Below are 229,275 nucleotides of genomic sequence, written 5' to 3'. Positions count from 1 at the left end.
GTGGGCGATGGAAGTGATCGCCGCCAGCCGCCAGAAAGACCTGAAACTGGTCATCTGCGGATTCGGTGCCGCCGCCCGCCGCACCGCCATGGCCGAACTGCCGCCGCATTTGCAGGGCCGCGTGCTCTTCGCCGAATTCTTGTCCGACGCCGAACTGCGCGCCCTGTACCGTGGCGCCCAGGCGGTGCTGTACCCGACCCTGTACGAAGGCTTCGGCTTTCCCGCGCTGGAAGCGCAGGCGGCCGGCGTGCCGGTCATCTTCAGCGCCCTCGGTAGCCTGAAAGAGCTGATTGGCCCACTGGCGATGGTGGTGCCGCCGCACGATCTTGATGCCTGGGTTTCAGCCTTGGAGCGCGCCGGCAGCCTGGGCGAGCAGCGCGCGCCCATGGTCGCCGCCGCAGCCGCGTGGGTGCGCAAGTTCGCCTGGTCCGAGAGTTTCGCCAGTCACCTGGCCGTGTATCGCAAAGTGCGTGGCTGAACGATGAAGAAAGTGCTGGTCATCGCCTATTTGTATCCACCGATTTTCAATTCGGGGACGCGCCGCAGCCTGGAGTTCGTCAATCACTTGCCGGACCATGGCTGGACCCCGACCGTACTGACGCTCGACAGCCCCGATCCCAAGGATTGCGACGCTTCGCTGCTGGACGAAGTGCGCACTGGCACCCGCATCGAACGCGCACCCTTGTGGACCCGCCACATGGCGCCCAGGATCGCGGCAAGATTCGCCAGCGTGATCGACCCGCAACGCCTGGCCGGCGCCATCGAGTGGCGCGTGCGCCGTCTCTGGAACGTGCCGGACGAATGCGCCAGCTGGATTCCCATGGCGGTCGAGCATGCCGTGCGCCTGCATGCGGCGCAACCCTTCGACGCCATCTACGCCACCGGCTGGCCGTGGTCGTCTTTCCTGGTCGCCGGAAAAGTCAGCCGGCGCACCGGCGTGCCCTTCGTGGTCGATTACCGTGACTTGTGGAAGCCGGCCGAGGTGGAGTGGGACAAGACCACCTGGCTGCAGCGCCGCCTGAACCCGGGCCTGGAGCGGCGCGTGCTGCGCGCGGCGTCCGGCGTGATCGCCACCACCGAATCGTTTCTCGGCCTGTTGCCGCAGGAGCTGCTGCCGAAGAACCGCTTCTTTATTACCAACGGCTTCGATGAAGACGACTTCCCGGCCGCCGCGCCGGCGCCAAAGGACGATCACGTTCGCATCGTCTACACCGGCGTATGGCGCCCCGGTTACGGCCCGGACGACCTGTACGCGGCGGTGCGGCTGCTCAAAGAGCGGGGCGCGCCAACACTGGCACGCCTGCACATCGTGACGGCCGGTTACGCGCCCGGTCCCGCGCGCGAATACGGCATCGAGGACATCGTCGAGGAACGCGGGCGCGTGCAGCACGCCGAAGCGACCGCGCTCATGACCGGCGCCAGCGTCCTGTACCTGCCGGTCTCGAAAGGCGTCTACGAGCACGCCAGCATGCCCGGCAAGCTGTTCGAATATCTGGGCAGCGGGCGGCCGATCCTGGCGTCGGCGCAGCCGGTCAGCGAAGTGGCCAAGACGCTCACCCAGGTGGGCGGCGCGCGCCGTGCCGATCCGGGCGACGTGGCGGGGCTGGCCGATATCCTGGCCAGCCTGTGCGAAGGCAGCCCGGCGTCGATCTTCTCGCCGCGCATTCCGAGCGAACTGGCCATGTACACGCGCGCCAGCCTGACCGGCAAACTGGCGCTCGCCCTCGACGCGATCGTGCAACAGCCACGGAACGCCGCATGAGTACCGTGCGCCGCGCGATGGCGTTTTCGTTCCTGGAGAGTTATCTCGGCATCGCCCTGAACCTGGTGTCCTTCGTGCTGCTGGCGCGCCTGCTCACGCCCAAGCAGGTGGGCCTGTTTTCGGTGGCGCTGGCGATCATCAGCGTCACCCAGGTGATCCGCGATTTCGGGCTGGTCAATTTCCTGATCCAGAAAAAGGACCTGACCGGCGACTACATCGCCAGCGCCTGGGGCATGGCCCTGATCCTCGGTTCCAGCCTGTTCCTGCTGATTCAACTGGGCGCGCCGCTGATCGGCGCCTTCTATCATGAAGACAGCCTGACCACCATCGCCCGCATCGTGGCGCTCAACTTCCTGATCCTGCCCTTCAATTCGGTGTGCCTGGCGCTGCTGCGCCGCGAACTCAATTTCAAGGCGGTCATGCGGATTAACCTGTCGGCCGCCGTGCTCTCGACCATCGCCACCTTGCTGATGGCATGGCAGGGCGCGGGCGCATATGCGCTGGCCTGCGGCGCCGTCTTGAACAACGCGATCATCGCGGCCGGCATCTGGCATGTGGGCGCGGCGGCGCGCCTGCTGCGGCCCGCGCTCACCAAGTGGCGCGAGATCATGAAGTTCGGCGGGCCGCTGACGGTGGCCAACGTGATCACCTCGATCACGATGGACATCAACGATCTGGCGGTCGGCAAGATCATGGGCTTTTCGGCCGTGGCCATCGCCAGCCGCGCGCAGGGCTTGATGAACCTGTTCCACCGCGACTTCATGGGGGCGGTGCGCAATGTGGCCTATCCGGCGTTCTCGAAAGCGGTGCGCAATGGTGACGCGCTCGAAGAAAAATACGTCGCCAGCGTCACCAACGTGAGCGCCATCGCCTGGACCTTTTATGGCTTCGCGGCGCTGTTCCCGCTCGAAGTGCTGCGTTTGATGTTCGGGCCGCAGTGGGACCAGTCGGCGCCGCTGGTGCCGTTTTTCTGCCTGGCCGGTGCCGCCAGCGCCATGATCAACCTGACCCCGACCGTGCTGCTGGCGGCCGGTCACTCGAAACTGGTGGCCACGGCCGAACTGGTGATCCAGCCGGTCAAGGCCATCGCCCTGTGCCTGGTGGTTTTCTATTACCGCAACCTGCAGTATTTCGCGGTCGGCTTCATGGTCATGGCCGTGGTCAGCGTGCCATACTGGTATGCGCTCAAGCAGCGCTGCCTGCCGACCGACTTTGGCGCGCTGCTGCGCAACGTGGGCATGAACCTGGCGCTCGCCGTCCTCAGTCTCGCACCGGCGCTGGCGCTGGTCACCTGGCTGCGTCCCGCCGGCCAGGCGCTCGGACACGCGGCCTTCTTTACCTGCGCCGGCGCCACCTGCCTGGCCTGGCCGCTGCTGCTGTGGGCTTTCCGCCATCCCCTGTACCGCGAGTTCCTGGCCCTCGTCCAGGCGCGCCGCGCGGCGGCCGGCGCATGACCGCGCACGCTGCTCACCCGGCCTACGTGCCGGCGCTGGACGGCTGGCGCGGCATGGCCATCGGCCTGCTGCTGGTCGGGCACTTCATGCCGCTGCCGGGGATTAACCTGGGACGGGTCGGCGTGAGCCTGTTTTTCGTGCTGTCCGGAATGCTGATGGCGCGGCTATTGTTTATCGACAAGGTGGCAATCGGCCATTTTTACCGGCGCCGTATTTCGCGCATTATGCCGGCCCACTTGGCGTTCATGCTTCTCACCTCGCTCGCATGGCTGGCGCTCGGTTTGCCGATTGCGTTGTCAGAGATATTACCACCGTTGTTTTTCTTTAATAATTACGTACTAAGCAGCGCGGTCCAATTCGGCCATATCTGGTCCTTGTCGGTCGAGGAACACAGTTATATCGCGCTGTCGCTGGTGGCGATTGCGGTGCGGGCCGGGCGCCGCACCCCGTTGGCGATCCTCCTGCTGCTGGCGGCGGCGTGCGCGGCGATGATTATCTTGTATCAGCGTGTTTATCCGCCCGGACCGGAACTGTATGCGCACATGCTGCATACCGAAACGGCGGCCTACGGCATTGTCATATCGGCTTTCTTTTGCGTGCTGTTTCACCGGCGCGGGGTGCCGCGCACGAATAGCGTGGTGGTTCCGCTGCTGCTCGGCGGCGGCGTGGTGCTGCACTGGTGGTCGGTGCCGCCCGCGCTCGCCCAGGTCGTCGGGGTGGCCGCGTTCGCGCTGGCGGTCAACCTGCTGCCGCATGCCGTCGCGCCGCTGCAGGCACTATTTTCGCTGCGCCCCCTGCGCCAGCTGGGTTTGTGGTCGTTTTCGCTGTACCTCTGGCAGCAACCGTTTTATGCGGCCTGCCTGAAAAAGGCGCTGCCACTGCCGCTCGCGCTGGCCGGCGCGGCAGCGCTCGGCATGGCCTCCTACTATCTGGTCGAGGGCCCCGCGCGCCGCTTCCTGAACGCGCGCTGGGCGCCCGCCGGCAGCGCGTGATATTAATATTTTATAAATACCGACCGCGCCTGTTAATATGCGGCCAGCCCGCCTGATAATGTCAGATCGCTTATCGAGTTTATCCGCAGGTAATATTGAGCAGAGCTTCATTCTTATTCCATCCCGGCAATAATGCGTCTATTGCCATTTAATCATCCTACGAAAATTTATATTGATATTTGGCGTTTTGTTTGTGAACGGTCATTTCGTGTTCAACAAATATGCAGGTAGAATGTCGTTTCCATGCCGCAACAAACGATATCATCGCCGCGCTATTGGGGTTGTTTAAAAAACGAGCGACGCCGCGTTAATAGCTATTTTTTCATTGTTATTACGAAGAAACCATTATGACCGATCTGCAACGCCGTATTTTCCTCCGACGCTCAACGATGCTCGTTGCTTCCGGCGCGCTTAGCGCTTGCGGTGGCGGCGGTGGCGGCGGCAATGGGGCCGCCGCCGCGCCCACCTCGACCGCCGCCAGCGGCGTGCAAACGCCATCGACCAGCCCGTTCGACCCATCCACGCCGGCCACGCCGGAACCGGGCACGCCCATCGCCAACGCCCGCTTCAGTGTCATCAGCACCACCGGCCAGACTTCCGTGCCGTTTTGCCTGGGCTTTGCCTTCCGCCGCGGCGACTTGCCGGCCAGCCGTTCGATCGGCTCGGACAAGGGCGCCTTGCAGATCAATGTCAAGAACCTGTGGCCGGACGGTTCGGTCAAGTTCGCGCTGTTGTCGGGCCAGGCCAGCCTGCCCACGGCGGCCGGCACCACGATCAACTTAGGCGTGGTCGCCTCCAGCGCGGGCGATGCCGTGATCGACACGGCGCGCCTGCGCACCAGCGGCGCCGTCGCCGAAGTAGGCTGCGGCGCGTTCGGCACCGCCAGCTGGCAGGGCGCCGACTGGGACAGCCCGTTCAAGGTCTGGGTCAGCGGTCCGCTGATGTCGTCCTGGATCTACCGCAAGCCGGTCGGCAGCGACCCGCACCTGGTGGCCTGGCTCGAAGTGCGCATGTGGGCCAGCGGCGCGCTCGAAGTGCTGCCGTGGATCGAGAACGGTTACCTGCGCGTGGCCGCGCCCTCGAACAAGGCCGCCACGTACACCTTCTCCCTCAATGGCAGCGCGCGCATGTCGGCCGCCATCGACCTGAAACACCACCAGCGCACCCCGCTGATCAGCGGCAGCGCCCTGTCGTACTGGAGCGGCGCCGACCCTGGCGTGGTGCCGCGCCAGGATGCGGCCTACCTGCAGGCGAGCGAACTGGTGCCCTCGTACCAGGCGCGCCTGAGCGCCGAATCGGCCGCCGTCAAGGCCCTGGTAGCGAGCTACACGCCGCTTCAGGCGGGCAATTTCATCTACGACGGCGACAGCATGGCGTCGTCCGGCTACCAGGACCCGATCGGCCTGCTGCCGCAGCACGACGTGCTGTTCCTCGTGGCGGACGTGCCGGCCGCGTATGCCGCCGTGGTGCGCAATGGCTTTTCGGCCGGGCGCTATGGCCTGCACTACCGCGACGAGAGCACCAACCGTCCGCTGCGCTTTTCCAGCTACCCGACCCTGAATATCCGCAGCGGCCATGGCTTCAAGGATACCGGCGGCTCCACCAACGGCCAGTACACCCCGGTGGCCACGGGCGGCAATCCGCCCACCTGGGACGTGGCGCACAGCCCCTCGGTCGGCTTTGCGGCCTACCTGGCCACGGGCCGTTTCTACTTCATGGAGCAGGTGCAGTTCGCCGCCACCGCCAACTACCTTGGCAATGGCGACAACGCCGCGCTGCGCACCGGCAGCAAGGGCCTGGTGCAGACCGCCGTCGCCGCCTGGCAGACCCGCAGCTGCGCGTGGGACTGGCGCGCGCGCGTGCAAGCCCTGTGCGTCACCCCCGACGACGATAGCGCCCTGCGCGCCGAATTCATCGCCTCGGTCGAAGCCAATATCGAGCACTTCCACGGGCGCTACGTGGCCCAGCCAAACAACCCGTTCGGCTGGATCAAGCCGGGCGAAGGCTACGACGGCACCATCCGCGTGGCCTCGCCATGGCAGCAGGATTTCGTGACCGCGGCCTTCGGCTATTCGGTCTCGCTGGGCTTGCCCATTTCGGGCGCGGCCAGCACCAAGCTGGGCGCCTTCTTTGCCTGGAAGGCGCGCAGCGCCATCGGCCGGCTCGGCACCAAGGATGGCTTCTGGTACATCAACGCGGTGCCGTACACGATGGTCATTTCGCCCGTCGCCAAGCCCGATTACGATACCGGCGCCGGTCCCTGGTACAGCTCCGAGGCCGAGGTGTACAGCGCAACCTATGCCAAGCCGCCAGTCTGGCTGGGCAAGGTCGAAGGCACCCTGGCCGGCGAATACATGCCGGGCGAGCGTGCCTTGTGGGGCAACCTGGTGCCGGCGATTGCCTACGCGGTGCGCCACGGCGTGCCGGGCGCGCGCGAAGCCTACGAGCGCATGACGCGCGCCACCAACTGGGGCACCTTGCGCGCCGCGTTCGACACCAAGCCGGTATGGGGCGTGAAACCGGCGCACTACACGCCGGTCCAGCCGCTGCCGGTGCCAAGCACGCCGCAGACGGGCGATCCGATCTGGTTCTCCGGCAAGGGGCTGGGCGAGTGGATCGAAATCGCCGGCACCGCGGGCGCGGGCGGGGCGGCGGCGCATGCCTATAGCGGCATCGCCTTCAACGAACGCACCAACGAGATTCTGATTGCCGGCGCCGGCGGCCACCTCGATTCGGCCGACAACCGGGTGGTGTCGCTGCGCCTGACCGACAATGCACCAAGCTGGCAGCTGCGCCATGGCCAGTCCTCGGCCACCGCGATCGACGTGGCTTACTACGCCGACGGCAAACCGACCTCGCGCCACCTGTACAGCACCGTGCATTTCGTGCCGCAGCTGAACCGGCTGATGATGTTCGGGGTGCGCGGCGCCTACGGCAATGCGCACTTCTTCAACAAGGTCGACGGTTTCGACCTCGAGACCAGTAGCTGGGACCCCGCCGGCACCTGGGCCGACGCGCCGGCCGGCCACCTCGGCGCGGTATCGATCCGCGCCACCGGCGACACGTGGAGCACGGGACTGGCGCGCTTTTCGGCCGCCACCCGCACCTGGAGCCAGCCGATCACGCAGCGCACCAGCGACACCATCCGCTGGCCGATCGCGCACGACTCGCTGCGCAACCAGCTGTTCTCGCTGAACTGGGCCGACGGCATGGGTTACGGGGCGCTCGGCGTGTTCGCGTCGCGCGTGCCGGTCGATGGCTCGGTGCAGATCTCGGTGACCTTCAATCCGAGTGCGGCGCTGGAGAGCTTCAAGGCCGACAAGCCGACCTATGCCGGCATGGATTACGACCCGGCCAACGACCGCTTCCTGTTCTACTGCGGCCAGGGCGCTGGTGCGGGACGCATCTACGTGATCAAGCCGAATGGGGGCAACACCTGGGATATGAGCATGTTCGAGCTGGCCAGTCCCGTCATGCCACCCGCGACCACGGGCGCCGGGGTGCATAACCGCTTCCGCTACGTACCGGCGCTGCGCGGTTTCATGCTGATGCCGAACGGGAAGACGCACAACATTTTCTTCATCCGCACCTCGGCATAAGTATCGTCAGATCAGCCGGTCGGCCACGCCCCGCGCGGCGCGGCCGGCCGCTTCGCGCGCCAGTCCCGTGAGGCCGCGCAGCGATTTGGGGTTGTACGCCACCAGGCCCCAGCGCTCGCGCCGGTGGCTCATCCACGTTTTTTTGTACGCGTCGTCGCCGATCAGGTAATCGACTTCGTTTACCTTGTCCTTGTCGATCGCGTGCTCCAGCAGCATGGCCGTGATCAGGGTCCCCGGCGAATAGCCCTTGAAGCGCTCGTCGTAGGCCAGCTTGTAGATTTCGGCGCGTCCGTGCGAGACGATCCACAGTTGCGCGGCCACCGGCTCGCCATCGATCCACGCCAGCCCCAGACGCAGGAAGCCCTTGGCCGCATAGGCCTGCATCAACCCTGGCGTGAACGCCGGGAAGGGTTCGGGCTTTTTCCAGCTGGCCGCATACACCTTCTCGTAGGCGGCAATCGCCACCGGCAGTTCCTTGGTGTTGGTGACGATTTCCAGGGTGCCGCCATCGCCGGCGAACTTCTTGCGCATGCGGCGGATGGTGTTTTGCAGCGGTCCGCTGCGCGCCGCCAGATAGCTGGCCCAGTCGCAGCTCACCGGCTGGTACCAGTTCCCGAAAGTGAAATACTCGAATGCGATCCAGCCCTTGATGCGCATCGCTCCCAGCAAGGTCTGGTAGGAATGCGAGGCCGGGTCCATCGGCGTCAATGTCAGCGACGCCAGCCCGGGAAACTCGGCCTGGATGGCCGACAGTACCGCCACCATCTCGCGCGATTTCAGGCCCGGTTCGAGCACCGGCTCGTACAGGCTCGTATAAAAATTCGACAGCGAAGCCAGTTGCCAGGTGCCACCGGCTTTTTCGGCGCGCAGCGGCAGCACCGCCATCAGTTGCTGGCCCTGGCGCAGCACGTAGAAGCGCAGGCCGGGATTGTCCGGATACACCGTCTCGACCAGGTTGCGGTACCACGCCAGGCCGCAGGCCACGTTGTGCTTTTCGGCCTTGGTCATGAAGGTCTGCACGTCGGCCGGAAGGGCGTCGGGATGGTCGAACACCTCCACCGCCAGGCCGTCGGACGCTTGCGGGTTGCTGCGCCAGGCGCGCAGCGACACCGCCAGCGCTTCGGCCACGTTCCAGCGGTACAGGGTGCGGTGCTGGATCCAGCGCTGGGCGGTGGCCCATTCGAGCTGGTTCTGGTCGGCGTCGGTATAGAACTCGATGGCGCCGCCCGGGCCGGCCGCGAAGGCTTGGTCGATCACGTCGCGCAGCAGCAGGCGCCCTGGCGAGTAGTCGGCGAAGCGCTCGTCGTAGCTGGTCTTGAGGATCACGTACACGCCGTTGCGGCGCAGGATCAGGCGCGAGGCGGCCAGCGTGTCGCCGAACCACAGCTCGGACACAAAAGCCTGGCCGTCGGCGGCGGAGCGCTGCATCAGGTCGCGGTAGAACTGGTGCTGGGCCGGGGTGGAACCGACCGCGGTGCCGTTGCGGCCTTTCCAGCCGGCGCCCTCCAGCGCGGCGTAGCGGTCGACGGCGGCGACGATCTCGCCGGCCTCGCCGATGTGCACGCGGCGCTGGTCGATGCCGTTATCCAGCAGGCGCTTCTCGCGCTTCTTGATATTGCTTTGCAGTTGTTTGGAGCGCGACGACCAGTAGCCGGCGAAGCTGCCCGCCAGCTCGATCTTCATCGTCAGCGCGTGATTGAGCAAATGCCGGCGCGGCGTGGCGCCGGCCAGCACGGCGCCCACGGCCGGGTCGTTGCACAGCAGGTCGAGCTGGATCGCCATGCCGGGCAGGCTGCTCAATATCGAGGGCAGCAGCGCGCTATCGGCTACCAGGGTGGCTGCGATCTGCGCCTGCGGCGGCAGGAAGCTGGCCCACACCAGCGGGTTGCGCGGCTTGATCACGCACATCGCCTCGATCACGCCGTCGCGCCGGTACGCGCACAGGTGCTCGCTGCCGTCGCCGAAGTGCTGCAGCAGGCCGTCGATAAAGAGGGTGGTGAGGAGTGGATGGTCACCGAACAGGCGCCGGTTCAACTGGTCCCAGGCCGCGCCGTGCGCGCCGAGGGAGCGCTGCAGCGGCACGCTGGTCCAGCCGCTCATGCCAGCGCTTTCGCCACCAGCGCCGTCATCCACGCCATTTGCTGCGCGCTCAAGCCCTGGTGGCAGGGCAGGTGCAGCAGGTGCAGGCGGTAGTTGCGCGCCACCGTGCAGCTCGACACCGCCATGTCGTCCCAGCGGAAGATCGGCATGCCGGCCTGCTTCAATTGATAGAACACCGGGTCCGGTTCGGCGATCGTGATCGGGAACATGTACGGTGCGCAGTCGTCCGGCAGCTCGTGCATGAGGGCCTGCCCGCCGTGCGCGCCGGCCACCGCTTCAAGCCACTGGCGGTAATGCTGGCGGCGCTGTTCGATCAGGGGCGCGAGCAGCGTGCGCCGCATGACCCAGCGCGACAGGGCCAGGCTGTTCTTGTTTTCCATGGCGCGCTCGTATAGGGCCGACGGACGGTCGTGGCGTTCGCTGATGTCCTGGCCGCGCAGCGCGGGGTCGCGCGGCACAGCCTCGGTGGCGTCGACGCGCGCGGCGCGGTTGCGCGACCACGCCGATGCGAAGGCTTTCGCTTCGCGCAGCAGGCCGGGGCGGGCCGGTGGCGTGATCGGGAACAGGGCCGGGTTGGCCCACAATACGCCGCCGTCTTCGCAGCCGAAAAACTTGTACGGGCTGGCCATCAGTACATGGTCGGCATTCGCTTGCGCGCCCTGGGCGCGTTTCGCGGCAACCTGCCACGCATGCGAGCAGTCTTCGATGAACATGAGGCCGTGGTGGCGGCACACGGCCATCACGGCTGCCAGCAGCGCGGGCGGCTGCTCGAAGCCGAAGTAGTGCGGCAGCACCAGCGCCTTGATGCCGTGGTCGCGCGGCGCCAGCAGGGCGCGGATGCTGTCCACGCGCGGCGTCAGGTCGCTGTCGACTTCATAGAACAGCACCGTGCCGCCCAGCGCCAGCGCCGGGTCGATCATGGTGCGGCAATGGTAGGACGGTACCAGGAGCGCCGTACCCGGGCCGATGCCGGCCGCCTGGCAGGCCGCGTGCATGGCGTAGCGGCCGCGCGCGAAGTGGCGCACGGCGGTGCCGTCGATCAGGGCCGGAGCGACCGTGCCGCTGCCGCCAAGACTCAGGTCGGCCCAGCGCAGGCTGGGGAACAGGGGCGCGCGCGGACGGGGGAATTCACATGCTAGGGCGTCGAAACGCTGGTATTCGGGCATCGGTTTCAGCTTTGCGGTGCGGAGCGCTGCTTGAACCACTGCTCCATCATCATCAGGACCCACACCATGGTGCCGTGGTAGCCGGCGTGCTCGTTCAGGTGCTGGCCGACCAGCGCGTCGATGAATTCCGGACGCACGATCTGGCGTTGTTTGAGGTCGGACAGGCTGTCGAGCGCGAGCTGCTGCAGCGGCTTGTGCTTTTGCAGCCACACGCCGAACGGCAGGCCGAAGCCATGCTTTTGCTTGGTGATGATTTCGTCGGGCAGGAAGCCGCGTAGCGCTTCCTTGAAGAAGTAGCGCAGCTGGGTGCCATTGAGTTTCTGTTTGGCCGTCAGGCGCGCCGAGAACCCGACCATCTGGTCGGACAGGAAGGGGAAGGCCGCTTCCATCGCCGCCAGCTCGCACGCCTTGATCACTTTCGGCAGGTCGTTGTCGGCCAGGGTGACTTTCAGGTCGAGCGCCAGCATGCGGTTGATCAGGCTCGATGCGTCGTTCTGGGCGTAGGTGTGCGACAGGCTGGCCAGCGGCGCGCCCACATCCGCACTGGCCAGGAATGCGCCGGTGAACACTTGCGAGGGGCCGAAGCGGCCCAGCAGGTTGTAGGTTTCCAGGCGCGCCGGCATAGGCAGCGAGGCTTGCTCGATGTAGCTGCGCGCCTTGCGAATCAGCTTGAGGCGCTCGCCCGCCGGGAAATTGAAGACGGCCGGTTCCAGCAGCGCCTTGCGCAGCAGGCCGGGCACCTTGTCGTACAGGGCGAACACGTGCTGCTTGGAGTAGCGCTCGTTGCCGCCGAAAAGTTCGTCGCCGCCATCGCCGCCGAGCATGCGGGTGACGCCGTCGGCGCGCGCCAGGCGCGCGCAGTAGAACGCCGGCACCGCCGAGGCGTTGCCGAAGGGCTGGTCGAACACCGCGCCGATGCGCGGAATGGCGGCCACCACGTCGTCCGGGGTGACGTAGTATTCGTGATGGCTGGTGCCGAAGTGTTTCGACGCCAGGCGCGCGTACGACATTTCGTCGTAGCCTTCGGCCTCGAAGCCGATCGAATAGGTGTTGACCGGCTTGTCGTCAAGCTCGCGCATGATGCCGGCGATGGTGGAGCTGTCGGTGCCGCCGCTGAGGAACGCGCCATACGGCTGCTTGCCGGCGGCGTCACGCACGCTGCTGCGCAGCAGATCGCGGAACTGCTGCTTGAGGTCTTCGAACGCGTGCTGCGGCTGTTCGTCGAACACCATGCGCCAGTAGGCGCGCTTTTCCACGCGGCCCTGCTTGAAGCGCAGGCATTCGCCCGGCAGCAGGCGTTGCTGGCCGCGGTACACGGTGCCCGGTGCCGGGACCATGTGGAAGTAGACGTAGTTGTACAAGCCTTGCGGATCGATCGCTCCGGGCGTGAGTGGATGGCGGATCAGCGCGTCCGACGAGGTGGCGAACACCAGCGCTTCGCCCGCCGTCTGGTAGCTCAGCTGGTGGGTGCCCATGCGGTCGATCGCCAGCAGGGCGTCGCCATTGGCGTTGTCGAGGATGGCGAGCGCAAAGGCGCCGCTCAGTTTGGCGCAGACGGCATCAGGGTCGCGCCGCCACAGGCGGGCCACGCGCTCGCCCAGTCCATCTTGCTGGCCCTGCGCGTCGGCACCGTCATTGAGTTCCGGTTCGCCCCACACGGCCACCAGCAGGCCATCGCCTTGGTAAACATGGGCGCTGGCGGCGCGCGCGGCCACCGCCAGCGCGCTGCGCGAGGCTTGCAGGGTGCTGATATCGGTCTTGTCGAAGGCGGCCAGCGGCACTGCCATGGCCTCGATCAGGACCTGGTTGTCAGCGGCACTGGCGCCGTGGCCGATCCATCCACACAGCCCGCTCACTGCGGCTTCCCGGAAAATTCAGTCATTGCATTCCTCGCGCTTGTGTTGATTTTTATTTGTTCGTTGGGTTTTATTCGTTGGTTGCGGATTATGGCATCAGACCAGCACTTCCAGCGCCACGGGATGGCTCAGGAAGGCAACCGGGCTGGCGGACAGGCCATATGCGCCGGATTGGAACACGACCACCAGGTCGCCGACGTCCGCCTTGGCCAGCGACATCTGGTCGGCCAGCAGGTCGAGCGGGGTGCACAGAGGCCCGACCACGGACACGGTTTCGCGCTCGTCGGCGTTCATGCGGTTGCCGATGGCGACCGGGTAGTTCTTGCGGATCACCTGGCCGAAGTTGCCCGATGCAGCCAGGTGGTGGTGCAGGCCGCCGTCGGTGACCAGGTAGACCTGCCCGCGCGACTCCTTGCGCTCGATCACGCGGCTGACGTAAATGCCCGCCTCGGCCACCAGGTAGCGTCCCAGTTCGATCACGATCTCGGTGTCGGGCAGGTCGCGCCGCACGTCGGGCAGGATGCGCTTGAGGTTCTCGCCCACGGCGGCCAGGTCGAGCCGTTCTTCGCCGGGAAAGTAGGGAATGCCGAAGCCGCCGCCGATGTTGAGCGTGCGCAGGGGGCCGGGCCAGTGCGCGGCCAGGCGGATCGCCAGCGCGAAGGTTTTCTCGTGCGCTTCCTGGATCGATGCGGCCTTCAGGTTTTGCGAGCCGCTGTAGATGTGGAAGCCCTGGAAGTCGAGTTCCAGTTCGCGGATGCGCTCCAGCATGGCCGGCACGCGCTCGGCGTCCACGCCGAACTGCTTTGGTCCGCCACCCATCTTCATGCCCGACGATTTGAGTTCGAAGTCGGGATTGACCCGTACCGCCACGCGCGGCTTGACCGACAGGCGGCGGCCGATGACAGCGATGCGCTCCATCTCCGCTTCCGACTCCATGTTCAGCACCACGCCGGCGGCAATCGCGCAGCTCAGGTCCGTGTCGCTTTTTCCCGGCCCGGCGAAGCTGACCAGATGCGGCGCCATGGGCGTGTCGAGCGCCACACGCTGTTCGCCGCCGGAGGCGATGTCGATGCCGTCGACCAGGGTGGCCATGTGCTGGACCACGGCCGGCATCGGATTGGCCTTCATGGCGTAGTGCAGATGGATCTCGGGCGGCAGGTGGCGGCGCAGCAGTTCGACCCTCTCGGTCAGCTTGGCGCGGTCGTAGGCGTAGAAGGGCGTGCGCCCGACCCGTTCGGCCAGGCGCGTGAGCGGCATGCCGCCGATCTGCAGGCAATCGCCCTCGACCTCGAATTGCGCCAGCGGCGCGTGTTGCGGACGGGGGGCGCTCACGAATTGGTTTCCTTTGCGGCTTCCATAAACAGCTGTTCCATTTGTACGCTCAAGAGTTTGCGGTCGATTTTGCCGTTCGGGTTACGCGGCAGGCTCTCGGGCGAGATGATCACGCGCGCCGGCAGCATGTAGGCTGGCAGGTGCGGCTTGCAGGCCGCCAGCAGGGCTTCGGCGGTCAATGCGCTGCCTTCCTTCGGGTGCGCGATGACGACGATGGCCTGGCCCAGCGTGGGGTGGGCCAGGCCGATGGCGGCCGCTTCGGCCACGCCGTCGCGCGCGTAGATCACTTCCTCGACTTCGGAGGGGCTGACCCGGTAGCCGGACGTCTTGATCATTTCATCGTTGCGGCTGATGAAATACAGGAAGCCGTCTTCATCCTTGCGCACGGTGTCGCCCGACCACACCGCCATTTCGGTCAGGGTCAGGCCGTGATGGCTTGACACCACCGGCTTGAAGCGCTCGGCGGTCTTGGCGCGGTCGTTCCAGTAGCCCAGCGCGACGAGCGCGCCGCGGTGCACCAGTTCACCGGCTTCGCCGGGATCGCATTCGGTACCGTCTGGGCGCAACACCATCACTTCGGCGTTCGGGATCGCCTTGCCCATCGAATCGGGGCGGCGCTCCAGCTCCGACGGCGGCAGGTAGGTCGAGCGGAAGGCTTCGGTCAGGCCGTACATCAAAAACGGCTGGGCATTCGGCAGCGCGCGGCGCAGCGCGTCCAGCGTGGGGCGCTGCATGGCGCCGCCGGAATTGGTGAGGTAGCGCAGGGTGCAGCCGGCCGGCCAGGGCAGGGGCGCGATCTGGATCCACAGCGGCGGCACCGCAGCCAGGCCGGTGATGCGCTCCGCTTCCACGGCTTTCAAAATATCGCGTGCCAGCAGGTGGTTGATCAGCACGGCCGTGGCGCCCACGGAAAACGCGGTGGTCAACTGGCTCAGGCCATAGTCGAAGCTCAATGGCAGCACGGCCAGGATGCGGTCGGCCGGCGTATTTTCCAGGTAGCTGGCCACGCTGTTGGCGCCGGCCACCATGTTGCGGTGCGATAGCACCACGCCTTTTGGCTTGCCGGTGCTGCCCGAGGTGTACAGGATGGCGGCCATGTCGGTATCGATATTGCGCGCCGGAGTGGCGGGCACGGCGGCAGCCAGGGCGGCGTCCCAGGCCAGTACCGTGATGCGTTCGAGCGCGGGCGCGTTGTCGATGTTGCCGGTGACGATGACGGTGTGCAGGTCCGGGCAGGCGCCGAGGGCGGCGGCCAGCAATTTCAGGCGGTCGGCCGAGGTGACCAGGATGCGCACATTGCAGTCCGCCAGGATGTAGGCGACCTGTTCGGGCTTGAGCAGGGGATTGACGGGAACGAACACGCCGCCGGCGGCAGCGGCGCCGAACATGGCGGCCACGTTCTCGATGTTTTTTTCGAGATATACCGCGAGCCGCTCGCCACGGCCCAGGCCAAGACCGAGCACGGTTGTCGAGACTTGCCGTATAGAATCTGCAAGTGTTGCGTAATCCAGACGGCGGCTGCCATAAACCAGCGCCTCCGCTTGTGGGGTGCGGCCGGCTGAGCGGAAGATGAAGTCGTGGATCAAGTCACTCATTGAAACCTTGCGTACGGCTGGAAGCCAAAACGTTGCTGTTCGGGACGAAAAGGGGGCGACTTGCGCCAAGTAAAGACGCTAGCCAAATTGTGCGGAGAACAATTTTTCTCTGCAAGCGATATTTGGAGGAAGTTCAAGTACAATCTTACCACTTGAACACTAACAATATCAATTACATATTACTTAAGCGAATTCCATTACGGCCGCTTAGCCTGATACCTTAGCCTAATTCTTCACCAGATCGTCCATGAGAGACCTAGTCATTACGCTGGTTGTTTTCGGCTCGCTACCGTTTATCCTGAAGCGCCCGTATATCGGCGTGCTGATGTGGGTGTGGATCAGCGTGATGAATCCGCACAGGCTCAGTTGGGGCTTCGCCTACTCCTTTCCGTTCGCCGCGATTATCGCCGGCGTCACCCTGATTGGCCTGCTGGTCACCAAGGACCCCAAAAAGCTGCCCATGACGCCGATTGTGGTCACGCTCATGGCCTTCAGCGCGTGGATGGGCCTGACCACCATTTTTTCGATGTGGCCGAACGAATCGGTGGTGATGCTCAACCGCGTGGCGAAGATCATGCTGATGACCTTCGCCACCATCATGCTCATCAAGACAAAAGAGCAGGTCAAGCTGCTGATCTGGACCCTGGTCGGCTCGCTCGGCTATTACGGGGTCAAGGGCGGCATCTTTACCGTGGCCACGGGCGGCGGCAGCATCGTGTGGGGGCCGCAGGGCAGCTATATCGAGGGCAATAACGAAGTCGCGCTGGCGTTCATCACCATCATTCCGGTGATGGCCTTCCTGTATATGCAGGCGCAAAAGAAATGGGTGCGCTGGGGCATGGCCGCGTCGATCCTGCTGTGCGCATTCGCCGCGCTCGGTTCGTATTCGCGCGGGGCGCTGGTGGGGATCGCGGCGATGCTGTTCTTCCTGTGGCTGAAAAGCCCCAAGAAGCTGTTGCTGGGCGGCCTGATGGTGCTGATCGTGCCGATTGCGATCACCTTCATGCCCGATAAGTGGTCGTCGCGCATGGAGACCATCAATACCTACAAGGAAGACAGTTCGGCCATGGGGCGCATCAATGCCTGGTACATGGCCTACCACCTGGCGCTGGACCGCCCGCTCGGCGGCGGCTTTGAAATCTACAACCGTACCGCCTTCGAGCTGTACGCGCCGGTGCCGGACGATGTGCACGCCGCCCACAGCATCTATTTCCAGGCGCTGGGCGAGCATGGCTTTGTCGGACTGGGGCTGTATTTATTGCTGGCTTTCCTCACCTGGCGCAAGGCGGCCTGGATAGTGCGCATGACGGCGAAAAGGGAGGACTTTACATGGGCCGGGGATCTTGCCCGCATGATCCAGGTGAGCCTGATTGGCTTCGGCGTGGGCGGCGCCTTCCTCAGTCTGCTGTATTACGACGTGCCGTATTACCTGATGGCGGCCGTGGTGAGCACCGGTTACATCGTCGAGAAAGCGCTCGAGGCCGAGGCGGCTGCGGCCAAGGCGGCCGCGCGCGATGCGGCCCGCCTTGCCCGGATCGAGGCCGAGACCCAGGCCCAGGCCCAGGCCCCGCGTCCGGCCGCGTCATGACCCTATTCACTAAGAAAGTCCGTTCCATGCCGTTACAGCGCACCGACCGCTTCGATTCCGGCCCCGCCGGTCCGGCCTGGGCCGGCATGGCCAGCCACGCCATGCGCCATCTGGGGTTCCTGGGCAGCGCGCGCCAGCGGCTGTCGATCCTGATCTTTCACCGGGTCCTGCCGCAGCAGGATGCGATTTTTCCGGACGAAGTCGACGCGCGCCGCTTCGATGCGCAGCTGACCCAGCTGAAACAGTGCTTCAATATCATCTCGCTGGCCGATGGCGTGCGCGGCTTGAGGGCTGGCAAGCTGCCGCCGCGCGCCGCGTGCATCACGTTTGACGATGGCTATGCCGACAATGCGGAGATCGCCTTGCCGATACTGCAGCGGCATGGCGTGCACGCGACGTTTTTCATCGCCAGCGGCTTCCTGAACGGCGGGCGCATGTGGAACGACACGGTGATCGAGCTGATCCGCCGGGCGCCGGAGCGGATCGATCTGCGGCCGGCCGGGCAGGGCGAGTTCGTGCTCGATACCGTGGCCAGCCGGCAGGCGGCAATTTCGACCCTGCTGGGTGCGCTCAAGTACTTGCCGCTCGACGAGCGCCTGCGCCAGGTGGCGGCGCTGTGCGCGCTGGTGCCGGTCGCGCTGCCCGACAACCTGATGATGAGCTCCGAGCAGGTGCGCCAGCTGCACCGGGCCGGCATGGAGATCGGCGCGCATACGGTGAACCATCCGATCGTTGCGCGCATGGATGCGGCCGGGGCGCGTAAGGAAATTGCCGATGGCAAGGCTGCGCTGGAAGCGATCATTGGTGCGCCCGTGCGGCTGTTTGCCTATCCGAACGGCAAACCGGGACAGGATTACCTGGCCGAGCATGTGGCCATCGTGAAGGAACTGGGGTTCGACGCGGCAGTGTCGACCTCGTGGGGCGCGGCGCGGCCGGGGGGCGACCTGTTCCAGCTGCCCCGCTTCACGCCGTGGGACCGCAGCCAGTTCCGTTTCATGCTGCGCATGATGCAAAATTTGCGGCGCAATGGCGACACGGTTTAGCGGCCGCGCACGCGCAGTGGCGGTCTGGACTGATCAGGCGAGGCCCGTGTACCATGTCGCGATCTCCCCGACTGTATCAGCATTCAATTATTTAGGATTTCCATGTATCTCGAAGACATCAAAACCATCCTCACCGACGTGCTCAGCCTGGGCGATGCCGGCAAGGAATTGAACGAACAATCGGCCCTGCTGGGCAGCATCCCCGAGCTCGACTCGATGGCGGTGGTGAACCTGATGGCCGCGCTCGAAGAACACTTCGGCATCACCATCGACGACGATGAAATCAGCGCCAGCACCTTTGAGACGCTGGGCAGCCTGAACGCGTTCGTGAAGCAAAAACTGGCCTGATGACGGCCCATCCCAAGCCGCCGGGCGCCGAGCCCTTCTTTCTCCAGACGGACTTGGGACAACGTTTCTGCCTGTTCCACCCGCCCGCCGGGCCGCGCTGCCACGGCGCGGTCCTGTACGTGCATCCTTTCGGCGACGAAATGAACAAGGCGCGCCGCATGGCCGCCCTGCAGGCGCGCGCGCTGGCGGCGCAGGGCTACGGCGTGCTGCAGCTCGACCTGTACGGCAGCGGCGACAGCAGCGGCGAATTTGCCGATGCCCGCTGGGAAATCTGGAAAGAGGACCTGGCCGCCGGCTGCGGCTGGCTCTCGGCCCGCCTGTCGGCGCCGCTGACCGTGTGGGGCCTGCGGCTGGGCGCCTTGCTGGCGCTGGACTATGCGCACACGGCGCGTCATCCGCTGGCGCAGCTGGTGCTGTGGCAACCGGTGCAAAACGGCGCCACCTTCCTGACCCAGTTCCTGCGCTTGCTCACCGCCAACGCCATGCTGGCCGAGGGCGGCGACGCCAAAAAAACCGATAAAAGCACCGGCACGGCCGCCTTGCGCGCCACGCTGCTCGGTGGCGAGATGCTCGAAGTGGCGGGCTATGAAATCGCCCCGGCGCTGGCCGCCGCCATCGACAGCAAGGACGCGGCCAAGCTTGCACCGCTGGGCTGCCCGGTGCACTGGATGGAAACCTCGGCCGCGGCCGAGCGTCCGCTCACGCCGGCCGTGGCGCGCCTGGCCGATGCCTGGCGCGAAGCCGGCGTGGACCTGCACTTGCAGCAAGTGAGCTGCACGCCATTCTGGTCGACCCAGGAAATCGCCGAGTCGCCCGAGCTGCTGGCGGCCACGTCGGCCCTGTTTCAAGGAGCGCCGCATGGACTATCGTGAAGATGTGCTCAGCTTCGACTGCGGCGGCGATGCGCTGTTCGGCATCGTCAGCGTGCCGGCGCAGCCGGCCAGGCGCGCGCTGCTGATCGTGGTGGGCGGCCCGCAGTACCGGGTCGGCAGCCACCGCCAGTTCACCACGCTCGCGCGCGGGCTGGCGGCGCAGGGGATCGCGTCGCTACGCTTCGACTATCGCGGCATGGGTGACAGCCACGGCGCCATCCGCGACTTCGACGTGGTCGGCGACGACCTGCGCGCCGCTGTCGACAACTTGTTCAAGGCCCTGCCCGGCGTTGAAGAAGTGGTCATCTGGGGCTTGTGCGACGGCGCCTCGGCGGCGATTTTCTACGCCGCCGACGATCCGCGCGTGACCGGGCTGGTGCTGCTCAACCCGTGGGTGCGCACCAGCGGCGGCCATGCCAAGGCCACCATCAAGCACTATTACCGCGCCCGATTGTTTGACCCGGAACTGTGGAAAAAGATCCTGCGCGGCCAATTCAATGTGGCTGCCGCCGCCGCTTCGTTCCTGCGCATCGCCGGCGCCGCGTTCGGCAGGGGCAAGGGTGGCGCATCCGGCGCCGCCGCTGCCGCGCCGGCATCGCTGCCGGACCGCATGCAGGCCGGGCTGGCGCGTTTTCGCGGTAAAGTGCTGTTGATTATCAGCGGCGCCGACCTGACCGCCCAGGAATTTCTCGACACCGCCGCCGGGTCGGACAAGTGGCAAGGCTTGCTGGCCGCGCCGCAGGTGTCGCGCCAGACCTTGCCCGAGGCCGACCACACGTTTTCGCGCCGCGTGTGGAAAGACCAGGTGCTGGGCTGGACCGGCGACTGGCTGCGCTCGTGGTAAGCGCGCGGCCGCCTTCATGCCAGATCAAAGGATATCGATGAAACTATTGCCCTACCTGTTAGCCGGCACCGTGCTGCTGACCTCGACCGGCGCCCAGGCGCTCAATTACTGCGGCGAACTGAAGAATCACTACGGCCCGCTCGATTACCGCAAGCGCGGCCAGGTCAACCTCGAAATCGTCGAGGGCGCCCACTTCACGCCCGAAGTCGAGGCCGGCATCAAGGGCAATACCAGCTATCTCGGCGGCGACCTCGACTACACCCTGCGCGCCATTCCCAACCATGCGCGCGCCTTGGCCACCCTGGCCATGGTCAGCCTGCGCGACAAGCAGGTGAAGGTGCCCGCAACCAAGTGGCCGGTGGAATGCTATTTCAACCGCGCGATCCGCTTCGCGCCGGATGATGCCGCCGTGCGCGCCACCTACGGCAGTTATCTGCTATCGCTCGGCAAGACCAACGAAGCCGTCAATATGTTCACCAGCGCGGTCGAATTGCAGCCGGAAGACCCGACCATCAATTACAACACCGGGCTGGCCTATCTCAGGAAAAAAGAGTACGACAAGGCCCGCCTGCACGCCAAAAAGGCGTATGAACTCGGCTTTCCTTTGCCGGGACTCAAGAACAAGCTGGTCGAGGCCGGCAAATGGGACGAGCCCGCGCAATGACGGGCCCGCTGCCGCAGCGCCGCCCCCGTCGCGGCCAAGGCTGAGGCGCACCCGATGCGCCGCCTGGTCCTGGTCTTTGTCGTCCTGATCGTCTACGGCAGCCTGTATCCGTTCGCCGGCTGGAGCGAGCCGCGCGCGCCCCTGTTCGGCTTTTTGTTTGGCGGCCACGTGCGCGTGGAAAAGGCCGACCTGGTCCAGAACGTGCTGGCCTACATGCCGTTCGGCCTGTTCATGGTGGCCTGGCTGATGCGCAGCACGCGCTTCGGCGTGGCGCTGGTGACGGCGGGCGTGGCCGGCGGCATGCTGAGTTTGGCGATGGAATCGATCCAGCAATTCCTGCCGAGCCGGGACGCTTCGCGCATCGACCTGGTATTGAATATTGCTGGCAGCATGGCCGGCGGCGTGCTCGCTTCCCTGCTGCACGGCGACACCCTGGCCGGGCCGCGCCTGGCGGCCTGGCGCGCGCACTGGCTGCGGCGCGGCACCTTGCCCAACCTGGGCCTTGCGGCGCTGGCGCTGTGGGCCTTGTCGCAAACCAGCCCGCTGGTGCCGACCTTCGACATGGGACAGCTGCGCAACGGGCTGGCGCTGCTGTACCGCTCGCTGCACCAGCCGCAGGCGATGGAGATGGCGCAGATGCTGACCTACGCCTGCTATCTTGCCGGCCTGGGCATGCTGGCGCGCACCCTCACGCGCGAAGGCAAGCCAGCCTTGCTGCTGTTCGGCTCGCTCGTTGCCTGCGTGCTCCTGCTCAAGATCATCATCGAAGGGCGCCAGTTGTCGCTCGAAGCGGTCGCCGGCGCCTGTGCCGCGTGGATGTTCCTGCTCCTGGCCAGCCGCATGCGGCGCGCGGCGTGGATGGGCGTGGTGCTGATCGGCGCCGGTTTCGTCATCAGCGAACTGGCGCCGGGGCCGGATGGGATGGTGTATGGTTTTAACTGGATTCCGCTGGTGGGGCAGATGCGCTCGCTGTCGGGGCTGCAAAACATCCTCGACATTTTCTGGCCGTTTTTTGCGATTGCCTATCTGGCGCGATTGACGACGCCGATCGGGCACCGCCAGCCGGTCATGGTCATCGGCACGGTGTTCATTGGCGCGGTGGTATTCTGGCTGGAGTGGTCGCAGCAAGACTTGCCGGGGCGCTTCGGCGATATCACGCAGGTGCTGCTCGCTTGTGCCGGATGGGTGATCCCGTGGACGTTTGCGGGGCCGGATTTTATGCAGGAGGTGGCTGGCAAAAAGGATATCGGGCTCCGCACAAATAGATGAGTCATTACAGCGCACACCGGCGCAAAAATAATGTCAATCAAGCCATTAATCTCCCTGTAATGTGGCGGTGATTGGGCAAAACAGCTGACGAGAATATTTCGCTTATGGTTTTCAAGGAGTAATAGCATGCAGAATAACGAAGAAACGCATCAGCAGTTTATTAGCGATGAGCTTCAGATCCCCGTGCGGGAAGCGGCCCTGGCGTCGTTGAAACTGGCAGCCCTGAGCGGTAACGCCGAGGCCCAGGTCGACTATGCGAAAACCTTGCATCAGTCATTCGACGATGCAACTGCGGCCTTTCCGTGGATGGAACGCGCCGCTTAGCAGAAAAATGTGGATGGCATGTACGGGCTGGCGCTGTTTCTTCACAACGGCTGGGGTTGTGCTCCAGACCAGGAACGGTCCCTTGCCCTGATGCGGGCTGCCGCCGAGGCCGGCAACGTATGGGCGCAATTTGACGTGGGCTTGTACTACATGAAGGGCTACGGTTGCCAGCCCGACATGGCGCAGGCGTTGGAATGGATAACGAAAGCGGCGCAGGCCGGCCTGGCGTCGGCCCAGTATGAACTGGGCGTGCTGTATCTGAATGGCGAAGGCGTGGCGCAGGATTTCAAGGAATCGGTGGCGTGGTTTCTGAAGGCTGCCGAGCAGGGTAATGCTGATGCCATCTTCTATCTCGGCGCGGCCTTTTATGATGGCTTGGGCGTGGAAAAAGACCCGGTCAGAGGTCTCGATATCATGCAAGATGCGGTGAAATTGGGCTCGTCCGTTGCACAACGCTATATTCACAAGTTCGAAGAGCGCAGCTCCACGCCTTCCTGATTTGCGCCAGTGTCGAAGGGCCGGTCTCCATGTATCAGCTTATCGCGCCCTTGGCATAGTCCGGACATGACATTTTCAACGGTATTTTTCTGTTTGCTGGCGGCGAGGGTCGTCTCCGACATGCTGAGCCTGTTTAGCGAACATCCCATTTTCGATATCATCTCGGGAACCATCGTTCTGCCCGGTGCCGCCACCTTGCTGGTCGCGGACGCGGGCGACGCGTTCGGCTACGTCGCCCTGGTAATGGCCATGTACTATCTGGCCGTTGGCGCAATGGCATTGTCGAGGCGGAAGCGCCCCGACGCCAGGCCCGCCAGCGCGCGGATGAGCGCCCTTACGCGCCCGCCGCCGCCGATTTGATCGCGTGCCGGCTCATCAGATCGTACAAGGTCGGCCGGCTAATCCCGAGCAACTCCGCCGCGCGCACGATGTTGCCATCGACCCGCGCCAGCGCCTTGACGATGGCCGCATACTCGGCTTCGTCGCGCACCTGGCGCAGGTTGATCGGCTGCTCCGGCTCGGCCGAGGCCGACAATCCCAAATCGTCCGCGGTAATCTGCGGCCCATCGGCCATGATGATGGCGCGCTTGATGCAGTTTTCCATCTCGCGCACATTGCCCGGCCATGGATAGCTTTCGATCACGCCGATGGCTTCCTGGCTGAAATGCAAGGTCGGGCGCGATTCCTGCGCGCAGAACTTGTTCTTGAAATGGTGGGCCAGCAGCGCCGCGTCGCCGATCCGGTCGCGCAGCGGCGGAATGGTGACCACGATTTCCGACAGGCGGTAATACAAATCCTCGCGGAAACGCCCGCTGGCCGACAAGGCCTTGAGGTTCTGGTGCGTCGCGCACACGATGCGCACATCGACCGCGATTTCTTCATGCCCGCCGACGCGCTCGATCACGCGCTCCTGCAAAAAGCGCAGCAACTTCGCTTGCAGCGACATCGGAAGATCGCCCACTTCATCGAGGAAGAAGGTACCGCCGTGCGCCAGCTCGACCTTGCCCTTGGTCTGCTTGACCGCGCCCGTGAAGGCGCCTTTTTCGTAGCCGAACAGTTCGCTTTCCAGTAGGTTCTCCGGAATCGCCGCGCAGTTAATTGCCATGAAGCGCTGGTTGGCGCGCGGACTCAACTGATGCAGCGCACGCGCCAGCACTTCCTTGCCGGTACCGCTTTCGCCCAGCACCATCACCGACGCCGAGGTCGGCGCCACTTTTTCGATATTGCGGCACACGCGCTGCATGCCGGCGTCGCGGCTGATCACGCCGCTGAGCGGCGAATCGGCCTGCGACTGGCGCATGCAGCGGTTTTCCTGCTGCAGCGCATGCAGATAGAAAGCGCGCTGCACCACCAGGCCCAGCATTTCGGGGTCGAACGGCTTCTGATGGAAGTCGTACGCACCCAGCCCAATTGCTTCGACCGCGTGCGCATGGTTTTGGTTCCCGGTCAGGACGATGACCTTGGTATCGGGCGCCAGCGCCAGGATCTGGCGCAAGGTGGCCAGGCCTTCGGTGGCGCCGTCCGGATCGGGCGGCAAGCCCAGGTCCATGGTCACCACCGCCGGCTCGTGGCGGCGCACCTGGGCCAGCGCGGCGTCGCGGTCGCCCGCCACCACCACCTCGTAGGCATCGAAGCACCAGCGCAGCTGCTTTTGCAGGCCCGGGTCGTCTTCGATGATCAGCATCTTCATTTTGTTTTGGGTCACAGCGATCCTCTGGCCGTCACGCGGCTCTGTCGACAGTTTGGATGTCCTGCTGGCACAGGGGCAGGGTGATTCTGAATGTGGTGCCGCGCGGTGGCGTGCTGCTCACCGCCAGGCTGCCGCCGAGTTCATGGATGTATTCGCGGCTCTCGAAGGCGCCAATACCCATGCCGGCCGACTTGGTCGATTCGAACGGCTTGTACAGGCGCTCGCGGATGAATTCTTCGCTCATGCCTTCGCCGGTGTCGCGGATCTCGATGATAACCGAATCGTCCGCACGGCTGAGCGTGATTGCCACCTGGCCTTCCTTGGGCGTGGCTTCGATCGCGTTCTGGATCAGGTGGCCCACCACCCGTTCCAGCCGCTCCCAGTCGGCCACCACGTGCAGGCGCGGCTCGCTGATCGTGAGCAGGGGGCGCGGCTCGAAGGCGGCCTTGTTGGCGACCGCCTGGGCCAGCAGTTTTTCGATCGGGAGCGGGGCCGGGCGCTCCTGCGAGGCGCTGCGGCTGAGCTTTTGCAGCATCAGGCGCATCTTTTGCACCGACAAGGTCACGGTTTCGAGCATGTCGCGCTGGAACTCGGGATTGTCCTTGTGCTTTTCGGCATTCGGGATCAGCAAGCCCAGCTGCGACACCAGGTTCTTCAGGTCGTGCACCACGAAGGTCGACATGCGGTTGAAGGACTCGAACTGGCGCGCCAGCATCAGGGCGCTGGCCGCTTCATGCTGGGCCAGATAGCTGGCGGCCTGGCTGCCGGCAATCTTGAGCAAGTCGATCACTTCCCAGTTCAGGGTGATGGCGCTGCGCGGCTGCAACAGCAGCATGAAGCCGAACAGGCGGCCCTGCAGCATCAGCGGCACCACCAGCCGGCCGCGCGGGAATTTACCCAGCCACTCGGGCAGCACCAGTCCCTCGTACTTGTCGGGGTCCTTGGTAAATTCCTGCAAGTCGACCACCCACTGGCGCGATTCCAGGAAGCGGCAAAAGGCCGAGTCGTCCGGCTCCGCCGGCGCGCTGCCGGGCAAGTGCCAGCTGGCCACCGGTTCGCACCGGCCCGCTTCGCGCCGGATCCACAGCATGCCGCCGGAGCTTTCCACCAGCTCGCCCACCGCTTGCAGGGTGCGTTCGCCCAGGTTGGGGCCGGCTTCGGACAGGGTGCGCGTAAAACGCAGCCATTCTTCGCGGTAGTCGTAGTTATAGCTGTAAAAATGCTTGCTGATGAACACTTTCAGCCAGGAGCGGAAGGTGCCCGAGAACAAAATGCCGGCCAGCAGCACCAGCGCGCCGAACAGGAAGGCCATTTGCATCAGCGAGCCCCACTGGCCGCCGAAGTAGCGCAGATAATAACCAGCCGCGCCCATCGCCAGCAGGTAGGCGGCCGAGCCGAACAGGGCGGCCGAATGGAACAGCAGGCGGCGCGACACGGCGATATGGGTCGACCACGAGGCGCTGCGCGCCACCGACACCGCGATCAGGGGCGCGGTCAGGGCATTGACCACGCCGCGCGCGGACCAGATCTCGGGATTGACCTGGCGCATCAGCAGGGCGTTACTGTACAGATAGAAATCGTAGACGAAGATGCCGCCGATGCCGAGGCAGGCGAACTTGATGGCCCAGCGCTCTTGCACCGGCTTGTTGCGGTACAACTGTTCGACCAGCAGCATGCCGAGCACGGCCATGCCGATGCGCGCCATCACGCCCAGGATGCCGCTCTGCTGGCCCAGTATGGCGGGATAGAATTCGGACAAGACCTTGTCGGCCAGCACCAGCAGGTACAGCACGGCGACCGCTGGCAGGGCCGGGGTGCGGCGCAGCTGGCGCCAGCTGGTGCCCTCGAAATGGCCCAGCAGCGACAGCAGCACCACGGTCCAGGCACCGTTGCGCGCCACTTCCAGCAGTTCGCCAGCCCAGGCCTGGGGCAGGGTACCCCAGGCCTGGGCCGCCAGCGCGCCGCTCCACAGCACCGTCAGGGCGCAGGCGCTGGCCAGAACCGAGGCGTGCTGGCGGCTGCGCCAGCGCGTGCCCAGCACGGCGCCGAGCATCGCAAACGCGAGCGCGGCAATGGAATAGCTAAAGGTAGCGATGTTGGTCAGCATTCCGGTCCCGTCGTCTTTCCGGTGTGGATCGAATTGCCGGGCGAGGCCGGCGCAGCCGCCCGCCCCAAGGTGCAGGCCGCAGTCAACGCCCGTGACTGCCCATGACGACCTTGAGCGTATCGATCAGGATCAGCAGGTCAAGGAACAGGCTGTTGTTTTTCACATAATACAGATCATACTGGAGCTTTTGCACCGCGTCATCGACAGATGCGCCATAACCGTAGCGCACCTGGGCCCAGCCGGTGATGCCGGGCTTGATGCTGTGGCGTACGTGGTAGTAGGGAACCTGCTCGGTCAGTTGCTCCACGAAGTAGGGCCGCTCGGGGCGCGGGCCGACGAAGCTCATCTCGCCCTTGAATACATTGAGGATCTGCGGCAACTCGTCGATACGGCATTTGCGGATGAAGTTACCCACGCGCGTGACGCGTGGATCGTTCTGGGCGGCCCACTGCGGCTTGCCGCCCTTTTCGGCATCGTTGTACATGCTGCGGAACTTGAGCACCTTGAAGGTTTCGCCATTCGTGCCGACCCGTTCCTGCTGATAAAAGATCGGTGCGCGGTCTTCGATGAAAATGGCCAGCGCGGTCAGGAACATCACCGGCAGCGAGACCACCAGCAAGGTGGCGCTGACCACCAGGTCGAAAGTGCGCTTGACGAAAATGCGGATGAAGCTCTGGTCGAAGCCGCCGCCGAATACCAGCCAGCTCGGCTGCAGCGAATCGACCCGGATCTGGCTCGTTTCGCGCTCGAAGAAGGTGGCGGCATCGATCACTTTCACGCCGTACAGTTTGCACTCAAGCAGTTCCTTGATCGGAAAGGCGCCGCCGCGGCGGTTTTCCACCGACACCACGATTTCCTCGACATCATGACGGCGCGCCAGGGTCAGCAGCGATTCGTCGCCGCGCACTTCCAGCAAAGCAGAAGCCGGCACGCGCGAATCTTCCGACGGCATGGCGATGAAGCCGGCGATTTCATAGCGGTGGTAGACCTGGGCGCGGTTGGCCAGTTCGCGGCATTCGTTGGCCAGGGCGCCGCCGCCGACGAACAGGATGCGCGACTCGAACTTGCGCGCTTCCGATGTCTTGAAAAAAATCGTGCGCGCCACAAAGATCCCGCCCGCCCCGATCATGAACACCAGCAGCATGATGCCGCGCCCGAAATACAGGTTCGGCGCCACATAGAACAGCAGTGTCAAAATGCAAAAGCCCATCGCGAAGGACGGCAACAGCTTCTGGAAGAAGGGATTGCGCAAGCCTTCGGTCAGGTTGAGCTGGTACATGCCGAGCGCGCTCATGCTGAACACGATGGCGATGGCGTAGGCGATCGCCGAGATCAGGAAATTGTCCAGGTGCGGCGGCAGCGAGGTCTTGCCGTCTTCGTAGACGCGCAGCGCCGCGCCCGCGTACGCCGAGCCAATCAGGATCAGCACCTCGACAAACAGCAGCACGAACACAACCCGTGAGACATAGTGATTAGAAATCCGAAGCATTTTTCCACCCCTGGACAGGAAAAGTGGCGTTGCGTTGCGGGCCCAGATGGCGCCCGGCCGCAGCGCTTTTAGTTGTTATAAGTCAAATTCCGGATGTACCATGCCATGGCTTGCTGCATGCCCTCGCCGATCCGGTGGGTGGGGGCAAAACCGAGTAACTTGATCGCCTTGGAAATATCGGCTTGCGAGTGACGCACATCGCCGGCGCGGAAAGGCGCGTACTGCGGCTGATGGTCTCGCACGTGCGGAAACTGTTCTGCCAGCAATTCGCACATCATCGCGTGCAGCTGGTTCAGGCTGGTGCGCTCGTTGAGCGCGACGTTGTAGACCTGGTTGCTCGCTTCCGGATCGTCGGCCAGGGCGGCCAGCAGATTGGCCTGCACCACATTGTCGATGTAGCAGAAGTCGCGGCTGGTTTCGCCGTCGCCATTGATGAACAGCGGCTTGTTCTTGATCAGCGCGGCAATCCATTGCGGGATCACGGCGGCGTAGGCGCCATCCGGGTCCTGGCGCGGGCCGAACACATTAAAGTAGCGCAGGCCGATGGTCTGGGTGCCGTAGCAGCGCCCGAATACCTCGGCGTACAGTTCGTTGACATACTTGGTGATGGCGTAGGGCGACAGCGGGTTGCCGATCTCGTCCTCGACCTTGGGCAGGGCCGGATGGTCGCCATAGGTCGAGCTGGAGGCGGCGTACACGAAACGCTTGACTTTGGCATCGCGCGCGGCCACCAGCATGTTGAGGAAACCGGTGACGTTGGTATCGTTGGTGGTGATCGGGTCTTCCATCGAGCGCGACACCGAGCCCAGCGCCGCTTCGTGCAGCACATAGTCGGCGCCGGCCACGGCCCTGGCGCAATCGGCGGGCACGCGGATGTCGCCGTGGATGAAGGTGAAGTTGGCCCAGGCGGCGCTGCCGACCAGTTCGCGCACCTGGTCCAGGTTGTGCTGATGGCCCGTGGCAAAGTTGTCGAGGCCGGTGACCTTCTGGTCCAGGCGCAGCAGCGCTTCGACCAGGTTCGAACCGATGAAACCGGCCGCGCCCGTAACCAGCCAGTGGCTGCGGTGCGCGCGCAAGTGCTGTTGAACCTCGATGAATTTACCCACGGCAGACTCCAGTTTCTTATTCATGCTGCATACAAGGAAGCACCAGCGGGCGCTTCCCAAGCGCCCCTACAGGCGCCAGACGGAAAAACCGGCGGCGCGCAAGGCGTCCTGGTCGAACAGCGATTTGACATCCATGAAGCAGCCATTCTTGTTCAGTTTGGCCTGCAGGTCGGACAGCGGACGCGCCAGCAACTCCTTGTGCGAGACCGCCGCGATGATGGCGTCGGCTTGCGGCAGGCGATCCCAGCTTTCCAGTTCCACGCCATACTCGTGCATGGCTTCGGCGGCATCGGCCACCGGATCGTGCACGTGCACCTGTACGCCGTAGGTTGTCAGTTCGGTGATGATATCGGCGACCTTGGAATTGCGCAGGTCCGGGCAGTTTTCCTTGAACGTCAGGCCGATCACGTTGACCTTCGCACCCTTGACGTTAAAACCGGCCGCGATCATCGACTTGATGGTTTTTTCGGCCACGAACTTGGCCATGCCATCGTTGATGCGGCGCCCCGCCAGGATCACCTGCGGGTGGTAGCCGAGCATGTCGGCCTTGTGCGTCAGGTAATACGGATCGACGCCGATGCAATGCCCGCCCACCAGGCCCGGGCGGAACGGCAGGAAATTCCACTTGGTCCCGGCCGCTTTTAGCACTTCCAGCGTATCGATGCCAATTTTATCGAAAATGATGGCAAGTTCGTTCATCAGCGCGATATTCAAGTCGCGCTGGGTGTTTTCGATGACCTTGGCCGCTTCCGCCACCTTGACCGACGAGGCCCGGTACACGCCAGCCGTGATGATCGATTCGTACAGCTTGGCCACTTCGTCCAGGGTGGCCTCGTCGTCGCCCGACACCACCTTGAGGATGGTGGTCAGGGTATGTTCCTTGTCGCCCGGATTGATGCGCTCCGGCGAGAAGCCGACGTGGAAGTCTTCCATCCACTTCAGGCCAGAATGCTGTTCCAGGATGGGAATACAGACTTCCTCGGTCGCGCCCGGGTACACGGTGGACTCGAAAATGACGATCGCGCCTTTCTTCATATGCAGGCCGACGGTCTTGCTGGCGCCGGCCAGCGGCGTGAAATCGGGATTGTGGGCACTATCGACCGGGGTCGGCACGGCCACCACGATGTAATCGGCGCCGGCGATGGCGGCAGGGTCGGCGCTGACGGTCAGGTGCTGCGCGGCGCGCAACTGGTCACTGTTCAGTTCGCCGGTAGGGTCGATGAAACGCCGATAGCTATCGATTTTGCTGGTCGACAGGTCGAAACCGATCGTCGTGCGTTTCTTGCCGAATTCGACAGCCAATGGCAGGCCGACATAACCCAGGCCAACGACGGCCACTACTTTTGCTGCTGCTTCCATCTGGATTCCCTGTTATAACGTATTTGTTATTATAGCAACTGAATTACAGCGGCAAAATTTCCTGTTTGAAAAGAACGACCGAGCGCTCACCGGATCGTTTTCCCGGGCGTCGCCTCACGCCACATGGCACGAATGAGGGGCCGGCAAGATTGCACGCGGCACAGGTCGCCGATCAATAAAGAATGATCGGCAGCATACCATTAGGAATATACACTCTTTCCTTGCGAAATAGCAAAGTTAGTTACAATTTAACTAACTTTAAAAGAAATTTGTGTTGTTATTTTTATCTGTCCATGACAGCGGGTGGCGTTTCGCGGGAGCGGCGCATCCGGGTGCGCCGGGTGGACGCGATCAAGGGTCGCGCCGCGCTCCGGAAAAGGCCACATAAGACGGGCCTGAATCTCTATTGTAATGAGCTGCCACCGGGCTAAAAAAGTATTATTAGTAACTGTTGCGTTTTCGCCCCGACGTTTTTTTAGCATGGACCAGCGCCTATCTGGCGTTAGTTTGTGCGCTCGCAAAGTGCGTCGCCGAGAACTTGAACATGACCTCCATGCGGGAACATCTGGCGCCCGCCGCGGCCTAATTCCATAGTCACTGGGCGTCGCCACCGGCGGCGCCCGCCATCCGCCAGGAGGCCTCATGGAAACCAGTAGCGACACCGGCCGGCGCCAGGCGCGTCCCGGCTTTTGGCAATATCCCGGCGCCGCGCCCGGCGTGGTCGACGAGGCTGGCGCCGCTGGCGACATGCCGGCGCATCTGACCGGCCCGCCGCATGGCGCGCGCGACATCCGGCTCGGCATGGCGCTCGGATGGTTCAGCATCGGCCTGGGGCTGGCCGGCCTGATGGCGCCGCGTTTCATGGCGCGCGCGGCCGGCATGCCGGACTGGCCGCAGGTGCTGCGCGTGATGGGCATGCGCGAACTGGTCAGCGGCGTGGGCTTGCTGAACCGGCCCGACGACCAGCTGTGGCGCTGGTCGCGCATGGTGGGCGACGCCATGGACCTGGGCATCGTCGGCGTCGCCGCGATCCACCCTGATGCCAACCGGCGCCGGCTGGCATCGACGGCGCTGGCGCTGGCCTCGGTCGGCGCGCTCGACCTGCGGGCCGGCAATCCGCCGCGCCGCACGCCCTCCCATGGGACGCTGGCCGGGCCGCAGGGCGGGCAGCGGGTCCAGCACGCGGTCAGCATCAACCGTCCGCCCGGCGAATGCTACCGCTTCTGGCGCGATCTTGCGCGCCTGCCTGGCTTCATGCAGCACCTCGCATCGGTCACGATCATCGATGAGCGGTTTTCGCACTGGTGCGCCAGGGGGCCGGCCGGGCGCAAGGTCGAGTGGGATGCCGAGATCACCGAAGACCAGCCGGACCGGTTACTGCGCTGGCGTTCGGTGCCCGGGGCCGACGTCGACAATGCCGGCAGCGTGCGCTTCATCCCCGCCAACGGCGGCCGCGCCACGGTGCTGCAGGTGCAGATGAGCTATCACCCGCCGGCAGGGCGCGCCAGCGCCGCGGTGGCCAGGCTGTTCGGCGAGGACCCCATGATCCAGGTGCGTGACGACTTGCGCCGCTTCAAGCAACTGATCGAAACCGGCGAAATCCCGACCACCCGCGGCCAGCCGAGCGGCGCGCGCAGCCTGGAGTCCACCCTGTTCCGCAAAGGAGCCGGCCAATGAAAGCGAGGTGCTGGCATGGCGTGCGCGATGTGCGCGTCGAACGGGTGCCCGATCCGGGCATCCTCAATCCGGGTGACGCGATCGTCAGAATCACGTCCACCGCCATCTGCGGCTCCGACCTGCACCTGTACAACGGCGTGGTACCGGGCATGATGCACGGCGACATCCTCGGCCACGAATTCATGGGCGAGATTGTCGAGATCGGCGCCAGTGTCAAACGCCTCAAGGTGGGCCAGCGCGTGGTGGTGCCGTTTCCCATCGCCTGCGGCCAGTGCTTTTTCTGCGAGCAAAAACTGTTTTCGGTGTGCGAGAACTCCAACCCGAACGCTTACCTGGCCGAAAAAATGTGGGGCCACGCCACGGCCGGCATCTTCGGCTACTCGCACCTGACCGGCGGCTACGCCGGCGGGCAAGCCGAGTACGCGCGCGTGCCCTTTGCCGACGTGGGGCCGCTGGTCGTGCCCGGCGAACTGCCCGACGACAAGGCGCTGTTCCTGTCCGACGTCCTTCCCACCGGCTACATGGCGGCCGAAGCCTGCGACATCGTGCCTGGCGCGGTGGTGGCGGTGTGGGGCTGCGGTCCGGTCGGGCAATTCGCGATCCAGAGCGCGTACCTGCTCGGCGCGGAACGCGTGATCGCGATCGACCATTACGCCGACCGGCTCGATATGGCGCGCACCGTGTCGCATGCCGAGACGCTCAATGTCGACGAGGTCGATATCGTCGACGCCCTGCGCGCGATGACGGGCGGGCGCGGCCCGGATGCCTGCATCGATGCCGTCGGCATGGAAGCGCACGGCGCCGGTGTCGCTTATGCGTACGACCGCGTCAAGCAGGCGATGCGGCTCGAATCGGACCGGCCCACGGCCCTGCGCGAGGCACTGCTCAGTTGCCGCAATGGCGGGGTGGTGTCGGTGCCGGGCGTGTAGGGCGGCTTCAGCGACAAGTTTCCGTTCGGGGCGGTGATGAACCGCTCCCTGACCATTCGCACCGGGCAGTGCCATGTGCAGCGCTATATGCAAGCCCTGCTTGAACGCGTGCTCAACGGCGAAATCGATCCGGCCTGCATCATCACGCATCACCTCGACCTGGATGAAGCGCCGCAGGCTTACGACATGTTCAAGCACAAGCAGGATCACTGCATCAAGGTCGTCATGCATCCTCAGCATTGACGGGCAAGCGCAAGCGGGTGGCGGTGTCATGTTTATGCACGGACAGTATCAATTTTCGCTACCACCGGTGGGGTTTACTTTTTCGCAACCTGGGTACCTATACTGCGAACCAGCCGAACTTGCAGTGCGTCAGCCAGACTGGATGACGCTGCAGAGCACGGGCTTCGCGATGCGTTTTTACTCAGGAGATTGGTATCATGATCAAGGCAAAAAAAATTCTGGCGTTGGTAGCGGTATCGACCATGCTGTCGGCTTGCTATGTCGTTCCGATCGATCAATATCCACCTCGCGGAAACGGCAACTACAATAACAACGGCGGCGGCGTCGCCATCGTGCCGGTGCCGGCCATCCGTCCGGTGTACACGGCGCGCCTGTATCCGGCCAACGACGAGGCATCGCGCCTGGGCCGCATTTCGGGCACGATCAGTAATCCTGAACGCGGGCATGGCGAATTCTCGTTCGCTGTCGGCGGCGAAGCTTTCTCTGGTGAAGCGACACGCGATCCGGGCGCGACCAAAGGCGTGGCCAATGCGTCCGGTAACCGCGGCGGTTATACGCGCTGCGAATACGTGATGACGCGTGCCGAAATGGGTTCCGGCACGTGCGTGTTTTCCAGCGGCGCGCGTTTTGACATGCACATCACGCAGTAAGCGGCAGCGGGGGCTGCAACCGCGGCAAGCAGCACGGCGGTTGCGGCACCAGTTAGTGCGGAGGTTACAGCAGCAATCGGTACGGCGCTTACAGTAGTAACCAGCACGGTGCTTACAGCAGCCATCAGCAAAGCGGTGAAGCAATAATCAGCAAAGTGATTAACGCGGCGATCACCACGACGTGACTGCGCTTGGCGCTATTCCAGTAGGACCGTCCGTTGCTGCCTGCCGGCCATATCGGCAAGCAGCATGAGGGTGCGCGCAATGCGATGTGCCCGGTGCAGATCCTGCTACTGGCGACGGTTAGCGAATTCGATTCGTACCCGATACAATAGTTTTCGGCACCCGGCATGGCCGGCCTGCTGGAGCTGCCGCGTGACGCGGTAATCGCGTCCGGCTATCTCTTTGCCTGCGCCCAGGTCGAACAACGCTGCCATCAAACGATGGCCGACGTGATGTTAACGCATTGGTCAACCCTCCGGCCGAGCGGTCCGGCAGGCTGTTTAGTGCCCCCGGCTAAACAACGACAACAATCCCGATCCGCATTGACGGCGCTACGAACGCCAGCGAGAATATTTTCATAAATACAAAAGTTGCGCGTCCTGGGCAGGGGCGCGAACGACCTCACCTGACATGAGGTGGTCTGGCGAATGCCGTGCGCATGAGCCTGTCCGTCTGCCGAGCTTATTCATCCGTATGCCAGGCCCGCGCGCAGTCGCGGTCCCCGGAAAACCAATAAGGAGACGCGATGAACACAGGTGATACGACAAACAAACGACGCAAATTTTTGCTGGCAACAGGCGCCCTGATCCCCATGGGCCTGATCGGATGCGGCGGCGGTTCCGCGCCGTCTTCCGCACCAGCGTCTGCCGCAGCGGCGCCGCCATCGGCCTCGCCACCGGCTTCATCCGGGTCGCAGACCGCGTCAAGGGCACTGTCGAAGTCCTCACCGGCGTCGACCATGACACTGGGACCGGCCATCGTCGTGGACCAGTTCGGCTACCTGCCGGCACACGACAAGATCGCGGTGGTGCGCAATCCCCAGACCGGCTTCGACGCGGCTGACCGTTTTACCCCCGGCACGGTGTACGAGGTGGTCAACGCCGTGACCAATGTGGTCGTTTTCAGCGGCGCGCCGGTCGCCTGGAAGGGCGGCGCGACCGATGCCACGTCGGGCGACCAGGCCTGGCACGTCGATTTCAGCACGGTGACCGCTCCCGGCCAGTATTTTATTCGCGATTCCCAGGGAAACGTGACGTCGCCGGCCTTCAGGATCGCGGCCGACGTCTACAAACCGGTGCTGCGCGCCGCAGTGCGCTACTTCTATTACCAGCGCGCCGGCATCGCCAAGACGGCGGCGCTGGCCGGCGCCGGCTGGGCCGATGCCGCCTCGCACATGGGGCCCTTGCAGGACAAGCATGCGCGCCTGTTCAGCTCTCCTGGCGATGCCTCGACCGAGCGCGATGTCTCGGGCGGCTGGTACGACGCGGGCGACTTCAACAAGTACACGCGCTGGCACGCCGGCTACCTGATCGACCTGCTGCACGCATTTGCCGACAATCCCGGCATCTGGGGCAAGGATTACAACATTCCCGAATCGGGAAATCAGCACCCCGATCTGCTTGACGAAATCAAGTGGGGCATGAATTGGCTGATCAAGATGCAGGAAACCAGCGGCGCGATGCTGTCGATCGCCGGCCTGGCCCACGCCAGCCCGCCCTCGGCGGCCACCGGCCCGACACTGTACGGGCCGCCCAATACGTCGGCCACGCTGGCTGCGGCCGGCGCCTTTGCGCTGGGCGCCAAAGTGTTCGGTGCGCGTGCCGGCCTGTCCAGTTACGGCGCTGGCTTGAAGACGCGGGCCGAGCGCGCGTGGAACTGGGCTGTCGCCAATCCCAACGTTTTGTTCAAGAACAATGACGCCGCCTACAACTCCCAGGGACTGGGTGCCGGCCAGCAAGAAACCGACGATTACGGGCGGTTTGGTCACAAGCTGGCCGCCGCAGTTTATCTTTATCAACTGACCGGCAAAGCCGTCTATAACAACTTTGTCAACGCACAGTACTTGAACGCGCATTTGTTTGTGTGGTACAACTATGCCTCGCCGTTTGAAGGTGCGCTCCAGCAAGCGCTGCTGCATTACGCCAGCCTGTCCACGGCAACGCCGGCCACGGCCGCCGCCATCCGCACGGCCTTCGCCACCGGCATGGAAGGCACCGACCACTGGACCGCGATGAGCGGCAAGACCGACCCTTACGTGGCCCATCTGCAGGTGTACACCTGGGGCAGCAACGCCATCAAGTCGCACGAAGGCAATATGTTCGCCGCGCTGGCACATGACGGTCTGGGGACGCGCCCGGCCGCGGCCAATATGAACGCCGCGTCGCACTATATTCACTACTTGCACGGGGTTAATCCGCTCGGCAAGGTCTATCTGTCGAACATGGGCACGCTCGGTGCCGAAAATTCGGTCGACCAGTTTTATCACACCTGGTTCGCGCACGGTTCCGCCAAATGGGATAGCGTCAAGGAGTCGACCTTTGGCCCGCCGCCGGGTTTTCTGGTGGGTGGCCCGAATCCGGGCTACAACTGGGAAAACGGTTGCCCCGGCCTGCATCCGGGCTGCGGTACGGCGGTTCCCGCGCCGCCCTTCGGCCAGCCGCCGCAGAAGTCCTATCTCGACTTCAACGATTCCTGGCCGCTCAATTCGTGGTCGGTGACCGAAAACTCGAACGGCTACCAGAGTGCCTATATCCGCCTGCTGTCGCGCTTCGTATCGTAGCCATCGCATCACGCAGCAAGCATCAGCGGGACGGCCGCGCAGATACTGCGCACGCAGGGTGTTGTGCATTACACTTGGCGTGAGCAGTATCTGTCCAACCTATTGTGTGAGTGTAGCCGTCACGATGAAAATGTATATTCTGGTGCGCGATGATGTGCCGCTCGGTTTTGCGATGGTGGCCGTGGCCCATGCATCGCTGGCTGGCTATCTGACATTCAAGGACACGCCCGAGGTTCAGGCGTGGCTGGCGGGGCCGTTCTTCAAGGCGGTCTGCATCGTCAATGCCAGGGAATTCGAGAATGCGAAGCAGGTGGAAGATCACGTCGTGCTGACCGAGTCCGCGCTCGACAACCGCGAAGTGGCGATCGTCTTTCGTCCGCGCGATGAATGGCCGAAGATGTTCAAATTCCTCAAGCTGTACCGCGCCGCACCCGTCATTGGCACCGAAGAGCGCCCTTAACGGCGGGCGCCGGCTCAGGCGGACGTGGCGGCCAGCATCGCCATGAAACGATCGGCCGGCCACAGTTTGCGGTCCGATACCTGGCCGTCGCCCAGTTCGATGAGGCGACGTTCTCCCTGGCTTGATGCGACCACATCGACCGAGAAAAACGGGCTGTCGATGCGTCGGGCGAGCTCGTGCACGAGCTCAGGTGCGCTGCCATCGCGGCCATGCGCCTGGCCATGCAGCACGAAATAGCGCTCCTCGCTGTCAGCTTGCAGCTGCTCAAACTTGCGGATGCAAACGCCGCCTTCCACCGCACCCCGGTATTTTTCGATCAAGCCGACCACTTCCGCAATTTCCTGTGGTGTTGCCGCAACCGAGCCGCGCTGGGTGGTCAGCGATTTGACGTAGTCCTTGACGAAATAGGCGGGCCAGTTCCTGCCGTCCACCGCAGCGGCGAAGTCCGCATCGCGCGCGACGATCACCGTTTCCGGGGTGAATTCTTCGCACAGTGCGTACCATTCGGGAAGGTAATGACAATGGCGGTACTGGGCCGGACTGGTTGCCATCGCACAGCCATGCTCCGCGATGGCGTGATGCAGCCTCGCGTAGCCATCCGGCGTCAGCATCCAGCCACGGTACAGCACCTTGACTCCGGCCGAGAGGGCCGGCTGTGCCTTGAATTGCCCCGTTTCGACGTCTTCGAAGGAGAACAGCGAGCACGCGAAACCAGCCGCGCGTGCGGCGTCGAATTCCTCGCCATACGCTTCGTCGGCCATGCGCTTGTTGAACGGGTCGCAGGGGAACAGCAGGTGCATCGATGGGGCAGGGTGGACGCCGCTCATTTGGTCAGCAGTACCTTGTAATAGTCGGCAACGTTATTGCCGGCCCCCTTGCTGATGCGCTGCGACGCTTGTGTCCATGGCCAGAAGTTGGTTCCCGCCGTGGTTCGCATCCCCGGCAGCGTCTGTCCGTCCAGCGGGGCCATGCCCCACACGCCACCATGTTTGAGGCGAACCACTTCGCCCAGGTAACTGCCGTACATCCGCGCCACCGCCATCACCTGTTCATCCGACGGACGTGGCGATTTGGCCGCGTACGAGGTGTGTGCGCGCGCCAGCACGGCTTCGAGCTGCACCATGCTGGCATCACTGCCGTCGAGCTTGATGCCGAACTGGTCGCGCGCCGTCGCCACGGCTTGCGCTGCATAGGCGCTGGCCGCGCGCTGGACCGCCGCGTCGGGCACGAAGGCGGGTGTCGCTTTGTCGGCCGCCAGCGCAGTGGCGCCGAACAGCGCGGCGGAGATAAACAGAAGGGCTTCGATCGGGCGCATACAGACTCTCTAAGGGGTACCGGCCAATTTTACCATCGGCCGCATGGGCCGAATTACCACCCGTCGCCCGCGCGCAGGCGGGGGGCCGAGTTCGCCCCGTAGCCCACGACTGAGCGTAGGACTTGGGGGGAACGCATGCGTTCCCCCCTGCGCGGGGGCGACGGTATTGACGGATATGCGCGTACCTTAGCTCGTCAATGCTGAGCTCAGACGACGCCCGATCAAGCCCCGTCCGGCTTGCGCAGCCGGCTCAGCAATTCCTCGACGCTGTCGCTCACCGGCAAGCCATGCTGGCGCAGCAATTGCAGGTGCAGCACCAGGTTTTCCAGCACCAGCTTGGCCGACACCGCCAGCAGGGTCATCAGTCGGTCTTCGGTGCTGAAGTTGTCCATCGCCGCCGCCATCTCGCACAGATGGGCCGCCACCAGTTCGCGCAGCTCGGCCTCGCCGAAGGGCAGGTCGGCGAAATCGATGGGGTCTTCGTGCTCGACTTCCAGCATCAGCGCGGCAAGTTCTTGAGGTTTGATCGGCATGCCCGGCTCCAGAAAGTTGACTCGCTTCCATTCTAGGCCCGCACGCGACAGGCGCGCCGATCCGCGATAAAATTAAACGGCTTTGATTCCCCATCGTCGTCACACCTGTGATTGGATGCCATGGCGCGTCTCATTTTCACCCAGCAGCTTGCCCGCTTCACCGCTGTGCCGCAGGTCGACACCACTGCGGCCACCCTGCGCGGCGGACTCGACACAGCCTTCGCTGCCAATCCTTTGCTGCGCGGCTATGTGCTCGACGATCAAGGCCATCTGCGCGAGAACGTCGTCGTCTTCATCGATGGCCGCCGCAGCGAAGAACGCGCCCGCCTCGACGACCCTCTCACACCCAACAGTACCGTTTACATCCTGCAAGCACTTTCCGGAGGCTGAACATGCATGCGCGTGCCTATCTTTCCACCCGCAAGGGCCTGTTTGAATTGCAGCGCGGCAGCGCGGGATGGGAAATCGGTCCCAGCCACTTCCTTGGCGAGCCGGTCTCGATCACGCTGGCCGATCCGCGCGACGGCGCGCTGTACGCAGCCCTCAACCTGGGCCACTTCGGCGTCAAGCTGCACCGCAAGGATGCCGGCAGCGAGGCCTGGACCGAAATCGCCGCGCCCGCCTATCCGCCCAAGCCGGAAGAGAGCACGGATAAAATCGAGTGGAAAAACAAGCTGATCTGGTCGCTGGAAGCGGGCGGGGCCGACCAGCCGGGCGTGCTGTGGGCCGGCACCTTGCCGGGCGGCCTGTTCCGCTCAAGCGACTGCGGCGCCTCGTGGGAGCTGGTGCGTTCCCTGTGGGATGTGCCCCAGCGCGCCGAATGGTTCGGCGGCGGCTATGACGTGCCCGGCATTCACAGCATTTGCGTCGATCCGCGTAACAGCAATCACGTGCTGGTCGGCGTGTCCTGCGGCGGCGTCTGGCGCACGGAAGATGGCGGTGCCAGCTGGACCATCAGCGCCACCGGCATGCGCGCCGACTACATGCCGCCCGAGCTGAACGAAAATGAAGCGGTGCAAGATCCGCACCGCATCGTGCGCTCGGCTGGCGACCCGGATGTGCTGTGGTGCCAGCACCATAACGGTATCTGGCGTTCCGGCGACAACGGTCACCACTGGACCGAAATCACCAGCGTACCGCTGTCGAACTTCGGCTTTGCCGTGGCCGCCCATCCGCGCGATGGCGGCAGCGCCTGGTTTGCGCCGGCCGAGGCCGACCAGCGCCGCATCCCGGTCGGCGCCGCGCTGGCGGTCACCCGCACCGACGATGGCGGCCACAGTTTCAAGGTCCTGAATGGGGGCTTGCCGCAGCAGCATTGCTACGACCTGGTCTACCGCCACGGGCTGGCAGTGGCCGACGATGCCACCACCTTGCTGATGGCCTCGACCAGCGGCGGCGTGTGGATGTCCGAGAATGCCGGCGACAGCTGGCGCACCCTGTCGACCACCATGCCGCCCGTCTACGCGGCGTGTTTTGCCTGAGCGAAGTAGCCCAGGAACATGCTGACGGCGGCGTCGACCACGGCGGGGTGCAGTTCCGGCGCCAGTGGCGGCGCGCCCATGGTCACCTGCGGCCAGAATGCCATCGCCTTGACCTGCCCTTGCAGCAGGGTAGCGGCGAAGACCGGGTCGCACTCCTTGAGCTTGCCGTCGGCCAGGGCCGCGCGGATCCAGCGCGTCACCCCTTCCTCGCGCTCGCCCAGGCGCTTCACGATCGCGCCCACCCGCTCCGGCGCATGCATGGCCTCGGCAATGGCTACCCGCGCCAGGTCGAGAAAGTCGCGGTCGGCCATGGCCCGCAATTTAATGGTCATCAGGTCGGTCAATTGCGCGCGCAGGCTGGCGTCGCCGCGATAAGGCAAGTCCAGATCGGCGGCACTGCGCTCGAACAGCTGCACCAGCGTTTCGGCGAATAACTCTTCCTTGCTGGGGAAGTGGTTGTAAACCGTGCGTTTCGACACGCCGGCGTCGGCGGCGATCTTGTCCATGCTGCTTGCTTCGAAGCCGCAACTGCGGAATTGGGCGGCGGCGGCGGCCAGGATGGCCAGGCGTTTTCGGTCGGTCAGGCGTTGGGGTGCGTTCATTTGAATATTTTACACCTACCAGTTTACTTTTCCAAAAAATGAAACTACACTGTGTAGTGTACATTTTTGATCGGACTCGCTGTGCACCGACTTTTCTTCATCCTCATCTTCATAGGGACACTCCTTGCCATGGTTTCTTGCACCTTCGCCGACAGCGCCGCGCCGCGTCACCAGTCGCCCCAGTTCAGCGCGGGCAAATTCCGCAACCCGGTTCCCATGTTCAAGCAAAGCGCCGCCGAGATGGCTGGCCTCATGTGGACCTTTTTAACCGGAAAGAACAAGAATACCGTGCCGAGCGGCGTCATCCCGGTGCAAGCGCTCACCCGCGCGCAATTGCTGGCCGCGCCCGACAATACCCTGTTCCGCCTCGGCCATTCGACCCTGCTGCTCAAGCTCGACAATGCCTTTTACCTGACCGATCCGGTGTTTTCCAAGCGCGCCTCGCCGGTGCAGTGGGCCGGCCCGGCGCGCTTTCACCAGCCGCCGATCAGCATCGAGGAGCTGCCGCCGCTCAAGGCCGTTATCCTCTCGCATGACCATTACGACCACCTCGACCATGCCTCGATCCTGGCGCTGGCGGCCAAGACCGAACAGTTTCTCACCCCGCTCGGCGTGGGCGAGCGCCTGGTGGCCTGGGGCATTGACGCCGCCAAGGTGAGCCAGCTCGACTGGTGGCAGGAACGCAAGGTGGGCAATGTGCGCCTGGTCGCTACCCCGGCCCAGCACTTTTCAGGGCGCGGCGTAACCGATGGCAACTCGACCCTGTGGGCATCGTGGGTGTTCGAGCACAAGGACTTGCGCGTCTTCTTTAGTGGGGACACCGGTTATTTCGACGGTTTCAAGGCGATCGGCGAGAAATTCGGCCCCTTCGACGTGGCCATGCTGGAAACGGGCGCGTACGACAAGCAATGGCCGGACGTGCATATGCAACCGGAAGAGACCCTGCAAGCGTTCCTCGACCTCAAGGGAAAATGGCTGATGCCGGTGCATAACGGCACCTTCGACCTGGGTCTGCACGCTTGGCACGAACCCTTCGACCGCATCGCCGCGCTCGCCACCGCGCGCGGCGTGCTTCTCACCACCCCGGAAATGGGCCAGGCGCTCGACCTGAGGGACCCTGCACCCGGCAAGGCGTGGTGGAAACGGGTCGATCCCACCCCCGGCTGAGCATGATTTGCAACAGGGCGTCGCGTTATTGCTACAAGCCACTATCACGCACCAACACAGGGTTTCGCTATAAATCGGGTCATTTGAAACGGTTTTCTTGGTTCATATGCACCAACATAGGTCTTTCATCACTGTTATCCAGTTTGTGAATGCAATATGTTGGTGCATGGCAATAAGTTATGCGCATCTGGCATATCCGGCATGGAGATAATAAATGGAGAAAATATGCTGCGGCGCAGTATATTTTGAACTGTCAGCTGGCTACGCAGCAGACGATTCGAGCGCCAGAAGCGCCGAATTTATCCCTTATCCCTCTGGAGGGTGTATGTTTGCCACTACCCGTTTTGCCACCGTACTATCCGCGACCTTACTGTGCCTGAGCGCGACCCAGGCCATGGCTGAAGACCGCCCGGCCCGCCTCGAAGTAGCCGGCTGCGAAAAACCTGAATTCCCGGTCCGCTGGCAGGATGACGGCGAAAGCGGCACCGTGACCATTGCTTACCTGGTCGATACGGATGGCAAAGTGGTGCAGTCGAAAGTGCTTGAGTCGAGCGGCGCGGTGCGCGTCGATCGTGCATCGGTCCGCGCTGGCGCCCGCTGCAAGTTTGAACCGGGTGCGAAAGACGGCCAGGCTGCGCTGGCATGGGCCAAGGTCAAGTATTCCTGGGTCGTCGAGTAAATGGGCCGTGGCCCCGGCGTGGACAGGCAATCTGTCCACGCCTGCCATCGGTTTTAGAACCGGTACAGTAACGACGCCTCCACCGCGCGCCCGAAAATCGGCCGTGCATTGATCGGACCGCTGCTCTGCGCCCCGGTCAGGCGAGAATTTCCCTCTGTCAGCCCCAGTTCATTGCTCAGGTTCGTGCCCGCGAGCCGGAATTCCCAATGCGCGCCCATTGATGCCAGGATGCCGGCGTCCACCGTTTTATACGACGGCAAATAAGACAGATTGGCCTGGTCGGCCCAGCGGCTGCCCACATGCGCGTAGGTCCCGTATAGCTTGAGCGAATTGTCGCCCATCGGAATCCGGTAGCTTGGCGACAGGCGGAACTGCATCTTCGGCTGGCGCTGCACCAGCTTGCCGGAAATCGCCGGATTGTCGCGGTATTTGGATTCCTGATAATTGCCCATCAAGCTCACCTGCAGGTTTTTCACCGGCCGCACGGCCAGTTCGAACTCCACGCCATGCCCGCGCGAACCGCTCACCGAGTTGAGCACCGCATCGGTCGTGATCTGCTGGAACGAAATGCCGGTGAAGTCCGTGTAAAACCCGTTGATGTATGCGCTGTACATGGCGCCCACGGTCTTGAAACCGACTTCGTACTGCGTCACTTTCGGGGTCGGCACGCCCTTGCGGTCGTTCAGCGCCGCCTGGGTGCCGGCGTTGCGCATATCGTCGAAATAGATGAAGGTGTGGCCGGTATTGGCGCGCGCAAATACGCTCATATCCTTGGACAACTTGTAGATGCCGCCCACCGTGAAGGAGTTGACGCTGTCGTCGCGGCTGAGCTGGGTGTTGGTGCCGGTCGCAACCGAGGTGCCGTTGTTGTACACCGTTAGCGGATTGGCGTCCGTGTCCATCGAGGTCAGGTTCGAGATCGTCGCTTTCAGGCTCTGCTTTTCGCGGCGCGCACCCACGTCCACCTTGATCTGCTCGTTCACTTTCCACTCATTGGCGACGAACAGGGCGGTATTGTTGCCCTTGTACGCGGCCAGCGGCGCATAAAACACATTGCCGTCCACCCCGTTGCGCGACACGATGGTGCCGTTACTCAGTTGTACATTGATCAGGCTAGCGTTGGGCGTGGCCGTCATCAGGTGGCTGTTGCCCAGATACCACTCGTCATTCGACTTGTAGCGCGCCACATAGGCGCCCACCGTGGTCGTATTGTTCTTGAGCAGCTCCTTGCTGATACGGAATTCGTTGGTGAAGGAGCTCAGTTTCTTCTCGACCGACCACAATCCGGCCTGCACCACTTGCTGATTGGGATCGACCGCGCCGCCTTTTACATAGCTGATGCTGCCCGAACCGGCCGCCGCGCCCGGATTGTGGGTCGCGTTGGCGTTGGCCAGGTAGGCCGCCGCCGTCAGCGGGTTATTCCCGGTGAACATCGAGATCGTGTTCAGGTCGCCGCTGAAGTAATTCGCCTTGTTCGACACGTCCCAGCCGCCCAGTTTTTGCTCGTACTCGGCACCGAACACGGTCGCGTCCATGCCGCGCCCGTCCGCCAGGTCGCGCGTGAGCGTCTTGCCGGGCGCCGCGTCGATGGTGAAGTGGCGCATTTCATTGCTCATCAAAGTGCCGGTGAGCGGATCGAAGCCGGGAAACTCCGTGATCGTGCGCCCGTTGTCGCTCGAAATCAGCGGCACGCCCGTGTAAAACGCATTCTTTTCCTTGGTGGTACGCACGTAGGCGGTCACTTCGCCTTCGTCGAGCCTGCGCGTGAGCGAGGCGGTCAGCTGCTTGCCATCGTCGGCCTTGAACTGGGGATCGCGCACGCCCTGGGTCTGGCGCGCGAAGCCGCCGATGGTCCCGTACCAGCCATCGGCAATCTTGCCGCCGACAAAGCCGTCGAGCCGGCGCAGCTTGCCGGTGCCGGTGGTGACGCGCAGGGTCGCTTCCGGCGTATCGTCGCCCTTCTTGAGAATGAAGTTCATCGTCGCGCCCGGCTGGCCGACCGAGTAAATCGTGCTCGGCCCGCCGCGCAGCACTTCGACCCGCGCCACCGTGTCGTCCAGGCGGAACGCGGACGATCCCTCGAAGAACGACAGCACCGGCACCGGATACAGCGGATTGCCGTTCATCTGCACCGACACGAAGGGCGAATCGCTACCGGACGGAAAGCCGCGCACTTCGATATTCGCGCCCGACTGGCCGCCGGTCGACTCCGCATACACGCCCGGCACGAGTTTGAGCACGTCGGCCGTGCTGCTGGGCGAGGCCGATTTGAGCTGTTCCTCGGTTGCCGTGGTGATCGAAAAACTGGTGTCGATCTTGCGCGTGCCGCGCGCCGAGGCGGTGCCGGTCACCACCACCTGCTGGATTTCGGTCGCCACCGCATCTGGTGCCGGCGCGGCAGGGGGCGCGGCCTGGCCGGCTGCCTGGGCCTGGTTCATCAGGGTCAGCACGGCCAGCGTGACTGAGGAAAGCAGGAAGTGCTTGTGACTGTTCATCGTTATGCTCGCTTTTTTATCGTGTGTTCTTGTTGAAATCCGTCTCCTGGACTGGCTGCGCATTCGCTTTCCGAGTGCCTGCCGCATGCGTGTCCACTTTCCTTTCCCCACCTTGCCGCACATCGGGCTCGTCTGCAATTTATTAGGATGGCAAGGAAAGACGAATCATTGAAACAAGAAATGATATCGATGTCAATCAAAATGTTATCGATGTCATTTTGTCTGTGGCATGCCGTAAACCTGTCATAATGCGGCGGTGTCGTTGTTTTCCTACCAAAATTGAGCGTTTCCATGGCCGCAAACAAGGCTGCAAGCAAGACTGCCGCGCCGGCAGCAAGCACGATCGCACCTCGCAAGAATGATGCCGCGCTGACGATGGAAGACCTCGCCAGCCTGGCGGGCGTTTCCACGATCACGGTATCGCGCGCGTTGCGCGACAGCCCGCTGGTGACGGAAAAGACGCGCGAAAAAATCCGCCGCATCGCCGACGAACAGGGCTACCGCCTGAACATCAGCGCGCGCAACCTGCGCATGCGGCGCAGCTATTCGGTCGCGGTGGTGGTCGAAATGACGCCCGTGAAGGGCCGTCCCATGTCGGACCCGTATCCGCTTGAACTGTTGGGCGGCATCACCCAGGAACTGACCACGGCCGGCTACAGCGTGGTGCTCACCTCCAAGCAGTTGATGGACACCGCCCCGGTGCAGGGCGCCGACGGTTTGATTTTGCTCGGCCAGGGCTCGCACGGCGAAGCGGTGCGCTTCCTGCAAAAAGCCGGCCTGCCGCTGGTGGTGTGGGGTGCGCCGGAAAGCGGCGCCATCGTGGTCGGCAGCGACAACCGCCGCGGCGGCGCCAGCGTGGCCGAACGCTTCCTCGCGCAAGGCCGGCGCAAGCTGGTGTTCCTCGGTGACGTCGACCACGCCGAAGTCCAGGAGCGCTGCGCCGGCTTCATCGACGCGCTGGGCGGGCAGGGCACGGTCCACATCATCCGCCCCAAGGCCTTCACCTTCGAGTCGGGCTTCGACAGCATGACCGCGCTGCTCAAGAAAAAAGGCCACGCGTTCGACGGCGTGTTTGCCGCCAGCGATTTGCTGGCCATGGGCGCGATCCGCGCGCTCACCGAACACCAGCTGCGCGTGCCGGACGACGTCTCGGTCATCGGCTACGACGATACGCCAGGCGCGGCCAGCTTCGTGCCGCCGCTGACCAGCGTGCACCAGTACCTGCGCGACGGCGGCGTGCTGCTCGCCAAAAAAATGCTGGCGCTGATGAACGGCGAGCAGGTCGAATCCGAAATGCTGCCGACTACCCTGATCGCGCGCCAGACCTGATTTTTCCAACAAAATCTAAATAAATTGACTTTCCAAACCGATTTGAAATAGACTCGGCTCGAATCCAAACCGGTTTGAAGTGAAAATTTCAAAAGACAGACAAAGGACAAACCCGTGCCGCACGCAAGTATCCCCCACGCTCTCCCGACCGATCCATGGTGCCTTCGCGAGACCGTCTTCGACCCCGCCACGCATTTTTTGAACGAGACCCTGTTCGCCCTCGGTAACGGCTACATCGGCCTGCGCGGCACGCCGGAAGAAGGCTACAGCGGCCCGGCCGGCACCTCGCTTGACGGTACTTACCTCAATGGCTTCTACGAGTCCGAACCGATCGTCTATCCGGAAGCCGCCTTCGCGCTGGCCAAGACCAACCAGTTCATGCTCAACGTGCCGAACGCGAAAGGCATCGAAGTCTGGCTCGGCGACGAACGCTTCGACCCGCTGCAAGGCACGCTCGATCGCTACGAGCGCGTGCTCGACTTTCGCACCGGCGTGTTGCGGCGCAGCCTGGAATGGACCTCCCCGAGCGGCAAGCGCCTTGGCCTCGTCACGCGGCGCGTGGTCTCGCTGGCCGACAAGCACCTGTTCGCGCTCGATGTCGAACTGACCGCGCTCAATTTCTCCGGCCAGGTACGCGTGGTCTCCGGCATTGACGGCGCTGTGCGCAACCAGGAAGCCGGCGACGATCCGCGCATCGGCTCCGCCGTGTCGGGGCCCGCGCTACGCCTGCTGGCGGTGGAGCAGGGCGCCACGGCGTCCAGCCTCACCCAGCGCACCCACAACAGCGGCTTCACCCTGGTGAGCGCCATCGACACCGCGGCTGCGGTGGCGGGCAGCGCGAGCCGCCAGGAGCTGGCGGCCAGCCACAGTTTTGTGTTCAACCTGGACGTGATGCTGCCGCAAAGCCTGACCAAGTACGGTGTCTATTTTTCGTCGCGCGACTATCCCGAGGCGGAACTGGCGGGCCTCGCCAGCGCCGCGCTGACCAAGGCCAAAGCCGACGGCTTCGATGCCCTGTGCGCGCGCCAGGGGGCGTACCTGGCCGACTTCTGGGACCGTGCCGACGTGGAGATCGCCGGCGACGACGCGCTCCAGCAAGGCATTCGCTTCAACCAGTTTCACCTGCTGCAATCGGTCGGCCGCGACGGCAAGACCAACATCGCGGCCAAGGGCGTGACCGGCGAAGGCTACGAAGGCCACTACTTCTGGGACACGGAGATCTACATCTTCCCGTTTTTCTTGTACAGCAAACCGGAAATCGCCAAACAACTGCTGGCTTACCGCTACGCCGGTCTTGACCAAGCCCGCGCCCGTGCGCGCCAGATGTCGCACGCCAAAGGCGCGCTCTACCCGTGGCGCACCATCGCTGGCGAAGAGTGCTCCGCCTATTTCCCGGCCGGGACCGCGCAGTACCACATCAACGCCGATATCGCCTACTCCATCAAGCTGTACCTGGACGCCACCGGCGACCTCGATTACATGGCGTCGGCCGGCGCCGAAATCGTGCTGGAGACCGCGCGCATCTGGATCGGGATCGGCAACTACGACCGCGCCGGGCGCTTCTGCATCAACGAAGTCACCGGTCCCGACGAATACACGGCGCTGGTCAACAACAACTACTACACCAATGCCATGGCGCAGATGCACTTGCGCTTCGCGGCGGAGATTGTCGACACCCTGCGCGGCGCGCGCCCGCACGACTTCGAGCGCATCGCGCAAGCCATCGGCCTTGACGACGCCGAACCAGCCGCCTGGCGCCGCGCCGCCGGCCGCATGGCGCTGCCCTACGACGCCGCCCTCGGCATCCACGAGCAGGACGACAGCTTCCTTGGCAAAAAGCCGTGGGACTTCGCCGCCACGCCAAAAGAAAACTATCCGCTGCTACTGAACTACCACCCACTGGTGATCTACCGCCACCAGGTGTGCAAGCAGGCCGACGTGGTGCTGGCGCTGCTGCTGCTGTCCGACCAGTTCACGCAAGACGACAAGAAGCGCGACTTTGACTATTACGAAGCCGTGACCACGCATGATTCGTCACTGTCGTCCTGCATCTTCAGCATCATCGCCTCGGAAGTGGGCTACCACGACAAGGCTTACGATTACTTCATGGAGACCGCGCGCCTGGATCTGGACGACACGCACGGGAACACCCACTACGGCGTGCACACGGCGGCCATGGCGGGCACCTGGATGGGCGTGGCCTACGGCTTTGCCGGCATGCGCGTGACCGACGGCGCGCTGCGCTTTGCGCCCACCCTGCCGGCGCGCTGGCAGCACTACCAGTTCCAGATCCACATCCACGGCGCGCTGCTGCAAGTACGCATCGACGCCACCCACGCGCGCTACACCCTGCTGCAAGGCGAGGCGCTCGGACTGACCCACTGCGGCGAGCGCGTTGCGCTCACCCGCGCCGCGCCATCGGTATCGGTCGCGCGTGCACTTCAGGAGGAAAAGGCATGAGCAGGTTCAAGGCAGTGATTTTCGATCTCGATGGCGTCATCACCGACACCGCGCATTATCATTACCTGGCGTGGAAACGGCTGGCCGAATCGGAAGGCGTGCATTTCGACGAAACGTTCAACGAACAGCTGAAAGGCATCGACCGCATGGGGTCCCTGAACCTGATCCTGGCCGGTGCGTCGCGCAGCTACAGCGACGAACAAAAGCTGGCGCTGGCCGACGCCAAGAACCGCCACTACCAGGAGCTGATCGCCACCATGTCAGCGGCCGATCTGCTGCCCGGCGCGGTCGATGCGCTGGCGGCGGTGCGCGCGGCGGGCCTGCGCATCGGCCTCGCATCGGTCAGTAAAAATGCGTTCACGGTGCTCGAACGCCTCGGCATCCGCGAGCGCTTCGATTACGTGGTGGATGCCGCGCTGATCGCCAACAGCAAGCCGCACCCGGAGATTTTTTTGACGGCTGCGCGCGAACTGGGCGTGGCGCCAACGGACTGCCTTGGCGTGGAAGACGCGGTGGCCGGCGTGGCATCGATCAAGAGCGCCGGCATGTGGGCACTGGGCATCGGCAGCCCGGACGTGCTCACGCAGGCCGACCGCGTCATCCCGGCACTGGACCGCTTCAAGCTGGAGGATTACCAGTAAGCGTCCAGCAGGTCCGTCGTGGAACACAGAATAAAAAAATACAATGGAGACAGCGTGAAAAACCAACGCATCATGTTAGCCCTTTTTCTGATTTACTTCGTCTTTGCGATCCTGCTTAACAGCGTCGGCACGGTCATCCTCCAGGTCATCGGCAACTACGGCGTGAGCAAATCGAGCGCCAGCATCCTGGAAGCGTTCAAGGACTTGCCGATCGCGGTCGTGTCGTTCCTGGTGGCGTCCTTCCTGCCCCGCATCGGCTACAAGAACGCCATGCTCGCAGCCCTGGCGCTGGTCACCGCCGCCAGCATCGCCATGCCGCTGGTACCCGCCTTCTGGACCGCCAAGCTGCTGTTCCTGTGCGTGGGCGTGGCGTTCGCGCTGGTCAAGGTGTCGGTGTATTCGACCCTGGGCCTGATCGCGCGCGACCGCCGCCACCACGCCGGCATCATGAATACCCTGGAAGGCGTGTTCATGGTCGGCGTGTTGAGCGCGTACTGGATCTTCGGCTACTTCATCGATTCGTCCGACCCTGCTTCGCGCAGCTGGCTGCAGGTGTACTGGGTGCTGGCCGCGCTGTGTGCTGTCACGTTCGTGCTGGTGCTGTCCACCACGTTCGAGGAAGGCAGCGCGCAGCTGCCCGCGGGGCGCAGCCGCTGGGACGACTTTACCGCCATGCTCAAGCTGTTTTTCAAGCCGCTGGTATGCGTGTTCGTCATGACCGCCTTCCTGTACGTGCTGATCGAACAAAGCGTGGGCACCTGGCTGCCGACCTTCAACAATGAAATCCTCAAGCTGCCGGCAGCCATGAGCGTGCAGGTGACCAGCATCTTCGCCGCCTGCCTCGCCATCGGGCGCCTGTCCGCCGGTGTTGTGATGCGCAAGATGAACTGGTACCCGGTGATGAACATCTGCGTGATCGGCATGGCCGCCATGGTGCTGCTGGCGCTCCCGCTCACGCACGACGTGGTGGCCGACCCCAACATCACCTGGTCCAGCGCGCCGCTGGCGACCTTCCTGTTCCCGCTGATTGGCCTGTTCATGGCGCCGATTTACCCGGGCATCAATTCGGTCATGCTCAGTTCCCTGCCGCCGCACCAGCACTCGTCGATGACCGGGCTGCTGGTGATTTTTTCGGCGCTGGGCGGCACCACCGGCTCTTTCATCACCGGCTACGTGTTCGGCAATTTCAGCGGCCACTTCGCGTTCTACCTGACGCTGGTGCCAATCACGCTGGTGCTGATCACCTTGTACTTCTTTAAACGGCAGGTCGATCGTGCCGCGTGACCCTGTTGCTATAATCGCAGTCTTTACGACATCGCCCAACGAAGTTCGACCATGAATCTCAAGAGCCTGGCCCGTACGCTCGGGATTTCAAAGACCACCGTCAGCCGTGCCCTGAACGGCTACCCCGAAGTCAATGTGCACACGCGCGAGCGCGTGCTGGCCGCCGCCAAGGAAGCCGGCTACGAAGCCAATCCGATGGCGCGCAGCCTGGCGGTGGGGCGCACCAATGTCTTCGGCATCATCTATCCGCTGCTGCCGAGCGACCTGGGTGACCCGATGTTTTTGGGCGTGGTGGGCGGCATGTCGGCCGCGCTTGAAAAGAGCAAGATGAACCTGATCATCGCGCCGGTGTCGCCGCAAAACGAACTGCCGTCGTACGAGCAGATGGTGCGCGGGCGCCGCGTCGATGGCCTGGTGGTCAGCCGCACGCTGGTCCACGACGAGCGCATTGCCTATCTGGTGAAGAAGGGTTTTCCGTTCGTGGCGCACGGCCGCACGGAACTCAAGCAGCCATACGCCTGGTTCGACTACGACAACGAGGCCGGCATCGGGCTGGCGTGCGCGCACCTGATTGAACATGGCCACAGCCGCATCGCGCTGGTGAGCGCGCCGCTCGAACTCAATTTCGCGTGCCAGCGCAAGAACAGCTTCATCGCCTGCATGCAGGCGGCGGGACTGGCCGTCGATCCGCGTCACCTGGTCGACAATACGCTCGACCGCCGCACCGGTTATCAGGCCATGCAGGAGCTGCTGGCCCGCTCGCCGCGCCCGACCGCCGTCATCGTCGACAATCACCTCTCCGGCGTGGGCGCGGTGCGCGCGCTGCTTGATGCCGGCATCGAGATCGGCAAGGACATGTCCGTCATCGTCTGGGGCAGCATCGAGGACAGTCTGGTGGGATCGAACGTCACCACCATCGACCAGCCGGGCCCCAACGAGGCCGGCGCCAAGATGACCGAAATGCTGTCGGCGCTGGTGGCGGGCATGCCGCCGGCGCAGTTGCAGGTCTTGTGGCAGCCGGTGCTGCTGCCCGGTGCCACTGTCGGGCGCTGCATCGGCTGATAGCGGTGCGGCAGCCGCATTGACGTTCATGCAAAATTGTCTTACTCTCTACGCGGGCGGATCCTTCAAGCCGGCGTGTTCTTGCCTCGTGCAGGGACAAGCCTCTACGGGGCTACCCCGTGGGATATTCATTGCTGTGCAATTCACCGCATGAGTGCCGGTGCGCTGACGCGCACCACAACTCAAGCTTCACCAGACTGGTTGAAGGCTCTCCGCCCCCCTTAAAGCTGACAACCCATGATTCCCAAAGACGCCGTCGCCCTGGCGCTCGCCGACACCATGCTGGCGCGCGACGCAACCCTCGCCGGCTTGATCGCCAGCGCGACGTGGGCGTTGGGCCATCCGTGGCCATGGATACCGGCGCTGTGCGAGCAAATCCACGCGCGCACCGCCGAACACTTTTACTATTTCAGCCGCGATGAACTGGCGCAGATCATTTTTGAGCTGGAGGAGTTTCACGAGGCGTGGGAGGGCGAGGGACCGGCGCCGCACATCAAGCATTACTGCCTCGACCTGCCGCTGGTCCCGCCGCCCCCCGACTGGCTGGCCGTGCTCGCGCTGCCGCCGCTGCCCTCCGTGGGCGACCTGGCGCACTGGCTGCGGCTGCGCCCCGACGAACTTGGGTGGTTCGCCGACCAGTGGCGCCGCGAACCCATGCCGGACGCGCAACTGGAGCACTACCACTACCGCTGGGTGCCCAAGCGCAGCGGCGGCGTGCGTCTGATCGAAATCCCCAAGCCGCGCCTGCGCGCCATGCAGGCCACCATCTTGCGCGAACTGCTCGACCGCGTGCCTGCGCATCCCGCCGCACATGGCTTCCGGCGCGGGCATTCCTGCGTCACCCATGCGGCCCTGCACAGCGGACAGCGGGTGGTGATCCGCATGGACCTCAAGGATTTTTTCTCCAGCATTCCGGCCTCGCGCATTCATGCGCTGTTTGCGAAGCTGGGGTATTCCCAGACCGTGGCGCGCGTGCTGGCGCGCCTGTGCGTCAACCGCGTGCCGGCCGGCGTGCTGCGCACACCCGCCGGCGACGACGCACTCACCTGGACCCGGCGCCAGGCACTGCGCGCGCCGCACCTGCCGCAAGGTTCGCCCTGTTCGCCGGCACTGGCCAACGCCTGCGCCTGGCGGCTCGATGTGCGCCTCGACGCCCTGGCGCAATCGCTCGGCGCGCGCTACAGCCGCTACGCGGACGATCTGGTATTCTCCGGCGCGCGCGAACTGGAACGCGCCATGGAGAGTTTCCACGCGCAAGTGGGCGCCATCGCCATCGAAGAAGGCTTTGCCATCAACACGCGCAAGACGCGCCTGATGCGCGCCGGGACCCGTCAACAGGTCACCGGCATCGTCGTCAACCGCCATCCCAACATCGCGCGTACCGAATTCGATCTGCTCAAGGCCACGCTAACCAACTGCGCCCGCCACGGGCCGCAGGCGCAGAACCGCGACCATCGCCCTGACTTTCGCGCTTACCTCGCGGGCAAGGTCGCTTATGTGACAATGGTCAATCCCCAGCGCGGACAGCGTCTGCAGCGCCTGTTCGAGGCCATCGCCTGGCCGCCCGGATAACAACAGCGGCAAGCAAAATAGTTTCCTATAGTCACTTGGCCTGACTAAAATTGCATTCTCAACCGTTCCCGGAGTGCGTAGTGACACCGATGTCCCCCAACCCGTATGCTGCGCCGAAGGCTTCCTTCAATGACGGCGTGGCGACCAACCGATGCTGGCGCGATGGCGGCATCCTGGTCGCGTCCAGACGCGAGCACCTGCCGCCGCGCTGCGTCAAGTGCAACAAGTCGGCGATCATGGACAAGCCGCGTTCCTTTTCCTGGCATCATCCAGGCTGGTATCTGCTGATTCCGATACTGGTGTACATCACGGCCAGCATGTTTGTCCGAAAAAGGGCGACCCTCGTGATTGGCCTGTGCGACGAACACCGCCGCCGCCGCCGCAATGTGTCGCTGGCCGCGTATGGCCTTTTCGCGCTCGGCATCGTCGCGCTGTTCAACGCGACCGGGAGCGTCAATCCTTTGCTGGGATGGCTTGCTTGCCTGCTCATGCTGGGCGGCCTCTTGCTTGCCATCGGCGGTCAGCGTACCTTGCGTGTGGTCAGCATCACCCAGCACGAAATCCGCTTGAAAGGCTGCGGCCCCGCCTTTCTCGACTCGCTTCCCGAACGCTGAGTTCACATTGCCTCCTCAACGATTCTCCGAGAACGTCGTGACACCGATCCTTTCCAACCCCTACGAAGCGCCAAAAGCATCTTTCGAGCCCATCTTCAGCGCACAAAACCCGCTTGAAGAAGGACCATGCTGGCGTGAGGGAAACATCCTGATCGCTTCCGTGCCCGCCCATTTGCCGCCGCGCTGTGTCAAGTGCAACAAGCCGGCCACGATGGACAGTCCGCGCGCCTTTATGTGGCACCATCCCGGCTGGTATGCCTTGATTCCACTAGTTGTATATATGGTGGTGTGCCTTTTCGTTAGGAAAAGGGCGGTCGTTGTGTTGGGCCTGTGCGATGAGCATCGCCGCCGGCGCCGCAATAGTTCCGTTGGCGCGCATGTCCTCGGCGCGCTCGGCATGATCGCTTTGTTTGGCGCTTTTGGACTGAGCAAGCTCTGGCTGGCATTCCCCGCAGGTGTGTTGCTGTTGATTAGCACCGTGCTTGCTGTTACCGGCCCACGCCTGCTGCAACCGGTGCGCATTACGGAGCATGAAATCCGCTTGAAAGGATGCGGTTCAGCCTTTCTGGATTCGCTACCGGAGTACTGACGCAGCAAGAGGACTATCGATTTTTATAGGCAGCAAGTTCAAGCTTCGCTGGTATATTTCTCGAGTAATATCGCAAGTTGAAGCGTTGCATGAAAGCTGCTGTGAAAGAGACTTCCCCAACCCCTTACGCTTTGCCGCAAGTGGAGGCTCCAATGAGCCCGGCAACGGGCTGTTGGCGCGATGGCAATCTGCTTGTCGTCCCTGCCGGTGCATCTTTGCCTGCGCGCTGCGTCAAGTGCAATGCGTCAGCGCAGATGGGCAAGCCACAAAGGTTTTCCTGCCACGATCCTACATGGGACCCATTGATATCGATCAACTTCATTGTGCATATCGTAATGGCCGCTGCGTTGCAAGAGTCCACCAAGGTGGCCATTGGCCTGTGTGACCGTCATCGGCGCCGGCGCCTTTGCATTAATCATATCTCGCTTGCCATTCTTGGGCTCGGCATCGCAACGCTGGTTGCCGCGGTTATCGAGGAAAGCCTGCTGATCGGTTCGATGGCTGGTCTTTTTTGGCTGGTCGCCGCCATTGTCGGCAGCTTCGCCAGGCATGTACTAACTGCGGTGCACGTCAGCAGATCCGAAGCACGGCTGAAAGGGGCTGGCGCCGCCTTCCTCGATTCGCTGCCAACGCGCTGAAACATGAAAGAGAACAATTGGAAGCCATCATTTTTGTCGGACTGCAAGCCAGCGGCAAGTCGACCTTTTACAAAAACAACTATTTCAACACGCATCTGCGTATCAGCAACGACCTGCTGAAAACCAAATACCGCGAGAAAAAGCTGGTTGAAATTTGCCTCGAAACCGGCATGCCCTTCGTGGTCGACAACACCAATCCCACCCGGGACGTGCGTGCGAAGTACATCGATGTTCTCAAGGGCAGCAAGTTCAGGATCATCTGCGTCTACTTCCGGATTGACCTGGAGCGCTCGCTCGCCTGGAACCGTGGCCGCAGCGGCGCCGCCCTGATTCCGGACGTCGGCATTTTCGACACGCACAAGAGAATCGAACTTCCCACCATGGGGGAGGGCTTCGACGAGATACACTACGTCGATATCATTGACGACCAATTCATTGTAAAGGCGTGGCATGAAATTTGACGAACTTGACGCGATGATGCGCGTCTACGAGACCGCCAACGACCGCTGCGTGGAGCAGGGCGTGTACATGGTGGCGCGCATCGATGGCCGCAGCTTTACCAAGCTGACCAAGGAGAAGGTCAGCTTCAATGCGCCGTTCGACGTGCGATTCCGCGAACTGATGGCCGACACCACGCGGCACTTGATGAACTGCGGTTTCAAGGTGACATACGGTTACAGCGAAAGCGATGAAATTTCGCTGTTGTTCGACCTGGACATCAATGCTTACGGGCGAAAGGTGCGCAAGTACAACTCGATCCTGGCCGGTGAGGCATCGGCCAAATTCAGCCTGATGCTGGGCGAGCTGGCGGCCTTCGATTGCCGGATTTGCGAGCTGCCGGACCGCAAGACCGTTGTCGATTATTTCCGTTGGCGTAATGAAGACGCGCACAGGAATGGCTTGAACGCGCACTGCTACTGGATGCTGAGGAAAGAGGGCGTGGCGAAGGGCGCTGCGGCGGCGCAGATCGAGGGCCGCACCCTTGAGGACAAAGTGGCGCTGCTGGCCAGCCGTGGCATCGATTTCTACACGCTGCCAAAGTGGCAGTTGCGCGGGACCGCGTTTTACTGGGTGGACGACGAGAAGCGCGGATACAACCCGAAAGAACAGCGTGAGGTGGTGTCGAGCAAGCGCGCGATCAAAACGGATATTTATTTGCCAGAAGGCGAAGCATACGCTCAATTGGTCCGAGGTATGCTTCCCTGATGACTTGGGCCGTTCCTGCCGATGGCAGAAACGACCCAGGCTTACATATTCCTTCTGTACTGCCCACCCACCTCGAACAGCGCCGTCGTAATCTGCCCCAGCGAGCAAACCCGCACCGCTTCCATCAGCTTCTCGAACACGTTCGCATTGTCGATGGCTGCCTGCTGCAATGCCGCCAGCACCTGTGGCGCCTGCTCGGCGTTGCGGCGATGGAAGTCGTCCAGGCGCGTCAACTGCGACTGCTTTTCCTCGTCCGTCGACCGCGCCAGTTCGATCTTTTGCGGCGTGTCGTTCGCCTTCGGATTACGGAAGGTGTTCACGCCGATGATCGGTAGCGTGCCGTCATGCTTCTGGTGCTCGTACAGCATCGACTCTTCCTGGATCTTGCCGCGCTGGTAGCCGGTTTCCATGGCACCCAACACGCCGCCACGTTCGGCGATGCGTTCGAACTCCTGCAGCACCGCTTCCTCGACCAGGTCAGTCAGTTCCTCGATGATGAACGAACCCTGGTTCGGATTCTCGTTCTTGGCCAGGCCCCATTCGCGGTTGATGATCAGCTGGATCGCCAGCGCGCGCCGTACCGATTCGTCGGTCGGCGTGGTGATCGCCTCGTCGTACGCGTTGGTGTGCAGGCTGTTGCAGTTGTCGTAGATCGCGATCAGCGCCTGCAAGGTGGTGCGGATATCGTTGAAGTCGATTTCCTGCGCGTGCAGCGAGCGGCCCGAGGTCTGGATGTGGTACTTGAGTTTCTGGCTGCGGTCATTGGCGCCGTACTTGTCGCGCATCGCCACCGCCCACAGGCGGCGCGCCACGCGGCCGAGCACCGTGTATTCCGGGTCCATGCCGTTACTGAAGAAGAACGACAGGTTCGGCGCAAAATCGTCGATGTGCATGCCGCGTGCCAGGTACGCTTCCACGAACGTGAAGCCGTTCGAGAGCGTAAACGCCAGCTGCGAAATCGGGTTCGCGCCCGCTTCGGCGATGTGGTAGCCCGAGATCGACACCGAGTAGAAATTGCGCACCTGGTGATGCACGAAATACTCCTGGATGTCGCCCATGACTTTCAGCGAAAACTCGGTCGAGAAGATGCAGGTGTTCTGGCCCTGGTCTTCCTTGAGAATGTCGGCCTGCACCGTGCCGCGCACGTTCTGCAGCACCCAGGCGCGGATTTTTGCGGCTTCGTCATCGGTCGGCTGGCGCTTGTTCTCGACCACGAACTTGTCGATCTGCTGGTCGATGGCGGTGTTCATGAACATCGCCAGGATGGTCGGTGCCGGGCCGTTGATCGTCATCGATACCGAGGTGCTCGGGCTGCACAGGTTAAAGCCGTCGTACAGCACCTTCATGTCGTCCAGCGTGGCGATGGACACGCCCGAGTTGCCGACCTTGCCGTAAATGTCTGGACGCAGCGCCGGATCGGCGCCGTACAGGGTCACCGAGTCGAACGCAGTCGACAGGCGCTTGGCGTCCATGCCTTCCGATACCAGCTTGAAGCGGCGGTTGGTGCGGAACGAATCGCCTTCGCCAGCGAACATGCGGGTCGGGTCTTCGCCCTCGCGCTTGAACGCGAACACGCCGGCCGTGAACGGGAACGAACCCGGCACGTTTTCCAGCATCAGGAAGCGCAGCACTTCGCCGTGGTCTTCATAGCGCGGCAGCGCCACCTTGCGGATCTTGGTGCCGGACAGGGTATGTTGAATGAGACGCGTGCGGATTTCCTTGTCGCGGATCTTGACCACGTAGTCGTCGCCCGCGTACGCGGCTTGCATCTCGGGCCACATCGCCAGCAGCTTCTTGGCGGTGGCGTCGAGGGCGTTGTCGCGCTCCGTAATCAGCTCGTCGAAATCGGCGCTCTTCGATGCCAGCGCCAGCATCCGTTTGGCTTCCGTCAGTTGCTGGCGCTCGCGTGCCAGTTTGACCTGCTTCGATGCGTTCTTGTGGTAGCCGCGCACGGTGTCGGAGATTTCGGCGAGGTAGCGCGCGCGTGCCGGCGGCACGATCACGTGCTTGCCGCTCGAATGGCGGATGTCGGTCTGTGGCAGCTTGCCCGGCGTGATATGCAGGCCGAATTCGCCCAGTTTCGGCAGCAGGCCGTGGTATAGCGCGGTCACGCCATCGTCATTGAAGCGCGACGCCTGGGTGCCGTACACCGGCATTTCTTCCGGACGCTTGCTCCACATTTCGCGGTTGCGCTGGTACTGCTTGGCGACGTCGCGCAGGGCGTCGAGCGAGCCTTTGCGGTCGAATTTGTTAATCGCGATGAAGTCGGCAAAGTCCAGCATGTCGATTTTTTCGAGCTGCGACGCGGCGCCGAATTCCGGCGTCATCACGTACATCGACACGTCCACGTGCGGCACGATGGCGGCGTCGCCCTGGCCGATGCCGGACGTTTCGACGATCACCAGGTCAAAACCGGCCACCTTGCAGGCGGCGATCACGTCGGGCAGGGCCTGCGAGATTTCGGAACCGGCTTCGCGCGTGGCCAGGGAGCGCATGAACACACGTGCCTGGCCGTTCCAAGGATTGATCGCGTTCATGCGAATGCGGTCGCCCAGCAGCGCGCCGCCCGATTTGCGGCGCGACGGGTCGATCGAGATGATCGCGATGTTCAGCGCATCGTTCTGGTCGAGGCGGATGCGGCGGATCAGTTCATCGGTCAGCGACGATTTGCCGGCGCCGCCGGTGCCGGTGATGCCCAGTGTCGGCACGTGCAGGCCTTCGGCCGCGTCGACGATAGCCTTGCGCAGTTCGGGCGTGGCCTTCTCGTTTTCGAGTGCGGTGATCAGCTGCGCCAACGGGCGGTGGCGCGACGCCACGTCGCCCTGCTGCAGGGGCGCCAGCGTGGTCGGGGAATAGGTGGACAGGTCGATGTCGCAGGTCTGGATCATCGACTGGATCATGCCGACTAAACCCATGCGCTGGCCGTCTTCCGGGCTGAAGATGCGGGTCACGCCATAGGCATGCAGGTCCGCGATTTCGTCGGGGACGATCACGCCGCCGCCGCCGCCGAACACCTTGATGTGGGCGCCGCCGCGTTCCTTGAGCAGGTCGATCATGTACTTGAAGTATTCGACGTGGCCACCCTGGTAGCTGGAGATGGCAATGCCTTGCACATCTTCGGCCAGCGCCGCGGTGACGACTTCGTCGACCGAGCGGTTGTGGCCCAGGTGGACTACTTCGACGCCGTTCGATTGCAGGATGCGGCGCATGATGTTGATCGATGCGTCGTGGCCGTCGAACAGCGAGGCGGCGGTGACGAAGCGGACTTTGTTGGCCAGTTTCGGCTGTTCGGGGAGATTCAGTTTGGCGGCGGGAGTCAGGTCGTTCATGATGATCCTTGCGATATCGTTCTTGTAAGGTATATGACGTTTACGTAAACGTCAAGCGACTCCCGTCGTCCCCGCGAAGGCGGGAACGACGGAGCTGGCGCGAGCGAAGGGAGCTAGCGCCCTCGCGGGGCTTCGTTTCTGCCAATGGTAGAAACGACAGGAGATTTCTTAGGCCGCGTGCTTGTGCGCCCCATCCCCCAGCAGCCGCGCCTTCTCCACGCGGAACTGCGCCACTGCCTTTTCCTTCACATGTCCATACCCGCGAATCTGCTCCGGCAGGTTGGCCAGTTCCACCGCAGTCGCATGATTGTCCGCATTGAGCCCGGCGACCAAACCTTCGATCATCTGGCGATACTCCACAATCAGCGCGCGCTCCATCTTGCGTTCTTCGGTGCGCCCGAAAATATCGAACGCCCCACCGCGCAGGCCCTTGAACTTGGCCAGCAGCGCAAACGCCTTCCAAATCCACGATCCAAACTCCGCCTTCACCAGATGTCCCTTGGCGTCCTTCTTGGCGAACATCGGCGGCGCCAGGTTGAACTTGACCGAGAAATCGCCCTCGAACTGCGACTTGAGCTGCTCGACAAACCGGCCATCGGTGTACAGGCGCGCCACTTCATATTCGTCCTTGTACGCCATCAGCTTGAAGTAGTACTTGGCCACGGCCGTCGACAGCCGGTTGCCCAGTGACTGCGCCGTTTCCGCCGCCCGCACCTTGGCCACCAGCTGCTCGTAGATCGCCGCGTAAGCGCCATCCTGGTACTCGGTCAGGAACTCGACGCGCTTCTTGATGACATTTTCCAGGCTTTGCGGCATCTGCACCACGATGGCCTGGGTTGGCGTAGCCACTTTTTCCACGCGCTTCAGGTCCACGGCGGCGCGGCGGCCCCACAGGAAGCTCTTCTTGTTCGGCTCCACGCCCACGCCATTCAACTCGATGGCGCGCAGCAGCGACGCCTCGGTCAGCGGAATGCGGCCCTTCTGCCACGCATAACCCATCATGAACAGGTTGGCGGCGATCGAGTCGCCCATCAGCGCGGTGGCTAATTTTGTCGCGTCGATAAAGTCAGCCGCGTCAATGGCCGGCGCACCGACCGATTCCATGATCAGCGCGCGCACTTCCGCCGCTGGATACTCCCAGTCGGCATTCTGCGCGAAGGTGCCTGGTGGCTGCTCGTGCAGGTTGATCACGGCCATGGTGCGGCCCGGACGCATCTTGGAAATCGCGTCCTGCGCGCCGGCGGTCAGCATGTCGCAGCCGAGGATCAGGTCCGCCTCGCCGGTGGCGATGCGCTGCGCGCGCAGATGGTCGGGCGAACGCGCCACCTTCACGTGCGAGGTGACCGAACCGTTTTTCTGCGACATGCCGGTCATGTCCAGCACCGATGCGCCCTTGCCTTCGAGGTGGGCGGCCATGCCCATCAGCGCGCCGACGGTAATCACGCCGGTGCCGCCGATGCCGTTGATCAGGATGTTGTACGGCTGGTCGATACTCGGTAAAACCGGTTCCGGCAGCGGCCCGAAGCCATCGTCCACGTTATTCTTGGTGACGCCGGTCTTGGTCTTCTTGAGCGTGCCGCCTTCGACGGTGACGAAACTCGGGCAAAAGCCTTTCACGCACGAGTAGTCCTTGTTGCAGGACGACTGGTCGATGGTGCGCTTGCGGCCGAATTCGGTTTCCTTCGGCAGGATCGAGACGCAGTTCGACTGCACGCCGCAGTCGCCGCAGCCTTCGCACACGGCATCGTTGATGACCATGCGCTTGTTCGGGTCGGGGAACTCGCCCTTTTTGCGGCGGCGGCGTTTTTCGGCCGCGCAGGTCTGGTCGTAGATCAGCACCGATACGCCTTCGACCTCGCGCAGTTCGCGCTGCACCGCATCCATCTCCTTGCGGTCGTGCAGGCTGACGATGGACGGCAGCGAGGAGCGGTCGCTGTAGCGCGACAAATCTTCGGTGACCAGCGCAATGCGCTTGATGCCTTCGGCCGCCATCTGCTGCGCGATCATCGGCACCGAGGTCTGGCCGTCGACCGGCTGGCCGCCCGTCATTGCCACCGCATCGTTGTAGAGAATCTTGTAGGTCATGTTGACCTTGGCCGCCACCGCCGCGCGGATCGCCAGGTAACCGGAGTGGAAGTAGGTGCCGTCGCCCAGGTTCTGGAACACGTGCGGTACTTCGGAAAACGCCTGCTGGCCGATCCACGGCGCGCCTTCGCCGCCCATGTGGGTGGTCAGCTTGTTCATGCCCGGATAGATCGCGGTGGCCATCACGTGGCAGCCGATGCCGGCCAGCGCAAAGCTGCCGTCCGGGACCTTGGTCGAGGTGTTGTGCGGGCATCCTGAGCAGTAGAACGCGGGGCGGAACGGCGTGTTGATGGCCTTGCGCAGCACCGCATCCTTGGCGTCCAAGAAGGTCAGGCGCGCCTTGATCAGGTCACAGGTGCGGGCATCGGTAATCAGGCGCGAGATGCGCGAGGCGATCACGCGCGCCACTTGCGAGACCGAGAAATCGGCCTTGGAAGTGAGCAGCCATTCGCCGCGCGGGGCGACCCATTCGCCTTTTTCGTCGAACTTGCCGATCACTTTCGGGCGCACATCGTCGCGCCAGTTGTAGAGCTGCTCCTTGAGCTGGTATTCGACGATCTGGCGCTTTTCTTCGACCACCAGGATTTCGTCGAGCCCCTGCGCGAATTCGCGCACGCTGTCCGGCTCCAGCGGCCATGGCATGGCGACCTTGAACAGGCGCAGGCCGACGTCGGCCGCCATTTTCTCGTCGATGCCCAGTTCTTCCAGCGCTTCGAGCACGTCGAGGTACGATTTGCCGGACGCGATGATGCCCAGTTTGGCGTTGGCGCTGTCGATGGTGGTGTGATTGAGCTTGTTCTCGCGCGCATAGGCCAGCGCGGCGTAGATTTTATAGTCCTGCATCAGCGCTTCCTGCTTGCGCGCCTGCAGGCCGAGCGGATCGGACGAGAGGCGCGTATTCAGGCCGCCTTCGGGCATCACGAAGTCTTGCGGAAGCTTGACTTGCACGCGGAACGGGTTGGCGTCGACCGAGGCGCTCGATTCGACCGTGTCGGCCAGCGCCTTGAAGGCCACCGTGCAGCCGGAAAAACGCGACATGGCCCAGCCGTGCACGCCCAGGTCCAGGTATTCCTGCACATTGCATGGGTACAGCACCGGCACCATGCAAGCCGAGAAGATGTGGTCCGACTGGTGCGGCAGGGTCGAGGAATAGGCGCCATGGTCGTCGCCGGCCACCAGCAGCACGCCGCCGTGCTTGGACGTGCCGGCGTGGTTCATGTGCTTGAAGACGTCACCGCAGCGGTCCACGCCCGGGCCTTTGCCGTACCACATGGCGAACACGCCGTCGTACTTGGCCGGGCCGATCAGGTCGACCGTCTGCGAGCCCCACACGGCGGTCGCGGCCAGGTCTTCGTTCACGCCCGGCACGAATTTCACGTGGTGCGCTTCGAGGTGGGCCTTGGCTTTCCACAGGTTTTCATCGAGGCCGCCCAGCGGCGAGCCGCGGTAGCCGGAGATGAAGCCGGCCGTGTTCAGGCCGGCGGCCTGGTCGCGTTCGCGCTGCATCATCGGGAGGCGCACCAGCGCCTGGATACCGGACAGGAAAATATTGCCCGTGGTCGCCGTGTATTTGTCGTCGAGGGTGACCGTGGTCAGGCGTGAAGCGACGTCCTGCGGGGCAGGCGCCGTTGCCGGGGTATCTGGCATGGTGAGTCTCCAAAATGGTATTCGGGATGTTGCCCCGCCAGGACGGCGCCGGGTAGGCGCCTTGGTGACGGAGTAGGGTGCCGCTTTAATGCGGCTTGTTTTACAGCGTGATTTTACAAGACTATCCGGTATGGATCGCCGTTGGCGTGGAGTGTATGACCTTCACGCGCGCAGGGGAAATACGGTTTCGGGATGGGGGTATAAGAAAAAGTGATGGCTCGGTGTAGCTGCTACTTATTTGAGCAGGCGCGCGCCCGGCCAGGCGCCGCCGGCGCACAGTTCTTCGGTCACCTGGTGCACCAGGCGCTTGACCGCGGCGGCCGCGTTGGTCAGGGGGATATTGCGCGAGGCGCACAGGGTCACCGTGCGCGCCAGCGCCGGGCTGTGGATAGCCCGGGCCAGCATGGCGCCGCGTTCGATGTCGGCCAGCAGCGGGGCCACCGGCAGGATGGTGGCGCCCATGTCGGCCAGGATCGCCGACTTGAGGATGGCGATCGAGTTGATTTCGATCACGTTCGACAGGTGCAGGCCGGCCGCGCGCGCCACGTTCTCGATGCGCGGACGCACTCCTTGCTGCTGGGCCGGCAAGATCAGGGTGGTGGCCAGCGCGTCGGCCAGCGCCACCTGCTCGCCCGGCGGGCTGAAAGCCGATCCGGAGCGGCAGATGAAACTCAGCTCTTCCTCCACCAGCGCGCTGCTGGCGAAGGCCCCCAGCTGGCCATCGTCGAACAGCACCGCCAGGTTGATCCGGCCCGACTTCAGCTGTTCGTTCAGATTGCCGGATAACTCTTCAGTGAGCTGGAGGGTGATTTCCGGATAGGTGTTGCGCGCCGCCATCAGCAAGGGTAGGGCCAGGGCGCCCGAGATGCTGTGCGGCAGCCCCAGCGTGACACTGCCGGAAGGCCTGGTGGTTGACTGGGTCACGGCCGAACGGGCATCTCCCACCTGCTTGAGAATGGCCAGCGCATGCTCGTAAAACACCTTGCCGGCGTCGGTGGTGAGTACGCCCTGGGCCGAGCGGTGCAGCAGTTGCGCGCCGAGATCGTCTTCGAGCTGGCGCAATTGCTGGGTCAGGGCCGGCTGGGCCACGTGCAGCACCAGCGCCGCGCGCGATAGCGAGCCGTGATCGACAATGGCGACGTAGTAGCGCAGCTGGCGTAATTCCATGATGGTCCGGGGTGGTGAGTGGGCTGGTGGGTTTCGGCAAGTATAGATGCATTAGGGAAATATTGACGTTATACTGTCGTGGTCGCCGCAATTGCGCGAGATTACACCACAGGCGGACAGAAAAATGCTCAAGAAAGTCGATGCTTCCCACCTCAAGCCCGGCATGTACATCCATGACCTGAGCTGCGACTGGATGACGCATCCGTTCGTGCGCAACCGTTTCATGCTGGCCAGCGACGAGGAAATCCGCAAGATGATCGATGCCGGCATCCACGACGTGGTGATCGATTGCAGCAAGGGGCTCGACGTCGACCATGCACCCACGCTCGACGAAACCCGCCAGCGCACCGAAGAGGCGCTGGTGGCCATCGCCGCGCCGCCGGTGATCGTCACGCGCACCAGCCTGGCCGAGGAACTCAAGCGCGCCGCCGTGATCCGCCACCAGGCGACCGGCCTGGTGCGCACCGTGATGCAGGATGCGCGGCTGGGCAAGGCCATCGAACTCGACAACGTGTCGCCGGTGGTGCAGAACATCACCGAATCGATCCTGCGCAATCCCGCCGCGCTGATGGGCCTGCTGCGCATCAAAACCAAGGATGACTACACCTTTTTGCATTCGGTCAGCGTGTGCACCCTGCTGGTGGCGTTTTGCCGCTCGCGCGGGATGGATGCCCACACCACCCACCAGGCTGGCCTGGGCGGGCTGCTGCACGATACCGGCAAGGCGCTGGTGCCGGACCATATCCTCAACAAGCCGGGGCGGCTGACGGACGAGGAGTTTGCCATCGTCAGGAAGCACCCGCGCGACGGCTACGATATCCTGGTCAAGTCGCCCGATGTCGGCCCGATTGCGCTCGATATCACCCTGCATCACCACGAGCGGCGCGATGCCAGCGGCTATCCGGACCAGCAGGGCGAGGGCGCCATCAGCGAGCTGGCGCAGATGGCGGCCATCGTCGATGTGTACGACGCCATCACGGCCGACCGCTGCTATCACAAGGGCATCTCGGCGGCCGAAGCGCTGCGCAAGATTTATGAGTGGAGCAAGTTCCACTTTCATCCCACGTATGCGCAGGAATTCATGCGCTGCGTGGGGATTTATCCGGTGGGAACCATGGTGATGCTGGAATCGGGGCGGCTGGCGGTGGTGATCGCACCGCACGAAACCAATCTGCTCGCGCCCAAGGTGAATGTGTTTTTCAACACCAAACACAATGGGTATATCAAGCCGGAGACGGTGGATTTGTCGCGCCCGCTGGGTTTCGGCGGCGGCGACAAGATTGTCCGCCCCGAGTCGCCGCACAAGTGGAATGTCGACCCGATGCGCTTCATCAGCGTCGGGTAAACATCCGCAGCGCGGCTTGTCGCTAGAAGAACTCGGCCGTATCGTTCGAGGCCACCGCTTGCAGCAGCCCGCCCGACACCAGCTGGTCGTAGTGGCACGCCTGGTTGCGTCCGTGGCTCTTGGCGTAGTACAGCGCCTGGTCGGCACGCCCGAGAATGATCACCGGCGACTCGTACGGGCTGATGCTGACGAAGCCGACACTCACCGTGACCTGCCCCACCTGGGGGAAATCATGCGATTCGACATTCGTGCGGAAGCGGTCGATGATTTTTTGTGCATTGTCGAGCGTGGTCGAACGCAGCAGCACCACGAACTCTTCGCCGCCGAAACGGAAGACCCGGTCTTGCGAGCGGAACGACGATTGCAGCAGGTTGGCGATCAGGATCAGCACTTCATCGCCGTACAGATGGCCGAATTTGTCGTTGACCAGCTTGAAATGGTCGACGTCGACCACCGCCAGCCATTGCTTTTCCGCTTCCGAATGCTGGCGCCGCTCTTGCACGCCCGGTTCCAGCGACTCTTGCTCGGCGGTGACGTGCAGCATCTTGGCCAGCTGGTCGTCGAAGGTCTTGCGGTTGAGCAGGCCTGTGAGCGAATCGCGTTCGCTGTAGTCGAGCAGGTTCTGGAAGTTGCGGTACACGCTGACAATGCCGCCGATGACGTGGATGGTATCGCTCGTGTACGGGGTCGGATGCAGGATTTCGAGGCAGGTGTCGGCCTTTTCGCCGATCCAGATCGGCAGCCACAAGGTGCGCTTGCCATCGGCCGACAGGCTCTCGGCGCTCGTTTCATTGTTGGCGATGCAGGCGGCCAGGGCCGGGAAACTGGCGATCGGCTCGCCCAGGGCATTCGCATCGGCAGGCTCTTCCATTTTAGCGAGGCCACCAGCGCAGATGCTGGCGCGCACGCGCACATACTGTTCCCCGCGCACATGCATGATGGTCAGCACGCGCGTCTGCGACGCCCGTGCCAGTTCCTGAACCGCCGAGATCACCGAGATGTCGAGCATCGTGTGGTCGCGGTGGCCAGTCATGTCCACCATGTGTTTAAGAAGGGAATCCATGTCGTTCTCGGAAATGTAAATCAAACAACTACCACGTAGCGGAAGAATCGATGTCCATCGACATTGGCACAGCCTAGTGTACCTGATCGCCGGGCGCGTTCCGCTTGACATATCGTGCCCGGCCCGCGGTGTTGCCTGATCGGCAATTGTCGTGCATTAACGCTCGCGCTCACCCGATTCTACCGTTGTGCGGCGTCTTGCGGCTCACCGCACAGCAACTTTTTCGCCATCTTGTCGTATATCGACAGTTTCCATGATAGCAAAATTAGTGCCTTGAAGGAAAGTTGCGTGAAGTCAAATCGTCGATTCCTCACCTGCCTATAGTGGACCCAATGGCGGAAAAATTGAGGTACAGCAGTAAGGTACTTCAAGGCAAGGCAGCAGCAAGGCCGAACCCATGCCAGAAGTTGGCAGTTCTTAACCAACCGGAGGTCACCATGAGCACCATCACCACCGCAGTGCAAGCCTTTATCAACGACGAAGACGGCGCCACCGCCATCGAGTACGGCCTGATCGCCGCCCTGATTGCAGTTGCGATCGTCTCGTCGTTGAAATCGGTACAGGACGAGCTGAAGTCCTTGTTCGCTCGGGTTGTCACTGGCCTGCAAACGTAAGGCGTCCCGGGCCCCACCTGAGCCGTCGTTCGCTGCACCACGCCTCCCGCGACAGGGCCCTGTTCCGGGGGGCATTTTTACGTGAGTAGCCCATGCCTGCCTTGACTCTCCTCCACCTTGTGCTGATTGCTTTGCTGCTCGCCGCCGCCGCCAGCGACCTGGCTTCGCGCCGCATTCCCAACCGCCTGCTGGCCGCCGGCCTGGCCTGTGCCGCCATCCTGCATCTGTGTTCCGGGACGCCGCTCGCGCTGCTCAGCACGGGCCTGGCCGGTTTCGCCGCCGGCCTGCTGCTGTTCCTGCCTCTGTACTGCCTGCGCGGCATGGCCGCCGGCGACGTCAAGCTGATGGCCACCGTGGGTGCCTTCACCGGTCCCGTCCTGGCCCTGCAGATTGCGCTGGCAGCCTTTTGCGCCGGCGGCGTCATGGCGCTGCTGCTCATTCTCGCCAGCGGGCGCCTGCGCGATACCTGCGCCAATCTGATATCGCTGCTGCGCCCCCTGTTTCTGCGTATTGGCGGCCTGCCGGTCGCGGCCGAACCGATGCCGACCCCCAGTGTGGGAAATATGCCATACGCCGTCGCCATCGCCGCCGGCACTTTTTTTACTCTGGCACAGCCCTGGCTGTAAGTTTCCGTGCGGTCAGAGCTTGCTGTTTATCAAGCCGGCCAAGGACGGCGTGGCTAAAATAAATTGTGCCTTTTGGAAACGCCACCAGCACTTTGAGGAACCGACATGAGTTACACCGCCCCGCCCGGAGCGCTTCCGCCCAGCAGCCTGCGGGTGCGTACTCCTCCTTCCGACTACGGCATCAACAGCGCGCCGCCGCAGCCGCGCTGCGTGCGCGACACCGGCCTCGACATGGGACTCGTGATCGAACTGGTGGCCAAGGCGATGTATTCGATCGGCAAGATCCACCTGCCTGTCCTTACCGGCAAGCTCAAGCTGTCGATCAATGTCTTGCGCGAAGTGCTGGACACCATGCAGGCCGACCACCTGGCCGAAGTGGCGGGGCGTGGTGACTCCGATCTCGACGTCCACTACCAGCTCACCGACGGCGGGCGCCTGCGCGCGGCCGAGTTCCTGGCGCGCTGCCGCTATGTGGGGCCGGCGCCGGTCACCCTGCAGGCTTACCGCGACCTGGCCGAGCGCCAGTCCAGCCGGCACGGCAAGGGCGCGCAGATCGGCATGGCCGAGATGGCCGCCGCTTTTGCCGACGACGTGCTCGATCCCAATGTACGCGATTTGCTCGGCGCGGCGCTGCAGTCGCGCCGCCCGTTGCTGCTGCACGGCCCGTCCGGCAGCGGCAAGACCACCCTGGCGCGCAAGCTGGGCCAGCTCCAGAGCGGGCTGGTGGCCATTCCGCATGCGATCCTGGCCGAGGGCCATATCATCCAGTTCCACGACCCGGCCCTGCACGTGCCGGCCTCGCCCCTGAACCTGCGCCAGAGCGAAGAGCGGCGCAAGCCGGACGCGCGCTGGACCCTGTGCCAGCGCCCGGTGGTGCAGGTCGGCGCCGAGCTGGGCTACGAAATGCTCGACCTGCGCCTGGACCAGGCCAGCGGCGTGTACCGCGCGCCGCCGCACTTCATGGCCAATAACGGCGTCCTGGTGATCGACGACCTGGGCCGCCAGCGCATTCCCAGCGAAGAATTGCTCAACCGCTTCAACGCCCCGCTCGACAGCGGCAGCGACCAGCTCACCATCGAGGGCGGCTGCAAGATCGCGGTGCCGTTCGACGTCACCCTGGTGCTGGCCACCAACCTGGCCCCGAACCTGCTGCTGGACGACGCTTTCCTGCGCCGCATCGGCTACAAGATCCTGGTCGGCCCGCTGTCCGAAGCGGCCTACGCCACCCTGTTCCGGCGCCAGTGCCACCAGCATGCGCTGGCCTGCGACGAAGCCGTGCTCGATTACCTGATTGGACGCCTGCACCGCGCCAGCGGACGGCCGCTGCTGGCCAGCTATCCGGCCGAGCTGCTCGGGCGGCTCAACGATTTCGCCGCCTTCGCCGGCACCACGGCACGCCTGAGCGCGGCGGCCATCGAGCAAGCCTGGCACAGCATGTCGCTGGGGCCGGGCACGCCGGCCAGCGCCCCGTCCCATCCGCCGATGTCTTTTCCAGCCGATAACGGCACCACCTTGTACGAGAGGATCTCATGAAAAATAAACGCGCATTGCTGACCATGGGCGTCGCGGTCCTGCTGGGGATCGGCGCCGTCATCCTGGCCTCGCTCTGGCTGCTCGGGCAACCGGGCAACGCCGCCAGCCGCGTCATCGTCGCCACCGGCGACATCAGCCGCGGCCAGCGCATTTCGCCCGACATGCTGCGCCTGGTCGACTGGCCCACCGCGACCATGCCCAAGGATGCCTTCAAGGATAGCCTCAAGCTGAGCGACCGGGTGCTCAAGACCAACGTCCTCAAGGGCGAGCCGCTGACCGAAGCCAAGCTGGCCCCGGCCGGCACCCTGGGCGGCCTGTCGGCCCTGATCAGCGAAGGCAAGCGCGCCATCACGGTGCGCGTCAACGATGTCATCGGCGTGGCCGGCTTCGCGCTGCCGGGCAATTACGTCGACATCATCGTGCACACCGAGCGCGACCCGGACGAGCAGGCCAGACAGCAGCGTAATGCCTTGCACATTTCCAAGATCGTGCTCGAACGCATCCTGGTGCTGGCGGTGGCCCAGGAAGTGAGCCGCGACGAAACCAAGCCGAAAGTGGTCAATGCCGTCACGCTCGAAGTCACGCCGGAACAGGCCGAGGAGCTCGACCTGGCGCGCGGGGTCGGCACCTTGTCGCTGGCGCTGCGCAACCAGGTCGATCCCGGCTCGCCGCAGACGGCCGGGGCCACCAAGGCCAGCTTGCTCGACACGCTGGCCGCCGCCACCACGCCGCTGCCCGTGCCCGCCGCCAAAGGGGCGCCGCCGGCCAAGCCGCGCGCGGTCTCGCGGGCCGCCGCGCGCCCCGCCCAGGTGGTGGCGCACGTCAAACGCGACTGCGTCAGCGTCTTGAACGGCGTGACCACGTCACAAGAATGTTTTTGATTTTCGAGCAATCACCTTACAGGATGGCCGACATGAACAGATGCATCAAACCAGGCAAACCGACCGGCACTGCCGCCGCCGTGCTCGGCGTACTGCTGGCGCTGGCCGGCAACGGCGCCCAAGCCGCCGCCGCCAAGGAAGCCCAGCCCCAGTCCGAGCGCGCCGACAGCGGCCCGCGCTGCAGCGGAGAAGCGGCGCGTCCCGGCAATATGACGCTGCTGGTGGGCAAATCGAACCTGCTGCGCCTGCCCGAACCGGTGCGCAACCGCAGTATCGGCAACGCCGCCGTGGTGCAAGCCATGCTGGTCGCGCCCGACACCCTGTACCTGCTCGGGGTCGATGTCGGCACCACCAATATGATCGTGCAGGGCAAGAGCGGCGCTTGCAGCATCGTCGACATCGTGGTCGGCATGGACCCGGCCGGGCTGCAAGCGAGCCTGGCGGCCCTGATGCCGGAAGAGAAGGATATCCGCGTGCACAGCGCCGCCGATTCGCTGGTGCTGAGCGGCACCGTGGCCGATGGCGCCGCCGTGCTGCGCGCGGTCGAACTGGCGACCGCCTTCGTCAGCCGGCCGCTGCGCACGCTGGCGCAGCAGGGCGGCGATCCGGCCACCGGTGGCGCGGCCGCCACCAAGGGCGGCGCGGGCGGCCCTGCCGGGGCCGGTGCGGGAGCACCGGCGATGCGCGTGATCAACCTGCTGGCGGTCGGCGCGCCCCAGCAAGTGATGCTCGAAGTGAAGATCGCCGAAGTCTCGAAAAGCCTGCTCGAACGGCTGGAAGGGGGCGTCACCTGGGGCTTCGGCTCGGGCAGCTGGGCCACCACCCTGCTGGCCAATTTCATCACCGGCAATGCCCAGGGCGCGCTCGGCGTGCACCGGCGCAGCGGCAAGGGCCTCAACCTGGAAGCGCAAAAACAGGATGGCATCGTACGCATCCTGGCCGAACCGAACGTGATGGCCGTCAGCGGCCAGGAAGGCAGTTTCCTGGCCGGCGGCAGCATCTTCATCCCGGTGGCCCAGGACAACAACAAGGTCACCCTGGAAGAAAAGGAATTCGGGGTCGGCCTGCGCTTCACCCCGACCGTGCTGGCCGGCGGGCGCATCAACCTCAAGGTGGCGCCGGAAGTGTCGGAAGTCTCGCGCGAAGGCATCGGCGTATCCGCCGCCGGTTTTTCCGGCGCCGCGGTGCTGCCCCTGATCACCAGGCGGCGCGCCAGCACCACCTTGCAGCTGTACGACGGCCAGAGCTTCGCCATCGGCGGCCTGATCAAGAACAACCTGATCACCAACCGCAAGGGCTTGCCGCTGCTGGGCGAAGTGCCGGTGCTCGGCGCGCTGTTTCGCAGCACCGATTTTCAGGAAGACCGCACTGAACTGGTGTTTGTCGTGACGGCCCACCTGGTCAAGCCCCTGCCGTCGAACTACACCCTGCCGACCGATGGCCTGGCGCCGCCCTCGCGCACCCAGATGCTGCTCGGTTCGCGCCTGGAAGGCGAGCAGGCCCGGCCCCCGGTCGCGGCGCCCGTCGTCCCCGCGCACAGCGGTTTTGAACTGAAATAGGAGAGCGCCATGAATACACGCATCGGTAGCATCGCCGGCTTGCTGGCATTGACGGTCGGGCTGGGCGCTTGCTCCAGCACGCCTCGCTTGGACGCGCGCTTCGGCCAGGCCGTGCGCAGCACACTGGCGGCCCAGGTGATCGACCCGGCGGCCGTGCGCAACACCCGTCCCGTGACCGGCCTGGACGGCAAGACGGCGGCCGCCGCCCAGGAGCGCTACCAGCACTCGGCCGCCGCGCCCGCCGCGCTGGCGCCGCTGGCCATCGGCGGGGGCGCAAAATGACAGAGATGCGCCTTGCGGCTTGCCGGCACCGGCGCCAGCGCGGCGCTTACGCGGTCGTGTTCGCCCTGCTGATGATGCCGCTGGTCTACCTGGGCGGCATGGCGATCGACCTGTCGATGGCCTATATGCGCCGCACCGACCTGCAGGCGGCGGCCGATGCGGCCGCGCTGGCGGCGGCGCGCGCGCTGGACGGCACCGTGGCCGGCATCGCCAACGCCGATACGCGCGCGGCGCAGATCGTCAATGCCAGCACCTACGCGCTGACGCACGCCATGAGCTGGCATCCGGCCGCCCTGAGCTTTAGCGACAGCCCAGAGCTTGGTGGCATCTGGCTGCCGGCCGGCGCCGTCACTGCGGCCAATGCCGCCACGATGCGTTACGCCCGCATCGATACCAGTGCGTTGGAGGGCTTGGGCGAAGTAAAGGCCGTGTTCGCCGGCGTCATCGACCGCACATTCACCATCCTGAAGGTCGGCGTGCGCGCGGTGGCTGGGCGCAGCGCGGTCCAGATTACGCCGCTGGCCATCTGCGCCATGAACAACCAGGCCAAAACGGTGCGTGCGAATGCGCCCGGTTACGAGGAGATCGTCGAGCATGGCTTCCGGCGCGGGGTCAGTTACAACCTGCTCAATCTGAATCCGGGCGGCGCCGCCGCGCTGAACTACCAGGTCAATCCCATCGATTTTCCGCCGGCGGTGGAGAACGCGGCGCACCGCGGCCTCGCTACCTTGCGTCCGATGGTGTGCAGCGGCACCCTGGCGCTGCCGTTCCTGCCGAACGGCGCCAGCATCTACGTGCGGGAAGGCTTTCCCTCCTCGCTCGCGGCCGAGCTCAATTCGCGCTTCGGCACCCTGGGCGGCCCCTCGACCTGCAACTCGGTCGCGGCCCCGGCCGATACCAACATCAAGGAATACACGGTCGCGACCTACTGGATGCGCATGGCGGCCGCCAGCCCCAACCCGGCCACGATTCCCGCCAGCGCCCTGCAGGTCGTCGGCGCCGGCGAGCGCAAGACCATTGCCGAGGTCAACGGCGCCAGCCCCGCCACCAACCCGGTCAGCTACGGTCCCTTGTGGGCTTTTGCCAAACCGCAGCGCTACAACGCGGCCACGCCGGGCACGCCCGGCGCCACCTTCCCCAAGAGCGCCTGGCCGGTCCTGTATCCGGTCGCCAGCGAGCAGGTCGAAGCGACCGCCATCTTTCCGACCGATCCGCTGGTCCCGTACCGGGCGACCGGCGTGTTCAAGCAAAATCCCAGCCCGTCCACCTATCCCAAGGTGGTGGGGCGGCGCATCCTCAACATCCCGCTGCTGGCCTGCCCGGTGAGCGCCGGCGGCACGGCCACGGTGCTGGCGGTCGGCAGCTTCTTGATGACCTCGCGCGCGACCGACAGCCCGGCCGGCGTCTACGCCGAATTCGGCGGCCTGGCCACGGCCGACTCCCTGAACTCCTCGACGGTCCTGTACCGGTGAAAGGGCACCCCGCCATGCCTTCCATTTTCCGGCGCCGCGCGCGCGGCATTGCGCGTATCGAACTGGCCCTGATCCTCGCTTTCATGGCTTTCCTGCTGCCGGTTATCTTCAGCATCGGCCGCCTGTTTTACGTATACGCGGTGCTCAAGCAAACCGCCACCGCCGCCGCCGCCAGCCTGGCGGCGGTGCCGCCAGGCGAGTGGGCCGGCAGTGCCGCGTTCAACAGCCCGATGAAGCTCAGGGCCTTGCAGTTGATCGAACAATCGCTGCTCGACGCCAACGTGGCGCCCGCCATCCCGCTGCTCGAATACGACTTCGACTGCAACGGCAACCTGCTGTGCGGGGGCGATCGCCAGGACACCGTCACGGTCACGGTCGGGGTGGCGATACCGAACGGCTACAACATCATGACCGAACTGGGAATGTCGAGCAATATGACGATCCAGACGTCGGTCACGGTTCCTTACAACCACTGAGCGCCGGGAGTCTTCCATGTTCCAAGCATTCCGCCCGACCCGCCAGCGCATGCGCGGCGCGACCCTGATCGAATTCGCCCTGACCTTGCCGATTTTCCTGCTGTTTACGCTGGGACTGCTCGAAATGGCGCGTGTGATGTACCTGTGGAACATGCTGTCGAACGCGACCTACACGGCGGCGCGCGGGGCGGCCATGGTCAACCCGATCGACAGCACCGCGCTGGAGGCGGTGGCGCAGGCGGCCGCGCTGCCGGCGCGCGCCGGCATCATCGCGCTCGGTACGGACGAAAAGAAGGATGCGCGCATCGCGATCAGCCACCTGCGCAGCGATTTCGGGGCGGTCGCCTCCTTGCCGGCCTGCCCCTCGCAAAACGTCGTCAACTGCAATGCCAATCCGAATGGCGCGAGCTGCGTGCGCTTCGTGCGCGCCCAGCTGTGCGCCTCCGGCGGCGGCGCCACTTGCGATCCAGCGGTGTACAAACCCATGTTTGCCGGCAAATTGCTGGGCTGGGCGTTCACCTATCCGACCTTCGCGACAATCCTCCCGGCCGCGTCGCTGGGTCACCAAGCAGGTAGCACCGAAGTCTGCCCCGGCCCCTGAAGCCGCGCGGCCTTACCCACGAGGATGTGCCATGAAAGCTCTACTTATCACTCACGACAGCCAGCTGCAAGCCGAGATCGCCGCCCAGGGCGCCGCGCGGATGCCGCCAGTGACCCTGGTGGCCGTGCGCAGCCGCCTGCGCGACGCGCTCGAACGCGTGCTGCCCGACAGCCCGGCGCTGGTGATCGTCGACGCCAGCGGCCTCGATGAAGGCGAGGCCGAACAGCTGGTGCGCCTGGCCAAGCTGTACCCGGCCGCCACCTTCATGCTGCTCACCCGCGAGCAGCAGCAAAACCTCTTGATCCGCGCCATGCGCGCCGGCGTGCGCGAAGTGCTGCAACTGCCGCTGGTGCACAGCGCCTTCCACGACGCCATCAACCGCATCGCCGACGCCGCCAATGCCGGCAAGCTGTGCGACGGCAAGGTGCTGGCCTTCATTTCCTGCAAGGGTGGCAGCGGCGCCACCTTCCTGTCGACCAATTTCGCCTATGCCCTGGCCAGCCTGGCCGACAAGAAAGTCATCCTGATCGACCTGCACGGCCAGTTCGGCGATGCCACCCTGTATGTGTCGGACCAGAAGCCGGCCATGACCCTGTCCGATGTGTGCAGCCAGATCGCGCGCATCGACGGCGCCTTCCTCGATTCCTGCCTGGTGCACGTCACGCCCGGCTTCGGCATCCTGGCGGCGGCCGACGACCCCTCCCACGCGGTCGACCTGAAACCGGAACAGATGGACATCATCCTGCGCGTGGCGCGCCAGCACTACGACTACGTGGTGCTCGACGTGGGCCGCCAGATCGACGCCATTTCCCTGCGCGCGCTCGACAACGCCGACGCCATCTATCCGGTGCTGCAACTGGCCCTGCCTGACCTGCGCGACGGCCGCCGCCTGCTCGACATCTTCCGCTCGCTCGGCTACGCCATCGAAAACACGCGCCTGATCGTGAACCGCTACGAAAAGGGCGGGCGCCTGCGCCTGCAAGACGTGCAAGCCTCGCTCGGCGCCGATGTCATGCACACCGTGCCCAACGATTACGTGGCGGTGACCGATTCGGTCAACCAGGGCGTGCCGGTGCTGCAATTGTCGCGCGCCAGCCCGGTAGCGCGCAGCCTGGCCGAACTGGTCGAGCTGGTCACCGCGCGGCGCGTGCCGGAAACCAAGGGCTTGCTGACCCGCCTGTTCGGGCGCGCCGAGGCCGAACAATAAACCCCAGGAGAATCCCATGACCTTGCGCGAACGCCTGACCGCGACCGACGATAGCCGCCCCACCCAGCCGTCCGAAGCGGAACCGGCCAACCATGCTTATCACGACCTGAAGAAGAACATGCACCAGATGGTGCTCGACCGCATCGACCTGGAGCGCCTCAAGCGCCTCACGCCGGAGCAGTTCAAGCATGAACTGGGTTTGCTGGTGCAGCACATCATCGAAGAAGAGCACATCGTGCTCAACCAGCACGAACGGCACGACCTGGTGCTCGACATCCAGCACGAAATGCTCGGCTTCGGCCCGCTCGAATCGCTGCTGGCAGATCCGACCGTGTCGGACATCCTGGTCAACACCTACAACCAGGTGTACGTCGAGCGGCGCGGACGGCTGGAACTGACCGACATCACCTTCCACGACAGTGCGCACCTGATGAAGATCATCGAAAAGATCGTCTCGCGGGTCGGACGCCGGGTCGACGAATCGAGCCCGATGGTCGACGCGCGCCTGCCGGACGGCTCGCGCGTGAACGCCATCATCCCGCCGCTGGCGGTGGATGGCGCGATCCTGTCGATCCGGCGTTTTTCGGCCACTCCGCTGACGGTCGAGAACCTGCTGCGTTTCAAGAGCATGACCCCGCCCATGGTGCAGGTATTGCAGTCGCTCGGGCACTCGAAGATCAACATCCTGATTTCGGGCGGCACCGGCAGCGGCAAGACCACCCTGCTCAACCTGCTGTCGGGCTTCATCCCGGCCAACGAGCGCATCATCACCATCGAAGACGCGGCCGAACTGCAGATGCGCCAGCCGCACGTGGTGCGCCTGGAAACGCGCCCGCCGAATATCGAAGGCAAGGGCGAGGTGACCCAGCGCGCGCTGGTGCGCAACGCGCTGCGCATGCGGCCCGACCGCATCATCCTGGGCGAGGTGCGCGGCGCCGAAGCGATGGACATGCTGCAAGCGATGAACACCGGCCACGAAGGCTCGCTCGCGACGATCCACTCGAACACCCCGCGCGACGCCCTGGCGCGGCTGGAAAACATGGTCGGCATGGCCGGCGTCACGCTCACCCCGCGCGCGGTGCGCCAGCAAATCTGCTCGGCCATCACGGTGGTGCTGCAAGTGACGCGCCTGACCGATGGCGCGCGCAAGCTGGTCAGCCTGCAGGAAATCACCGGCATGGAAGGCGAGATGATCGCCATGCAGGAAATCTTTTGCTTCGAGCAGACCGGGGTCGATGCCGAAGGCAAGGTGGTCGGGCACTTCCGCGCCACCGGGGTGCGGCCGCGCTTTGCCGACCGCCTGCGCCTGTTCGGCGCGCCCGTGCCCGATTCAGCCTTCGACCCCAGCCGCATCTTCGAATAGGAACGGCCATGGACTATGTCTTCTACGGCTTTGCCGTCCTGCTGTTTGCCGCGGTCATCCTGATGATCGAAGGCGGCTACCTGTTCTGGTCGGAAACGCGCGGCGGCGGCGCCAAGCGCATCGCGCGCCGCCTGCGCGTGATGTCGGGCGGCACCGATAGCGAGGATGGGGCGATCTCCATCCTCAAGCGGCGCCGCTACAGCGGCAACGATGGCCTGGACGGCATGCTGCACCGCCTGCGCCTGGCGCACGCCATCGACCGCCTGCTGCTGCAGGCCGGCGTGAACTGGATCGTGTCGCAGTTCCTGGTGGCCTCGCTGGTGTTGCTATGCGCGGCGGCGCTGGCGGCGCACGCCTGGGACACGCCGCCGCTGCTGACCTGGCCGCTGCTGCTGGCAGGCCTGGGCCTGCCGTATTTCGCGCTGCGGCGCACGCGCGCCAAGCGCATGGGCAAGATCGAACAGCAGTTGCCCGAGGCGGCCGACTTCCTGGCGCGCGCCATGCGCGCCGGCCACTCGTTTACCAACGTGCTGCAAATGGTCGGCAGCGAACTGCCCGAGCCGCTCAGCGGCGAATTTCGCATCGTGCACCAGGAAATCAACTACGGCGTGCCGATGGGCGAAGCGCTGCACAGCCTGGCCGAGCGGATTCCCCTGACCGACCTGCGCTACATGGTGATCGCGGTACTGATCCAGCGCGAGTCGGGTGGCAACCTGGCGGAAATCCTGGGCAATATCGGCCACATCATCCGCGAACGCCTCAAGCTGCTCGGCCAGGTGCGGGTACTGTCGGCCGAAGGGCGCATCTCGGCCTGGATTCTCGGCATCCTGCCGTTCGCGGTCGCCGGAATGATGTATTTTGCCAACCCCGAATACATCAGCATGCTGTGGACCGACCCCAGCGGCGTGCGCCTGCTGTGCTATGCCGCAGGCATGATCAGCATCGGGGTGCTGTGGCTGCGCCATCTGATCAATATTCGCGTCTAGGAGGAAGCCATGAGCGGCTCGCAATTACTGTTTTTGCTGATCGTGTTCGCGGTCGTGGTCGGCCTGGCGGGCCTGGCCATGGTGACCTTCTGGCCCGGCTACATGCGCGAGCGCCTGGCGCGCGTGGGCGCCACCGCCGACACCAGCACCCGCCGCAGCGATGGCTGGGTGGAAAAGGTGGCCAAGGTGGCCCAGCCCTTCAGCAGCCTGTCGCTGCCCGAGCAGGGCTGGGAAAAATCGCCCCTGCGCACCCGCTTCATGAATGCCGGCTGGCGCGGCCCGGCCGTGGCCACCCTGTATTTCGGGGCCAAGACCTTGCTGGCGCTGTTGCTGCCAGCCCTGGTGGGGCTGTGGATCGCGCTCTCGAGCGACGTCATGAGCGGGCAGCGCATCATGACGATGATGCTGGGCACGGCGGCATTCGGCTACTACCTGCCCAATGCCGTGCTCGAATTCACGGCGCGCCGGCGCCAGCGCGAGATTTTCGAGTCGATTCCCGACGCGCTCGACCTGCTCACGGTGTGCGTGGAAGCGGGCCTGAGCCTGGAGCGCGCGCTGATCAAGGTGGCCGCCGAGATCCACATCAAGAGCATGGTGCTGGCCCAGGAAATGCAGCTGGTGCTGATGGAAATGCGGGCTGGCTTCAGCAAGGAAAAGGCACTGCGCAATTTTGCCCTGCGCAGCGGCGTGGAAGACGTCGACACCCTGGTGGCGATGATGATCCAGTCCGAGCGCTTCGGCACCAGCATGGGCACCTCGCTGCGCGTGCATGCCGACACCCTGCGCACCAAGCGGCGCCAGATGGCGGAGGAACAAGCCGCCAAGATCGGCGTGAAGCTGATGTTCCCCCTGATTTTCTTCATCTTCCCGACCCTGCTGATGGTCTTGCTCGGCCCCGCCGCCATGCAGATCATGCGCACGCTCAAGTCGGTCAACGGCCAGTAAATTCTTCCTGTTCATTTTCATCGCGGAGCCTGCCATGCGTACCACCTTCACTTGCTGTTCCCTGCTGTGCGCCGGCGCGCTGCTGCTGGCCTGCACCAATCCGGGCGGACACGCCGCCGCCGGCGCGCCGGCCGTGGCCGATGCCACCCCGCAGCGCGCCGAGGATGCCTATCTGCTGGGGCGCAGCGCGCACCTGGCGTACCGCTACCAGGCGGCGCGCGCATCCTACGAGGCGGCGCTGGCGCGCGAACCCGGGCACCTGAAAGCGCGCAACGGCCTGGCCACCCTGTACGCCGAGCAGGGCGACTTCGCGCGCGCCATCACGCTGTGGCAAGCCATGACGCGCGAGGTGGCGGACGGCGGCGGGCAAGCCAGCGCCTTCCTGTTCAGCAATCTCGGCTACGCCCACTTCCTCAACGGCGAGTTCGGGCCGGCCCTGGCCGCGCTGGAAAAGGCTTGCCTGCTCGATCCGCTCAACGACCGCGCCTGGCAGCATCTGGGCGATGCGCTCGCCAAAGTCGGGCAGCATGAACGCGCCGCGCAGATGGCGCGGCAGGCCAGCGCGCTGCGCACGCACGACTTCAAGAGCGATTACGCGCTCGCCGAGCGCGCCGGCGTGGCCGCCATCGACACGGCGGTCAAGGCGGGCGGGCCGGCGCTGGCCCAGGAGCTGCAGTGGGACCGTACCGACGTGCGCCAGGACGCCGCCGGCGTATTCGTGGTGCGGCGCGTGAGCGCGCGGCCGGCGCCGCCGCCGGCCGCGTCGGCCCCGGCGGCGGCGGTGGTGGCGGCGGCGGTGCCACAGGCGCGTGCGGGCCAGGCCTTGCTGGAAATCCGCAACGGCAACGGCGTGAGCGGCATGGCGCGCGCGCTGGCCGGCACGATGGACGAGGGCGCCTTGCGCGTGGTGCGGCTGAGCAACCAGAAAGGCTTCGGCGTGCGCCAGACCCGCATCGAATATCAGCCGGAATTTCGCGAGGCCGCCGAGCGCCTGGCTGAACGCTTCGGCGCCGCGCGCGTGCTGGCCGCAGGCGACATCGGCCGTGCCGACCTGCGCCTGGTAATCGGGCGCGACCTGGTGCCGGCCGCGGCCGCGCCGGCTATCATCGCGGCGCGCCGCAGGCAAGGGCCGGCGCCAGGCTGATGCATCTTCGGGGGCTGGTCCGTTTGTGCCATATCAAACCCGGTGCGGGGGCTCACGCGACAATAGGATGATCCATCCACTACCGGAGCATCCCATGAGCATTGCACAACGCTTTACACGGACCCTGGCCGGGGTCGCCCTGCTGGCCCTGGTCGCCTGCGCCCCCACCGCGCAGCGCGAAGGCACGGGCGAATTCATCGACGACAGCATCATCACCGGCAAGGTCAAGGCGGCCCTGGTGGCCGATCCCGAGCTCAAGGCGACCGAGATCAATGTCGAGACCTTCAAGGGCACGGTGCAGCTGAGCGGCTTTGTCAGCGCGCCCGACCACATCCCCAAGGCGGTGGCGCTGACGCGCAAGATCGACGGCGTCAAGAGCGTGAAGAACGATATCCTTCTGCGCTGAGACGGGCATAAAAAAAGCCGCCCCGGTCAATGGGCGGCTGCATGGCGGCGCGTGCGGTGCGTGCCTTATTCCCAGGTGACGCTGCCCAGGCCGTGGGCGCTGGCGCTGCGCACCGGCGGCTTGCCGCGCACCGTGGCCGAGCCCAGGCCGTTGAGCGTGAGCTTGGCCGAATTCTTCGCAAACACGTCGGCACTGCCCAGGCCCGACATGTCGAGTTCGACGGCATCGGCACGCAGCTTGCCCGCCTCCAGGCTGCCTACGCCGCCGAGATCGGCGCGCAGCACCCTGGTCTGCCCGCTGGCCTCGATGCGGCCGGCGCCGCGCAGCGACAGGTCGACCCGCTCGGTGTCGCCGGCGTCGAGCGTCATGTTGCCGGCTCTGCCCAGGCGTGCGTTGATCTGTTTGTACTGGCTGAGCAGCTTGATGGCGCCGGCGCCATCGAGCCTGATCAGGATGCGCTCGCCCTTGAAGCCGCGCAGTTCGGTCGAGCCGATGCCCTCCGATACGAATTCGTTCAGGTTCGGCAGGGTCAGTTCGGCGCGCAGTTCATGCGTGCGCTGGTGGCCGATATGCAGATCGCGCCTGGTGGTACCGATCCGCAAGGTGTCGCCTTGCTGGGCCACGGCCACTTCCGACACGTCATGCTTGTCGCCGTACAGGGTCAGGGAGGGCGTTGCGCCTTGCTTCACGTTCAGATTGATGACGCCGTTCAGCGTGATCTTCAGCACCCGTGCATCGACGCTGCGGCGCTCGCTGACCTGCTCATCCGCGCTGGCCGCGCCGCTGCTGGTGGTGAGGGCGGCGGCCATGAGGGCGCTGGCAAACAATCTGTTCATGATGGATCTCCGTGGTCGTGTCGGCGAGGTGGCGCTGCTCAGCCTTTGAGCTGGGCTTTTTCAGCGGCGCTGAGGCGCTTGGCGCTGACGGTGACCACCGTCATGCTGGCATCGGCGCCGGCTTGCACGGCGGCCGGCGCGCTGCTGCGCGGGGCCGGTGCGCTGGCGGTGGCAAAGCTGGTGGCGGAGACGACGACCAGGGCGGCGACGAAGATGGCTTCCATGTTTTTTGCGATGTTCATGATTGACTCCTGTGGGTTAAGTTCGTTGGGTTGAGTGAACTATAGCCACAGGGGGGATCGTCAACACGGCGATTGCGATGAACTGCGCTTTTGGCGGGATGGAGTGTCGGTTTGGGACCGAAAGCGTGCTGCCAGGCCGTCGCGCCGGAGCCGCCGGGCAGGCGGCGCGCGCCGTTTACTGCTTGAAGCGGATCTTCATCTCGGGACGCTGCTCGATGCTGCCGATCTTCCACCTATACGTGCCGATCAGGCCAAAGAACGAGGGGGTCGAGGTGGCATTGTGCGACAACACTTGCGCGCTGATCGGCACCGTCACCGATAGCGTGCCGTCGAGCTTGATGCCGAGTTTGGCCATGCTGGCTTTTTCCTTGTCGTCGAGCTTGCCGGCGGCCAGGGTGACCACCCCATCCTTGTCGGTGGCCACGCGCAGCACGCCGAGCAGGTCGAGCGTCTGGCCGCGCTGGCGCTTGCCTTCGACACTGAGGTCGTAGCGCGCATTGCCCTTGTAGTCGGCCTGGCGGATATCCTGCTCGTGCTTCATCTTGGCGGCTTCGTTTTCCAGGCTTTCCTCTTCCTTGGGGGCGAGCTTGCCGCCCTTGGCCATCTGGGTGGCCGCGATAGTGTGCACGGCGGTGCCGGCGTAGGAATACTCGTAACTGCCATCGGCCTGGAACGCGGTCCTGGCGCTAAAGCGTTCAGGGACCAGGCATCCGGCCAGCAGCAGGGTGGCGCAGGCGCATGCAGTCAAGAGTCGACGGCTCATCGGGAATCCACGGGATGGTCAGAATGGCGCAAGTGTAGCCCAGTTGACACAATATTGTCAGGAAAGACAATTTCGCTTACAAAGTGCAACCTTCATCACGCCGTGGGCACCGCCCGGGCAGCGTTCTGGAGCACCGCCGGCGCGATGATGCGGTGCAGGGGCGTCACCGGCAGCATGTAGAGGCGGCCCAGCCAGTTGTGCACGTGGACTACGGTGCTGACCGTGGCCAGCATTTTCCCGCTGGCGGCGTCGACCGCCTTGTGCACGGACAGGACCACGTCCAGGTGCTTGTCCTTGTCGCCCAGCAGCACCTCGTCGGGGGTGTTGGCGAACAGGGTGAAGATGCCGACCCGGTCGCCGGGCTGGTAGGCCGAGGCCGGCTTGGCCGGATCGAGCGCGGACAAGGTGCCGAGATTCTTCAGGCCCAGCTTCGCCACCACGCGGTTACGCAAGCTCATCAGGGTGTTGACCCAGCCGGGCGTGCTGGAGCTCACCTGGAGAAACAGTTCCAGCGCGGTGGCGCCGGGGTCGTCCGGGGCGATCGCCCAGGCATCATGGAAATAGGCTCCGGGAAGCGAGGCCGCAATGGCGCTCGAGGCGGGGATGACGGTTTCGACGGGTGTGGGGCGCATAGGGGTCCGGGCAGATTGATGGCACCTGCCGGTCCGGTTGAACGTGCGGCAGCGCTCGCCGCGAGGGCGGGCGCCACCATCTTAATATGGAACGGCGCGGGGCGTACGGCGCCGGCCAGTTGCCGGTTTACTGCATGAACCAGCCATGGCTGACCACGATCGATTGCCCGGTCAGCGCATTGCTCGGGAACGCCGCCAGGAACAGGGCGGTCTGCGCCACGTCGTCCACGGTGGTGAATTCGCCATCGACGGTTTCCTTGAGCATCACGTTCTTGACCACGTCGGCTTCCGACATGCCGAGCGCCTTGGCCTGTTCGGGGATCTGTTTTTCCACCAGCGGCGTGCGCACGAAGCCGGGGCAGATGACGTTGGCGCGCACGCCGTGCGCCGCGCCTTCCTTGGCGACCACCTTGCACAGGCCGATCAGGCCGTGCTTGGCCGTGACATAGGCCGACTTGAGCGGCGACGCCTCTTTCGAGTGCACCGAGCCCATGTAGATCACGCTGCCGCCGCGGCCTTGCGCGTACATCACTTTCAGGCAGGCGCGCGTGCTCAGGAAAGCGCCGTCCAGGTGGATGGCGAGCATCTTCTTCCAGTCGGCGAAGGCGAAGTCCTGGAGCGGCGCCACGATCTGGATGCCGGCATTCGAGACCAGCACGTCGATGCCGCCGAAGCGCGCCGCGACGGCCGCGATGCCGCTGTCGACTTCCTCCTCGCTGGTGACGTTCATGGCCACCGCCATGCTGCGCTCGCCGGATGGGTCGAGTTCTATCGCGGTGGCTTGGGCCGCTTCGAGGTTGAGGTCGGCGATGACGACCTTGGCGCCGCTGTCGAAGTAGACTTGGGCGATGTGTTTGCCGATGCCGCTGGCGGCGCCGGTAATGACAGTAACTTTATCCTGCAAGTTCATGGGACACCTCTTTCAACGTGTTGGTGGCGGCACTTGCGTGCCGGGAAGTAAGGAAATCGTAAATGGCGGGGCTTTGCCCGGCCGCCAGCAAGGCCATGATCTGCGGATGCGACAGGGTCAGCGCTGCATCATCGTAGCCTGAACGCCAGTGTTCGTTCATGGTGCGGCGCGAAAACTCGAAGTCTTTCGACTGGCCTTCGTCATTGGGCGAGCGGTACACCAGCTGGACGATGTTGTACACCGCATCGTCGGAGGCTTCGGCCAGCAGGCGCGCCTGCGGCGTGTCGGCCAGCGCGGCCGGCATCTGGGCCAGCAGTTCCTTGAAGGCGGTGCGCAGCTCGGCCATTTTGCGGAACTTGTCGGTGGCGGCGCGCGTGCGGCTGGAAAACTGCACTTCCTTCATGCGCACGGCCACCTCGCTCAGGTCGCGCGGGATCTCGCCGCTGGCGCTCCACAGGTCGACCTGCAGCACCAGGGTGTCGAGCCCCGAACGCGCCGACAGCACCCAGTCGAGCGGGGTCTTCGAGACCAGCCCGCCATCCCAGTAATGCTCGCCATCGATCTGGACCGCGTCGAAGCCGGGCGGCAGCGCGCCGCTGGCCATGATGTGTTTGGCGGCGATGGTGTCGACCGCGTTGTCGACGTAGGCGAAGTTACCGGTGCGCACGTTCACGGCGCCCACGCTCAGGCGCATCTCGCGGCTGTTGATGCGGTCGAAGTCGACCAGTTTGTTAAGCGTGCCTTCAAGCATGGCGGTGTCGTAATAGCTGGTGGCGCCGCGGTTGGCCAGCGGCAGATAGGGCGGCGGCATGCGCGGCTGGAAGAAGCCCGGTACGCCATGCGAGAGTACGCGTCCGGCCGCCATCTGGTTGGCCCAGCCGCGCACGGCGTCGCCGGTGAGCAGGCCGGTCCAGTCATCGCTGGCGCCGCCGTCGCCGGCGTTGCTGACTTTTTCCCAGAAGCTGCGCAGCTTGGCGACCCGCTCCGCGCGCGGGTTGCCGGCGATGATGGCGCTGTTGATGGCGCCGATCGAGATGCCGGCCACCCAGGTCGGCTTGATGCCCGCTTCCAGCAGGCGTTCGTCGACGCCGGCCTGGTAGGCGCCGAGCGCGCCGCCGCCTTGCAGCAGCAGGGCGATGCTGGCGAAGGGCGTGGCGCCCGGGCGCGCCGCTTCGGGCGGGGCGGTGGCGCGGGTATGAGGTACTCCTTGGGCTGATCCGTCACGCATGTTCAGGTACCGGAACGTCGAAACCATTGAGCGTGGTCGATACCATGGAATAGAGTCCGACCAGGTAAATCAGTTCATTCGTGCCTTTCTGGCCGAAGGTGGCCAGCGCCAGGCGGTAGATCGGCTCGGGCAGCAGGCCGCCGCGGCACTGGGCGTAGGCGAGGTCGTAGGCGACGCTTTCTTCCTTGTTCAGGTCGGACGGTTTGAGGTCGGCCACCAGGGTTGCCAGGCGTTCCAGCGGCATGCCTTCGGCCTCGGCCACGGCGATATGGGCGTACAGCTCGTAGGCGGCATCGAAGCGCGCGCCGACCACCAGGATGGCGATCGGGCGCACCTTATCTGGCAGCACGGCGTTGGCGGTCATCGCCAGGGTCAGGTTCCGGATCGCCTTGCCGATGGCGGGCTCGTGCAGCCACGGGTTCCATGGCCCCATCAGGGCGCCATCCTCGCGCTGGGAGACGAAGGCGTTGAAGTTCGAGGCGATGTCCTTGAGCATGTCGTCGTACAGGCGCGGACTTGGGCGCCGCTGTGCGGCTCAATGGATCGAGGCCAGAGCGCCGATGCGGACCGGATTCGGCCAGCATTGCGCAGTCAGATGAACAAGGCGGCAGGCAGGTGAAAACGCGCCGCCAGTGCCTTGATTTGTACCGCATCGAGTTCTCGCTTTCCGTCGAGGATGTCCGACACAATGCCCTCGGCGCCGATTTCGGGAAGTTCCGATTGAGAGAGTTGATGTTGGTCCATCAGAAAACGCAGCATCGCAAGGGGTGAAACTGGCGACGCCGGATAGTGCTTCTCGTCGTAAGCAGCGATCAGGGTCCCCAGCATGGCGGCGAGATCGGCAAGGGCATGCGTTTCATCGGCGGCACCGGCGTCAAGCAACAGGTTCAACGCGGTGACCGCTTTGTCGTAATCATCTTCCGAACGTATCGGATGAAGAGGAATAAGGGAGCTGAGCGCGTGGAAGTGGGAGGTGATCTTGTCGACGACTTCCTGATCCATCAGGGTTTCCATTTGTCGTATTCCTTGTGAGTGAACACATCCCGTATAAATAGTTGCTGACTGTTGAAATGAATTGACGTGACGAGCCGATATTTGTTAGCACCCACGTCAAAAATATAATAGTCACCGACCTTGTCGGTCGCATTGAACGTCAGCCTGAGGTCCGCGAAATTCAGGAATGCTTTCGACTCGATGCTTTTTCGCCAGGCCTGCAGCGCGCCGTCCGCGTCCTGCTGGATCGCTGAGAAGCTCTTCAGGGCCTTGTTGGAGATTACTCGCATCAGGCATCCTATCGCAACTGGCGGTGGTGTGCCCTGGCAGGTAGCACAGGAAGGCGAACGTTTTCTTCTGGTTTCCGCTGACCGAACGGGCGGCCCGGCGAGGCGCGGGCGTTGCAGGAGGATTTGCTTTGCCCAGCTGCTTGATCGAAACCCGGCCGGGAAAATAAAAAGGGATCACACGCCCGAGCATGTAACCCCTTGATACCGCTGCTAAATTCTGGTGCCGACTGCCGGTTTCGAACTGGCCACCTGATGATTACAAATCAACTGCTCTACCAAATGAGCTAAGTCGGCGAAACTTTTACAGCCCGGATTATACGCTATTTGATGCGCGTGAGCGTCGGACGGCCGCCTTTTTTAGGCGGATCGTTGTTGTCGTCCGGCGACGGCGCGGTGGCCGGCACGCCCGTCGGCACAGTCTCCGACCCTGTGTCCGCCACGCTCGACAGCGCCGTAGCCGGTGCCTTGGCCAGCGACGGTACGCTCGACAGCGGACTGTCGGTCGGCTGGCCCGCCGCGTTCTCGGATGCCGTGCTGCTCACCTCGAACGCCATGCCCTGGCCGTTCTCGTTCGCGTAAATCGCCAGCACATTTTGCACCGGGACATAAATCTCGCGCGAGACGCCGCCGAAGCGGGCATGGAACTGGACCGCGTCATTGTCCATCTTCAGGCCCGAGGTGGCGCCGAAGCTGATATTGAGTACGATTTCGCCTTTTTTGACGTATTCCATCGGCACCGTGGTAGCGGCGTCGACCTTCACGGCGAGGTAGGGCGTAAACCCGCTGTCGGTACACCACTCGTAAATGGCGCGCAGCATATAGGGCTTGGTTGAGATGTCGGGCATGTTCTGGTAGTGGTGTGGTACGACGTGTACACGCCAGTCTACTGCGATTCGCCCGAAGGCGTTGTGACTGGCGTGTAACGAAAGTGGCGAAAGGGCAGCCGCCGATCAGCGGCGCATGACTTTCTCGGACGGGGTCAGCGCTTCGATGTAGGCCGGACGCGAGAAGATGCGCTCGGCGTACTTCATCAGCGGTGCAGCCGTCTTCGACAGTTCGATCCCGTAGTGATCCAGGCGCCACAGCAGCGGGGCGACGGCCACGTCGAGCATCGAGAATTCGTCGCCGAGCATGTACTTATTCTTCAGGAACAGCGGCGCGAGCGTGGTCAGGCGGTCGCGGATTTCCGCGCGCGCCTTGTCGTGGCTCTTGTCGTTGGCCTTGGCGCGCTCGCTTTCGAGCACGTGCACATGGACGAACAGTTCTTTCTCGAAGTTGAACAGCATCAGGCGCGCGCGCGCGCGCATCAGCGGATCGGCCGGCATCAGCTGCGGATGCGGGAAGCGCTCGTCGATGTATTCGTTGATGATGTTCGATTCGTACAGGATCAGTTCGCGCTCGACCAGGATCGGTACCTGGCCGTACGGATTCATCGTCGAGATGTCTTCGGGCTTGTTGAACAGGTCCACATCGCGCACTTCGAAGTCCATGCCTTTTTCAAACAGGACCAGGCGGCAGCGTTGGGAAAATGGGCACGTGGTGCCGGAGTAGAGAACCATCATTTTTATAGTTCCTTAGAAACAAAGGGGTGAAACGACGAGCGGATCACCCCGAAATGTGCCCGCTGACGTCGCGGGCAATGAATGACTTGCTTGCTGGCTTACTTGACTTCTTTCCAGAACGACGCGCTCAGACGCCACGCGAACAGGGCAAAGATCGACATCAGGAACAGGACCCAGACGCCCAGCGACTTGCGGGTGGCCGCGGCAGGCTCGGCCATCCACTCGAGGTAGGCGACCAGGTCGGCGGTCGCTTCGTCGAACTGAAGCGATGTCATGGTGCCAGGTGCGACTTGCTCGAAACCCTTGAACGTGTGCACGGTTTTGCTTGCATCATGCGGATCTTTTTCTTCGACCATCTTGACGGTGCGCACACCCTGCTGCTGCCACATGACGTGCGGCATGGCCACGTTCGGCACGACCATATTGTTCCATCCGGTCGGACGGGTATCGTCCTTGTAGAAGGTACGCAGGTAGGTGTACAGATAGTCGGGACCGCTGCCGGCCGAGGAAGCCTTGGCGCGGGCAATCACCGACAGGTCCGGCGGTACCACGCCGAACCATTCCTTGGCGTCGGCCGGGCGCAGCGCGGTCGTCATCAGGGCGCCGACTTTCTCGCCTGTAAACAACAGGTTTTCCTTGATTTGCTCTTCGGACAGCCCCAGGTCTTTCAGGCGGTTGTAGCGCATCGAGGAAGCCGAGTGGCAGTTCAGGCAATAGTTGACGAACAGCTTGGCGCCGTTTTGCAGCGAGGTCAGGCTTGGGCGCTCGGGCGCCTTGTCCAGCTTGAAGGTGCCTTCGCTGGCTAACGCCAGGCCCGGCAGCAATGCCAGGATCGCGATCAGTTTTTTCGGAAAATTCATGTAATGTCCTTTTGCTGTGATGTCGTCGATTAGTGCGGCTGGAACGTCACACGTTTCGGCACGGGCTTGAAGGTGCCCATCGAGCTCCACCAAGGCATCAACATGAAGAAACCGAAGTACAACAGCGTGCACACTTGCGACAGTGCCGTGAACAGGGCGGTCGGCAGCTGGGTGCCGAGGTAGCCCAGGGTCACGAACGACACGCCGAACACGATGTACACATACTTGTGCCAGTCAGGACGGTAGCGGATCGACTTGACCGGTGACTGGTCCAGCCACGGCAGGGCGGCGATGATCATCACCGACGAACCGAACAGCACCACACCCCAGAACTTCGCGTCCAGCACCTGCGGCAGCATGCCGATGATGACCAGCAGCGCGCCGCCGGCAATCGCGGCCTTGACCAGGAATGGCAGGCGCGTCTTGACCCAGATGAAGGCCACGTACAGGGCGATCGCACCCATCAGCACGTACATGAAGTCGGCCGTGGTGGCGCGCAGCACCGAGTAGAACGGCGTGAAGTACCAGGTCGGCGCGATGTGCGCAGGGGTCTTGAGCGAATCGGCCGGGATGAAGTTGTTGTACTCCAGGAAGTAACCGCCCATTTCCGGGGCAAAGAACACCACCGCGCTGAAGATCAGCAGGAACACCGACACGCCGAACAGATCGTGCGCCGAGTAGTAAGGATGCGATGGGATCGAATCGAGCGGATGGCCGTCCGGACCCAGGGTTTCCTTGACTTCGATACCGTCAGGATTGTTCGAGCCGACTTCGTGCAGCGCGATCAGGTGGGCAGCAACCAGGCCCAGCAGAACCAGCGGAATCGCGATCACGTGGAAGGCGAAGAAGCGGTTCAGGGTCGCGTCGGACACAACGTAGTCGCCGCGGATCCACAGCGACAGGTCAGGGCCGATGAAAGGAATCGCACCGAACAGGTTGACGATCACCTGGGCGCCCCAGTACGACATCTGGCCCCATGGCAGCAGGTAGCCGAAGAAGGCTTCCGCCATCAGGCACAGGAAGATCGCAAAGCCGAACAGCCAGATCAGTTCACGTGGCTTGCGGTAGGAACCGTACAGCAGCCCGCGCGTCATGTGCAGGTAGACGATGATGAAGAAGGCCGAGGCGCCGGTCGAGTGCATATAGCGCACCAGCCAGCCCCACGGTACTTCGCGCATGATGTATTCGACCGAACCGAAGGCCAGCAGGGCGTCCGGCTTGTAGTGCATGGTCAGGAAAATGCCGGTGACGATCTGCAGCACCAGCACCAGCATCGCGAGCGAGCCGAAGATGTACCAGAAATTGAAGTTTTTCGGAGCGTAGTACTGGCCCCACTGGTCGTTCCACAGCTTGGTCAGCGGAAAACGGTCATCCACCCAGCCCAGCGCCTTGTCGGCCACCGGCGCATTCGCGGGGAACTTTGTTTCTTTAAAAGCGGCCATGTTATGCCTCGCCTTTCTCGTCTTTGCCGATGATCAGCTTATTCTCGCTCAAGTACATATGGCGCGGCACTTCGAGGTTGTCCGGTGCCGGCTTGTTCTTGAACACGCGGCCGGCCAGGTCGAAGGTCGAACCGTGGCAAGGGCACAGGAAGCCGCCGGCCCAGTCGTCCGGCAGGTTAGGCTGGGCGCCTTCAGCGAACTTCGAGGTTGGCGAGCAGCCCAGGTGCGAGCAGATACCGACCGCAATCAGGTATTCCGGCTTGATCGAACGGTGTTCGTTGCGCGCGTATTCGGGCGTGAGCGCGTCCGGGGTCCGTTCCGATTTCGGATCGGCGACCACGCCGTCGGTCTTCTTCAGCGAAGCGACCATGTCGGGCGAACGCTTGAGAATCCATACGGGTTTGCCGCGCCACTCAACGGTCTTCATTTCGCCGGCAGCCATGCCGGTAATGTCTACTTCCACCGGCGCGCCAGCGGCTTTTGCCTTCTCCGACGGCTGGAATGTGCTTACCAAGGCTCCCGCCGTGGCCAAACCGACAACACCACCCGCCGCGCACGTAGCGGCGAGCATGACGCGTCGGCCCGGATCGACCTGCTTTTCGTTACTCATACCAACCCCAATCAGTCAAAATGCGAAATCTTAAAAAGCTACTTAGAGCTTCTAGCAACCTTAAATTATAAGGGAATAGGGGGGCGAGTTAAAGAAAAAATGTTGCACGCGCGCCTGTCAAGAGCGAATCATCGCCATTTTGAAACGATTCGGGCGCCCAATGCGCGCAATTGCCGTGCCTGCGGGCGCCCGCGCGGCAAGCTGCCGCTGCGGCGGGAACCGATGCCGCGGTTTGGTTTCTAACCCCAGTGGGGGTATGATCGGAATGGCTATTTCACAATCCTGGGGGCAAAAATGACGATGATGGGCGAGTTCCGGCAGTTCGCAATGAAGGGCAATGTGGTCGACCTGGCGGTCGGCGTGATCATTGGTGGTGCTTTCGGCAAGATTGTAGATTCCTTGGTGCAAGACATCATCATGCCCCCCATCGGCCGCCTGTTCGGCGGACTCGATTTTGCCAATTACTACCTGCCGCTGAACAACCAGGCCATGAACCTGACCCTGGCCGAAGCCAAGAAGGCGGGCGCGGTACTCGCCTACGGCAACTTCCTGACCATCTTGCTTAATTTCATCATCCTGGCCTTCATCATCTTCCAGATGATCCGCCTGATGAACCAGCTGCGCCGCGCCGAGGAAGCGCCCGCCGTGGCGGCTGCCGCGACCCCCGAAGACGTGCTGCTGCTGCGCGAGATCCGGGATTCCCTCAAAAAATAGAGCGGAGGGCGCGATGCGGCGCTTATGGCTGTTGTTCGCCCAGGTGGTCACGGTTGCCCTGGCGCTGTATTTCGTGGGCGTGGCCCTGCGTCCCGACTGGCCCGGCCTGCCCCCGCGCCGGGGCGCGCCTGACCGGGTCGCGCCTGACCGGGTCGCGCCAGGCCAGGTCGCCAGCGGCGTGCCGGTGCTGCAGGCGCCCGGCGCGCAGCCGGCCCCGGGCAGCTACCGCGAGGCGGCCGCGCGCGCCATGCCCGCCGTCGTCAACATCCTCGCCAGCACCCAACGCGGGCAGGCCCATCCGCTGCTGCGCGACCCGCTGTTGCGGCGCTTTTTCGGCGACCGCCTGCCGCCCGGGGAACAGCGCTCCAGCCTCGGCTCCGGCGTGATCGTCAGTCCGGACGGCTACATCCTGACCAACAACCACGTTATCGAAGGCGCCGACGACATCGAGGTGGTGCTGGCCGACGGCCGCAAGGCGCCGGCGCGGCTGGTCGGCAGCGACCCCGAGACCGACCTGGCGGTGATCCGCATCGATGTGCGCAAGTTGCCCGCGATCGTGCTCGGCAATGACGAGGCGGTGCGCGTGGGCGATGTGGTGCTGGCCATCGGCAACCCCTTCGGCGTGGGCCAGACCGTCACGCTGGGGATCGTCTCCGCGGTCGGGCGCAATAATCTGCACATCAACGAGTTCGAAAACTTCATCCAGACCGATGCCGCCATCAACTTCGGTAATTCGGGCGGGGCGCTGGTCGATACCAAGGGCAACCTGCTCGGCATCAATTCGGCCATCTATTCCCAGGGCGGCGGCTCGGTCGGGATCGGCTTCGCCATTCCCGTCACCACCGCCAAGGCCGTGATGGAGGCCATCATCGGCCATGGCGCCGTGGTGCGCGGCTGGATCGGCATCGAAACCCAGGACATCACGCCCGAGCTGGCCGACAGCTTCGGGCTGGCGCGCCAAAGCGGCACCATCATCGCCGGGGTGGTGCGCAACGGCCCGGCCGACCGCGCCGGCCTGCTCCCCGGCGACATCGTGCTCACCGTGGCCGGCAAGCCGGCCGCCAGCACGGTCGAGACGCTCAAGCTGATCTCCCAGCTTGCGCCCGGCGGCAAGGCTACAATGACCGTGATGCGCAAGAACCGTGCGGCAACGGTCGACGTCACCGTCGGCAAGCGCCCGCGGCCGCAGTAATTTCGCTCCTCCCCATTTTTTTGGAACCACAGCATGCATTTGCGCGACCTGACGCAGTTTTTGACCGAGTTAAGCGAGAACAATAACCGCCCCTGGTTCATCATGAACAAACCGCGCTACGATATCTTGCGCGAAGAATTCCTGGCCGTCGTCACCGAACTGATCAGCGAACTGAGCAAGTTCGACCGGCAGGTGGCCGCCTGCAATCCCAAGAAAGCGATGTTCCGCATCAACCGCGACATCCGCTTCGCCAACGACAAGAGCCCGTACAAGACGCGCTTTTCGGCCGGCATCACGCCCAAGGATTTGCGCCGCCCCAGCGCCGGTGGCGGGTCGACCTATTATTTCCAGATCGACGGCAGCGGCAAGCTGCTGTTCGGGGCCGGCGAATACTTGCCGCCGGCGCCACGCCTGAAAGCGATCCGTGAGCAGATCGTCAACGACGCGACAGGCTTTGCCAAATTGCTGAAGAATAAACCCATGCGCGCCACCTTCGGCCACTTGCAGGAAGAAGACAAGCTGCAGCGGCCGCCCAAGGGGTTCGATGCGCAGCACGTGCATGTCGAGTACCTCAAGCTCAAGAGCTTTTTTGTCTGGACCGAGGTCGATCTCAAGCTCAACGACCCAGACCAGCTGGTGCCAGAGCTGGCGCGCGGCCTCAAGGATGCCTTCGCGCTGGTCACCTGGTTGCGCAGCGTGGAAGCGAGCAACGCGGAAGAATAAAGGAAAACGTCATGGCCTTACAACATGCCGCCTCGGGCGAGCTGATACCACTGAAGCGGGGCGACGACGACATCGCCCATTTCACCTCGGTCGCGCTGGCCAAGACCGCGCATATGGAATTGATCCGGCTGGTGCTGCCCAAGGACCGCGACATGCCGGTGCACAAGGTGGACGGCGAGATTACCTTGCTCTGCCTGCAGGGCGAGATCGTCTGCGATGCGCACGGCAAGAGCGTCCTGCTGCGCCCGGGCGAGATGCTGTACCTGCTGGGCGGCGTGCCGCACGGCTTGCGTGCGAACGACGATGCGGTGGCCTTGCTGACCATTTTGCTGACATAGCGAGCGTGTCACGGCGCCACGGAAGGAGTAAGATTATGCTAAATGGATACTTCCGGAGGCTATCGTGGACCGTCGCAGCTTGCTGACACTGGCGCTTGCCTTGAGCGTCATGACCCCGGGGGCCGCCGCTGCCGCAGCCGACATGCACGTATCGACCCTGGTCGGCAGCGATCCGGCCTCGGCCATCGCCGAACTGGTGATGGCGGAAGCCTACCGCCGCATCGGCCGCGGGCTGGTGGTGCACAAGCTGCCGGGAGAGCGCACCCTGGTCATGGCCAACGAAGGCAGGATGGATGGCGAGTTGTACCGCAAGGTCGGCATGGAACGCGACTATCCCAACCTGATGATCGTCCCGGTGCCCTTGCTCACCTATGAAATCGTGATCTTCACGCGCGGGACCGACTTCGTCGTCGGCGGCTGGGAAAGCCTGCGGCCGTACACGATCGGCTATGTGCGCGGCATCAAGATCGTCAAGGAAAATACGGTGGGCATGAAGACCGAAGCGGTGCCGACCATGGAACAGGCTTTCCAAAAGCTGACCATGGGACGCACCGATGTCGTGGTCGGCAACCGCCTGGCGGGACTGGCGGCCGCCGAGACCCTCAAGATCGACGAGGTGCGGGTGCTCGCGCCGGCGCTGGCCTCGTTCCCGGTCTACCACTATGTCAACAAGAACCACGCCGCGCTGGTGCCGGCGCTGGTGACGGTCCTGCAAGCGATGAAGGCGGACAAGACCATCGAGAAGTTGCAGAAGCAGGGCGCGCGCGCCGCCCTTCCTTAGTGCCGGCCGCGCCAGGCTTGCGGCTCAGCTCAATTCATCGCGCGGATCGCGCGCCAGCAATTGCGCCAGCATCGCCTTGGGCGTGCCGCCGTCGAACAGCACGCCGGCCACCGCATTGGTGATCGGCATGTCCACGCCCAGGGTGTGCGCCAGCGCCCGCACCGCCTTGGCGCACGGCACGCCTTCGGCCACATGGCCGAGCTCGGCCACGATGGTGTCGAGCGCCTTGCCTTGTGCCAGGCCCAGGCCCACGCGGCGGTTGCGCGACAGGTCGCCGGTGCAGGTGAGAATCAGGTCGCCCATCCCGGTCAAACCCATGAAGGTGGCCGGCGTGCCGCCCAGCGCAATGCCCAGGCGGGTAATTTCAGCGAGCCCGCGCGTGATCAGCGCGGCGCGCGCATTCAAGCCCAGTCCCAGCCCATCGGCCACGCCGGTGGCAATCGCCAGCACATTCTTGACCGCCCCGCCCACTTCCACGCCGACCAGGTCGTCACAGGAATACACGCGGATATTGCCGCCATGAACGCTGGAGACGACCCGCTCGCGCAGCATCTCCGAGCGCGACGCCACCGTCAGCGCGCACGGCAAGCCGCGCGCCACTTCCTGCGCGAACGAGGGCCCCGACAAGGCACCGCCAGCCACCTGGCTGCCGAGCACCGCGGCCACCACCTGATGCGGCAGCAAGCCGGTATCGCCCTCGAAGCCCTTGCAAAGCCAGACGATATGCGAGATTGCGTGGGGTCTGAGCTGCATCAGCAGCGGCCGCAGCCCGGCCACCGGGCAGGCGGCGATCAGCAGCGGCGCCTCCGTCTCGGGCGTGCCCAGCACATGGGCCAGCGCGCCATCGAAGTCGGACGTCACGTGCAGCGCGGCCGGAAAGGCGCAGCCGGGCAGGTAGGCGCTGTTTTCGCGGGCCCCGGCCATGGCCGCCATGGCGCCGCCATTGCGGCCCCACATCAGCACATCATGGCGCGCCGCCAGGGCGATGGCGACCGCCGTGCCCCAGGCCCCGGCGCCGAGGACGGTAATCTTGCGTGGTGAAACGCTGGAGGCGCTGCTCGGCATGGGAATCAGATGCCCCACACGTCGGTAGCGCGAATATAGCCGGTGATGCCGTCACGATGTTTCACCTTGATCCAGCTGGAGGTCTGGGCGTCGATCAGTTCCAGCAGCACGCCCTTGTCAGCCGTCATCAACAGGCTGGCATCGCTATCGGCGCCGCCGCGTACCTTGGCGTTGGCGGTGCGCACCACCACATTGCGGCGCGCGCTCAGCGACTTCGCTTCGGCCCAGGCCAGGTCGCCATTCGCATCGCGCACCCTGACCCATTCGCCATAGGTGAGCACGACTTCGACCGGCATGCCGCGCAGGGCGATGAACAGCTTGCCGCCCTTGACGGAGGGCGCGTCGTACAGGATCACGCTAGGCGCGCCGATGGTCTTGAAATCGAGCGCGTGCGCCGGGGCACTTGCCAGCACGAATGCGGCACTGAGGAGAAAACGGGGAATTGTCATTGCGTGGCCTTCGCCGTGAGAGTGCAGGGTGGGGCGGCCGCCAGGGGCGCCGGCGCGAGCCGTGCCCGGGCAGGACCCGCGCGCAGCGAATGCGCGCGGGCGGCCTGGCCCACCCTGCGGTCGTGCTTAGTGTGCTGCGGTGTCAGCTGGGGCAGCGGCGGCTGCTTCAGCCAGCGCCTGACGGCGCTGCTGGTAGAACACTTCGAAATTGATCTCGGCCAGATGCACAGGCGGGAAGCCGGCACGGGTGATCACGTCGGCGATATTGCCGCGCAGGTAAGGGTAAACGATGTTCGGGCAACCGATTCCCAGCAGGGGATCCATCTGGTCCGCAGGGATGTTGCGCGCTTCAAAGATACCGGCTTGCTTGCCTTCGACCAGGAACGCAACCTTGTCCTTGACCTTGGCGGTCACGGTGATGGTGACGGTCGACTCGTAGATCCCATCGGCGATGGCTTCGGCGCCAACGTCGAGCGACACTTCGATCGACGGTGCTTCTTGTTCGAGGAAGATAGCTGGGGAATTCGGCTGTTCCAGCGACATGTCTTTCAGGTAGACGCGTTGGATTTGGAATACGGGTTGCAGATTTTCGTCAGACATGGAACGCTTTCGTTGAGAAATTAACAGAACGGCGACACGCCGTCCCCTCTGTGCTTGGACTTCAAACGCGACGGCAATTGTAGCAAAATCATACGGCTTGAAATAGTTTTGCGCAATCAATCGACTTGCATTCGGGTCTATATGCTGCTTAAACCCCTTTTAACAAGGGATCGAGGCGTCCTTGTTGATCCAGCGCATACAAATCGTCGAAACCGCCGACATGGGTGTCGCCCACGTAAATCTGGGGCACGGTGCGGCGTCCGGTCTTGTTCATCATGACGACTTTCTGGTCCGGGTCAAGGTCGACACGGATCTTTTCGATGTCGGTCACGCCCTTCGCTTCGAGCAAGCGTTCGGCGCGCACGCAGTACGGGCAGGAGGCGGTATGGTAGAGCACTACATGGGCTGTCATGGTGGTTCCTTTCTTACTTAGCGGTTGGCAAGCCAGCGGCTTGCCATGCGGTCAGGCCGCCATCGAGGCTGAACACGTCGGCAAAACCGGCCGCTTCGAGGATCTTGGTGGCCTTGTCGGCACGCGCACCGGTCTGGCACATGACGACGATGGTCTTGTTTTTCGCTTTGTCGAGTTCGGCAATGCGGGATGCCAAGTCTGCCAGCGGAATGTTTTTCGCGTCGCGCAAATGCCCTTTGGCAAATTCCTCGGCATCGCGCACGTCCACCAGCACGGTCTTGCCGCGGTTCATGAGCTGGGTCACCTGCAAGGTGGAGGCGCGTTTGCCGCGCGGAAGCAGCGCCGGCCAGAGCAGGGCGCCACCCGACAGCACGACGATGCTGACGATAAAAATATTGTCAATAATGAATTTCACGGGGTTCCAATGGTTTAGGACAATCCGCGCATTATAAAATAGAAGCCGGATCTGTTTACACTTACCCTTTACACTGACGCCTTGCATCTTGCATTCACCAATGTCGCTTCAAGTTTTTCTTCTTCCACCTTCTTGAAAATTGCTTATGTACAAAATTGTCTTCATGCGCCACGGCGAATCCACCTGGAACCTTGAGAACCGCTTCACCGGCTGGACCGACGTCGACCTCACCGAAAAAGGCGTGCGCGAAGCGCGCAGCGCCGGCCAGGTACTCAAAGAGGCCGGCTTCACCTTCGACGTGGCCTACACCTCGGTGCTCAAGCGCGCCATCCGCACCTTGTGGCTGGCGCTGGACGACATGGACATGATGTGGCTGCCGGTCAAGAATGACTGGCGCTTGAATGAGCGCCACTACGGCGCCCTGCAAGGCCTGGACAAGGGCGAAACCGCCGCCAAGTACGGCGACGCCCAGGTACTGGTCTGGCGCCGCAGCTACGACACCCCGCCGCCGGCGCTGGAAGCGTCCGACCAGCGCACGTCCTTCAACGATCCGCGCTACGCCGGCGTGCCGAAAGACAGCATTCCCCTGACCGAATGCCTGAAAGACACCGTGGCGCGCGTGATGCCGGTATGGGATGAAGAAATCGCCCCGGCCATCCGGGCCGGCAAGAAGATCCTGATCTCGGCCCACGGCAACAGCTTGCGCGCCCTGATCAAAATGCTCGATGGCATCAGCGATGAAGACATCGTCGGCCTCAACATTCCCAACGGCCAGCCGCTGGTGTACGAGCTCGACGCCGACCTGAAACCGATCCGCCATTACTATCTGGGCGACCAGGACGCCATCGCCGCCGCCGTCGCGGCCGTGGCCAACCAAGGGAAGGCCAAGTAAGTTTTGTATCGTCATGTGAAGCAGTTAGCGGCCGGGGCGCTGTTGTGCGCGCTCCTGGCCGTGTTGACAGGCAGTGCCGCCGCCGCGCCTGCTCCCCGCCAAACCGAACGCAGCAAGCAGAAAGTGCTGGCGGAGAAGACGCGCGCCGGCATCCAGCAAAAGCTGGCCGAACTCAAGCGCGAAGTCAGCAAGACTGAAAGCGAACGCGAGGACGCGGCCGATACCCTGGCCGAATCCGAGGAAGCCATTTCCAACGCCAACCGCCAGCTGCGCGAGCTCGCCGGCGAACAGAGCGAGACCAATGCCACTGTGGCCGCTCTGGCCGCCTCGCAACAGCAACTGGCCGACACCATCGCCAGCCAGAAACAGCAACTGGCGCGCCTCTTGCGCGAGCAATACGTGGCCGGCAATGAAGACCGCATCAAGCTGCTGCTCTCGGGCGACAATCCGAACCGCATCAACCGCGACCTGCAATTGATGGCCTATGTCTCCAAGGCCCAGGCCAAGCTGCTCGGTTCGCTGCACGGCAACCTGGCCGCCGTCGCCAGCAACCGCGACAAGGCCGAGAATGCGCGCGAGGAACTCAATGAAATCGCCCAGGAAGAGCGCGAGCAGAAAGCCGTGCTGGAAAAGGAAAAGGCGCGCCGCGCCGCCTTGCTCGGCACCCTGTCGAACCGCCTGGCCGAACAGCGCAAGGAAATCGGCGGCCTGGAGCGCGACGAACAGCGCATGGCCGGGCTGGTCGACAAGCTTTCCAAACTGATCAAGGAACAGGCCGAAGCGGCCGCCGCCGAGCAGCGCCGCCAGGAAGCGCTGGCCGCCGCGCGCGCCAAGGCCGCCGAACAGGCCCGTCTGCTGGCAGAGGCGAAAAAGGCCGAACGCAAGGCCGAGCGCGAACGTGAACGCGAACGCGAGCGCGAACGCCTGGCGCGCGAAGCGGCCAAAAAGCCGCCCAAGCTCGATCCGCGCACCGGCGCCAAGATTCCACCGGTGCCGGTCCCGGTACCGATGGACCCGATCGATGATGACGAGCCGCCCGTTGTCGCCCAGACGCCCGAGCCGAAAGCGGAACCGGCCGCGCCGCGCAAGCCCGACATCGCGCTCGCTCCGGCCATGCCGGAAGGCGCTTTTGCCAGCCTGCGCGGCAAGCTGCGCACGCCGGTGTCCGGCAAGCTGGCGGCCCGTTTCGGCGCCAAGCGCGGCAGCGGACCGAGCTGGAAAGGCATGTTCATCAAGGCCGCCGAAGGCAGCGAAGTGCGCGCCGTGGCGGGCGGGCGGGTGGTGTTCGCGCGCTGGATGCGCGGCTTCGGCAACCTGATCCTGGTCGACCATGGCAGCGAATACCTCTCCATCTACGGTAACAACCAGGCCTTGCTGAAACGCGAGGGCGACGCCGTCAAGGGCGGCGACCCCATCGCCAGCGCGGGAAACACCGGCGGCAACGAAGAATCGGGGCTATACTTTGAAATCAGGCACAAGGGCGCGGCGGTCGATCCGGCGGGCTGGGTGAACTTTTAGGTCAACACGTCATGCGGGTCGAACGGCGCGCATGCGCTTCGCTGTTGCTTCCGACGGTATTCAGAATGGGTGTAAGAATGAAAGTCAAAAGTATCGGCCTGATCGGCTTTGGCATGGTGGCCGGCGTCGCCGCATCCTTCCAGTTTTCCGCCATGGCGCAAAAACCCGGCAGCGCGCCCCTGCCGCTCGACGAGCTGCGCCAGCTCACCGATGTCTTCGGCCTGATCAAGACCGATTACGTCGAGCCGGTCGAAGACCGCAAGCTGCTGTCCGAAGCGATCACCGGCATGGTGGCCTCGCTCGACCCGCACTCGGTCTACCTCGATAAAAAAGCCTTGCGTGAAATGCAGGAAAGCATGCAGGGCCGCTTCGTCGGCCTTGGCATCGAAGTGGCCATGGAAGAAGGCTACGTCAAGATCGTCACCCCGATCGAAGATTCGCCGGCATTTCGCGCCGGTATCAAGGCGGGCGACCTGATCACCCGCATCGACAGCACCCCGATCAAGGGCATGTCGCTGGACGAAGCGATCAAGAAAATGCGCGGCGAGCCGAAAAGCAAGGTGGTGCTGACCATCGCGCGCAAGGGCGACGACATGCCGTGGATCGTGCCGCTGGTGCGCGAGGAAATCCGGGTCCAGAGCGTCAAGGCCAAGATGGTCGAGCCGGGCTACGGCTGGCTGCGCATCAGCCAGTTCCAGGAACAGACCGTGGACGACATGGTGAAAAAGGTCAACGCCCTGTACGCCCAGGATCCCAAGCTCAAGGGCCTGGTGCTGGACTTGCGCAACGATCCGGGCGGATTGCTGCCGGGCGCGATCGGCGTGTCGGCCGCGTTCCTGCCGCATGACAAACCGATCGTCTCGACCGCCGGCCAGCGCCGCGACTCGAACGAAGTGTTCTACGGCCGGCGCGAGTTCTACGCCGCCCGCAGCGGCGCCGATCCGCTGGCCAAGCTGCCGGCCGCGCTCAAGAACGTGCCGGTGATCGTGCTGGTCAACACCGGTTCGGCCTCGGCTTCTGAAATCGTCGCCGGCGCCCTGCAGGATTACAAGCGCGCCATCATCATGGGCACCCAGACCTTCGGCAAGGGCTCGGTGCAAACCCTGCGCCCGCTCACCAAGGATACCGCCGTCAAGCTCACCACCGCGCGCTACTTTACCCCGAACGGCCGTTCGATCCAGGCCAAGGGCATCGTGCCCGACGTGATGGTCGACGAAACCGCCGAGGGCGATGGCTTGAACAGCCTGCGCGTGCGCGAAGCCGACCTGGAAAAACACTTGTCCGATGGCAGCGGCAAGGACAGCATCGACCCGGCCAAAGCGCGCCGCGACGCACTCGAAGAAGACCAGCATGCCCAGGCGCTCGCGCGCACCCGCAAGCCGCTCGAATTCGGCAGCAAGGATGACTTCCAGCTGGCCCAGGCCCTGAACCATTTCAAGGGCTTGCCGGTCAAACTGTCGAAAGTCGAGCCGGTGCACGACAAGGAAGCCGAGAAGTCGAAGGACAAGGCCGCCGTCAAGCCGGTGCCGGACGTGAAACCGCCGGAACTGAACAAAGGCGTCAAGAAATAATGCGCCACGGCGGAACCGGCACGCGATGAACGACGACCAGCTGCTGCGCTATTCGCGCCACATCCTGCTCGACGAAATCGGCATCGAAGGCCAGCAGCGGGCGCTGGCGGCGAGCGCGCTCGTCATCGGCGCCGGCGGGCTCGGTTCGCCGGCGGCGCTGTACCTGGCCTCGGCCGGGATCGGGCGCATCGTGCTGGTCGACGACGATGTGGTCGACCTGACCAACCTGCAGCGCCAGATTTTGCATACCAGCGAGCGCATCGGCCAGCCCAAGGCCGAGTCCGGACGGGCTGCGCTGCTGGCGATCAATCCCGACATCGAGGTGGTGGCGCTGCGCGAGCGGGCCGGCGATGCCCGTTTGGCCGAGCTGGTGGGGCAGGCGTCGGTGGTGCTCGATTGCAGCGACAATTTTGCTACCCGTCACGCCGTCAACCGCGCCTGCGTGGCGCAGCGGGTGCCGCTGGTATCGGGCGCGGTGATCCGTTTTGACGGGCAAATCAGCGTGTTCGACCCGCGCCGCGCCGATTCGCCGTGCTACAGCTGCCTGTTTCCGCAAGACCAGCGCTTCCAGGATGCCGCCTGCAGCAGCATGGGCGTGTTCGCGCCGCTGGTGGGCGTGATCGGCGCGATGCAGGCGGCAGAAGCGCTCAAGCTGGTGATGCAGGTCGGCCAATCGCTGGCCGGACGCCTGCTGCTGCTTGACGGACGCGGCATGGAGTGGACCAGTATCGGCGTGGCGCGGAATGCGGGGTGCCCGGTGTGCGGGTGCGAGGCTGCCTGACGCACCTCCGCCGTTGCCCGCATCCTCAGCTCCGTCGTTCCCGCCTGCGCGGGAAGTCGTTTTTGGCAGTGCCAGGAACGACGGTTTTGAGGTCATCGTACTGCGTCCACAACCTCCCCCAATAATCATTTATTCATTTGTCTTTATGACATTGCTCTAGACCGTACGTACCCGTGCTATTCTTGCGTCCCAAACATAATAACTAACGTTCCGTCCAGGGAGATGCATCACATGAAACGTCCGCTCGTCCTCGCTGTCGCCGCCGCCCTGAGCTGGTCGGCGCACGCCGCCACCCAGACCATCCGCTACGAGATGCACGCCGAAAACGGCAAGCGCATCGGGGAACAGGTCGTCGAGCGTGACGACGATGGCCTCACCCGCGTGCGCTTCATCTACAAGGACAACGGCCGCGGCCCCGAGCTGAGCGAACAGTTCCGCCTGGGCCCCGATGGCACCATGACCGACTACACGGTCAAGGGCAACTCGACCTACGGCGCGGTGGTGGACGACCGCTTCGAGCGCAAGGGCGACCTGGCCACCTGGAAATCGACCTCCGAAAAAGGTGAAAAATCGATCGCCGGCCCGGCCATGTACGTGCCCCTGAACGGCTCGGCCGAAATGGCCTCGATCGCCATCGCCGCCCTGGCCGCCAGCCCGACCGGCAGCCTGCCGCTGCTGCCTTCCGGCACCCTGACCCAGCGCAAACTCGACGAAGTCGATGTCACCAGCAATGGCAAGACGCGCAAGGTGCAACTGTTCGCCCAGACCGGCCTGGGCATGTCGCCCCAGTTCTACTGGGCCACCACCGACGCCAGGCCGCGCCTGTTCGCGGTCGTCATTCCCGGCTTCATGACCGCCGCCGAAGAAGGCTGGAGCGGTGTCGCCAAGGTCTTGGCCGAACGCCAGAAAGTGGCCGAAAGCAAAATGCTGACCGACCTCGCCAGCCAGTTGCAGCACAAGCTGACCGGTTTGACGGTGGTCAAGAACACCCGCATCTTCGACAGCGAAAAAGCCACCGTGGGCGCGCCGTCCGACGTCTACGTGCTGCGCGGTCGCATCAGCGCGATCTTGCCGGCCGGCTCGCCCGTGCGCGGCGCCGTCAACGAAATCGACGCCGCCGGACGCATCATGCTGCCCGGCCTGTTCGACATGCACGGCCACGTGGGCCGCTGGGACGGCGGCCTGAACCTGGCCGCGGGCGTGACCACGGTGCGCGACATGGGCAACGATAACGCCCAGATGCAGCAAATCCTCGACGAAGTGGCCGATGGCCGCCTGCTCTCCCCGCAAGTGGTGCCGACCGGCTTCCTGGAAGGCGAAAGCCCGTTTTCCTCGAACGGCGGCTTTGTCGTCAAGGACTTGCCGGCTGCCAAAAACGCCATCGACTGGTACGCCGAGCACGGCTATCCGCAGCTGAAAATCTACAACTCCTTCCCCAAGGCGATCCTCAAGGACACGGTGGCCTACGCCCACCTGCGCGGCCTGCGCGTGTCGGGCCACGTTCCGGTCGGCCTGCGCGCGCACGAAGCGCTCGACGCCGGCTACGATGAAATCCAGCACATCAACCAGGTCATGCTCAACTTCCTGGCCACGCCGGAAACCGAAACGCGCACCCTGGAACGCTTCATCTTGCCGTCCGAAAAAGTGGTGGACCTCGATTTCAACTCGCCCAAGGTCAAGCAATTCATCGCGCGCCTGAAAGCGCAGCAGACCGTGATCGATCCGACCCTGGCCACCTTCGCCTTCCTCAAGCAGCGCGACGGCGACCTGAACGAGCCGTTCGTGGCCGTGGCCGACCACATGCCGCCCGATGTGAAGCGCGGCTTTTACGTCGGTACCATGAAGATCGCCGATGAAGCGGCCCAGAAACGCTACGAAAAATCCTACGCCAAGATGATCGATTTCGTCGGCCGCCTGTACAAGGCTGGCGTGCCGATCGTGGCCGGCACCGATGAAATGGCCGGCTTCACCTTGCAGGCCGAACTCGAACTGCTGGTCAAGGCCGGCCTGACCCCGGCCCAGGCGATCCAGGTCGCCACCCGCAACGGCGCGCGCTACACCCGCACCAGCGCCGAACGCGGTTCGGTGACCCAGGGCAAGCTGGCCGACCTGGTGCTGGTCGATGGCGACCCGACCAAGCAGATCGGCGACATCCGCAAGGTGGCGGCGGTCATCACGCGCGGCTACGTGGTCTATCCGCATGAAGTCGACCAGGCACTCGGCATCGTGCCTTTCGTCAAGGATGCGCCGATGGTCAAGACCCTGGCCCCGGTATCGAGCAACCTGGCCGAGGGCGGCAACGATGGCGCCCAGCATCGCCTGAGCGGCAGCAGCGCCAGGCACCACCACTGATCGGCGCCGGGTTTGCGCCAGCCGGCGCTGTCGATTCGTCCATCAGTGGAAGGCGGCGCCACCCTGGCTTACAATCAGGTGGCGCACCTCCACCGTCGTTAGCGCCGCTGGCGGACCGCGCGGCGGCCTTGCCGGGGCAACTTGAATAACGCCCCGGCAACTTAGATTCCCGCCTGCGCAAGATGACAGGAAGATGACGCAAAATAGCCCGCACTTCGTTAGCGACGGCGGGCGTTATTGGCCTTATACTCCGACTCATTGTAGAACTTATTTACTGACTGACTATGAAACTTGCTGCACACCGTCCTCTGCGCCAGCGCTTCGCGCGCGGCTTTACCCTTGTCGAAATCATGGTGGTGGTGGTCATCATCGGCATCCTCGGCGCGCTGGTCGTGCCCAAGCTGATGAACCGTACGGTCCAGGCGCGCATCACCGCCGCCAAGGTCGACATCGCCAACCTGATGCAAGCCCTCAAGCTGTACAAGCTGGATAACCAGCGCTACCCGACCACCGAACAAAGCTTGCAGGCGCTGGTCGTCAAGCCAAGCAACGGCCCGACCGCCAACGGCTGGAAAACCGGCGGCTACATCGAGAAATTGCCGAAGGATCCATGGGGCAACCCGTATCAATTCCTCTCGCCTGGCGTGCAGGGTGAAATCGATGTGTTCTCGCTCGGCGCCGACGGCTTGCCTGGCGGTACCGGTGACGACGCCGATATCGGTTCCTGGGAAAACTAGGCCCGGACCGAGGCGTCTTGATGGTCATGCAAGCAGTGCGCGCCAGCCGGGGCTTCACGCTGATCGAGGTGATGGTCGTGATGGTCATCATGGGCATCGTGCTGGGCCTGGTCTCGATCAACGCCATGCCGAGCCCGCGCCAGAGTCTCGAAGACGAGGCGCGCCGCCTGGCCCTGCTGCTGCAGCTGGCGCGCGATGAAGCCATCGTGCGCAACCGGCTGGTGGCCTTCGAGGCCGATACCGAACGTTATCGCTTCCTGGTGCGCAATGAAGCGGTCTGGGAGCCGGTCACGCGCGACGACCTGCTGCGCGAGCGTCCCTTCAAGGGCGCCCCGGTGCAGTTGCTGCTCGACCCGCCGGTATCGGTGGGCGGCGGTCCGGTGCGCATTACCTTCGGGCGCGAGCCGGTCGACAAGCCCTTCGTGCTGACCCTGGCCATCGGCGACGACCGGGTCGCCATCCGGGCCGACGGTATCGGCCACTTCGTCGTCGAGTAACCCAGTGACGTATTTTGCAGAACAAGACCATGCGCCATCGCCCTAACCGCCAGTCCGGCTTTACCCTGCTCGAAGTGCTGGTGGCGCTGGTCATCATCGGCACCGCGCTGGGCGCCTCGCTGCGCGCGGTGGGCAGCCTGACCTCCAACAGTGCCGGCCTGCGCGCCGCCATGATGGCCACCTGGTCGGCCGAAAACCGGCTGGTGCAGATCCGCCTGGCCAAGGAATATCCGGCCATCGGCAAGAACAGTTACGAATGCCCGCAGGGCGACCTGAAGCTGATGTGCCAGGAAGAAGTGCTGGCCAGCCCGAATCCGCGCCTGCGCCGGGTCGAGGTCAGCGTGTTCGACAGCGTCAATCCGGAGCGCCGCATCATCAAGCTGGTCCAACTGGTGCTCAACGAATGAGGCATACCGGGCAGCGGCATCATGAGCAACGGCGGCAACAGCGTGGATTCACCCTGATTGAACTGCTGGTGGCGATCAGCATCCTGGCCATCGTGGCGGTGCTCGGCTGGCGCGGCCTGGACAGCATCGTGCGCGCGCGCGAAACGCTCACCGCGCGCCTCGAATCGGCGCGCGGCATGCAGCTCGCCTTTGCCCAGATGCAGAGCGACTGCGAGCACCTGGCCAATCCGGCCATGATGCTGGGCCGTCCCTATCTGCTCTCCGCGCCCGACAAGCTGACCCTGGTGCGCAATGTGTACGCCGAAAACGAACCGGCGCGCCTGCAAGTGGTCGCCTACCGCATCGTCGACCGCATGCTCACGCGGCGCGAATCGAACGGCACGCGCGACCTGGTCCAGCTCGACGTGATGTGGCAGGCCGCCATCAGCAACGCCGACACCAGCCCCGCCGTTACCCTGCAGTCGGGCGTGAGCGCGATGCAAGTCATGAGCTGGGAAAACAATGGCTGGCGCCAGAACAGCCAGCCGGTGGCGCAGTCGCTCAAGCAGCAACAGCCGCCGCAGCAGCAACAGCAGTTGCAGCCGGTCCCGCCCGACGCGGCGCCGAGCGGGCTCCAGGTGCAGTTGCAGGTGGATAACGTGGCCGCCGTGATGAGCAAATCCTTCCTGCTGGGAGGCATGTGATGCGCACCCCTTATCCGCGCCGCCAGCAAGGCGTGGCCATCATCACGGCCCTGCTGCTGACCATGCTCTCGGTGACCATCGTCGCCAGCCTGTTCTGGCAGCAGCAAGTCCAGGTGCGCTCGATGGAAAACCAGCGCCTGCACCTGCAAACCAAGTGGATCCTGCGCGGCGCGCTCGACTGGGCGCGCCTGGTGCTGCGCCAGGATGGCATCGACAACCGCAACCTGACCACCCTGAACGCGGTATGGAACACGCCGCTGGCCGAAACCCGCCTCGACCAGTACATCGAGCGCGAGCGGGTCGAGGGCGAAGTCTTCGACGCCACCCTGTCGGGCCAGATTTCGGACGCCACCGCACGCTACAACCTGTTGAATCTGTCCAACGGCAGGGTGATCGACAAGATCCAGGTGCAGGTGTACCAGCGCCTGCTGCAAAACCTGCAGCTCGACCCGGCCCTGGCCCAGCGCACCGCGCTGGCGGTGGCTTCGGGCGCCGCCCCGGCCGTGCCGGTGCCGCCCGATCCCAGCCAGCCGGCGCCGCCGCCGCCCGATCCCGACGCCGTGCCGGTGCCCGTATCGGCCGGCAATGTGCCGCTCGGCCTGACCCAGCTCGACGACTTGCTCGCCATTCCCGGCTACACCCTGCAGGCCGTGAACCGCCTGCGCGAGTTCGCCATCGTGCTGCCCGAACAGACCAAGGTCAACGCCAACACCGCGCCGGCCGAAGTGCTGGCCGCCATCGTGCCGGGGTATTCGGTGTCGGAAGCGGCGGCCCTGGTGACGCGCCGCAAGCAGGCATACTTTCTCGACGATGCCCGCTTCAAGGAACAGTTGTACGGCAAGGATCCGATCAAGAATACGTATAGTTTTAAAAGCGAATATTTCCTGGTGACGAGCCGGATACGCCTGGACCGGGCCGCGCTCGACGCGGAAGCGCTGGTCCAGCGCAGGCTGGACGATCGTGTGACGACCACGACCGTTTGGGTACGGCAAAATTAAGAACGAAAGCGAGATGGTTTGACTACTTTATATATCCGGCATCCGGCCAGGGCGGACAGCGAAGGGGCCCTGGCCCGCTTCGCGCTGGTCGCCGACGGTGGCGCGCTGATCCAGCAGGGCGATGGCGTGCTCAAGGGCATGGGCGAGCTGATCGCCTCCAGCCGGCGCGTGGTACTGCTGCTGGCTGCGGCCGACGTCACCTTGCTGCACGTCAAGGTGCCGCCGCTGTCGGCGGCCCGCCTGCGCGCCGCGCTGCCCAACCTGGTCGAAGAACAAGTGCTGGGCGACCCCGAGGAATGCGTGCTGGTGGCCGCCCCGGCCCCGGCCGCCGATGGCTTGCGCGCCATCGCCGTGGCCCAGCGCGCCTGGCTCGAAGCGCTGGTGCGCTCGGTGCTGGCCCAGGGCGCGCGCGCGGTGGCTGCCTTTCCCGCCCAGCTGTGCCTGCCGCTGGAGCCGGGCCACGCCGCCGCCGCCATCGATGGCGGCGGCATCACCATCCGCCACGGCCAGTATCACGGCCTGGGGCTGGCGCTGGCGGGCGAACCGGCCATGGCCCTGCAAACGGTGCGCGCGCTGGCCGGCGACACCCCGCTGACCCTGTACGTGCCGCAAGAGCATCTGGGCGAGTACCAGGCCCTGGCCGCCGAGGCCGGGCCCGGCATCACGCTCGAAGCCGAACACTGGAGCCACTGGATCGCCGGCTCGAAAAGCACCAGCCTCGACCTGGTTCCCGGCCTGGGCGCGGCCGGCGCCAAGGCGCGCGACTGGCAGCGCTGGAAGTGGCCGGTGCGCCTGGCCCTGCTGGCCATGGTGGTCAACCTGGCCGGCCTGAATTACGAATGGCTGCGCCTCAAGCGCGAAGCCGACAACACGCGCCAGGGCATGGTGCAGATTTTCCGCGCCGCCTATCCGAAGGAGACGGTCATCAGTAACAACCTCGAACGCCAGATGCAGCAGAAAATCGCCCAGGCCAGGGGCGCCTCGGGCCAGGTCGGCCCCGACGAATTCACCTTCCAGGCCGCGGCCCTGGGCGACGCCGTGCGCACCCTCGGCAAGCCGCCCGAGCTCGCTTCGCTCACCTTCCGCGAGCGCAGCACCACCATCAAGCTCAAGCCCGAAGGCGCCGATCCGGCCCTGGCCGCCACGCTCAAGCCGGCCTTGGGCAAGTACAAGCTCGACGTCAGCGACCTGGGAGCCAATACCTTGCTGCTGCGCACTGCGGGAGCCAAGCCATGAGCGCCTTCACCGCCGTGAGCCGGCTCAAGGACCAGGTGGGGCTGTACTGGATGGCGCGCACCGAGCAGGAGCGCAAGTTCCTCGGTATCGGCGGCGCCCTGGCGGGGCTGATGCTGGTGTACGGGCTGTTCCTGGCGCCGGCGCTGGAAGGCAGTGCCCTGCTGCGCGCTGAATTGCCGCAGCTCAAGCAACAGAAGGCCCAGCTCGAAGCGCTGGCCAAGACTGCCGCCGCCTTGTCCGGCCAGACGCCGCCGCAAGTGACGCCCATGTCGCGCGAAACGCTCTCGGCCAGCCTGACGGCGCGCGGCATCAAGCCCGAGTCGCTCAGCATGACCGGCGAGTACGCCAAGGTGCAAGTGAGCGGGGTGGCCTTTTCCAATCTGTTCGCCTGGCTTGAAGCGCAGCGCCTGGAAAACCGCATCGGCGTGCTGGAAGCGGCCATCACGGCCTCGACCCCGGCCGGCCAGGTCGATGCCAGCTTCACCTTGCGCCAGACCACGGATGCGGGTTCGCGATGATGCGCGCCGTGCTATGGTTGGGCGCAATCGTGCTGGCCGTGGCCCTCACCGTGCTGGCGTTCGCGCCGGCTTCGTGGCTGGGCGACGTGGTCGAACGCCAGACCGGCGGGCGTTTGACTCTGGGGGATGCGCAGGGTACGCTTTGGCGCGGCTCGGCCTTTATCGGCGGCGCACCCGGGCCGGGCGGGGCGGTCACGCCGTTGCTGCCGGGGCGCTTCGCCTGGACCTTGTCGCCGCTGGCGCTGCTTGGCCAGGTCGACATGACCCTGGTCAATCCGCTGGCGCTGACCCAGCCGCTCACATTGACGGGCAGCTGGTCGCAGTGGCAAGTCAGTCCGTCCGCGCTGCTGCTGCCGGCGGGCGGCTTGGCCGGCCTGGGCGCGCCGCTCAACACGCTGGCGCTCTCGGGCGACATGCGCCTGTCCTGGACCACCCTGGGCCTGGCGCGCGCGCCGGCCGGACGCGGGGTGGCGGTGGATGGGGTGACCACCCTGGAATTGAATGACATGGGCTCGCGCATGGCGCCGATCAAGGTGCTGGGCAGCTACAAGATGACCATGGATTGGCAGGGCCAGCAGGCAAACGTGAATTTGAAGACGGAACGCGGTGCCTTGTTGTTGGCGGGAAAGGGCAGCCTGAACCAGGGCCGCTTCCAGTTTTCCGGCACGGCACAGGCCGCCGATGGATATGAAGAAACGCTGGGCAATCTCCTGAATTTATTGGGCCAGCGCCGAATGGTTGACGGCAAGAAAACTATCGCCTTAGAGTTTAAATGATGAAAAAACAGTCACTGAGCACTTTCCCTTCCCCGGCGTTGCGCCGCATTGCCGCCGGCGTCCTGCTGTGCTGCTCGGTCGCGGGGGCGCCAAGCCCCGCGCTGGCCGCCGAGGACGTTCCGGCCGCCCTCAATTTCGTCGGCGCCGACATCGAATCGGTCATCAAGGCGGTGGGCCATTACACCGGCATGACCTTCATCATCGATCCGCGCGTCAAGGGCACCCTGACCGTGACGTCGGAAAAGCCGGTCACCAAGGCCCAGGCCTTTGGCCTCTTGACCTCGGCGCTGCGTCTGCAGGGCTACGCGGTCGTCACCGGCGATGGCTTTGCCAAGGTGGTGCCGGAAGCGGAAGCGAAACTGCAATCGTCGCCGACCCAGGTCGGGGTGGGCGGCTCCGGCGTCAAGGGCGACCAGATCGCCACCCAGATTTTCCATCTGAGCCACGAATCGGCGGCCAACCTGACCGCGGTGCTGCGTCCGCTCATTTCGCCGAACAATTCGATCATGGCCAATCCGGGCAATAACAGCCTGGTCATCACCGATTACGCCGACAACCTGCGCCGCCTGGCCAAGATCGTCGCCGCGCTCGACGCCCCGGTGGCGGCCGACCTCGACGTGATTCCCGTGCGCCACGCGATCGCCTCGGACCTGGCAACCATGGTCAACAAGCTGATGGAACCGAGCGCCGGCGGCGATTCGGGCCGCATCTCGGTGGTGGCCGATCCGCGCACCAACGCGGTGGTGCTGCGCGCACCATCGCCGGCGCGCGCCAACCTGGCCAAGTCGCTCATTTCCAAGCTGGACCAGCCGACCTCGCAGGCCGGCAACGTCCACGTGGTCTACCTGAAGAATGCCGACGCCACCAAGCTGGCGCAAACCCTGCGCGCGGTGGTCTCGTCCGACTCCTCGGCCCTGCCCCAGCAGCAGCAGGGCACCAGCGGCGGCAGCGTGGCCAGCGGCGGCGGTGCCTCCAACAGCAATATGAACAGCAACAGCCAGAACAGCGGCGCCGGCAACAGCATGGCCCAGCAAAGCCAGACCAGTGGCGGCAGTGGCGGCAGCGGGGCCGGCTTCATCCAGGCCGACGCGTCCACCAACACCCTGATCATCACCGCTCCGGACGCGGTCTACCGCAACCTGCGCGCCGTCATCGACCAGCTCGACGTGCGCCGCGCCCAGGTCTACATCGAATCGCTGATCGTCGAAGTGAACGCCACCAACATGGCCGAATTCGGGGTGCAATGGCTGGGCCTGACGGGCACGGAGAACAGCAATTACCGGGTCGGCGCAATCCAGCATTCGGTCGGCGTGGCGCAGGGCAACAACCTGCTGGCGCTGGCCAGCAAGGGCGTTGCCGCCACGCCCGGCGCCGGGCTGACCATCGGCCTGTTCAAACAGGTCGCGGGCGAACTTGGCCTCGGTGCGATCGCGCATGCGATGCAAAACACGGGCAACGTCAATATCCTGTCCACCCCGAACATGCTCACGCTCGACAATGAGCTGTCGACCATCAAGGTGGGCAAGAACGTGCCGATCATCACCGGCAGCTTCACCACCAATACCGGCGGCGCCAGCGGCAACCCGTTCCAGACCATCGAGCGCAAGGATGTCGGCCTGACCCTCAAGGTGCGTCCGCAGATTTCCGAGGGCGGCACCATCAAGATGTCGATCTACCACGAGACCTCGAACGTGGACACGACGGCACCGTCCTCGACTGCGGGCGTCACCACCAACGTGCGCATTATCGAAAATAATGTGATCGCCGACGATGGCCAGATCATCGTGCTCGGCGGCCTGATCACGGACGACACCAGCGACGGGGAAGACCGGGTGCGCGGCCTGGCCGACATTCCCGTGCTCGGCAATCTGTTCAAGTACCGCAAGCGTGAGCGCAGCAAGACCAACCTGATGGTGTTCCTGCGCCCGGTGATCGTGCGCAGCAAGGAAGACAGCAACGCCATCGCCAGCGACCGCTACGACTTCATGCGCTCGGCCGGCCAGGCCACGGGCGGACCGAAGGACAGCATCGTCATGCCCGACTACGGCACCCCGGTGCTGCCGTCGCTGACCAACGGCCAGCCGCCGGCCGGTGGCGCGATGGCGCCAGTGCCGCCGCGCCCGGTTCCCGCGCCCGCCACGCCAGCCCCGGCCCCGGGCAGCAGCACCGAGCGTCCGGTGGCCGCACCGGCCGCGCTCAACCCGGCCGACGTGAATATGTACCGCCCGGCCAAGCCGGTCCCGGCGACCAAGTGATGACTGACCGATGAGCAATCTTTTACCTTACGCTTTCGCGCGCGATTTTGGCGTGCTGGCGCGCTCGCCCGACAATGGCGAGCACCCGATCGAAGTGTGGGTCTCGGGCGCCACCGCGCCGGCGGCGATCGCCGAAGTGTCGCGCCGTTTCGGACGCATCGCGCTGCGTTCGATGGACCGGGCCGACCTGGAAGCGGCCATTGCCAGCGCCTACGCCGGCGCCGGCGGCGACGCCTCGCAGGTGGCCGACGAATTCGATGCCGACCTCGACCTGACCAAGCTGCTGCAAGACGTACCGGCCATCGAAGACTTGCTCGAATCGTCAGACGACGCGCCGGTGATCCGCATGATCAATGCGCTGCTGACCCAGTCGCTGCGCGAAGGCGCTTCCGACATCCACATCGAGCCGTTCGAGCAGACGTCCGTGGTGCGCTTTCGCATCGACGGCTCCCTGCGCGACGTGGTCCGTCCGCGCAAGGCCATCCACGCTTCGCTGATCTCGCGTATCAAGATCATGGCCCAGCTCGACATCGCCGAAAAGCGCTTGCCGCAGGATGGCCGCATCACCCTGCGCGTGGGCGGCAAACCGGTCGACGTGCGCGTCTCGACCCTGCCGACCGGCCACGGCGAGCGCGCCGTGCTGCGTCTGCTGGACAAGGAAGCCGGCCGCCTCGACCTGTCGTCGCTGGGCATGAACGCCGCCCTGCTGCCGCAGTTCGATGAACTGATCAACCAGCCGCACGGCATCGTGCTGGTCACCGGGCCGACCGGTTCCGGCAAGACCACCACCCTGTACGCGGCCTTGAGCCGCCTGAACGCGTCGACCACCAATATCCTGACCGTGGAAGACCCGATCGAGTACGACCTGATCGGGGTCGGCCAGACCCAGGTCAACGCCCGCATCGACATGAGCTTTTCCAAGGCCCTGCGCGCGATCCTGCGCCAGGATCCGGACGTAATCATGATCGGCGAGATCCGCGACCTGGAAACGGCGCAGATCGCGGTCCAGGCCTCCCTCACGGGCCACCTGGTGCTGGCCACCCTGCACACCAACGATGCCGCCGCCGCTGTTACGCGCCTGCTCGACATGGGGATCGAACCGTTCCTGCTGTCGTCCTCGCTGCTGGGCGTGATGGCGCAGCGCCTGGTGCGCAAACTCTGCGAGCACTGCAAGGTGCGCGACGAAGTCGAAACGCCGCAGGGCCGCACGGGGCAATGGAAAGCGGTCGGCTGCGACAAGTGCGGCCACACCGGCTACCACGGCCGGGTCGGCGTGTACGAGCTGCTCGAAACGAACGACAAGATCAGCGCCCAGATCCACAACCGCGCCTCGGAAGCCGAGATCCGCACGGCGGCCCAGGCCAGCGGCATGAAAACCATGCGCGAAGATGGCCAGCGCTGGCTCGATAACGGTACCACCACGCAGGCTGAATTGCTGCGCGTGACCAAGGACTAGGCCGACCACGATGCCCGCATTCCGTTATGAAGCCGTCGATGGCGACGGCGCCACCCGCAAGGGCGTGGTCAACGCCGACAGCGCCCGTTCGGCCCGTTCCGACCTGCGCCTGCAGGGCCTGACCCCGCTCACGGTCGACGCCATCGCCGCCCAGCTCGACGCCGCCGGGGTCGAGAAAAGCCGCGGCTTCGGCGAGCGCCTGTCGCAGGTCGAACTGGCGCTGTTCACGCGCCAGCTGGCCAGCCTGCTGGAAGCCGGCCTGCCGCTCGAACAAGCGTTTACCGCGCTGCTGGAACAGGCCGAGCGCCCGTATGTGCGCGACCTGGTGGCCTCGATCCGCTCGGAAGTGATGGGCGGCGCCTCGTTTTCCGACGCCCTGTCGCGCCATCCGCGCGACTTTGCCGACATCTACCGGGCGCTGGTCGCCTCGGGCGAGCAGATCGGCCACCTGGCGCGCGTGCTCTCGCGCCTGGCCGACTACATCGAACGGCGCAACGCGCTGGTGCAGAAGGTGCGCCTGGCGTTTACCTACCCGGCCATCGTGACCGTGGTGGCGTTCGCGATCGTGATCTTCTTGCTCACCTACGTGGTGCCGCAGATCGTCTCGGTGTTCGCCAACACCAAGCAAAAGCTGCCGCTGCTGACCGTCATGATGCTGGCCGTGTCGAATTTCGTGCGGGCCTGGGGCATCGTCGCCGGGATCCTGCTGGTGGCCGCATTCTGGCTGTGGCGGCGCGCGCTGCGCAATCCAGTGCTCAAGCGCCAGTGGCACACCTGGCTGCTGACGGCCCCGGTGTACGGCAAGTTCGAGCGCAGCCTGAACACGGCGCGCTTCGCCAGTACCCTGGCCATCACCACCGGCTCGGGCGTGCCGATCCTGCGCGCGCTCGACACCAGCCGCGACACCTTGTCGAACGTGGCGATGAAGGAACTGGTCGAGCAGGCCAGCGCCAGCGTGCGCGAAGGTGTCAGCCTGGCGCGCGCGCTGTCGGCCCAGAAGCACTTTCCGCCGATGCTGATCCACATGATCCGCGCCGGCGAAATCACCGGCGAACTGCCCGCCATGCTGGAACGGGCGGCCAATTCGCAGCAGCAGGACCTGGAGCGGCGCACGCTCACCATCGCCGGCCTGCTCGAACCGGTGCTGATCCTGGCCATGGGTGTGGTGGTGCTGCTGATCGTGCTCGCGGTGCTGATGCCTATTATTGAAATCAATCAGCTGGTGCGGTAAAAAGGAATGTAATGAAGCGTTTGCCAATAGTTGTTAGCCTGATTGCCGTGGTCTTCCTGTCGGCCTCGATCGCCTACTGGGCCATGCAGTTCATCCGTGGCGATCAGCGCCCGATCGTAGCCGTGGCCAGCGTGCCCGATCCGGTGCCCGCGCCGGACGCCGCCGCCACCCTGTTCGGTGGCCAGGCCGCCACCGTGGTGGTCAGCAATTACCAGCTGACCGGCGTGGTCTCGGCCGGGCGCGACAGCGTCGCCATCCTGGTGTCGGACGGCCAGCCGCCGCGCGCGCTCAAGGTGGGCAAGGAAATCGCTCCGGGCGTGACCGTCACCGCGGTCTACCCGCGCTATATCACCCTGTCCGAGGGCGGCGTCGAGAAACGCATCGAACTGGCCACCGACGCCAAGGCCGGTCCCGACATGGCAGCGCCGATAGCTATGCCACAGAGCAACAACGGCGCCCAGAACCAGCAGCCGGCGCCGCCGCCATCCGAACCGATGCCGGCCCCCGGCCTGTCGCCGGAACCGCCATCGGCGCCGCCATCGCCATCGCCGCAGATGCCGGCGCCGAACCGCACCGTGGTCGGCCCCGGCAATCAGCTGCCGACCCAATAAGCCGCGCATGAAGCGTTTGCGCATCCTGGCCGCTGCCTGCGCCCTGGCTTGGCCGGCCGGCGCGGCGCTGGCCCAGGATCCTGCTGCGCTTGCGGCGGCGCCCGGCGCGGCCCGTCCGCGCGTGGCGCTGGTGCTCTCGGGCGGCGGCGCGCGCGGCTTTGCCCACATCGGCGTGCTGCGCGTGCTGCGCGAACTGCGCGTGCCGGTCGATATCGTGGTCGGCACCAGCATGGGCAGCGTGATCGGCGGCGCCTACGCGGCCGGCTCCTCGGTGTCCGACCTGGAACAGATGGCGCGCCTGACCGACTGGGACCGGGTGGTGGCCGACCGCCCGGCGCGCGAAGACCTGGAATTCCGGCGCCGCGAAGAAGACGTGCTGCTGCCGTCGCGCATCGAATTCGGCCTGCACCGCGACGGCTTGTCGCTGCCGCCTGCGGCCGCCGGCAATGCCGCGCTCGAACTTGCCCTGGCGCGCCTGCTGCCGGCCGGCACGCGCGACCGCCCGGTCAATCAGCTCAGCCTGCCGTTCCGCTCGGTCGCCTCCGACCTGGTCACCGGCGACCTGGTCGACCTGGTCGACACCCCGCTGTTCCTGACCATGCGCGCCTCGCTCGCGGTGCCGGGCGTGTTCGCGCCGGTGCGCGTGAACCAGCGCCTGGTGGTCGACGGCGGCCTGGTGCGTAACCTGCCGATCGACCTGGCGCGCAAGATGGGCGCCGACGTCGTCATCGCGGTCAACGTCGGCACCCCGCTGGCGCCCGAGAAAAACCTCGGCAGCGCGCTCGGCGTGGCGCAGCAGATGATCAATATCCTGACCGAACAGAACGTGCAGCGCTCGATCAGGGAACTCGGTCCCGGCGACGTGCTCATTTCGCCGGAACTGAGCGGCATCAGCTTTCTGGATTTCCGCCATATCGACAGCGCCATCAAGGGCGGCGAGCAGGCCACGCGCGAACTGTCGCAGCGCCTGGCGGCGCTGGCGCTGCCGGCCAGCGAGTACGCGCTGTTCGAAAACAACCGGCTGGCCACGCCGCCGCTGTCGGACACGGCGCTGCCGCTGGCCGAGGTCAAGGTCGAGAGCAGCGGGCGCATCAACCCGAAAATCCTGCAGGTGCAGTCCGGCCTGGCGCAGGGACAGACGCTCACGCGCGAGCAGGTGCGGCGCGCCGCCAACAGCCTGTACGGACGCGGCGACCTGGAACGGGTCGAAACCGATATCGAGGACGAGGGCGGCCAGCGCGCGGTCGCGATCCGCGCCACGGAAGCATCCTGGACCAACAGCCGCCTGCGCGTGGGCCTGGAACTGGGCAGCGACTTCGACGACGCCAACCGCTTCGCCCTGAAAGTGATGCACGTCCGCTCGTCGATGAACCCCTGGGGCGGCGAATTGCGCACCCGCGCCCAGATCGGCGAGGAGCGCGGCATCGGGGTGCAATTCCACCAGCCGCTCGGCGCCGGTTCGCCCTGGTACGTGGCGCCCCAGGCCGAGTACGGTTCGAGTTCGGTCGACCTGTTCAAGGCGGGACGGCGCGACAGCCGCTACGCCTTCTCGCAGCGTTCGGTGCGCTTCGTGGTGGGGCGCGAACTGGGCACCTGGGGCGATGTGCAAGGCGGCGTGGTGCGCCAGAGCCTGGGCGCGCGCGTCGTGATCCCCGAGGAAGCGAGCGGCAAGCACGTGGCCAATACCTATCATTTCATGCGCTACCGGGTCGACACGCTCGACTCGCTCGGCTTTCCCAGCCGCGGCTACCTGCTCGATGCCGAGCTGGCGGGCATGGGCAGCGGGGCCGACGGCACCGGCGCGATGGCGCAGTTTTCCCTGCAGGGCATGAGCGCCTTCCGCACGCGCGACTGGGCTGGCCACGTGTACGGCGAATACGCGCTCGCCAGCAGCGGCGTCGCGCCGCTCAACCTGGGCGGTTTTTTACGCCTGTCCGGCTCGATGGCGGAATCGGTGGAAGGCAGCCGCATCGCCTTCGCCCGGCTGGTGATGGCGCGCCGTATCGGCGCCTTGCCCGTGACCCTGGGCGGCACCGTGCGCGCCGGGTTTTCGCTGGAAGCCGGCGGCGCCTTCGACCGCCAGCAAGAACACGCGGCGCAGAGCGGCTCGCCCTTCAAGCAAGCCGTGAGCGGCTTCCTGTCGGTCGATACGCGCTTCGGGCCGGCGTATATGGGGGCCGGCAAGACCCTGCACGGCAGCGGCACCCTGTACCTGTTCCTCGGGCCGATCTGGTAGATCCAGGCCGGCCCGGCGCCCGCGGCCGCTAGCTGCGGCGCAGGGCGGTAAAGGCGCTCGACTCCCACGATTGAAAGCCGAGCAGCAGGGTGACGCCGTTGCGTTCCTCGCTGGCCAGGCGGCGGTCGGCCTGGTGCAGGCGTGCCAGTTCGGCCGCCAGCTGCTGGATTTTCATCAGCAATTCGCGCGAACTGCCGAGCGACAGGCGCGCCGGCAGGCACATCAAGGTTTCGCCGGCGCCATCGAAGCGGCCGCGGAAGTAATCCTCCACCACATGCTCGCGGAAGTACTGCTGCACCGGCCCGTCCGGCAGCCAGCGGAAGGTGGTCGACACGCGCATGCTGTAGCGGTTCAGGGGCTTGAGTTCGATCAGGCCCAGGCGGTCGAGTTCGACCATCAGGCCGATGCATTCCGGTTCGCTGACGTTGTAGGTTTCGACGATCTGGTCGAGCGTCCAGTTGCCCAGGCAGCAGATGGCCACCAGCAGCAGGCGCGGATTGGCCATCAGCGACTTTTCCTGGGTCGGGGTCAGGGTATCGGCCTGGGGACGGGCATCGGCGGCGCGGCGCAGCACGTCTTCGAGCGGCACCCCGGCCGCCTTGCAGATTTGCGCCAGGCGCGACAACGCCATATCCTTCTGGCCGAACATGCGCTTGACGCTCGACTCGCTCATGCCGATGCGCCCGGCCAGCGCCTTGTAGGTGATGCCCGCCGCGCGCAACTCCGCGCGCAGCACTTGTATGACCAGCTCAGGTGAGCTCATGCGATTCCTTTAAGGCGAAATGTACAGTTATCCGATACTCAATGTACCGAATTTCAGTGCTTCGCACAAGCAGATAGGACTTTTTGAGAAAAAGTAGGACACTAGCTCCATACCAGAAACGCCTTTGACCGAAAGCGAACCGATGCCGACAACCGCGCTGCTTGCCGCCCTCCTGCTGACCGCGTTCAGCGGTGCCGCCAGCGGCGCCAGTTACGGCGACACCAGTCCGATTTACGCGGGCGGCGCAGTCGGACCGATGCAGTTCAATGCCGATTGCGGCGGCGGACAGCAGTGCAAGGGACGGGACAATGGCAGCGGCAAGCTGTTGGCGGGATTTAACTTTGCCCCGTTCAGCGTGTGGCAGGGTTCAGAGTTGACCAGTTCGGTTGAACTGGTGGCTTACCGGGGCGGCAAGGCGGACCTCGGCCGGCAGCGCGGCGCGGCCTCGTTCGGTGGCGCGGGCCTGTCGTACAGGATCAGTTCGCGCGAGACCGATGCGCTGTCGGTGCATGCGCGGGCAGGGATGGCGCGGCTGTCGGGCAAGCTCGATGGCGCTTCAAGCGCATCGACTGGCGTGACGGGCGGGTTGGGGATCGCGTATGCGCTCGATAAGCATCTGTCGCTGACCGGCGATGTCGATGTGCTCAGGGCCGGTTTCGGCGCACTGGCTCGCGCGCATGTGTATTTATGGACGTTAGGAGCCGCCTACAAGTTCTAGGCGGCGCGCCAAGGCGGCGCGCCAAGGCGGCGCGCCAAGGCGGCGCACCAAGGCGGCGCGCCAAGGCGGCGCACCAAGGTGGCGCACCAAGGCGGCGCACCAAGGTGGCGCACACAAGGATGGCCTGATCGCGGGCGCCCGCCAGGGCGCCCGCTGGCGGCCCCCGGCGCCCATTATTCCTCGTACTCAAGCACCGGCTGCGTCAGGGCCTCCAGGTATATTTCACAACAATTTTGCAATTCTTCCAGTGTCGCGCCGAGCGGACATGCCGGGTCGACGCTGTAGCCTTTCACCTTCCCATCTTCGTCGTAATACACCGAATAAATCGCCAGTTCCCCGGCCTTGTTCATCACCCGGTAATTCCAGCTCATTCGTCCTCCGGCACCAGCTTGGCCTTCTTGAGCGCGCGCTTGGCCGCCTGGCGCTCTTGCGCAGGACCCTTGGCATGCGGGCCGGCGGCGCGCAGCTTGGCTGCCACGGCCACCGGATTGCGCACCTTGGCAACCTGCTGCGTCGGCTTGACGGTGATGCGCATCTTTTGCCGCGTCGCCAGTGCCTTGTTTGCCATCGCGCGCCTCCTTACAGGACGTAGCGCGACAAGTCTTCGTTGTCGGCCAGTTTGTCCAGGCGCTCGTTGACGTAGGCGGCGTCGATCGCCACCACGCTGCCGCCGGTCTCGCTGGCGCTGAACGAGACTTCTTCCAGCAGCTTTTCCATCACCGTGTACAAGCGGCGTGCGCCGATGTTCTCGGTGCGCTCGTTGACCGAAAACGCAATCTCGGCCAGCCGCGTGATGCCGCCCGGCGCGAATTCGACCTTGACGTCCTCGGTCGCCAGCAGCGCTTCGTACTGCTTGGTCAGGCAGGCATCGGTACTGGTCAGGATGCATTCAAAGTCGGCAATCGACAGCGATTCGAGCTCGACCCGGATCGGAAAGCGCCCTTGCAGCTCGGGAATCAGATCCGATGGCTTGGCCAGGTGGAATGCGCCCGAGGCGATGAACAAGATATGATCGGTGCGGATCATGCCGTACTTGGTATTGACCGTGGTGCCCTCGACCAGCGGCAGCAGGTCGCGCTGCACGCCGGCGCGCGACACATCGGCCCCGCCCATTTCGGAGCGCGAGGCGATCTTGTCGATCTCATCCAAAAACACGATGCCGTTCTGCTCGACGTTGGTGATCGCTTTTTGCTTGAGCTCGTCATCGTTGACCAGCTTGGCCGCCTCTTCATCGATCAGCAGCTTCATCGCTTCGCGGATCTTGATCTTGCGCGGCTTCTTGCGCCCCGCGCCAATGCCGGAAAACATGGACTTGATCTGCTCGGTCATTTCTTCCATGCCGGGCGGGGCCATGATTTCCATCTGCGGACCGGCCTCGGCCAGTTCCAGTTCGATTTCGCGGTCGTCCAGCTCGCCTTCGCGCAAGCGCTTGCGGAAGGTCTGGCGCGTGCCTTCGCCTTCCTTGTTCTCGGCAGCCGGCGGCGTGACGTTGAAACCGAAGTCGCGCGCCGGCGGCACCAGGATGTCGATGATGCGGTCTTCGGCCGCGTCCTCGGCGCGCTGGCGCACCTTTTTCATTTCGCTTGCGCGGGTCTGCTTGATGCCGATGTCGATCAGGTCGCGGATGATGGTGTCGACATCGCGTCCCACATAGCCGACCTCGGTGAACTTGGTCGCTTCGATCTTGATGAAGGGCGCGTCGGCCAGCCGCGCCAGGCGCCGTGCGATCTCGGTCTTGCCCACCCCCGTGGGGCCGATCATCAGGATGTTCTTGGGCGTGATCTCGTGGCGCAGCGGCTCGGCCACCTGCTGGCGGCGCCAGCGGTTGCGCAGGGCGATGGCGACCGCGCGCTTGGCCTTGCCCTGGCCGACCACGTGCTTGTCGAGTTCCGAAACGATGTCACGGGGCGTCATATTCATGGTGCTTGGCATGGTGCTTCCCCTTAATCGAGTGTTTCGATGATGTGCGACATATTGGTATAGATGCACAGCTGGCCGGCGATGGTCAGCGATTTTTTCACGATCTCGGCCGGCGACAAGTCGGTATTTTCCTGCAGGGCCTTGGCGGCCGACTGGGCATAGGTGCCGCCGGAACCGATGGCGCCCACGCCGTCCTCGGGTTCGAGCACGTCGCCGTTGCCGGTGATGACCAGGGTCGATTCGTGGTCGGCCACCAGCAGCATCGCTTCCAGGCGGCGCAGCACGCGGTCGGTGCGCCAATCCTTGGCCAGTTCCACCGAGGCGCGCAGCAGGTTGCCCTGGTGCTTTTCGAGCTTGCCTTCGAAGCGGTCGAGCAGCGTGAAGGCGTCGGCCGTGCCGCCGGCGAAGCCGCACAGCACCTTGCCCTGGTACAGCTTGCGTACCTTGCGGGCGGTGCCCTTCATGACGATGTTGCCGAGTGTGACCTGGCCATCGCCGCCGATGGCGACCTGCTTTCCGCGCCGTACGCACAGGATGGTGGTGCCGTGAAATTGTTCCATTATCGTTGCCTCTCAGTTAGTGAGCCGCCGCCAGGCCAGGAGTAAACTCCCGGGCCTGGCCGGCTGCTTGCATCCCAGAAATGGGGATGCTAATCGAAATTGCAAGATAGCGGCCGGCACCCGCACTGGTGCCGGCGAGGGTCAGTACTTGTGCGGGAACAGCTTGGCCACTTCGGTGAAGCCCAGTAGTTTGAACAGCGCGGCGACCAAATGGTTCAATTCGCGCAGCTCGACTTTTTTGTCGGCCGCGATCGGGCGCAAGCGGTTGAGCAGGGCGGCGGCGGCCGAATAGTCGACCCGCGCCAGGCGCGAGCAGTCGAACAGCACGGTTTCGTCGCAGGCCGCGGCGTAGGCATCGATGGCCTGGAACAGGGCCGCGCCACTGCCTTCGATGACGGACGGCAGCATGAAGCGTTCGGTGGCCGGCGGCGCATGCAGGATGCTGACCGCGGTGGCCACCTTCGATGGCGGCTCGAACGAGGGCGGCGACACCTCGTAGGTGACGCAGTAATCCATGGCCGTTTCCTCGAAATCCTTTTCGCGGTCGAGCAGCTGGAACAGGGCCAGCAGCAGCAGCCAGGGCGCTTCGCTGGCGTCGCGCTTGCCGATTTCGATGGTCGAGTGAACCAGCTCGGCCAGTTCGGCGGCGCCGGCCACGATCAGTTCGCGTTCGCTGGCGCGCAGGCGGTTGATGGTTTCGAGCAGCAGGGCGCAGCCGTCCGGGGTCACGGTCTGGATGCGCGCAAATTCGAGGCGCAGCACCGGATTTTCGCCGGCGCGCTGGAGCAGCCGTTCCAGGCGCGGGGCGACTTCGCCGTCCAGCACGCCGGAAAACACTTCGGTCGGGGTGACGCCGGCAAAGGTGCGTTCTTCCATGCCGGGCGGCATCAGCGGCGGCGACCACGAGGGCGGCGAGGTTTCGAACTGGCTGGCGTAATCGATAGCGATATTGTCGAAGTCGTCCTGGCGTCCGCCCACCTGGTACAGGTCGAACAGCATCCACCAGATGGTGCGGTCATCCTTGCCCAGTTCGGCCAGGCTGTCGAGCAGCATGTGCTCGGTCACGGCCATCTGGTCGTTGGCGAACATGATGGCGATTTCTTCGATGACGGGCGCGGTCTGGGGCGACACCGGCGCGTCCGGCAAGTCTTCGTCGGCCAGCAACTCGGTGGTGGCCAGTTCCAGCAGCGGCAGGGTGTCGCTCGCGGCGCCGTCGGCGACGGGCGGCTTGGCCTTGCGCGGACCGCTGCCCCAGGCCGGTTCCGGCGTGTTGAAAATGTCGTTCGACATGGCCGACTCGATCGCATCGATCTTGGCGGCCGTGGCGCGGGCGATTTCGCGCTGGCGCGCGCGGTCGGCGTCGGTGTCTTGCGCCAGGCGCGACGGTTCGCCGACGCGCAGGCGCGAGTCCGGCGCCGCCTTGGTGCCCGGCTGATCAGTTTTCTTCTTGTTGAAGATGGAGAAGATACCCACGTCGTTCCCTGTCTCGTTCTAAACTGCGCACCGCGCCGGCCGCCCGAGCGCGGCAAGCGCCATGATTGAACACACTGCGGCATTGAGCCGCACTACACCGCACGGTAGCATGCCGACCCGGACGGCGTCACGCATCGCCACCCTCCCGCCGCGCCTGGCGGCCTGGACATCCAAGCATAGTGTATCCGATAGGCAAGCTTGGAGCCGGTTTGGCGGGAGCGGCAAAACAAAAAAGCATGCGGGGGCGAACCCGCATGCTTCTTCGGAGGTGGCGTGCAGCGATGATCAATCGCCGTACAGTTTTTGTTTCAGCTCGCGCCGCTGCTGCGCTTCGAGCGACAGGGTAGCGGTCGGGCGCGCGATCAGGCGTGGAATGCCGATCGGCTCGCCCGTTTCTTCGCACCAGCCGTAGTCGCCACCGTCGATGGCGGCGATCGATTGCTGCACCTTCTTGAGCAGCTTGCGCTCGCGGTCGCGCGTGCGCAGTTCGAGCGCATGTTCTTCTTCGATCGTGGCACGGTCGGCCGGGTCGGGCACGAGCACGGTTTCGCGCAGGTGCTCGGTGGTCTCGCCCGCATTCTTGAGCAAGTCTTTTTCGAGCTGCTGCAGGCGGGCCTTGAAAAACGCCAGCTGCGCCGGATTCATATAGTCCTTCTCGCCCATGGCCCGAATTTCGTCTTCGGAGATGAGATGGCCTTCTGTATTGACGGCGGGGGTCGATTTAGTTGTTTTAGTCATGACTACTTACCTTCGATGCGACAGTGGTTTTCATTTTATCAGCTAACTCGGCCGAGGCACCGGTAAAGCGGCGATGCCTGCGCCCGAAGCGCCTACCTTGACGGCTTGCTGAACTGCCGCCTTGTTCGTGTCTTCCCGCACCTGGATGACTTTTACTGCCGGTGCGATAAAGCGGGCATCTTAAAACCCGGATAGTTTATACCAAACATTGTTCCAAACCGCTGACAAAGACATCTTTTGGTAAATTTTTGCCAATAAAAACCATTTTGCTGCCACGTTCTTCGTTTTCACCCCATTTTGCGCCCAGATCGCTGCCCATCATCTGGTGCACGCCCTGGAAAACCACCTTGCGCTCGGCGCCCTGCATCAGCAGCACGCCCTTGTAGCGCAGCATGCGCGGACCGAAGACATTGACCAGGCTGGCCAGGAATTCGTCCAGCTTGGCCGGATCGAAGGGACGCTTGCTCTTGAACACGAAGGCGGCGATGTCGTCGCTGTGGTGGCCGTGGTGGTGATTATGACCGTGATCGTGGCCGTGGCCGTGCTCATGGCGGCAGGCGTCGGTGTGCACATGCTCGTGCTCATGCTCGTGCGCTTGCTCGGCCTTGAGGAAGTCGGGGTCGATTTCCAGCTTGTCGTTCAGGTTGAAGCCGCGGATGTCGAGCACCTCGGCCAGCGGGGCGCGCCCAAAGTCGACCTGGCTGATCGGCGCGCGCGGGTTGATGCGCATCAGGCGCGCCTTGAGCGCGTCCAGCTGGGCCGGCTCGACCAGGTCGGTCTTGGAGATCAGCAGCTTGTCGGCAAAGCCGACCTGGCGCTGGGCTTCCTCGTACTCGTCGAGCTGGGTCATGGCATGGCGCGCGTCGACCACGGTCAGCACCGCATCCAACATATAGTGCACGCCGACTTCCTCGTCCATGAAAAAGGTTTGCGCCACCGGACCGGGATTGGCGAGGCCAGTGGTCTCGATGATGATGCGGTCGAAATGCAGCTCGCCGGCTTCGCGCTTCCTGGCCAGCGCGGACAGCGCCACGATCAGGTCGCCGCGCACGGTGCAGCAGATGCAGCCATTGTTCATTTCGACGATTTGCTCGCTGCTATCCTGCACCAGGATCTCGTTGTCGATGTTTTCCTGGCCGAATTCATTCTCGATGACGGCAATTTTCAGCCCGTGGTCTTCCTGCAGGATGCGGTTCAGGAGCGTGGTTTTGCCGGCGCCTAAGAAGCCGGTCAGGATCGTGCTGGGTATCAGGGCCATGTTGTCATCAGTCAGTGTGGCGCCCGGAACCGGGCGAATAATCGAGCGATTATGCCGGAATTCCCAATTTGCTTCCAACTACCGCCACAACGCTTGATGCGGATCATGTCGCAGGCGGTACGGAAACGGGGTCGGGTGTGCTTATTTGGCCTTGGCGCGCGGGTGCGCCTGGTCGTACACGGCCGCCAGGTGCTGGAAATCGAGCGCCGTGTAGACCTGGGTCGAGGTGATGCTGGCGTGGCCGAGCATGTCCTGCACGGCGCGCAGGTCGCCCGACGATTGCAGCACGTGCGAGGCGAACGAGTGGCGCAGCATGTGCGGATGCACGTGCACCGGGGTGCCGGCCGTGATCGCGTGCTGTTTCAGGCGCAGCTGCACCACGCGCGGCGAGACGCGCGTGCCGCGCTCGGACAGGAACAGGGCGCCGCTGCCGTCGCTTGGTGGCGGGCGCACCGCCAGCCAGGCCGCCAGCGCGCTGCGCGCATGGCTGCCCACCGGCACCGTGCGCATCTTGTTGCCCTTGCCGGTGACCAAGACGTCGCCCGAGGCCAGGTCGATCCAGCCGAGCGAGGCCGGTTCGCCGTCGCGGCCCTTGCTGTAGGCCACATCGAGCCCGGCCAGTTCCGACACCCGCAAGCCGCTCGAATAGAGCAGCTCGAACATGGCGCGGTTGCACAGTTCGGCGCAGGTCAGGGTGGCGCGCCCGGGCGGGGCGCTCGATACCAGTTGCACCGCATCGTCCACCGCCAGCGCCTTCGGCAGCGGCTGCGGACGCTTGGGTGCGCGCACGCCGTCGGTGGGGTTGGCCGCCAGCGTCACCTGGTGCGAGAGCCAGCCGAAAAAGCCGCGCCAGCTCGACAGCTTGCGGGCGATCGAGCGCGGTCCGAGTTGCTGCCCGTGCAGGATCGAGGTCAGGCGGCGGATGTCGGCCTGGCGCACCTGCTGCCAGGGCATGCCCTTGGCAAGCAGGTGCAACTGGTGCAGGTCGCGCCGGTAAGCGCTGATGGTGTGCGGCGAGAGCTGGCGCTGGGTTGCGAGCTGGGCCAGGTAGCGTTCGACCCAGTCCGGCTCCATGGCGCCGCTGTCCATCTCAGGCACGCAGGGCGGCCAGGGCCGCGCTGGCGGTGTCGCCGATGTGGACCAGGAAATCGGTGCCCATGCTGGCGGTGAAGCGTTCCGGATCGGGGGAACCGAGGATCAGGAGGCCGAAGGCGCTGCCGTTGCTGCGCAGCGGCAAGATCACGGTCGATTGGACGGCGCCGGCGTCGGCCAGCCAGCGCACCGCTTCGAAGTCGTGGTTGCTGCCGCAGTAGGGCGCCAGCAAGCTGTTGGCGAACAGGCGCGCATCTTCCGACACGCCGTTGACATACCAGCTGCCCGCATGCGCCGGCGCCAGCTGCCACAGGCGCAGGGTGGCCTGGGGCACGCCAAAATGGGTGGCCAGGCCCTCGACCAGGGCGCGCGGCATGTCGCTGTCGTGGCGCGTCTTGAGCAGGGTCTGGGTCCAGCCGTGGAACTTGTTGGCGATGGCGGCGTTCGCTTCGGCCAGGCGCACCAGGTCCGACATGCGCAGTTCGAGCGCCTTGTATTTATCGCGCATCACTTCCATCTGGCGTTCCTGCAGCGAGACGGCCTTGCCGGTCAGGGGGCTGGACAGCTTGACCTCGCCCAGCAGCTTGACGTGTTCCTGGAAAAAGTGCGGATGGTCGGCCAGGTAGTCGGCGACGGCGGTGGAGTCCAGTGTGGCGGTCATTGAAGTCTTTGCTTGAAGTCTTGGTGCGGGTGAAAAAGGTCCCGCAATTCTAACCGACCGCTTGCGCGCGCCCATGAAAAAAGACGCCCGCAGGCGTCTTTTTTGCTCAGCTGCGTAGCGCGGCGCTTAGAAGCGGTGACGCACGCCGATCTGGATCGCGTGGCTGTCTTCGCCAGCGACTTTGGTGAAGCCGCCCGGCGAACCGGCCGCGCCCGGCGTGTACTGGCCGTCGTTCTGGTTCTTGATGTGCGACAGCACGCTGTAGATGTCGGTACGGGCCGACAGGTTGTAGTCGTAACCGACCGCCACCAGGGTCGCATCGCTGTTCGACGCGGTACGGTCGTTCTGGCGCGCTGCCGAGGCCATCAGGCGGCCCTGGCCCAGGCGGTAGTGCAGGCCCAGCTGGTAGCTGCTGGCATCGACCTGGCTGTTGCGGGTGATGTTGTCGGCGTAGATCTTGTTCAGGGCGGCGATGTTGGCAGCCGGAACGCCAGCGGCGCGCAAGCCCGGCGCGACCGAGCCGGTGAACACGTTCAGGTAGTCGGCCAGCAGGGCCGAATTGCGGTTGACCTGGTCGTGGTAGCCGGCGAACAACTTGAAGTCGCCGACTTTGACCGAACCGCCCACGGTGGTGGTGGTCAGGCTCTTGCGGCCTTGCAGGTCTTCGCCCTGGTTGTGGCCGACGCCGATGTCGAAGATGCTGGTCTTGTAGGTGACCGCGCCGCCCATGAACTTGTTGTAGCGGCCCAGGTAACCGGAATTCTTGGCGCCGTACATCAGCGAGCCGCCGAAACCGGACGGGGTGGCGATGCGGTACTGGATCGATTTCTGCGAGCGGATGTCCGCGCCCAGCGCGGTAAAGCCGGCGGTGCCGCCGGTGATGCCGCCCCAGGTGCCGCCGGTGCCGGTCTCGAAGGCGTCAGCCGCGGCGAACACTTCATAGCCCGGGGTGTACATGCGGCCGATCATGATGGCGCCCACGGGCGTGATCAGGCCGACCATCGCGGTGCGGTCGAACAGGGCTTTTTCGGAATTGACGGCAACCGCCGGCTGCAAGCCGCTGCGCAGGCTGGCCAGGGTCGAAGCCAGGGCCGGGCTCTTGAACGCATCCATGCCCTTGGTCAGGTAATAGCCTTGGTTCGGGGTCACCAGGCCAGGACTCTGGGTACCGGTGTCGAGTTCGACGCGCGCTTCCAGATTGAAGATGGCCTTGTAACCACCGCCAATGTCTTCGGTACCTTTGAAACCGATGCGCGAACCGTCCGAGATGCCACTGACGAGTTTGGCCGATTCACCTTTGGTTTTCATGAAACCGGCGTCGGCGATACCGTAAATGGTCACGCTGGACTGGGCCAGGACCGGGGCTGCGAAACAGGTAGCGATTACACCAGCGATTAATTTTGTTTTCATTGTGTCTCCAGGAGATTATTTTATTTAAAAACGAACGTGCGTACTAATTCGTTTTAACCAATATGCCATCGTTTTTTAGCCTTGTACAGAAAGCCGGGAGCGCCCGCAAGTACTGGTTGCGAAAAAGACACAGACGAGGCAAAAACGTCAATATCGTCTTATCTGAAACACCACAGCTTATCGCGGATGCAACAAGGGGCGCCGCTGGTTACCCAGCGCCGCCCCTTGTTTTATTCGACAGACCGATGTCCGGCGCGCTTCATGCCGTACCCAGCATCAGAAAGCGTGATTCACGCCCAGTGCATAGATATTCATGCTCGACGGAATGGTCGGGCCTTTCTTGTTGGACGCATCGGCGTACAGATAGGTGCGTGGCGACAGGCTGTACTCGTAGCCGATCGACATTTGCTTGGTCTTCTGCATGCCCTGGTTCAGCGCGCCCTGGTTCTTCTGGCCGTAACCGGCGAGAATCTTGCTCGAACCCATCTTGTAATTGGCGCCGACCACCCACGAACGCGATTCTTCGCTGTTAAAGAAGGTGTGGCCGCGGTCTTGCTGGACGCGGGTCGCCATCAGTTTCAGTTGCGGCGTGGCCATGACGTAGCCGGCGATCGACAGCAGGCGCGATTCGACCGCATTGCGTTCGGCGGCCAGCATCAGCGAGCCGGCGGCACCGGTGTAGGTGGCCGAGACCGAATACGGATTGGCCGACGCGTCCGAGCCAGCGCGGTACTGCGGGTTGGCCAGGTTGCCGCGGCCGACGATGGCTGCCGAACCCGAGCTCGCTTCTTTGGTGCCGACCGTGGCATTGATCTGGAAGCCATTGATCAGGTTCGAGTTATAGAACACGGCGTTCGAGAAACGGTTGGTCGAATTGCCCACCAGGCCCAGCGGGTCGGAGGTGTAGCCGGCGACCATCAGGTCGGTCTGGAAACCGGCAGGGCTCGGCACGCCGTGGAACGGCTCGAACTGGGTGCTGCTTTCCTGGAACGCGGTCAGGCCGCGTCCGATGCGCACCATACCGAAGCCGCCTTGCAGGCCGACCCGGCTCTGACCCTGGAACAGGGGACGCTGGACGCCGCCGGCGCCCTGCTCGATGGTGCCCGAGTCCGGTTCATAGCGAATTTCCATCTGGAACACGGCTTTCAAGCCGCTGCCGAGATCCTCGACCCCTTTGAAACCGAGCGTGTTATTAGCGCGCTTGCCGATGGCCAGCGATTGGTCGGTACGTTTGATCATGCCGGCATCAACCGTGCCGTAGATGACCACAGACGATTGGGCTTGTGCAAAGCCGGCGCTTGCGCCGAGAAGTGCCAGAGCGGCCAGTGATTTTTTCATGTACACGTCCTTAAAAAGTGAATCCGTCGAATCCGACAGTGCGTCGAGTTTTCAATTCCTGAACACTCGGATTAAGAAACCTTAATTGCTTGGCCATGCCTTGCCGACCATCGTGGTTGATTATGAGGGGTAGAATTGGTTGAAAGCCAATCATTCCAACGGTGTTGTTGTTTTTATGAAACGTCACAGCGTATTGATGCAGGCAAGTGGGCCTGCATTTAAATGAAAAGCTTTCATGCGGTATTCCACATATTCTTACTGACAAGCTTTGTGCGAAATCAAGGAAGTGCCCATCAGCCGCCTCCGGACCGCCTGCCTGACGTAGACTTCAAAACGTCGGCTGCCCCCGCATCAGCCAGTCAAATGTTGTCTATTGGCAAGCAAATCGGTGCCATGCGGGCTGCAGCAGGCTCAGCGGATTGATCTCCTCCACTCAACGTGATGGCATGAACCATGGCAAACCGTGAAGAACTAGCGCTCATCCGTGGCGCGCGCGCCGGCCGCGCCCAGGCCCAGCTCGAACTGGGCACGCTCTATCTGTTCGGCAGCGCGGGCTTGCCCAAAAGCTTGCCGACGGCCCTGCACTGGCTCGACCGCGCCGCCCAGCAGGGCTGCGCCACCGCCTGCCAGCTGATCGGCACCCATATTCCGTTCGATGTCGCGGTGCAGAGCCAGCGTCCGGTGGCGTGCTGGTTCGGGCAAGCCTTCGACGAAGGCAACCTGCGCGCCGGCCCGGTGCTGGCCCAGCTGATCCTGGGCGGGCATGGCGGCGCGGTGCCGGGTCCCGAGCGGCGCGAGCAAGCGTTCGCCGCGCTGGAGGCGGGTGCGGCGGCCGGCCTGGCCGAGGCCCAGTGGCTGCTGTCGCAGCACCGGCGCCTGGCCGACACGCTGGCCGTGCCCGCAGCGGCGCCGCTGCCCCCGGCAGTGCGCGCGGCAGCGCCGGCGCCGGCCGATGGCGCGCCGCCGCAGCGCGCGGCCGATCCGCGCTGGCTGCAGCGCGCCGCCGACAGCGGCATGCCGCAGGCCCAGCTCTCGCAGCTCGACCACGACTGGGACGATGGCTTGACCGATGCCTATGCCACGCGTGCGCTGCCGCTGGCCAGGGCGCTGGTGCGCCAACTGGGCGCCAGCCCACGCTCGGCCGGCCAGCTCGGCCAGGCCGACGTCACCCTGCTGTCGCGCTGCGCGCGGGCGCTGGCCGCCGGCGCGGTGGCGGGCGAGGAGGGCGGCGCTGCCGACGAAGCGGAAATCCGCCGTTTCTTCGAACTGGCCGCGGCCGAGCACGACGCCCACGCCCAGATGGCGGTCGGACTGTGGTGCGCGCGCATGCAGGTCGACGGCAAGCGCATCGCCGTCGGCGAAGGGTCGGCCAACTTCAAGAAGGCGATTCGCTGGCTGACCCTGGCCGGCAACCAGGGGTTGGCCGAAGCCTGGTATGCGCTGTCGCGTATCTATATCAAGCCTGAATTTTCCCAGCGCAATGTGCTCGACGCCCAGCGCTACCTGGAGCGCGCCGCCGAAATGGGTTACCGCGACGCCCAGCTCGAATGCGGCAACAGCGCCTGGCGTGCGCGCCGCGAAAATGAAAACAACGATGTGCGGGCCGTGTACTGGCTGCAAAAGGCGGCGCTGCAAGGCTGTCCGCAGGCGGCCACGGCGCTGCACAAGATCGCCCCGCGCTGCGAGGGCGCCGCCTATACCGAAACCGGGGCCCTGAGCGCGTACGGGCTGGGCAGCGCACATCCGCTGCTGGCCGCGCGCCTGGAACTGGCGGCCCTGTTCGGGCTCACGCGCGCCGAGGCCTTGCTGATCGACGTCAAGGCGGCCGACCAGGGGCATTGCCTGGTGGTCGATATTCGCGGCAGTTACGGGCGCAGCAAACGGCGCCTGGTGGTGCTCGATTCGATGCACGAGCGCCACGCGCTGGACCGCATCGTGCGCTTGTTCGATGGCGTCGATTGCGGTCCGGGCGGCCCGGAGGGCAATTACCGGCAGCGCTTGTACCGCCTCAAGACGCTGGTGCCGGAGTCCGAGCACGCGCATGCGGAGCAGGGCGAGGTGGAAGCCTACGAAATGGCCGCCTGAGCATAATGGCATTCGTTAAGCGGTTTTTTGACCACCAACTTCAAAACCGTCTTTTCTGCCAGTGGCAGGAATGACGGCGCTGAAGTTAACGCCATGGCCGCCTGAACCGGCAGGCGCTGACGCGGGCAGCTAGACCGTGATTTCGCCGTCGAACACCGTCACGGCCGGTCCGCTGAGCATCACCGGCTGGCCATCGCCTTCCCAGGCGATCGACAATTGGCCGCCGCGCGCACTGACGCGCACGGGCGAATCGAGCAGGCCGCGCCGGATCCCGGCCACCACGGCCGCGCACGCACCCGTGCCGCAGGCCAGCGTTTCGCCGGCGCCGCGTTCAAACACACGCAGCCGCACATGATGGCGGTCCACCACCTGCATGAAGCCCGCATTGACCTTGTTCGGAAAGCGTACATGCGCTTCGATCAGCGGCCCGGTTTCTTGCACGGGCGCCAGGTCGACATCGTCCACCACCTGCACCGCGTGCGGATTGCCCATCGACACGACCGACACAAACACGGTCTTGCCGCCCTGATACTTGATCGGCAAGGGCCACAAGGTGTCGCGTCCCTCGGCCCAGCCGCCCAGGCCGGCTGCGTCAAACGGCACCTGGGCCGTTTCCAGCACCGGCGCACCCATGTCGACCGTGATCGTGCCATCGGCTTCCAGGCGCGGGGTGATGACACCCTTCATGGTTTCCACGCGGATACTTGTCTGGCGCGTCATGCCCTTGTCGGTCACGAACTTGACGAAGGCGCGCGCGCCGTTGCCGCACTGCTCGACTTCGCCGCCATCGTTGTTAAAGATCCGATAACGGAAATCGCATTCCGCGTTCCGTGGTTTTTCCACCACAAGAATTTGGTCGGCACCGATGCCGAAACGCCGGTCCGCCAGGCGTTGCCACTGGGCGGGGCTGAAATCGACTTGCTGGCTGATCGCATCGATCACGATGAAATCGTTGCCCGCGCCATGCATCTTGGTAAATTTGAGTTTCATATTGTCAGTCTGGTCTTGGCGCGATGATTATTTCACATACGGTGAAGGCGCGCCCGGCGGACGGGTCTTGAAGCGCTTGTGCGTCCAGAAATACTCGGCCGGCGCCTCGCGCACCCGTTCCTCGATGAAGGCATTCATGCGGCGCGCCGATTCCGCCATGTCGCCGCCCGGATAATTTTCCCAGGCCGGGTAAAACGTCACCTTCCAGCCCGTGTAATCAGGCAAGAAAGTCGCCACCACCGGAATCACCTGGGCCCCGGTGGCCGCCGCAATGCGGCCGGGCGCGGTCAGGGTGGCGGCAGGGATGCCGAAAAACGGCACGAATGCGGCATCCTTGTCGCCGAAATCCATATCCGGCAGCATGAAGTAGGGCAGATGCTCGCGCATCGCGCGCAGGATCGGCTTGACCCCCTCCTTACGTGAGAACAATTGCACCGGACGAAACCGGGTGCGGCCCTTGCGCAAGACCTCGTCGAAGACGACATTTTTCTGCGGCACATACATCGAGCACAAATTCATTTCCAGCATGACCGCCACGCCGGCCACGTCCAGGCAGACGAAGTGCGGGCACAGCAAGATGGTCGGGCGCGATGCGATCTGATCCAGCGGCACACCCGGCTCGACCCGGATCAGGCGGCGCAGGCGCGCTTTCGGCGCCCACCACAGAATGGCGCGCTCCCACACGCTGCGCGAATACGACTGGAAATGCTGGCGTGCCAGCACCACCCGCTGCGCCTCGGAGAGTTCCGGCATGCACATGCGCAGATTGGTCAGCGCGATATGGCGGCGCTTCCTGAGCACCATGAACAGCAGGCTGCCCACGCCCGTGCCGATGCGCCCCAGCAGGGGCAGAGGCAACCAGTGCATCAGCCACATCAGGCCCAGCAGGATCTTCATGGGTTCTCCTGGGCGTCGGGCGCGGCCACGCCGCCGGGCTGCTTGTAGCGGTTATAACTCCAGAAATACTGGGCCGGGCAGCGCGCGATCAACTGCTCCATGGCGCGGTTGATGGTGCTCGCCTGCGCGGCGGCGCTGCCGTCGAGTTTCTCGCCGAACGGCACGAAACGCACGATGAAACCCTGGCCGCGCGGGCGCCGCTCGGCGTACACCAGGATGATCTCGGCATTGCCCATCTGGGCCAGCTTGGCCGGCAAGGTCATGCTATAGGCCGGGCGTCCGAAAAACGGCGCCCAGACGCCTTCGCCCTCCTGCGGTACCTGGTCCGGCAGCACCCCGATCGGCTCGCCGCGCTTGAGGCACTTGGCCAGGATCCGCACGCCCGACAGATTGGCCGGCGCCAGATGCAGGTTGTGGCGCGCGCGCGCGCCCTCGATCAAGGGTTTCAAGGCGGCCTGCTTGGGCGGGCGGTACATCACGGTCAGCTTGGTGCGCAGCGCGATCTGCTGGGCGGTGATCTCGAAGCAGCCCAGGTGTGGCGTGAGGAACACGATGCCGCGGCCGGCATCGAGGACCGACTGCACATAGTCCCAGTTCTCGTCGGTCGCCAGGCGCGCCACTTTGTCGGGCGGCGCGCACCACACGAAGGCCAGTTCGATGATCGACTTGCCGGACTCGGCGATGGCGGACGACAAGTGCTGGCCGAAGCCGGCCGCGCGCAGATTGGTACGCATCAGCTTGCGGTAGGAAGGGGAAGCGAGATACACGAACCAGCCCAGCGCGGCGCCCATGACATGCAGGACCGGCAGCGGCAGCTTCGATAAGGTACGGAAGAGGGGAACTAACATGGTTTTTGACGGTCGTTCAACAAACGGCTAGTTGCCTAGCCAAAATTTCTCAAGGGAGCGTAAAATACCACGTATGCAGGATCCGCCGAGTTAATAGACAACTTGCGAAGCGGAATATAAATGTCGCTAAAGCGTCGCAGGCAACCCGGTTACTGCGACTTCAATCCACCAGTAACAGGAGCATTGCATGTCAAACGATTATCTCTTCACATCCGAATCCGTCTCGGAAGGCCATCCCGACAAGGTAGCCGACCAAATTTCCGACGCCATCCTCGACGCCATCCTTGAGCAAGACCCGAAAGCGCGCGTTGCTGCCGAGACTTTATGCAATACGGGTCTGGTGGTGCTGGCCGGTGAAATCACCACCCACGCCAACGTCGATTATATTCAGGTCGCGCGCGAAACCATCAAGCGCATCGGCTACGACAACACCGACTACGGCATCGACTACCGCGGCTGCGCGGTGATGGTTTGCTACGACAAGCAATCGCCCGACATCGCCCAGGGCGTGGACGAAGGCGCCGGGCTCGACCTGGACCAGGGCGCTGGCGACCAGGGCTTGATGTTCGGCTACGCCTGCGACGAGACGGCCGAGCTGATGCCGGCCGCGATTCACTACGCGCACCGCCTGGTCGAGCGCCAGTCGCAGCTGCGCAAGGATGGCCGCCTGCCGTGGCTGCGTCCGGATGCCAAGTCGCAAGTGACGTTGCGCTACGTCGACGGCCGTCCGGTTGGGGTCGACACCGTGGTGCTGTCGACCCAGCACGCGCCGGAAGTGACGCACGCGCAGATCGAAGAAGCGGTGATTGAAGAGATCATCAAGAAAGTGCTGCCGCCCGAATGGCTGCATGGCACCCGCTACCTGGTCAACCCGACCGGGCGCTTCGTGATTGGCGGCCCGCAGGGCGATTGCGGCCTGACCGGGCGCAAGATCATTGTCGACACCTACGGCGGCGCCGCTCCCCACGGCGGCGGTGCGTTTTCGGGCAAGGATCCATCGAAAGTCGACCGTTCCGCGGCCTATGCGGCGCGTTACGTGGCCAAGAACGTGGTTGCGGCCGGACTGGCGCGCCAGTGCCAGGTGCAGGTCAGCTACGCGATCGGCGTGGCCAAGCCGATCAACATCACTGTCTACACGGAAGGCACTGGCGTGATTTCCGACGAAAAAATCGCCGCATTGGTGATGGAACACTTCGACCTGCGTCCGAAAGGCATCGTCCAGATGCTTGATTTGCTGCGTCCGATCTACCAGAAGAGTGCGGCGTACGGTCACTTCGGCCGTGAAGAGCCGGAATTCACCTGGGAGCGCACCGACAAGGTCGCCCTGCTGCGCGCCGAAGCCGGCCTCTCCTGATCCACATCGTGCAAACCCGCCAACCGGCGCGGTTTGCACCCCCAACCGGGGTCTGACCTCTGATTCGAAACATTTCGAATCAGAGGTCAGACCCCGGTTTTCGTTTGTGGCTGATTTCTACGGCGATAATGAAAACACTAGCCATTGCTGCTAAATCCGCACGAATCTCGCCAGAGAGCGTCCACAATTCCATTTTTCCGGGTTTCGCTCTCGCATGACGCAGCATCTATATACTTCGGCGCAAGGTTTATCGGCCGGGGTCTGACCTCTGATTCGAAATGTTTCTAATCAGAGGTCAGACCCCGGTTAAGGCATGTTGCGCCGCAGCGTTTTTGCCGTGCGGGCGAAATTTGGCTGGCGCAACTTGGCGTTAGCGGCTAAACTTCTCCGTTCCGAGGAGCGTTGCGACGAAATTCCCATTTCGCCAGGCTCGGAAATCCACCGCAACCGCGCTCACGTTACTTTTTTCTAACTGAAAGGAGGGCGTGATGAACGCCGTACTCAAATCTTCGCAAGACTTCCACATCGCCGATATTTCCCTCGCTGCCTGGGGCAACAAGGAAATCAAGATCGCTGAAACCGAAATGCCGGGCCTGATGGCTATCCGCGAGGAATTCGCCGCGGCCCAGCCTCTCAAGGGCGCGCGCATCACCGGTTCGCTGCACATGACCATCCAGACCGCCGTGCTGATCCAGACCCTGGAAGCCCTCGGCGCCAAGGTCCGTTGGGCATCGTGCAACATCTACTCGACCCAGGACCACGCCGCCGCCGCCATCGCCGCCGCCGGCACCCCTGTGTTCGCCGTCAAGGGCGAAACCCTGGATGAATACTGGGATTACACCCACCGCATCTTCGATTGGCCAAGCGAAGCCGGCCAGCCGGTGTACTCGAACATGATCCTCGACGATGGCGGCGATGCCACCCTGCTGCTGCACCTGGGCACGCGCGCCGAAACCGATCCGTCGGTGCTGGCCAAGCCGGGTTCGGAAGAGGAAATCTGCCTGTTCAACTCGATCAAGGCGCATCTGGCCAAGGATGCCACCTGGTACTCCAAGCGCCTGCCGCAAATCCTGGGCGTGACCGAGGAAACCACCACCGGCGTGCACCGCCTGTACCAGATGCACAAGGAAGGCAAGCTGGCCTTCCCGGCCATTAACGTCAACGATTCGGTCACCAAGTCGAAGTTCGACAATCTGTACGGTTGCCGCGAATCGCTGGTCGATGGCATCAAGCGCGCCACCGATGTGATGATCGCCGGCAAAGTGGCCGTCATCGCCGGCTATGGCGACGTGGGCAAGGGCTCGGCCCAGGCCATGCGCGCGCTGTCGGCGCAAGTGTGGGTCACCGAAATCGATCCGATTTGCGCACTGCAGGCGGCGATGGAAGGCTACCGCGTCGTGACCATGGATTACGCCGCCGAACACGGCGACATCTTCGTCACTTGCACCGGCAACTACCATATCCTGACCGAACAGCACATGCTGGCCATGAAAGACCAGGCCATCGTCTGCAATATCGGCCACTTCGATAACGAAATCGATGTCGCATCGATCAAGAAATACGAGTGGGATAACATCAAGCCGCAGGTCGATCACGTCATCTTCCCGAGCGGCAAGCGCATCATCTTGCTGGCGGAAGGCCGCCTGGTCAACCTCGGTTGCGGTACCGGCCATCCATCGTACGTGATGAGCTCGTCGTTCGCGAACCAGACCATCGCCCAGATCGAGCTGTTCGCCAACACCGACAAGTATCCGGTCGGCGTGTACGTGCTGCCGAAGCACCTGGACGAGAAAGTGGCGCGCCTGCAACTCAAAAAGCTCAATGCACAACTGACCGTGCTGACCGACGAGCAAGCGGCCTACATCACCGTCAGCAAGGAAGGCCCTTACAAGCCTGACCACTACCGCTATTAATCAGTAGCACCGGCGCGCCGCCCGCATGGCGGAGCGCGCGCCGGCTCATGTCGTTCCCTTATCAACCGGACTTTCGCTTCCCCTTATGCGCTTACTTTTGACGTGGTTGATTAACGCAGTGGCGCTATGCGCGCTGCCATTCCTGATGAGCTCGGTTCAAGTCACGAATCTCGGCGCGGCCCTGGTCGCCGCGCTCGTGCTCGGGCTGGTCAATACCCTGATCCGTCCGGTGCTGGTTCTGCTGACTCTGCCCGTAACCCTGCTATCCATGGGGTTGTTCATCCTCGTGATCAATGCGCTGCTGTTTTGGGCAGTCGCGAACCTGATCGATGGATTCCAAGTGTCAGGTTTCTGGTCGGCTTTTATTGCCGCCATCCTGTACAGCATCATTTCGTGGGCGCTGTCTACCTTACTCCTCAAAAAAGATGGCAAATCCTGACTTCAGCATCGAATTCTATCCGCCCAAGACCCCTGAAGGGGCGGACAAGCTGCGCGTGGCGCGCGCCAAACTGGCGCTGCTGCAACCTAAATATTTCTCGGTCACCTTCGGCGCCGGCGGCAGCACCCAGCAGGGCACGCTCGACACCGTGGTCGAGATCCTCGGCGAGGGCCACCAGGCCGCACCCCACCTGTCTTGCGTAGGCGCATCGCGCGAGTCGATCCGCACGATCTTGAAACAGTTCCAGTCGCACGGCATCCGGCGTCTGGTGGCCTTGCGCGGCGATTTGCCGAGCGGCTACGGCGGCGCGGGCGAGCTGCGCTATGCCAGCGAGCTGGTCGAGTTCATCCGGGCAGAGACCGGCGACTGGTTTCACATCGAAGTGGCGGCCTATCCCGAGGTGCATCCCCAGGCCAGGTCGCCGCAGGACGATTTGCAGAACTTCGCGCGCAAGGTGCAGTGCGGCGCGAATGCCGCGATCACGCAGTATTTTTACAACGCCGACGCGTATTTTGCGTTCATGGACCAGACCCGCAAGCTGGGGATCGATATTCCCGTGGTCGCCGGCATCATGCCGATTACCAATTACACGCAATTGATGCGGTTTTCGGACATGTGCGGGGCGGAAATTCCGCGCTGGGTGCGCTTGAAGCTGGCCAGTTTCGGCGATGACAGCGCCTCGATCAAGGCCTTCGGGCTCGATGTGGTGACCCAGCTGTGCGAGCGCTTGCTGGCCGGCGGCGCGCCGGGCTTGCATTTCTACAGCATGAACCAGGCGGTGGCGACGACGGCCTTGTTGGAGCGCTTGAAGCTTGCTTAAGGGCTGCCTGAGGGCTGTATGGTGATGCATGCCAGCGGCTCACTTGTTGCTGCATTGACCTAAAACCGTCGTCCTCGCGCCAAGGCGGCACTCGGCGGGGACCCAAGTTCGAAGCGCCCTCTGTGGCTTGAGAGCGCACTTGTTCCTGCCGAGTGCCGCCTTGGCGCAGGGACGACGGAGCGCGTGTTGGTGGTGAAAGATAGCAATCACCCTTCCGTTATCAGCAGATCGAGCGCCACATCATGCTGCGCGCCTGCAAACGCCACCTGATCGCCCGCATACGCAATCCCCACCGTGTACGGCCGTGGCAGCGCCTCCAGCGTGCGGTCGTAATAGCCCCCGCCATATCCCAGCCGATAGCGCTCGGCGGTAAACCCCAGGCACGGCACCAGCAGCACCGGCGGGCGCTCCAGCACCCGCCGCAGCGCCGGCACCGCCACCCCCATCCGGTCGCTCAGCATGGCCTCGCCCGGCACCCACTCCACGAACGCCAGCGCCGTATCCGGCGCCACCACCAGCGGCAGCGCCAGCCGCACTCCGGCCCGCGCCAGTTCGGCGTAGAGCGGATGCAAATCGGGCTCGCCCCGCAGCGGCCAATACACCCCCAGCAGCGCGGCCTCGCCAGCCGTGCGGCCCCGCCACCACGCCAGCACGCGCGCGCCGATCGCCGCATCGCGCTGCGCCTTTTGCACGGGATCGAGCGCGCGCCGGGCCGCCTTCAGCATCGTGCGCAACGCGGCCTTGTCGGCCCCATGTGCGAATGCAGCATGCGAGTTCGCCGATGCTGGCAGGGCAGCACTTGCGCATGGTATTCTAGGTTCGCCGGTCATGTGTTAAATGAAGTATCCATGGAGAGTTGCATACTGATGTTTTTGCCAAAATTGTTTGCCGTCGCGATTGTCGCCGGAGCCTGCCTGATCCCCGCCTACGCCCAGGCGCCAGTGCCCCCGTACGACCCGCGTGCCGACGACGATACCTTCCTGCTGCTGCGCGAGGCCTCGCGCCAGGATGACGCGGCCAAGGCCAACGCGTATGCCTCGCGCCTGCAGAACTATCCGATCCCGTCGTATGTCGATTATTATCGGCTCAAAACCCGCATGCGGGTCGCCTCGGGCGATGAATTCCGCGATTTCCTCACCCGCTACAAAGGCCTGGCCATCGCCGACCGCCTGCGCAACGACTGGCTGCTGGAACTGGGCCGCGCGCGCGACTGGGCCAATTTTGACCAGCAGCTGCCCCTGTTCGTGCTCAACGACGACACCCAGGTCAAGTGCTACGCCCTGATGTCGCGCGTGGCGCGCGGCGACAAGGTGGCCGACGACGCCCGTGCACTGCTGGCCAATCCGCCCGGCTACGGCGATGCTTGCGGCGCCCTCATTTCCACCCTGGCCCAATCCGGCCAGTTCGACGCCAACGACTTGCTGGCCCAGCTGCGCCTGGCCGGCGAAACCAAGGCCACCGGCCCGGCGCGCCGCATCGCCGCGCTGCTCGGCGTATCCGAACTGCACGCCTCGCAAGCGGTCGACCTGCCGGCGCTGGCCATGGCGCGCGGCATCGGCGACACCCGCGCCGACCACGAAGTCTACCTGATGGCGGTGGCCCGCATGGCGCGCACCAGCCAGAAGCTGGCCGTGATCGCCCTGAACAAGAACGCGCCGCGCCTGTCGCCCCAGGAGCAAGCCATCGGCTGGGCTGGCATTGCGCACGCCGCTTCCCTGACGCTCGCTCCCGAAGCCTACGATTACTGGCGCAAGAGCGCCGGCGCGCCGCTCACGGCCGAACAGGTCCAGTGGAAAACCCGCATCGCCCTGCGCCGCGCCGACTGGAAAACCGTCAAGGCCAGCATCGAATCGATGCCGGCCCCGCTGCGCGCCCAACCCGGCTGGACTTACTGGCTGGGCCGCGCGCAGCAGGCCGAACACGGCGCCCACGAGGCGGCCGTCGCCCTGTACCAGCGCATCGCCGACCAGAACAGTTTTTATGGCCAGCTGGCGCTGGAAGAACTGGGCCAGCTCATTTCGATTCCGCCGCCCGGTCCCGCCCTCACGCCCGAGGAAATGGCGCCCATGGCCAGCAACCCGGGCCTGCGGCGCGCGCTCAAGTTCTTCAGCCTGCGCCTGCGCCCCGAGGGCACGCGCGAGTGGAACTGGGAACTGCGCAAGTTCAGCGAACGCGAACTGCTGGCCGCGGCCGAATTCGCGCGCATGAACCAGATCCTCGACCGCATGGTCAATACCTCGGACCGTACCCGCACCCAGTTCGACTACACCCAGCGCTTCCCGTCGCCGCACAACGACATCCTGCACCCGACCGCGCAGCAGCTCGGCCTGGACCGGGCCTGGGTGTATGGCCTGATCCGCCAGGAATCGCGCTTCATCATGGATGCGCAGTCGAACGTGGGCGCCTCCGGCCTGATGCAGGTCATGCCCGCCACCGGCGCCTACGTGGCGCGCAAGATCGGCCTGGGCGACTACGTCAAGAACAAGCTGACCGACGTGCGCACCAACATCCTGCTCGGGGCAAACTACATGAGCATGGTGCTGGCCAATGCCGACGGCTCGCAAACCCTGGCCACGGCCGCCTACAACGCCGGTCCGGGTCGCATGCGCAACTGGCGCGCCACCCTGGACGAGCCGATGGAAGGGGCCATCTTCGCCGAGTCGATCCCGTACATGGAAACCCGGATCTACGTGAAGAATGTGATGTCCAACGCGACCAACTATGCCGCGCTGTTCGAGAACAAGCCGCAGTCGCTCAAGGCGCGCCTTGGCAAAATTTCGCCGCGCAGCGCCCAGGGCAACGACCTGCCCTGATGCGCTAGCGCGGCGCCATCATTGATGGAGCGAGCACGATGAAAGACATGACGGTAGTGGTGTTCGGCGGCTCCGGCTTCATCGGCAGCCATCTGGTGGCGCGCCTGTCGCAGGAGGGCGCGCGCGTGATCGTGCCGACCCGCCGCGCCGAACGCGCCAGGCACCTGATCTTCCTGCCGCGCGTGGAGGTGGTGGGGGCCGACATCGGCGACGATGCCACCCTGCGCCGCCTGCTGGCCGGGGCCGATGCCGCCATCAACCTGGTGGGGGTGCTGCATTCGCGCCGCGGCCAGCCGTACGGGCCTGACTTCAGGCGCGCCCACGTCGAACTGCCGCGCCGTATCGTCGCCGCCTGCGCCGCCACCGGCGTTGCGCGCTACCTGCATATGAGCGCCCTGGGCGCGGCCGCCGACGGCCCGTCGATGTACCAGCGCTCCAAGGCCGACGGCGAAGTGGCCGCGCGTGCCGAACCCTCGGTGGCGGCCACCATTTTCCGCCCGTCGGTGGTGTTCGGCCCGGGCGACAGTTTTCTCACCACCTTCGCGCGCATGCAGAAGTGGCTGCCGTGTATTCCGCTGGCCGGCGCCGCCACCGACTTCCAGCCGATCTGCGTGGCCGACGTGGCCGACGCTTTCACCCACGCGCTGGGCGACCTGAAAACGCGCCACCAGGTGTATGGCCTGGGCGGCCCGCAAATCTATTCGCTGGCCGAACTGGTGCGCCTGGCCGGGCGCTACGCGGGCCACCGGCGGCCGGTGTTCGGCATTCCCGACCCCCTGGCGCGCCTCCAGGCCATGCTGTTCGAGCTGCTGCCGGGCGCCCCCATCATCAGCCGCGACAACCTCGATTCGATGAAGGTCGATAACGTGGTCGATCCGGCCATCCAGGCCACCACCGCCGCCGCCCTCGGCCTGCACCTGCGCGCGCTGGAAGCGGTGGCGCCGCGCTACCTGGCGCCACACGAACGCTTCGACGATTACCGCGCGCGCGCGGGACGCTGACCATTTACTTTTTTTCGGAACTGTCACAATGCAAACCACAGAACTTGATCCGACCCTCTCGCAGACCCTGGACGATGCCCGCAAGGCCGGCCTGACCCTCATCATCGGCAACAAGAATTATTCGACCTGGTCGATGCGGCCGTGGGTGGCGGCCACCGCCTTCGGCATTCCGTTCAACGAAGTGCGGGTGCTGCTCGACCAGCCCGATACGTCCGCGCGCATCGCCGAGTATTCCGGCGCGGGCCGGGTGCCGGTACTCATCGCCGGCGAAATGACGATCTGGGACAGCCTGTCGATCTGCGAATACCTGGCCGAGCAATTCCCGGAAAAGCACATGTGGCCACAGGACGTGGCGGCGCGCGCGATGGCGCGTTCGGTGACGGCCGAAATGCATAGCGGCTTTGCCGACCTGCGCAGCGCCATGGCGATGAATATCCGCATGAGCCTTCCGGGACGCGGGCGCACCCCCGGCGCCCAGGGCGACATCGGCCGCATCAGCGAGATCTGGGAAGAGTGCCTGTCGCGCTTCGGCCACCACCAGTTCCTGTTCGGCGATTTTTCGATCGCGGACGCGTTTTTTGCGCCGGTGGTGATGCGCTTCCGGATTTACGGCGTGGCGCTGGCGCCGGCCCTGCAAGCCTACTGCGAGCGGGTCCAGGCCCACCCGGCCGTGGCGCGCTGGGTGCGCGAAGCGCTGGCCGAAACCGACATCGCCGCCCACCATGACGAAGAAATCCGCGGCAAGCCATAATAGCGGTTCAGTCAACACTATCTTCAGCATGAAAACATACATCGTAGGCGGCGCCGTGCGCGACGGCCTTCTGGGCCTGCCGGTGCAGGACCGCGACTGGATCGTGGTCGGCGCCACGCCCGAAGACATGCTGGCCGAAGGCTTTCGCCCGGTCGGCAAGGACTTCCCGGTCTTCCTGCATCCCAAGACGCAGGAAGAGTACGCGCTTGCCCGCACCGAGCGCAAGACCGCGCCCGGCTACCGCGGCTTCGTGTTCCACACTTCGCCCGACGTCACCCTCGAAGAAGACCTGGTGCGGCGCGACCTGACCATCAACGCCATCGCGCGCGACGCCGACGGGACCATCACCGATCCGTTCGGCGGCCAGCGCGACCTGGAAGCGAAAATCTTCCGCCACGTCTCCGATGCCTTTGCCGAAGACCCGGTGCGCATCCTGCGCCTGGCGCGCTTCGCGGCGCGCTTTCCCGGCTTTACGGTGGCGCCCGAAACGATGGAACTGATGCGGCGCATGGTGCTGGCGGGCGAAGTCGACGCCCTGGTGGCCGAGCGGGTCTGGCAGGAAGTGGCGCGCGGACTGATGGAGCAAACACCGTCGCGCATGCTCAGCGTGCTGCGCGAGTGCGGGGCGCTTGGGCGCATCATGCCGGAGCTGGACGCCTTGTGGGGAGTGCCGCAGCCGCCGCTGCACCACCCCGAAATCGATACGGGCGTGCACATGATGCTGGTGATCGACTACGCGGCCGAACGCGGTTTCGATTTGCCGGTGCGCTTCGCCGCCCTGATGCACGACCTGGGCAAGGGCGCCACGCCCGCCGAACACTGGCCGCGCCACCACGGCCACGAGCAGCTTGGCCTGGCCCTGATCGAGGCTGTCTGCGCGCGCCTCAAGGTGCCAGGCGAGTGCCGCGACCTGGCCGTCATGACGGCGCGCGAGCACGGCAACGTCAGCCGCGCCCAGCAATTGCGTGCCAATACCCTGGTGACCCTGTTCGAGCGTTGCGACGCTTTCCGCAAGCCGCTCCGTTTTGAACAGATGCTGCTGGCGGCCGAGAGCGACTCCCGCGGACGTGGCGGCGCGGGCGACGATTTCCGCACCCGGCCGTATCCGCAAGGGCCCTACCTGCTCGGCGCCCTGGCGGCGGCGCGCTCGGTCAACGCCGGCGAGGTGGCGCTGCGCTGCGGCGACAACAAGCAGCAAATTCCCCACGCCGTGCATACGGCGCGCGTCTCGGCCGTCAAGGCGGCCCTGCGCCTCGGCGACGAGCCCGGTCAGGCGGACGACAGGACCGGTGCGAATCCTGCTATTCTTTGATCCGATATTGGCATTGACACGGAGAAACGGGATGCTGTCCACCTTGCGCCGGTCCGTGGGTCGGACCCTTGCCGCGCTCGCCTGCTGCTGGGCAGGTGCCGCTGCGGCCCAGGCGCTTGTCAATGAGCCTATCCGTCCGCTGCCGCTCAAGGCGGTGGGCGACCCGGCGCGCATCGCGCTCGGCGCGCGCCTGTTCCAGGACCCGCGTTTTTCGCGCGACAGCACGCACAGCTGTGCCACCTGCCACCAGTTGCGCCGTGGCGGCACCGACGGCAAGGCCCTCGCCATGGGGCCGGACGGCAAGCCGGCGCGTTTTAATACCCCGACGGTCTACAACAGCAGTTTCAATTACCGCCAGACCTGGACCGGGCGCCACAGCGGCGTCGAGCAACTGCTCGACCATGTGATCACCAAGCCCAAGGGCTTTGCCGACAACTGGGAGCTGATGGCCGCGCGCCTGGCCCGGGACGAGGCGCTGTCGGCCCAGTTCGTGGAGGTGTACGGCGATGTCATGCGTCCGGCCTATGTGCGCGACGCGCTCGACCAGTATCTGCGTTCGCTGGTGACGCCGTCGCGCTTCGACCGCTATCTGCGCGGCGAGGCCGGCGCCATCACGGCCGAGGAGGAACGCGGCTACCTGCGCTTCAAGAGCTATGGCTGCGCGGCCTGCCACCAGGGCATCAACGTGGGCGGCAACCTGTTCCAGAAACTGGGCGCCATGCGCGAGATGCCGGGGCTGGAAACGAGCGGCGCCGACCTGGGCCGCTACCAGGTCACCGGCCGCAACGTCGACCGCAACGTGTTCCGCGTGCCCGGCCTGCGCAATGTCGCGCTGACCGCGCCGTACTTCCATGACGGCTCGGTCGGCACGCTCGACCAGGCGGTCGAGCTGATGTTCAAATACCAGCTCGGGCGCACCGCCTCGCAGCAGGACAAGGAATTGATCGTGCGCTTCCTGCACACCCTGAGCGGCGAGAAGCTGGTGCCGGGCGTGCCGCCGGCAGTGCCGCCGGGAGTTCCGCCATGAGGGGCGCCTTCGGCACCTGGCGCCGCGTCGCCGGGCTGCTGCTGCTGGCCGCGCTGATGGTGGTGCTGGGCGTGCTGTTCAACCGCACCCAGGCCGTCGACATCGAAGCGCAGAACCGGATCATGCTCAACCTGCGCGAGCTGGAAAAGCTCGATTCGGAGTGGAACGTCAACATCCTGCGCTCGCACATCGGCTTGAACACCAATTACGACCCGCTCTCGGCACCGCTGGCGCGCATGCGCGAACTGCAGCTGCGCCTGGGCGCCGCGCTGCCCATCACCGGCAATGCCAAGGCCGGGGAAGCGCTGGAGCAGGTCACGCGCGCGCTGGTGAAGAAGGAAGAACTGGTCGAGCAGTTCAAGACCCAGAACGCGATCTTGCGCAATTCGCTGATCTTTTTCCCGCCCGCGATCACCGATCTGAAGACCGAGTTGAATGGCATCGAAGGCGCGATCGTGCAGGCGCGCACGGTGCTGGCGCTCGACAGCGCCCTGAATAGCCTGCTGAGCGACATCCTGCGCTACAACCTGGCGCCGTCGCCGGCCCTGGCGGCGCAGATCGAACGCACGATCGCCTCGATGCAGCCGCTGCGCGGCGATTTTTCGGACAGCGTGAGCGACACCATCGATGAACTGGGGCGCCACGCGCACGCCATCCTGCGCTACCGCCAGATGGAAAACGAACTCGAAATGCATATCGCGAACAGCCGCACCGCCGAAGCGATGGACAAGCTGGGCAGCCTGTTCGATACCTCGTTCGACCAGGTGCTGATCGAAAAGCAGCATTACCGGACTTACCTGTTTGCGTATTCAGGTTTGCTGCTGCTGCTGTTGATGTACGTGGCGCGGCGCCTGCTGCGCAGCTACAGCATCATCGGCGAGGTCAATCGCAGTTTGCAGGCCGCCAACGAGACGCTGGAGCATCGCGTGGCCGAGCGCACGGCGGCGCTGGAAGCGCAGACGGCGCGCCTGAAGCAGCTGGCCCAGCACGACAGCCTGACCGGCTTGGTCAATTATGGCGAACTCACGCGCCTGCTGGCGCATGCGCTGGTGCGGGCCGGCCGGCGCGGCGACGTGGTGGTGGCCATGTTCATCGACCTCGATGGCTTCAAGGCGGTCAACGACACCTACGGGCACGCGACCGGGGACCTGGTGCTGTGCGAAGTGGCCAAACGGGTGCAGGAAAAGCTGCGCAAGGAAGATGCGCTGGCGCGCCTGGGCGGGGATGAATTCGTGATCCTGCTGGAAGAGGTCAGTGGCCGCGAGGGAGCCTTGCGGGTGGCGCAGCAGACGCTCGACGCGATCCGCTCGATCACCGAGGCGGGCGGCTTCCCGGTGCGCATCTCGGCCAGTATCGGCGTGGCCAGCGCCAAGGGCAAGGAAGGCTTCATGCGTGGCGCGCCGGCCTTGCTGGCCGATGCCGACCAGGCCATGTACCAGGCCAAGCAGGGCGGCAAGAACGGGATTTCGTTCAGTCCGCAGGCGCAGTGGAATGAGGTGCCGATGTCGACGGCGGTAACGACGGCGGTGTGAGGGTAGCTCGATAGGGATACTCTCGTTAGCCTCAAAACCGTCGTTCCCGACCTTGGCGGCCGCCCAGGTCGGGAACGACGGGTGGAATGCGCTACAATGGGTAAATGGTGCACTGCACAATAAACGTCACGGAAAACGGCCGCAATCATGTTCACAAACCCCTTCAGCAACTGGCTCAGCGCCCGCAGCGGTAGCAAGAGCCGCCGCAAGGTGCTGGTCAAGCAGCTCCACGAACGCGACCGCCACCGCGTGCTCAAGCATTTCCTCGCGCTCGACAACAGTGACCGCTTACTCCGCTTCGGCACCAACCTGCCTGATGAACTGGTGGAAGCCTATGTCGCCAAGATCGACTTTTCCCACGATACCGTCTACGGCGTCTATAACCCGGTCTTCAAGCTGGTCGCGGTCGGCCACCTGGCCTTCGCGCCCAGGCCAGCCTCGTCGCACGCCCTGAGCAGCACCACCAAGGATATCGTGGCCGAATTCGGCGTGTCGGTGTCGGCCTCGGCGCGCGGGCTGGGCATCGGTTCCAAATTGTTCGAGCGCGCCGCCATCCGCTGCCGCAACCTCGATGTCGACACCTTGTATATGCACTGCCTCTCGTCCAACCAGACCATGATGCACATCGCCAAAAAGGCCGGCATGGAAATCCAGCGCGACTATGGCGAAGCCGACGCCTACCTGCGCCTGCTGCCACCCGACCCGGCCAGCATGCTCAGGGAAGCCATCGACGAGCAGTTCGCCACCATCGACTACACCCTCAAGGCCAACACCCGCGCCGCGGTCAAGTTCTTCGTGCCGAAGAAGTAAGCCTCAGACCAGCGGCAGCGCGGTCGTATCCTTGATCCGCTGCAGCGCGAAGCTCGACTTCACGTCCGCCACCGCCGGGTGGCTCAGGAGCGTCTGCATCATGAAGCGCGAGAAGTGGTCCATGTCTTCCACGTGCACGCGCAGCAGGTAATCCATTTCCCCCGTCATCGCATAGCAGGCCACCACTTCCGGCCAGTGCTCGACCGACAGCGCGAAATCGGTATGCGGCGAACTGGTGGCGCGGCGCGCTCCGGCCGCGTTGCTGGAGCCCTCGCTGTGCTTTTCCAGCCGCACGTTCACATACGCCAGCAAACCGAGCCCGATCTGGGCCGGGTCGAGCAGCGCCACGTACTGGCGGATCACGCCCGCCTCTTCCAGCCGCTTGATGCGGCGCAGGCAGGGCGAGGGCGACAGGCTGACCCGGTCGGCCACGTCCTGGTTCGACAGGCGCCCGTCCGCCTGCAGAATCGCCAGAATCTTCCGATCTGTTTTATCCAGCACAATTTTTGGCATATTTCCTCAGAAAGCGGCATTTCAACGCAATATTATTGCTCAAATCGCCGCGCGTGGGGCAGTGTTTGAAATTTAATGCCGATGCCGCAGGACTATACTGTGCCCTATTAAAATAGGAGACTGTCATGCAATTTACGCCTTGGGAAAACCCGATGGGGACCGATGGATTCGAGTTCGTCGAGTATGCGGCGCCGGATCCGAAAGCGCTCGGCGCCCTGTTCGAGCAGATGGGCTTTACCGCCATCGCGCGCCACCGCCACAAGGACGTGACCTTGTATCGCCAGGGCGAGATCAACTTCATCATCAACGCCGAAAAAGACTCGTTCGCGCAGCGCTTCGCGCGCACCCACGGCCCGTCGGTGTGCGCCATCGCGATCCGCGTGGACGACGCGGCCATGGCTTACCGGCGCGCGCTCGAACTGGGCGCCTGGGGCTTCGACAACAAGACCGGCCCGATGGAACTGAACATCCCCGCCATCAAGGGCGTGGGCGATTCGCTCCTGTATTTCGTCGACCGCTGGCGCGGCAAGGGCGCCAACGCCGGTTCCGCGCCGGGCACCATCGGCGACATCAGCATCTATGACGTCGACTTCGTCGCCATCCCGGGCGCCATCGCCAACCCGATCGGCAACGGCCTGACCTACATCGACCACCTGACCCACAATGTGCACCGTGGCCGCATGAAGGAATGGGCCGAGTTCTACGAGAACCTGTTCAACTTCCGCGAAGTGCGCTACTTCGACATCGAAGGCAAGCTGACCGGCCTCAAATCGAAGGCCATGACTTCCCCGTGCGGCAAGATCCGGATTCCGATCAATGAATCGTCGGACGACAAATCGCAGATCGCCGAATACCTCGATGCCTACCACGGCGAAGGCATCCAGCACATCGCGCTCGGCACCGACCATATCTATACCTCGGTCCAGGGCCTGCGCAATAGCGGCATCGTGTTCCAGGACACGATCGAAACCTACTATGAGCTGATCAACCGCCGCCTGCCGGGCCATGGCGAGAACCTCGAGGAAATGCGCCGCCTGCGCATCCTGATCGATGGCCACAGCAACGAAACCGAACGCGAACTGCTGCTGCAGATTTTCACGCAGACGGTGATTGGCCCGATCTTCTTCGAGATCATCCAGCGCAAGGGCGACCAGGGCTTCGGCGAAGGCAATTTCCGCGCGCTGTTCGAGTCGATTGAACTCGACCAGATCAAGCGCGGCGTGCTGCAGGACACGACTGCGGCTTGAAGCGCGGCGTACAAGAATATACGGAGACAAAGACAATGAATGCACCGCTAGACCGGGCTCAGCTCGACGCTGAGCCGTCGCACGAGATTTCGCTCGACGACAAATGGACGCTGGAGCGCGGCCGCGCCTTCATGACCGGCACCCAGGCGCTGATCCGCCTGCCGATGATGCAGCGCGAACGCGACCTCAAGGCCGGCCTGAACACCGCCGGTTACATCACCGGCTACCGCGGCTCGCCCGTGACCTCGGTCGACATGACCGCGGTCAAGGCCAAGAAGCACCTCGACGCCCACCACGTCAAGTTCCATCCCGGGATGAACGAAGACCTGGCCGCCACCGCCGTCTGGGGCACCCAGCAAACCAACCTGTTCAAGGACGCCAAGTACGACGGCGTGTTCTCGATGTGGTATGGCAAAGGCCCCGGCGTGGACCGCTGCGGCGACGTCTTCAAGCACGCCAACAATGCCGGCAGCGCCAAGCATGGCGGCGTGCTGGTACTGGCCGGCGACGACCACGCGGCCAAGTCGTCGTCGACCGCGCACCAGTCGGACCATATCCTGAACGCCTGCGGCATTCCGGTGCTGTACCCGGCCTCGGTGCAGGAATACATCGACTACGGCCTGCACGCCTGGGCCATGAGCCGCTATACCGGCTTGTGGGTATCGATGAAGTGCGTCACCGACATCATCGAATCGGGCGCCGTGGTCGACTTCGACCCGGACCGCGTCCAGATCGAACTGCCGACCGACTTCGTGCTGCCCGAGGGTGGCCTGAATATCCGCTGGCCCGACACCGTGCTCGATATGGAAGTGCGGATGAACAGCTTCAAGTGGTACGCGGCACTGGCTTACGCGCGCGCCAACAAGCTCAATAAGATCATCTGGGACAGCCCGAAACCGAAGATCGGCATCATCACCGCCGGCAAATCGTACCTGGACACGCGCCAGGCGCTGGCCGACCTGGGCATCGACGAGCAGGCAGCGGCCGACATCGGCATCCGGCTGTACAAGATCGGCATGACCTGGCCGCTCGAAGCGGAAGGCGTGCACGAATTCGCCAAGGGTCTCGACGAAATCCTGGTGGTCGAAGAGAAGCGCCAGATCCTGGAATACGCGCTCAAGGAAGAACTGTACAACCTGCCGGATGGCCAGCGTCCGCGCGTGGTCGGCAAATTCGACGACACCGGCGAATGGTCGAACAAGGGCGGCACCGGCCACGGCGACTGGCTGCTGCCGGCCACCTATGAGCTCAACCCGGCCCAGATCGCACGCGCGATCGCCAGCCGCATTTCGCACTACTGCGCCGGCCATCCGGTCGAGCAGCGCGTGAAGGAACGCATCGCCTACCTGGAAGCGAAAGAGCTGGTACTGAAAAACGTCAGCACCAAGCCCAATCCGGACACCGACCGCACGCCGTATTTCTGCTCCGGCTGCCCGCACAACTCCTCGACCAAGGTGCCGGAAGGCTCGCGCGCGCTGGCCGGCATCGGCTGCCACTACATGGTGCTGTGGATGGACCGCGAAACCTCGACCTTCACTCACATGGGCGCCGAAGGCGTGACCTGGGTTGGCCAGGCGCCGTTCACCAACGAGAAGCACGTCTTCACCAACCTGGGCGACGGCACCTACTTCCACTCGGGGATCCTGGCGATCCGCGCGGCGGTGGCGGCCAAGGTCAACATCACCTACAAGATCCTGTTCAACGACGCGGTTGCGATGACCGGCGGCCAGGAATTCGACGGTCCGCTTGACCCGGGCATGATCAGCCGCCAGATCGCGGCCGAAGGCGTGGGCCCGATCATCGTCGTCACCGACGAACCGGAAAAATACCCGTCCGACTACAAGTGGGCCGAAGGCGTGACCGTGCGCCACCGCAGCGAGTTGATGGATGTGCAGCGCGAACTGCGCGACAAGCCGGGCGTGTCGGCCATGATCTACGACCAGACCTGTGCGTCCGAAAAACGGCGTCGCCGGAAACGCAACGAGTACCCGGATCCAGCCAAGCGCGCCGTCATCAACGAGGCTGTGTGCGAAGGCTGCGGCGACTGCTCGGTGCAGTCGAACTGCCTGTCGGTCGAACCGCTGGAAACGGAACTGGGCCGCAAGCGCCAGATCAACCAGTCGTCCTGCAACAAGGACTTCTCGTGCGTGACGGGTTTCTGCCCGAGTTTTGTCACGGTCGAAGGCGGTTCGCTCAAGAAGCCGAAGAAAGCCGCCGCCGGCGAAGCGGCCCCGCCGCAGCTGCCGACGCCTGTGTTGAAAGGCACGGCCGCGCCGTACGGCATCCTGATCACCGGGATCGGCGGCACCGGCGTGGTCACCGTCGGCCAGATCCTGGCGATGGCGGCCCACGTCGAAGGCAAGGGCGCCATTGTGCTCGACATGAGCGGACTGGCCCAGAAGGGCGGCCCGGTGATGTCGCACGTGCGCCTGGCCGACAAGCAGGCCGATTTGCATTCGACCCGCGTGGGCACCGGCAGCGCCGACCTGGTCATCGGCTGCGACCTGATCGTCACGGCCAGCCGCGACGCCCTCTCGCGCATGGGCGAAGGCCGCACTTACGCGGCGATCAATTCGACCGGTTCCTCGACGGCGGCATTCGTCAAGAACCCGGACTGGCAATTCCCGGGAGCGTCCTCGCAAGCGGAAATCGTCAAGGCTTGCGGTGCCGAGCGCGTCGATTTTATCGATGCCGGCCAGATCGCCACGGCGCTGATGGGCGACTCGATCGCCACCAATATGTTCATGCTCGGCTACGCGTGGCAAAAAGGGCAGGTGCCTTTGAGCGAAGCGTCGATCTTGAAGGCGATTGAACTGAACAATGTCTCGGTGGGCTTCAACAAGAGCGCCTTTACCTGGGGCCGCACGGCGGCACACGATCTGGCGTCGCTGGTGAAAATGACGACGCCGGCCAAGGTGATCGAATTCAAGCGCACGCAAAGCCTGGACGAGATCATCAACAAGCGCATCGAACTGCTGACCGCTTACCAGGATGTCGCCTACGCCAACCAGTACAAGGCCTTCGTGGACCAGGTGCGCGCCGAGGAAGCGAAGCTGGGCAAGGGCACGCGCCTGACCGAAGCGGTGGCGCGCTACTTCTACAAGCTGATGGCGTACAAGGACGAGTATGAAGTCGCGCGCCTGTACACCAATGGCGCCTTCCAGGAGAAGATCGCCGGCATGTTCGAGGGCGACATCAAGCTCAAGTTCCACTTGGCGCCGCCGCTGTTCGCCAAGCACGACTCCAAGGGCCAGCTGATCAAGCAGGAATTCGGCCCGTGGATGATGAAGGCGTTCGGCCTGATGGCCAAGATGAAGGGCTTGCGTGGCGGCGCGCTCGACATCTTCGGCTACACGGCGGAGCGCAAGATGGAACGCGCGCTCATTACCGAGTACCGCAACACGGTCGGCGGCCTGCTGCCGAAGCTGAACGCGGAGACCTTGTCGCAAGCGGTGGCCATTGCCAGCATCCCTGAAGATATTCGCGGGTACGGGCATGTGAAGGAGCGCCACCTGAAGGCGGCCAAGGAGAAGGAAGCCGCGCTGCTGGCGGCCTTCGGCAAGCCGGCCTCGCCGGACGGCGTGATCCAGATCCATCGGGTTGCGTAGACCGGGTCGCGTAAGACCGGGTCGCGTAAGACCGGGTCGCGTAGGCCGGTGGCGTAACACCTGTTAGTGTCAGATGAATGGCCCGCCTCCGAGCGGGCCATTTTTTATCCGGGGTATCATGGGGGCTTCGCAATTGACGAGGCCAGACGACCATGTTCATCACCGCCAAGGGAACCTTCGAGATCACCATGCAAGCGCCGCCATCCGGGGAGGGGGCGGGCCGCGTCTCTCTGGGGCGAATGCTGATCGATAAATACTACAGCGGCGATTTGATCGGCATTGGCCAGGGCGAGATGCTGTCGGCCGGCAATCCCGCCGCCGGTTCGGCGGGGTACGTGGCCATCGAACATGTGACCGGCACGCTGGACGGCATGAGCGGCAGCTTCGCGCTGCAGCACGCAGGCACCATGCATGCGGGCGCCAGCCACCTGTCGATCAGCATCGTGCCCGGATCGGGGACCGAGGGGCTGGCCGGCATCCAGGGTAAGTTCAAGCTCGACATCGTCGACAGCAAACATTACTACGAGCTTGAGTACACGATGGACCTGGTGTAAAACCGGGGTCGACGCAGGGACCTTACGGCAGCAAGATCGCCACCAGCATCATCCCCAGCCCCACCATCGACACCGTCCACACAATCGAGCGCAGCACCGGAATGCCGGCCGCGTACAGCGGCACGTACACCACGCGCGCGACCAGGTAAGCCCAGGCGCCCCACAAGGTCAGGGCGCCCTCGCGCCCGCCCACATGCGCAATCAGGACGGCCGCCGCAAACAGCGGCAGCGTCTCGAACAGATTGGCCTGGGCCCGCTGAAGACGCGCCGTCACCGGCCGCGGCGGCGGCGCCCCGCCATCGCGCGGACCCATGTTGTACTCCATCCCGGTTTCCCTGTTCCGGAACGCGCTGGTCAGCATGATCTGCACCACCGCCAGCACCAGGGTCCATCCCAGGATCATCAGTTCGGTCGTCATCTTGTATTTCCTTGTGTAAGCCGACGCTTGCCGGCAATGTGATCAGATTAACAAAATATGCCGCAAGGCAGCGTACGTCTTATGTTGCTTTTTGTGCATATATATTGCGTCTAGACAAATTCCTCGAGCATTTGTCCTTTAAAATTGAATGTTTTGCATCTTTACACCGTCCTCAACGCCAGGAGACTGCCATCAACGCCCCGATCAACGCCCCGTCCCCGGAACTGGCGGCCCGCCTGACCGCCCCGAGCCGCGCCTACAAGAACAGCGCGCGCCTCGCGGTGGCCGGCTTGCTGCTGTTCGTCGCGCTGTACTGCGGTCTGGCCGGCTGGTTCATGTACACCCCGTGGCAAGTCTTCGTCGACGGCGCCGGCAGCGACCTGGGCATTTTCGCCTACATCATGGCCGCCTGTTCGCTGTTCATCGGCGTGCTGATGCTCAAGGCGATCTTCTCGGTGCGTAACGCCAAGTTCGAGGACTTGCACGAGGTCACCGCCAGTGAGCAGCCGCGCCTGTTCGCCTATCTGTTCGAGCTGGCCGACGCCGCCGGCGCGCCGCGTCCGCACAAGGTGTTCCTGTCGGCCAGGGTAAATGCCGCGGTGTTCTACGACCTGTCGCTGTTCAACCTGATTTTCCCGTCCAAGAAGAATCTGGAAATCGGCCTGCCGCTGGTGAACACGCTCTCGCGCGGCGAACTGCGCGCCGTGCTGGCGCACGAATTCGGCCATTTCGCGCAGCGTTCGATGGCGGTCGGGCGCTGGGTCTACGTGGCCCAGCAGATCGCCGGCCACATGGTCACGCGGCGCGACAAGTTCGACGAGTTCCTGGCCGGCGTGGGCCGGATCGACTTCCGCCTGGCCATGGCGGTCGGCGTGCTGCAGGTGATCATCTGGTCGATCCGTTCGCTGGTCGACTCCGTGTTCCGGGTGGTGGTGATGCAGCGCGCCCTGTCGCGCGAGATGGAAATGCAGGCTGACCTGGTGGCTGTGTCGCTCACCGGCAGCGACGCCCTGATCCACGCGCTGCACCGCACCCGTGGCGCGGACGACGTCTGGGCGCGCGCGCTGTCGTTCATCCACCGTGAACACGCCACCGGGCGCACCACGCGCGACGCGTTCACGGTCCAGACTCACCTGCTGCAGCGCATGAGCAGCATCCTCAACGACCGCACTTACGCCGAGGTGCCGCCGCTGCCCGAGCAAGGCCGCGAAGCGCACCGCGTGTTCAAGGCCGAACTGGCGCAGCCGTCCAAAATGTGGCGGACCCACCCGCTCAATCACGAACGCGAAGCGAACGCCAAGCGCATTTACGTGGCGGCCCCAATCGACCCGGCCAGTGCCTGGACGATCTTCGAGCAGCCATCCGCACTGCGCGAACAGATGACGCGTAGCTTGCTCGGCGACAGCCGGTCCACGCCGGTCGACCTGGAAGAGTCGCTCAAGACGCTGGCGCTTCCGTTCCAGCGCGAACAGTACAACCGCCGCTACTGCGGCGTCTATTTCGGCCGCCCGCTGACCCGCCATGCGTCGGCTTTGTCGCAACTGCGCGACGGGCATTACGCCGCCGCGCCGGACACGCTGGCGAGCCTGTACCCAGCCACGTTGACGGACGACGTGCAGCTGCTGCGCACCCTGCAGGACGAGCGCGGACAGCTCGACGCCCTCATCGCCGGCCACCTGACCGCGCCCGGGGGTGTGGTGCGCCTGCGCGGTGAAGAATTCAGCAAGAAGCAGCTGCCCGCCGCGCTGGAGCGGGTGCGCGCGGAAATCGAGGAAGTCAACGCGCGCCTGCACCGGCACGACTGGCTGTGCCGCAGCTGGCACCAGAACATGGCGCGCCAGTTGGGTGGCGGCTGGGAAGCCTATCTCGACGGCCTGTTAGCGCTGGTGCACTACGCCGAACACCGCCTGGCCGACATGCACGATGCGCAAGGTATGCTCAATAACGCAGCGGCGGTCGTCACGGCGGTGCGCCGCGTGACCGCCGACGGCGTCGCACGCGTGGTCAGGCAGGGTGCCGAGTTGTATAACGTGATGGACCAGATCCACCGCGAATCAGCGTTTGTGCACATCGACCCGCGCTTCGGCCAGCGCCTCGGCCTGAAGACCGACTGGCGCAGGGCCCTGGGCGGCTACTCGATGGCGCCGCCCCACGCGGAGAACATCAACGAATTCATGCGCGACTCCGAAGCCTGGAGTAACGCCCTGTCTGGCTGGCTCGACATGCTGCATGCAGATGCCCTCGAAGAATTGCTGGTCACCGAAACCATGGTCGTGCGCTGTTCGCGCGGCGACGAAGCGATGGTGGCTGCGCCGCTGCCATCGCAGGTGCCGCCCTCGTACCCCTTGCTGCTGGTGGGAGCCGAACGTAAGCGCCAACAGGAACTCGACTGGTGGGCGCGCTTCCAACGGGCCGACGGCGCCGTGCCGGGTGGCGCGCGCCTGCTGGTCGCCGCGTCGATCGTGATCGCGGTCCTGAGCGCCGGCTCGTTCACCAAAGGCGGCGTGTCGGCCTTCGGCAGCGATCCGGTGATCACGGTGTACAACGGCCTTGGTGCGCCGGTCAACGTGAATATCGACGGCAAGCTGATGGGCGTGCCGGCGCATGCGCACCGGGAGCTGAGCGTGCCGATGCTGGGCAAGCACCATGTCGAGACGCGTAGCGCCGACGGGCGCCCGATCGAAATCTTCGATGCCGTTTCACAGCGTGGCGGGCATCCGGTCTACAACGTGGCCTCGGCCGCGCCGCTGGTGCGCTGGGTAGCCACTTACGGCCACGCCAATCCGGTTCCAGAGACCGTACTCGGTGCGCCGCGCTGGATCGACACCGACGTCGACTTCCTGTTCGCCAAGCCACCGCAATCCATCTCCGGCAAGGGCGGCAGGAGTGCGCGCAGCGTGTTGGACGGCATGGCCGACGCGGCCCCGCAAGCGCAGCTTGCGCTGCTCACCGACGAGGCCCAGGCCAAGCACCTCGGCATGATGCACGCGCGCTGGGACGACCTAGCTACGGTGGACGCCGAAACCTGGCTGGCGTATGCGCGCAGGTTCCCGGAGTTTGGCTCCGTTTTGGAGGAACGCCTGAAAAACGCTCCACGCGACGTGCTCCTGCGCCGCATCGACATGGACGAAGCCAGCGCCGCGCGCAAGCCTGCCCTGTGTGCTGAACTGGCTGCGCAATCGGCTGCGCAGCTTGATGATGGCGATCTCAGATACCTCGCGCTGCGCTGCCGCGACAAAGGCGCCATCGTAAAACGCGAGATGGCGCAGGCGCGCGAGCGCTGGCCCGGGAACGCGTGGCTGGCGCGCTGGAGCGCGTTCGACAAGATGCAGGCCAAGGACTTCGCCGGCGCGGTGCCCGCGCTGGAACAACTGGTGCGCACCGTTCCTGCCATGGCCGACGACGCGGCCATCAACCTGGCGCGCGTGCGGCGCATGCTGGACCCGGGTGCCGATCTGGCCGAACTGGAAAACAAGTCGCGCCGTCTGCAGTACCTGCTGGAGGTCGAGAAGGGAGCGCAGGCGGAAGATTCGCCGTTGCGGGCATACCGGGTGTTGTCAACCGGGCGCCTCAACGAGGCAAGCGATATGCCCGCGCTCGATCCGGCGCGCGCGATGCACATCCTGCGCCTGGCGGCCGCCTCGGACGGCGCCGATGCCGGCTTGATCAAACGCGCCATGGCACTGCCGTTTGGGCAAGACATGGACGCGGGCACCATCTGGGTCGGACTGGCGCTGGCGACCAGGCATGGCTACGACGCAGGGCCTTACCGTGAAGCGACGCGCACTGTTGCAGGGCCCTACCAGGAGAAAATGCTGGCCTTCTTCGACAGCATCGCCGCCGGCCAGGACCCGCGTGTGGCCGAACGCCGGCTCGAGACCGGCGATCCGGAGGCGCTCGCCCAAGTCTACAGCGCCGGACTGGTGCTGTTGGGCGAGAAGGCGCCGGCCGAATGGCGCGTGGCGGTCAAGCGCCTGCTGTTCATATCGGAGCGGCCGTACTTCAAGGCATAAGCACCACTGCCAATACGGGGGCGCGCAAAGCCGACTATAATTTTCGGTTCGCGCACCGTGCGCCCCGTATTGACAACTTTGCCGGAGCTTTACCGATGATCCGTTCTGCGCTGCTGCTTGCCCTGCTGTCCGCCGTACCCCTGTCCCACGCCGCCCCCGACCTGAGCACCGTCGCGGAGCGCTCGCAGTTCCAGAAAACCGGGCGCTACGACGAAGTCATTGCGCTCTGCTCAGCGTTCCAGAAAGCGTATCCCAAGCAGGTCAAGTGCATCGAGTTCGGACGCACGCCGGAAGGGCGGCCGATGCAGGCGCTGGTGGTCACGCGCACTGGCGCAATGACGGCGCAGGCCGCGGCGGCGCGCGCCATCCCCGTGGTGCTGGTCCAGGGCGGCATCCACGCGGGCGAGATCGATGGCAAGGACGCCGGCTTCCTGGCGCTGCGCGAGGTGCTGGAAAACCGCGCCGCGCCTGGTGCGCTGGACAAGCAGGTGCTGCTGTTCGTCCCGGTCTTCAATGTCGACGGCCACGAGCGCTTCAAGCAGTGGAACCGCCCCAACCAGCGCGGCCCGGTCGAAATGGGCTGGCGTACCACTGGCCAGAACTTCAACCTGAACCGCGATTACGCCAAGGCCGACTCCATCGAAATGCAGGCCATGCTGGCGCTGGTGAACGCCTGGGATCCGCTGGTCTATGTCGACCTGCACGTGACCGACGGCGCCAAGTTCGAGCACGATATTTCGATCCAGGTGGAACCGGTGCATTCGGCCGACGCCGAATTCCGCAAGGCCGGGCTGGCGCTGCGCAGCGGCGTGCTGGCCGATATTGCCAAGCTGGGCTCCCTGCCGCAGCCGTTCTACATGTCGTTTGCCGAGGATGACAATCCGGCCTCGGGCTTTGCCGACGGCGTCTCGGACCCGCGCTTTTCAACCGGCTATTTTGCCTTGCGCAACCGGATCTGCATGCTGGTCGAGACCCATTCGTGGAAGGACTACCCGACCCGCGTGCGCATCACGCGCAACTCGGTGGTGTCGGTGCTGGACCAGGTGGCGCAGCATGGCAAGGCGTGGCAAACGGTGGCGCGCGAAGCCGATGCGCGCGCGGCGCGGCTGGGCGGCACCGAGCTGCCGCTCACCTACAAGGCCACCGACAAGGTGCGCATGATCGACTTCCGTGGCTACGCGTACACGCGCACGCCGTCGGACGTGTCGGGTGCGCTGATGACGCGCTACGACGAAACCAAACCGCAAATCTGGACCGTGCCGCTGCGCGACGAGATTCTGCCCGACGTGATGGCGACCGCGCCCAAGGCCGGCTACATCGTGCCGGCCGCGCATGCGGCGATGGTGGCGCGTAAGCTGGGCCAGCACGGCATCAGCTACCGTACCTTGGGCGCGGCGCAGCCGACGGCGGATGTGGAGACCTTCCGCGCCGAGAAGGTAACGTACGCACCGGCCTCGCTCGAATCGCACCAGCGCGTGACCTTGCAGGGCGCGTGGAAAACGGAGCCGCGCGCGCTGGAGAAGGGCGCGCTGTTCGTGCCAGTGGCGCAAGCCAAGGCGCGCCTGGTGATCGCCCTGTTCGAGCCGGCCGGTCCGGATTCGCTGGTGCAGTGGGGGATGTTCAACACCGCGTTCGAGCGCAAGGAATACATGGAAGACTATGTGGCCGAGGATGTCGCGCGCGAGATGATGGCGGCCGACCCCGCGCTGGCCGCCGCGTTCAAGGCCAAGGTCGACGGCGATCCGGCATTCGCCAAGAACCCGCATGCGCGCCTGGAGTTTTTCGCCAGGCGCCACGCCTCGTATGACGAGCGCCTGAACCTGTATCCGGTGCTGCGCACGGCGCTGGCGCCGTAAGGCGGTCGGTCCGGGCCTCATCGTGGTTTAGGTGGGGTCAAGTTGACGCACTGTGTTCAAGTGCGGGCGGGCGACGTCTGTTTTGAATTCTCCGGAAATGCGAGGATCACTCATGACGTTTTCCCAGAACTCGAGCGCCATGCGACAGCAAGCCCGAAGGTGCCGCAAATCGAGCCGGGATCCCAGATGCGGCACCCATTCACGATCGGTCACTTCGCCGTGCACGCTCGGGCGGTACAGCATCGGCAGCATGTCGTAGGCCTCGACCAGGCGGCGCTTGCCGTCCGCTGTCCACGACACGGCGATATTCCCGTGATGCCTGTCCGTATTGCCGATCAGCGTCCCGTACAGATCGAGCATCGCCACCGTGGCCACGTCGTCCTCGGGAAGATCGCCCATGCGCCCCAGTTCGCGTGCCACGGCGGTCCAGGGTTGATCGAGCATGCCCACTTCGCCATCGAATGCCTCGAACGTCGCCATCGGCCGGCGTCCTTCGAGTCCGCCCCGATCAATGCGTACCACTTCAAGAAATACCCGCTCTCCGCTCTCGAGTAGCGAGGTGGCCGCGGCAGCAATATTGTTGCGTGCGAGGACGGCCAGCGCCAGATGCTCGCACACCAGCAAATCGCCCCAGCGGCGCCCGCCCGGCGTGCCGACAGGTGGGGAAAACTTCACCATGACATGCTCGATCAACCCTTGTTCGCTGCGCTCGACTACCGCTGTAAATTTGGGCTGTTCGCCGCCGGCCGGGGAACCGGGCGGCTCGCCTTGCATCACCTGTTCGGCCATCACCGGATAGAGCGTGGCGCGCCTGTCCTGCGGGACAAGCGCCTCCCGCATCCTGCCGCGATCAGCGACATACCTGGCGTACGATTCGTTCCCGAGAATGAGGTTGCCGGCCGCGTGTTCGCTGCGCCGCGCGAGATACTGAAGCACATGCTCATCGGTCCACCTGAGGATAGCGGCCGGCAGGTCGAGGTCGCGATGTTTGCGCGGCTCGAAGCGGCCCAGAAAACCGTGCGGCCGCAAGTCCCTGAGAAACCACGGCATGCCCGCGTACAGCGTGGAAGCCTTCGTTTCTGGCCGGGTCAGCACGCAAAAGCCTGCCTGAAGCGGAGTCAGGGCGCCGATCACGGTCACCACGCCCTTTCCGGATACGCAATACACGGGTAGCGGGGCTGCAACCCCGGGTACCTGGCGTTGCAGCGCATACCGGCGCCTTGCCCGCGCCCAGCGCAACGCCATCCGGCATGGCTTGCCACAGGCGCGACAGGGTCGATTGGCTGACCGTTAACGCATCCATGATCGCCGATGCGTTGGCCGGGCCGCGCAGCAACAGCCGCCTTAACTTGTCAATACGCTCATTTTTAGCCATGGTGCCGGCGCTGAGTGAATAGATTCGTTTGCCACCCTGTCATAGGGAAGACTGACCCAAATGAATGGATTCGTGAATAGATTCGTGAATAGAATCATACGCCGGAGCGCCGCCGGCGTAAAAAAGCCCGCAGCAGCGGGCTTTTCGGTTGAAACCGCCAGCCTCACATCGGCTGCAGCGGAATCGTCCCCATGGTCGGCGTCGAACATGGTTCTTCATCGAAGGCGATATCGCCCAGCGGGCTGGCCACGCCATCGGCCTTGATGTCCTTGAACCCGAACAGATCCTGGTCCATCAGATGCGACGGCACCACGGTGGACAGCGACGAGAAGATGCTTTCGACCCGGCCCGGATATTTTTTCTCCCACTCGCGCATCAGGTTCTTGATCTGCTTGCGCTGCAGGTTCTCCTGCGAGCCGCACAGGTCGCACGGGATGATCGGGAACTGCTTGACCTCGGCGTAGCGCTCCGAATCGGCTTCCTTCACATACGCCATCGGACGGATCACCATGTGCTTGCCGTCGTCGGACACCAGCTTGGCCGGCATGGCCTTGAGCTTCCCGCCGAAGAACATATTCAGGAAGAAGGTCTCGAGGATGTCGTCGCGGTGGTGGCCCAGCGCGATCTTGTTGCATCCCAGTTCATCGGCCACGCGGTACAAAATCCCGCGCCGCAGGCGCGAACACAGCGAACAGGTGGTTTTCCCTTCGGGGATCAGGCGCTTGACGATGCTGTAGGTATCCTGGTTCTCGATGTGGAAGGGCACGCCCAGTTTGGTCAGATAGGCCGGCAAGATATCGGCCGGGAAGTTCGGCTGCTTCTGGTCCAGGTTGACGGCGATGATCTCGAAATGGATCGGCGCGCGTTCGCGCAGGGTCAGCAAAATATCGAGCAGCGCATAGCTGTCCTTGCCGCCCGACAGGCACACCATGACCTTGTCGCCATCTTCGATCATGTTGAAGTCGCCGATGGCCTGGCCGACCTGGCGGCACAGGCGCTTGTGCAGCTTCTGGTTTTCGTGGGCGACCTTGTCGCCGCTACGCTCGATCACGTCCGCTTCGCTCATGCTGCTTCCTTGATCTGGAATACTTCCACGCCGACGCCTTCGCAGTCCGGATACACATCCGGCTTCATGGTCGACACGCACACCGCGTGCACGTTCGGGTGCGCCAGCATCGCGCGCACCACGTCGTCGCACAGGGTCTCCTGCAAATGCACGTGGCCCTGCGCCATGCGGCGCGCGATGGTTTCGCGCATGAAGTCGTAGTCGACCACTTCGCCCAGATGGTCGTCCTTGGGGGTGGACAGCGCCAGCGGGATGTACAGGTCGACGTTGATCAGGACGCGCTGCTCGCCCTTTTTCTCGAAGTCGTGCACGCCGATGTTGATCATCACTTCGTAATTGCGCAGGAACAGGCGGCGGCAGGCGCTCAGCTTGGGGTGGGACAGGGCGGACAGCATAGGGAGTCTTTCAGGTTGTTTTATTTGGTAAGAACATCACGTCGCGCGCCAGCGGCATCAGGTGCTGGCCGCCGTCGACCACCAGGGTGGTGCCGGTGACGGCGCGCGCGCCCGCCAGGTAGCACACCGCGGCCACGATGTCGTCGGGCGTGCTCGATTGCCCCAGCGGCGTGGCCTGGTGGGCCTGGGCGAAACCGGCCTCGGTCTGTTCGCCCGACTGCATGGTGATCCCGGGCGCCACGCCGACCACGCGCACCGTCGGCGCGAGCGCTTGCGCGAGCATGCTGGTGGCGGTGTGCAGGGCGGCCTTGGACAGGGTGTACGACAGAAAATCGGGATTGAGGTTGTACAGCTTCTGGTCGAGCAGGTTGATGACCACCGCCTGCTCGCCGGCCGGCGTGGCCGCGTGCAGGGCCTGGGCCAGCAGGATGGGCGCGGCCACGTTGGCCTGCATGTGGCGCGCCAGCAGCGCCGGCGAAAAGTCGGCCGCGCTGTCGTAGTCGAACTGCGAAGCGTTGTTGACGACGCAGCCGACCGGCCCCAGTTCGGCCGCCGCGCGCGCCAGCAGCGCGCGCACGCCGGCTTCGTCGGCCAGGTCGCATTGCAGCAGGGCGGAGCGGCGTCCCAGCGCGGCGATGGCGGCGGCCACCGCGCGCGCGTCCGCTTCCGAGCTGCGGTAGTGCAGCGCCACGTCCCAGCCGGCGCGCGCCAGGCCGAGCGCGATGGCGCGGCCGATGCGGCGTCCGGCGCCGGTCACGAGGGCGACCGGCTGGCGTACGGTGGGTGCGGGTTGTTGCATAAATGAGCAGACTAATAAGCAGAAAAACAGGCGGATCGGGCGCCGCGCCGGCGCGAGCCGCTATTATCGCCTAAAGTTTGCTCAAGCTACCCAAACCGCTCCGGTTTTGGCTCCCTTATGCTCCCAACCGTTGTTCCGTGGCCGGGTCGAACAGGATCGCATGCGACAGGTCGAAGGCGAGGTTGATGCGCTCACCCGGCATGGCGTGCGCGCGCGGGTGGGTGCGGCAGGTGGCGCGCACGCCGCCCACCCACGTGAACACCAGCGTATCGGGGCCGGTCGGCTCGGTCATCTCGACCAGGCAGGTGACTTCGGTCGGCGCGTAGCCTTCGTGGGCGCCCGACTGGCGCGCGCTCAGGGCATCGGTCACGTGCTCGGGACGGATGCCGAGAATGACCTCGCGCTCGTGCCAGGCGCCGTATTGGCTGCCGCCGTCCGGCAGCGGCAGCAGGGCGATCTCGCCATCCACATCGAGCGTGAAGGCGGTGCCGCCGTTGTGCTGTACCAGTTTGCCCTTCAAGAAATTCATCGACGGCGAGCCGATGAAACCGGCCACGTACAGGTTGTCCGGGCGGTCGTAGATCTCTTGCGGGCTGCCGTACTGCTGCACCACGCCGTCGCGCATGACGGCGATCTTGTCGCCCAGGGTCATCGCCTCGATCTGGTCGTGGGTGACGTAGACGATGGTGGTGCCCAGGCGCTGGTGCATCAACTTGATCTCGGCGCGCATTTCCACGCGCAGCTTGGCGTCCAGGTTCGACAGCGGTTCGTCGAACAGGAACAGCGACGGGTCGCGCGCAATGGCACGCCCCATGGCCACGCGCTGGCGCTGGCCGCCGGACAGCAAGGCCGGCTTGCGGTCGAGCAGGTGGGTCATCTGCAAGGTTTCGGCCACCCTCGCCACGATCTTTTCCTGTTCCGCCTTGGGCACCTTGCGGATGCCCAGGCCGAACGAGATGTTCTCGCGCACGGTCATGGTCGGATACAGCGCGTACGACTGGAACACCATGGCGATGTCGCGCGACTTGGGCGGCACGTCGTTGACGACGCGCTCGCCGATCAGGATTTCGCCTTCGGACACCGTTTCCAGGCCGGCGATCATGTTCAGCAGGGTCGACTTGCCGCAGCCGGAGCCGCCGACCAGGATCAGGAACTGCCCATCCTCGATTTCGAGGTTAATGCCTTTTAAGATTTCAGCGCCGTTCGGGTACACCTTGCGCACATTGCGGATCGATAAACTGGCCATCGTTGTGGTTCTCCTGCCTTGAATAAGTTGAAATCAGCCCTTGACCGCGCCGGCGGTCAGCCCGCGCACGAAGTATTTGCCAGCCACCAGGTACAGTCCCAGGGTCGGCAAGGCGGCGATAATGGCGGCGGCCATGTTGACGTTGTATTCGGTGACGCCGGTCGATGTGTTGACCAGGTTATTCAGTGCCACCGTGACCGGCTGCGCATCGGCACCGCCGAACACCACGCCGAACAGGAAGTCGTTCCAGATCTGGGTGAACTGCCAGATGAAGCACACCATGAAGATCGGCAGCGACAGCGGGAAGATCACGCGGCGGTAAATGGTGAAAAAGCCGGCGCCGTCGATGCGCGCCGCGTTCACCAGTTCTTCCGGTACGGTGACGTAGTAGTTACGGAAGAACAGCGTGGTAAACGCCACCCCGTAGATGATGTGCACGATGATCAGGCCAGTGGTGGTGTTGGCCAGTCCGGCCATGCCGAGCAGGCGCGCCATCGGCAAGATCACCACCTGGAACGGGATGAAGCAGCCCACCATCAGGGCCGTGAACACCACGTTCGAGCCGCGAAAGCGCCAGTGCGCCAGCACGTAGCCGTTGAGGGAGCCGATCAGGCTCGAAACGAGCACCGCCGGTATCGTCATGCTGACCGAATTCCAGAAGTAGGGCGCCAGGCCCTCGCAGCGCACGCCGGTACAGGCGCCGCTCCAGGCGCGCGACCAAGCTTCCGTGGTCGGGGCCAGCGGCAGGTCGAGGATGGTACCGGTGCGGATCTGCTCGAGCGACTTGAACGAGGTGGTGAGCATCACGTACAGCGGCGCCAGGTAGTACAGCGCCACGAGGGTCAGCAGCACGTAGATGAAAATACGTCCGGCGGTGAGCTGCTTCTGGTCAGCGTCCATGGCGCGCTCCTTTGGTTTCGAGGTACATGAGTGGCACCAGCACCGCCAGCACGGTGGCCAGCATCATCATGGCTGACGCCGCGCCCAGGCCAAGCTGGCCGCGCGTGAACGAGAACTGGTACATGAAAATGGCTGGAACGTCGGACGAGGTGCCCGGTCCGCCGGCGGTCAGCGCCATCACCAGGTCGAAGCTCTTGATGGCGATGTGCGACAGCACCAGCAGCACGCTGAAGAATACCGGCCGCAGCGCCGGAATGACGATGCGCAGGTAGATCGTGGGCAGGCTGGCGCCATCGACCATGGCGGCCTTGATGATGGCGTCATCGACGCCGCGCAAACCGGCCAGGAACAGCGCCATGACGAAACCCGACGACTGCCACACGCCGGCGATGACCACCGTGTAGATCGCCATGTCGGAGTCGACCAGCCAGTCGAGCCTAGCGTTGACGAAGCCCCAGTCGTGCAGCATTTTTTCCAGCCCGAGGCCGGGATTGAGAATCCACTTCCACGCCGCGCCGGTCACGATGAACGACAGCGCCATCGGATACAGGTAGATCGCGCGCAGGGCGCCCTCGGCGCGGATGCGCTGGTCGAGCAAGATCGCGATCGACAGGCCGATGGCCAGGCACAGCAAGATGAACAGGCCGCCGAAGATGCCCAGGTTGGCCGCCGCGGTCCACCAGCGATCCAGGCCGAACAGGGCGGTGTACTGGCCGAAGCCGGCGTACTCGAAGCGCGGCATCATGCGCGATTCGGTCAGCGACAGGAAGGCGGTCAGCACGATGAAGCCGTACACGAATACCAGCGACATCAGGATGGTGGGCGCCAGCACCAGGCGCGCCATCCAGGCGTCGACGCGGGCGGCCCAGCGGCCGGGAACCGCGGGGGCGCGCGTGCGCGCCTGCGGCCCCGGACTGGAAGTCAGGGAGGAAGCGGACATGAATAGATCTCCAAAAGACGGATGCAGGCCGGCGCCAATGCGGCGGGCCGGGCTGACGGGTGCGCGCGCGGCCGTGGGCCGCGCGCGGGGGTGCTACCAGAGGCTTACTGCGTTTTTGCCGCTTTGGCCAGTGCCTGTACCGCTGCCTGAGGGGTCATGGCGGAGTTCATGAACTTGGCCACCACGTCCTGGATCGCGCCGGCCTTGGCCGAATCGAGCGCCATGCCGTGGGCCAGGCTTGGCAGCAGGGCGTTGCCCTTGTTGCTGGCGGCCATGTCATCCATCGACTTGGTGGCGCAGCTGTCGAACTTGGTGCGGGCGATGTTGGCGCGCGCCGGGATCGAACCCTTGTTCAGGTTGAATACTTCCTGGAATTCCGGGCTCATCACGGCCGACGCCAGGGTCAGCTGGGCTTTCTGCTCTTCCGGATTCTTGACCGTGAACATGGCCAGCGAATCGATATTGAAAGTGAACGATTTCTCGGTGCCCGGCGCGGCCACGCACAGGAAGTCCTTGCCCGCTACCTTGCCGGCGGCGGTGAATTCGCCCTTGGCCCAGTCACCCATGAACTGCATGCCGGCCTTGCCGTTGATGACCATGGCGGTAGCCAGGTTCCAGTCGCGGCCAGCGGCATCCTTGTCGATGTAGGTCTTGATTTTGGCCAGCGTCTCGAACGACTTGATCATGGTCGGGCTGGTCAGGCTGGCCTGGTCGAGCTTGACCAGCGACTTGTTGTAGAAGTCGGCGCCGCCGACGCCCAGTACCACCGTTTCAAAGATGGTGGTGTCCTGCCATGGCTGGCCGCCGTGGGCGATCGCCACCAGGCCGGCTTTCTTGATCTTGTCGGCCGCGGCGAAGAATTCGTCGAAGTTGGTCGGGGTCTTGGCGCCGGCCTTGGCCAGTACCGCAGGGTTGATCCACAGCCAGTTGACGCGGTGCACGTTAACCGGCGCGGCGACGTAGTGGCCCTTGTATTTCATCACGTTGGAGATGACTGGTGGCAGCAGGCTATCCCATTTGCCGGCGCTGGCGGCGCTGTCGATATTGGCCAGCACGCCTTCATTGCCCCATTCCTGGATGGCCGGGCCCTTGATCTGGGCCGCGGTCGGCGGGCTGTTGGCGATCACGCGCGCTTTGAGGGCGGTGGTGGCGTTTTCGCCGGCGCCGCCAGCGACCGCGAAGTCTTTCCAGACCACGCCCTTCGCTTCCATCATTTTCTTCAGTTCGGCGATCGATTTGGCTTCGCCGCCGGAGGTCCAGTAGTGCAGCACTTCGACTTGCGGTGCGGCTTGCGCCACGCCGGCCAGGGTCACCAGGCCGGCCGCGGCCAGGAAGAATTTGAGTTGTTTGATTTTCATGGGATTTGTCTCCAACGATTTTTGGTTTGACTGCGGGTGTGCGTGCGTCGATGCGGGTGCGCGGCGTTCACCGCGCACCGTTGATGCGTGAGTCGTTCTACCGCCTTGCTGTTACCACCAGGCTTCCAGATGTACGCCGTACGAGGTGCCGCTGGTCTTGTCGCCATACACCGGGCCGCCATTGTTGAAGGCGTTCACGGCGCCCTTGGCGGCGTCGTTCCACTTGCCGTAGCTGACAAAGGCGCGCAGTTCCGGACGGGCGAAGTAATCGCGCCCCAGGGTGATGGTCGGTGCCAGGGTCAGCTTGGTCAGGCGCTGGGCCGTCGGGTTCATCTTGTCTTTCAGGCGGCTCACGCCCAGTTCAGCCTGCATCTTGAAGTTTTCGGCCAGGGCGTACACAGGGCGCGCGCCGACGGTGGTCCAGGTGCTGCTGCCGCCCAGGTCCGATTTGTCGCGCTGGTACAGGGCCACGAATTCCATGCTGAAGTCGCGCGTCGGCTGGATCACGATATCGTTGAAGACGCGCACGCGCGTCACGTCCGAACCGAGCAGGGTACTGCCAGACGGGCCGATACGCGCGCAGCACGGGCCATTGATGCCGGTGCCCGGGCCGACGCCATACTGCACGCCGAAGGTGTTGCCGCCGCCGAGCAGCTTGGCCTGGCGGTGGAACATCGAGACCTGGTAGCCGTCATGGGTGTTGATGCTTTTGTTGTCGTTCTGGGCATGGATCAGGCTGACGGCGAAATCGAGGGTGCCGTTCGGGTTGACCGGCAAGCCTTCGTAGACGATGTTCTGGCGCAGCGCGGCATTGGTGCTGCGCAGGGTGCGTACGCCGGTGACCGCATCGGTGGAGTAGATGTTCTCGTCGTTATCCTTGAATACGGCGTAGCTGATCTTGCCAGGGCCGACAGGGTAGCCGTCGACACCGCCGCCGGTACCGTTCATGTTGATGAACTGCATGTCCAGCATGTGGATGTCGGGACGGTAGTAGTGACGCTTACCGGCCCAGATGATGCCGCCGTTCATGAATGGCAGGTTTTTCGCTTCGACATAGGCTTTCGAGACGGCCAGTTTGGCGTCGCCGAAGTCCGAGCTGTTCTTGTAAGCGTCGGCCCAGATGGTGCCGACAAACGTGGCGCCATTGCTGGCTTTGGCCAGGGTGTGGGTGTAGCCGAATTCGGTGAAGCTGTCGCACTCGTTGCCGAGGCGGTAGGACATGGTGATGCCGCCCAGGCCGTAGCAGCTTTGCGAGCCGCCGGCGCTCGACGAGCCAACGCCGGCGCGCAGGTAACCGTGGAAGCCCTCGGTATCATGGTCCCCGGCGACGGCGGCGCTGCTGGCGAAAGCGAGCAGCAATGCAGTTGCTAATGTACTCAAAGTAATGCGTTTCATTTAGTCTCCTTATTAGTATGTAAAGTAGCGGGGCGAGTGGCGCTACCTTGGTCAGCACGCTTGTGGCACTGTTGCGTCGACATCCCGGCCACCTTAAAGCGTGTTCAAGCGACAACGTGGGCGACAGTAGCATCGGCGTGCAAAAAAGTGCCATTGCCAGGAAATCGGCCCTTGTAACATTCCAAGTGCCTGATTTATAAGGAAAACGCCGTTTTGTGGCTGATGAGGTTGCAACATATCTTTACAATCGCGCCCGGCGCAAAACGTGCTTCGCTCAGTATGAGGCGGCGCTGGAAACGCGGCTGAAACAGGATGGCGCGGCCTGCAACAAAACGAAACAATTCGCAAAATAACTTTGCAAATCGCTGTAGTAAAATTACATTTTTTGCGTAGTTTTTTCGTTATACACTGTCCCGCAAACAGGAGGGCGTGATAGTGGCGAAAGCGACAACGGGCAACGTGCCCCGGGAGACAAGCGCGCGCGGCGGGCGCTTGCTGGCCGCGCTGGCGCTCGCCGTGCTGGCGCTGCCGGTTGCGGCATCGGGGCCTGATGCCAAGGCCAAGGCCGAGGCCGAGGCCAAGGCCGAGGCCAAACCCGTGACCGAGTCGCTGCAAGTGCTGCACTGGTGGCAGTCGGCCAGCGAGCGGCGCGCGGTCGACCTGCTGGCCGAGCGCCTGGGCCAGCAGCACGTGCAGTGGCGCGACGCCATGGTGCCGGGCGGCTCGGGCATCGGCGCCGGCATCGTCCTGCGCAGCCGGGTGCTGGCCAAGGATGCGCCGGAAGTCGCCCAGCTCAACGGGATCGTGATCCGCGACTGGGCCAACCTCGGCCTGCTGGCCGACCTGGACCAGGTGGCGGCGCGCGGCGACTGGGAGCGCCAGTTGTTGCCCGGTATTGCGGCCCTGATCCGCCCGGGCCAGCATGTGGTGGCGGCCCCGCTCGGCATTCACCGCATCAATATCCTGTTTCACAATCGCGCCCTGTTCGCCCGTCACGGCTTGAGCGCGCCGGTTACCTGGCCCGATTTCGAGCGCGCCGCTGCCGTGCTTGCGCGCGCCGGCGTCACGCCGCTGGCGCAAAGCAGCGAACCGTGGCAGGTCGCCACCCTGTTTGAAACCCTGGTGCTGGCCGAGGGCGGGGCGGCGTATTTCCGCCAGCTGTTCCAGCAGCGCGAGCCGGCCGCCTTCGCCGATCCGCGCCTGGGCCGCGCGCTGACGCATTTGCGCGGCCTGAAGAAGTGGATGGGTGCGCCCGTGCGCGAGCTGAGCTGGGCGGAGGAAGTGCGCCAGCTGGCCGACGGCAGCGCCGGCATGCTGGTCATGGGCGACTGGGCCAAGGGCGAGCTCAACGCCATGGGATTGCACAGCGACCGCGATATCGGCTGCGGTGCCGTGCCCGGCACGGCCGCCTTCCACCTGTATAACGTCGACATGCTCAGCATGCTGGCTGAGCGCCCGGCCCAGCGCGCCTCCCAGGAAACGCTGGCGGCCATGGTCGTGCAGCCGGCCCTGCAGCGCGACTACAGCCGCGTCAAGGGCTCGGTGCCGGTGCTGCGCGCGCCCGACCTGGCCGCCATGGATGCCTGCGCGCGCGCCTCCTGGACCCTGTTCGCCACCTCCCCGGCCGGGCAGGTGCCCAGCATGGTGCACCGCATGGCCACCGATGAAACCGCACGCGACGCCATGGTGGCCGAGCTGCACCGCTTTTTTCTTAACGAAAGGGTAAGCGTTGCCGATACCCAACGCCGTTTGGGCGTGATCGGCCGCCGCCCGCAAGACAGGTAACAGACTGACACAATGCGAAATATCCTTATCGTCGACGATGACCAGAAGATCAGGACCCTGCTCAAGACTTACCTGGAAAAGAACCAGTATTCGGTCACCCTGGCCCACAACGGCGCGTCCTTTTTTACTGAGTTCAACCGCAGCGTCGATACCCTGTCGCTGGTGATCCTCGACGTCATGCTGCCCGACACCGACGGCTTTGCCCTGTGCCAGGCGGTGCGGCGCCGCTCGAACGTGCCGATCATCATGCTCACCGCCAGTTCCGACGAAGCCGACCGCGTGGTTGGGCTGGAACTCGGGGCCGACGACTATATTTCCAAGCCGCACAGCCCGCGCGAATTGCTGGCCCGTATCAAGGCGATCCACCGCCGCACTGGCATGGAAGCGGCGACGCCGCCGCGCTATCACCGTTTCGGCGGCTTTACCATCGACACCGTCGAGCGCAGCGTGGTCGACCATCTCGGCACGCCGGTGCCGCTGTCGGGGCTCGATTTCCAGTTGCTCAAGTATTTCATCGACCACGCCGGCGAAATCCTCGACCGCAGCGTGCTGTGCGAAGCCACGCGCGGGCGCGACGCCGGGCCGTTCGACCGCTTCCTCGATGTCCAGATCAGCCGCCTGCGGCTGCGTTTCAACGATTGCGGCAAGCAGCCGTGGCTGATCAAGACCGTGCGCGGCGCCGGCTATGTGTTCGCCGCCAGCGTCATCAGCAGCCATGAGTAAGCGTCCGCGCGGCTGGGAGCGCTGCCTGCCGCAGTCGCTGCTGGGACGATTGACCCTGCTGATGGTGGCCGGCGTGATGCTGACCCAACTGGCCGGGAACTACATCTGGGCTAGCCAGCGCCGCGCCGAGTCCGAGGTCGAGGTCGCCAACGCCGCCCAGCAGCTCGGCCACAGCGCCGCCAGCGCGGTGCGCTTCTTTTTGAGCTTGCCGCCGAATTACCGGCCCCTGATCATCCAGCAATTCGGCGAAATGGGCGGCACCCGCTTTTTCGTCAGCCTGAACCGCGCGCCGGTGGCGGCCGAGAGCATCGGGCCGCAGCCGCTGGCCGATATCGCGCTCGGCACCGTCCAGTCCACCCTGCACGCCGATTTGCCGAATAACCGCAATGTGCGGGTCGCCTTCGTGTGGCCCGAGCAGCTGGTGGTGGCCGACGACGGCACCCGCCTGTCGGCCCTGCCCGAGAGCCGGGTGCGCCAGATCGTGCTGGCCAAGCCGGCCCCGGTGCTGCTGATGCAGGTCGAAATGGAGCCGGGCCACTGGCTGTACCTGGCCACCCTGATGCCCAGTCCGTATTTCCTCGACAGCGGCAAGCTGTTTACGCGCGACCACCTGCTGCTGCACGCGCTGTCGCTGCTGGCGGTGGTGATGCTGTCGATTCCCGTGGTGCGCTGGACCACGCGTCCGCTGGCGGCGCTGTCGGAAGCGGCCACCGCCTTCGGCAACGGCGAGCGCATGCCGGCCCTGCCGGAAACCGGCAGCCGCGAATTCGTCAACACCGCGCGCGCCTTCGGCGCCATGCGCGAGCGCATCGGGCGCTACATCGACGACCGCGAACGCCTGTTCGTATCGATCTCGCACGACTTGCGCACGCCCATCATGCGCCTCAAGCTGCGCGCCGAACTGCTCGACGACGACACCTTGCGCGCCGAATTTCACGAAGATATCGACGAACTGGAAATGATGGTCAAGGGCGCGCTCCAGTGCGTGAAAGACAGCGACATCCACGAAACCCCGACCGAAATCCGGCTCGACGCCTTTCTGGCGCGCATGGTGCGCGGCGCCCAGCTGGCCGGGCACGAAGTATCGTTCAGCCCGACCGGCCTGTCGGTGACGGCCAAGCCGCTGGCGCTCAAGCGCGCCATCGGCAACCTGCTGGAAAATGCGCTGCATTACGGCGAACGGGCCCAGATCGCCGTGCGCGCGGTCGGGTCCAGCATCCGCATCGCCGTGCGCGACCATGGTCCCGGCGTGCCGGAAGACGCGCTGGCCCAGTTGTTCGAGCCGTATGTACGCCTTGAACACGGGCGCAAGCAAAACAGCAGCGGCATGGGGCTGGGGCTGGGTATCGCGCGCGGCATCGCCCAGGCCCACGGCGGCCAGCTGCTGCTGCAAAACGCCGAGGGCGGCGGCTTTTGTGCCACCCTGGTGCTGCCCAATGCGTCCGCGGCCGGGGGCGCCGGCTGAACGGATTGTTGACGGCGGCCGTTGTCGCTACAATGCCCGGATGTCCCTTCCTGTCCCCGATAGCGACGCGCTGGCCGCGTCCCACGCCCTGCAAAACCTGATTGCCGCCGAGATCGCGCGGCACGACGGCGCGATTTCCTTTGCCCGCTTCATGGAACTGGCCCTGTACGCGCCGGACCTGGGCTACTACACGGGCGGCGCCGCCAAGCTGGGCGCGGCCGGCGACTTTGTCACCGCGCCCGAAATCAGTTCCCTGTTCGGGGCCGCGCTGGCGCGGGTGGCCGCGCCGCTGATGGCGCAAAGCGCGCCGGCGATCCTGGAATTCGGGGCCGGTACCGGCAAGCTGGCGCGCGACGTGCTCAGCGCGCTGGCGGCCGACGGCGTGCCGGTGGCGAGCTACGCGATCATGGAATTGTCGGGCGAACTGCGCGCGCGCCAGCAGGAAGCGCTGAAAGACTTCCCCCAGGTGCGCTGGCTGGACGACTTCCCGGCCGCGTTCGACGGCGTGGTGCTGGCCAACGAAGTGCTCGACGCCATGCCGGTGGCGCTGGTGCGCAAGGATGCGGGGCTGTGGCGCGAGCTGGCGGTGACTGTGGAGCAGGGCGAGTTCGCTTATGTGCCGCGCCTGCCCGACGCCGCGCTGGCGGCCCAGATCGCGCGCCAGATTCCGGACGCCGACCAGTTGCCGGACGGCTACCTGACCGAGATCCATCCCGTGGCCTGCGGCTTCATGGGGTCGCTGGCGCGCATGTTCGGCAGCGGCAAGGGCGCCGCCATCCTGCTCGATTATGGATTCCCGGCGCACGAGTTCTATCTCGACCAGCGGATCGGCGGCACCCTGATGTGCCACTACCGCCACCACGCCCATCCGGAACCGTTCTACCTGCCCGGTTTGCAGGACATCACCGCCCACGTCGACTTCACCGCCATGGCGCTGGGCGCCCAGGATGCCGGGCTCGACGTGCTGGCCTACATGAACCAGGCCTCGTTCCTGCTGGGCGCCGGTATCGGCGAACTGCTGCTGCGGCACGACCCGGCCGACCCGATGCGCTACCTGCCGCTGTCCAAGGCCGTGCAAAAACTCGTTTCCCCGGCCGAAATGGGGGAACTGTTCAAGGTGCTGGTGGTTGGCAGCGGCGTGGCCCTGCCCGACGCGCTGGCGCGGGCCGACCGCAGCCACCGCCTGTAGCGCATCTGGTAACTTGCCTTGCCGCTACAATGACGATGACAGTGTGACGCCGGGCGGGCTTGCCGGCGTGACGACATCGGCTATCATGGACGACTGCCCGCTTCTCCTACCCGACGACAATGGCCAAGATCCACACACATTATGACAACCTGAAGGTGGCGCGCCTGGCGCCGCAGGAAGTCATTCGTGCCGCCTACAAGGCCTTGAGCCAGAAATACCATCCCGACAAGAATCCCGGCGACGAGAAGGCCGCGCGCATCATGGCGATCCTCAACAGCGCCTACGGCACCTTGTCCGACCCGGTGCGGCGCAAGGAGCACGACGAGTGGATCGCGGCCGAGGAATGGGAAATCGAATGGCTGGAAAGTACCCGTACCGACGAGGGGCGCGACAAGCCGCGCCATGACGTGGCGCCGGCCTGGGATACGGCGCCGGTCGCGCTGGCGCCGCCGTACCGGGCCGTGCGCGACCCGCGCTGGTGGTTCGGGCTGATGCTGTGTTTCGGCCTGGGGTGCGCGGCTGGGGCCTTTTTCCTGGGGCAGGAGCGGGCGGTGCCGGTGCCGGTGGTGTTGGCGTCGGCGCTGGAAACGCCGCGCACGGAGACGCCGGCGCCCACCGGCAAGCCGGCCGAGGCGCGCGCCGATAGCTGGGCGGTGGCCAAGCCGCATGTGGCTGACGCCGGCCAGCGTCCGCCCGATATCCGCACGCTGGGCGTGACCGAACTGGTGGTGCCGGCGCGGGTGGCCGACTGCGAAAGCGAACTGCATTCGCTGATCGCGCCCAACGGCGAGCCGTGGCCGGCGCAGTCGGCCTATGTGGACGGTTTCCCGATCGGCAACCAGGGGCCGGAGACGCAGATCAGCATCGACAACACGCGCAACGGCTCACCGGTGCTGGTCAAGATTTTCGACCTCGACCGGCGCTCGAACGTGCGCCATGTGTACGTGCAGGCGCGCGACACCTTCGTGGCCGACCGCCTGACGGCCGGCAAGTACGAGGTGCGCTACCAGAATGTGGACGTGGGCGGCAGCCAGGCCGAATGCGTGGGGCGGCGCAAGCAGGCGGCTGCGGCGCGTTCTCTTGATCCGGGTTGAACCGGATTTTTTTCATCCCGGGTGCGCCCGGACTTGCCAGGATGTTGCCCATGACCGTATTCCGAACGATGTTGTTGCTGGCGCTGGCCGGCGGTGCTGTAACCACCGCCAGCGCCGCCGCGCCGGATGTCGCGTCGGCTACCGCGTCGGCTACCGCGCCGGCTACCGCGTCGGCTACCGCGCCGGCTACCGCGCGCGGCAAGCAGTACCAGCGTTGCATGGACAGAGCGGTCAGCAATGTCGATATGCAGGAGTGCATGTCGGCGCAATACGTGCTGGAGGACAAGCGCCTGAATATCGCGTACCGGGCGTTGCTGGCGCGTCAGCAAGGCGCGCGCAAGAACCAGCTCCAGGAAGCCCAGCGGCTGTGGCTGAAATACACCGAGGCGAACTGCGGGTTTTATGACGATCCCGATGGCGGCACGTCCGCTCGCCTGGCAGCCAGTGAATGCGCGGTCAGCGCGCGCGCGGCACGGGCGGCCGAGCTGGAGGAACTGGCGCGCGTTCGGTGAGCGACGCTGGTCAATCTTCCGGTTGGTACGCAAGCGCAGGCGCGGCGCGAATCTGGCGCATTGCCTCGTCGTGCGGAACGCCAGGGCTGGGATCGTCAATCGACGCCTGCACCTCGGCCGTGAGCCACGCGCTATAAGCGTCAGCGGCATGCACATCTTTACTCGCAGCGGCGCGGTTGGCTGTATTGCCCTCCATGATAGGCCCCTTGCTTTGCGTGCGTTCACTCTTGAGAATTATCCTGACATGACAGGCGATTGCAAGCACCACACGGGACGTCCAATTTTTAAACGCAGTAGCGCTTCTTGTATCGCCTGACCATGAATGAGATCACCGAAGCGCGGAAGTTGGTCGATCAGGCTTGGCAGCGCCTGGAGCACTGGGACAGCAACATTGCCGCCGCCCAGGCGCTGCTCGAGCAAGCCCGTGCCGACCATCCGCATGATCCGCAAGTGCTGACCTGCCTCGGCGCACTGCTGTGCGACCGCGCGCTGTACCGCGAGGCCGAAACAGTGCTGCGCGAAGCGCTGGCGCGGGGATCGCTTGATCGCCACACCACCTTCAATCTGGCGGTGGCGGTGTTCAATACCGGCACGCGCAGGCAGGCGCTGGCGTTGTTCGGGGCTGCGGCCAAACTGCAACCGTCGGCTATCACTTGGGCCGCCTACTTCGACCCGCATGGAACCTGAAGCCGGCGACGGTGGGAACTGCGCCCCATTCTCCTATTTTCAACCCAACTAGAACGTCTGGAACTGCAACGCATGCTCATAACGAAATGGAAAATTGGCAAGTATCACGATGGGTGGAGTGACGGGTTTCACCGAATCGTCTTGCACGTACGTGAGGTCCAGACAAATTTTCATTTCGCCAGGGCGACAGTAGAGCGACGCGATTCAGGAGAGCAAATCGGCGGTGTCCAAAAATCCGGCGCCACTCCAGAACAGGCCTGCCGTTCTCTCGCAGCGACCTTGGACGAGTATGTTGCCAGTTTTCCACGGCCCCCTGCCGAATGGGGGCGGTTGGAATTGCGGAGCCTGCTAGTTGACTACAGGAAGTTCAATGATGAGCTAACGAGCATCCTCGTGAAGTTGCAAAAGCTGCGAGCGAACGGTCACTTGTCTGAGTCGAATTTGCGTGAGCTATATTGGAAAAACAGGAATTTCTCTGTCAAAAACATTGCCACCCTTACGCATCGGTTGGCAGCGATATCCGAGCAAGATCGCATTGATTTGATGACATCGCCAGACGATGTGTACAGGAATCTTACTAATCCCTGGAATCTGGATGACTATGATAATAGGGATTCGCTGTTCGAGTTCATAGTTAACCCCTCTGATCAAGTTTTAGCAGCGCATGAAATTCACGAAGCTAGGGCAATGAGGTCGCTCCCACCAGACGTACACGGACCAATCTAGATTTCCCCGCGCTCAGCTGGCCAAGGACTCGATCAGCCCCATGTCGCTCGACGACATCAGCTTGTCGATATCGACCAGGATCAGCATGCGCTCGTCGATCGTGCCCAGCCCGATCAGGTAGTCGCTGCCGAACGCGGTGCCCATCTCCGGCGCCGGCTTGACTTGCTCGGGTGTCAATGTGGTCACATCGCTCACGCTGTCGACCACCATCCCCATCACCCGTCCGGAAATATTAAGGATGATGACCACCGTGAACTGGTCGTACACCGGCGTGCCGAGGTTGAACTTGATGCGCATGTCGACCACCGGAATGATGATGCCGCGCAGGTTGATCACGCCCTTGATGAATTCGGGTGCGTTGGCAATCCGCGTTACCGCCTCATAGCCGCGGATTTCCTGTACCTTGAGGATGTCGATCCCGTATTCTTCCGAGCCAAGCGTGAACGCCAGGAACTCGTGACCCGCGATATCCTTGCCGGATGGCCCGCCACCAGTTACAGTCGAAGAAGGAACTTGCATGGTGTCTCCTTGTCAAAGCGGCGCCGCGGCGGACGCCTGTGCTCTCAAAGAGTAGCAGATGACGCGCCAAATGACGAGCGGTGCTGTTGCCGGTTCGCAAAATATGAATGCAGCGGTGCTCGCCTGGGACAAAACATTGTTTATAATTTGATTGGTAAAAAGCGGATACTGCCATGTCACAGTTGCACTGTTTGCTTATAGTTACGGTCGGGCTGGAACGCGCTGTTTTGATTTGCATCATGTATGACCCCCGTTTGACAGGGGCCCTTATGGAGCCTGTATGACCGACCCCACAGATGCATCGGACGATAACTGGCTGCTCGACGAAGACGACGAGAGCGGCGGCGCCAGTACCGCCGCGCTCGACCAGCGCCTGTGGCGCGTGCTCATCGTCGACGACGACGTCGACGTGCACGCGGTCACCCGGCTGGCGCTGCGCAACGTGGCCTTCAAGGGCCGCGAGCTGGAACTGTTTTCCGCCTACAGCGGGGCCGAGGGTTACCGCATCCTGCGCGACACGCCCGACATCGCCCTGGTGCTGCTCGACGTGGTCATGGAAACCGATGACGCCGGCCTGATCCTGGCGCGCCGCATCCGCGAGGAACTCAACAACCAGATCGTGCGCGTGGTGCTGCGCACCGGCCAGCCGGGCCAGGCGCCCGAGCAGCGCGTGATCATCGAATACGACATCAACGATTACAAGGCCAAGACCGAGCTGACCACGCAAAAGCTGTTTACCACCGTCATCTCGGCGCTGCGCGCCTACGAGAGCCTGATGATGCTCGAACGCAGCCGCATCGGCTTGGGCAAGATCCTGGCCGGCGCCACCAATCTGTACCAGATCCATTCGCTGCGCGAGTTCGCCTCTGGCGTGCTCAACCAGGTTAGCGCCATCCTCGACGTCGGTGCCGACGGCGTGCTGTGCGTGATGTCGGCCGTCACCGGCGGGCCGACCGTGGTGGCCGCCACCGGCAGCTATACCTCCCTGGCCGACAGCGAAGCGCTGCCGCCCGACCATCCGCTGATGCCGGCCATCGCCAAGGCCTTCCGCGAAAGGCAGAGCCAGTTCGAGCATCCGGTCAATGTGTTGTACATCCACACCCAGGAAGAGCGCCAGCTGTGCATTTCGGTCACGCCGCCGTGGCCGCTGGCCCCGATCCAGCGCGACCTGCTCGAAGTGTTTTGCCAGCGCATCGCGGCCGCCTTCGACAATCTGTACATGTTCGGCCAGCTGCGCAAGGCGCAGGAAGCGACCGTGGTGGCGCTGGCCGACCTGGCCGAGTTCCGCGACCACGGCACCGGCGGCCATGTGCGGCGCGTGCAGGACATGTCGACCCGCATCGCGCAGCGCATGAAGCAGGGCGGGGTGGACGATCCGGCCCTGACCCCGCAATTGCTGGAAATGATCGGCCTGGCCAGCATCCTGCACGACGTGGGCAAGGTGTCCACGCCCGACCAGGTCTTGCTCAAGCCGGCCGCGCACACGCCCGAGGAGCGGCGCGTAATGCAGACCCATGCCGAAATCGGGCGCTCGATCCTGGAGCGCGCCGCCAGCATGGTCGACGGGGTCAGCTACCTGACCTACGGCGCCCAGATCGCCGGCGCCCACCATGAGCATTTCGATGGCGGCGGCTATCCCGAGGGCTTGAACGGACGCGCCATTCCGCTGGCGGCGCGCATCGTGGCGGTGGTCGACGTGTTCGATGCGCTGCTGCACCGGCGCCCGTACAAGGAACCGTGGCCGTATCCGGACGTGGTGGCCTACATCGCCGAGCGCAGCGGGAGCCAGTTCGATCCCGAGGTGGTGACGGCGCTGCTCGACATCATCCGCACCAGTCCGCCCGCGCCCTTAGGCGCCGACGACGATTGACCCGGCGCGCGTAGCGGGCGCGTGTAGCGGGTGCGCGGCGCAGGGCCGCTGTGGCATTCCTGCATCGGCTTCGCCGTTCCGTACGGCGGAATTCAACTATTTCGTTCCTCTGCCGTAATATACTGAGACCCAGCGTGCCGACGTACGTCGCGGAACTCTGCCCGCCACAGGCTGACCGGAAAAACAAGAGATGAACGAACTCGAGGGACTGACCGCGTTGATTGTCGAGCCGCATGCGGGCATGCGCGCGAGCATCCACAACATGCTGACCCTGTGCGGGCTGACCAGGATCGACCATGCGGGCAGTTCCAATGCCGCCATCAAGCACCTGGGCTTGAAGAGCTTCGACGTGGTGCTCTGCGAATACGACCTCGACGGCGGCCAGGATGGCCAGCAATTGCTGGAAGACTTGCGCCACCATAAGCTGATGACCATGTCGACCATGTTCATCATGGTCACCGCCGAAGGCAATTACGGCAAGGTGGTCAGCGCGGCCGAGCTGGCGCCCACCGATTACATCCTCAAGCCGTTTACCGCCGACCTGCTGCTCGAACGCATCGCGCGCGCGCTCGAGAAACGCAATGTGTTCATGCCGGTCTATCAACTGATGGATGCGGGCAACCAGCGCGCGGCGATCGAGGCGTGCGCCGACGGCCTGCGCCTGCAGCCGCGCTACGCGGTCGATTTCCTGCGCCTGCGCGCCGAGCTGCACATGTTCCTGGGCGAGCCGGAGCTGGCCGAGCCGATCTACCAGCAATTGTTCGATGCCAAGGCGATCGCCTGGGCCCGCCTGGGCCTGGCCAAGACCCTGTTCATGCGCGAGCGCTTCGAGGAAGCCAAGGACATCCTGACCTCGCTGGTCGATAGCAACAAGAAATTCGTCGATGCCTACGACTGGCTGGCGCGCACCCATGCGGCCATCGGCGAGCTGGACCAGTCGCAAGCGGTCCTGAGCGACGCGGTGGCGGTCTCGCCGCATGCGGTGCGGCGCCTGCGCAAGCTGGGCGAAGTCGCGATGGAGACGGGCGACACCGAGACCGCCGAAAGAGTGCTCAAGCAAGTGGTGAGCAAGGCCAAGTATTCGACCTTCCGCGATCCGGAAGACCACGTCAAGCTGGTCCAGACCCTGGTGAAGAAGGGCGACCCGGTGCAGGCGGCGGCCGTGATCCGCGACCTCGACAAGTCGATGGGCGGGCAGAAGAACACGGCCGTGTGCAGCGCCATTTCGTCGGCCATGGTGCATGAGTACACCGGTAACGATGCGCGCCTGGAAGAGTCGCTCACGGCCGCGCTGGAAGCTTGCCGCATCACCAGTGGCCTGTCGCCCGAAGTCAAGATGGAGCTCGCCCGCAACTGTTTGGAAAACAATATGGAGCAGGGCGCGGCCGACGTCATGAGCGACGTGATGCGCAACGCCGCCAACGGCGCCGTCATGGCCAAGGCGATGGCGGTGTTCGAGCAGGCCGGGCGCACCGACCTGGCCCTGACGGTGGCGCACGAGAGCCGCCAGGCCGTGGTCGACCTGGTGGCGGCCGGCGCGGCCAAGGCCAACGAGGGCGACTACCGCGGCTCGGTCGAGCTGATGCTGGAGGCGGTCGGCAAGCTGCCGGACAATCCGCAAGTGGTGTTCAATGCCGCCGTCGCCGTGCTCAAGTGCCTGGAAAACGTCGGCTGGGACGAGCTGCTGGCCAAGCATGCGCTGGCGCTGATCGACAATGTGCGCCGGCTCGACCCCGTCAATCCCAAATTGCCGGCCCTGGCCGGCCTGCATCAGCAGATCCTGACCAAATACGACAAGGGCGCGCGCAGGAAAGCCGGCGCGCCCGCTTGAACCGACCTCATGTCCAGCGCTTCTCCTCCTTCCGCTTCTCCTTCCCACGCCGAGGGCGACACCCGGCGCGTACGCGCCTCCCTGATCCACAAGGTGTGCGGCGACGAAGACATGTTCGCCCTGGGCGCCTCGGTGGCGCGCGTGGTCGAGATGGCATCGTCCGACGACGAGGGCACGCACGACCTGGCCTATTACGTGCTGTCGGACGTGGCCCTGACCCAGCGCATCCTGCGCCTGTCGAATACGCCGACCTACCGCACCAAGTCGGGCACCACGGTGACCACCATCTCGCGCGCCATCTCGCTGCTCGGCTTCGACAATGTGCGCACCACGGCGCTGGCGATGCTGCTGGTCGATGCCCTGTCCAACAGCGCGCACGCCACCAGCGTGCGGATCGAGCTCGAAGCGGCCCTGTGCGCCAGCCTGGTGGGGCGCGAAATGGCGCGCCACAGCTTTTACCAGGGCGCCGAGGAAGCCTCGATCGGGGCGCTGTTCAAGAACCTGGGGCCGCTGCTGGTGGCCTCGCACGAGCACGACCGCTACCGCGAGATCAACGCGCTGGTCAAGGGCGGCACCCACAGCGTGGGCCAGGCCTCGCAAATGATCCTGGGAGCGAGCTACGACGCGCTGTCGCAGGCGGTGATGGCGGAGTGGAAGATTCCGGACGTGATCGTCCGCTCGCTCAGCCCGCTGCAGGCGGGGGCGCAGAAGGTGGCCATCAACCGTGGCGAGTGGATGCGCCAGGTGGCCTCGTTCTCGATGGAGGTGTCGCGCCTGCTGGGGCGCTCCGCCAGTCCGGCCGAGAGCAAGGAGTTCCAGGCGCTGCAGCTGCGCTACGGCGTGGCGCTGAACCTGAGCGCCGACCAGATGAAGGACTTGTTCGAGACGGTCCAGAATGAAATGACGACGCTGATGCGCAGCATGAACATGGAGCCGCAGCCGCGCGACGAGGAAACGGCGGACAGTGGCGGGCTGCCGAATGTGCTGCTGCTGGCCACCATGGACGCCGGCGGGGACGCGGCGGGCGGGGCCCATCCGAGCGGCAAGCCGCACAATGCGCGCGCGCTGCTGCTGGCCGGGGTGCAGGATGTGACGCAGATGCGCGCCGCGGGCGACGCCAAGGTCAACGATGTCATCCTGGCGGTGCTGGAAACCTTGTACAAGAGCATGGGATTTCGTTTCGCCACGGTGTGCCTGAAAGATGCGCGCAGCGGCCAGTACCGGGCGCGCCTGGCGTTCGGCGAAGACCATGCGCGGCGCCAGGCCGGCTTTGCCTTTCCCATGGGCGCGACGCGCGACCTGTTTCACCTGGCCATGGAAAACGATGCCGACCTGATGATCGCGGACGCCACCAGCCAGAAGATCCGCGATTTGCTGCCGGGCTGGCACCGGGCCCTGCTGCCGGATGCCAAGAGCTTCATCGTGCTGCCGCTGGTGGCGAGCAAGGTGCAGGTGGGCCTGTTCTACGCCGACCGGGCCGAGCTCGCGCCGGAGGGCGTGCCGCCCGACGAAACGTCGCTCATCAAGGCCCTGAAAGGGCAGGTGCTGCTGGCACTGGCGCCGTAGAACTTATACGTCTTCCGTTAGTTGGATTTTTGACCGCTACCTATTGCTCCGTCATTCCCGCCTGCGCGGGAATGACGGTCTACAGACTAACGTCCTTACTCAAAAGTTGCATCCAAAAAAATATTTCACATTTTTTCGCCCAACCCTTGCACATTCCGACTTCTTCCCGTTACAATCACGCCCCGAAGCAAGACGTCAGTGAGATAGCAGAAAGCACCCTGCAAATATAATTGACAGCATGTTGATCTTGCTTCATACTCTGCGGTTCCTCGCGGAGGGGTGGCCGAGTGGTTAAAGGCGACAGACTGTAAATCTGTTCTCTATGAGTACGCTGGTTCGAATCCAGCCCCCTCCACCAAGTTGTTGCAGAAGATGTTGTAGTCGGTGAAGTAGTAACTCGCGGGTGTAGCTCAATGGTAGAGCAGAAGCCTTCCAAGCTTACGACGAGGGTTCGATTCCCTTCACCCGCTCCAGTGCTTCATGCAATGCGCGATCGGTGGCAGCAAGATCGCAAAATCGTAATACATAATCGCCCTTTTAGCTCAGTGGTAGAGCACTCCCTTGGTAAGGGAGAGGCCACGTGTTCAATCCACGTAAAGGGCACCAGAATTCAATGCCTCACGGCATACGCAACAGTCGCAGTATTCAATAGTTAGTCAGGCGCGTGCCTGGTCACACTCAAAATCGTTAGGAGTCTAAAATGGCAAAAGGTAAATTCGAACGGACCAAGCCGCACGTCAACGTCGGTACCATCGGACACGTTGATCACGGCAAGACCACCCTGACGGCAGCTATCGCAACCGTTCTGTCGAAGAAATTCGGCGGCGAAGCAAAAGCATACGACCAGATCGATGCAGCACCAGAAGAAAAAGCGCGCGGCATCACCATCAACACCGCTCACGTCGAGTACGAAACGGCTAACCGCCACTACGCTCACGTTGACTGCCCAGGCCACGCCGATTACATCAAGAACATGATCACCGGCGCAGCACAGATGGATGGCGCGATCCTGGTTTGCTCCGCAGCTGACGGCCCAATGCCACAGACCCGCGAGCACATCCTGCTGGCACGCCAGGTTGGCGTTCCTTACATCATCGTGTTCCTGAACAAGTGCGACCTGGTCGACGACGCAGAACTGCTGGAACTGGTTGAAATGGAAGTGCGTGAGCTCTTGTCGAAATACGAGTTCCCAGGCGACGACCTGCCAATCATCAAGGGTTCGGCACGTATGGCCCTCGAAGGCAATACCGGCGAAATGGGCGAAGTGGCGATCATGGCCCTGGCCGACGCACTCGACACCTACATCCCGACGCCAGAGCGCGCAATCGACGGCGCCTTCCTGATGCCTGTGGAAGACGTGTTCTCGATCTCGGGTCGCGGCACCGTTGTGACCGGCCGTATCGAGCGCGGTGTTGTTAAAGTTGGCGAAGAAATCGAAATCGTCGGCATCTCCGACACCGTCAAGACCACTTGCACCGGCGTGGAAATGTTCCGCAAGCTGCTGGACCAGGGTCAAGCTGGCGACAACGTCGGTCTGCTGTTGCGCGGCACCAAGCGTGAAGACGTGCAGCGTGGCCAGGTTCTGGCCAAGCCAAACTCGATCAAGCCGCACAATCACTTCACCGGCGAGATCTATGTCCTGTCGAAAGACGAAGGCGGCCGTCACACCCCGTTCTTCAACAACTATCGTCCACAGTTCTACTTCCGTACGACGGACGTGACTGGTTCGATCGAGTTGCCAGCGGACAAAGAAATGGTTATGCCAGGCGATAACGTGTCGATCACCGTCAAGCTGATCAACCCGATCGCGATGGAAGAAGGCCTGCGTTTCGCCATCCGCGAAGGTGGCCGTACCGTTGGTGCAGGTGTTGTTGCAAAGATTCTCAGCGAAGTCGCTGGCAAGTAATTAGTTAGGGCGAGCCCGGACTCTCCGTCCGGCGCTCCGCCGAAATCAGCAGCTTGCCATCAGCGGCCGGACGATGGTATAATTGCTGATTCCACTGAAGTTTTACGTAGGGACGTAGCTCAATTGGCAGAGCGTCGGTCTCCAAAACCGAAGGTTGGGGGTTCGATGCCCTCCGTCCCTGCCACCGTTCTGGTGCAGGGCACCGAAAGTAAAAACGTATGTCTAATCAATCCGTGCAAACCGTCAGCACGTCGAACGACAAGTTTAAAGTCGCGCTGGCAGTGGTTGCCGCGATTGCAGGGGTCGTCGGGTTCTTCTACCTGAAGGGCCAAAGTAAACCAGCTTGGATGTGCGGTTCCGCACTCGCGGCTGGTTTAGTTTTTGCCGTCCTGCTTTTGTGGACTTCGTCCAGTGGTCGTGATTTCTTGAATTTCGCCAAAGAATCTGTGCGCGAGACCAAGAAAGTCGTTTGGCCCGCTCCCAAAGAAGCTATGCAGATCACGGGTATCGTGTTTGCGTTTGTGACCGTCATGGCGCTGTTTCTGTGGGGCACGGACCAGATGCTTGAATTTTTGTTGTACGACGTGATCCTGGGTTGGAAATAACATGAGCGAAAATGTGCAAGATGATGCGGCCGGCGAACCAGCGGTTGACGCTCCGGCGGCCGACGCTTCGGTGCCGGGCGTAGACGCTCCGGCACAAGACGCTGGCGCAGCACTGAGCGTGCCAGTTAGCAACAAGCGCTGGTACGTTGTGCATGCTTATTCCGGCATGGAAAAAAGTGTCATGCGTGCACTGACCGAGCGCGTCGAGCGCGCCGGTATGCAAGATCAGTTCGGCCGCATCCTGGTGCCGGTCGAAGAAGTCGTTGAAGTCAAGAACGGCCAGAAGTCGGTTACCGAACGTCGTTTCTTCCCAGGCTATGTGCTGGTTGAAATGGAAATGACGGACGAGACCTGGCACTTGGTCAAGAACACCAGCAAGGTCACCGGCTTTATTGGCGGTAAGTCGAACAAGCCGACGCCGATTCCCGCGCGCGAAATCGACAAGATCATGCAGCAGATGCAAGAAGGCATCGAGAAGCCACGCCCGAAAGTGCTGTACGAAGTGGGCGAGCAAGTGCGTATCAAGGATGGTCCGTTCACCGACTTCAACGGCAACGTCGAAGAAGTCAATTACGAGAAATCCAAAGTGCGCGTCTCGGTTACCATCTTCGGTCGTGCAACGCCAGTCGAACTCGAGTTCGGCCAGGTCGAGAAAGTCTAAAACGTCATCCCCGCGCCAAGACGGCACTCGGCGGGGATCCAAGTGTGTGCCGGTGGTAACGCATAGAAACTTGGGCAACCGCGGGGGCGCCGAGCCCTTCGCGGGAGCGACGATGGTAAAACGCCTAATCGGGGCGTCGCGGCAGTTTAAGCGGAACCCGGTAAGAGGAGCCCTGCCATGATTGTACCGGCGGGGCGCTACTACTCAATCCAAGATAGGAGCCATCATGGCAAAGAAAATCATTGGTTTTATCAAGCTGCAAGTGCCAGCTGGTAAAGCAAACCCATCCCCACCGATTGGCCCAGCACTGGGTCAGCGCGGCCTGAACATCATGGAATTCTGCAAGGCGTTCAACGCCCAGACCCAGGGTCAAGAGCCAGGTATGCCAATTCCAGTCGTGATCACGGCGTTCGCGGACAAGTCCTTCACTTTCGTGATGAAGACCCCTCCAGCGACTTACCTGATCAAGAAGTTCGCCGGCATCACCAAAGGTTCGCCAACGCCACATACCACCAAGGTAGGCAAGCTGACCCGCGCTCAAGCTGAAGAAATCGCTAAAATCAAACAGCCGGATCTGACCGCTGCCGACATGGATGCCGCAGTGCGCATCATCGCCGGTTCCGCTCGTTCGATCGGCATCACGGTGGAGGGTCTGTAATGGCTAAGCTGTCCAAACGCGTTAAAGCAATCAAAGCCAAAGTCGACCGTAACAAGTCCTACGGCTTCGACAATGCAGTCGCTCTGGTGAAAGAATTCGCCACCGCCAAGTTCAACGAATCGATCGACGTATCGGTTCAGCTGGGCGTGGATCCTAAGAAGTCGGATCAAGTCGTGCGCGGCTCCGTCGTTCTGCCAGCAGGCACCGGCAAGACCGTTCGCGTTGCAGTATTTGCAACCGGCGAAAAAGCCGAGCAGGCAAAAGCTGCCGGCGCCGACATCGTTGGTATGGAAGACCTGGCTGAGATGGTTAAAGCCGGCAACATGCCTTTCGATATCGTCATCGCTTCGCCAGATACCATGCGTATCGTTGGTACCCTGGGCCAGATCCTGGGACCACGCGGCCTGATGCCTAACCCGAAAGTCGGCACTGTTACTCCTGACGTCGCTACCGCCGTGAAAAACGCGAAAGCCGGCCAGGTTCAGTACCGTACCGACAAGGCAGGTATCATCCACGCAACGATCGGCCGTAAATCGTTCGCTGACGCTGACCTGAAAGCCAACCTGGTTGCGCTGATCGATGCACTGAACAAGGCTAAGCCAGCCTCGTCGAAAGGTGTTTACCTGCGCAAGGTAGCCCTGTCGTCGACCATGGGCGCCGGCGTTCGCGTCGACCAGGGTTCCCTGGCTGCTTAAGTTTCGGCTTCAAGTACAAAATTAAGTCCACGGTGCAAACCGTGGCGACTCTTTGGGATGTCCGGGCGCAAACCCGGGCAGACAATCAAAGACCGTTGGGCTGAAGGCAGCAGGCAGGCTGGAGGTTAATAGATCACCCAACGCAGATGGTGCACCCGAGCAAGTTTTGTTAGTCCCGCTGCGTGAATTCATCCGCTCAGTTGTACTTCTAAACGTCGGACGCCGTTGTTCGAACCGATGCAAGGCATTTGCCGCGCATCATTTTAGGAGGTTGACCGTGGGTCTCAATCTGAATGACAAAAAGGCCGTCGTCGCCGAAGTTTCCGCAAAAGTAGCAACTGCGCAAACCATCGTCGTGGCCGAATATCGTGGCATCCAGGTTGGTCACTTGACGCAACTTCGTGCCAAAGCGCGTACCCAGGGTGTGTACCTGCGTGTTCTGAAGAACACGCTGGCTCGCAAATCCGTTGAAGGTACGCAGTTTGCTAACCTGGCCGACTCGATGGTCGGTCCGCTGATCTACTCGATCTCGGATGATGCCGTTGCAGCAGCTAAAGTCATCGCTGACTTTGCTAAAACCAACGACAAACTGGTTATTACCGCAGGTAACTACGCAGGCAAGCAGCTGGATAAAGCAGCTGTTGTCGCGTTGGCAAGCATTCCTAGCCGTGAAGTCCTCATCGCCCAGATCCTGGGCCTGATGCTGACGCCGGTGTCGAGCTTTGCACGTGGTCTGGCTGCCCTGGCAGCGAAAAAAGGCGAAGGCGCCGCTCCTGCAGAAGAAACTGCAGCAGCAGAAGAAGCCTCAGCAGCAGCGTAATCGTCCGCGATTACTTGCGCTTTTTTTAGTCAATACCAATCTATACAACGTATTAGAGGACATCGCTGCAAAGCGGCACTGTCCTCCACAAAATAAATGGAGTTTCAAATGGCAATCAGCAAAGACGACATCCTGGCAGCAGTTGGCGAAATGTCCGTAATGGACCTGAACGACCTGGTCAAGGCATTCGAAGAAAAATTCGGCGTATCGGCAGCTGCAGTATCCAGCGGCGGCGGCAACAATGCAGGTCCTGCAGCTGTTGTTGAAGAGCAGACCGAATTCAACCTGATCCTGGCTGATTTCGGCGCGAACAAAGTTGGCGTTATTAAAGCAGTTCGCGAAATCACCGGTCTGGGCTTGAAAGAAGCTAAAGACCTGGTCGATGGCGCACCAAAAACGGTTAAAGAAGCGATCTCGAAAGCTGACGCTGAAGCCGGCAAGAAAAAGCTGGAAGAAGCTGGCGCGAAAGCCGAAATCAAGTAATAGCAACAAAGCCTTATTTGGCGTTCAGTTCTGCGCCGGAGTCAAAGCTTGCGGTCCTCTCCCGAAAGGGGGAGGATGCGGCTTTGGCTCTTTTGTCGTCCCTGTCGTATAAGTAATGCTTAAGCGGTACCCGGTAGTATTCGTATTATCTTCTTATCACCTGGCAAAAAGTTCGAGACTTGAGGCCTTTCTAGTGCGCGCCCGGCCCTGGAAATTCCTGAATTCTCATCCTTTCTGTCACTCACGGAGTGTCCATGCACTACTCATTTACTGAGAAGAAACGCATTCGCAAGTCATTCGCGAAGCGCGCCAACGTTCACAACGTTCCCTTCCTTCTGGCTACACAGCTTGAATCCTACGAGAATTTCTTGCAAGCGGATACCATCCCGTCGACCCGCAAGAACGACGGCCTGCAGTCGGCTTTCACCTCGATTTTCCCTATCGTGTCGCACAATGGTTTTGCGCGTCTCGAATTCCTGTCGTATGTCCTGGGTGACCCGGCTTTCGACGTCAAGGAATGCCAACAGCGTGGCCTGACGTTCGCGTCGCCGCTGCGCGCCAAGGTGCGTCTGGTGATTCTGGATAAAGAATCGCCGACCAAGCCTGTGGTGAAGGAAATGAAAGAGCAAGAAGTTTACATGGGCGAATTGCCGCTCATGACGACCACCGGCTCGTTCGTCATCAACGGTACCGAGCGCGTGATCGTCTCGCAGCTGCACCGTTCGCCTGGCGTGTTCTTCGAACACGACCGCGGCAAGACCCACTCGTCGGGCAAGCTGCTGTTCTCGGCACGGATCATTCCTTACCGCGGCTCGTGGCTGGACTTCGAGTTCGATCCGAAGGACATCCTGTTCTTCCGCGTCGATCGCCGCCGCAAGATGCCTGTGACGATCCTGCTGAAGGCCATCGGGATGTCGCACGAACAGATCCTGGCGAACTTCTTCGTATTCGATAATTTCAACCTGCGCTCCGAAGGCGCCGAGATGGAATTCGTCGCCGAACGCCTGCGTGGCGAAGTCGCGCGTTTCGACATCGTGGACAAATCCGGTAAAGCATTGGTGCTGAAAGACAAGCGTATCAACGCCAAGCACGTGCGCGATATCGAAGCAGCCGGCATCAAGCACATCTCCGTGCCTGAAGACTACCTGCTTGGCCGCGTGCTGGCCAAGAACATCGTCGATGCGGACACCGGCGAAGTCATCGCCTCGGCCAACGACGAGTTGACCGAAGACGTGCTGGGCCGCCTGCGCGACGCATCCGTGAGCCAGATCCAGACCCTGTACACGAATGACCTCGACCAGGGTGGCTACATCTCGCAAACCCTGCGTATCGACGACACCGCCGACCAGATGGCTGCGAAAGTGGCGATCTACCGCATGATGCGTCCAGGCGAGCCGCCAACCGAAGATTCGGTCGAAGCCCTGTTCAACGGCCTGTTCTACAGCCCTGAGCGCTACGACCTGTCGGCCGTCGGCCGCATGAAGTTCAACCGCCGCATCGGCCGCGATGAACTGACCGGCATGATGACCCTGTCGAACGACGACGTGCTGGCTGTGATCAAGATCCTGGTGGAACTGCGCAATGGCCGCGGCGAAGTCGACGATATCGATCACCTGGGTAACCGTCGCGTACGTTGCGTCGGCGAACTGGCGGAGAATCAATTCCGTGCCGGCCTGGTGCGCGTTGAGCGCGCCGTCAAGGAACGCCTCGGCCAAGCCGAAGCGGACAACCTGATGCCGCACGACCTGATCAACTCGAAGCCGATTTCGGCCGCGATTCGCGAGTTCTTCGGTTCGTCCCAGCTGTCGCAGTTCATGGACCAGACCAACCCGCTGTCGGAAATCACCCACAAGCGCCGCGTTTCCGCACTGGGCCCTGGTGGTCTGACCCGCGAACGTGCCGGCTTCGAAGTGCGCGACGTGCACCCGACCCACTATGGCCGCGTGTGCCCGATCGAAACGCCAGAAGGCCCGAACATTGGTCTGATCAACTCGCTGGCTCTGTTTGCCCGCCTGAACGAATACGGTTTCCTCGAGACGCCGTACCGCAAGGTCGAAAACAGCATGGTCACCGACAAGATCGACTATCTGTCCGCGATCGAAGAAGGCCGCTACATCATCGCCCAGGCGAATGCGACCATCTCGTCCGAAGGCACCTTGTCGGATGAACTGGTGTCCGCACGTGAAGCCGGCGAAACCATCCTGGTCTCGCCAGAGCGCATCCAGTATATGGACGTGGCTCCAGGCCAGATCGTCTCGGTCGCTGCCTCGCTGATTCCGTTCCTGGAACACGATGATGCGAACCGCGCATTGATGGGTGCCAACATGCAGCGCCAGGCCGTTCCTTGCCTGCGCCCTGAAAAAGCCTTCGTCGGTACCGGTATCGAACGCACCGTGGCAGTCGACTCCGGCACCACCGTGCAAGCCTTGCGTGGCGGCGTGGTTGATTACATCGATGCAGGCCGTGTGGTGATTCGCGTCAACGACGACGAAGCACTGGCGGGCGAAGTCGGCGTGGACATCTACAACCTGATCAAGTACACCCGTTCCAACCAGAACACCAACATCAACCAGCGTCCGATCGTGCAAGTGGGCGACCGTGTCGCCAAGCGCGACGTGATCGCCGATGGCGCTTCGACCGACCTGGGCGAACTGGCTCTGGGTCAGAATATGCTGGTGGCATTTATGCCATGGAACGGTCTGAACTTCGAGGATTCGATCCTGATCTCGGAAAACGTCGTGAAAGACGACCGCTACACCTCGATTCACATCGAAGAGTTGTCGGTTGTGGCACGCGATACCAAGCTGGGCGCCGAAGAAATTACGCGCGACATCTCGAACCTGGCGGAAAACCAGCTGGCTCGTCTGGATGAGTCCGGCATCGTCTACATCGGTGCGGAAGTCCAGGCTGGCGACACCCTGGTCGGTAAAGTGACGCCAAAAGGCGAAACCCAGCTGACCCCGGAAGAGAAGCTGCTGCGCGCGATTTTCGGCGAAAAGGCGTCGGACGTCAAAGACACCTCGCTGCGCGTGCCTTCGGGCATGGTCGGCACCGTGATCGACGTGCAAGTGTTTACCCGTGAAGGCATCGTCCGCGACAAGCGCGCCCAGCAGATCATCGATGATGAACTGAAGCGTTTCCGCCTCGACCTGAACGACCAGATGCGTATTGTGGAAGGCGATGCCTTCCAGCGTCTGGAAAAAATGCTGATTGGCAAAGTAGTCAATGGCGGCCCTAAAAAGCTGGCCAAGGGCGTGAAGATCACCAAAGAGTACCTCGACGACCTCGACAAGTACCACTGGTTCGATATCCGTCCAGCTGACGACGATGCCGCCACCGCCCTCGAAGCGATCAAGGAATCGATCGCCGAGAAGCGTCACCAGTTCGACCTGGCCTTCGAAGAGAAGCGCAAGAAGTTGACCCAGGGTGATGAGCTGCAACCTGGCGTGCAAAAGATGGTCAAAGTCTACCTGGCCGTCAAGCGCCGCCTGCAGTCGGGCGACAAGATGGCCGGCCGTCACGGTAACAAGGGTGTGGTTTCGCGTATCGTGCCAGTCGAAGACATGCCGTACATGGCGGACGGTACCCCGGCCGACATCGTGCTGAACCCGCTGGGCGTGCCGTCACGGATGAACGTCGGTCAGATTCTCGAGACCCACTTGGGTTGGGCAGCCAAGGGCCTGGGCCTGCGCATCGGCGAAATGCTGAAAGCGCAAGCCAAGGTCCAGGACATGCGCAAGTTCCTGAACCTGATCTACAACGAAACCGGCAAGACGGAAGACCTGGACAACTTCAGCGACGACGAGATCATGACCTTGTCGCAAAACCTGAAGAACGGCGTGCCATTCGCGACGCCCGTGTTCGACGGTGCGCACGAGACGGAAATCCATCGCATGCTGGACCTGGCGTATCCTGACCATATCGCGACCAAACTCGGCATGACACCGTCGAAGAACCAGGTCACGATGTACGACGGCCGCACCGGCGAAGCGTTCGAGCGCAAGGTAACTGTTGGCTACATGCACGTACTGAAGCTGCACCACTTGGTCGACGACAAGATGCACGCGCGTTCGACCGGTCCTTACTCGCTGGTCACGCAGCAGCCACTGGGCGGTAAAGCCCAGTTCGGTGGTCAGCGTTTCGGTGAGATGGAAGTCTGGGCACTGGAAGCCTACGGCGCATCGTATGTGCTGCAAGAAATGCTGACCGTCAAGTCGGATGACGTGAACGGCCGTACCAAAGTGTACGAAAACCTGGTCAAAGGCGACCATGTGATCGACGCGGGTATGCCGGAATCGTTCAACGTGCTGGTGAAAGAGATTCGTTCGCTGGGTATCGATATCGACCTGGAACGTAACTAATACCGCCGGCGCCCGTCGTCCCCGCCAGCGCCCGTCATCCCCGGCCCTTGGTCCGGGGATGATGGCAGAAGTTGCAACATAGAAATTCAATCACCTGGAGTGATACATGAAAGCACTGCTCGATCTATTCAAGCAAGTTCAGCAAAACGAAACGTTCGACGCGATCAAGATTGGTCTGGCGTCGCCTGAAAAAATCCGTTCGTGGTCCTACGGCGAAGTAAAAAAGCCGGAAACCATCAACTACCGTACCTTCAAGCCAGAACGCGACGGTCTGTTCTGCGCCAAAATCTTTGGTCCTATCAAGGACTACGAGTGCCTGTGCGGTAAGTACAAGCGCTTGAAACACCGCGGTGTGATCTGCGAAAAGTGCGGCGTCGAAGTCACGCTGGCCAAGGTGCGCCGTGAGCGCATGGGCCACATCGAGCTCGCTTCGCCAACCGCGCACATCTGGTTCCTGAAGTCCTTGCCGTCGCGTCTGGGCATGGTCCTGGACATGACCTTGCGCGATATCGAACGCGTTCTGTACTTCGAAGCATACGTCGTGACCGATCCAGGCATGACCCCGCTGAAGAAGTGCCAGATCATGTCGGAAGACGACTACGCCGCCAAGTACGAAGAGTACGGCGACGACTTCACCGCCTTCATGGGCGCCGAAGGTATCCGTGAACTGCTGCGCTCGATCGACATCCACCGCGATGCCGAAGCCCTGCGCGTGGAACTGAAGGAATCGAAGTCCGAAGCGAAGATCAAGAAATACGCCAAGCGCCTCAAGGTGCTCGAGGCATTCCAGCGTTCGGGCATCAAGCCGGACTGGATGATCATGGAAGTGCTGCCAGTGCTGCCGCCGGAATTGCGTCCGCTGGTACCGCTCGACGGCGGCCGCTTTGCGACCTCCGACCTGAACGACCTGTATCGCCGCGTCATCAACCGTAATAACCGCCTGAAGCGCCTGATGGAATTGCGCGCTCCGGAAATCATTACGCGTAACGAAAAGCGCATGCTGCAAGAAGCGGTCGATTCGCTGCTGGATAACGGCCGTCGCGGTAAAGCGATGACCGGCGCCAACAAGCGTCCGCTCAAATCGCTGGCTGAAATGATCAAGGGTAAAGGCGGCCGTTTCCGTCAGAACTTGCTGGGCAAGCGCGTCGACTATTCGGGCCGTTCGGTCATCGTGGTCGGTCCCCAGCTCAAACTGCACCAGTGCGGCTTGCCGAAACTGATGGCGCTGGAACTGTTCAAGCCATTCATTTTCAACAAGCTCGAACTGATGGGTCTGGCAACGACGATCAAGGCCGCCAAAAAGCTGGTCGAGATCCAGGAACCGGTGGTGTGGGACATCCTGGAAGACGTGATCCGCGAACACCCGGTCATGCTCAACCGCGCACCGACGCTGCACCGCCTGGGTATCCAGGCCTTCGAGCCAGTCCTGATTGAAGGCAAGGCCATCCAGCTGCACCCACTCGTCTGCGCCGCGTTCAACGCCGACTTCGACGGTGACCAGATGGCGGTCCACGTCCCACTGTCGATCGAAGCGCAGATGGAAGCGCGTACGCTGATGCTGGCGTCGAACAACATCCTGTTCCCGTCGAATGGCGAACCGTCGATCGTGCCGTCCCAGGATATCGTGCTCGGTCTGTACTACGCGACGCGTGAAGCGATCAACGCCAAGAACGAAGGTATGCTGTTTACCGACGTCTCGGAAGTGATCCGCGCCTACGACAACAAGGAAGTCGAACTGACGACCCGCATTACCGTGCGTATCGTCGAGAACCCGAAGGATGTCGAGACCGACGAATTCGTGCGCACCGTCACGCGTTACGAAACCACGGTCGGCCGCGCGATCCTGTCCGAAATCCTGCCGAAGGGCTTGCCGTTCTCCGTACTGAACCGCGCCCTGAAAAAGAAAGAGATTTCGAAGCTGATCAACACGTCGTTCCGCAAGTGCGGCCTGCGTGCCACCGTCGTGTTCGCCGACAAGCTGATGCAGTCCGGTTTCCGTCTCGCGACGCGCGCCGGTATTTCGATCTGCGTCGACGACATGCTGGTACCACCACAAAAAGTCACCCTGATTTCCGCTGCAGAGCAGGAAGTCAAACAGATCGAGCAGCAGTACGCTTCCGGTCTGGTCACTGCGGGCGAGCGTTACAACAAGGTGGTCGACATCTGGGGCAAGACCTCGGACGAAGTCGGCAAGGCCATGATGGACCAGCTCAAAGTGGAAGATGTCATCAAGCGCGACGGCACCAAGTCGACGCAGGAATCGTTCAACGCGATTTACATGATGGCCGACTCCGGCGCGCGCGGTTCGGCAGCCCAGATTCGCCAGTTGGCTGGTATGCGAGGCCTGATGGCCAAGCCGGATGGTTCGATTATCGAAACGCCGATTACCGCGAACTTCCGCGAAGGCCTGAACGTGTTGCAGTACTTCATTTCGACCCACGGCGCTCGTAAAGGTCTGGCCGATACGGCACTGAAAACGGCGAACTCGGGTTACCTGACCCGCCGTCTGGTCGACGTGACCCAGGATCTGGTTGTGATCGAGGACGATTGCGGCACCACCAACGGCGCGCTGATGAAGGCGATGGTCGAAGGCGGTGAAGTCATCGAGCCGCTGCGCGACCGTATCCTCGGCCGTGTCAACGTGCATGATGTCGTCAATCCTGAAACCCAGGAAACCTTGTACGAAGCCGGTTCCCTGCTCGACGAAGACATGGTCGAAGAAATCGAACGCCTGTCGATCGACGAAGTCAAGGTGCGCACGCCGCTCACTTGCGAAACGCGCTTCGGCCTGTGCGCCAAGTGCTATGGCCGCGACCTGGGCCGCGGCATGATGGTCAACGCCGGCGAAGCGGTTGGTGTTGTCGCTGCGCAGTCGATTGGTGAGCCGGGTACCCAGCTCACCATGCGTACCTTCCACATTGGTGGTGCGGCATCGCGTGCGGCAGTGGCATCGTCGGTGGAAGCGAAGTCGAACGGTACCATCCGTTTCACCGCGACCATGCGTTACGTTACCAATGGCAAGGGCGCCCAGATCGTCATTTCCCGTTCCGGCGAAGTGCTGATCACGGACGACCACGGCCGTGAGCGCGAGCGTCATAAAGTGCCGTACGGCGCGACCCTGATCGTCAAGGATGGCATGGTCATCAAGGCCGGTACGGCCCTGGCAACCTGGGATCCGCTGACCCGTCCGATCATTACCGAGTACGCCGGTACCGTCCGCTTCGAGAACGTCGAAGAAGGCGTCACCGTTGCACGTCAGGTGGATGATGTGACCGGTCTGGCAACCCTGGTGGCGATCGATGCGAAGCGTCGCGGTTCGCTGACCAAAACGCTGCGTCCGCAAGTGAAACTGCTCAACGACGTCAACGAAGAAGTCAAGATTGCCGGTACCGAACACTCGGTGGCGATCGGCTTCCAGGTCGGCGCGCTGATCATGGTCAAGGACGGTCAATCGGTATCGGTCGGCGAAGTGCTGGCACGTATCCCGACCGAATCGCAAAAAACGCGCGACATTACCGGTGGTCTGCCACGGGTTGCCGAGCTGTTCGAAGCGCGTTCGCCGAAAGACGCCGGCATGCTGGCGGAAGTCACGGGTACGGTTGCGTTTGGTAAAGAAACCAAGGGCAAGCAGCGTCTGGAAATCACGGACATGGACGGCAACAAGCACGAGTTCCTGATCACCAAGGACAAGCAAGTGCTGGTCCACGACGGCCAGGTAGTGAACAAGGGCGAGATGATCGTGGACGGCCCGGCCGATCCGCAAGACATCCTGCGTCTGCTGGGTATCGAAGCGCTGGCGCGTTACATCGTTGACGAAGTGCAGGACGTGTACCGTCTGCAAGGCGTGAAGATTAACGACAAGCACATCGAAGTGATCGTGCGCCAGATGCTGCGCCGCGTGCAGATCGTGGAAGCGGGCGATGCGAACTACATCGTCGGCGAACAGGTCGAGCGTTCGGAGCTGCTGGACGAAAACGATCGCGTGATCGCCGCTGGCAAGATCCCTGCGACCTACGAAAACGTGTTGCTGGGTATTACCAAGGCATCGCTGTCGACCGATTCGTTCATCTCGGCCGCATCGTTCCAGGAAACCACCCGCGTGCTGACCGAAGCGGCGATCATGGGCAAGCGCGATTCGCTACGCGGCCTGAAAGAGAACGTCATCGTCGGCCGCCTGATTCCTGGCGGTACCGGTCTGGCCTTCCACCGCGCCAAGAAAGAGAAAGAGGCGTGGGAAGTGGAAGAGCGCAAGGCGCTGCTGGATGCTGAAAAAGCAAACATGGCGACCGAGCTGCAAGCCATGGAAGACAACACGGCGGCACAGCACAGCGACGAAGCGTAATCTAGCTTAGACGCACACGAAAACGGCACCGAGGAGCGATCCCGGTGCCGTTTTTTTATGCCAATAGCACCTTTCTCTGGACGACTCCATTGCGCCATATCAAACCCGATGCGCATTTCAGTTGGCCCGCACGCGCGCCGTTTGACCCGGTTTTTGCACGCGCTCATACTGGTTCGATCGTTTGTCGTGAACGTCAAAGCGAGGTGCGAGCGCATGCGCCTGAACAGCTCGACCGCTTCGACCTTATCAGGAGAAATACCTTGAGAGAATCAAATTTCACCACATTGAACGCGGCGGATGCGACGACGCGCCAGGAAGGTTTTGCCGAGCTGGAAAAGGTGGCGGGTCTCCTGCACAGACTTAGGAATAACGCCCATGAAAACGTTAAGACTAAGTAGGAGTGCAGCGAAATTTTGGGAAAGCCTGGATGCAAAACAGTACAGGCAAGTCGGCAAGGCCATGACAACGCTTCTGGAAAATTCTCGTCCTCAAGACAGTCAGTGGCTCAAGGCATCAAACCATACCGAACGACGCGTCGATGCAGGCGAGTACCGGATCAATTACACAGACAGCAATGACGAGGTAGCGGTACTCGTCATAGGCAAGCGTAATGGGGATGAGGTCTACAAGCGGGTGCGGCAAAAGTAGCGGAAATGTTCAGCATGATGGAACGTGCCAGCGTCATTCGCTAACCATCGCGCAGCTACCGGCTCTTGCATTCGGCACCATTGACCTTTCCTCGCGGTCGCGGACATCGGCGTTGGCACCGGCATCCGGCCGACCCAGCGCATCTTCGACAGCTTGCAGCCCCAGGTCTTCCGCGAGCCGGCAGGCGTGCATGCCTGCAGCCAGGCGTTCATCCTTGCGTGCGAAATCGTTGAAGCGCAGACGGTCGTGCTTGCCGAAATAAGCAAACCGGATCACCGGACGCCTGGCCACCCAGGCAATCAGCGGCCAGTCGAAGCCGGCGAAGGCTTTCTCCACGCCGGGTACGACGATATGTTCCTGCTCCCAATCGATAAGGGCGTGGAACAGCGCTTCGCGCTTGTGGCGGGGATACTCGGTACCGGCCTCGCAGGAAGCATGGCATTCGACCATCAGATCGGTGAACCGGTCCCCGATCACGGAGCGGATGAAGGCGCTGCCGCCATGCTGTCTGGTGTAGTAGAAAATGGCATACGATTCGGCGCAGACCTGGCGGTTGATGCTGCGAAATTGGTCCAGAAACCCGGTAAACGCGGCAAGCTTTTGCGCGCGCATGCCGGGAATGCACAGCCACGGCAGCGAGGCGATGCGCGCCCCCAGCGTTCCCAGTTTGAAATAGCCCGACGCCCACAAGGTGCCGTGCGCGGCGATCAAGGCGAACGTCAGGCGCTTGCCAGAGTCCCGATACACACGCTGATACAGCCTGACGCGCCGCTGCAAATCGTGCGCCTGGCCCGCCAGCGCATAGCCTTCGCTCCTGAAATTCTCGTATGCCGCTGCTGTCATCGTATCCTCGCCTGCTGAAAAGTCTGCCGTACTCATCTATATGCAAGCGCCGTGCCACTTCCGCCAATTTCCCAAGTGACTGATTTTTAAAGGATTACCGGCTGCGGCCGTGCCACGTCTGTCAACCTCGTGTACAGCAAACGCCCTGTGGCTATCAACGACGCTTACATCTGATGGGTTGATGATTTCCGCCTTGACGCTTCGCAAGGTTTAGTTGACACTTTAAAAATATTTTTAGAATAAAAACAAGCTGTCTTGATTTGCCAGACCGGCTCAACTTCGACATGGAACGCGCATGAAAGCACTGCACCGTATCGGCCTCCTGCTCGCCCTCGCTGGCGGCAGCGCCAACGCGACCGACTTCACCTACGGCGACTGGGCCGTCGCTTGCGACAACACGCGCCGCTGCGAAGCCGTCGGCTACCAGCGCGATGGCGAGGAACCCGCTGCCCTCTACCTGCGGCGCGAGGCCGGTCCCGGCCAGCCCGTACAACTCACGCTGATGCTCGACACCGGACGCGGCAACGTGCCCGACCAGGTCACGCTCACGGTCGGCCAGGTGGCCGTGCGCGATGTCGTTCCCGAGCAGGAGATCGACGAGGAACAGGCCGCCGGCCTGATTGCCGCGCTGCTCAAAGGCGAACGCGCCGAGATCGAAGCCGGCAGCCGGCGCTGGAGCGTGTCGCTCAACGGCGCCAGCGCCGCCTTGCTCAAGATGGATGACCTGCAGGGGCGGGTGGGCACGCCCGGCGCCCTGGTGCGCAAAGGAACGAAAAAGGAAGCCTCCGTCTTGCCGGCGCTGCCAGTGCCGCTACTGCGCGCCGTGCCGCCGGCCCGCGCGCGCCCGGGCGACAGGCGCCTGCTCGCGGCGATCAGCAAGTCCATCGCCAAGCGCGCATGCGGTGGATTGTCCGGGGACAAGGATGAAGACGAGCGCGAGAAGGAGCGCAGCCTGAGCCGTTTGTCCGGCAACAAGGTGCTGCTGCTCATCGCGTGCGGGCATGGCAGCTATCAATCCTCGTCCGAGGCCTGGATCGCCAACGACAAGCCGCCTTTTGCCGCAGAGCCCGCCATCTTGCCCCTAGCTGGCAAGCACAACGACAATTCCGTGGTCAACGCCTATTTCGACAAGGGCGAGTTGAGCAGCCACGAAAAGTGGCGGGCGACCAACGAATGCGGCTCGTCCATGAAATGGCTGTGGACCGGCAAGGGCTTTGCCTTGCTGTCATGGGAAACGGCCGCCCAGTGCCGTGGCTTCCCCGAGGGAATTGCCTTGCGCAAATGGATTGCCGAGCGCGCAAGCAAGTAAGCGCTTCCTTGAATAGTTGTTAATTTTCTACAATGGGATGTCAAGTCTTTACAGGTCCGCTTCAACACGTCGAAAATGGCTTTCCAAAAAGCACAATGAATCGCAGTGTGCCGGCCAATATATTCGGGAGACATTGTCAGTGGCAGCAAAGCGCATGATTTACAAGGTCCTGGGCGTGGTGGTCGGGGTGGTGTTCGTCGGTGCCGGCATCAAGGACAGGACCCATATGTCGCACTTGCAGTCGGTCGGAAAAATTGCCGTGGTCGATCCCATTGAAGGCTACAGCGTACGCAAGTCGCGCGGTTACAGCACCTACACGGCGGAGTTTCGCTTCACTGCGCAAAACGGTGTCAAGATCGTGAAAAAGCAGCGTTTTCCGGAGGCGCTGGTCGCCGACGTCGACGCCAGGCAGCCCGTCAATGTGCTCTATGATCCGAACAATCCGCACGACTTCATTTTCGAGCGCGAGCGTGAGCGTACGTCATGGATGATGGTACTGGGCGGGCTGGGCCTGGCGGTGGCCGTCTTTCTGCTGGCCTGATTGTCGCCGCGTGTCCGCATCGCGGGGCCATCCTGCCTGCTGCTGTCTTCCGATCTGTTTCCGCCGTTAACGCGGCACCGTGTGTCGCCACCCTTGCGCGACACGCACTGACCCAGGAGCCCGATATGAAACGTGTCACCGGTATTGGCGGTGTGTTCTTCAAATCCCCCGACCCGCAGCGGCTGGCCGAATGGTATCGGGTGCATCTTGGCTTCGCGGTCGAGGAATGGGGCGGCGTCGCCTTCCAGTGGGCTGGCCCGGACAACCCGGCCGGCACGGGCGCCACGGTGTGGAGCCTGTTCGAGCAAGACACGAAGCACTTTGCGCCGAGTTCCGCGTCCTTCATGATCAATTATCGGGTCGACGACCTGCACGCCTTGCTGGCCGTACTGCGCGCCGAAGGCTGCACGGTGGAAGACAAGGTCGACGAATCGGAGTACGGCAAGTTCGGATGGGTGATTGACCCGGACGGCAACAAGATCGAATTATGGCAAGCGCCGGATGGCCGATGAATTCCGGTCCGACAGCCTGATGGCCAGCGCGGCATCGCGCGCACGGCGCGGCGCCCAAGGCGGCGTCCGATGGCGCGCCGGTCAGCTGGGCCAGCACCAATCCGCCGCCAAGGCCCTGAACCAGCCCGCCGGGCTTATCTTCATTTTTACCGCAGCACTTTACTGAATCGTTACCATGCCTCGTTATGCCCGCTTCGCGCACTATCTCCTGATCGCCGTCTTTGCGTACGCGGCCGTGCGCTCGGTACAGCGCTACCTTGGTGACCCATCGAGTTTCTACGTGGAACTGATGCTCTTGCTATGGCTCTGCGCCGGCATGGTCGGGATGTACCGGCGCGTCGCTTGGGGACGCTTTTTCGCCTCCTGTTTCAGCGTGGCGATTGCTTTCGTCAGCCCGCTCACGCTCATCGCCTTCGATGGCCCGCTGCCGCAGGGATCGGTCCTGTCCGCGATGCTCAACGTCTCCACCGTGCTGACCTGGTTTTATATCGTGATCACGGCGACGCTGGTTCTCATGCCCGCCGTGCTGATCGGCATCCGGCGCGACTGGTTCCGCTACGCATGGTGGTAGGCCTAGAGGAATCATGATGTCCACGCCAGAAAAATTGATCTTCCTTCCCGGCGCCGGCGGCAACCCGGCGTTCTGGCAGCCGGCCTCCGCCGCGCTGGCGCATCCGGCATCGCGCTGCCTGCTCGGCTGGCCCGGCTTTGGCGTGGTGCCCGCCGATCCCGGCATCGTCGGCATGGACGGCCTGGTCGCCATGGTGCTCGGCCAGATCGACCGCCCGTGCGCGCTGATCGCCCAGTCGATGGGGGGCGTGGTAGCCATCCAGGCTGCGCTCAAGCGCCCGGACCTGGTCACCCATCTGGTGCTGGCCGTGACCTCGGGCGGCGTCGACATGGCCGACCTGCACGCCGAGGATTGGCGCGCCGCCTTCCTTGCAGCCAACCCAGCCGTGCCGCGCTGGCTGAGCGATTACCGGGGCGACCTGAGCACCGCCATCAAGACGCTGCGCATGCCCAGCTTGCTGCTGTGGGGCGACGCCGATCCGATCAGTCCGGTGGCGGTCGGCGCCCGCCTGCAGGGCTTGCTTCCTGACAGCCGTCTGCACGTCATCGCCGGCGGCGGCCACGACTTGGCCAACCGATTCGCCGGCACCATCGCGCCCCTGGTCGACGCCCATCTGGCATCGGCAGCCTGAGCGCAGTCCCGCGCCGATCGGCACGGCAGTATTTTTGCCACGCAATGCTTGAATCAGTGCAAAATAGCCAGTTCGACAACGACCGATGAATGCGTCGCAGTGCGGCCAGTTCACCTCCATGCGCCATTTCTCTTTTCTCGCCAGCTTCCTTTTCCTCCTGCTCGGCAGTGTGCCGGCATGGGCCGCGCACATCACCGTGTTCAAGGCGAAACGCATCCTGGAATACAAGGCCGACGGCGTGACTCGCACCTTCAAGATCGGCCTGGGCGCCTCGCCAACCGGACGCAAGCTGCGCCAGGGCGACCGCAAGACGCCCGAAGGAAGCTACCTGATCACGCACAAGAATCCGCAGAGCCAGTTTTACCTGTCGCTCGGCATCAGCTACCCCAATCTCGACGACGCCGCCCTGGCCGTCAAGTCGGGCATCATCACGCCCGGCCAGCACGCAGCCATGGCGGAGGCCATCAAACAAGGACGCGTGCCATCCCAGCACACGCCCATGGGCGGCGAAATTTTCATCCACGGCAAAGGCGCCGGCAGCGACTGGACCTGGGGCTGCATCGCCCTCGACGACAAGCAGATGCGCGTGCTGTACGACCTCGTGCGCCCAGGCGACAAGGTCAGCATTCTCCCTTAGCCCTGTTTCAGCTGATCGATGAACCAGCGGCCGGCACGGCCCGGTGGATTGTCCGCCAGGTGGATCGCATGCATGGAAAACCCCGGCCCGGCCGTCGCGAAGATTTCAAGCTGAATCGGCACCAGCGCGCCGCTGCGGATGTCGGCCTCGACCATGTGCAGCGGCATGTGCCCCCATCCCAGTCCGGCGCGCAGGAACGCATGCTTCGCGCCCAGGTCCGCCAGGCGCCACACACGCGTCGACACCACCCCGAAATTGCGTCCCGCGGTCAGCGATGAGCGGTCCGTCAGCACCAGCTGGATATGTTCGGCTGCGGCGGAGCGCGGCACCATGCCTTGCAGCGCCGCCAGCGGATGGGTTGGCGCGACGACCGTCACCGCCGCCACGCTCAACAAGAACTCGGACGCGCAGCCGGCCGGAATCTCCGGCAGCGAGCCGATCACCGCCACCCGGCAATTCCCGTCCAGCAAAGGCTGCAACACCGCGCCCAACGCTTCCACGTACAGCCGCAAGGGCGTCGAGGGAAACGCCTGGTGAAAGGCTTGCACGGCCGCAGTCAGGTTGGCAATCGGATACATCACATCCACCGCCACGGCCAGCTCGGGTTCCAGTCCCTCCGCCAGGCTGCGCGCCTTGGCCTTGAACTCATCCATGCTCTGCGCGGCCGCGCGCGCCAGTTCCAGCATCGCCCGGCCAGCCTCGGTCAGCTGGGGATAGCGGCCGGTCCGCTCGAACAGCGCAAACCCCACCTGTAACTCCAGGTTCGCCAGCGCCGTGCTCACCACCGACTGCGCACGGCGCAGCTTGCGGCCAGCCGCCGAAAAACTCCCTTCGTCCGCAGCGGCAATAAAGGTGCGCAGCTGGTCGATCGACATCCCGTCAAGCATATATCTATTCCTTGGATACTATCGATCTAATTATATAGGCTTCTCCGATGTATCGAGGCGGCCTAAGATTCTACTCATGCACTAACAACCCGGAAGAATGGAGTACCTCATGAACATGAATCAAGCGCAACTCAAGCAAACCGCAGCAGCCGGGCGTCAACTGGCGCTGCGTTCCGCAGGCCACACCCAGGGCGGCATCAACCGCCTGGTCAGCCCCGGCGACATCGGCCAGCTGATCAAACCGTTCGTCTTCCTCGACCTGTTCCAGCTCGGCACCAACGGCAGCAACATGGGCCTGCACCCGCATTCGGGCATCGCCACCGTCACCGTGGTGCTCGATGGCGCCGTCGCATACAAGGAAACGACCGGCCATCAAGGCATCTTGCCGACCGGTGGCGTGGAGTGGATGAGCGCCGGCGGCGGCGTCTGGCACGATGGCGGTGCGGTCCCCGGCCAGCGGGTCGAAGGCTTCCAGCTTTGGCTGGCACTGCCGGAAGAAGATGAAAACGGCCCTGCGCAAAGCCAGTATCTGGCGCCGGATGAAGTGCAGAGCCATGGTCCGGCCCGCGTCATCATCGGCAAGTATGGCAACGCAAGCAGCGCGATTCGTCCGCGCGCGCCGATCAACTATCTGCATGTGACGCTGGCGGACGGCGAAAAATGGACTTACACGCCACCTGCCGGCCATGACGTGGCCTGGGTCTCGGTCGCCAGCGGCGCCCTGCAAACGGCGCACACGGTGGTCAAGCGCGAAGTGGCGGTCTTTGAAGAAGGCGAGGGCGCCATCGATGTTGTCGCCCAGGGTGCAACGCAGTTCGTGCTCGGCTCCGCTCCCAAGCATCCCTACGACCTGGTAACGGGTTACTACTCGGTGCATACCAGCGCAGCGGCGCTGGCCAAGGGCGAAAAGGAAATCGAGCGCATCGGCACCCAGCTGCGCGCGGCGAAACTGATGTAAGCGCTGTACCGGACCAACATATAAATTATCTGAATTGAAGGGAAATACCATGAACAGCACGACTCAACACACTTCCGCTATTCCCGTCATCGGCCGCGTGCTGCTGGCAACGATCTTTATCTTCAGCGCGATCGGGAAAATCATGGCGCCGGCGGCCACCATCGGCTACATCGAGGCCATGGGCCTGCCACTGGCCTCGGTCGGCCTGGTTGTCGCCATTGCGGTTGAACTGGTGGGCGGGCTGATGCTCGCCCTGGGCATCAAGACGCGCCTGGTGGCACTCGGGCTGGCGCTGTTCTCCATCGTGACCGGCCTGGTGTTCCACCATGCGATCGGCGACCAGAACCAGCTGATTCACCTGCTGAAAAACCTGGCCATGGCCGGGGGCCTGCTGCAAGTGGTCGCCTTTGGCGCCGGTGCGTACAGCCTGGAGTCGAAAGCCGCTGGCACGGCTGGCCGCCAGCCTGCCTGATCGTTTTTGCCAGGCGGAGCGCCGGGGACGGCGCTCCGTCAAAGGACCGTCTCGCCAACAACGCAATCACGGCGTCCGGCCCGCGCCGGTTTCTCCCGCCGACGCTTCGTCTTGCACTCAAACCGGTCCAGCGCCAGGTACATCACCGGCGTCACATACAGCGTAACCAGCTGCGAAAACGCCAGTCCCCCGACCACCGCAAGTCCCAGCGGCTGGCGCAGCTCGGCCCCCGCGCCCCATCCCAGCGCAATCGGCAGGGCACCCATCAGCGCCGCAATCGTCGTCATCATGATCGGCCGGAAGCGTAGCAGGCAAGCCTGCCGCACCGCCAGGTCCGGCGCCATGCCTTCCTCGCGCTGCAAGTGAAGCGCAAAGTCGATGATCATGATGGCGTTCTTCTTCACGATCCCGATCAGCAGCAACATGCCGATCACCGCAATCATGGTCAGCTCCATCCCGGACAGCCATAAGGTCAGCAGCGCGCCAACCGCCGCCGATGGCAACCCGGCCAGGATGGTCAGCGGGTGAATATAGCTCTCGTACAGTACCCCGAGCAGGATGTAGATCACCCCGAGCGCGGCCACGATCAGCCATACCTGGCTCGATTGCGCCTCCTGGAACACCGCCGCGTCGCCGCCATAATGCGCCACGATGGACGCCGGCAGCCGCATGTCCCGCCCCATGGCATCAATGGCGCCGGTCGCCGCATCCAGCGCCACGCCGGGCGCCAGGTTGAACGACAGCGTGATCGCTTGCAGCTGCCCCTGGTGATTGACCGACAAGGGCCCCAGCGTTCGCTCCACCGTCGCAAAGCTCGACACGTTCACCAGCTCACCCGCCTTGCTGCGCACCGACACATGGCCCAGCGCATCGTCGAACTGGCGCTCGGCCTGCACCGATTCGAGGATGACCGAATAGGTGGCGCCCGTCCCGTACATGGTCGCCACCTGGCGCTCGCCAAAGGCCGAATACAGAGCGCTGCGCAGATCGGCGACCCGCACGCCCAGCACCGCCGCCTTGTCGCGGTCGATCTTCAAGCTCGCCTGCAAGCCGCGGTTGCGCGCATCGCTGGTCACGTCGCTAAAGCGCGGGTCGGCCCGCATCCGCTCCAGGAAACGCGCTGCCCATTCATCGGGACCGCCGGCACCCACGCTTTGCAGCGTGTACTGGTAGCGGCTCTTGCTCGGCCGTCCGCCCACCTGGAAATTCTGTACGGGCTTGACATACACGGCCACGCCGGCAATCGCGCTGGTGGCGCGTTTCAGGCTCGCGATCACATCGGCCATCGGCGCGCGCTGCCCGCGTGGTTTCAGCAGCAGGAACAGGCTGCCGCTGTTGTCGCCGCTGACCGACGACGTCACATCGCGCACATTCGGATCGGCCTTGATTGCCGCCGCCACCTTCACTTGCAGTGCCAGCATGGCGGAGGGCGATATATCTTCCGATGCCTCGGTCGACACGCGGATCTGGCCCAGGTCCTCTTCCGGCAGCAGGCCCTTGGGAATGGCCACATACAGCCCCACCGTCAGCACCAGAAGGGCCAGTGCCGCCAGCAGCACCATGGGCCGGTGTGCGAGCGCCTTGTCGAGCGATCTCGCATACGCCCTTTCGACGCGCCCGAAGGCGGTATTGGTGGCTGTGCCGTGACGTTCATGTTCAGTCAGCAGTCGGCTCGACAGCATCGGCACCAGCGTCAGCGACACCAGCGCCGACACCAGTACCGCCAGCGACACCACCACGGCAAACTCGTGGAACAGCAATCCCATCACCCCCGGCATGAAGAAGACCGGCATGAACACTGCCGCCAGCGAGATCGAGATCGACACGATGGTCAGGCTCACTTCGCGCGCCCCGGTGATGGCGGCATCAACCGGGGTCTTGCCCGCCTCGATATGGCGCACGATATTCTCCAGCACGACAATCGCATCGTCCACCACCAGCCCCACGGCCAGGGTGATCCCCAGTAGCGAGACATTATTCAGGCTGTAGCCGAGCCAGTGCATCAGCAGCAGCGCGCCAAGCAGGGAAATTGGAATCGCCAGCGCCGGGATCAGGGTCGCTGCCGCATGGCGCAGGAACAAAACGATCACCAGGATCACCAGCGCGATGGTCAGCCCGAGCGTGACATTCACGTCATGCATCGCCTCGCGCACCGATACCGAACGGTCGTTGACCATATTGATCGCCACCGATTGCGGCAACTGCGTGCGCATGCGTTCGAGCGTGCGCCTGGCCGCGTCGACCACGGCCAGGGTATTCGCATCCGGCTGCCGGTACAGCAGCAGCACGATCGAGCGCTCGCCGTTAAAACTGCTGGCCGAGCGCACCGACTGGTAGCTGTCCTCGACGTCGGCCACGTCGCCAAGGCGCACCGGCTGGCCTGCGCGCATGGCCACGATCAACCCGGCATAGTCGGCTGCCTTGAGCAGTTGCGCGTTACCCTGGATAACCATGGTCTGGGCCGGCCCGTCCAGCACACCGAGCGGCGTATTGGCGTTGGCCGCTTGCAGCGCGGCCGCCAGTTCATCCATCGACAGGTCGCGCGCCTTCATGCGGCCGGGATGGGCGCGCACCCGCACGGCGAAGCGCTTCTGGCCCAGTACCGTCATCTGCGCCACGCCGGGCAGGCCCGACAAGCCTGGCGCAATCAGGTTCTCCGCGTAGTCGTTCAGCTCCGACAAGCCCATCGATGGCGACGTCAACTCCATCGACAGCACCGGCGCTTCCGCCGGATTGACCTTGCGGTACGACGGCAGCTCGGTCATTTCCCGTGGCAGCGCGCGTTGCGCCCGCAGCAGCGCCGCCTGCACGTCCACCGCGGCGGCATTGATGTCGATGGCCGGCCCGAACTCCAGCGTCAGCGACGTCGCGCCCAGGGTGCTGGTGGAGGTCAGCAAGGTGACGCCGGCAATCGCCGAGAACTCCTTCTCCAGCGGCAGCGCCACCGACGCGGCCATCGTTTCCGGACTCGCACCCGGCAGGTTGGCCTGCACGTTGATGACCGGCGTGTTGTAGCTTGGTAGCGCGGACACGGGAATGAAGCGGTATGCCAGCAGCCCGGCAATCACCAGGCTGGCCGACAGCAGCACCACCATCACGGGGCGCTCGATGCAATAGGCGGACAGGTTCATCCCCGGCCCGCCTTGACGCGCGCACCGGGCTTCAGATTCTGCTTGCCCTCGGTGACGATGGTTTCGCTGCCTGCCAGGCCGGTGACCGCCGCACTCGACCCGAACGCATGCAGCTGCTTCACCGCCACCTGTGCCACCGTCTGGTCCGGCCCCACCACATACACGAAGGTGCCGGCGGTGCTGGTGATCATCGCCGCCTGCGGAATCACGACCGCGCTGCGCAGTGTGCGCACGGTGACGCGCGCGTCCACATACTGCCCCGGCCACATGCCGGCGTCGCCATTCTCGAAACTCGCCTTGACCCGGATCGCCCCGGCCACCGGGTCGACGCGGTTGTCGATGAAGCTCAGCGTGCCGGTGCGGTGGTTGGCCTCCACCGCGACCGCGCCGCGCTGGTGCGCCGCCAGCAGTTCGCCCACGTTTGACTCCGGCAGGGTGAATGCGACCGCAATCGGATCGAGCCGCGTAACCGTGGCAAGCAGGGTACTCACCTGCACCAGGCTGCCCGGATACACCGTGATCGCGCCAACCCGGCCCGCCATCGGCGCGCGGATCGTGTTGTAGCTGGCGCCCACCGATGCGGCCCGCAGCGCTGCCTGGTCGGCCCGCAGCAGTGCGCGCGCCGCATCGACCTCGCTGCGCAGCGTATCGACCGCGTTGATGGCGATGAACTGCTTCTCCAGCAGTTCCATGCTGCGCCGGTAGCGCAGCTCCAGGCCGGCCAGCGCCGCCTCGTCGCGCATCACCTGCGCCTGCGCGCGCTCCACGCCGGCGCGGTCGGCACGCTCGTCCAGTGAAAACAGCAGCTGGCCTTCCTTGACGAACTGGCCCTCGCGGATATGCACTTGCTTCACCAGGCTGGTGGTCTGCGCGTGCACGTCCACCACGCTGGACGGGGTCACCGTGCCATTCGCCCGCAGCTCCACCGGTACGTCGCGCACCACCGCCACCACGGTATTGACCACGATGGCGGGCGGGGAGGGCAGGGCCGCCTGGGCGCGCGCGGGCGTGCTCCAGTAGCGCGCCGCACTGGCCACGGCCACCGCGCCGCACAGCAGCGCAATCGCTTGCTGCTTGTTCATGCGGCCTCCCGCGCGCGTGGCGCCAAACGGAACAGGCCGAAGGCGCTCAAGAGCCCGACCGCGCAAAATATCATCCACGGCAGTTGCGGCCATTGACGCGCGCTTGAGAACTCGACCAGCCAGCCGCCGGTCACATTGCCGATCGCGCCGCCAAGCGCCAGGCTGAGCGAACTGAAACCGAGAAAGGTCCCCAGCGCCTGCGGATTGGCCATGCTGGCGATCAGGTTCTGCATGGTTGGCCGCACCAGGATGGCGCCCACCGAAAACGCCGCCACGCACACCAGGAAGGCTGTGAAGGTATGCGCCAGCGCGATGGCGCCGGCACCGAGCGCGATGATCGTCACGCCCAGCACCAGGATCTGCTGCGTCGACAGCCAGCGCTCCGCCACCCGCAGCAGGTGATATTGCAGCAGCACCGTCATGCCGGCGCTGAGCGCGAACATGATGCCCACGCTATCCTGGTTTCCGCTCAGGCGTTCGGCCAGCAGCGGAAAGCTGATATTGATCTGTACCGCCACGAACCAGTACCCCATCATCAGGCCGGTGAACAGCAAAAAGGGCCGGTCGCGCGTCACCAGGGCGAGACGGTGCGTCATGGCCTGCGGAGCCTCCTGGATTTCCAGTGGCGGCAGCATCCACAGTGTGATGCCGCAGTTGAGCGCGAAGCACGCGGCCGCAGCCAGGCACACCATCTGGAAGTCCACATGCAGCAGCGCCACGCCGGCCAGCGGGCCAATGGTGCTGGCAATCCCGCTGACCCAGTTACTGAGCGCGTAGTAGCGCGGCCGCGTCTCGTCGGTGGTCAGGGCCGCAATCGCCGCCTGGTAAGGCGCCTCGAACAGTGCGCCACCGAGTGCCGACACCACCATCGCCACGCACAGCATGACGGCATCATCGGCGAACGCCAGGCTGGCAAAGCCGGCCGCGCGTAGCAGCACGCCCAGGCAGATCATGGGCCGCACGCCGAAGCGGTCTGCCAGCATGCCGCCCACCAGTGCGAGGCCCTGCTGGGTCATCTGGCGCAGTGCCAGCGCGCCGCCGACCACGGCTGCGGCCATGCCCGCGTTGCTCACAAAGTGCACGCTCACCAGCGGCATCAGCATCGCAAAGCCGACCACCATCAGGAAGGTGTACACCAGCAGCGCATTGAGCCCGCGCTTGCGGACCTGGCCGGAGAGAACGGTCATGGCGCGCGGTATAGATAGACGGAAGTCGGATCGGCGCTGAACTGCGAGAACGGGAACGGCTCGGCGCATACCGCGCTGACGCCGTCGCCCAGGAAGCGCGGGATGATGCCGCTGCCCGTCTGTGCGTACACGATCAGCGGAATGCCGCGCCGCCGCGCCGCCATCAGGATCTCGTCGAACGACCCGTTGGACAAGGTCATGCCGGTGGCGATGATCATGTCGGCCTGCTCCAGGATCGGCAGCATGTCGCGCGCCACTTCCAGCCCGCTCTGGGTGCGGTCCATGTTGAAGTCGCACGGCAGGCAAATCCCGCCATGCCGCGCGATCGCGTCCACCAGCGGATTGACCACGCCGATCAGGCCCACACGCTGGCCCGGCTTGATCGACACCAGCGCGGCAATCGCATTGTCGCGCGCCACGGCACGCACCGGCGGCGCGCCGGCTGGCAGCAGCATCGCTTGCGCCAGCGCCGATTCGCGCGGTGGCCGCACCGCATTCAGGTAAGCGTCGAGCGTGGCGATGCGCACCGGTAGGCGCGGATCGGCCAGCAGATCGGCCACGCTGCTGCCCGCCAGCGCAGGCGCAATCGTCGGGTCGAGCGCGTCGCGTTCGATGCAGCAGGCGCCAAAGGCCGCCCCCACGCGCAGCACCAGATAGTAGTTGCGGTAGGTTTGCTGGGTGCCCGGGAAACGCGTGCTCTGCGAAATCCACGACGCGCCGACCACGTGCATCGACTCCGGCGCCGGTCCGTACAGGCCACACTGCACGTCGTCGATCAGGCCCGCCACGTTCCACGGCGCGGCCGGCTCCCTGGCGCCGTCCGCGAAGCTGATCTCGACCCGGCTTAGTGCCTTCTCCGCATATTTGCGCGCATCCAGGCCGTCCGGATCGACCGCGACCACGTGGCCCAGGTAGCAGGCGTTGTCGATCGGCGCGTCCAGGTCCTTGCCGGTGACGTTCGCAATCAGCGCGCGCGCAACGTGCGGCGCGCTGGCGACGCTGTCGATGCCGGTCATGGCGTTGACCCGGCCTGCGCCCGCCGGGACCAGGAACTTGATGGCGGCGCTCTGCACGCCGGTCTGCTTGCGCGCAAGGTCGGGCTGGCGGCCAAGCGCCAGGTCGATCTGGGCGGACAGGAATGCAATGCCCGTCACCCGCTCGATCAGCTCCGCAATGTAATTGCCGCCCGGGCGCGGATTGATCTCGACGATGCGCGGCCCCTTGCGCGTGATCTTCACTTCGGTGTGGCTGATGCCGTGGTCGAAGCCGACCGCCTGCAACGCCGCCGTCACCAGCTCGCACACCGCTTCGCTCACGTCGCCGTCCAGCCGCGCCGGGAACATATGCCCATCCTCGATAAAACAGGGGAAACCCGTCAGGCTCTTGTCGGTGATGCCGATGATGCTTGTCTGTCCGCCGAAGGTGCAGGCTTCCACGCTGACTTCCTCGCCCTTCATGTACTCTTCCAGCAGCCATAGCGGCTCGCGCGCCTGCTCGCGGAAGTTGGCCGGGAATGCTTCCAGCGCGCTGAAGGCGGCGTACAGTTCCGCTTCATCCCTGACCAGCTTGACGAACGCGCTCGACGCCAGGTCCGACGGCTTGAGGATCAGCGGATAGCCGATCTCGTTGGCCGCTTCGCATGCCGCGTCCCACGACGTCACCGCGCGGAATACGGGATTGGGCAGCCCGGCCTTTTCCAGCGCCTCGCGCACCAGGTGTTTGCGGCGCACCATCGCCACGTTGCTGCAAAACGCCTGCGGCAGTTCCAGCACCTGCGCGACCTGGGCCACGGTGTCGATGTAGTAGTCGCAGATGGTCACCACGCCGTCGAATTTGAGCATGCGGTGCTGGGCGCGCAGGAAGGCGATCAGCGCCGGCACGTCGTTGGTCTCGGTCGTCAGTACGTTGGCGGCGTGCGCCAGCACCGGATGAATCGGTGCGTCGGCTCCATCCAGATAGTGGCCGCGGTTGCGCGTCACGAAGGTGTAGGTGTGGCCGGCGCCGGTGATGGTGGCGGGGAAGATACGGCCGGTGCCACCGACCCAGCTCTCGATCATTAACAGGTGTGCCATGGTGTGATTACTCCCTTTTCAGTTGAATGTTTCGGTGGCGGTGCGGCGGTTCCAGTCCATCACCGACCAGGGCAGCACAAGCTGCTCGTGCGAGTCGACGTGGACGGGCGCCAGCGCATGCAGTTCCAGCGCGTTCGCGTGCTGCGCGAAGACCGCGTCCACGTAGCGGTGACCGGTATCGGGCGCGATGAACAGCACCGTGCGCTCGGGACGCAACTGCGCTTCACGGGCGGCGGCAAGGTAGCAGCAGCCGCTCGACAGGCCGGCAAAGATCGCGTGCCTGCGCAGCAGGGCCACCGCGCCTGCCAGCCCGTAATCGAAACCGATCCAGTGAATTTGGTCGTAGAGCGCGTGCTGCACGTTGCGAAAGGGGATGCCGGTGCCGATGCCGGCGATGATGATGCCCGGGTCTTCGATATGGGCGCAGCCGAAGGTGACACTGCCGAACGGCTGTACGCCAACCAGTTCCACCGCATCGTCGGAGCAGCGCAGCGCGCGCGCCAGGCCGCCGGTGGAACAGCCCGAGCCGACGCCGCCGACGATGGTCAGCTTATCTGTGCCGAGCAGGCGTTCGATCTCGCTGGCGATCGGCTCATATCCGGCGTAATGAATGTCATCGTGGTACTGCTGCATCCAGTGCACATGCGGGTGGGCCGCGCGGATGTCCTGGATGCGCGCCACGCGCAGGCTCTGATCCATCTTCAGCGTGGCCGATGGCGGCACCTGCTCGACGTTCGCCCCGAGCAGCTGGAGCTGCACCATCAGCGTCTTGTCCACCGTTTTCGAGGCGATGATGTGGCACTGCATGTCGAACTTGTGGCATGCCAGTGCGAGCGCGTAGGCATAGATGCCGCTGGAGCTGTCGAGCAGGGTGTCGCCGCGCCGGATCACGCCCGCTGCCAGCAAGCGCTCGACCGCCACCAGCGTTGAATACACCTTCATCGTCTCGAAACGGGCGACATACAGGTTGGGGCCGAGGCGTACGAAGTCCGGCGCCTTGATGGCGTCCGCAATGTGATCGAACATGGTCAGAATCCTGTCTGTACGAAGCGGCTTTGATAGCCAAGGCCGCGAAAGAATGACGAGAGTGCCCCCATTTGCGTTGGGCCCGGTTTGTGGATGTAGAGGTAGCCCGCCAGGCTGCCCGTATGCGCGACGAAGATGCCATCGGCGCCATAGCGTGCCTGGTTCTTGAGCAGCACGCCGAGGTTGCGCTTGGGGATGGCATCCTGCCCCAGCACCGCGCTGACCGTGGCGCATGCGGCGATGGCGGCCGGGTCGTTGCGCAGGAAAGCGTCGACCGCCTTGTCGAGATTGGCCGTGTAGGGCGTCAGCCGCTCCTGGTACAGCGCGAGCAGGCGCGCGCCGGTTCTTTCGGTATCGATGCGGTTGCCCTCGTCGATATAACAGGCATGGAAGGTCGGTGCGCTGCCGAAGCACTGCACCACCTGCTGGCGCCCGCTCAGGTACAGCGCGTAGGTATCCAAAAACACGCTGTCCGAGCGTTCGATCGCACGCAGGGTGGCCGATATCGATTCGCCAGGCGACTCGATGCCGAAGATCGCGTCGAGGCAGCGGATGGTGGCCACGATGTCGGCCGTCGAACTGGCCATCCCTTTCCCTTCCAGCAGTTCGGAATCGTGGCTCCAGGTTCCGGGCGGCAGGCGCTTGCGGTGCAGCGCCAGGTAGTGTGCGATCGCTTGCTGGCACTTGGTCTTGCTGGCGAGCGCGTGATCCGCGCCGGCACGTTCGCCGTGGGTGAAGTGCATGCAGCTGTATTTTTTGACCGGTAGCGAGATCAGGCTGATATGTGCCGCGCCATCGTCGATATACGGGCCTTGAATCAGCTCGCCCAGGGTGCCGTGGCAGATCCCGCTGCTGATCGTTGCCGGCGCGCTGGCCGGGTCGGTCGGCCAGGCGAAGTCGCGCCGCGCCGCTGGTGTGGATCTGCTGTCTGCGAAGTCGATGGAAGGCACGGAATGATGGCTTTCGTGGTGGAGGTCGGGAGAGCATTACCTGACTGCTTGGCGTTAACGATAATGCATTATCATTAGCGAGGCAAGTGTTTGTTCAGCTTTATGGGATAATGGGTTTTTGCTTCAACAGCCTTGCCATGGAACGTTCTACACGCCAGCGGACAGCGATTCGTACTGTCATCGATGCGGCGGCCCGCCCGCTTACACCTCAGGAAATTCTCGCCGGGGTACGCGAGACCGTGTCCGAAATCGGCATCGCGACCATTTACCGCAACCTCAAGCTGCTGCTCGACGACGGCACGATCCAGACCGTGAGCCTGCCGGGCGAAAATGCGCGCTACGAAATGAGCCACGCGGCGCATCACCACCATCACCACTTCCACTGCGTGCCGTGCGATCGTGTGTTCGATGTCGAAGGTTGCCCGGGTTCGATGGAAAATCTCGCGCCGGCGGGGTTTGTGATCGACCGCCACGAGCTGACCCTGTACGGCGTGTGTGCGGACTGCTCGGCGGAGCGCGCGAAGGCGGCGCCGGTGCCGAAACGCCGGGCGCGCGCGCCGAAGACGCATTAACCCCGTCGTTCCCGCCGAGTGCCGCCTTGGCGCGGGAACGGCTGTTCGCGTCACACCCTGAACCGCCGCCCGCTCCACAGCATCAGCACCACAGCACCCGCCAGCATCCACAAATACCCCACCGCCCCGCCAATACTCCCGGCCACGCCATCGAGCGGCCGGTCCGCCTGGAAGCGCGGTATCTTGTCGTGATCCGTGAAGTTCAGCCGCGCCGCGCAACCCTGGCATGCGTTGGCCGGATTGGCCGCTTCCGCCAGCGCGCGCGGCCAAAAGAACGCCCGCAGTTCGTCCGTATAGTCCTTTGTCCGCTGCAAGAAGCGCTTGTGCCGCTCGACGCCGCTGCCCGCTGCCCGCTGCAGCAAGGTATCGAACACCATCGCCGGCGATAGCCAGCGCAGCGCGGCTGCCCGTCCCGCCGCATCCTCGCTCTGGCGCGCCGCAGCCGCAACGCGCTCCTCCACCTGTCGTTCCACCACCCGCTGCACCGCAATCTGCTTGGTTGCATACGACACCTTGCCAACCCGCTCTGCCGCCGAGGCATACGCAGGCTCGGCCCGCGCAAACCTGACGAACAGCGCGTCGCGATTGGCCGGTGTGAAGTCGTTCGCGCGCCGCAGGTCGTCGAGATACAGCAGTGGCGACGGCGCCGGATACGCCATGTCGATCAGCAGCGCACCGGCCGCCGGCACAAAGAAAGTAAATCCGATCCACACCGACACCAGCCGCAGATAGCTGCCCACCACCCCGATGCGGCTCGCCACCAGCGCCGTCAGCGCCACCCAGAACAAGGTGAAGCCGGCCAGCGCGGCGCCCAGCAGCAGCATCGTATCGAGCGCCTGCATGCTACAGCAGGGGGTATCCGCCACCAGCAGGGCCAGCACCGTCGCCACGAGCGTGAACGGCACGCACACGATGGCGGCAACGCTGAACTTGAGCATCACCAGTTGGCGGAACGATGGCAGTTGCGCCGCCATCAGCCGTAGCGCACCGGAGTCGCGCTCCGCCGCCAGGCGAGAAGCACCGATGGCGATCAAGGCCAGCGGCAGCACATACACCAGCACGAACGCCAGATCGAAGTCGCCCAGGCTCAGAATGCGCGGGTTGATGAAGTCGAACGCGGCAGCCGGCGGCGCCACGTAATCGAGATCGGTCTTGATGTAGAACGGCAGCAGGCGTGACTGGCCGATGGCAAGCCCCGCCAGCGGCGACGGCGGCTTGAGCGCATACGCCGTGAGGCCGTAACGCATGTAGCCGGCGGCGTCGGACGGGTCCTGCCAGTACGGCAGCAGCGTGCCGGCAGGGCGGCTGTAGCGCGCCACGTCGGCCTGCTGCCTTGCGACCTTGGCTGCCGCGTGCATCTTCACCCGGTCGACGGTGGCTTGCTGTTGATCGGCGTTGGCCTGGCCGTTGACCGCTCCCCACGCCAGCGCCGCAAACAGCAGCGCGCCGATGATCCACGTAAAGCGGGCCTTGAGCAGCATCGCCAGTTCGATCAGGAACAGTGCGCGCGTCATGGCTGCACTCCTTTCGCTGCGCGCCAGGCGGCAAGGCCGGCCAGGACGCACCATCCAGACAGCAGCAGCAAGGGCGCCGCCGCGTTCACAAGCACGCCGCGCAAAGGCGGCGCGCGGTAGGCAAAGGCCGGCACCGATTCCCAGAACTGCTTGCCGGTCGACGCGCTCGCGTCCTCGTGTTCCGTGTGGCGCATCAAGTCTCCATTGAGGCGGTTGACCATCGCGCGCCGGTAGGTTTCGGCGGCGTCGATGAAAAGCCGGTGCTGGTAAAAGTCGGTGCCGGCGACGGCCGCGCCGGCCGCTTGCAGCGCGACCGTCGGCGAGATGGCGCCCAGCCAGCCGAAGGCGCGGTCCTGCTCCTCCACCGAGTCGTAAAAACGGCCGAGAATGCGGTCGAAGACTTCATGCGATTCGCGCTCGGACTGGTCGAGCTGTGCGGCGCGCACATTGCTCACATTGGCCTTGACCAGCGCCCGGCGCCGCGCTTCCCATTTCTCGGCGCCTTCGTAGGCGGGCGCCGCGTTCTCAAGGCGGCTGCGCACTTCCTGGTACGAGGGCACCGGCGCGAGCACCTGCGCGGCATTGCCGGCGGCGCGCGGCAGCACCACGCACAGCACCAGCCAGAGCACCAGCATGATGGTCAGTGCGGCGCGCCCGCTGGGCGCCTTGAGCGAGACCGCCAGCGCAATCAGTAAAAACACCAGCAGGTACATGAAGTTCAGCAGGCTCCAGATGGCCAGCCGGCTCGCGCCGTTCCAGCCGGCGTCGGGCAGCGCCTGTAGGGCGAAGGTCCCCATCGCCACCACGGGAGCGAGCGCCATGCACACCAGCGCGCCCACCATCACCGCGAAACGCGCCAGCAAAAGCCGCGCGGGCGCGGCGCCATTACCGAAAGCCATGCGCAGGGTGCCGCGCTGGCGGTCCTGGGCAAAGCCGGCAAAACCGAGCAGGATCGCAAATATCGGCCCGAGCACTTCGAGCACCTGCGCCACCGAGGCGGCGCTGCGCATGATCGGATCGGCATCCTGGCCGGGGCGGAAAATCATCTCGTTGCGCTTGTGCGCCTCCAGCCAGACCGACAGGCCGACAAACGGTTCGATGCCCGGCGCCAGCACCACCAGCGGCGACGACGGCTTGACCGCCCACACGCCGAAATGCGCGGCGCTGTGCGGGTCTTTCTGGCCCTGGGCGACCCAGCGCGCGCGTTCGGATGCGGCGAAGCGTGTGCGTTCGTCGGCAAGGCGCGCGGCGCCGTTCATCGATGAAAAAAACACGATCAGCAGTAGCAGTGGCGCCAGCATGGCGACCCAGCGCAGGCGCGGTTCGCGCCACAGGCGCTGGGCTTCGGCGCGCAGCAGCGCCGCGCTCATTGCGCCAGCTCCGCGATATAGACCTGCTCCAGCGCGGCGTGCGCGGTCGCCTGCGGATCGATTTCGCGTTCGATGCGGCCCCCGTGCAGCACGCCGACGCGGGTGGCCACTTCCTTGATGCGGTACAGGTCATGGGTGGCCATCAAAATGGCGACGCCACGCTGCGCCGCCGCGCGCAGAAGGCCGGAGAGCTCGGACGCGGCCAGCGGGTCGAGGCCCGATGTCGGCTCGTCGAGCAGCAGCAGCTTCGCGTCGCGCGCCATGGCAATCGCAATGCCGACTTTCTGGCGCATGCCTTTCGAGTAGTTGCGCGCGTGGCGGTCGTGCGCATCGGCACGCAGGCCGGACTCGGTCAGCAGGCGGCGCAGGGTGGCGTCATCGAGCGTGATTGACGCCAGCAGCGAAAAGTAGCGCAGGTTTTCCAGCCCGCTCAGTTCCGGATAAATCGCCACCTGTTCCGGCAGATAGGCAATCGCGCGGCGCGTGCGGGCCGCGTCGCCCGCCACCGGTTCGCCGCACACATGGATGCTGCCGCCATCCGGCTGCAAAAAGCCGAGGATCAGGTTGAGGGCCGTGGTTTTGCCGGCGCCGTTGGGGGCGAGCAGCGCGTACACCTCGCCCGCCTGCAAGGTGAGCGAGAGGCCGTTGAGGGCCACGCGCTCGCCGAATCGGCGCGTGACATTGTCCATCTGGAGGGCAGGTTTCATCATATCCATGGGGTTGGCATCACTAAAAGATTGCGAAAGTGTCGACGACTATACGATAATGAGAACTTATTATCAATAGGAGTCTTGCCGTGAAATTGAGAAAGCTGCCTTGCGCACTGCTTTGCCTGTACAGCCCTTTGGCCGCTTGCGCCGACAATGCGCCGCCACCGATGCAGGTGGTCGTCATCGACAGTGCCCGCGCGCCGGCCGGCAGCGACAGCACGGGTGTCGGCAGCCGCCTGGACCTGAGCCTGCGCGAAACCCCGGCCTCGGTCGACGTGATCGACCGCGACCTGATCGACGTGCGCGGCGCGCGCAGCCTCGACGAAGCGGTGCGCGGCGCGGTCGGTATCACCCAGGGCGGCAATGCCAGCGCGCCGTCGCAAAGCTCGTCGCGCGGCTTCAGTTCGGGCTTTGTCAGCTATCTGTACGACGGCAGCCGCATCGCCGTGCCGACCATGAGCGCGCGCACCCAGGACACCTGGAACTTCGAGCGCATCGAAGTGCTCAAGGGGCCAGCCTCGCTGATGTCGGGCGACGGCGCGATCGGCGGTGCGATCAATTTCGTCACCAAGCGGCCGGACCGCGCGCTGCCGGCCAGCGAAGCGATGCTGTCGTACGGGAGCTTCAATACCTGGCGCCTCGGCGCGGGCATCAACCGTCCACTGGGCGAGGCCAGTGCGGTGCGCATCGATTACAGCCATCAGCAATCGGACGGCTACATCGACCGCAACAAGCAGCGTTACGACAGTCTGACCCTGGCCACCACCAGCGCATTGACGCGCGCCATCACGCTCGACCTGAGCCTGGACCTGCTGTCAGATAACGTCAACGCGTATCAGGGCTCGCCGCTGGTGCCGCGCGCGCTGGCAACCGATCCCGCAGGTGCGGTCAGCGATGCCGGTGGGCGCGTGATCGACCGCCGCCTGGCATTCAAGAACTACAACGTCGACGACGCCGTGATGAAGTCTGACAGCGCCTGGGCGCGCGCCAAACTGACCTGGAAGCTCGCCCCCGGCTGGACCTTGCGCAACGAACTGTCGTACTACACGGCCGACCGCAGCTGGCGCAACGCCGAGAGCTACACTTTCAGCGCGCCGCGCCAGATCGTGCGCGACCTGGTTGGCGTGACCCACGACCATCAAGTATTCGGCAACCGGCTCGACCTGGCCTACAGCGGCGATCTGGCGGGCATGAAGCACCGCTTCGCCGCCGGTGCGCAATACAGCAAGACGCGCTTTGCCACCGGCCGCCGTTTTTCCAACGGGGGCAATGCCGCCAGCGCCGCGTTGACGGTCGACCTGTTCGATCCTGCCTACGGCAGCTACGACTCGCTGGGCGCCAACGCCGCGCTGTACACGGGCGCCGGCAACCGCACCAATTTTTCCACCAGTATTCCGACCGCGTCGCTGTACCTTGAAGACGCGCTATGGGTGACCGACAAGTGGATCATCGTGGCGGGCCTGCGCCAGGACCGGGTCAGGCTCGGTCGCCGCACGGAGGACCTGGACACGGGCGTGGCAAGCGCGTACGCGCAGACCTACGATCCGCGCTCGCTGCGCATCGGCACCGTGTACGCGTTCGACAAGGATATCTCGGTGTACGCACAGCACACCAGCGCCTCGGCGCCGGTCGGCTCGGGCAACCTGCTGCTGCTCAGCGCCGCGAATGCCGCCTTCGACCTGTCGAAAGGCACGCAGAGCGAAATCGGCATCAAGCAGTCGCTCTTCGGCGGCACGCTCGACGCCACGCTGGCGCTGTACCGGATCGCACTCGATAACATCCTCTCGCGCGATGCCGCAGTGCCGGCCCTGACCGTCAACAGCGGCAAGCAGTCTTCACGCGGGGTGGAGCTGGCGGCGGCGTGGCGGCCAACGCGCCAGCTGGGCATCAACGGGAACGTGGCGGTGCTGGACGCCCAGTTCGACCAGCTGCTCGAAGCGGGCAAGGTGTCGCGCGCGGGGAACCTGCCGCCCAATGTGGCCAAGAAGACCGGCAACCTGTGGGTCGACTACACGGTGGACCAGATGCCGCTCAAGCTGGGCGCCGCGCTCAATTACACGGGCGAGCGCTTCACCAACAACGCCAACACGATCCGCATGAACGCCTTCACCACGGCCGACGTGTACGCGCGCTGGCGCCTCGGCGCGGGCGACCTGACGCTGCGCGTGCGCAATCTGGGCGACAAGCTGTATGCCAGCTGGAGCGGGGCGAATGCGAACAGCCAGGTGATTCTCGGCGCACCGCGCAGCGCCGACCTGACTTACCACGCACGGTTTTGAGAGGTGCTTTTGTTACGGACGGCTTAAAGGCGCGCCCGGTTGCTGTGGCCAAAGCCAAAAATCAGAGTAAGATTGCCGTTCTTATCAACTTGCAAACCGGAGTACACCATGAGTTTCGACAATTTTCTGACTCGCCTGAAAACCAAAGCCGGTGAAATGAAAACGGACATCCTGAAATTCAAGAACAAGGATTTCATGAACGCGGCCATGGCCGGTTCGGCGCTGATCGCCATGGCGGACGGGAATATCACGTCGGATGAGAAGCAAAAAATGGTCAAGTTCATCGAGACCCACGATGCGCTGTCGGTGTTTACGACCAGCGACGTGATCAAGGCCTTCCAGGATCACGTGGGCCAGCTCGAATTCGACAAGGATATCGGCGAATCGAAAGCCTACCAGGCACTGGGCAAGATGAAATCGAACGGCGAAGCGGCGCGCCTGCTGGTGCGCATGGTGATCGCCATCGCTTCGGCCGACGGCAATTTCGATGCCAGCGAAAAGGTCGTGGCGGTCAAGATTTGCAAGGAACTCGGTCTGAGCCCGGCCGAATTCGAACTGCAATAAGAAGATGGGGTGGGCCGCAAGCCCACCCCGTGCTGTTCTATTTGCCCGAGGCGCGTACCTTGCCGAAGGCGTCGCCGGCTTTCCAGGCCGGCATCGTCGGTGCATTCGCCACGCGCAAGCCCAGGTTCAGCGTGAACTGCGCCTGCTGCACCATGCCCGACAAATCCCAGGTCGGATCGTATTCGTCGCCCACCTGGTGATAGCGCGCCTGGTACGCGTCTTCCTTGGCCTTGCCCGCGACGCTATCCTTCACATAGTCCTTGCCGCCTTCGATCGAAAAGGCCGGAATGCCGGCTTTCGCGAAGCTGAAATGGTCGCTGCGGAAGTAGCCGCCCGCCAGGTCCGGCTCCGGCTTGCGCACCACCAGGCGCATGGCTTTCGCGGTCGCTTCCGCCATCGCGCCCAGTTCCGTGCGTTCGCTGCCCTGGGTGCTGATATCCTTGGCCGCACCCACGAAATTGAGGCTGTCCAGGTTCAGGTTGGCCGCGGTTTTGTTCGCGGGCCACAGCGGGCTGCTGGCGTACGCCGCGCTGCCCAGCAGGCCTTGTTCTTCGGCCGCCACCCACAGGAACATCTGGCTGCGTTTGGCCGGTGAGCGCACCGCTTCCTGCGCCATCGCCAGCAGGCCGGCGCTGCCGGAGGCATTGTCGACCGCGCCGTTGTAGATGGTGTCGGCGCCTTCGCCTTGCTTGCCCAGGTGATCCCAGTGGGCGCTGTAGATCACCACTTCGTCCTTGAGCGTCGGATCGGTGCCCGGTACCACGCCGGCCACGTTGAACTGTTCGACCATGCGGATGGCCGACTTCATCTCGCCTTTGACTTTGGCTTTCAGGGCCACCGGCTTGAAGTCCTTGTTCTCGGCGGCGCTGCGCAGTGCGTCCAGGTCTTCGCCGGCGGCGGAAAACAGGGTGCGCGCGGCGGCTTCCGTCATCCAGCCCTGCATATTGGCGCCCAGTTTGCCCTGCGCCAGCTGGAAGCGTTCGCTCAGCCAGCTGTTTTGCACCACGCTCCAGCCATACGAGGCCGAGGCGTCGGTGTGAATCAGCAGCACGCCGGCGGCGCCGTGGCGCGCGGCTTCTTCGAATTTGTAGGTCCAGCGGCCGTAGTAGGTCAGGCCCTTGCCGTTGAAGCGATTCGGCTCGGCTGCCGTCGGCGCCGGGTCGTTGACCATCATGACCAGTATTTTACCCTTGACGTCGATGCCCTTGTAGTCGTCCCAGCCTGCTTCCGGCGCGGTGATGCCGTAGCCGACGAAGACCAGTTCCGCATCCATCGCGTGCACGGCCTTGGCGTCGCCCGGCGCCCAGACCCAGTCCTTGCCGAAGGCGAGCGATTGCGCCTTGCCGCCCGCTTCCAGCGCCACGCTGCTGCTCTCAGGCGTGGCTTTCACGCCCGCGATCTTGACCGACTGGCGGAAGCTGTCGCCGTTGCCCGGCTTGAGGCCGGCGGCCAGCGCCTGTGATTCAAGGTAGGCCACGGTCAGGTCGCCGCCGCGCTGGCCGGTGCCACGTCCTTCGAGTACATCGCTCGACAAGAACGACAGGTGGGCGCGCAGCGGCGCTTCCTTGACGGTGGGGACGGACGCGGCGCCGGCGGCGTACGCGGGGAAAGCTGCGGCCAGGCTGATAGCCAGGGCCGTGCTCACGAGGGAGGAAAGCATCTTTTGCATGGGTTCCTAGTGCGGTGGAGGGTGGTAAATACGGCGCCCACGGGGGCGGAGCGAAACATTGTATGCCATTCCGCCACGCCGATTGCAAAGGAAATCGCGCGGCCTTAGCGCAGCACCAGCATGTCCGTGGAGAGTGTGCGGCCGCCGCGCGGCGCGTGCGTGCGCTTGCCCGGGATGGCGTCCGCAGGCAAGCCGGGGATCGACTCCTGGATATGGACGCGCGCGCTGACGCCGCCTTCCAGCTCCAGCTTGACGTGCAGGCGCCGCTCGCCCATGCCGTGCAGGGTCAGCGTCCAGTCGCCGCCACGTTGTGTCGCCAGCGCGCGGCCGTCGAGATGCGCGGCCAGTACGCGCGCGCCGTCGACCCGCAGTTCGATGGTCGGCGCGGCGTTTTTCGAGGTGAGCGCAAACGCCACCTGGCGCCTGGCCGGCGTGCTGTCGTCTTCGAGCATGGCGATGTGCGGAAAGGCGATGCCGGTGCGCGGCGCCGCCGTGGATGCGCGCGCGCCGGCGCCATCGAGCCAGTACGATTTCCAGGTGGTGGCGTCGGCCAGGTAGGTGATGCTGTCCGCTGGCGCCGCCGGCGCAGCTGGCCGCGTCCACGCGGCCGCCGCCAGCGGGAGCAGGAGCGCGATCGCCGGCATTGTGCCGGTGGCCAGGATGGCGGCGCGCGCATGGCGCGACAGCGCCGCCGTCTGCGGCAGGTGCAGCGCACCCGTGGCCAGCAGCACGCCGATCAGCGGCCACGCCAGCAGGTAGGTGGCGCCCGGCTTGGCCGCGCTCAGGACGATCAGCGCCACCAGCGCGCCCGCCATGGCGCCGCTCAGCGCCAGTGGGCCGATGCGCGTCGCGCCATGCCGCAGCGTGGCCCAGCACACCAGCAGGCACAGGACGCCGGCGACGCGCGTGATGCGCCAGACGATGCGCTCCGGGTAATGCAGCGCGCCGGCCAGCGGCACGCTGAAGAACACGCGGTCCGGTGCGGCGATGGTATCGAGCGGCCGGGCGCCGAACGCGCGCGCCAGCGCTACCATCGCCTCGCCGCCGTGCTGCATGGCGGCGCTGTCGTTCACGCTGTGCGCCGGGCTGGCGAAACGCATGCTGGCCAGGCCGAGCGTGCGTAGCGGTGACGGATCGGCCGCCCCGCCTGGCCCGCGCGACGAGCCGGCCGGCGCCGCGTCCAGGCGCGCCCATGCCGCCACGGTGTCGCCATTGCCGCCGTGGGTATCGAGCAGCGCCAGTGGCGCCTGTCCTGGCGCGCCGTCGAAACGCAGTACCAGCCCGACCTTGCGGGCCCACGGGTGCTGCTCCACGAAAGCGCGCGCGCCCAGCGAGCCGGCGTGCTCGCCATCGGCAATAAGCACGATCAGGTCGTTGGCCGGGGGCGCACCCTGGCCCAGGGCGCGCAGCGATTCGAGCAGGGCGGCCACCGCGCCGCCGGCGTCGGGAGCATCGGGCAGGCTGTCGTAGTGCGAGGCCAGCATCAGCGGAAGGTGGCGCGGCGGCGCGCTGCCGCGGATGCGCAGCACGATGTTGTGCACTACCGCGACCGTGAGACGGGCATTGCCGGCGCCATCGCGCCCGCCGCTGCTGACGGTTGCCGTCTGCACCTGTGGATCGAGGCCCAGCGCGCGCAGCTTTTCCAGCAGGTAGTCGCGTGCACGCGCATTGGTGTCGCTGGCGATGGGGCGCGGCGCCTGCGCCAGAAAGGCGGCATGCACCAGCGCGCGGGTGGCCGAAAACGCCGCCGCAGCGGCAGCGGGCGGCGCCGCCGGCAGCGCGGCGGGGCACAGCGCGCGCCAGGCCAGCGCCGCCATCATCAGCAGCGCGGCGGCCAGTCCCGCGACGCCGGCTGGCATGGCGGCGCGTCTGTTCATGCGCATGGCGGGCCGGGCGCTTCGCTCAGTCGAGCGTCCAGACGTAGGCGATCTGCGCCCATGCGGGTTCGGCGACGCCGTTGGTCGTGGCGGGCTTGAACTTGCACATGCTCAGGGCGGCGACGGCGGCCTTGTCGAGTTCACGCGATCCGCTCGATTTGTCGACGCGGGCGTCGCTCACCTTGCCATCCACGCCGACCAGCAGCGCGAGGTTGACGGTGCCGGTGTCGCCATTGCGGGCGGCGCGCGCCGGGTAGTCGGGTTTGACGCAGGCCGAAGCGTCGGCCAGCACGGCGGTCCGGGTCTGTTTGGCCGCCGCCACCACGGACGGTGGGATGACCTGCTCGACCTTGCGCCCCGGTCCGGTCGCTACCGGCGGCGGCGGCACCTTGTCGATGATGGCGCCGGTAATGACCACGTCCGGGGGCGGCGGCAGGACATCGACAACGGACTTGGGAATCAGGAGCGGCGGCACCACCGGATCGGTCTTGAACTGCTCCGGCTCCGGAGGCGGCTCAAGCGGTTTTTCGAGCACGGGCGTCACCTCGATC

206 protein-coding genes, 5 tRNA genes, 1 pseudogene and 1 riboswitch (2 of these 213 only partly in view) are annotated in these 229,275 nt (G+C 64.1%); of the genes and pseudogenes, 129 read left to right on the top strand and 83 right to left on the bottom strand.

What is annotated here, in order from left to right; translation table 11 throughout:
- The 5 genes from F2P44_RS01555 to F2P44_RS01535 all read left to right on the top strand — a co-directional run.
- Nucleotides 1-478, top strand: the 3' portion of a protein-coding gene (locus F2P44_RS01555; protein WP_167084381.1) for a glycosyltransferase family 4 protein. The gene continues 626 nt to the left of window position 1, outside the view; 478 of the gene's 1,104 nt are visible here — the last part of the coding sequence; its start codon lies off the left edge, out of view; the stop codon is at nt 476-478.
- A 3-nt stretch (nt 479-481) separates the two neighbouring features.
- Nucleotides 482-1,762, top strand: coding sequence for a glycosyltransferase (locus F2P44_RS01550; protein ID WP_167084380.1), 1,281 nt, complete (start codon nt 482-484; stop codon nt 1,760-1,762).
- A complete protein-coding gene (locus F2P44_RS01545) occupies nt 1,759-3,216 on the top strand; it encodes a lipopolysaccharide biosynthesis protein (RefSeq protein WP_167084378.1) in 1,458 nt (485 codons plus the stop codon). Before F2P44_RS01550 ends, F2P44_RS01545 begins: the two co-directional genes overlap by 4 nt.
- Nucleotides 3,213-4,208 (top strand): acyltransferase family protein, encoded by a 996-nt coding sequence (locus F2P44_RS01540; protein WP_167084376.1) that lies wholly within the window; start codon nt 3,213-3,215, stop codon nt 4,206-4,208. The genes F2P44_RS01545 and F2P44_RS01540 overlap by 4 nt, the downstream gene beginning before the upstream one ends.
- Nucleotides 4,209-4,597: 389 nt before the next feature.
- Entirely contained in the window at nt 4,598-7,807 is a 3,210-nt protein-coding gene (locus tag F2P44_RS01535) for a hypothetical protein (protein WP_167084374.1), read from the top strand.
- A gap of 6 nt (nt 7,808-7,813) precedes the next feature.
- Here the strand turns inward: F2P44_RS01535 and F2P44_RS01530 are convergent, their stop codons facing one another.
- The 5 genes from F2P44_RS01530 to F2P44_RS01510 all read right to left on the bottom strand — a co-directional run bounded on the left by F2P44_RS01530 (nt 7,814) and on the right by F2P44_RS01510 (nt 15,856).
- Nucleotides 7,814-9,907 (bottom strand): GNAT family N-acetyltransferase, encoded by a 2,094-nt coding sequence (locus F2P44_RS01530; RefSeq protein ID WP_167084372.1) that lies wholly within the window; start codon nt 9,905-9,907, stop codon nt 7,814-7,816.
- Nucleotides 9,904-11,073 carry a DegT/DnrJ/EryC1/StrS family aminotransferase gene (locus F2P44_RS01525; protein ID WP_167084370.1) on the bottom strand — a complete coding sequence of 390 codons (1,170 nt, stop codon included), beginning with the start codon at nt 11,071-11,073 and terminating at the stop codon, nt 9,904-9,906. The genes F2P44_RS01530 and F2P44_RS01525 overlap by 4 nt, the downstream gene beginning before the upstream one ends.
- A gap of 5 nt (nt 11,074-11,078) precedes the next feature.
- The gene (locus F2P44_RS01520; protein ID WP_167084369.1) at nt 11,079-12,929 is read right to left on the bottom strand and encodes an asparagine synthetase B family protein; all 1,851 of its coding nucleotides are present in this window, start codon (nt 12,927-12,929) and stop codon (nt 11,079-11,081) included.
- A gap of 96 nt (nt 12,930-13,025) precedes the next feature.
- The gene (locus F2P44_RS01515; protein ID WP_167084367.1) at nt 13,026-14,261 is read right to left on the bottom strand and encodes a pyridoxal-dependent decarboxylase, exosortase A system-associated; all 1,236 of its coding nucleotides are present in this window, start codon (nt 14,259-14,261) and stop codon (nt 13,026-13,028) included.
- Nucleotides 14,258-15,856: an acyl-CoA ligase (AMP-forming), exosortase A system-associated gene (locus F2P44_RS01510; protein WP_167084365.1), complete on the bottom strand. Its 1,599-nt coding sequence runs from the start codon at nt 15,854-15,856 to the stop codon at nt 14,258-14,260. The genes F2P44_RS01515 and F2P44_RS01510 overlap by 4 nt, the downstream gene beginning before the upstream one ends.
- Before the next feature lie 247 nt (nt 15,857-16,103).
- Between F2P44_RS01510 and F2P44_RS01505 the strand changes: the two genes are divergently transcribed.
- The 10 genes from F2P44_RS01505 (at nt 16,104) to F2P44_RS01460 (ending at nt 23,666) form a co-directional block, all read left to right on the top strand.
- On the top strand, nt 16,104-17,444 hold the full coding sequence (locus tag F2P44_RS01505; protein ID WP_167084364.1) for a putative O-glycosylation ligase, exosortase A system-associated: 1,341 nt from the start codon (nt 16,104-16,106) through the stop codon (nt 17,442-17,444).
- Between the two features lie 26 nt (nt 17,445-17,470).
- Nucleotides 17,471-18,487: a polysaccharide deacetylase family protein gene (locus F2P44_RS01500; protein ID WP_229423314.1), complete on the top strand. Its 1,017-nt coding sequence runs from the start codon at nt 17,471-17,473 to the stop codon at nt 18,485-18,487.
- Nucleotides 18,488-18,589: 102 nt separating this feature from the next.
- Complete coding sequence (locus F2P44_RS01495) at nt 18,590-18,835, top strand: acyl carrier protein (RefSeq protein ID WP_099873596.1); 246 nt, start codon at nt 18,590-18,592, stop codon at nt 18,833-18,835.
- Nucleotides 18,835-19,707 carry a hydrolase 2, exosortase A system-associated gene (locus tag F2P44_RS01490; protein ID WP_167084362.1) on the top strand — a complete coding sequence of 291 codons (873 nt, stop codon included), beginning with the start codon at nt 18,835-18,837 and terminating at the stop codon, nt 19,705-19,707. Before F2P44_RS01495 ends, F2P44_RS01490 begins: the two co-directional genes overlap by 1 nt.
- Nucleotides 19,694-20,551 (top strand): hydrolase 1, exosortase A system-associated, encoded by an 858-nt coding sequence (locus F2P44_RS01485; RefSeq protein WP_167084360.1) that lies wholly within the window; start codon nt 19,694-19,696, stop codon nt 20,549-20,551. The genes F2P44_RS01490 and F2P44_RS01485 overlap by 14 nt, the downstream gene beginning before the upstream one ends.
- A gap of 37 nt (nt 20,552-20,588) precedes the next feature.
- Nucleotides 20,589-21,215: a tetratricopeptide repeat protein gene (locus tag F2P44_RS01480; RefSeq protein WP_167084358.1), complete on the top strand. Its 627-nt coding sequence runs from the start codon at nt 20,589-20,591 to the stop codon at nt 21,213-21,215.
- 54 nt (nt 21,216-21,269) lie between these two features.
- Nucleotides 21,270-22,484 (top strand): VanZ family protein, encoded by a 1,215-nt coding sequence (locus F2P44_RS01475; protein ID WP_167084356.1) that lies wholly within the window; start codon nt 21,270-21,272, stop codon nt 22,482-22,484.
- A 126-nt stretch (nt 22,485-22,610) separates the two neighbouring features.
- Nucleotides 22,611-22,808, top strand: a complete 198-nt coding sequence (locus F2P44_RS01470) for a hypothetical protein (protein WP_167084354.1) — start codon at nt 22,611-22,613, stop codon at nt 22,806-22,808.
- A gap of 18 nt (nt 22,809-22,826) precedes the next feature.
- A complete protein-coding gene (locus tag F2P44_RS01465) occupies nt 22,827-23,306 on the top strand; it encodes a tetratricopeptide repeat protein (RefSeq protein ID WP_229423332.1) in 480 nt (159 codons plus the stop codon).
- 66 nt (nt 23,307-23,372) lie between these two features.
- The gene (locus F2P44_RS01460; RefSeq protein WP_167084350.1) at nt 23,373-23,666 is read left to right on the top strand and encodes a hypothetical protein; all 294 of its coding nucleotides are present in this window, start codon (nt 23,373-23,375) and stop codon (nt 23,664-23,666) included.
- On the opposite strand, the gene prsR is transcribed toward F2P44_RS01460, so the two are convergent.
- From prsR to F2P44_RS01435, 5 genes are all read right to left on the bottom strand, one after another.
- Nucleotides 23,641-25,011 carry a PEP-CTERM-box response regulator transcription factor gene (gene prsR, locus F2P44_RS01455; protein ID WP_167084348.1) on the bottom strand — a complete coding sequence of 457 codons (1,371 nt, stop codon included), beginning with the start codon at nt 25,009-25,011 and terminating at the stop codon, nt 23,641-23,643. The two genes, F2P44_RS01460 and prsR, sit on opposite strands and share 26 nt — an antisense overlap.
- A 16-nt stretch (nt 25,012-25,027) precedes the next feature.
- A complete protein-coding gene (gene prsK, locus F2P44_RS01450; RefSeq protein ID WP_167084346.1) occupies nt 25,028-27,103 on the bottom strand; it encodes an XrtA/PEP-CTERM system histidine kinase PrsK in 2,076 nt (691 codons plus the stop codon).
- 82 nt (nt 27,104-27,185) lie between these two features.
- Nucleotides 27,186-28,592 carry a TIGR03013 family XrtA/PEP-CTERM system glycosyltransferase gene (locus tag F2P44_RS01445; RefSeq protein ID WP_167084344.1) on the bottom strand — a complete coding sequence of 469 codons (1,407 nt, stop codon included), beginning with the start codon at nt 28,590-28,592 and terminating at the stop codon, nt 27,186-27,188.
- Nucleotides 28,593-28,660: 68 nt separating this feature from the next.
- Entirely contained in the window at nt 28,661-29,722 is a 1,062-nt protein-coding gene (locus tag F2P44_RS01440) for an SDR family oxidoreductase (RefSeq protein WP_167084342.1), read from the bottom strand.
- A 42-nt stretch (nt 29,723-29,764) separates the two neighbouring features.
- Nucleotides 29,765-31,057 carry a nucleotide sugar dehydrogenase gene (locus F2P44_RS01435; protein ID WP_167084340.1) on the bottom strand — a complete coding sequence of 431 codons (1,293 nt, stop codon included), beginning with the start codon at nt 31,055-31,057 and terminating at the stop codon, nt 29,765-29,767.
- Nucleotides 31,058-31,699: 642 nt separating this feature from the next.
- Here F2P44_RS01435 and F2P44_RS01430 point away from each other — a divergent pair.
- From F2P44_RS01430 to F2P44_RS01420, 3 genes and pseudogenes are all read left to right on the top strand, one after another.
- Nucleotides 31,700-32,734 carry an SRPBCC family protein gene (locus F2P44_RS01430; protein WP_167084338.1) on the top strand — a complete coding sequence of 345 codons (1,035 nt, stop codon included), beginning with the start codon at nt 31,700-31,702 and terminating at the stop codon, nt 32,732-32,734.
- Nucleotides 32,731-33,906: pseudogene (locus tag F2P44_RS01425) on the top strand (zinc-dependent alcohol dehydrogenase). Before F2P44_RS01430 ends, F2P44_RS01425 begins: the two are co-directional and overlap by 4 nt.
- Nucleotides 33,907-34,103: 197 nt before the next feature.
- Nucleotides 34,104-34,556: a hypothetical protein gene (locus F2P44_RS01420; RefSeq protein ID WP_167084336.1), complete on the top strand. Its 453-nt coding sequence runs from the start codon at nt 34,104-34,106 to the stop codon at nt 34,554-34,556.
- A 684-nt stretch (nt 34,557-35,240) separates the two neighbouring features.
- Here the strand turns inward: F2P44_RS01420 and F2P44_RS35005 are convergent.
- Nucleotides 35,241-35,519 carry a hypothetical protein gene (locus tag F2P44_RS35005; protein ID WP_223164978.1) on the bottom strand — a complete coding sequence of 93 codons (279 nt, stop codon included), beginning with the start codon at nt 35,517-35,519 and terminating at the stop codon, nt 35,241-35,243.
- Between F2P44_RS35005 and F2P44_RS01415 the strand changes: the two genes are divergently transcribed.
- A complete protein-coding gene (locus F2P44_RS01415; protein WP_223164977.1) occupies nt 35,518-37,338 on the top strand; it encodes a glycoside hydrolase family 9 protein in 1,821 nt (606 codons plus the stop codon). The genes F2P44_RS35005 and F2P44_RS01415 overlap by 2 nt on opposite strands.
- Before the next feature lie 124 nt (nt 37,339-37,462).
- Nucleotides 37,463-37,798 carry an aminoacyl-tRNA hydrolase gene (locus F2P44_RS01410; RefSeq protein WP_167084334.1) on the top strand — a complete coding sequence of 112 codons (336 nt, stop codon included), beginning with the start codon at nt 37,463-37,465 and terminating at the stop codon, nt 37,796-37,798.
- Between the two features lie 14 nt (nt 37,799-37,812).
- On the opposite strand, the gene F2P44_RS01405 is transcribed toward F2P44_RS01410, so the two are convergent.
- The 3 genes from F2P44_RS01405 to F2P44_RS01395 all read right to left on the bottom strand — a co-directional run bounded on the left by F2P44_RS01405 (nt 37,813) and on the right by F2P44_RS01395 (nt 39,646).
- Nucleotides 37,813-38,625, bottom strand: coding sequence for an ATP-grasp domain-containing protein (locus F2P44_RS01405; protein ID WP_223164976.1), 813 nt, complete (start codon nt 38,623-38,625; stop codon nt 37,813-37,815).
- The gene (locus tag F2P44_RS01400; RefSeq protein ID WP_167084332.1) at nt 38,622-39,113 is read right to left on the bottom strand and encodes a hypothetical protein; all 492 of its coding nucleotides are present in this window, start codon (nt 39,111-39,113) and stop codon (nt 38,622-38,624) included. The genes F2P44_RS01405 and F2P44_RS01400 overlap by 4 nt, the downstream gene beginning before the upstream one ends.
- A gap of 221 nt (nt 39,114-39,334) precedes the next feature.
- Nucleotides 39,335-39,646 (bottom strand): hypothetical protein, encoded by a 312-nt coding sequence (locus F2P44_RS01395; protein WP_167084330.1) that lies wholly within the window; start codon nt 39,644-39,646, stop codon nt 39,335-39,337.
- Nucleotides 39,647-39,766: 120 nt separating this feature from the next.
- On the opposite strand from F2P44_RS01395, the gene F2P44_RS01390 reads away from it, so the two are divergent.
- Both F2P44_RS01390 and F2P44_RS01385 read left to right on the top strand, forming a co-directional pair.
- Complete coding sequence (locus F2P44_RS01390) at nt 39,767-40,036, top strand: MoaD/ThiS family protein (protein ID WP_167084328.1); 270 nt, start codon at nt 39,767-39,769, stop codon at nt 40,034-40,036.
- Between the two features lie 2 nt (nt 40,037-40,038).
- A complete protein-coding gene (locus F2P44_RS01385) occupies nt 40,039-41,127 on the top strand; it encodes a WD40/YVTN/BNR-like repeat-containing protein (RefSeq protein ID WP_167084326.1) in 1,089 nt (362 codons plus the stop codon).
- On the opposite strand, the gene F2P44_RS01380 is transcribed toward F2P44_RS01385, so the two are convergent.
- The gene (locus F2P44_RS01380; RefSeq protein ID WP_167084325.1) at nt 41,106-41,729 is read right to left on the bottom strand and encodes a TetR/AcrR family transcriptional regulator; all 624 of its coding nucleotides are present in this window, start codon (nt 41,727-41,729) and stop codon (nt 41,106-41,108) included. The genes F2P44_RS01385 and F2P44_RS01380 overlap by 22 nt on opposite strands.
- A gap of 129 nt (nt 41,730-41,858) precedes the next feature.
- Between F2P44_RS01380 and F2P44_RS01375 the strand changes: the two genes are divergently transcribed.
- Together F2P44_RS01375 and F2P44_RS01370 are read left to right on the top strand one after the other, a co-directional pair.
- A complete protein-coding gene (locus tag F2P44_RS01375; protein WP_167084323.1) occupies nt 41,859-42,896 on the top strand; it encodes an MBL fold metallo-hydrolase in 1,038 nt (345 codons plus the stop codon).
- A 325-nt stretch (nt 42,897-43,221) separates the two neighbouring features.
- The gene (locus tag F2P44_RS01370) at nt 43,222-43,575 is read left to right on the top strand and encodes an energy transducer TonB (protein ID WP_167084321.1); all 354 of its coding nucleotides are present in this window, start codon (nt 43,222-43,224) and stop codon (nt 43,573-43,575) included.
- A 53-nt stretch (nt 43,576-43,628) separates the two neighbouring features.
- On the opposite strand, the gene F2P44_RS01365 is transcribed toward F2P44_RS01370, so the two are convergent.
- Complete coding sequence (locus F2P44_RS01365; protein ID WP_167084320.1) at nt 43,629-46,070, bottom strand: TonB-dependent receptor; 2,442 nt, start codon at nt 46,068-46,070, stop codon at nt 43,629-43,631.
- 291 nt (nt 46,071-46,361) lie between these two features.
- On the opposite strand from F2P44_RS01365, the gene F2P44_RS01360 reads away from it, so the two are divergent.
- From F2P44_RS01360 to F2P44_RS01310, 11 genes are all read left to right on the top strand, one after another.
- The gene (locus F2P44_RS01360) at nt 46,362-47,399 is read left to right on the top strand and encodes a LacI family DNA-binding transcriptional regulator (RefSeq protein ID WP_167084318.1); all 1,038 of its coding nucleotides are present in this window, start codon (nt 46,362-46,364) and stop codon (nt 47,397-47,399) included.
- Nucleotides 47,400-47,513: 114 nt separating this feature from the next.
- Entirely contained in the window at nt 47,514-49,859 is a 2,346-nt protein-coding gene (locus F2P44_RS01355; RefSeq protein WP_370662619.1) for a glycoside hydrolase family 65 protein, read from the top strand.
- Entirely contained in the window at nt 49,856-50,500 is a 645-nt protein-coding gene (gene pgmB, locus F2P44_RS01350) for a beta-phosphoglucomutase (protein WP_167084316.1), read from the top strand. Before F2P44_RS01355 ends, pgmB begins: the two co-directional genes overlap by 4 nt.
- A gap of 72 nt (nt 50,501-50,572) precedes the next feature.
- Nucleotides 50,573-51,784 (top strand): MFS transporter, encoded by a 1,212-nt coding sequence (locus F2P44_RS01345; protein WP_187363200.1) that lies wholly within the window; start codon nt 50,573-50,575, stop codon nt 51,782-51,784.
- A 51-nt stretch (nt 51,785-51,835) separates the two neighbouring features.
- Entirely contained in the window at nt 51,836-52,846 is a 1,011-nt protein-coding gene (locus F2P44_RS01340; protein ID WP_167084311.1) for a substrate-binding domain-containing protein, read from the top strand.
- A gap of 237 nt (nt 52,847-53,083) precedes the next feature.
- Nucleotides 53,084-54,418 carry a reverse transcriptase family protein gene (locus tag F2P44_RS01335; RefSeq protein ID WP_167084309.1) on the top strand — a complete coding sequence of 445 codons (1,335 nt, stop codon included), beginning with the start codon at nt 53,084-53,086 and terminating at the stop codon, nt 54,416-54,418.
- A gap of 80 nt (nt 54,419-54,498) precedes the next feature.
- Nucleotides 54,499-55,032, top strand: coding sequence for a hypothetical protein (locus F2P44_RS01330; RefSeq protein ID WP_167084307.1), 534 nt, complete (start codon nt 54,499-54,501; stop codon nt 55,030-55,032).
- A 37-nt stretch (nt 55,033-55,069) separates the two neighbouring features.
- Nucleotides 55,070-55,621 (top strand): hypothetical protein, encoded by a 552-nt coding sequence (locus F2P44_RS01325; RefSeq protein WP_167084305.1) that lies wholly within the window; start codon nt 55,070-55,072, stop codon nt 55,619-55,621.
- 89 nt (nt 55,622-55,710) lie between these two features.
- Nucleotides 55,711-56,259 (top strand): hypothetical protein, encoded by a 549-nt coding sequence (locus tag F2P44_RS01320; RefSeq protein WP_167084303.1) that lies wholly within the window; start codon nt 55,711-55,713, stop codon nt 56,257-56,259.
- 17 nt (nt 56,260-56,276) lie between these two features.
- A complete protein-coding gene (locus F2P44_RS01315) occupies nt 56,277-56,720 on the top strand; it encodes an ATP-binding protein (protein WP_167084302.1) in 444 nt (147 codons plus the stop codon).
- Nucleotides 56,710-57,465 (top strand): tRNA(His) guanylyltransferase Thg1 family protein, encoded by a 756-nt coding sequence (locus F2P44_RS01310; protein WP_167084300.1) that lies wholly within the window; start codon nt 56,710-56,712, stop codon nt 57,463-57,465. Before F2P44_RS01315 ends, F2P44_RS01310 begins: the two co-directional genes overlap by 11 nt.
- A gap of 41 nt (nt 57,466-57,506) precedes the next feature.
- Here the strand turns inward: F2P44_RS01310 and icmF are convergent, their stop codons facing one another.
- From icmF to F2P44_RS01295, 3 genes are all read right to left on the bottom strand, one after another.
- Nucleotides 57,507-60,794, bottom strand: coding sequence for a fused isobutyryl-CoA mutase/GTPase IcmF (gene icmF, locus F2P44_RS01305; protein WP_167084298.1), 3,288 nt, complete (start codon nt 60,792-60,794; stop codon nt 57,507-57,509).
- A gap of 168 nt (nt 60,795-60,962) precedes the next feature.
- A complete protein-coding gene (locus tag F2P44_RS01300; RefSeq protein ID WP_167084296.1) occupies nt 60,963-64,526 on the bottom strand; it encodes an indolepyruvate ferredoxin oxidoreductase family protein in 3,564 nt (1,187 codons plus the stop codon).
- Nucleotides 64,527-64,760: 234 nt separating this feature from the next.
- A complete protein-coding gene (locus F2P44_RS01295) occupies nt 64,761-65,693 on the bottom strand; it encodes a LysR substrate-binding domain-containing protein (RefSeq protein WP_167084294.1) in 933 nt (310 codons plus the stop codon).
- A 124-nt stretch (nt 65,694-65,817) separates the two neighbouring features.
- Between F2P44_RS01295 and F2P44_RS01290 the strand changes: the two genes are divergently transcribed.
- Nucleotides 65,818-67,038 carry an HD-GYP domain-containing protein gene (locus tag F2P44_RS01290; RefSeq protein ID WP_167084292.1) on the top strand — a complete coding sequence of 407 codons (1,221 nt, stop codon included), beginning with the start codon at nt 65,818-65,820 and terminating at the stop codon, nt 67,036-67,038.
- A 22-nt stretch (nt 67,039-67,060) separates the two neighbouring features.
- Here the strand turns inward: F2P44_RS01290 and F2P44_RS01285 are convergent, their stop codons facing one another.
- Nucleotides 67,061-68,101 (bottom strand): GGDEF domain-containing protein, encoded by a 1,041-nt coding sequence (locus F2P44_RS01285; protein ID WP_167084291.1) that lies wholly within the window; start codon nt 68,099-68,101, stop codon nt 67,061-67,063.
- A 437-nt stretch (nt 68,102-68,538) separates the two neighbouring features.
- Here F2P44_RS01285 and F2P44_RS01280 point away from each other — a divergent pair, with 437 nt between their 5' ends.
- The 15 genes from F2P44_RS01280 to F2P44_RS01210 all read left to right on the top strand — a co-directional run bounded on the left by F2P44_RS01280 (nt 68,539) and on the right by F2P44_RS01210 (nt 82,196).
- Nucleotides 68,539-68,715 carry a Flp family type IVb pilin gene (locus F2P44_RS01280; protein WP_167084289.1) on the top strand — a complete coding sequence of 59 codons (177 nt, stop codon included), beginning with the start codon at nt 68,539-68,541 and terminating at the stop codon, nt 68,713-68,715.
- A gap of 92 nt (nt 68,716-68,807) precedes the next feature.
- Complete coding sequence (locus tag F2P44_RS01275) at nt 68,808-69,341, top strand: prepilin peptidase (RefSeq protein WP_167084287.1); 534 nt, start codon at nt 68,808-68,810, stop codon at nt 69,339-69,341.
- A gap of 105 nt (nt 69,342-69,446) precedes the next feature.
- A complete protein-coding gene (locus F2P44_RS01270) occupies nt 69,447-70,874 on the top strand; it encodes a DUF8689 domain-containing protein (RefSeq protein ID WP_167084285.1) in 1,428 nt (475 codons plus the stop codon).
- A complete protein-coding gene (gene cpaB, locus F2P44_RS01265) occupies nt 70,871-71,755 on the top strand; it encodes a Flp pilus assembly protein CpaB (RefSeq protein WP_167084284.1) in 885 nt (294 codons plus the stop codon). Before F2P44_RS01270 ends, cpaB begins: the two co-directional genes overlap by 4 nt.
- A 32-nt stretch (nt 71,756-71,787) precedes the next feature.
- Complete coding sequence (locus F2P44_RS01260; RefSeq protein ID WP_167084282.1) at nt 71,788-73,314, top strand: type II and III secretion system protein family protein; 1,527 nt, start codon at nt 71,788-71,790, stop codon at nt 73,312-73,314.
- A gap of 9 nt (nt 73,315-73,323) precedes the next feature.
- Nucleotides 73,324-73,596: a hypothetical protein gene (locus tag F2P44_RS01255; RefSeq protein ID WP_167084280.1), complete on the top strand. Its 273-nt coding sequence runs from the start codon at nt 73,324-73,326 to the stop codon at nt 73,594-73,596.
- Nucleotides 73,593-75,068 (top strand): pilus assembly protein TadG-related protein, encoded by a 1,476-nt coding sequence (locus F2P44_RS01250; RefSeq protein WP_167084279.1) that lies wholly within the window; start codon nt 73,593-73,595, stop codon nt 75,066-75,068. The genes F2P44_RS01255 and F2P44_RS01250 overlap by 4 nt, the downstream gene beginning before the upstream one ends.
- A gap of 14 nt (nt 75,069-75,082) precedes the next feature.
- Nucleotides 75,083-75,544 (top strand): hypothetical protein, encoded by a 462-nt coding sequence (locus F2P44_RS01245; protein ID WP_167084277.1) that lies wholly within the window; start codon nt 75,083-75,085, stop codon nt 75,542-75,544.
- A 16-nt stretch (nt 75,545-75,560) separates the two neighbouring features.
- Nucleotides 75,561-76,145, top strand: coding sequence for a TadE family protein (locus F2P44_RS01240; protein WP_167084275.1), 585 nt, complete (start codon nt 75,561-75,563; stop codon nt 76,143-76,145).
- Between the two features lie 31 nt (nt 76,146-76,176).
- Nucleotides 76,177-77,352, top strand: a complete 1,176-nt coding sequence (locus F2P44_RS01235; protein WP_167084274.1) for a CpaE/TadZ family protein — start codon at nt 76,177-76,179, stop codon at nt 77,350-77,352.
- A 16-nt stretch (nt 77,353-77,368) separates the two neighbouring features.
- Nucleotides 77,369-78,715 (top strand): TadA family conjugal transfer-associated ATPase, encoded by a 1,347-nt coding sequence (locus tag F2P44_RS01230; RefSeq protein ID WP_167084272.1) that lies wholly within the window; start codon nt 77,369-77,371, stop codon nt 78,713-78,715.
- Nucleotides 78,716-78,723: 8 nt separating this feature from the next.
- Nucleotides 78,724-79,701, top strand: a complete 978-nt coding sequence (locus F2P44_RS01225) for a type II secretion system F family protein (protein ID WP_167084270.1) — start codon at nt 78,724-78,726, stop codon at nt 79,699-79,701.
- Nucleotides 79,702-79,710: 9 nt separating this feature from the next.
- On the top strand, nt 79,711-80,646 hold the full coding sequence (locus F2P44_RS01220; protein ID WP_167084268.1) for a type II secretion system F family protein: 936 nt from the start codon (nt 79,711-79,713) through the stop codon (nt 80,644-80,646).
- 34 nt (nt 80,647-80,680) lie between these two features.
- Nucleotides 80,681-81,790: a LytR C-terminal domain-containing protein gene (locus F2P44_RS01215; RefSeq protein ID WP_167084266.1), complete on the top strand. Its 1,110-nt coding sequence runs from the start codon at nt 80,681-80,683 to the stop codon at nt 81,788-81,790.
- 94 nt (nt 81,791-81,884) lie between these two features.
- Entirely contained in the window at nt 81,885-82,196 is a 312-nt protein-coding gene (locus tag F2P44_RS01210; protein ID WP_167084264.1) for a BON domain-containing protein, read from the top strand.
- A gap of 65 nt (nt 82,197-82,261) precedes the next feature.
- On the opposite strand, the gene F2P44_RS01205 is transcribed toward F2P44_RS01210, so the two are convergent.
- From F2P44_RS01205 to petA, 15 genes are all read right to left on the bottom strand, one after another.
- Nucleotides 82,262-83,032, bottom strand: coding sequence for a GIN domain-containing protein (locus tag F2P44_RS01205; RefSeq protein WP_167084262.1), 771 nt, complete (start codon nt 83,030-83,032; stop codon nt 82,262-82,264).
- Nucleotides 83,033-83,070: 38 nt separating this feature from the next.
- Nucleotides 83,071-83,274, bottom strand: a complete 204-nt coding sequence (locus tag F2P44_RS01200) for a hypothetical protein (RefSeq protein WP_167084260.1) — start codon at nt 83,272-83,274, stop codon at nt 83,071-83,073.
- Nucleotides 83,275-83,449: 175 nt separating this feature from the next.
- Nucleotides 83,450-84,037: a hypothetical protein gene (locus tag F2P44_RS01195; protein WP_167084258.1), complete on the bottom strand. Its 588-nt coding sequence runs from the start codon at nt 84,035-84,037 to the stop codon at nt 83,450-83,452.
- Between the two features lie 95 nt (nt 84,038-84,132).
- Nucleotides 84,133-84,669, bottom strand: coding sequence for a DUF2867 domain-containing protein (locus F2P44_RS01190; RefSeq protein ID WP_167084256.1), 537 nt, complete (start codon nt 84,667-84,669; stop codon nt 84,133-84,135).
- Between the two features lie 127 nt (nt 84,670-84,796).
- A complete protein-coding gene (locus tag F2P44_RS01185; protein WP_167084254.1) occupies nt 84,797-85,579 on the bottom strand; it encodes a 3-hydroxybutyrate dehydrogenase in 783 nt (260 codons plus the stop codon).
- The gene (locus F2P44_RS01180) at nt 85,563-86,807 is read right to left on the bottom strand and encodes a DUF3734 domain-containing protein (RefSeq protein WP_167084252.1); all 1,245 of its coding nucleotides are present in this window, start codon (nt 86,805-86,807) and stop codon (nt 85,563-85,565) included. The genes F2P44_RS01185 and F2P44_RS01180 overlap by 17 nt, the downstream gene beginning before the upstream one ends.
- Nucleotides 86,800-87,303 carry a carboxymuconolactone decarboxylase family protein gene (locus tag F2P44_RS01175; protein WP_229423312.1) on the bottom strand — a complete coding sequence of 168 codons (504 nt, stop codon included), beginning with the start codon at nt 87,301-87,303 and terminating at the stop codon, nt 86,800-86,802. Before F2P44_RS01175 ends, F2P44_RS01180 begins: the two co-directional genes overlap by 8 nt.
- Nucleotides 87,304-87,398: 95 nt before the next feature.
- A complete protein-coding gene (locus F2P44_RS01170) occupies nt 87,399-87,821 on the bottom strand; it encodes a helix-turn-helix domain-containing protein (protein WP_167084250.1) in 423 nt (140 codons plus the stop codon).
- Nucleotides 87,809-88,090, bottom strand: a complete 282-nt coding sequence (locus tag F2P44_RS01165; protein ID WP_167084248.1) for a type II toxin-antitoxin system HigB family toxin — start codon at nt 88,088-88,090, stop codon at nt 87,809-87,811. Before F2P44_RS01165 ends, F2P44_RS01170 begins: the two co-directional genes overlap by 13 nt.
- Before the next feature lie 218 nt (nt 88,091-88,308).
- Nucleotides 88,309-88,384, bottom strand: a tRNA-Thr gene (locus tag F2P44_RS01160).
- A 26-nt stretch (nt 88,385-88,410) separates the two neighbouring features.
- On the bottom strand, nt 88,411-88,935 hold the full coding sequence (locus F2P44_RS01155; RefSeq protein WP_167084246.1) for a ClpXP protease specificity-enhancing factor: 525 nt from the start codon (nt 88,933-88,935) through the stop codon (nt 88,411-88,413).
- 105 nt (nt 88,936-89,040) lie between these two features.
- Nucleotides 89,041-89,652, bottom strand: coding sequence for a glutathione S-transferase N-terminal domain-containing protein (locus F2P44_RS01150; protein WP_054265664.1), 612 nt, complete (start codon nt 89,650-89,652; stop codon nt 89,041-89,043).
- Nucleotides 89,653-89,750: 98 nt separating this feature from the next.
- Nucleotides 89,751-90,512 carry a cytochrome c1 gene (locus F2P44_RS01145; protein ID WP_167084244.1) on the bottom strand — a complete coding sequence of 254 codons (762 nt, stop codon included), beginning with the start codon at nt 90,510-90,512 and terminating at the stop codon, nt 89,751-89,753.
- Nucleotides 90,513-90,541: 29 nt separating this feature from the next.
- Nucleotides 90,542-91,954: a cytochrome b gene (locus F2P44_RS01140; protein ID WP_167084241.1), complete on the bottom strand. Its 1,413-nt coding sequence runs from the start codon at nt 91,952-91,954 to the stop codon at nt 90,542-90,544.
- Nucleotide 91,955: 1 nt separating this feature from the next.
- Entirely contained in the window at nt 91,956-92,564 is a 609-nt protein-coding gene (gene petA, locus F2P44_RS01135) for a ubiquinol-cytochrome c reductase iron-sulfur subunit (protein ID WP_167084239.1), read from the bottom strand.
- Between the two features lie 294 nt (nt 92,565-92,858).
- On the opposite strand from petA, the gene mscL reads away from it, so the two are divergent.
- The 5 genes from mscL (at nt 92,859) to F2P44_RS01110 (ending at nt 96,312) form a co-directional block, all read left to right on the top strand.
- Complete coding sequence (mscL, locus tag F2P44_RS01130) at nt 92,859-93,278, top strand: large conductance mechanosensitive channel protein MscL (RefSeq protein WP_167084237.1); 420 nt, start codon at nt 92,859-92,861, stop codon at nt 93,276-93,278.
- Between the two features lie 13 nt (nt 93,279-93,291).
- The gene (locus tag F2P44_RS01125) at nt 93,292-94,470 is read left to right on the top strand and encodes a trypsin-like peptidase domain-containing protein (RefSeq protein ID WP_167084235.1); all 1,179 of its coding nucleotides are present in this window, start codon (nt 93,292-93,294) and stop codon (nt 94,468-94,470) included.
- A gap of 33 nt (nt 94,471-94,503) precedes the next feature.
- On the top strand, nt 94,504-95,193 hold the full coding sequence (locus tag F2P44_RS01120; protein WP_167084233.1) for a DUF2461 domain-containing protein: 690 nt from the start codon (nt 94,504-94,506) through the stop codon (nt 95,191-95,193).
- An 11-nt stretch (nt 95,194-95,204) separates the two neighbouring features.
- The gene (locus F2P44_RS01115) at nt 95,205-95,531 is read left to right on the top strand and encodes a cupin domain-containing protein (protein ID WP_167084231.1); all 327 of its coding nucleotides are present in this window, start codon (nt 95,205-95,207) and stop codon (nt 95,529-95,531) included.
- A 64-nt stretch (nt 95,532-95,595) separates the two neighbouring features.
- Nucleotides 95,596-96,312, top strand: coding sequence for a substrate-binding periplasmic protein (locus F2P44_RS01110; protein WP_370662618.1), 717 nt, complete (start codon nt 95,596-95,598; stop codon nt 96,310-96,312).
- Between the two features lie 24 nt (nt 96,313-96,336).
- Here the strand turns inward: F2P44_RS01110 and F2P44_RS01105 are convergent, their stop codons facing one another.
- From F2P44_RS01105 to F2P44_RS01085, 5 genes are all read right to left on the bottom strand, one after another.
- Entirely contained in the window at nt 96,337-97,377 is a 1,041-nt protein-coding gene (locus F2P44_RS01105) for an NAD(P)H-dependent glycerol-3-phosphate dehydrogenase (protein ID WP_167084229.1), read from the bottom strand.
- A 5-nt stretch (nt 97,378-97,382) separates the two neighbouring features.
- Nucleotides 97,383-97,826, bottom strand: coding sequence for an SH3 domain-containing protein (locus tag F2P44_RS01100; protein ID WP_167084227.1), 444 nt, complete (start codon nt 97,824-97,826; stop codon nt 97,383-97,385).
- 126 nt (nt 97,827-97,952) lie between these two features.
- Nucleotides 97,953-98,426: a protein-export chaperone SecB gene (gene secB, locus F2P44_RS01095; RefSeq protein ID WP_099873667.1), complete on the bottom strand. Its 474-nt coding sequence runs from the start codon at nt 98,424-98,426 to the stop codon at nt 97,953-97,955.
- A 148-nt stretch (nt 98,427-98,574) separates the two neighbouring features.
- Nucleotides 98,575-98,838: a glutaredoxin 3 gene (gene grxC / locus F2P44_RS01090; RefSeq protein ID WP_167084225.1), complete on the bottom strand. Its 264-nt coding sequence runs from the start codon at nt 98,836-98,838 to the stop codon at nt 98,575-98,577.
- Between the two features lie 13 nt (nt 98,839-98,851).
- Nucleotides 98,852-99,253: a rhodanese-like domain-containing protein gene (locus F2P44_RS01085; protein WP_167084223.1), complete on the bottom strand. Its 402-nt coding sequence runs from the start codon at nt 99,251-99,253 to the stop codon at nt 98,852-98,854.
- A gap of 145 nt (nt 99,254-99,398) precedes the next feature.
- Between F2P44_RS01085 and gpmA the strand changes: the two genes are divergently transcribed.
- From gpmA to F2P44_RS00995, 18 genes are all read left to right on the top strand, one after another.
- Nucleotides 99,399-100,145, top strand: coding sequence for a 2,3-diphosphoglycerate-dependent phosphoglycerate mutase (gene gpmA / locus F2P44_RS01080; protein ID WP_167084221.1), 747 nt, complete (start codon nt 99,399-99,401; stop codon nt 100,143-100,145).
- Between the two features lie 15 nt (nt 100,146-100,160).
- Complete coding sequence (locus F2P44_RS01075) at nt 100,161-101,663, top strand: murein hydrolase activator EnvC family protein (RefSeq protein ID WP_370662617.1); 1,503 nt, start codon at nt 100,161-100,163, stop codon at nt 101,661-101,663.
- A gap of 77 nt (nt 101,664-101,740) precedes the next feature.
- A complete protein-coding gene (locus F2P44_RS01070) occupies nt 101,741-103,234 on the top strand; it encodes a S41 family peptidase (protein WP_370662616.1) in 1,494 nt (497 codons plus the stop codon).
- Between the two features lie 25 nt (nt 103,235-103,259).
- Nucleotides 103,260-104,015: a HesA/MoeB/ThiF family protein gene (locus F2P44_RS01065; protein ID WP_167084217.1), complete on the top strand. Its 756-nt coding sequence runs from the start codon at nt 103,260-103,262 to the stop codon at nt 104,013-104,015.
- A gap of 231 nt (nt 104,016-104,246) precedes the next feature.
- A complete protein-coding gene (locus F2P44_RS01060) occupies nt 104,247-106,367 on the top strand; it encodes an amidohydrolase family protein (protein ID WP_167084215.1) in 2,121 nt (706 codons plus the stop codon).
- Nucleotides 106,368-106,651: 284 nt separating this feature from the next.
- Entirely contained in the window at nt 106,652-107,104 is a 453-nt protein-coding gene (gene gspG, locus F2P44_RS01055; RefSeq protein ID WP_054265680.1) for a type II secretion system major pseudopilin GspG, read from the top strand.
- A gap of 26 nt (nt 107,105-107,130) precedes the next feature.
- Nucleotides 107,131-107,601, top strand: a complete 471-nt coding sequence (locus tag F2P44_RS01050; protein ID WP_167084643.1) for a GspH/FimT family pseudopilin — start codon at nt 107,131-107,133, stop codon at nt 107,599-107,601.
- Between the two features lie 29 nt (nt 107,602-107,630).
- Nucleotides 107,631-108,008, top strand: a complete 378-nt coding sequence (gene gspI / locus F2P44_RS01045; RefSeq protein WP_167084213.1) for a type II secretion system minor pseudopilin GspI — start codon at nt 107,631-107,633, stop codon at nt 108,006-108,008.
- On the top strand, nt 108,005-108,691 hold the full coding sequence (locus F2P44_RS01040) for a PulJ/GspJ family protein (RefSeq protein ID WP_167084211.1): 687 nt from the start codon (nt 108,005-108,007) through the stop codon (nt 108,689-108,691). The genes gspI and F2P44_RS01040 overlap by 4 nt, the downstream gene beginning before the upstream one ends.
- Nucleotides 108,691-109,689, top strand: a complete 999-nt coding sequence (gspK, locus tag F2P44_RS01035) for a type II secretion system minor pseudopilin GspK (protein WP_167084209.1) — start codon at nt 108,691-108,693, stop codon at nt 109,687-109,689. Before F2P44_RS01040 ends, gspK begins: the two co-directional genes overlap by 1 nt.
- An 18-nt stretch (nt 109,690-109,707) precedes the next feature.
- Nucleotides 109,708-110,925, top strand: coding sequence for a type II secretion system protein GspL (gspL, locus tag F2P44_RS01030; RefSeq protein ID WP_167084207.1), 1,218 nt, complete (start codon nt 109,708-109,710; stop codon nt 110,923-110,925).
- Nucleotides 110,922-111,443 carry a type II secretion system protein M gene (locus tag F2P44_RS01025; protein ID WP_167084205.1) on the top strand — a complete coding sequence of 174 codons (522 nt, stop codon included), beginning with the start codon at nt 110,922-110,924 and terminating at the stop codon, nt 111,441-111,443. The genes gspL and F2P44_RS01025 overlap by 4 nt, the downstream gene beginning before the upstream one ends.
- Nucleotides 111,440-112,219 carry a type II secretion system protein N gene (gene gspN, locus F2P44_RS01020; RefSeq protein ID WP_167084203.1) on the top strand — a complete coding sequence of 260 codons (780 nt, stop codon included), beginning with the start codon at nt 111,440-111,442 and terminating at the stop codon, nt 112,217-112,219. Before F2P44_RS01025 ends, gspN begins: the two co-directional genes overlap by 4 nt.
- Entirely contained in the window at nt 112,219-114,474 is a 2,256-nt protein-coding gene (gspD, locus tag F2P44_RS01015) for a type II secretion system secretin GspD (protein ID WP_167084201.1), read from the top strand. Before gspN ends, gspD begins: the two co-directional genes overlap by 1 nt.
- A 10-nt stretch (nt 114,475-114,484) precedes the next feature.
- On the top strand, nt 114,485-115,930 hold the full coding sequence (gspE, locus tag F2P44_RS01010) for a type II secretion system ATPase GspE (RefSeq protein WP_167084199.1): 1,446 nt from the start codon (nt 114,485-114,487) through the stop codon (nt 115,928-115,930).
- Nucleotides 115,931-115,940: 10 nt separating this feature from the next.
- On the top strand, nt 115,941-117,161 hold the full coding sequence (gspF, locus tag F2P44_RS01005) for a type II secretion system inner membrane protein GspF (RefSeq protein WP_167084197.1): 1,221 nt from the start codon (nt 115,941-115,943) through the stop codon (nt 117,159-117,161).
- Between the two features lie 11 nt (nt 117,162-117,172).
- On the top strand, nt 117,173-117,772 hold the full coding sequence (locus F2P44_RS36050; protein ID WP_167084195.1) for a type II secretion system protein N: 600 nt from the start codon (nt 117,173-117,175) through the stop codon (nt 117,770-117,772).
- A gap of 7 nt (nt 117,773-117,779) precedes the next feature.
- Nucleotides 117,780-120,008 carry a patatin-like phospholipase family protein gene (locus F2P44_RS00995; protein WP_167084193.1) on the top strand — a complete coding sequence of 743 codons (2,229 nt, stop codon included), beginning with the start codon at nt 117,780-117,782 and terminating at the stop codon, nt 120,006-120,008.
- 28 nt (nt 120,009-120,036) lie between these two features.
- Here F2P44_RS00995 and F2P44_RS00990 read toward each other — a convergent pair whose 3' ends face one another.
- Nucleotides 120,037-120,771, bottom strand: a complete 735-nt coding sequence (locus tag F2P44_RS00990; protein ID WP_167084190.1) for a helix-turn-helix domain-containing protein — start codon at nt 120,769-120,771, stop codon at nt 120,037-120,039.
- A gap of 142 nt (nt 120,772-120,913) precedes the next feature.
- Between F2P44_RS00990 and F2P44_RS00985 the strand changes: the two genes are divergently transcribed.
- The gene (locus tag F2P44_RS00985) at nt 120,914-121,489 is read left to right on the top strand and encodes an outer membrane beta-barrel protein (RefSeq protein WP_167084188.1); all 576 of its coding nucleotides are present in this window, start codon (nt 120,914-120,916) and stop codon (nt 121,487-121,489) included.
- A gap of 173 nt (nt 121,490-121,662) precedes the next feature.
- Here the strand turns inward: F2P44_RS00985 and F2P44_RS00980 are convergent, their stop codons facing one another.
- The 11 genes from F2P44_RS00980 to F2P44_RS00930 all read right to left on the bottom strand — a co-directional run bounded on the left by F2P44_RS00980 (nt 121,663) and on the right by F2P44_RS00930 (nt 131,939).
- A complete protein-coding gene (locus tag F2P44_RS00980) occupies nt 121,663-121,860 on the bottom strand; it encodes a hypothetical protein (RefSeq protein WP_167084186.1) in 198 nt (65 codons plus the stop codon).
- The gene (locus tag F2P44_RS00975) at nt 121,857-122,057 is read right to left on the bottom strand and encodes a hypothetical protein (RefSeq protein ID WP_166881217.1); all 201 of its coding nucleotides are present in this window, start codon (nt 122,055-122,057) and stop codon (nt 121,857-121,859) included. Before F2P44_RS00975 ends, F2P44_RS00980 begins: the two co-directional genes overlap by 4 nt.
- Nucleotides 122,058-122,068: 11 nt before the next feature.
- Nucleotides 122,069-123,409 (bottom strand): ATP-dependent protease ATPase subunit HslU, encoded by a 1,341-nt coding sequence (gene hslU / locus F2P44_RS00970; RefSeq protein WP_187363208.1) that lies wholly within the window; start codon nt 123,407-123,409, stop codon nt 122,069-122,071.
- A gap of 23 nt (nt 123,410-123,432) precedes the next feature.
- Nucleotides 123,433-123,969: an ATP-dependent protease subunit HslV gene (hslV, locus tag F2P44_RS00965; protein WP_099873691.1), complete on the bottom strand. Its 537-nt coding sequence runs from the start codon at nt 123,967-123,969 to the stop codon at nt 123,433-123,435.
- 141 nt (nt 123,970-124,110) lie between these two features.
- A complete protein-coding gene (locus F2P44_RS00960; RefSeq protein WP_167084184.1) occupies nt 124,111-125,442 on the bottom strand; it encodes an STAS domain-containing protein in 1,332 nt (443 codons plus the stop codon).
- A gap of 285 nt (nt 125,443-125,727) precedes the next feature.
- Entirely contained in the window at nt 125,728-126,180 is a 453-nt protein-coding gene (gene dksA, locus F2P44_RS00955) for an RNA polymerase-binding protein DksA (RefSeq protein WP_054265697.1), read from the bottom strand.
- Between the two features lie 196 nt (nt 126,181-126,376).
- Complete coding sequence (locus tag F2P44_RS00950) at nt 126,377-127,438, bottom strand: CobW family GTP-binding protein (protein ID WP_167084182.1); 1,062 nt, start codon at nt 127,436-127,438, stop codon at nt 126,377-126,379.
- 141 nt (nt 127,439-127,579) lie between these two features.
- Nucleotides 127,580-128,527, bottom strand: a complete 948-nt coding sequence (locus tag F2P44_RS00945; protein ID WP_167084639.1) for a tyrosine recombinase XerC — start codon at nt 128,525-128,527, stop codon at nt 127,580-127,582.
- A 1-nt stretch (nt 128,528) separates the two neighbouring features.
- Nucleotides 128,529-129,191, bottom strand: a complete 663-nt coding sequence (locus F2P44_RS00940; RefSeq protein ID WP_167084181.1) for a DUF484 family protein — start codon at nt 129,189-129,191, stop codon at nt 128,529-128,531.
- 126 nt (nt 129,192-129,317) lie between these two features.
- Nucleotides 129,318-130,601, bottom strand: a complete 1,284-nt coding sequence (locus F2P44_RS00935; protein WP_167084179.1) for a porin — start codon at nt 130,599-130,601, stop codon at nt 129,318-129,320.
- 276 nt (nt 130,602-130,877) lie between these two features.
- Nucleotides 130,878-131,939, bottom strand: a complete 1,062-nt coding sequence (locus F2P44_RS00930; RefSeq protein WP_167084177.1) for a porin — start codon at nt 131,937-131,939, stop codon at nt 130,878-130,880.
- A gap of 453 nt (nt 131,940-132,392) precedes the next feature.
- Between F2P44_RS00930 and F2P44_RS00925 the strand changes: the two genes are divergently transcribed.
- Nucleotides 132,393-134,024, top strand: a complete 1,632-nt coding sequence (locus tag F2P44_RS00925; RefSeq protein ID WP_167084175.1) for a tetratricopeptide repeat protein — start codon at nt 132,393-132,395, stop codon at nt 134,022-134,024.
- Nucleotides 134,025-134,153: 129 nt separating this feature from the next.
- Here the strand turns inward: F2P44_RS00925 and dapF are convergent, their stop codons facing one another.
- Genes dapF through F2P44_RS00910 form a run of 3 tightly spaced genes read right to left on the bottom strand, consistent with a single transcriptional unit; the run spans nt 134,154 to nt 136,759 of the window.
- Complete coding sequence (dapF, locus tag F2P44_RS00920) at nt 134,154-135,014, bottom strand: diaminopimelate epimerase (protein ID WP_167084173.1); 861 nt, start codon at nt 135,012-135,014, stop codon at nt 134,154-134,156.
- A 27-nt stretch (nt 135,015-135,041) separates the two neighbouring features.
- Nucleotides 135,042-135,911: an LpxL/LpxP family acyltransferase gene (locus tag F2P44_RS00915; protein WP_167084171.1), complete on the bottom strand. Its 870-nt coding sequence runs from the start codon at nt 135,909-135,911 to the stop codon at nt 135,042-135,044.
- Complete coding sequence (locus F2P44_RS00910; RefSeq protein WP_167084169.1) at nt 135,908-136,759, bottom strand: lysophospholipid acyltransferase family protein; 852 nt, start codon at nt 136,757-136,759, stop codon at nt 135,908-135,910. The genes F2P44_RS00915 and F2P44_RS00910 overlap by 4 nt, the downstream gene beginning before the upstream one ends.
- Nucleotides 136,760-136,946: 187 nt before the next feature.
- Here F2P44_RS00910 and metK point away from each other — a divergent pair, with 187 nt between their 5' ends.
- The 4 genes from metK (at nt 136,947) to metF (ending at nt 141,285) form a co-directional block, all read left to right on the top strand.
- Entirely contained in the window at nt 136,947-138,113 is a 1,167-nt protein-coding gene (metK, locus tag F2P44_RS00905; protein ID WP_167084168.1) for a methionine adenosyltransferase, read from the top strand.
- Nucleotides 138,114-138,501: 388 nt separating this feature from the next.
- Nucleotides 138,502-138,575, top strand: a riboswitch (S-adenosyl-L-homocysteine riboswitch).
- Between the two features lie 26 nt (nt 138,576-138,601).
- Complete coding sequence (gene ahcY / locus F2P44_RS00900; protein WP_167084166.1) at nt 138,602-140,026, top strand: adenosylhomocysteinase; 1,425 nt, start codon at nt 138,602-138,604, stop codon at nt 140,024-140,026.
- 85 nt (nt 140,027-140,111) lie between these two features.
- Entirely contained in the window at nt 140,112-140,465 is a 354-nt protein-coding gene (locus tag F2P44_RS00895; RefSeq protein ID WP_167084637.1) for a phage holin family protein, read from the top strand.
- Entirely contained in the window at nt 140,452-141,285 is an 834-nt protein-coding gene (metF, locus tag F2P44_RS00890) for a methylenetetrahydrofolate reductase [NAD(P)H] (RefSeq protein WP_167084164.1), read from the top strand. The genes F2P44_RS00895 and metF overlap by 14 nt, the downstream gene beginning before the upstream one ends.
- A gap of 206 nt (nt 141,286-141,491) precedes the next feature.
- Here metF and F2P44_RS00885 read toward each other — a convergent pair whose 3' ends face one another.
- Nucleotides 141,492-142,115, bottom strand: a complete 624-nt coding sequence (locus F2P44_RS00885; RefSeq protein WP_167084161.1) for a 5-formyltetrahydrofolate cyclo-ligase — start codon at nt 142,113-142,115, stop codon at nt 141,492-141,494.
- Nucleotides 142,116-142,151: 36 nt separating this feature from the next.
- Here F2P44_RS00885 and F2P44_RS00880 point away from each other — a divergent pair, with 36 nt between their 5' ends.
- The 7 genes from F2P44_RS00880 (at nt 142,152) to F2P44_RS00850 (ending at nt 150,531) form a co-directional block, all read left to right on the top strand.
- Nucleotides 142,152-144,098, top strand: a complete 1,947-nt coding sequence (locus F2P44_RS00880; protein ID WP_167084159.1) for a lytic transglycosylase domain-containing protein — start codon at nt 142,152-142,154, stop codon at nt 144,096-144,098.
- Between the two features lie 38 nt (nt 144,099-144,136).
- Complete coding sequence (locus F2P44_RS00875; protein ID WP_167084157.1) at nt 144,137-145,099, top strand: complex I NDUFA9 subunit family protein; 963 nt, start codon at nt 144,137-144,139, stop codon at nt 145,097-145,099.
- A 28-nt stretch (nt 145,100-145,127) separates the two neighbouring features.
- Nucleotides 145,128-145,850 (top strand): glutathione S-transferase family protein, encoded by a 723-nt coding sequence (locus tag F2P44_RS00870; RefSeq protein WP_167084155.1) that lies wholly within the window; start codon nt 145,128-145,130, stop codon nt 145,848-145,850.
- A gap of 28 nt (nt 145,851-145,878) precedes the next feature.
- Nucleotides 145,879-147,162 carry a multifunctional CCA addition/repair protein gene (locus F2P44_RS00865; protein ID WP_167084153.1) on the top strand — a complete coding sequence of 428 codons (1,284 nt, stop codon included), beginning with the start codon at nt 145,879-145,881 and terminating at the stop codon, nt 147,160-147,162.
- Between the two features lie 55 nt (nt 147,163-147,217).
- Complete coding sequence (locus F2P44_RS00860) at nt 147,218-148,189, top strand: cytochrome-c peroxidase (protein ID WP_370662615.1); 972 nt, start codon at nt 147,218-147,220, stop codon at nt 148,187-148,189.
- Complete coding sequence (locus F2P44_RS00855; protein ID WP_167084149.1) at nt 148,186-149,721, top strand: DAHL domain-containing protein; 1,536 nt, start codon at nt 148,186-148,188, stop codon at nt 149,719-149,721. The genes F2P44_RS00860 and F2P44_RS00855 overlap by 4 nt, the downstream gene beginning before the upstream one ends.
- Nucleotides 149,722-149,868: 147 nt before the next feature.
- Entirely contained in the window at nt 149,869-150,531 is a 663-nt protein-coding gene (locus F2P44_RS00850) for a GNAT family N-acetyltransferase (RefSeq protein ID WP_167084138.1), read from the top strand.
- Between the two features lie 3 nt (nt 150,532-150,534).
- Here the strand turns inward: F2P44_RS00850 and F2P44_RS00845 are convergent, their stop codons facing one another.
- On the bottom strand, nt 150,535-151,044 hold the full coding sequence (locus F2P44_RS00845; RefSeq protein WP_167084137.1) for an Lrp/AsnC family transcriptional regulator: 510 nt from the start codon (nt 151,042-151,044) through the stop codon (nt 150,535-150,537).
- 125 nt (nt 151,045-151,169) lie between these two features.
- On the opposite strand from F2P44_RS00845, the gene hppD reads away from it, so the two are divergent.
- The 3 genes from hppD to F2P44_RS00830 all read left to right on the top strand — a co-directional run bounded on the left by hppD (nt 151,170) and on the right by F2P44_RS00830 (nt 156,453).
- Entirely contained in the window at nt 151,170-152,291 is a 1,122-nt protein-coding gene (hppD, locus tag F2P44_RS00840) for a 4-hydroxyphenylpyruvate dioxygenase (RefSeq protein WP_167084135.1), read from the top strand.
- Nucleotides 152,292-152,326: 35 nt separating this feature from the next.
- Nucleotides 152,327-155,899 (top strand): indolepyruvate ferredoxin oxidoreductase family protein, encoded by a 3,573-nt coding sequence (locus tag F2P44_RS00835; RefSeq protein ID WP_167084133.1) that lies wholly within the window; start codon nt 152,327-152,329, stop codon nt 155,897-155,899.
- Nucleotides 155,900-156,051: 152 nt separating this feature from the next.
- Complete coding sequence (locus F2P44_RS00830; RefSeq protein ID WP_099873718.1) at nt 156,052-156,453, top strand: DUF3224 domain-containing protein; 402 nt, start codon at nt 156,052-156,054, stop codon at nt 156,451-156,453.
- A gap of 22 nt (nt 156,454-156,475) precedes the next feature.
- On the opposite strand, the gene F2P44_RS00825 is transcribed toward F2P44_RS00830, so the two are convergent.
- On the bottom strand, nt 156,476-156,871 hold the full coding sequence (locus F2P44_RS00825; RefSeq protein ID WP_167084131.1) for an MAPEG family protein: 396 nt from the start codon (nt 156,869-156,871) through the stop codon (nt 156,476-156,478).
- Between the two features lie 131 nt (nt 156,872-157,002).
- Between F2P44_RS00825 and F2P44_RS00820 the strand changes: the two genes are divergently transcribed.
- Together F2P44_RS00820 and F2P44_RS00815 are read left to right on the top strand one after the other, a co-directional pair.
- Nucleotides 157,003-160,884: a M48 family metallopeptidase gene (locus F2P44_RS00820; protein ID WP_167084129.1), complete on the top strand. Its 3,882-nt coding sequence runs from the start codon at nt 157,003-157,005 to the stop codon at nt 160,882-160,884.
- Between the two features lie 95 nt (nt 160,885-160,979).
- Complete coding sequence (locus F2P44_RS00815) at nt 160,980-162,740, top strand: M14 family zinc carboxypeptidase (RefSeq protein ID WP_167084127.1); 1,761 nt, start codon at nt 160,980-160,982, stop codon at nt 162,738-162,740.
- Between the two features lie 27 nt (nt 162,741-162,767).
- On the opposite strand, the gene F2P44_RS00810 is transcribed toward F2P44_RS00815, so the two are convergent.
- The 9 genes from F2P44_RS00810 to F2P44_RS00770 form a co-directional block, all read right to left on the bottom strand.
- On the bottom strand, nt 162,768-163,985 hold the full coding sequence (locus tag F2P44_RS00810; protein ID WP_502572626.1) for a HipA domain-containing protein: 1,218 nt from the start codon (nt 163,983-163,985) through the stop codon (nt 162,768-162,770).
- A 293-nt stretch (nt 163,986-164,278) separates the two neighbouring features.
- On the bottom strand, nt 164,279-165,181 hold the full coding sequence (ttcA, locus tag F2P44_RS00805) for a tRNA 2-thiocytidine(32) synthetase TtcA (protein ID WP_167084122.1): 903 nt from the start codon (nt 165,179-165,181) through the stop codon (nt 164,279-164,281).
- Entirely contained in the window at nt 165,178-165,576 is a 399-nt protein-coding gene (locus tag F2P44_RS00800) for a dihydroneopterin aldolase (RefSeq protein ID WP_167084120.1), read from the bottom strand. Before F2P44_RS00800 ends, ttcA begins: the two co-directional genes overlap by 4 nt.
- A gap of 10 nt (nt 165,577-165,586) precedes the next feature.
- On the bottom strand, nt 165,587-166,375 hold the full coding sequence (locus F2P44_RS00795) for an SDR family oxidoreductase (RefSeq protein ID WP_167084118.1): 789 nt from the start codon (nt 166,373-166,375) through the stop codon (nt 165,587-165,589).
- Between the two features lie 115 nt (nt 166,376-166,490).
- On the bottom strand, nt 166,491-167,621 hold the full coding sequence (locus F2P44_RS00790; RefSeq protein ID WP_167084115.1) for an ABC transporter ATP-binding protein: 1,131 nt from the start codon (nt 167,619-167,621) through the stop codon (nt 166,491-166,493).
- Nucleotides 167,622-167,654: 33 nt separating this feature from the next.
- Nucleotides 167,655-168,521, bottom strand: a complete 867-nt coding sequence (locus F2P44_RS00785; RefSeq protein ID WP_167084113.1) for a carbohydrate ABC transporter permease — start codon at nt 168,519-168,521, stop codon at nt 167,655-167,657.
- Nucleotides 168,511-169,365 carry a carbohydrate ABC transporter permease gene (locus F2P44_RS00780; RefSeq protein ID WP_229423329.1) on the bottom strand — a complete coding sequence of 285 codons (855 nt, stop codon included), beginning with the start codon at nt 169,363-169,365 and terminating at the stop codon, nt 168,511-168,513. Before F2P44_RS00780 ends, F2P44_RS00785 begins: the two co-directional genes overlap by 11 nt.
- Before the next feature lie 200 nt (nt 169,366-169,565).
- Entirely contained in the window at nt 169,566-170,819 is a 1,254-nt protein-coding gene (locus tag F2P44_RS00775; protein ID WP_167084109.1) for an ABC transporter substrate-binding protein, read from the bottom strand.
- Nucleotides 170,820-170,930: 111 nt separating this feature from the next.
- The gene (locus tag F2P44_RS00770; protein ID WP_167084107.1) at nt 170,931-172,214 is read right to left on the bottom strand and encodes a maltoporin; all 1,284 of its coding nucleotides are present in this window, start codon (nt 172,212-172,214) and stop codon (nt 170,931-170,933) included.
- A gap of 435 nt (nt 172,215-172,649) precedes the next feature.
- Between F2P44_RS00770 and F2P44_RS00765 the strand changes: the two genes are divergently transcribed.
- The 6 genes from F2P44_RS00765 (at nt 172,650) to F2P44_RS00740 (ending at nt 178,982) form a co-directional block, all read left to right on the top strand.
- The gene (locus F2P44_RS00765; protein ID WP_370662614.1) at nt 172,650-173,999 is read left to right on the top strand and encodes an ABC transporter substrate-binding protein; all 1,350 of its coding nucleotides are present in this window, start codon (nt 172,650-172,652) and stop codon (nt 173,997-173,999) included.
- A gap of 12 nt (nt 174,000-174,011) precedes the next feature.
- The gene (locus F2P44_RS00760) at nt 174,012-174,722 is read left to right on the top strand and encodes a response regulator (protein ID WP_167084105.1); all 711 of its coding nucleotides are present in this window, start codon (nt 174,012-174,014) and stop codon (nt 174,720-174,722) included.
- The gene (locus F2P44_RS00755) at nt 174,715-176,187 is read left to right on the top strand and encodes an ATP-binding protein (protein WP_229423311.1); all 1,473 of its coding nucleotides are present in this window, start codon (nt 174,715-174,717) and stop codon (nt 176,185-176,187) included. Before F2P44_RS00760 ends, F2P44_RS00755 begins: the two co-directional genes overlap by 8 nt.
- Before the next feature lie 40 nt (nt 176,188-176,227).
- Nucleotides 176,228-177,376: a class I SAM-dependent methyltransferase gene (locus F2P44_RS00750; RefSeq protein WP_167084101.1), complete on the top strand. Its 1,149-nt coding sequence runs from the start codon at nt 176,228-176,230 to the stop codon at nt 177,374-177,376.
- 119 nt (nt 177,377-177,495) lie between these two features.
- Entirely contained in the window at nt 177,496-178,470 is a 975-nt protein-coding gene (locus F2P44_RS00745; protein WP_167084099.1) for a J domain-containing protein, read from the top strand.
- 50 nt (nt 178,471-178,520) lie between these two features.
- A complete protein-coding gene (locus tag F2P44_RS00740) occupies nt 178,521-178,982 on the top strand; it encodes a lysozyme inhibitor LprI family protein (RefSeq protein ID WP_167084097.1) in 462 nt (153 codons plus the stop codon).
- Nucleotides 178,983-178,992: 10 nt separating this feature from the next.
- Here the strand turns inward: F2P44_RS00740 and F2P44_RS00735 are convergent, their stop codons facing one another.
- Complete coding sequence (locus tag F2P44_RS00735; protein ID WP_223164975.1) at nt 178,993-179,250, bottom strand: antitoxin PaaA2 family protein; 258 nt, start codon at nt 179,248-179,250, stop codon at nt 178,993-178,995.
- A gap of 50 nt (nt 179,251-179,300) precedes the next feature.
- Between F2P44_RS00735 and F2P44_RS00730 the strand changes: the two genes are divergently transcribed.
- Nucleotides 179,301-179,669 (top strand): UDP-N-acetylglucosamine-peptide N-acetylglucosaminyltransferase, encoded by a 369-nt coding sequence (locus tag F2P44_RS00730; RefSeq protein WP_167084095.1) that lies wholly within the window; start codon nt 179,301-179,303, stop codon nt 179,667-179,669.
- 738 nt (nt 179,670-180,407) lie between these two features.
- Here the strand turns inward: F2P44_RS00730 and F2P44_RS00725 are convergent.
- Entirely contained in the window at nt 180,408-180,914 is a 507-nt protein-coding gene (locus F2P44_RS00725; protein ID WP_167084093.1) for a chemotaxis protein CheW, read from the bottom strand.
- Between the two features lie 280 nt (nt 180,915-181,194).
- Here F2P44_RS00725 and F2P44_RS00720 point away from each other — a divergent pair, with 280 nt between their 5' ends.
- The 18 genes from F2P44_RS00720 (at nt 181,195) to F2P44_RS00635 (ending at nt 201,360) form a co-directional block, all read left to right on the top strand.
- Nucleotides 181,195-182,784, top strand: a complete 1,590-nt coding sequence (locus F2P44_RS00720; RefSeq protein ID WP_167084091.1) for a DUF3369 domain-containing protein — start codon at nt 181,195-181,197, stop codon at nt 182,782-182,784.
- A gap of 190 nt (nt 182,785-182,974) precedes the next feature.
- Nucleotides 182,975-184,615, top strand: coding sequence for a response regulator (locus tag F2P44_RS00715; protein WP_167084090.1), 1,641 nt, complete (start codon nt 182,975-182,977; stop codon nt 184,613-184,615).
- A 9-nt stretch (nt 184,616-184,624) separates the two neighbouring features.
- Nucleotides 184,625-186,181: an HDOD domain-containing protein gene (locus F2P44_RS00710; RefSeq protein ID WP_167084089.1), complete on the top strand. Its 1,557-nt coding sequence runs from the start codon at nt 184,625-184,627 to the stop codon at nt 186,179-186,181.
- Nucleotides 186,182-186,454: 273 nt separating this feature from the next.
- Nucleotides 186,455-186,539: transfer RNA gene (locus F2P44_RS00705), tRNA-Tyr, on the top strand.
- A 41-nt stretch (nt 186,540-186,580) separates the two neighbouring features.
- Nucleotides 186,581-186,654 (top strand) — tRNA-Gly (locus F2P44_RS00700).
- A gap of 58 nt (nt 186,655-186,712) precedes the next feature.
- A tRNA-Thr gene (locus F2P44_RS00695) sits at nt 186,713-186,787 on the top strand.
- A gap of 94 nt (nt 186,788-186,881) precedes the next feature.
- Nucleotides 186,882-188,087, top strand: coding sequence for an elongation factor Tu (gene tuf, locus F2P44_RS00690; RefSeq protein WP_054265742.1), 1,206 nt, complete (start codon nt 186,882-186,884; stop codon nt 188,085-188,087).
- A 108-nt stretch (nt 188,088-188,195) separates the two neighbouring features.
- A tRNA-Trp gene (locus F2P44_RS00685) sits at nt 188,196-188,271 on the top strand.
- 34 nt (nt 188,272-188,305) lie between these two features.
- Entirely contained in the window at nt 188,306-188,692 is a 387-nt protein-coding gene (gene secE / locus F2P44_RS00680; RefSeq protein ID WP_167084088.1) for a preprotein translocase subunit SecE, read from the top strand.
- Nucleotide 188,693: 1 nt separating this feature from the next.
- Nucleotides 188,694-189,353, top strand: a complete 660-nt coding sequence (gene nusG / locus F2P44_RS00675) for a transcription termination/antitermination protein NusG (RefSeq protein WP_167084087.1) — start codon at nt 188,694-188,696, stop codon at nt 189,351-189,353.
- 226 nt (nt 189,354-189,579) lie between these two features.
- Nucleotides 189,580-190,011, top strand: a complete 432-nt coding sequence (rplK, locus tag F2P44_RS00670; RefSeq protein WP_054265745.1) for a 50S ribosomal protein L11 — start codon at nt 189,580-189,582, stop codon at nt 190,009-190,011.
- A complete protein-coding gene (gene rplA, locus F2P44_RS00665; RefSeq protein WP_054265746.1) occupies nt 190,011-190,706 on the top strand; it encodes a 50S ribosomal protein L1 in 696 nt (231 codons plus the stop codon). Before rplK ends, rplA begins: the two co-directional genes overlap by 1 nt.
- Nucleotides 190,707-190,983: 277 nt before the next feature.
- Entirely contained in the window at nt 190,984-191,526 is a 543-nt protein-coding gene (gene rplJ / locus F2P44_RS00660) for a 50S ribosomal protein L10 (protein WP_167084086.1), read from the top strand.
- A gap of 108 nt (nt 191,527-191,634) precedes the next feature.
- The gene (gene rplL, locus F2P44_RS00655; protein ID WP_167084085.1) at nt 191,635-192,009 is read left to right on the top strand and encodes a 50S ribosomal protein L7/L12; all 375 of its coding nucleotides are present in this window, start codon (nt 191,635-191,637) and stop codon (nt 192,007-192,009) included.
- A 254-nt stretch (nt 192,010-192,263) separates the two neighbouring features.
- Entirely contained in the window at nt 192,264-196,370 is a 4,107-nt protein-coding gene (gene rpoB, locus F2P44_RS00650; protein ID WP_167084083.1) for a DNA-directed RNA polymerase subunit beta, read from the top strand.
- A 106-nt stretch (nt 196,371-196,476) separates the two neighbouring features.
- Nucleotides 196,477-200,712, top strand: coding sequence for a DNA-directed RNA polymerase subunit beta' (gene rpoC, locus F2P44_RS00645; protein WP_167084081.1), 4,236 nt, complete (start codon nt 196,477-196,479; stop codon nt 200,710-200,712).
- A 44-nt stretch (nt 200,713-200,756) separates the two neighbouring features.
- A complete protein-coding gene (locus F2P44_RS00640; protein WP_167084079.1) occupies nt 200,757-201,110 on the top strand; it encodes a hypothetical protein in 354 nt (117 codons plus the stop codon).
- Nucleotides 201,088-201,360 carry a type II toxin-antitoxin system RelE family toxin gene (locus F2P44_RS00635; RefSeq protein ID WP_167084077.1) on the top strand — a complete coding sequence of 91 codons (273 nt, stop codon included), beginning with the start codon at nt 201,088-201,090 and terminating at the stop codon, nt 201,358-201,360. Before F2P44_RS00640 ends, F2P44_RS00635 begins: the two co-directional genes overlap by 23 nt.
- 33 nt (nt 201,361-201,393) lie before the next feature.
- Here the strand turns inward: F2P44_RS00635 and F2P44_RS00630 are convergent, their stop codons facing one another.
- Nucleotides 201,394-202,203 (bottom strand): hypothetical protein, encoded by an 810-nt coding sequence (locus F2P44_RS00630; RefSeq protein ID WP_167084075.1) that lies wholly within the window; start codon nt 202,201-202,203, stop codon nt 201,394-201,396.
- Between the two features lie 295 nt (nt 202,204-202,498).
- On the opposite strand from F2P44_RS00630, the gene F2P44_RS00625 reads away from it, so the two are divergent.
- The 7 genes from F2P44_RS00625 (at nt 202,499) to F2P44_RS00595 (ending at nt 206,404) form a co-directional block, all read left to right on the top strand.
- The gene (locus tag F2P44_RS00625; RefSeq protein ID WP_167084073.1) at nt 202,499-203,512 is read left to right on the top strand and encodes a DUF1176 domain-containing protein; all 1,014 of its coding nucleotides are present in this window, start codon (nt 202,499-202,501) and stop codon (nt 203,510-203,512) included.
- Nucleotides 203,513-203,666: 154 nt separating this feature from the next.
- Nucleotides 203,667-204,053: a DUF3592 domain-containing protein gene (locus F2P44_RS00620; protein ID WP_167084071.1), complete on the top strand. Its 387-nt coding sequence runs from the start codon at nt 203,667-203,669 to the stop codon at nt 204,051-204,053.
- A gap of 125 nt (nt 204,054-204,178) precedes the next feature.
- Entirely contained in the window at nt 204,179-204,565 is a 387-nt protein-coding gene (locus tag F2P44_RS00615) for a VOC family protein (protein ID WP_167084069.1), read from the top strand.
- Nucleotides 204,555-204,731, top strand: a complete 177-nt coding sequence (locus tag F2P44_RS00610; RefSeq protein ID WP_167084067.1) for a hypothetical protein — start codon at nt 204,555-204,557, stop codon at nt 204,729-204,731. Before F2P44_RS00615 ends, F2P44_RS00610 begins: the two co-directional genes overlap by 11 nt.
- Nucleotides 204,732-204,740: 9 nt before the next feature.
- Nucleotides 204,741-205,136, top strand: a complete 396-nt coding sequence (locus tag F2P44_RS00605; RefSeq protein ID WP_167084065.1) for a hypothetical protein — start codon at nt 204,741-204,743, stop codon at nt 205,134-205,136.
- A gap of 16 nt (nt 205,137-205,152) precedes the next feature.
- Nucleotides 205,153-205,767, top strand: a complete 615-nt coding sequence (locus F2P44_RS00600; RefSeq protein ID WP_167084063.1) for an alpha/beta fold hydrolase — start codon at nt 205,153-205,155, stop codon at nt 205,765-205,767.
- An 85-nt stretch (nt 205,768-205,852) separates the two neighbouring features.
- The gene (locus F2P44_RS00595) at nt 205,853-206,404 is read left to right on the top strand and encodes a L,D-transpeptidase family protein (protein ID WP_167084061.1); all 552 of its coding nucleotides are present in this window, start codon (nt 205,853-205,855) and stop codon (nt 206,402-206,404) included.
- On the opposite strand, the gene F2P44_RS00590 is transcribed toward F2P44_RS00595, so the two are convergent.
- Nucleotides 206,401-207,291 (bottom strand): LysR family transcriptional regulator, encoded by an 891-nt coding sequence (locus F2P44_RS00590; RefSeq protein WP_167084059.1) that lies wholly within the window; start codon nt 207,289-207,291, stop codon nt 206,401-206,403. The two genes, F2P44_RS00595 and F2P44_RS00590, sit on opposite strands and share 4 nt — an antisense overlap.
- A gap of 109 nt (nt 207,292-207,400) precedes the next feature.
- On the opposite strand from F2P44_RS00590, the gene F2P44_RS00585 reads away from it, so the two are divergent.
- Nucleotides 207,401-208,249 carry a pirin family protein gene (locus F2P44_RS00585; protein WP_223164974.1) on the top strand — a complete coding sequence of 283 codons (849 nt, stop codon included), beginning with the start codon at nt 207,401-207,403 and terminating at the stop codon, nt 208,247-208,249.
- Nucleotides 208,250-208,298: 49 nt separating this feature from the next.
- Nucleotides 208,299-208,721 (top strand): DoxX family protein, encoded by a 423-nt coding sequence (locus F2P44_RS00580; protein ID WP_167084057.1) that lies wholly within the window; start codon nt 208,299-208,301, stop codon nt 208,719-208,721.
- A 38-nt stretch (nt 208,722-208,759) separates the two neighbouring features.
- On the opposite strand, the gene F2P44_RS00575 is transcribed toward F2P44_RS00580, so the two are convergent.
- The 6 genes from F2P44_RS00575 to F2P44_RS00545 are packed head-to-tail and all read right to left on the bottom strand — an operon-like array spanning nt 208,760 to nt 218,169.
- Nucleotides 208,760-211,852 carry an efflux RND transporter permease subunit gene (locus F2P44_RS00575; protein WP_167084055.1) on the bottom strand — a complete coding sequence of 1,031 codons (3,093 nt, stop codon included), beginning with the start codon at nt 211,850-211,852 and terminating at the stop codon, nt 208,760-208,762.
- Nucleotides 211,849-212,934, bottom strand: coding sequence for an efflux RND transporter periplasmic adaptor subunit (locus tag F2P44_RS00570; protein WP_167084053.1), 1,086 nt, complete (start codon nt 212,932-212,934; stop codon nt 211,849-211,851). Before F2P44_RS00570 ends, F2P44_RS00575 begins: the two co-directional genes overlap by 4 nt.
- Nucleotides 212,931-214,121, bottom strand: a complete 1,191-nt coding sequence (locus tag F2P44_RS00565) for an MFS transporter (RefSeq protein WP_167084052.1) — start codon at nt 214,119-214,121, stop codon at nt 212,931-212,933. Before F2P44_RS00565 ends, F2P44_RS00570 begins: the two co-directional genes overlap by 4 nt.
- Nucleotides 214,118-216,193, bottom strand: a complete 2,076-nt coding sequence (locus F2P44_RS35000) for an ATP-grasp domain-containing protein (RefSeq protein WP_223164973.1) — start codon at nt 216,191-216,193, stop codon at nt 214,118-214,120. The genes F2P44_RS00565 and F2P44_RS35000 overlap by 4 nt, the downstream gene beginning before the upstream one ends.
- 18 nt (nt 216,194-216,211) lie before the next feature.
- Nucleotides 216,212-217,219: a pyridoxal-phosphate dependent enzyme gene (locus F2P44_RS00550; RefSeq protein ID WP_167084050.1), complete on the bottom strand. Its 1,008-nt coding sequence runs from the start codon at nt 217,217-217,219 to the stop codon at nt 216,212-216,214.
- 2 nt (nt 217,220-217,221) lie between these two features.
- Nucleotides 217,222-218,169, bottom strand: a complete 948-nt coding sequence (locus F2P44_RS00545; protein WP_167084048.1) for a GHMP family kinase ATP-binding protein — start codon at nt 218,167-218,169, stop codon at nt 217,222-217,224.
- 137 nt (nt 218,170-218,306) lie between these two features.
- Here F2P44_RS00545 and F2P44_RS00540 point away from each other — a divergent pair, with 137 nt between their 5' ends.
- Nucleotides 218,307-218,741, top strand: a complete 435-nt coding sequence (locus F2P44_RS00540; protein ID WP_167084627.1) for a Fur family transcriptional regulator — start codon at nt 218,307-218,309, stop codon at nt 218,739-218,741.
- Between the two features lie 50 nt (nt 218,742-218,791).
- Here F2P44_RS00540 and F2P44_RS00535 read toward each other — a convergent pair whose 3' ends face one another.
- From F2P44_RS00535 to F2P44_RS00525, 3 genes are read right to left on the bottom strand one after another with little or no spacing between them, the layout of a single operon-like run.
- Nucleotides 218,792-220,255, bottom strand: coding sequence for a DUF3526 domain-containing protein (locus F2P44_RS00535; protein WP_167084046.1), 1,464 nt, complete (start codon nt 220,253-220,255; stop codon nt 218,792-218,794).
- Nucleotides 220,252-221,625, bottom strand: a complete 1,374-nt coding sequence (locus tag F2P44_RS00530; RefSeq protein WP_167084044.1) for a DUF3526 domain-containing protein — start codon at nt 221,623-221,625, stop codon at nt 220,252-220,254. Before F2P44_RS00530 ends, F2P44_RS00535 begins: the two co-directional genes overlap by 4 nt.
- Nucleotides 221,622-222,332 (bottom strand): ABC transporter ATP-binding protein, encoded by a 711-nt coding sequence (locus tag F2P44_RS00525; protein ID WP_223164972.1) that lies wholly within the window; start codon nt 222,330-222,332, stop codon nt 221,622-221,624. Before F2P44_RS00525 ends, F2P44_RS00530 begins: the two co-directional genes overlap by 4 nt.
- Before the next feature lie 89 nt (nt 222,333-222,421).
- Here F2P44_RS00525 and F2P44_RS00520 point away from each other — a divergent pair, with 89 nt between their 5' ends.
- Together F2P44_RS00520 and F2P44_RS00515 are read left to right on the top strand one after the other, a co-directional pair.
- Nucleotides 222,422-224,614 carry a TonB-dependent receptor gene (locus F2P44_RS00520; protein WP_167084042.1) on the top strand — a complete coding sequence of 731 codons (2,193 nt, stop codon included), beginning with the start codon at nt 222,422-222,424 and terminating at the stop codon, nt 224,612-224,614.
- 108 nt (nt 224,615-224,722) lie between these two features.
- Complete coding sequence (locus tag F2P44_RS00515) at nt 224,723-225,178, top strand: tellurite resistance TerB family protein (RefSeq protein WP_167084040.1); 456 nt, start codon at nt 224,723-224,725, stop codon at nt 225,176-225,178.
- A 37-nt stretch (nt 225,179-225,215) separates the two neighbouring features.
- Here F2P44_RS00515 and F2P44_RS00510 read toward each other — a convergent pair whose 3' ends face one another.
- From F2P44_RS00510 to F2P44_RS00500, 3 genes are all read right to left on the bottom strand, one after another.
- Nucleotides 225,216-226,847: a M28 family peptidase gene (locus F2P44_RS00510; RefSeq protein ID WP_167084038.1), complete on the bottom strand. Its 1,632-nt coding sequence runs from the start codon at nt 226,845-226,847 to the stop codon at nt 225,216-225,218.
- A gap of 104 nt (nt 226,848-226,951) precedes the next feature.
- Nucleotides 226,952-228,724, bottom strand: a complete 1,773-nt coding sequence (locus tag F2P44_RS00505; protein WP_167084036.1) for a M28 family peptidase — start codon at nt 228,722-228,724, stop codon at nt 226,952-226,954.
- A 25-nt stretch (nt 228,725-228,749) separates the two neighbouring features.
- Nucleotides 228,750-229,275, bottom strand: partial view of an energy transducer TonB gene (locus F2P44_RS00500; protein WP_167084035.1) — the 3' portion only. 143 nt of this gene lie beyond the right edge of the window; the window shows 526 of its 669 coding nt (coding positions 144-669); the start codon falls outside the window, past its right edge; the stop codon is at nt 228,750-228,752.

The organism is Massilia frigida (assembly GCF_011682175.1).
Classification (GTDB): Bacteria; Pseudomonadota; Gammaproteobacteria; order Burkholderiales; family Burkholderiaceae_D; genus Telluria_A; species Telluria_A frigida.
The sequence above is the reverse complement of the archived record's forward strand: the minus strand, read 5'-3'. Positions and strand labels throughout refer to the sequence as shown.

Excerpts from the sequence above, each read along its gene's own strand:
- F2P44_RS01550 (WP_167084380.1), top strand. The coding sequence starts at position 482 with ATGAAGAAAGTGCTGGTCATCGCCTATTTGTATCCACCGATTTTCAAT.
- F2P44_RS01545 (WP_167084378.1), top strand. The coding sequence starts at position 1,759 with ATGAGTACCGTGCGCCGCGCGATGGCGTTTTCGTTCCTGGAGAGTTAT.
- F2P44_RS01540 (WP_167084376.1), top strand. The coding sequence starts at position 3,213 with ATGACCGCGCACGCTGCTCACCCGGCCTACGTGCCGGCGCTGGACGGC.
- F2P44_RS01535 (WP_167084374.1), top strand. The coding sequence starts at position 4,598 with ATGCTCGTTGCTTCCGGCGCGCTTAGCGCTTGCGGTGGCGGCGGTGGC.
- F2P44_RS01530 (WP_167084372.1), bottom strand. The coding sequence starts at position 9,907 with ATGAGCGGCTGGACCAGCGTGCCGCTGCAGCGCTCCCTCGGCGCGCAC.
- F2P44_RS01525 (WP_167084370.1), bottom strand. The coding sequence starts at position 11,073 with ATGCCCGAATACCAGCGTTTCGACGCCCTAGCATGTGAATTCCCCCGT.
- F2P44_RS01510 (WP_167084365.1), bottom strand. The coding sequence starts at position 15,856 with ATGAGTGACTTGATCCACGACTTCATCTTCCGCTCAGCCGGCCGCACC.
- F2P44_RS01505 (WP_167084364.1), top strand. The coding sequence starts at position 16,104 with ATGAGAGACCTAGTCATTACGCTGGTTGTTTTCGGCTCGCTACCGTTT.
- F2P44_RS01500 (WP_229423314.1), top strand. The coding sequence starts at position 17,471 with ATGCCGTTACAGCGCACCGACCGCTTCGATTCCGGCCCCGCCGGTCCG.
- F2P44_RS01495 (WP_099873596.1), top strand. The coding sequence starts at position 18,590 with ATGTATCTCGAAGACATCAAAACCATCCTCACCGACGTGCTCAGCCTG.
- F2P44_RS01490 (WP_167084362.1), top strand. The coding sequence starts at position 18,835 with ATGACGGCCCATCCCAAGCCGCCGGGCGCCGAGCCCTTCTTTCTCCAG.
- F2P44_RS01485 (WP_167084360.1), top strand. The coding sequence starts at position 19,694 with ATGGACTATCGTGAAGATGTGCTCAGCTTCGACTGCGGCGGCGATGCG.
- F2P44_RS01480 (WP_167084358.1), top strand. The coding sequence starts at position 20,589 with ATGAAACTATTGCCCTACCTGTTAGCCGGCACCGTGCTGCTGACCTCG.
- F2P44_RS01475 (WP_167084356.1), top strand. The coding sequence starts at position 21,270 with ATGCGCCGCCTGGTCCTGGTCTTTGTCGTCCTGATCGTCTACGGCAGC.
- F2P44_RS01470 (WP_167084354.1), top strand. The coding sequence starts at position 22,611 with ATGCAGAATAACGAAGAAACGCATCAGCAGTTTATTAGCGATGAGCTT.
- F2P44_RS01465 (WP_229423332.1), top strand. The coding sequence starts at position 22,827 with ATGTACGGGCTGGCGCTGTTTCTTCACAACGGCTGGGGTTGTGCTCCA.
- F2P44_RS01460 (WP_167084350.1), top strand. The coding sequence starts at position 23,373 with ATGACATTTTCAACGGTATTTTTCTGTTTGCTGGCGGCGAGGGTCGTC.
- prsK (WP_167084346.1), bottom strand. The coding sequence starts at position 27,103 with ATGCTGACCAACATCGCTACCTTTAGCTATTCCATTGCCGCGCTCGCG.
- F2P44_RS01445 (WP_167084344.1), bottom strand. The coding sequence starts at position 28,592 with ATGCTTCGGATTTCTAATCACTATGTCTCACGGGTTGTGTTCGTGCTG.
- F2P44_RS01440 (WP_167084342.1), bottom strand. The coding sequence starts at position 29,722 with ATGAATAAGAAACTGGAGTCTGCCGTGGGTAAATTCATCGAGGTTCAA.
- F2P44_RS01435 (WP_167084340.1), bottom strand. The coding sequence starts at position 31,057 with ATGGAAGCAGCAGCAAAAGTAGTGGCCGTCGTTGGCCTGGGTTATGTC.
- F2P44_RS01430 (WP_167084338.1), top strand. The coding sequence starts at position 31,700 with ATGGAAACCAGTAGCGACACCGGCCGGCGCCAGGCGCGTCCCGGCTTT.
- F2P44_RS01420 (WP_167084336.1), top strand. The coding sequence starts at position 34,104 with ATGATCAAGGCAAAAAAAATTCTGGCGTTGGTAGCGGTATCGACCATG.
- F2P44_RS01415 (WP_223164977.1), top strand. The coding sequence starts at position 35,518 with ATGACACTGGGACCGGCCATCGTCGTGGACCAGTTCGGCTACCTGCCG.
- F2P44_RS35005 (WP_223164978.1), bottom strand. The coding sequence starts at position 35,519 with ATGGTCGACGCCGGTGAGGACTTCGACAGTGCCCTTGACGCGGTCTGC.
- F2P44_RS01410 (WP_167084334.1), top strand. The coding sequence starts at position 37,463 with ATGAAAATGTATATTCTGGTGCGCGATGATGTGCCGCTCGGTTTTGCG.
- F2P44_RS01405 (WP_223164976.1), bottom strand. The coding sequence starts at position 38,625 with ATGAGCGGCGTCCACCCTGCCCCATCGATGCACCTGCTGTTCCCCTGC.
- F2P44_RS01400 (WP_167084332.1), bottom strand. The coding sequence starts at position 39,113 with ATGCGCCCGATCGAAGCCCTTCTGTTTATCTCCGCCGCGCTGTTCGGC.
- F2P44_RS01395 (WP_167084330.1), bottom strand. The coding sequence starts at position 39,646 with ATGCCGATCAAACCTCAAGAACTTGCCGCGCTGATGCTGGAAGTCGAG.
- F2P44_RS01390 (WP_167084328.1), top strand. The coding sequence starts at position 39,767 with ATGGCGCGTCTCATTTTCACCCAGCAGCTTGCCCGCTTCACCGCTGTG.
- F2P44_RS01385 (WP_167084326.1), top strand. The coding sequence starts at position 40,039 with ATGCATGCGCGTGCCTATCTTTCCACCCGCAAGGGCCTGTTTGAATTG.
- F2P44_RS01380 (WP_167084325.1), bottom strand. The coding sequence starts at position 41,729 with ATGAACGCACCCCAACGCCTGACCGACCGAAAACGCCTGGCCATCCTG.
- F2P44_RS01375 (WP_167084323.1), top strand. The coding sequence starts at position 41,859 with ATGGTTTCTTGCACCTTCGCCGACAGCGCCGCGCCGCGTCACCAGTCG.
- F2P44_RS01370 (WP_167084321.1), top strand. The coding sequence starts at position 43,222 with ATGTTTGCCACTACCCGTTTTGCCACCGTACTATCCGCGACCTTACTG.
- F2P44_RS01365 (WP_167084320.1), bottom strand. The coding sequence starts at position 46,070 with ATGAACAGTCACAAGCACTTCCTGCTTTCCTCAGTCACGCTGGCCGTG.
- F2P44_RS01360 (WP_167084318.1), top strand. The coding sequence starts at position 46,362 with ATGGCCGCAAACAAGGCTGCAAGCAAGACTGCCGCGCCGGCAGCAAGC.
- pgmB (WP_167084316.1), top strand. The coding sequence starts at position 49,856 with ATGAGCAGGTTCAAGGCAGTGATTTTCGATCTCGATGGCGTCATCACC.
- F2P44_RS01345 (WP_187363200.1), top strand. The coding sequence starts at position 50,573 with ATGTTAGCCCTTTTTCTGATTTACTTCGTCTTTGCGATCCTGCTTAAC.
- F2P44_RS01340 (WP_167084311.1), top strand. The coding sequence starts at position 51,836 with ATGAATCTCAAGAGCCTGGCCCGTACGCTCGGGATTTCAAAGACCACC.
- F2P44_RS01335 (WP_167084309.1), top strand. The coding sequence starts at position 53,084 with ATGATTCCCAAAGACGCCGTCGCCCTGGCGCTCGCCGACACCATGCTG.
- F2P44_RS01320 (WP_167084303.1), top strand. The coding sequence starts at position 55,711 with ATGAAAGCTGCTGTGAAAGAGACTTCCCCAACCCCTTACGCTTTGCCG.
- F2P44_RS01310 (WP_167084300.1), top strand. The coding sequence starts at position 56,710 with ATGAAATTTGACGAACTTGACGCGATGATGCGCGTCTACGAGACCGCC.
- icmF (WP_167084298.1), bottom strand. The coding sequence starts at position 60,794 with ATGAACGACCTGACTCCCGCCGCCAAACTGAATCTCCCCGAACAGCCG.
- F2P44_RS01300 (WP_167084296.1), bottom strand. The coding sequence starts at position 64,526 with ATGCCAGATACCCCGGCAACGGCGCCTGCCCCGCAGGACGTCGCTTCA.
- F2P44_RS01295 (WP_167084294.1), bottom strand. The coding sequence starts at position 65,693 with ATGGAATTACGCCAGCTGCGCTACTACGTCGCCATTGTCGATCACGGC.
- F2P44_RS01290 (WP_167084292.1), top strand. The coding sequence starts at position 65,818 with ATGCTCAAGAAAGTCGATGCTTCCCACCTCAAGCCCGGCATGTACATC.
- F2P44_RS01285 (WP_167084291.1), bottom strand. The coding sequence starts at position 68,101 with ATGGATTCCCTTCTTAAACACATGGTGGACATGACTGGCCACCGCGAC.
- F2P44_RS01280 (WP_167084289.1), top strand. The coding sequence starts at position 68,539 with ATGAGCACCATCACCACCGCAGTGCAAGCCTTTATCAACGACGAAGAC.
- F2P44_RS01275 (WP_167084287.1), top strand. The coding sequence starts at position 68,808 with ATGCCTGCCTTGACTCTCCTCCACCTTGTGCTGATTGCTTTGCTGCTC.
- F2P44_RS01270 (WP_167084285.1), top strand. The coding sequence starts at position 69,447 with ATGAGTTACACCGCCCCGCCCGGAGCGCTTCCGCCCAGCAGCCTGCGG.
- cpaB (WP_167084284.1), top strand. The coding sequence starts at position 70,871 with ATGAAAAATAAACGCGCATTGCTGACCATGGGCGTCGCGGTCCTGCTG.
- F2P44_RS01260 (WP_167084282.1), top strand. The coding sequence starts at position 71,788 with ATGAACAGATGCATCAAACCAGGCAAACCGACCGGCACTGCCGCCGCC.
- F2P44_RS01255 (WP_167084280.1), top strand. The coding sequence starts at position 73,324 with ATGAATACACGCATCGGTAGCATCGCCGGCTTGCTGGCATTGACGGTC.
- F2P44_RS01250 (WP_167084279.1), top strand. The coding sequence starts at position 73,593 with ATGACAGAGATGCGCCTTGCGGCTTGCCGGCACCGGCGCCAGCGCGGC.
- F2P44_RS01245 (WP_167084277.1), top strand. The coding sequence starts at position 75,083 with ATGCCTTCCATTTTCCGGCGCCGCGCGCGCGGCATTGCGCGTATCGAA.
- F2P44_RS01240 (WP_167084275.1), top strand. The coding sequence starts at position 75,561 with ATGTTCCAAGCATTCCGCCCGACCCGCCAGCGCATGCGCGGCGCGACC.
- F2P44_RS01235 (WP_167084274.1), top strand. The coding sequence starts at position 76,177 with ATGAAAGCTCTACTTATCACTCACGACAGCCAGCTGCAAGCCGAGATC.
- F2P44_RS01230 (WP_167084272.1), top strand. The coding sequence starts at position 77,369 with ATGACCTTGCGCGAACGCCTGACCGCGACCGACGATAGCCGCCCCACC.
- F2P44_RS01225 (WP_167084270.1), top strand. The coding sequence starts at position 78,724 with ATGGACTATGTCTTCTACGGCTTTGCCGTCCTGCTGTTTGCCGCGGTC.
- F2P44_RS01220 (WP_167084268.1), top strand. The coding sequence starts at position 79,711 with ATGAGCGGCTCGCAATTACTGTTTTTGCTGATCGTGTTCGCGGTCGTG.
- F2P44_RS01215 (WP_167084266.1), top strand. The coding sequence starts at position 80,681 with ATGCGTACCACCTTCACTTGCTGTTCCCTGCTGTGCGCCGGCGCGCTG.
- F2P44_RS01210 (WP_167084264.1), top strand. The coding sequence starts at position 81,885 with ATGAGCATTGCACAACGCTTTACACGGACCCTGGCCGGGGTCGCCCTG.
- F2P44_RS01205 (WP_167084262.1), bottom strand. The coding sequence starts at position 83,032 with ATGAACAGATTGTTTGCCAGCGCCCTCATGGCCGCCGCCCTCACCACC.
- F2P44_RS01200 (WP_167084260.1), bottom strand. The coding sequence starts at position 83,274 with ATGAACATCGCAAAAAACATGGAAGCCATCTTCGTCGCCGCCCTGGTC.
- F2P44_RS01195 (WP_167084258.1), bottom strand. The coding sequence starts at position 84,037 with ATGAGCCGTCGACTCTTGACTGCATGCGCCTGCGCCACCCTGCTGCTG.
- F2P44_RS01190 (WP_167084256.1), bottom strand. The coding sequence starts at position 84,669 with ATGCGCCCCACACCCGTCGAAACCGTCATCCCCGCCTCGAGCGCCATT.
- F2P44_RS01185 (WP_167084254.1), bottom strand. The coding sequence starts at position 85,579 with ATGAACTTGCAGGATAAAGTTACTGTCATTACCGGCGCCGCCAGCGGC.
- F2P44_RS01180 (WP_167084252.1), bottom strand. The coding sequence starts at position 86,807 with ATGCGTGACGGATCAGCCCAAGGAGTACCTCATACCCGCGCCACCGCC.
- F2P44_RS01175 (WP_229423312.1), bottom strand. The coding sequence starts at position 87,303 with ATGCTCAAGGACATCGCCTCGAACTTCAACGCCTTCGTCTCCCAGCGC.
- F2P44_RS01170 (WP_167084250.1), bottom strand. The coding sequence starts at position 87,821 with ATGGAAACCCTGATGGATCAGGAAGTCGTCGACAAGATCACCTCCCAC.
- F2P44_RS01165 (WP_167084248.1), bottom strand. The coding sequence starts at position 88,090 with ATGCGAGTAATCTCCAACAAGGCCCTGAAGAGCTTCTCAGCGATCCAG.
- F2P44_RS01155 (WP_167084246.1), bottom strand. The coding sequence starts at position 88,935 with ATGCCCGACATCTCAACCAAGCCCTATATGCTGCGCGCCATTTACGAG.
- F2P44_RS01150 (WP_054265664.1), bottom strand. The coding sequence starts at position 89,652 with ATGATGGTTCTCTACTCCGGCACCACGTGCCCATTTTCCCAACGCTGC.
- F2P44_RS01145 (WP_167084244.1), bottom strand. The coding sequence starts at position 90,512 with ATGAATTTTCCGAAAAAACTGATCGCGATCCTGGCATTGCTGCCGGGC.
- F2P44_RS01140 (WP_167084241.1), bottom strand. The coding sequence starts at position 91,954 with ATGGCCGCTTTTAAAGAAACAAAGTTCCCCGCGAATGCGCCGGTGGCC.
- petA (WP_167084239.1), bottom strand. The coding sequence starts at position 92,564 with ATGAGTAACGAAAAGCAGGTCGATCCGGGCCGACGCGTCATGCTCGCC.
- mscL (WP_167084237.1), top strand. The coding sequence starts at position 92,859 with ATGACGATGATGGGCGAGTTCCGGCAGTTCGCAATGAAGGGCAATGTG.
- F2P44_RS01125 (WP_167084235.1), top strand. The coding sequence starts at position 93,292 with ATGCGGCGCTTATGGCTGTTGTTCGCCCAGGTGGTCACGGTTGCCCTG.
- F2P44_RS01120 (WP_167084233.1), top strand. The coding sequence starts at position 94,504 with ATGCATTTGCGCGACCTGACGCAGTTTTTGACCGAGTTAAGCGAGAAC.
- F2P44_RS01115 (WP_167084231.1), top strand. The coding sequence starts at position 95,205 with ATGGCCTTACAACATGCCGCCTCGGGCGAGCTGATACCACTGAAGCGG.
- F2P44_RS01105 (WP_167084229.1), bottom strand. The coding sequence starts at position 97,377 with ATGCCGAGCAGCGCCTCCAGCGTTTCACCACGCAAGATTACCGTCCTC.
- F2P44_RS01100 (WP_167084227.1), bottom strand. The coding sequence starts at position 97,826 with ATGACAATTCCCCGTTTTCTCCTCAGTGCCGCATTCGTGCTGGCAAGT.
- secB (WP_099873667.1), bottom strand. The coding sequence starts at position 98,426 with ATGTCTGACGAAAATCTGCAACCCGTATTCCAAATCCAACGCGTCTAC.
- grxC (WP_167084225.1), bottom strand. The coding sequence starts at position 98,838 with ATGACAGCCCATGTAGTGCTCTACCATACCGCCTCCTGCCCGTACTGC.
- gpmA (WP_167084221.1), top strand. The coding sequence starts at position 99,399 with ATGTACAAAATTGTCTTCATGCGCCACGGCGAATCCACCTGGAACCTT.
- F2P44_RS01070 (WP_370662616.1), top strand. The coding sequence starts at position 101,741 with ATGAAAGTCAAAAGTATCGGCCTGATCGGCTTTGGCATGGTGGCCGGC.
- F2P44_RS01065 (WP_167084217.1), top strand. The coding sequence starts at position 103,260 with ATGAACGACGACCAGCTGCTGCGCTATTCGCGCCACATCCTGCTCGAC.
- F2P44_RS01060 (WP_167084215.1), top strand. The coding sequence starts at position 104,247 with ATGAAACGTCCGCTCGTCCTCGCTGTCGCCGCCGCCCTGAGCTGGTCG.
- gspG (WP_054265680.1), top strand. The coding sequence starts at position 106,652 with ATGAAACTTGCTGCACACCGTCCTCTGCGCCAGCGCTTCGCGCGCGGC.
- F2P44_RS01050 (WP_167084643.1), top strand. The coding sequence starts at position 107,131 with ATGCAAGCAGTGCGCGCCAGCCGGGGCTTCACGCTGATCGAGGTGATG.
- gspI (WP_167084213.1), top strand. The coding sequence starts at position 107,631 with ATGCGCCATCGCCCTAACCGCCAGTCCGGCTTTACCCTGCTCGAAGTG.
- F2P44_RS01040 (WP_167084211.1), top strand. The coding sequence starts at position 108,005 with ATGAGGCATACCGGGCAGCGGCATCATGAGCAACGGCGGCAACAGCGT.
- gspK (WP_167084209.1), top strand. The coding sequence starts at position 108,691 with ATGCGCACCCCTTATCCGCGCCGCCAGCAAGGCGTGGCCATCATCACG.
- F2P44_RS01025 (WP_167084205.1), top strand. The coding sequence starts at position 110,922 with ATGAGCGCCTTCACCGCCGTGAGCCGGCTCAAGGACCAGGTGGGGCTG.
- gspN (WP_167084203.1), top strand. The coding sequence starts at position 111,440 with ATGATGCGCGCCGTGCTATGGTTGGGCGCAATCGTGCTGGCCGTGGCC.
- gspD (WP_167084201.1), top strand. The coding sequence starts at position 112,219 with ATGAAAAAACAGTCACTGAGCACTTTCCCTTCCCCGGCGTTGCGCCGC.
- gspE (WP_167084199.1), top strand. The coding sequence starts at position 114,485 with ATGAGCAATCTTTTACCTTACGCTTTCGCGCGCGATTTTGGCGTGCTG.
- gspF (WP_167084197.1), top strand. The coding sequence starts at position 115,941 with ATGCCCGCATTCCGTTATGAAGCCGTCGATGGCGACGGCGCCACCCGC.
- F2P44_RS36050 (WP_167084195.1), top strand. The coding sequence starts at position 117,173 with ATGAAGCGTTTGCCAATAGTTGTTAGCCTGATTGCCGTGGTCTTCCTG.
- F2P44_RS00995 (WP_167084193.1), top strand. The coding sequence starts at position 117,780 with ATGAAGCGTTTGCGCATCCTGGCCGCTGCCTGCGCCCTGGCTTGGCCG.
- F2P44_RS00990 (WP_167084190.1), bottom strand. The coding sequence starts at position 120,771 with ATGAGCTCACCTGAGCTGGTCATACAAGTGCTGCGCGCGGAGTTGCGC.
- F2P44_RS00985 (WP_167084188.1), top strand. The coding sequence starts at position 120,914 with ATGCCGACAACCGCGCTGCTTGCCGCCCTCCTGCTGACCGCGTTCAGC.
- F2P44_RS00980 (WP_167084186.1), bottom strand. The coding sequence starts at position 121,860 with ATGAGCTGGAATTACCGGGTGATGAACAAGGCCGGGGAACTGGCGATT.
- F2P44_RS00975 (WP_166881217.1), bottom strand. The coding sequence starts at position 122,057 with ATGGCAAACAAGGCACTGGCGACGCGGCAAAAGATGCGCATCACCGTC.
- hslU (WP_187363208.1), bottom strand. The coding sequence starts at position 123,409 with ATGAATATGACGCCCCGTGACATCGTTTCGGAACTCGACAAGCACGTG.
- hslV (WP_099873691.1), bottom strand. The coding sequence starts at position 123,969 with ATGGAACAATTTCACGGCACCACCATCCTGTGCGTACGGCGCGGAAAG.
- dksA (WP_054265697.1), bottom strand. The coding sequence starts at position 126,180 with ATGACTAAAACAACTAAATCGACCCCCGCCGTCAATACAGAAGGCCAT.
- F2P44_RS00950 (WP_167084182.1), bottom strand. The coding sequence starts at position 127,438 with ATGGCCCTGATACCCAGCACGATCCTGACCGGCTTCTTAGGCGCCGGC.
- F2P44_RS00945 (WP_167084639.1), bottom strand. The coding sequence starts at position 128,527 with ATGGACAGCGGCGCCATGGAGCCGGACTGGGTCGAACGCTACCTGGCC.
- F2P44_RS00940 (WP_167084181.1), bottom strand. The coding sequence starts at position 129,191 with ATGACCGCCACACTGGACTCCACCGCCGTCGCCGACTACCTGGCCGAC.
- F2P44_RS00935 (WP_167084179.1), bottom strand. The coding sequence starts at position 130,601 with ATGAAAACAAAATTAATCGCTGGTGTAATCGCTACCTGTTTCGCAGCC.
- F2P44_RS00930 (WP_167084177.1), bottom strand. The coding sequence starts at position 131,939 with ATGAAAAAATCACTGGCCGCTCTGGCACTTCTCGGCGCAAGCGCCGGC.
- F2P44_RS00925 (WP_167084175.1), top strand. The coding sequence starts at position 132,393 with ATGGCAAACCGTGAAGAACTAGCGCTCATCCGTGGCGCGCGCGCCGGC.
- dapF (WP_167084173.1), bottom strand. The coding sequence starts at position 135,014 with ATGAAACTCAAATTTACCAAGATGCATGGCGCGGGCAACGATTTCATC.
- F2P44_RS00915 (WP_167084171.1), bottom strand. The coding sequence starts at position 135,911 with ATGAAGATCCTGCTGGGCCTGATGTGGCTGATGCACTGGTTGCCTCTG.
- F2P44_RS00910 (WP_167084169.1), bottom strand. The coding sequence starts at position 136,759 with ATGTTAGTTCCCCTCTTCCGTACCTTATCGAAGCTGCCGCTGCCGGTC.
- metK (WP_167084168.1), top strand. The coding sequence starts at position 136,947 with ATGTCAAACGATTATCTCTTCACATCCGAATCCGTCTCGGAAGGCCAT.
- ahcY (WP_167084166.1), top strand. The coding sequence starts at position 138,602 with ATGAACGCCGTACTCAAATCTTCGCAAGACTTCCACATCGCCGATATT.
- F2P44_RS00895 (WP_167084637.1), top strand. The coding sequence starts at position 140,112 with ATGCGCTTACTTTTGACGTGGTTGATTAACGCAGTGGCGCTATGCGCG.
- metF (WP_167084164.1), top strand. The coding sequence starts at position 140,452 with ATGGCAAATCCTGACTTCAGCATCGAATTCTATCCGCCCAAGACCCCT.
- F2P44_RS00885 (WP_167084161.1), bottom strand. The coding sequence starts at position 142,115 with ATGACCGGCGAACCTAGAATACCATGCGCAAGTGCTGCCCTGCCAGCA.
- F2P44_RS00880 (WP_167084159.1), top strand. The coding sequence starts at position 142,152 with ATGTTTTTGCCAAAATTGTTTGCCGTCGCGATTGTCGCCGGAGCCTGC.
- F2P44_RS00875 (WP_167084157.1), top strand. The coding sequence starts at position 144,137 with ATGAAAGACATGACGGTAGTGGTGTTCGGCGGCTCCGGCTTCATCGGC.
- F2P44_RS00870 (WP_167084155.1), top strand. The coding sequence starts at position 145,128 with ATGCAAACCACAGAACTTGATCCGACCCTCTCGCAGACCCTGGACGAT.
- F2P44_RS00865 (WP_167084153.1), top strand. The coding sequence starts at position 145,879 with ATGAAAACATACATCGTAGGCGGCGCCGTGCGCGACGGCCTTCTGGGC.
- F2P44_RS00855 (WP_167084149.1), top strand. The coding sequence starts at position 148,186 with ATGAGGGGCGCCTTCGGCACCTGGCGCCGCGTCGCCGGGCTGCTGCTG.
- F2P44_RS00850 (WP_167084138.1), top strand. The coding sequence starts at position 149,869 with ATGTTCACAAACCCCTTCAGCAACTGGCTCAGCGCCCGCAGCGGTAGC.
- F2P44_RS00845 (WP_167084137.1), bottom strand. The coding sequence starts at position 151,044 with ATGCCAAAAATTGTGCTGGATAAAACAGATCGGAAGATTCTGGCGATT.
- hppD (WP_167084135.1), top strand. The coding sequence starts at position 151,170 with ATGCAATTTACGCCTTGGGAAAACCCGATGGGGACCGATGGATTCGAG.
- F2P44_RS00835 (WP_167084133.1), top strand. The coding sequence starts at position 152,327 with ATGAATGCACCGCTAGACCGGGCTCAGCTCGACGCTGAGCCGTCGCAC.
- F2P44_RS00830 (WP_099873718.1), top strand. The coding sequence starts at position 156,052 with ATGTTCATCACCGCCAAGGGAACCTTCGAGATCACCATGCAAGCGCCG.
- F2P44_RS00825 (WP_167084131.1), bottom strand. The coding sequence starts at position 156,871 with ATGACGACCGAACTGATGATCCTGGGATGGACCCTGGTGCTGGCGGTG.
- F2P44_RS00815 (WP_167084127.1), top strand. The coding sequence starts at position 160,980 with ATGATCCGTTCTGCGCTGCTGCTTGCCCTGCTGTCCGCCGTACCCCTG.
- F2P44_RS00810 (WP_502572626.1), bottom strand. The coding sequence starts at position 163,985 with ATGGCGTTGCGCTGGGCGCGGGCAAGGCGCCGGTATGCGCTGCAACGC.
- ttcA (WP_167084122.1), bottom strand. The coding sequence starts at position 165,181 with ATGAGCGAAGCGGACGTGATCGAGCGTAGCGGCGACAAGGTCGCCCAC.
- F2P44_RS00800 (WP_167084120.1), bottom strand. The coding sequence starts at position 165,576 with ATGCTGTCCGCCCTGTCCCACCCCAAGCTGAGCGCCTGCCGCCGCCTG.
- F2P44_RS00795 (WP_167084118.1), bottom strand. The coding sequence starts at position 166,375 with ATGCAACAACCCGCACCCACCGTACGCCAGCCGGTCGCCCTCGTGACC.
- F2P44_RS00790 (WP_167084115.1), bottom strand. The coding sequence starts at position 167,621 with ATGGCCAGTTTATCGATCCGCAATGTGCGCAAGGTGTACCCGAACGGC.
- F2P44_RS00785 (WP_167084113.1), bottom strand. The coding sequence starts at position 168,521 with ATGGACGCTGACCAGAAGCAGCTCACCGCCGGACGTATTTTCATCTAC.
- F2P44_RS00780 (WP_229423329.1), bottom strand. The coding sequence starts at position 169,365 with ATGGCGCGCCTGGTGCTGGCGCCCACCATCCTGATGTCGCTGGTATTC.
- F2P44_RS00775 (WP_167084109.1), bottom strand. The coding sequence starts at position 170,819 with ATGAAAATCAAACAACTCAAATTCTTCCTGGCCGCGGCCGGCCTGGTG.
- F2P44_RS00770 (WP_167084107.1), bottom strand. The coding sequence starts at position 172,214 with ATGAAACGCATTACTTTGAGTACATTAGCAACTGCATTGCTGCTCGCT.
- F2P44_RS00760 (WP_167084105.1), top strand. The coding sequence starts at position 174,012 with ATGCGAAATATCCTTATCGTCGACGATGACCAGAAGATCAGGACCCTG.
- F2P44_RS00755 (WP_229423311.1), top strand. The coding sequence starts at position 174,715 with ATGAGTAAGCGTCCGCGCGGCTGGGAGCGCTGCCTGCCGCAGTCGCTG.
- F2P44_RS00750 (WP_167084101.1), top strand. The coding sequence starts at position 176,228 with ATGTCCCTTCCTGTCCCCGATAGCGACGCGCTGGCCGCGTCCCACGCC.
- F2P44_RS00745 (WP_167084099.1), top strand. The coding sequence starts at position 177,496 with ATGGCCAAGATCCACACACATTATGACAACCTGAAGGTGGCGCGCCTG.
- F2P44_RS00740 (WP_167084097.1), top strand. The coding sequence starts at position 178,521 with ATGACCGTATTCCGAACGATGTTGTTGCTGGCGCTGGCCGGCGGTGCT.
- F2P44_RS00730 (WP_167084095.1), top strand. The coding sequence starts at position 179,301 with ATGAATGAGATCACCGAAGCGCGGAAGTTGGTCGATCAGGCTTGGCAG.
- F2P44_RS00725 (WP_167084093.1), bottom strand. The coding sequence starts at position 180,914 with ATGCAAGTTCCTTCTTCGACTGTAACTGGTGGCGGGCCATCCGGCAAG.
- F2P44_RS00720 (WP_167084091.1), top strand. The coding sequence starts at position 181,195 with ATGACCGACCCCACAGATGCATCGGACGATAACTGGCTGCTCGACGAA.
- F2P44_RS00715 (WP_167084090.1), top strand. The coding sequence starts at position 182,975 with ATGAACGAACTCGAGGGACTGACCGCGTTGATTGTCGAGCCGCATGCG.
- F2P44_RS00710 (WP_167084089.1), top strand. The coding sequence starts at position 184,625 with ATGTCCAGCGCTTCTCCTCCTTCCGCTTCTCCTTCCCACGCCGAGGGC.
- tuf (WP_054265742.1), top strand. The coding sequence starts at position 186,882 with ATGGCAAAAGGTAAATTCGAACGGACCAAGCCGCACGTCAACGTCGGT.
- secE (WP_167084088.1), top strand. The coding sequence starts at position 188,306 with ATGTCTAATCAATCCGTGCAAACCGTCAGCACGTCGAACGACAAGTTT.
- nusG (WP_167084087.1), top strand. The coding sequence starts at position 188,694 with ATGAGCGAAAATGTGCAAGATGATGCGGCCGGCGAACCAGCGGTTGAC.
- rplK (WP_054265745.1), top strand. The coding sequence starts at position 189,580 with ATGGCAAAGAAAATCATTGGTTTTATCAAGCTGCAAGTGCCAGCTGGT.
- rplA (WP_054265746.1), top strand. The coding sequence starts at position 190,011 with ATGGCTAAGCTGTCCAAACGCGTTAAAGCAATCAAAGCCAAAGTCGAC.
- rplL (WP_167084085.1), top strand. The coding sequence starts at position 191,635 with ATGGCAATCAGCAAAGACGACATCCTGGCAGCAGTTGGCGAAATGTCC.
- rpoB (WP_167084083.1), top strand. The coding sequence starts at position 192,264 with ATGCACTACTCATTTACTGAGAAGAAACGCATTCGCAAGTCATTCGCG.
- rpoC (WP_167084081.1), top strand. The coding sequence starts at position 196,477 with ATGAAAGCACTGCTCGATCTATTCAAGCAAGTTCAGCAAAACGAAACG.
- F2P44_RS00635 (WP_167084077.1), top strand. The coding sequence starts at position 201,088 with ATGAAAACGTTAAGACTAAGTAGGAGTGCAGCGAAATTTTGGGAAAGC.
- F2P44_RS00630 (WP_167084075.1), bottom strand. The coding sequence starts at position 202,203 with ATGACAGCAGCGGCATACGAGAATTTCAGGAGCGAAGGCTATGCGCTG.
- F2P44_RS00625 (WP_167084073.1), top strand. The coding sequence starts at position 202,499 with ATGAAAGCACTGCACCGTATCGGCCTCCTGCTCGCCCTCGCTGGCGGC.
- F2P44_RS00620 (WP_167084071.1), top strand. The coding sequence starts at position 203,667 with ATGATTTACAAGGTCCTGGGCGTGGTGGTCGGGGTGGTGTTCGTCGGT.
- F2P44_RS00615 (WP_167084069.1), top strand. The coding sequence starts at position 204,179 with ATGAAACGTGTCACCGGTATTGGCGGTGTGTTCTTCAAATCCCCCGAC.
- F2P44_RS00610 (WP_167084067.1), top strand. The coding sequence starts at position 204,555 with ATGGCCGATGAATTCCGGTCCGACAGCCTGATGGCCAGCGCGGCATCG.
- F2P44_RS00605 (WP_167084065.1), top strand. The coding sequence starts at position 204,741 with ATGCCTCGTTATGCCCGCTTCGCGCACTATCTCCTGATCGCCGTCTTT.
- F2P44_RS00600 (WP_167084063.1), top strand. The coding sequence starts at position 205,153 with ATGTCCACGCCAGAAAAATTGATCTTCCTTCCCGGCGCCGGCGGCAAC.
- F2P44_RS00595 (WP_167084061.1), top strand. The coding sequence starts at position 205,853 with ATGAATGCGTCGCAGTGCGGCCAGTTCACCTCCATGCGCCATTTCTCT.
- F2P44_RS00590 (WP_167084059.1), bottom strand. The coding sequence starts at position 207,291 with ATGCTTGACGGGATGTCGATCGACCAGCTGCGCACCTTTATTGCCGCT.
- F2P44_RS00585 (WP_223164974.1), top strand. The coding sequence starts at position 207,401 with ATGAACATGAATCAAGCGCAACTCAAGCAAACCGCAGCAGCCGGGCGT.
- F2P44_RS00580 (WP_167084057.1), top strand. The coding sequence starts at position 208,299 with ATGAACAGCACGACTCAACACACTTCCGCTATTCCCGTCATCGGCCGC.
- F2P44_RS00575 (WP_167084055.1), bottom strand. The coding sequence starts at position 211,852 with ATGAACCTGTCCGCCTATTGCATCGAGCGCCCCGTGATGGTGGTGCTG.
- F2P44_RS00570 (WP_167084053.1), bottom strand. The coding sequence starts at position 212,934 with ATGAACAAGCAGCAAGCGATTGCGCTGCTGTGCGGCGCGGTGGCCGTG.
- F2P44_RS00565 (WP_167084052.1), bottom strand. The coding sequence starts at position 214,121 with ATGACCGTTCTCTCCGGCCAGGTCCGCAAGCGCGGGCTCAATGCGCTG.
- F2P44_RS35000 (WP_223164973.1), bottom strand. The coding sequence starts at position 216,193 with ATGGCACACCTGTTAATGATCGAGAGCTGGGTCGGTGGCACCGGCCGT.
- F2P44_RS00550 (WP_167084050.1), bottom strand. The coding sequence starts at position 217,219 with ATGTTCGATCACATTGCGGACGCCATCAAGGCGCCGGACTTCGTACGC.
- F2P44_RS00540 (WP_167084627.1), top strand. The coding sequence starts at position 218,307 with ATGGAACGTTCTACACGCCAGCGGACAGCGATTCGTACTGTCATCGAT.
- F2P44_RS00535 (WP_167084046.1), bottom strand. The coding sequence starts at position 220,255 with ATGACGCGCGCACTGTTCCTGATCGAACTGGCGATGCTGCTCAAGGCC.
- F2P44_RS00530 (WP_167084044.1), bottom strand. The coding sequence starts at position 221,625 with ATGAGCGCGGCGCTGCTGCGCGCCGAAGCCCAGCGCCTGTGGCGCGAA.
- F2P44_RS00525 (WP_223164972.1), bottom strand. The coding sequence starts at position 222,332 with ATGAAACCTGCCCTCCAGATGGACAATGTCACGCGCCGATTCGGCGAG.
- F2P44_RS00515 (WP_167084040.1), top strand. The coding sequence starts at position 224,723 with ATGAGTTTCGACAATTTTCTGACTCGCCTGAAAACCAAAGCCGGTGAA.
- F2P44_RS00510 (WP_167084038.1), bottom strand. The coding sequence starts at position 226,847 with ATGCAAAAGATGCTTTCCTCCCTCGTGAGCACGGCCCTGGCTATCAGC.
- F2P44_RS00505 (WP_167084036.1), bottom strand. The coding sequence starts at position 228,724 with ATGAACAGACGCGCCGCCATGCCAGCCGGCGTCGCGGGACTGGCCGCC.